189 protein-coding genes, 4 tRNA genes and 1 pseudogene (1 of these 194 running past the window's edge) are annotated in these 197,391 nt (G+C 69.7%); 75 read left to right on the forward strand and 119 right to left on the reverse strand.

Annotated features, from left to right (window positions below; translation table 11 throughout):
- The 4 genes in view from JKG67_RS02795 to JKG67_RS02810 are tightly spaced (at most 46 nt apart) and all read right to left on the reverse strand, a layout consistent with a single transcriptional unit that may run on beyond the window.
- A protein-coding gene (locus JKG67_RS02795; RefSeq protein WP_203335707.1) for a dihydrofolate reductase crosses the window boundary here: on the reverse strand, positions 1-31 show its 5' end (the start). 452 nt of this gene lie to the left of the window's left edge; 31 of the gene's 483 nt are visible here — the first part of the coding sequence; the start codon lies at positions 29-31; the stop codon falls past the left edge of the window.
- Positions 28-822 carry a thymidylate synthase gene (locus JKG67_RS02800; protein ID WP_203335708.1) on the reverse strand — a complete coding sequence of 265 codons (795 nt, stop codon included), beginning with the start codon at positions 820-822 and terminating at the stop codon, positions 28-30. The genes JKG67_RS02795 and JKG67_RS02800 overlap by 4 nt, the downstream gene beginning before the upstream one ends.
- 46 nt (positions 823-868) lie before the next feature.
- Positions 869-1,651 carry an aminoglycoside adenylyltransferase domain-containing protein gene (locus tag JKG67_RS02805; protein WP_203335709.1) on the reverse strand — a complete coding sequence of 261 codons (783 nt, stop codon included), beginning with the start codon at positions 1,649-1,651 and terminating at the stop codon, positions 869-871.
- Positions 1,648-1,911 (reverse strand): hypothetical protein, encoded by a 264-nt coding sequence (locus tag JKG67_RS02810; RefSeq protein ID WP_203335710.1) that lies wholly within the window; start codon positions 1,909-1,911, stop codon positions 1,648-1,650. The genes JKG67_RS02805 and JKG67_RS02810 overlap by 4 nt, the downstream gene beginning before the upstream one ends.
- A gap of 18 nt (positions 1,912-1,929) precedes the next feature.
- Between JKG67_RS02810 and cobU the strand changes: the two genes are divergently transcribed.
- Entirely contained in the window at positions 1,930-2,487 is a 558-nt protein-coding gene (gene cobU / locus JKG67_RS02815; RefSeq protein ID WP_203335711.1) for a bifunctional adenosylcobinamide kinase/adenosylcobinamide-phosphate guanylyltransferase, read from the forward strand.
- Positions 2,484-3,398 (forward strand): adenosylcobinamide-GDP ribazoletransferase, encoded by a 915-nt coding sequence (locus JKG67_RS02820; RefSeq protein WP_203335712.1) that lies wholly within the window; start codon positions 2,484-2,486, stop codon positions 3,396-3,398. The genes cobU and JKG67_RS02820 overlap by 4 nt, the downstream gene beginning before the upstream one ends.
- 93 nt (positions 3,399-3,491) lie before the next feature.
- Here JKG67_RS02820 and gcvT read toward each other — a convergent pair whose 3' ends face one another.
- Positions 3,492-4,595 (reverse strand): glycine cleavage system aminomethyltransferase GcvT, encoded by a 1,104-nt coding sequence (gene gcvT / locus JKG67_RS02825; protein ID WP_203335713.1) that lies wholly within the window; start codon positions 4,593-4,595, stop codon positions 3,492-3,494.
- Positions 4,596-4,642: 47 nt separating this feature from the next.
- Here gcvT and JKG67_RS02830 point away from each other — a divergent pair, with 47 nt between their 5' ends.
- On the forward strand, positions 4,643-6,163 hold the full coding sequence (locus JKG67_RS02830) for a leucyl aminopeptidase (RefSeq protein ID WP_238997789.1): 1,521 nt from the start codon (positions 4,643-4,645) through the stop codon (positions 6,161-6,163).
- Positions 6,164-6,168: 5 nt separating this feature from the next.
- Here the strand turns inward: JKG67_RS02830 and JKG67_RS02835 are convergent, their stop codons facing one another.
- Positions 6,169-6,528, reverse strand: a complete 360-nt coding sequence (locus tag JKG67_RS02835) for a hypothetical protein (RefSeq protein ID WP_238997790.1) — start codon at positions 6,526-6,528, stop codon at positions 6,169-6,171.
- 86 nt (positions 6,529-6,614) lie between these two features.
- Here JKG67_RS02835 and lpdA point away from each other — a divergent pair, with 86 nt between their 5' ends.
- From lpdA to JKG67_RS02870, 7 genes are all read left to right on the forward strand, one after another.
- Entirely contained in the window at positions 6,615-7,985 is a 1,371-nt protein-coding gene (gene lpdA, locus JKG67_RS02840; protein WP_203335714.1) for a dihydrolipoyl dehydrogenase, read from the forward strand.
- Positions 7,986-8,006: 21 nt separating this feature from the next.
- Positions 8,007-9,770: a 2-oxoglutarate dehydrogenase, E2 component, dihydrolipoamide succinyltransferase gene (gene sucB, locus JKG67_RS02845; protein WP_203335715.1), complete on the forward strand. Its 1,764-nt coding sequence runs from the start codon at positions 8,007-8,009 to the stop codon at positions 9,768-9,770.
- Between the two features lie 17 nt (positions 9,771-9,787).
- On the forward strand, positions 9,788-10,678 hold the full coding sequence (locus tag JKG67_RS02850) for a TIGR01777 family oxidoreductase (protein WP_203335716.1): 891 nt from the start codon (positions 9,788-9,790) through the stop codon (positions 10,676-10,678).
- Positions 10,679-10,698: 20 nt separating this feature from the next.
- A complete protein-coding gene (gene lipB, locus JKG67_RS02855) occupies positions 10,699-11,424 on the forward strand; it encodes a lipoyl(octanoyl) transferase LipB (RefSeq protein WP_203335717.1) in 726 nt (241 codons plus the stop codon).
- Positions 11,421-12,194, forward strand: coding sequence for a dimethylargininase (ddaH, locus tag JKG67_RS02860; protein WP_203335718.1), 774 nt, complete (start codon positions 11,421-11,423; stop codon positions 12,192-12,194). Before lipB ends, ddaH begins: the two co-directional genes overlap by 4 nt.
- 102 nt (positions 12,195-12,296) lie before the next feature.
- Entirely contained in the window at positions 12,297-13,208 is a 912-nt protein-coding gene (lipA, locus tag JKG67_RS02865) for a lipoyl synthase (protein ID WP_203335942.1), read from the forward strand.
- Positions 13,209-13,273: 65 nt separating this feature from the next.
- On the forward strand, positions 13,274-13,993 hold the full coding sequence (locus JKG67_RS02870) for a DUF4191 domain-containing protein (protein ID WP_203335719.1): 720 nt from the start codon (positions 13,274-13,276) through the stop codon (positions 13,991-13,993).
- A gap of 3 nt (positions 13,994-13,996) precedes the next feature.
- On the opposite strand, the gene JKG67_RS02875 is transcribed toward JKG67_RS02870, so the two are convergent.
- Positions 13,997-14,386 carry an RDD family protein gene (locus JKG67_RS02875; protein ID WP_307816402.1) on the reverse strand — a complete coding sequence of 130 codons (390 nt, stop codon included), beginning with the start codon at positions 14,384-14,386 and terminating at the stop codon, positions 13,997-13,999.
- 225 nt (positions 14,387-14,611) lie between these two features.
- Here JKG67_RS02875 and glnA point away from each other — a divergent pair, with 225 nt between their 5' ends.
- Positions 14,612-16,030, forward strand: a complete 1,419-nt coding sequence (gene glnA / locus JKG67_RS02880) for a type I glutamate--ammonia ligase (RefSeq protein WP_203335720.1) — start codon at positions 14,612-14,614, stop codon at positions 16,028-16,030.
- Positions 16,031-16,159: 129 nt separating this feature from the next.
- Here the strand turns inward: glnA and JKG67_RS02885 are convergent.
- Positions 16,160-16,357: pseudogene (locus JKG67_RS02885) on the reverse strand (IS30 family transposase); the annotation flags it as partial.
- Between the two features lie 21 nt (positions 16,358-16,378).
- On the opposite strand from JKG67_RS02885, the gene JKG67_RS19160 reads away from it, so the two are divergent.
- On the forward strand, positions 16,379-16,540 hold the full coding sequence (locus JKG67_RS19160) for a TetR/AcrR family transcriptional regulator (RefSeq protein WP_372442035.1): 162 nt from the start codon (positions 16,379-16,381) through the stop codon (positions 16,538-16,540).
- A complete protein-coding gene (locus tag JKG67_RS02895; RefSeq protein WP_203335721.1) occupies positions 16,537-16,866 on the forward strand; it encodes a hypothetical protein in 330 nt (109 codons plus the stop codon). Before JKG67_RS19160 ends, JKG67_RS02895 begins: the two co-directional genes overlap by 4 nt.
- Positions 16,867-16,991: 125 nt before the next feature.
- Here JKG67_RS02895 and JKG67_RS02900 read toward each other — a convergent pair whose 3' ends face one another.
- Positions 16,992-17,585, reverse strand: a complete 594-nt coding sequence (locus tag JKG67_RS02900) for a TetR/AcrR family transcriptional regulator (RefSeq protein ID WP_203335722.1) — start codon at positions 17,583-17,585, stop codon at positions 16,992-16,994.
- Positions 17,586-17,735: 150 nt separating this feature from the next.
- Here JKG67_RS02900 and JKG67_RS02905 point away from each other — a divergent pair, with 150 nt between their 5' ends.
- Complete coding sequence (locus tag JKG67_RS02905) at positions 17,736-18,980, forward strand: serine hydrolase domain-containing protein (protein ID WP_203335723.1); 1,245 nt, start codon at positions 17,736-17,738, stop codon at positions 18,978-18,980.
- 338 nt (positions 18,981-19,318) lie between these two features.
- On the opposite strand, the gene JKG67_RS02910 is transcribed toward JKG67_RS02905, so the two are convergent.
- The gene (locus JKG67_RS02910) at positions 19,319-20,341 is read right to left on the reverse strand and encodes a crotonase/enoyl-CoA hydratase family protein (protein ID WP_203335724.1); all 1,023 of its coding nucleotides are present in this window, start codon (positions 20,339-20,341) and stop codon (positions 19,319-19,321) included.
- A 55-nt stretch (positions 20,342-20,396) separates the two neighbouring features.
- On the opposite strand from JKG67_RS02910, the gene JKG67_RS02915 reads away from it, so the two are divergent.
- The 4 genes from JKG67_RS02915 to JKG67_RS02930 all read left to right on the forward strand — a co-directional run bounded on the left by JKG67_RS02915 (position 20,397) and on the right by JKG67_RS02930 (position 23,667).
- The gene (locus JKG67_RS02915; protein ID WP_203335725.1) at positions 20,397-20,819 is read left to right on the forward strand and encodes a DoxX family protein; all 423 of its coding nucleotides are present in this window, start codon (positions 20,397-20,399) and stop codon (positions 20,817-20,819) included.
- A 154-nt stretch (positions 20,820-20,973) separates the two neighbouring features.
- On the forward strand, positions 20,974-21,786 hold the full coding sequence (locus tag JKG67_RS02920) for an alpha/beta fold hydrolase (RefSeq protein WP_203335726.1): 813 nt from the start codon (positions 20,974-20,976) through the stop codon (positions 21,784-21,786).
- A 26-nt stretch (positions 21,787-21,812) separates the two neighbouring features.
- Entirely contained in the window at positions 21,813-23,327 is a 1,515-nt protein-coding gene (locus JKG67_RS02925) for a flavin-containing monooxygenase (protein WP_203335727.1), read from the forward strand.
- Positions 23,328-23,448: 121 nt separating this feature from the next.
- Complete coding sequence (locus JKG67_RS02930; protein WP_203335728.1) at positions 23,449-23,667, forward strand: hypothetical protein; 219 nt, start codon at positions 23,449-23,451, stop codon at positions 23,665-23,667.
- 15 nt (positions 23,668-23,682) lie between these two features.
- On the opposite strand, the gene JKG67_RS02935 is transcribed toward JKG67_RS02930, so the two are convergent.
- Positions 23,683-25,116: a SpoIIE family protein phosphatase gene (locus JKG67_RS02935; protein WP_203335729.1), complete on the reverse strand. Its 1,434-nt coding sequence runs from the start codon at positions 25,114-25,116 to the stop codon at positions 23,683-23,685.
- A gap of 85 nt (positions 25,117-25,201) precedes the next feature.
- Positions 25,202-26,026 carry a sigma-70 family RNA polymerase sigma factor gene (locus JKG67_RS02940; protein ID WP_203335730.1) on the reverse strand — a complete coding sequence of 275 codons (825 nt, stop codon included), beginning with the start codon at positions 26,024-26,026 and terminating at the stop codon, positions 25,202-25,204.
- 188 nt (positions 26,027-26,214) lie between these two features.
- On the opposite strand from JKG67_RS02940, the gene JKG67_RS02945 reads away from it, so the two are divergent.
- A complete protein-coding gene (locus JKG67_RS02945; RefSeq protein ID WP_203335731.1) occupies positions 26,215-26,409 on the forward strand; it encodes a hypothetical protein in 195 nt (64 codons plus the stop codon).
- Positions 26,410-26,481: 72 nt separating this feature from the next.
- Here JKG67_RS02945 and JKG67_RS02950 read toward each other — a convergent pair whose 3' ends face one another.
- The 7 genes from JKG67_RS02950 to JKG67_RS02980 all read right to left on the reverse strand — a co-directional run bounded on the left by JKG67_RS02950 (position 26,482) and on the right by JKG67_RS02980 (position 31,612).
- Positions 26,482-27,129, reverse strand: a complete 648-nt coding sequence (locus JKG67_RS02950) for a methyltransferase (RefSeq protein ID WP_307816404.1) — start codon at positions 27,127-27,129, stop codon at positions 26,482-26,484.
- 35 nt (positions 27,130-27,164) lie between these two features.
- On the reverse strand, positions 27,165-28,604 hold the full coding sequence (locus JKG67_RS02955; RefSeq protein ID WP_203335732.1) for a SpoIIE family protein phosphatase: 1,440 nt from the start codon (positions 28,602-28,604) through the stop codon (positions 27,165-27,167).
- Between the two features lie 121 nt (positions 28,605-28,725).
- The gene (locus JKG67_RS02960) at positions 28,726-28,983 is read right to left on the reverse strand and encodes a CDGSH iron-sulfur domain-containing protein (RefSeq protein WP_203335733.1); all 258 of its coding nucleotides are present in this window, start codon (positions 28,981-28,983) and stop codon (positions 28,726-28,728) included.
- Positions 28,976-29,968, reverse strand: a complete 993-nt coding sequence (locus JKG67_RS02965; protein WP_203335734.1) for an iron-containing redox enzyme family protein — start codon at positions 29,966-29,968, stop codon at positions 28,976-28,978. The genes JKG67_RS02960 and JKG67_RS02965 overlap by 8 nt, the downstream gene beginning before the upstream one ends.
- Before the next feature lie 60 nt (positions 29,969-30,028).
- Positions 30,029-30,259, reverse strand: a complete 231-nt coding sequence (locus tag JKG67_RS02970) for a hypothetical protein (protein ID WP_203335735.1) — start codon at positions 30,257-30,259, stop codon at positions 30,029-30,031.
- A 37-nt stretch (positions 30,260-30,296) separates the two neighbouring features.
- Positions 30,297-31,064, reverse strand: a complete 768-nt coding sequence (locus JKG67_RS02975; RefSeq protein ID WP_203335736.1) for a flavodoxin family protein — start codon at positions 31,062-31,064, stop codon at positions 30,297-30,299.
- Between the two features lie 83 nt (positions 31,065-31,147).
- Positions 31,148-31,612, reverse strand: a complete 465-nt coding sequence (locus JKG67_RS02980) for a DUF5709 domain-containing protein (protein WP_238997791.1) — start codon at positions 31,610-31,612, stop codon at positions 31,148-31,150.
- A gap of 132 nt (positions 31,613-31,744) precedes the next feature.
- Between JKG67_RS02980 and JKG67_RS02985 the strand changes: the two genes are divergently transcribed.
- Both JKG67_RS02985 and JKG67_RS02990 read left to right on the forward strand, forming a co-directional pair.
- Positions 31,745-35,632 (forward strand): hypothetical protein, encoded by a 3,888-nt coding sequence (locus JKG67_RS02985; protein WP_203335737.1) that lies wholly within the window; start codon positions 31,745-31,747, stop codon positions 35,630-35,632.
- Positions 35,633-35,636: 4 nt separating this feature from the next.
- Positions 35,637-40,124, forward strand: a complete 4,488-nt coding sequence (locus JKG67_RS02990; protein ID WP_203335738.1) for a hypothetical protein — start codon at positions 35,637-35,639, stop codon at positions 40,122-40,124.
- Between the two features lie 49 nt (positions 40,125-40,173).
- On the opposite strand, the gene JKG67_RS02995 is transcribed toward JKG67_RS02990, so the two are convergent.
- From JKG67_RS02995 to JKG67_RS03010, 4 genes are read right to left on the reverse strand one after another with little or no spacing between them, the layout of a single operon-like run.
- The gene (locus JKG67_RS02995; protein WP_203335739.1) at positions 40,174-40,827 is read right to left on the reverse strand and encodes a response regulator transcription factor; all 654 of its coding nucleotides are present in this window, start codon (positions 40,825-40,827) and stop codon (positions 40,174-40,176) included.
- Positions 40,818-42,884, reverse strand: a complete 2,067-nt coding sequence (locus tag JKG67_RS03000) for a GAF domain-containing sensor histidine kinase (RefSeq protein ID WP_203335740.1) — start codon at positions 42,882-42,884, stop codon at positions 40,818-40,820. Before JKG67_RS03000 ends, JKG67_RS02995 begins: the two co-directional genes overlap by 10 nt.
- Positions 42,881-43,240 carry a response regulator gene (locus JKG67_RS03005; RefSeq protein ID WP_203335741.1) on the reverse strand — a complete coding sequence of 120 codons (360 nt, stop codon included), beginning with the start codon at positions 43,238-43,240 and terminating at the stop codon, positions 42,881-42,883. The genes JKG67_RS03000 and JKG67_RS03005 overlap by 4 nt, the downstream gene beginning before the upstream one ends.
- A complete protein-coding gene (locus JKG67_RS03010; RefSeq protein ID WP_203335742.1) occupies positions 43,237-43,905 on the reverse strand; it encodes a DUF4386 family protein in 669 nt (222 codons plus the stop codon). The genes JKG67_RS03005 and JKG67_RS03010 overlap by 4 nt, the downstream gene beginning before the upstream one ends.
- A 168-nt stretch (positions 43,906-44,073) precedes the next feature.
- On the opposite strand from JKG67_RS03010, the gene JKG67_RS03015 reads away from it, so the two are divergent.
- Positions 44,074-45,273, forward strand: a complete 1,200-nt coding sequence (locus JKG67_RS03015) for a cytochrome P450 (protein ID WP_203335743.1) — start codon at positions 44,074-44,076, stop codon at positions 45,271-45,273.
- Here JKG67_RS03015 and JKG67_RS03020 read toward each other — a convergent pair.
- The 5 genes from JKG67_RS03020 to JKG67_RS03040 all read right to left on the reverse strand — a co-directional run bounded on the left by JKG67_RS03020 (position 45,215) and on the right by JKG67_RS03040 (position 52,719).
- Positions 45,215-45,790 (reverse strand): TetR/AcrR family transcriptional regulator, encoded by a 576-nt coding sequence (locus tag JKG67_RS03020; protein ID WP_203335744.1) that lies wholly within the window; start codon positions 45,788-45,790, stop codon positions 45,215-45,217. The genes JKG67_RS03015 and JKG67_RS03020 overlap by 59 nt on opposite strands.
- Before the next feature lie 79 nt (positions 45,791-45,869).
- Positions 45,870-47,513, reverse strand: coding sequence for an ELWxxDGT repeat protein (locus tag JKG67_RS03025; protein ID WP_203335745.1), 1,644 nt, complete (start codon positions 47,511-47,513; stop codon positions 45,870-45,872).
- A gap of 119 nt (positions 47,514-47,632) precedes the next feature.
- Positions 47,633-50,605, reverse strand: coding sequence for a bifunctional [glutamine synthetase] adenylyltransferase/[glutamine synthetase]-adenylyl-L-tyrosine phosphorylase (locus JKG67_RS03030; RefSeq protein WP_203335746.1), 2,973 nt, complete (start codon positions 50,603-50,605; stop codon positions 47,633-47,635).
- A gap of 16 nt (positions 50,606-50,621) precedes the next feature.
- The gene (locus JKG67_RS03035) at positions 50,622-51,959 is read right to left on the reverse strand and encodes a glutamine synthetase family protein (RefSeq protein ID WP_203335747.1); all 1,338 of its coding nucleotides are present in this window, start codon (positions 51,957-51,959) and stop codon (positions 50,622-50,624) included.
- A gap of 79 nt (positions 51,960-52,038) precedes the next feature.
- Positions 52,039-52,719 carry a helix-turn-helix transcriptional regulator gene (locus tag JKG67_RS03040; protein WP_203335748.1) on the reverse strand — a complete coding sequence of 227 codons (681 nt, stop codon included), beginning with the start codon at positions 52,717-52,719 and terminating at the stop codon, positions 52,039-52,041.
- A gap of 94 nt (positions 52,720-52,813) precedes the next feature.
- Between JKG67_RS03040 and JKG67_RS03045 the strand changes: the two genes are divergently transcribed.
- Entirely contained in the window at positions 52,814-53,275 is a 462-nt protein-coding gene (locus tag JKG67_RS03045) for a hypothetical protein (RefSeq protein ID WP_203335749.1), read from the forward strand.
- 27 nt (positions 53,276-53,302) lie between these two features.
- Here JKG67_RS03045 and JKG67_RS03050 read toward each other — a convergent pair whose 3' ends face one another.
- Both JKG67_RS03050 and polA read right to left on the reverse strand, forming a co-directional pair.
- Positions 53,303-55,345, reverse strand: coding sequence for an NAD(+) synthase (locus tag JKG67_RS03050; RefSeq protein WP_203335750.1), 2,043 nt, complete (start codon positions 55,343-55,345; stop codon positions 53,303-53,305).
- A gap of 36 nt (positions 55,346-55,381) precedes the next feature.
- Positions 55,382-58,066: a DNA polymerase I gene (gene polA, locus JKG67_RS03055; RefSeq protein ID WP_203335751.1), complete on the reverse strand. Its 2,685-nt coding sequence runs from the start codon at positions 58,064-58,066 to the stop codon at positions 55,382-55,384.
- 92 nt (positions 58,067-58,158) lie between these two features.
- On the opposite strand from polA, the gene JKG67_RS03060 reads away from it, so the two are divergent.
- Positions 58,159-58,596, forward strand: coding sequence for a hotdog fold thioesterase (locus tag JKG67_RS03060; RefSeq protein WP_203335752.1), 438 nt, complete (start codon positions 58,159-58,161; stop codon positions 58,594-58,596).
- 165 nt (positions 58,597-58,761) lie between these two features.
- Positions 58,762-60,096 carry an ABC transporter substrate-binding protein gene (locus JKG67_RS03065; protein ID WP_203335753.1) on the forward strand — a complete coding sequence of 445 codons (1,335 nt, stop codon included), beginning with the start codon at positions 58,762-58,764 and terminating at the stop codon, positions 60,094-60,096.
- Positions 60,097-60,179: 83 nt separating this feature from the next.
- Here the strand turns inward: JKG67_RS03065 and JKG67_RS03070 are convergent, their stop codons facing one another.
- The 5 genes from JKG67_RS03070 to JKG67_RS03090 all read right to left on the reverse strand — a co-directional run bounded on the left by JKG67_RS03070 (position 60,180) and on the right by JKG67_RS03090 (position 65,239).
- Positions 60,180-60,947 carry an ABC transporter ATP-binding protein gene (locus JKG67_RS03070; protein ID WP_203335754.1) on the reverse strand — a complete coding sequence of 256 codons (768 nt, stop codon included), beginning with the start codon at positions 60,945-60,947 and terminating at the stop codon, positions 60,180-60,182.
- Entirely contained in the window at positions 60,944-61,924 is a 981-nt protein-coding gene (locus JKG67_RS03075; protein ID WP_203335755.1) for an ABC transporter ATP-binding protein, read from the reverse strand. Before JKG67_RS03075 ends, JKG67_RS03070 begins: the two co-directional genes overlap by 4 nt.
- Positions 61,917-63,101: a branched-chain amino acid ABC transporter permease gene (locus JKG67_RS03080; protein WP_238997792.1), complete on the reverse strand. Its 1,185-nt coding sequence runs from the start codon at positions 63,099-63,101 to the stop codon at positions 61,917-61,919. Before JKG67_RS03080 ends, JKG67_RS03075 begins: the two co-directional genes overlap by 8 nt.
- Before the next feature lie 9 nt (positions 63,102-63,110).
- Complete coding sequence (locus JKG67_RS03085) at positions 63,111-64,475, reverse strand: branched-chain amino acid ABC transporter permease (RefSeq protein ID WP_203335756.1); 1,365 nt, start codon at positions 64,473-64,475, stop codon at positions 63,111-63,113.
- Positions 64,476-64,636: 161 nt separating this feature from the next.
- Entirely contained in the window at positions 64,637-65,239 is a 603-nt protein-coding gene (locus JKG67_RS03090) for an ANTAR domain-containing response regulator (RefSeq protein WP_307816407.1), read from the reverse strand.
- A gap of 70 nt (positions 65,240-65,309) precedes the next feature.
- Between JKG67_RS03090 and JKG67_RS03095 the strand changes: the two genes are divergently transcribed.
- Both JKG67_RS03095 and JKG67_RS03100 read left to right on the forward strand, forming a co-directional pair.
- A tRNA-Leu gene (locus JKG67_RS03095) sits at positions 65,310-65,385 on the forward strand.
- Between the two features lie 180 nt (positions 65,386-65,565).
- Entirely contained in the window at positions 65,566-65,919 is a 354-nt protein-coding gene (locus JKG67_RS03100; RefSeq protein WP_238997793.1) for a hypothetical protein, read from the forward strand.
- On the opposite strand, the gene pyk is transcribed toward JKG67_RS03100, so the two are convergent.
- The 12 genes from pyk to JKG67_RS03160 form a co-directional block, all read right to left on the reverse strand.
- Positions 65,909-67,381, reverse strand: a complete 1,473-nt coding sequence (gene pyk / locus JKG67_RS03105; RefSeq protein WP_203335757.1) for a pyruvate kinase — start codon at positions 67,379-67,381, stop codon at positions 65,909-65,911. The genes JKG67_RS03100 and pyk overlap by 11 nt on opposite strands.
- 63 nt (positions 67,382-67,444) lie before the next feature.
- Positions 67,445-68,902, reverse strand: a complete 1,458-nt coding sequence (locus JKG67_RS03110; RefSeq protein ID WP_203335758.1) for a glutamate synthase subunit beta — start codon at positions 68,900-68,902, stop codon at positions 67,445-67,447.
- Between the two features lie 35 nt (positions 68,903-68,937).
- Positions 68,938-73,482 carry a glutamate synthase large subunit gene (gene gltB, locus JKG67_RS03115; RefSeq protein WP_203335759.1) on the reverse strand — a complete coding sequence of 1,515 codons (4,545 nt, stop codon included), beginning with the start codon at positions 73,480-73,482 and terminating at the stop codon, positions 68,938-68,940.
- Positions 73,483-73,597: 115 nt separating this feature from the next.
- Positions 73,598-74,329: a VIT1/CCC1 transporter family protein gene (locus JKG67_RS03120; protein WP_307816408.1), complete on the reverse strand. Its 732-nt coding sequence runs from the start codon at positions 74,327-74,329 to the stop codon at positions 73,598-73,600.
- Positions 74,330-74,377: 48 nt separating this feature from the next.
- A complete protein-coding gene (gene lgt / locus JKG67_RS03125; protein WP_203335760.1) occupies positions 74,378-75,247 on the reverse strand; it encodes a prolipoprotein diacylglyceryl transferase in 870 nt (289 codons plus the stop codon).
- Positions 75,244-75,873 carry an SCO family protein gene (locus JKG67_RS03130; RefSeq protein WP_203335761.1) on the reverse strand — a complete coding sequence of 210 codons (630 nt, stop codon included), beginning with the start codon at positions 75,871-75,873 and terminating at the stop codon, positions 75,244-75,246. Before JKG67_RS03130 ends, lgt begins: the two co-directional genes overlap by 4 nt.
- On the reverse strand, positions 75,866-76,666 hold the full coding sequence (gene trpA, locus JKG67_RS03135; RefSeq protein WP_203335762.1) for a tryptophan synthase subunit alpha: 801 nt from the start codon (positions 76,664-76,666) through the stop codon (positions 75,866-75,868). Before trpA ends, JKG67_RS03130 begins: the two co-directional genes overlap by 8 nt.
- Complete coding sequence (gene trpB / locus JKG67_RS03140; protein WP_203335763.1) at positions 76,663-77,913, reverse strand: tryptophan synthase subunit beta; 1,251 nt, start codon at positions 77,911-77,913, stop codon at positions 76,663-76,665. The genes trpA and trpB overlap by 4 nt, the downstream gene beginning before the upstream one ends.
- A complete protein-coding gene (trpC, locus tag JKG67_RS03145) occupies positions 77,910-78,695 on the reverse strand; it encodes an indole-3-glycerol phosphate synthase TrpC (RefSeq protein ID WP_203335764.1) in 786 nt (261 codons plus the stop codon). Before trpC ends, trpB begins: the two co-directional genes overlap by 4 nt.
- 48 nt (positions 78,696-78,743) lie before the next feature.
- On the reverse strand, positions 78,744-79,187 hold the full coding sequence (locus JKG67_RS03150) for a DUF2752 domain-containing protein (protein WP_203335765.1): 444 nt from the start codon (positions 79,185-79,187) through the stop codon (positions 78,744-78,746).
- A gap of 1 nt (position 79,188) precedes the next feature.
- Positions 79,189-79,398: an HGxxPAAW family protein gene (locus JKG67_RS03155; protein WP_203335766.1), complete on the reverse strand. Its 210-nt coding sequence runs from the start codon at positions 79,396-79,398 to the stop codon at positions 79,189-79,191.
- Between the two features lie 84 nt (positions 79,399-79,482).
- Positions 79,483-80,445, reverse strand: a complete 963-nt coding sequence (locus JKG67_RS03160; protein ID WP_203335767.1) for a thiamine-phosphate kinase — start codon at positions 80,443-80,445, stop codon at positions 79,483-79,485.
- 163 nt (positions 80,446-80,608) lie between these two features.
- Between JKG67_RS03160 and JKG67_RS03165 the strand changes: the two genes are divergently transcribed.
- Together JKG67_RS03165 and JKG67_RS03170 are read left to right on the forward strand one after the other, a co-directional pair.
- Positions 80,609-80,845 (forward strand): Lrp/AsnC family transcriptional regulator, encoded by a 237-nt coding sequence (locus tag JKG67_RS03165; protein ID WP_203335768.1) that lies wholly within the window; start codon positions 80,609-80,611, stop codon positions 80,843-80,845.
- 47 nt (positions 80,846-80,892) lie between these two features.
- On the forward strand, positions 80,893-81,339 hold the full coding sequence (locus JKG67_RS03170) for a DUF3515 family protein (RefSeq protein ID WP_203335769.1): 447 nt from the start codon (positions 80,893-80,895) through the stop codon (positions 81,337-81,339).
- Between the two features lie 6 nt (positions 81,340-81,345).
- Here the strand turns inward: JKG67_RS03170 and JKG67_RS03175 are convergent, their stop codons facing one another.
- On the reverse strand, positions 81,346-82,488 hold the full coding sequence (locus JKG67_RS03175) for a D-alanine--D-alanine ligase family protein (protein WP_203335770.1): 1,143 nt from the start codon (positions 82,486-82,488) through the stop codon (positions 81,346-81,348).
- A 57-nt stretch (positions 82,489-82,545) separates the two neighbouring features.
- On the opposite strand from JKG67_RS03175, the gene JKG67_RS03180 reads away from it, so the two are divergent.
- Positions 82,546-83,616, forward strand: coding sequence for a trans-sulfuration enzyme family protein (locus JKG67_RS03180; RefSeq protein ID WP_203335771.1), 1,071 nt, complete (start codon positions 82,546-82,548; stop codon positions 83,614-83,616).
- A 3-nt stretch (positions 83,617-83,619) separates the two neighbouring features.
- Here JKG67_RS03180 and JKG67_RS03185 read toward each other — a convergent pair whose 3' ends face one another.
- Together JKG67_RS03185 and JKG67_RS03190 are read right to left on the reverse strand one after the other, a co-directional pair.
- Positions 83,620-84,621 (reverse strand): NAD(P)H-dependent glycerol-3-phosphate dehydrogenase, encoded by a 1,002-nt coding sequence (locus tag JKG67_RS03185; RefSeq protein ID WP_203335772.1) that lies wholly within the window; start codon positions 84,619-84,621, stop codon positions 83,620-83,622.
- Entirely contained in the window at positions 84,618-85,445 is an 828-nt protein-coding gene (locus JKG67_RS03190) for a lysophospholipid acyltransferase family protein (protein WP_203335773.1), read from the reverse strand. Before JKG67_RS03190 ends, JKG67_RS03185 begins: the two co-directional genes overlap by 4 nt.
- A gap of 86 nt (positions 85,446-85,531) precedes the next feature.
- Between JKG67_RS03190 and cofC the strand changes: the two genes are divergently transcribed.
- Positions 85,532-86,149, forward strand: a complete 618-nt coding sequence (cofC, locus tag JKG67_RS03195; RefSeq protein ID WP_203335774.1) for a 2-phospho-L-lactate guanylyltransferase — start codon at positions 85,532-85,534, stop codon at positions 86,147-86,149.
- Positions 86,150-86,219: 70 nt separating this feature from the next.
- On the opposite strand, the gene JKG67_RS03200 is transcribed toward cofC, so the two are convergent.
- The 3 genes from JKG67_RS03200 to leuC form a co-directional block, all read right to left on the reverse strand.
- Entirely contained in the window at positions 86,220-86,888 is a 669-nt protein-coding gene (locus JKG67_RS03200) for an HU family DNA-binding protein (RefSeq protein WP_203335775.1), read from the reverse strand.
- A 237-nt stretch (positions 86,889-87,125) separates the two neighbouring features.
- Complete coding sequence (gene leuD, locus JKG67_RS03205; RefSeq protein ID WP_203335776.1) at positions 87,126-87,713, reverse strand: 3-isopropylmalate dehydratase small subunit; 588 nt, start codon at positions 87,711-87,713, stop codon at positions 87,126-87,128.
- A 33-nt stretch (positions 87,714-87,746) separates the two neighbouring features.
- Positions 87,747-89,144: a 3-isopropylmalate dehydratase large subunit gene (leuC, locus tag JKG67_RS03210; protein WP_203335777.1), complete on the reverse strand. Its 1,398-nt coding sequence runs from the start codon at positions 89,142-89,144 to the stop codon at positions 87,747-87,749.
- A 143-nt stretch (positions 89,145-89,287) separates the two neighbouring features.
- On the opposite strand from leuC, the gene JKG67_RS03215 reads away from it, so the two are divergent.
- Complete coding sequence (locus tag JKG67_RS03215; protein WP_203335778.1) at positions 89,288-90,010, forward strand: IclR family transcriptional regulator; 723 nt, start codon at positions 89,288-89,290, stop codon at positions 90,008-90,010.
- Between the two features lie 3 nt (positions 90,011-90,013).
- Here JKG67_RS03215 and JKG67_RS03220 read toward each other — a convergent pair whose 3' ends face one another.
- Genes JKG67_RS03220 through JKG67_RS03230 form a run of 3 tightly spaced genes read right to left on the reverse strand, consistent with a single transcriptional unit; the run spans position 90,014 to position 93,904 of the window.
- Positions 90,014-91,960: an ABC transporter ATP-binding protein/permease gene (locus JKG67_RS03220; RefSeq protein WP_203335779.1), complete on the reverse strand. Its 1,947-nt coding sequence runs from the start codon at positions 91,958-91,960 to the stop codon at positions 90,014-90,016.
- Positions 91,961-92,004: 44 nt separating this feature from the next.
- Entirely contained in the window at positions 92,005-92,487 is a 483-nt protein-coding gene (locus JKG67_RS03225; RefSeq protein ID WP_203335780.1) for a methylated-DNA--[protein]-cysteine S-methyltransferase, read from the reverse strand.
- Complete coding sequence (locus JKG67_RS03230) at positions 92,471-93,904, reverse strand: AlkA N-terminal domain-containing protein (protein ID WP_203335781.1); 1,434 nt, start codon at positions 93,902-93,904, stop codon at positions 92,471-92,473. Before JKG67_RS03230 ends, JKG67_RS03225 begins: the two co-directional genes overlap by 17 nt.
- 146 nt (positions 93,905-94,050) lie before the next feature.
- Between JKG67_RS03230 and JKG67_RS03235 the strand changes: the two genes are divergently transcribed.
- Complete coding sequence (locus JKG67_RS03235) at positions 94,051-94,461, forward strand: hypothetical protein (RefSeq protein WP_203335782.1); 411 nt, start codon at positions 94,051-94,053, stop codon at positions 94,459-94,461.
- A 16-nt stretch (positions 94,462-94,477) separates the two neighbouring features.
- Here the strand turns inward: JKG67_RS03235 and JKG67_RS19005 are convergent, their stop codons facing one another.
- Together JKG67_RS19005 and JKG67_RS03245 are read right to left on the reverse strand one after the other, a co-directional pair.
- Positions 94,478-95,731, reverse strand: a complete 1,254-nt coding sequence (locus tag JKG67_RS19005; protein ID WP_203335783.1) for a fibronectin type III domain-containing protein — start codon at positions 95,729-95,731, stop codon at positions 94,478-94,480.
- 57 nt (positions 95,732-95,788) lie between these two features.
- Entirely contained in the window at positions 95,789-96,637 is an 849-nt protein-coding gene (locus JKG67_RS03245) for an alpha/beta fold hydrolase (protein ID WP_203335784.1), read from the reverse strand.
- Positions 96,638-96,739: 102 nt separating this feature from the next.
- Between JKG67_RS03245 and JKG67_RS03250 the strand changes: the two genes are divergently transcribed.
- Complete coding sequence (locus tag JKG67_RS03250) at positions 96,740-97,687, forward strand: GlxA family transcriptional regulator (RefSeq protein ID WP_203335785.1); 948 nt, start codon at positions 96,740-96,742, stop codon at positions 97,685-97,687.
- A gap of 41 nt (positions 97,688-97,728) precedes the next feature.
- Here JKG67_RS03250 and JKG67_RS03255 read toward each other — a convergent pair whose 3' ends face one another.
- Positions 97,729-98,397 carry a response regulator transcription factor gene (locus JKG67_RS03255; protein ID WP_238997794.1) on the reverse strand — a complete coding sequence of 223 codons (669 nt, stop codon included), beginning with the start codon at positions 98,395-98,397 and terminating at the stop codon, positions 97,729-97,731.
- Positions 98,394-100,511: a sensor histidine kinase gene (locus JKG67_RS03260; protein ID WP_203335786.1), complete on the reverse strand. Its 2,118-nt coding sequence runs from the start codon at positions 100,509-100,511 to the stop codon at positions 98,394-98,396. Before JKG67_RS03260 ends, JKG67_RS03255 begins: the two co-directional genes overlap by 4 nt.
- Positions 100,512-100,672: 161 nt before the next feature.
- Between JKG67_RS03260 and JKG67_RS03265 the strand changes: the two genes are divergently transcribed.
- Positions 100,673-101,362, forward strand: a complete 690-nt coding sequence (locus JKG67_RS03265) for a hypothetical protein (RefSeq protein ID WP_203335787.1) — start codon at positions 100,673-100,675, stop codon at positions 101,360-101,362.
- A 112-nt stretch (positions 101,363-101,474) separates the two neighbouring features.
- Here the strand turns inward: JKG67_RS03265 and JKG67_RS03270 are convergent.
- From JKG67_RS03270 to JKG67_RS03290, 5 genes are all read right to left on the reverse strand, one after another.
- Positions 101,475-101,550 (reverse strand) — tRNA-Glu (locus JKG67_RS03270).
- A 102-nt stretch (positions 101,551-101,652) separates the two neighbouring features.
- A tRNA-Gln gene (locus JKG67_RS03275) sits at positions 101,653-101,724 on the reverse strand.
- Between the two features lie 56 nt (positions 101,725-101,780).
- A complete protein-coding gene (locus JKG67_RS03280) occupies positions 101,781-102,749 on the reverse strand; it encodes a CPBP family intramembrane glutamic endopeptidase (RefSeq protein ID WP_203335788.1) in 969 nt (322 codons plus the stop codon).
- A gap of 1 nt (position 102,750) precedes the next feature.
- A complete protein-coding gene (gene gltX, locus JKG67_RS03285; protein WP_307816411.1) occupies positions 102,751-104,247 on the reverse strand; it encodes a glutamate--tRNA ligase in 1,497 nt (498 codons plus the stop codon).
- On the reverse strand, positions 104,244-105,056 hold the full coding sequence (locus JKG67_RS03290) for a fumarylacetoacetate hydrolase family protein (RefSeq protein WP_203335789.1): 813 nt from the start codon (positions 105,054-105,056) through the stop codon (positions 104,244-104,246). The genes gltX and JKG67_RS03290 overlap by 4 nt, the downstream gene beginning before the upstream one ends.
- A gap of 90 nt (positions 105,057-105,146) precedes the next feature.
- Between JKG67_RS03290 and JKG67_RS03295 the strand changes: the two genes are divergently transcribed.
- Complete coding sequence (locus JKG67_RS03295; protein WP_307816412.1) at positions 105,147-106,028, forward strand: 3-methyladenine DNA glycosylase; 882 nt, start codon at positions 105,147-105,149, stop codon at positions 106,026-106,028.
- 136 nt (positions 106,029-106,164) lie between these two features.
- Positions 106,165-106,647: a GNAT family N-acetyltransferase gene (locus JKG67_RS03300; RefSeq protein ID WP_203335790.1), complete on the forward strand. Its 483-nt coding sequence runs from the start codon at positions 106,165-106,167 to the stop codon at positions 106,645-106,647.
- A gap of 1 nt (position 106,648) precedes the next feature.
- On the opposite strand, the gene JKG67_RS03305 is transcribed toward JKG67_RS03300, so the two are convergent.
- On the reverse strand, positions 106,649-107,188 hold the full coding sequence (locus JKG67_RS03305; protein WP_203335791.1) for a TetR family transcriptional regulator: 540 nt from the start codon (positions 107,186-107,188) through the stop codon (positions 106,649-106,651).
- Between the two features lie 119 nt (positions 107,189-107,307).
- Here JKG67_RS03305 and bioB point away from each other — a divergent pair, with 119 nt between their 5' ends.
- Genes bioB through bioD form a run of 4 tightly spaced genes read left to right on the forward strand, consistent with a single transcriptional unit; the run spans position 107,308 to position 111,636 of the window.
- Positions 107,308-108,465: a biotin synthase BioB gene (gene bioB, locus JKG67_RS03310; protein ID WP_203335792.1), complete on the forward strand. Its 1,158-nt coding sequence runs from the start codon at positions 107,308-107,310 to the stop codon at positions 108,463-108,465.
- Entirely contained in the window at positions 108,462-109,763 is a 1,302-nt protein-coding gene (locus JKG67_RS03315) for an adenosylmethionine--8-amino-7-oxononanoate transaminase (protein WP_203335793.1), read from the forward strand. Before bioB ends, JKG67_RS03315 begins: the two co-directional genes overlap by 4 nt.
- Positions 109,763-110,944 carry an 8-amino-7-oxononanoate synthase gene (locus JKG67_RS03320; protein WP_203335794.1) on the forward strand — a complete coding sequence of 394 codons (1,182 nt, stop codon included), beginning with the start codon at positions 109,763-109,765 and terminating at the stop codon, positions 110,942-110,944. Before JKG67_RS03315 ends, JKG67_RS03320 begins: the two co-directional genes overlap by 1 nt.
- The gene (gene bioD, locus JKG67_RS03325; RefSeq protein ID WP_203335795.1) at positions 110,941-111,636 is read left to right on the forward strand and encodes a dethiobiotin synthase; all 696 of its coding nucleotides are present in this window, start codon (positions 110,941-110,943) and stop codon (positions 111,634-111,636) included. The genes JKG67_RS03320 and bioD overlap by 4 nt, the downstream gene beginning before the upstream one ends.
- Before the next feature lie 101 nt (positions 111,637-111,737).
- On the opposite strand, the gene JKG67_RS03330 is transcribed toward bioD, so the two are convergent.
- On the reverse strand, positions 111,738-112,280 hold the full coding sequence (locus JKG67_RS03330; protein WP_203335796.1) for an NAD(P)H-dependent oxidoreductase: 543 nt from the start codon (positions 112,278-112,280) through the stop codon (positions 111,738-111,740).
- 62 nt (positions 112,281-112,342) lie between these two features.
- The gene (gene cimA, locus JKG67_RS03335) at positions 112,343-113,920 is read right to left on the reverse strand and encodes a citramalate synthase (RefSeq protein WP_203335797.1); all 1,578 of its coding nucleotides are present in this window, start codon (positions 113,918-113,920) and stop codon (positions 112,343-112,345) included.
- A 224-nt stretch (positions 113,921-114,144) separates the two neighbouring features.
- On the opposite strand from cimA, the gene JKG67_RS03340 reads away from it, so the two are divergent.
- Complete coding sequence (locus JKG67_RS03340) at positions 114,145-114,930, forward strand: enoyl-CoA hydratase/isomerase family protein (RefSeq protein ID WP_203335798.1); 786 nt, start codon at positions 114,145-114,147, stop codon at positions 114,928-114,930.
- 96 nt (positions 114,931-115,026) lie between these two features.
- Here the strand turns inward: JKG67_RS03340 and JKG67_RS03345 are convergent, their stop codons facing one another.
- The 15 genes from JKG67_RS03345 to uvrA all read right to left on the reverse strand — a co-directional run bounded on the left by JKG67_RS03345 (position 115,027) and on the right by uvrA (position 131,172).
- The gene (locus JKG67_RS03345) at positions 115,027-116,529 is read right to left on the reverse strand and encodes a serine/threonine-protein kinase (protein WP_203335799.1); all 1,503 of its coding nucleotides are present in this window, start codon (positions 116,527-116,529) and stop codon (positions 115,027-115,029) included.
- A 47-nt stretch (positions 116,530-116,576) separates the two neighbouring features.
- Entirely contained in the window at positions 116,577-116,981 is a 405-nt protein-coding gene (locus JKG67_RS03350; RefSeq protein WP_203335800.1) for an MmcQ/YjbR family DNA-binding protein, read from the reverse strand.
- A 15-nt stretch (positions 116,982-116,996) separates the two neighbouring features.
- Positions 116,997-117,356 carry an RNA polymerase-binding protein RbpA gene (locus tag JKG67_RS03355; RefSeq protein WP_203335801.1) on the reverse strand — a complete coding sequence of 120 codons (360 nt, stop codon included), beginning with the start codon at positions 117,354-117,356 and terminating at the stop codon, positions 116,997-116,999.
- Between the two features lie 51 nt (positions 117,357-117,407).
- Positions 117,408-117,644, reverse strand: coding sequence for a preprotein translocase subunit SecG (gene secG / locus JKG67_RS03360; protein WP_203335802.1), 237 nt, complete (start codon positions 117,642-117,644; stop codon positions 117,408-117,410).
- Positions 117,645-117,675: 31 nt separating this feature from the next.
- Entirely contained in the window at positions 117,676-118,446 is a 771-nt protein-coding gene (gene tpiA, locus JKG67_RS03365) for a triose-phosphate isomerase (RefSeq protein WP_238997947.1), read from the reverse strand.
- A gap of 56 nt (positions 118,447-118,502) precedes the next feature.
- Positions 118,503-119,714, reverse strand: a complete 1,212-nt coding sequence (locus JKG67_RS03370; RefSeq protein ID WP_203335804.1) for a phosphoglycerate kinase — start codon at positions 119,712-119,714, stop codon at positions 118,503-118,505.
- A 36-nt stretch (positions 119,715-119,750) separates the two neighbouring features.
- Positions 119,751-120,758: a type I glyceraldehyde-3-phosphate dehydrogenase gene (gene gap / locus JKG67_RS03375; protein WP_203335805.1), complete on the reverse strand. Its 1,008-nt coding sequence runs from the start codon at positions 120,756-120,758 to the stop codon at positions 119,751-119,753.
- Positions 120,759-120,891: 133 nt separating this feature from the next.
- Positions 120,892-121,875, reverse strand: a complete 984-nt coding sequence (gene whiA, locus JKG67_RS03380; protein WP_203335806.1) for a DNA-binding protein WhiA — start codon at positions 121,873-121,875, stop codon at positions 120,892-120,894.
- Between the two features lie 22 nt (positions 121,876-121,897).
- A complete protein-coding gene (locus JKG67_RS03385) occupies positions 121,898-122,884 on the reverse strand; it encodes a gluconeogenesis factor YvcK family protein (protein WP_203335807.1) in 987 nt (328 codons plus the stop codon).
- Between the two features lie 4 nt (positions 122,885-122,888).
- Positions 122,889-123,716 carry an RNase adapter RapZ gene (gene rapZ / locus JKG67_RS03390; protein WP_238997949.1) on the reverse strand — a complete coding sequence of 276 codons (828 nt, stop codon included), beginning with the start codon at positions 123,714-123,716 and terminating at the stop codon, positions 122,889-122,891.
- A 41-nt stretch (positions 123,717-123,757) separates the two neighbouring features.
- Complete coding sequence (gene uvrC / locus JKG67_RS03395) at positions 123,758-125,728, reverse strand: excinuclease ABC subunit UvrC (protein WP_203335809.1); 1,971 nt, start codon at positions 125,726-125,728, stop codon at positions 123,758-123,760.
- 22 nt (positions 125,729-125,750) lie between these two features.
- Positions 125,751-126,329: a DinB family protein gene (locus JKG67_RS03400; RefSeq protein ID WP_203335810.1), complete on the reverse strand. Its 579-nt coding sequence runs from the start codon at positions 126,327-126,329 to the stop codon at positions 125,751-125,753.
- Positions 126,330-126,408: 79 nt separating this feature from the next.
- Positions 126,409-127,836 carry an NAD-dependent succinate-semialdehyde dehydrogenase gene (locus JKG67_RS03405; RefSeq protein ID WP_307816413.1) on the reverse strand — a complete coding sequence of 476 codons (1,428 nt, stop codon included), beginning with the start codon at positions 127,834-127,836 and terminating at the stop codon, positions 126,409-126,411.
- Complete coding sequence (locus tag JKG67_RS03410; RefSeq protein WP_203335811.1) at positions 127,829-128,290, reverse strand: Rieske (2Fe-2S) protein; 462 nt, start codon at positions 128,288-128,290, stop codon at positions 127,829-127,831. The genes JKG67_RS03405 and JKG67_RS03410 overlap by 8 nt, the downstream gene beginning before the upstream one ends.
- Positions 128,291-128,313: 23 nt before the next feature.
- Positions 128,314-131,172 (reverse strand): excinuclease ABC subunit UvrA, encoded by a 2,859-nt coding sequence (uvrA, locus tag JKG67_RS03415; RefSeq protein ID WP_203335812.1) that lies wholly within the window; start codon positions 131,170-131,172, stop codon positions 128,314-128,316.
- A 140-nt stretch (positions 131,173-131,312) separates the two neighbouring features.
- On the opposite strand from uvrA, the gene JKG67_RS03420 reads away from it, so the two are divergent.
- Complete coding sequence (locus JKG67_RS03420) at positions 131,313-131,981, forward strand: MBL fold metallo-hydrolase (RefSeq protein ID WP_203335813.1); 669 nt, start codon at positions 131,313-131,315, stop codon at positions 131,979-131,981.
- 28 nt (positions 131,982-132,009) lie between these two features.
- Here the strand turns inward: JKG67_RS03420 and JKG67_RS03425 are convergent, their stop codons facing one another.
- The 5 genes from JKG67_RS03425 to JKG67_RS03445 all read right to left on the reverse strand — a co-directional run bounded on the left by JKG67_RS03425 (position 132,010) and on the right by JKG67_RS03445 (position 137,111).
- On the reverse strand, positions 132,010-133,971 hold the full coding sequence (locus JKG67_RS03425; RefSeq protein WP_203335814.1) for a hypothetical protein: 1,962 nt from the start codon (positions 133,969-133,971) through the stop codon (positions 132,010-132,012).
- A 229-nt stretch (positions 133,972-134,200) separates the two neighbouring features.
- Positions 134,201-134,554, reverse strand: coding sequence for a hypothetical protein (locus JKG67_RS03430; protein WP_203335815.1), 354 nt, complete (start codon positions 134,552-134,554; stop codon positions 134,201-134,203).
- A gap of 46 nt (positions 134,555-134,600) precedes the next feature.
- Positions 134,601-135,683: a ferredoxin--NADP reductase gene (locus tag JKG67_RS03435; RefSeq protein ID WP_203335816.1), complete on the reverse strand. Its 1,083-nt coding sequence runs from the start codon at positions 135,681-135,683 to the stop codon at positions 134,601-134,603.
- Complete coding sequence (locus tag JKG67_RS03440) at positions 135,673-135,975, reverse strand: hypothetical protein (RefSeq protein ID WP_203335817.1); 303 nt, start codon at positions 135,973-135,975, stop codon at positions 135,673-135,675. Before JKG67_RS03440 ends, JKG67_RS03435 begins: the two co-directional genes overlap by 11 nt.
- Positions 135,975-137,111: a 3-ketosteroid-9-alpha-monooxygenase, oxygenase component gene (locus tag JKG67_RS03445; RefSeq protein WP_203335818.1), complete on the reverse strand. Its 1,137-nt coding sequence runs from the start codon at positions 137,109-137,111 to the stop codon at positions 135,975-135,977. The genes JKG67_RS03440 and JKG67_RS03445 overlap by 1 nt, the downstream gene beginning before the upstream one ends.
- 123 nt (positions 137,112-137,234) lie before the next feature.
- Here JKG67_RS03445 and JKG67_RS03450 point away from each other — a divergent pair, with 123 nt between their 5' ends.
- From JKG67_RS03450 to JKG67_RS03475, 6 genes are read left to right on the forward strand one after another with little or no spacing between them, the layout of a single operon-like run.
- Positions 137,235-138,068: an SDR family oxidoreductase gene (locus JKG67_RS03450; RefSeq protein ID WP_203335819.1), complete on the forward strand. Its 834-nt coding sequence runs from the start codon at positions 137,235-137,237 to the stop codon at positions 138,066-138,068.
- Entirely contained in the window at positions 138,065-139,249 is a 1,185-nt protein-coding gene (locus tag JKG67_RS03455) for an acyl-CoA dehydrogenase family protein (protein WP_203335820.1), read from the forward strand. Before JKG67_RS03450 ends, JKG67_RS03455 begins: the two co-directional genes overlap by 4 nt.
- 15 nt (positions 139,250-139,264) lie before the next feature.
- Positions 139,265-140,347 carry an acyl-CoA dehydrogenase family protein gene (locus JKG67_RS03460; protein ID WP_203335821.1) on the forward strand — a complete coding sequence of 361 codons (1,083 nt, stop codon included), beginning with the start codon at positions 139,265-139,267 and terminating at the stop codon, positions 140,345-140,347.
- 54 nt (positions 140,348-140,401) lie between these two features.
- Positions 140,402-141,970, forward strand: a complete 1,569-nt coding sequence (locus JKG67_RS03465) for a circularly permuted type 2 ATP-grasp protein (protein ID WP_203335822.1) — start codon at positions 140,402-140,404, stop codon at positions 141,968-141,970.
- Positions 141,964-142,890, forward strand: coding sequence for an alpha-E domain-containing protein (locus tag JKG67_RS03470; protein ID WP_203335823.1), 927 nt, complete (start codon positions 141,964-141,966; stop codon positions 142,888-142,890). Before JKG67_RS03465 ends, JKG67_RS03470 begins: the two co-directional genes overlap by 7 nt.
- Before the next feature lie 5 nt (positions 142,891-142,895).
- The gene (locus tag JKG67_RS03475; RefSeq protein ID WP_203335824.1) at positions 142,896-143,735 is read left to right on the forward strand and encodes a transglutaminase family protein; all 840 of its coding nucleotides are present in this window, start codon (positions 142,896-142,898) and stop codon (positions 143,733-143,735) included.
- A gap of 4 nt (positions 143,736-143,739) precedes the next feature.
- Here JKG67_RS03475 and JKG67_RS03480 read toward each other — a convergent pair whose 3' ends face one another.
- Both JKG67_RS03480 and JKG67_RS03485 read right to left on the reverse strand, forming a co-directional pair.
- Positions 143,740-144,015: a DUF1876 domain-containing protein gene (locus tag JKG67_RS03480; RefSeq protein ID WP_203335825.1), complete on the reverse strand. Its 276-nt coding sequence runs from the start codon at positions 144,013-144,015 to the stop codon at positions 143,740-143,742.
- A gap of 95 nt (positions 144,016-144,110) precedes the next feature.
- Positions 144,111-145,238, reverse strand: coding sequence for a YycP family beta-propeller protein (locus JKG67_RS03485; protein ID WP_203335826.1), 1,128 nt, complete (start codon positions 145,236-145,238; stop codon positions 144,111-144,113).
- A 152-nt stretch (positions 145,239-145,390) separates the two neighbouring features.
- Between JKG67_RS03485 and JKG67_RS03490 the strand changes: the two genes are divergently transcribed.
- Positions 145,391-145,888, forward strand: a complete 498-nt coding sequence (locus JKG67_RS03490; RefSeq protein WP_203335827.1) for a hypothetical protein — start codon at positions 145,391-145,393, stop codon at positions 145,886-145,888.
- A gap of 8 nt (positions 145,889-145,896) precedes the next feature.
- Here JKG67_RS03490 and JKG67_RS03495 read toward each other — a convergent pair whose 3' ends face one another.
- The 3 genes from JKG67_RS03495 to JKG67_RS03505 are packed head-to-tail and all read right to left on the reverse strand — an operon-like array spanning position 145,897 to position 150,104.
- Positions 145,897-147,354 (reverse strand): LVIVD repeat-containing protein, encoded by a 1,458-nt coding sequence (locus JKG67_RS03495; protein ID WP_203335828.1) that lies wholly within the window; start codon positions 147,352-147,354, stop codon positions 145,897-145,899.
- Positions 147,355-147,357: 3 nt separating this feature from the next.
- Complete coding sequence (locus JKG67_RS03500; protein ID WP_203335829.1) at positions 147,358-148,461, reverse strand: NAD(P)H-dependent flavin oxidoreductase; 1,104 nt, start codon at positions 148,459-148,461, stop codon at positions 147,358-147,360.
- Positions 148,461-150,104 carry an acyl-CoA synthetase gene (locus JKG67_RS03505; RefSeq protein WP_203335830.1) on the reverse strand — a complete coding sequence of 548 codons (1,644 nt, stop codon included), beginning with the start codon at positions 150,102-150,104 and terminating at the stop codon, positions 148,461-148,463. The genes JKG67_RS03500 and JKG67_RS03505 overlap by 1 nt, the downstream gene beginning before the upstream one ends.
- A gap of 49 nt (positions 150,105-150,153) precedes the next feature.
- On the opposite strand from JKG67_RS03505, the gene JKG67_RS03510 reads away from it, so the two are divergent.
- The 4 genes from JKG67_RS03510 to JKG67_RS03525 are packed head-to-tail and all read left to right on the forward strand — an operon-like array spanning position 150,154 to position 152,956.
- Positions 150,154-150,948, forward strand: coding sequence for a crotonase/enoyl-CoA hydratase family protein (locus tag JKG67_RS03510; protein ID WP_203335831.1), 795 nt, complete (start codon positions 150,154-150,156; stop codon positions 150,946-150,948).
- 26 nt (positions 150,949-150,974) lie between these two features.
- Positions 150,975-151,679: a hypothetical protein gene (locus JKG67_RS03515; RefSeq protein ID WP_203335832.1), complete on the forward strand. Its 705-nt coding sequence runs from the start codon at positions 150,975-150,977 to the stop codon at positions 151,677-151,679.
- A 24-nt stretch (positions 151,680-151,703) separates the two neighbouring features.
- Positions 151,704-152,387: a DUF3137 domain-containing protein gene (locus tag JKG67_RS03520; protein ID WP_203335833.1), complete on the forward strand. Its 684-nt coding sequence runs from the start codon at positions 151,704-151,706 to the stop codon at positions 152,385-152,387.
- Entirely contained in the window at positions 152,387-152,956 is a 570-nt protein-coding gene (locus tag JKG67_RS03525) for a LemA family protein (protein WP_203335834.1), read from the forward strand. Before JKG67_RS03520 ends, JKG67_RS03525 begins: the two co-directional genes overlap by 1 nt.
- 36 nt (positions 152,957-152,992) lie before the next feature.
- Here JKG67_RS03525 and fadD8 read toward each other — a convergent pair whose 3' ends face one another.
- Both fadD8 and JKG67_RS03535 read right to left on the reverse strand, forming a co-directional pair.
- Positions 152,993-154,582 carry a fatty-acid--CoA ligase FadD8 gene (fadD8, locus tag JKG67_RS03530; RefSeq protein WP_203335835.1) on the reverse strand — a complete coding sequence of 530 codons (1,590 nt, stop codon included), beginning with the start codon at positions 154,580-154,582 and terminating at the stop codon, positions 152,993-152,995.
- Positions 154,583-154,677: 95 nt separating this feature from the next.
- On the reverse strand, positions 154,678-155,724 hold the full coding sequence (locus tag JKG67_RS03535; RefSeq protein WP_203335836.1) for an LLM class F420-dependent oxidoreductase: 1,047 nt from the start codon (positions 155,722-155,724) through the stop codon (positions 154,678-154,680).
- 60 nt (positions 155,725-155,784) lie between these two features.
- Here JKG67_RS03535 and JKG67_RS03540 point away from each other — a divergent pair, with 60 nt between their 5' ends.
- The 4 genes from JKG67_RS03540 to map all read left to right on the forward strand — a co-directional run bounded on the left by JKG67_RS03540 (position 155,785) and on the right by map (position 159,872).
- Entirely contained in the window at positions 155,785-156,747 is a 963-nt protein-coding gene (locus JKG67_RS03540) for a Zn-ribbon domain-containing OB-fold protein (RefSeq protein WP_203335837.1), read from the forward strand.
- A gap of 11 nt (positions 156,748-156,758) precedes the next feature.
- The gene (locus tag JKG67_RS03545; RefSeq protein WP_203335838.1) at positions 156,759-157,808 is read left to right on the forward strand and encodes a thiolase family protein; all 1,050 of its coding nucleotides are present in this window, start codon (positions 156,759-156,761) and stop codon (positions 157,806-157,808) included.
- A 1-nt stretch (position 157,809) separates the two neighbouring features.
- Positions 157,810-158,970: a thiolase family protein gene (locus JKG67_RS03550; protein ID WP_203335839.1), complete on the forward strand. Its 1,161-nt coding sequence runs from the start codon at positions 157,810-157,812 to the stop codon at positions 158,968-158,970.
- 128 nt (positions 158,971-159,098) lie between these two features.
- Positions 159,099-159,872 (forward strand): type I methionyl aminopeptidase, encoded by a 774-nt coding sequence (gene map, locus JKG67_RS03555; RefSeq protein ID WP_203335840.1) that lies wholly within the window; start codon positions 159,099-159,101, stop codon positions 159,870-159,872.
- 97 nt (positions 159,873-159,969) lie between these two features.
- On the opposite strand, the gene JKG67_RS03560 is transcribed toward map, so the two are convergent.
- Positions 159,970-160,917 (reverse strand): type IV toxin-antitoxin system AbiEi family antitoxin domain-containing protein, encoded by a 948-nt coding sequence (locus JKG67_RS03560; protein ID WP_203335841.1) that lies wholly within the window; start codon positions 160,915-160,917, stop codon positions 159,970-159,972.
- A 166-nt stretch (positions 160,918-161,083) separates the two neighbouring features.
- Entirely contained in the window at positions 161,084-162,250 is a 1,167-nt protein-coding gene (locus tag JKG67_RS03565) for a cytochrome P450 (protein WP_307816414.1), read from the reverse strand.
- A 221-nt stretch (positions 162,251-162,471) separates the two neighbouring features.
- On the opposite strand from JKG67_RS03565, the gene JKG67_RS03570 reads away from it, so the two are divergent.
- Positions 162,472-163,635 carry a steroid 3-ketoacyl-CoA thiolase gene (locus tag JKG67_RS03570; protein WP_203335842.1) on the forward strand — a complete coding sequence of 388 codons (1,164 nt, stop codon included), beginning with the start codon at positions 162,472-162,474 and terminating at the stop codon, positions 163,633-163,635.
- A 110-nt stretch (positions 163,636-163,745) separates the two neighbouring features.
- Here the strand turns inward: JKG67_RS03570 and JKG67_RS03575 are convergent, their stop codons facing one another.
- Together JKG67_RS03575 and JKG67_RS03580 are read right to left on the reverse strand one after the other, a co-directional pair.
- Positions 163,746-164,630, reverse strand: a complete 885-nt coding sequence (locus JKG67_RS03575) for an SDR family oxidoreductase (RefSeq protein WP_203335843.1) — start codon at positions 164,628-164,630, stop codon at positions 163,746-163,748.
- Complete coding sequence (locus JKG67_RS03580; RefSeq protein WP_203335844.1) at positions 164,627-165,397, reverse strand: SDR family oxidoreductase; 771 nt, start codon at positions 165,395-165,397, stop codon at positions 164,627-164,629. The genes JKG67_RS03575 and JKG67_RS03580 overlap by 4 nt, the downstream gene beginning before the upstream one ends.
- 83 nt (positions 165,398-165,480) lie before the next feature.
- On the opposite strand from JKG67_RS03580, the gene JKG67_RS03585 reads away from it, so the two are divergent.
- The 9 genes from JKG67_RS03585 (at position 165,481) to JKG67_RS03625 (ending at position 171,314) form a co-directional block, all read left to right on the forward strand.
- On the forward strand, positions 165,481-166,275 hold the full coding sequence (locus tag JKG67_RS03585) for an enoyl-CoA hydratase family protein (RefSeq protein WP_203335845.1): 795 nt from the start codon (positions 165,481-165,483) through the stop codon (positions 166,273-166,275).
- Entirely contained in the window at positions 166,272-167,177 is a 906-nt protein-coding gene (locus tag JKG67_RS03590; RefSeq protein ID WP_203335846.1) for a CoA transferase subunit A, read from the forward strand. Before JKG67_RS03585 ends, JKG67_RS03590 begins: the two co-directional genes overlap by 4 nt.
- A complete protein-coding gene (locus tag JKG67_RS03595; RefSeq protein WP_203335847.1) occupies positions 167,174-167,941 on the forward strand; it encodes a CoA-transferase subunit beta in 768 nt (255 codons plus the stop codon). Before JKG67_RS03590 ends, JKG67_RS03595 begins: the two co-directional genes overlap by 4 nt.
- Positions 167,941-169,008: an NAD(P)H-dependent flavin oxidoreductase gene (locus tag JKG67_RS03600; RefSeq protein WP_203335848.1), complete on the forward strand. Its 1,068-nt coding sequence runs from the start codon at positions 167,941-167,943 to the stop codon at positions 169,006-169,008. The genes JKG67_RS03595 and JKG67_RS03600 overlap by 1 nt, the downstream gene beginning before the upstream one ends.
- 46 nt (positions 169,009-169,054) lie before the next feature.
- Positions 169,055-169,258: a ribbon-helix-helix protein, CopG family gene (locus tag JKG67_RS03605; RefSeq protein WP_203335849.1), complete on the forward strand. Its 204-nt coding sequence runs from the start codon at positions 169,055-169,057 to the stop codon at positions 169,256-169,258.
- Positions 169,255-169,632 (forward strand): type II toxin-antitoxin system death-on-curing family toxin, encoded by a 378-nt coding sequence (locus tag JKG67_RS03610; RefSeq protein ID WP_203335850.1) that lies wholly within the window; start codon positions 169,255-169,257, stop codon positions 169,630-169,632. The genes JKG67_RS03605 and JKG67_RS03610 overlap by 4 nt, the downstream gene beginning before the upstream one ends.
- 5 nt (positions 169,633-169,637) lie before the next feature.
- Positions 169,638-170,294 (forward strand): orotate phosphoribosyltransferase, encoded by a 657-nt coding sequence (gene pyrE, locus JKG67_RS03615; RefSeq protein WP_203335851.1) that lies wholly within the window; start codon positions 169,638-169,640, stop codon positions 170,292-170,294.
- 50 nt (positions 170,295-170,344) lie between these two features.
- Positions 170,345-170,791: a PaaI family thioesterase gene (locus JKG67_RS03620; RefSeq protein WP_203335852.1), complete on the forward strand. Its 447-nt coding sequence runs from the start codon at positions 170,345-170,347 to the stop codon at positions 170,789-170,791.
- Positions 170,792-170,855: 64 nt separating this feature from the next.
- Positions 170,856-171,314: an RrF2 family transcriptional regulator gene (locus tag JKG67_RS03625; RefSeq protein ID WP_203335853.1), complete on the forward strand. Its 459-nt coding sequence runs from the start codon at positions 170,856-170,858 to the stop codon at positions 171,312-171,314.
- Between the two features lie 8 nt (positions 171,315-171,322).
- Here JKG67_RS03625 and JKG67_RS03630 read toward each other — a convergent pair whose 3' ends face one another.
- The 8 genes from JKG67_RS03630 to JKG67_RS03665 all read right to left on the reverse strand — a co-directional run bounded on the left by JKG67_RS03630 (position 171,323) and on the right by JKG67_RS03665 (position 179,015).
- Entirely contained in the window at positions 171,323-172,291 is a 969-nt protein-coding gene (locus tag JKG67_RS03630; protein WP_203335854.1) for a sulfate/molybdate ABC transporter ATP-binding protein, read from the reverse strand.
- A gap of 13 nt (positions 172,292-172,304) precedes the next feature.
- Positions 172,305-173,099, reverse strand: a complete 795-nt coding sequence (locus JKG67_RS03635) for a sulfate ABC transporter permease subunit (protein ID WP_307816415.1) — start codon at positions 173,097-173,099, stop codon at positions 172,305-172,307.
- Positions 173,092-173,961, reverse strand: coding sequence for a sulfate ABC transporter permease subunit CysT (cysT, locus tag JKG67_RS03640; protein WP_203335855.1), 870 nt, complete (start codon positions 173,959-173,961; stop codon positions 173,092-173,094). The genes JKG67_RS03635 and cysT overlap by 8 nt, the downstream gene beginning before the upstream one ends.
- Positions 173,958-174,914 carry a sulfate ABC transporter substrate-binding protein gene (locus JKG67_RS03645; protein WP_238997796.1) on the reverse strand — a complete coding sequence of 319 codons (957 nt, stop codon included), beginning with the start codon at positions 174,912-174,914 and terminating at the stop codon, positions 173,958-173,960. Before JKG67_RS03645 ends, cysT begins: the two co-directional genes overlap by 4 nt.
- Positions 174,915-175,246: 332 nt before the next feature.
- Complete coding sequence (locus JKG67_RS03650; RefSeq protein WP_203335857.1) at positions 175,247-176,410, reverse strand: acetyl-CoA C-acetyltransferase; 1,164 nt, start codon at positions 176,408-176,410, stop codon at positions 175,247-175,249.
- Positions 176,411-176,426: 16 nt separating this feature from the next.
- Complete coding sequence (locus JKG67_RS03655; RefSeq protein WP_203335858.1) at positions 176,427-177,014, reverse strand: TetR/AcrR family transcriptional regulator; 588 nt, start codon at positions 177,012-177,014, stop codon at positions 176,427-176,429.
- 10 nt (positions 177,015-177,024) lie between these two features.
- Positions 177,025-177,822, reverse strand: a complete 798-nt coding sequence (locus tag JKG67_RS03660; RefSeq protein ID WP_203335859.1) for an SDR family oxidoreductase — start codon at positions 177,820-177,822, stop codon at positions 177,025-177,027.
- On the reverse strand, positions 177,819-179,015 hold the full coding sequence (locus JKG67_RS03665) for an acyl-CoA dehydrogenase family protein (RefSeq protein ID WP_203335860.1): 1,197 nt from the start codon (positions 179,013-179,015) through the stop codon (positions 177,819-177,821). Before JKG67_RS03665 ends, JKG67_RS03660 begins: the two co-directional genes overlap by 4 nt.
- Positions 179,016-179,074: 59 nt before the next feature.
- Between JKG67_RS03665 and yaaA the strand changes: the two genes are divergently transcribed.
- A complete protein-coding gene (yaaA, locus tag JKG67_RS03670) occupies positions 179,075-179,851 on the forward strand; it encodes a peroxide stress protein YaaA (RefSeq protein WP_203335861.1) in 777 nt (258 codons plus the stop codon).
- A 17-nt stretch (positions 179,852-179,868) separates the two neighbouring features.
- Here yaaA and JKG67_RS03675 read toward each other — a convergent pair whose 3' ends face one another.
- The 7 genes from JKG67_RS03675 to JKG67_RS03705 form a co-directional block, all read right to left on the reverse strand.
- On the reverse strand, positions 179,869-180,498 hold the full coding sequence (locus JKG67_RS03675; protein ID WP_203335862.1) for a histidine phosphatase family protein: 630 nt from the start codon (positions 180,496-180,498) through the stop codon (positions 179,869-179,871).
- A complete protein-coding gene (locus JKG67_RS03680) occupies positions 180,495-181,238 on the reverse strand; it encodes a zinc ribbon domain-containing protein (protein WP_307816416.1) in 744 nt (247 codons plus the stop codon). The genes JKG67_RS03675 and JKG67_RS03680 overlap by 4 nt, the downstream gene beginning before the upstream one ends.
- Positions 181,235-182,368 carry a Nif3-like dinuclear metal center hexameric protein gene (locus tag JKG67_RS03685; protein ID WP_203335864.1) on the reverse strand — a complete coding sequence of 378 codons (1,134 nt, stop codon included), beginning with the start codon at positions 182,366-182,368 and terminating at the stop codon, positions 181,235-181,237. The genes JKG67_RS03680 and JKG67_RS03685 overlap by 4 nt, the downstream gene beginning before the upstream one ends.
- A 39-nt stretch (positions 182,369-182,407) precedes the next feature.
- Positions 182,408-182,479, reverse strand: a tRNA-Val gene (locus JKG67_RS03690).
- A gap of 276 nt (positions 182,480-182,755) precedes the next feature.
- The gene (locus JKG67_RS03695) at positions 182,756-183,223 is read right to left on the reverse strand and encodes a peroxiredoxin (protein WP_203335865.1); all 468 of its coding nucleotides are present in this window, start codon (positions 183,221-183,223) and stop codon (positions 182,756-182,758) included.
- A gap of 7 nt (positions 183,224-183,230) precedes the next feature.
- Entirely contained in the window at positions 183,231-184,823 is a 1,593-nt protein-coding gene (locus JKG67_RS03700; RefSeq protein ID WP_203335866.1) for an AMP-binding protein, read from the reverse strand.
- Positions 184,824-184,857: 34 nt separating this feature from the next.
- Positions 184,858-185,286 (reverse strand): DUF3052 domain-containing protein, encoded by a 429-nt coding sequence (locus tag JKG67_RS03705; protein ID WP_203335867.1) that lies wholly within the window; start codon positions 185,284-185,286, stop codon positions 184,858-184,860.
- Between the two features lie 185 nt (positions 185,287-185,471).
- Between JKG67_RS03705 and aceE the strand changes: the two genes are divergently transcribed.
- Entirely contained in the window at positions 185,472-188,231 is a 2,760-nt protein-coding gene (gene aceE / locus JKG67_RS03710; protein ID WP_203335868.1) for a pyruvate dehydrogenase (acetyl-transferring), homodimeric type, read from the forward strand.
- Between the two features lie 38 nt (positions 188,232-188,269).
- On the opposite strand, the gene JKG67_RS03715 is transcribed toward aceE, so the two are convergent.
- Both JKG67_RS03715 and JKG67_RS03720 read right to left on the reverse strand, forming a co-directional pair.
- Positions 188,270-189,241 (reverse strand): alpha/beta fold hydrolase, encoded by a 972-nt coding sequence (locus tag JKG67_RS03715; protein WP_203335869.1) that lies wholly within the window; start codon positions 189,239-189,241, stop codon positions 188,270-188,272.
- A gap of 84 nt (positions 189,242-189,325) precedes the next feature.
- Positions 189,326-190,492: a PucR family transcriptional regulator gene (locus JKG67_RS03720; protein ID WP_307816417.1), complete on the reverse strand. Its 1,167-nt coding sequence runs from the start codon at positions 190,490-190,492 to the stop codon at positions 189,326-189,328.
- Positions 190,493-190,632: 140 nt separating this feature from the next.
- Between JKG67_RS03720 and JKG67_RS03725 the strand changes: the two genes are divergently transcribed.
- Genes JKG67_RS03725 through JKG67_RS03740 form a run of 4 tightly spaced genes read left to right on the forward strand, consistent with a single transcriptional unit; the run spans position 190,633 to position 194,168 of the window.
- Positions 190,633-191,610 carry an ACP S-malonyltransferase gene (locus JKG67_RS03725; RefSeq protein WP_203335870.1) on the forward strand — a complete coding sequence of 326 codons (978 nt, stop codon included), beginning with the start codon at positions 190,633-190,635 and terminating at the stop codon, positions 191,608-191,610.
- Complete coding sequence (locus JKG67_RS03730; RefSeq protein ID WP_203335871.1) at positions 191,607-192,611, forward strand: beta-ketoacyl-ACP synthase III; 1,005 nt, start codon at positions 191,607-191,609, stop codon at positions 192,609-192,611. The genes JKG67_RS03725 and JKG67_RS03730 overlap by 4 nt, the downstream gene beginning before the upstream one ends.
- Before the next feature lie 43 nt (positions 192,612-192,654).
- The gene (locus tag JKG67_RS03735) at positions 192,655-192,912 is read left to right on the forward strand and encodes an acyl carrier protein (protein ID WP_203335872.1); all 258 of its coding nucleotides are present in this window, start codon (positions 192,655-192,657) and stop codon (positions 192,910-192,912) included.
- 2 nt (positions 192,913-192,914) lie between these two features.
- A complete protein-coding gene (locus JKG67_RS03740) occupies positions 192,915-194,168 on the forward strand; it encodes a beta-ketoacyl-[acyl-carrier-protein] synthase family protein (protein WP_203335873.1) in 1,254 nt (417 codons plus the stop codon).
- A 7-nt stretch (positions 194,169-194,175) separates the two neighbouring features.
- Here JKG67_RS03740 and JKG67_RS03745 read toward each other — a convergent pair whose 3' ends face one another.
- Both JKG67_RS03745 and JKG67_RS03750 read right to left on the reverse strand, forming a co-directional pair.
- Positions 194,176-194,694, reverse strand: coding sequence for a DUF3145 domain-containing protein (locus tag JKG67_RS03745; protein ID WP_203335874.1), 519 nt, complete (start codon positions 194,692-194,694; stop codon positions 194,176-194,178).
- Between the two features lie 132 nt (positions 194,695-194,826).
- Entirely contained in the window at positions 194,827-195,768 is a 942-nt protein-coding gene (locus JKG67_RS03750) for an alpha/beta fold hydrolase (protein WP_203335875.1), read from the reverse strand.
- Positions 195,769-195,793: 25 nt separating this feature from the next.
- Here JKG67_RS03750 and JKG67_RS03755 point away from each other — a divergent pair, with 25 nt between their 5' ends.
- Entirely contained in the window at positions 195,794-196,321 is a 528-nt protein-coding gene (locus tag JKG67_RS03755; RefSeq protein WP_203335876.1) for a hypothetical protein, read from the forward strand.
- Positions 196,322-196,388: 67 nt separating this feature from the next.
- On the opposite strand, the gene JKG67_RS03760 is transcribed toward JKG67_RS03755, so the two are convergent.
- Positions 196,389-197,285, reverse strand: a complete 897-nt coding sequence (locus tag JKG67_RS03760; RefSeq protein ID WP_203335877.1) for a tetratricopeptide repeat protein — start codon at positions 197,283-197,285, stop codon at positions 196,389-196,391.
- Positions 197,286-197,391: the final 106 nt, after the last annotated feature.

The following is a 197,391-nucleotide window of genomic DNA, read 5'->3' on the forward strand; positions in this document are numbered from 1 at the left end:
CTGCGGCGACCAGGACGACGCGCTTGCTCATACCGAGATCGGCGCCTTGATGACCGGGTAGGGGTCGTACCCGAGGATCTCGATGTCGTCGAGGTCGAACCCGTCGATCTCGGTGATCGCGGGGTTGAGCCGCAGTGTCGGCAACGGGCGGGGGGTCCGGGTCAACTGCAGCCGGGCCTGCTCCAGATGGTTGGAGTAGAGGTGCGCATCACCGAGGGTGTGCACGAACTCGCCGACCTCCAGTTCGCAGACCTGGGCGACCATGTGGGTGAGCAGGGCGTAGGAGGCGATGTTGAACGGCACTCCCAGGAACACGTCGGCGCTGCGCTGGTAGAGCTGGCAGCTGAGCCGCCCGTCGGCAACGTAGAACTGGAACAGGGTGTGGCAGGGGGCCAGCGCCATCTCGTCGAGATCGGCCACGTTCCAGGAGTTCACGATGTGCCGACGGGAGTCGGGGTCGGTGCGGATCTGGTCGATGACCCGGGCGACCTGGTCGACGTGCGCCCCATCGGGGGTGGGCCAGGACCGCCACTGGTAGCCGTAGACGGGTCCGAGGTTGCCGTCCGCGTCAGCCCATTCGTCCCAGATCGTCACGCCGCGCTCCTGCAGCCAACCGACGTTGGTGTCGCCGCGCAGGAACCACAGAAGTTCGGCGAAGACCGATCGGGTGTGCACCTTCTTCGTGGTCAGCAGCGGGAAGCCCTGACGGAGGTCGAACCGCATCTGGTGGCCGAAGACACTGCGCGTGCCGGTGCCGGTGCGGTCGCCCTTCTCGATGCCGTCGTCGAGAATGCGTTCAAGGAGATCGAGATACACCTGCACGGGCGCGAGCCTACCCGGTGAGCGGCCGGCTCCGGTGGACCGCGGCTCAGCGGGGCAGGTCGACGACGTACCGGGTGAAGGCGGTGACGTCGGCGCCTCGCTCCGCGGGATCGTCGTACTCACCGCCCGGGTCACCGGCCCTGATCCGCAGCGCCTCGCGAAGCACCCGATGGTGGGCACCGGGATAGTGGGTCAAGCCCCAGCGGCCGGCCGCCGACTTGGTGGTCATCGTCCCGGTGACCAGCAGGTGGTCCAGGCGGGCGACGCCGAGGACGCACCAGGCGCAGGTGGTCTCGCCGGCTGCCTCGTCGGGGAACTTGGCCAGGGCGTCGGCGCTCTGGCGCCAGTAGTTGTCGAGGTTGTCACGGGTGAACTCGCGCAGGGCGTCGGCGTCGGTCCAGACCCCGAGCTCGGTCGCCGCCGGGCCGCGCACCGCTACGCCGTGCTCGGCGACCTCGTGCCAGGCGACCGGGTTGACGTCCTCCCGGCCGGCCGGGTCGAACCACCCGTGGATGACGCACGGCAGGTCGGGACAGTCGTCGGGGTGGCGGCGCAGATCCTCCACGAGCAGGTGCATGCCGTCGAAGGCCGGCTCCGGATGCCTCGCGGCCACCTCCGCGTGCGCGGACTCGAGGGCTGCCTGCTCGTCAGTCGACGGGCGCCCGGACAGCACGGCGACGAAGTCGACGTCGCTGGTGCCGGGCAGGTACTCGCCGAACGCGAGCCCGCCTCGCAGGTACAGGCCTGTCACCAGGCCCGGGGCACGGGCATCGATCGTGTCCAGGAAGGTCCGGCAGAGGGCCGCCACCTCCTCGGGAAGCGACGTCATGGGTGCAGTGACATCGGTCCGTAGACCTTGCGCTCCAGGTCGAACAGGCTGACCGCGTCCACACCGGCCTCGGTCAGTGCGCCGTACATCTCGCCGACCCAGGACTCGGCGTCGGCCTGGCTGGGGAAGCGTTGCCCGGTCAGTTCCGGAGCCGACACGTCGACCTCGGTGCCGTCGGCGTCCTCGAGGCGCCACCACCAGGGCGTCTCCTCTGCCGCCGGTGGCCGGAAGGTGGGCGGGTGTTCGGGCAGCGAAACCATGCGGCCAGACTAGGGGGTGTGTCCGAGCCCGTCGCCGCAGCCGCCACCCGCACCCTGGTGATCGGCGGTGCCCGCAGCGGCAAGTCGCGGGTGGCCGAGAACCTCCTCGGCGACGCTCCCGAGGTCACCTACGTGGCCACCGCGCACCAGCCCGGGGACGACGCCGAATGGGCCGCACGGGTGGCGCTGCACCGAGACCGCCGGCCCTCGTGGTGGCGAACGGTGGAGACCCTCGACCTGGTCAGCGAACTGGCCGCACCCGGTCCTGCGCTGCTGATCGACTGCCTCACCCTCTGGCTCACCCGGGTGATGGACGCCCACCATGCCTGGGACGACGCGCGGTGGCACGCCGGCGCCGCCGAGGCCGTCGCCGACGAGGTCGACGCGCTGGCGCAGGCCTGGGCGGCGACGGGTCGGCGGGCGGTGGCGGTCACCAACGAGGTGGGTCAGGGCGTCGTCCCGGCCACTGCTGCCGGACGACGGTTCCGGGACCAGATGGGCCTGGTGAACATGAGGATCGCCGAGGTCAGCGACGAGGTGCTGTGGTGCGTGGCAGGTCGGTCGGTGCGGTTGTGAGCGTCCTGGACCCGGTCCGGCTCGCCTTCGGCACCCTGTCGGTGTGGCCGGTGCGCGCGCCGCGGAGCGTGGACCGGCGCACCGCCGGCGCCGCGATGGTGCTGGCGCCCGTGGTCGGCGCGGTCCTGGCAGTGCTGGTGGCCGTGCCGGTGTGGGTCCTGGAGCAGCGGGACGCGCCGGCCCTGCTGGTCGCGGTCGCCGCGGTCGCGGCGATGGCGGTGCTGACCCGGGCGATCCATCTGGATGGTCTGGCCGACACCGCCGACGGGTTCGGGTCCGGGCGCCGCGGGGAGGCGGCGCTGGCCGTGATGCGGCAGTCGGATGTGGGGCCGTTCGGGGTGGTCACGCTGGTGCTGGTGCTGCTCGGGCAGGTGGCACTGCTGGCGCATGCGGTGGCCGCGGGTCAGGGGGCCATCGCAGTGGCGCTGGCCCTGATCGCCGGCCGCGCGGTGCTGCCCCTGCTGTGCTCTCCGCTCTTCGACGCCGCCCGCAGCGACGGCCTCGGCCGGCTCGTCGCCGGCTCGGTCCCCCCGATCGCGGTGCCGCTGTCGTGGGCGGTGGCCGTCACGCTCGGAGTGACCGCGATGGTCCTCTCCGGCGCTACAGGAGAGATCGGTGGCAGCGCCAGTGGGGTGATCGGCGGCAGCACCACCGGGGTGATCGGTGGCAGCACCACCGGGGTGATCGGTGGCAGCGCCACCGGGGTGATCGGCAGCAACCCGACTCTGCTCGCGGCACTCGCGCTGAGTGTCCCGGTGCTGCTGGCCATGGCGGCTGCGCTGACCGCGGCTTGGCTGCTCACCTGGCGGGCCGTGACCCGCTTCGGCGGCGTCACCGGTGACGTGCTCGGCGCTGCCGTGGAGGCGGCCACCACCGCCGCCCTGCTCGCCGTCACCCTCCTCCTCACCTGACGAAGTGGGGTTTGTGGCCCGCCGAGATGGGGTTCGTGGCCCGCCGAGATGGGGTTCGTGGCCTGCCGAGATGGGGTTTCTGGCCCGCCGAAGTCAGGACTCGCGGACCCGGGTGTCGACGAACGGCGGACGGGTGAGTTGGAAGATCTCGCGTCGACCGCGGATGTCCACCCCGACCTGGGCGTCATCGGCGACCACGGTCGACAGCAGCGCCATCCCGATGCCCTTGCGCAGGGTCGGTGAGAAGGTCCCCGATGTGATCTCTCCCAGCGGCAGGTCCGCGGTGAGGCTGACGCTCATCCCCGGGCGGGGAATGCCCCGGCCGACCGCGATCAGTCCGTGGAGTCGCCGCGCCGGTCCGGCCTCCTTCTCCGCCAGTAGCGCCTCGCGGCCCCAGAACGCCGGCTTCTGCCAACCGACGGCCCAGCCGAGTCGCGCCTCGAGGGGGGTCACCGAGGGACCGATGTCCTGCCCGTGCAGCGGGTACCCCATCTCCGTGCGCAGTGTGTCCCGCGCTCCCAGGCCACAGGGCTGGATCCCGTACGGCGCACCGGCGGCGACGAGTCGGTCCCAGACCGCGGTGGCCGCGGCCGCCGGCACGATCAGCTCGTAGCCGCGCTCACCGGTGTAGCCGGTCCGACAGACGATCACGTCGGCACCTTCGAACGTCACCACGTCGAACGACATGTAGTCGTGGCCGGTCGGCAGACCCACCTCGGCCAGCGTCTCGTCCGACTTCGTCCCCTGCACGGCCAGGACCGCGTAGTCGGTGTGCCGGTCGGTGATCTCGACGCCGGCCGGAGCCTCTGCCTGCAGCAGGTCCCGGACCGCCGCGGCGTTCGCCGCGTTGGGCACCAGCAGCACGTGCTCGTCGTCGCGGAGATAGGCGATCAGGTCATCGACGATGCCCCCGTCGGGGGTGCAGCAGAGGGTGTACTGCGCCTGCCCCGGACCGATCCTGCCCAGGTCGTTGCTGAGGGTGGCGTTCACGAAGGCCGCGGCACCTGTGCCGGTGACCTCGAGTTTCCCGAGGTGGCTGACGTCGAAGAGTCCGACGGCTTCGCGCACGCAGGTGTGCTCGGAGACGACGCCGGCGTACTCCAGCGGCATCGACCAGCCCCCGAAGGCGGAGAACTTCGCCCCCAGGGCGACGTGTCGGTCGTACAGCGGCGGAAGGATCAGGTCGTCACCGGTCATGGGCGCGAAACTACCGCAGCGTCCCGGTGTCACACCGGGTGGCTAGCATGCCCGACGTGACCTCCTACTCGCTGCGCACCGCCAGCCCTGCCAAGACCCGCGCCGACGTTGTGATCGTCGGAGTGGCGGATACCAGGAAGGGACTGACTGCGCTCGGTCCCGGGGCTGACGTGCAGCAGGCCTACGGACGCAAGTGGCGTCCGCTGTTGTCCACCCTCGGCTTCACCGCCAAGGCGAACGAGGTGGTCAAGGTCCCGACGAGTGAGAGCGTGAACTCCCCGCTGCTGATGCTCGTCGGGCTCGGTGAGACGACCGACCCAACCGAGGAGTGCCTCAGGGCCGCCGCGGGGGCCGCCGCTCGCGCCCTGACGAACGTGGCCTCCGCCGCGGTGGCGCTGCCCACCGACACCCCGGAGCGGGTCGGCGCGGTGACCGAGGGCTTCTGTCTGGGGCGCTACACGTTCACCCGCTACAAGTCCAACGCCGAGGACGACCCGGTCAACGACATCGTGGTGCTCAGCGAGGGGGCCAGGCGCAACGAGATGGTCGCCGCCTTCGACGCCGCACAGGCGGTCGCCAACGCCGTGGCCACCGCCAGGGATTGGGTGAACATGCCACCGGGCGACCTCACTCCCCCGCTGTTCGCCGCGGCGATCGAGGCCGGCCACGCCGAGTTGACCAAGGGGCGTGGCGGCCCCCCGGTCGAACTCACGGTGTACGACGAGGACGCGCTCGCCGACCTCGGCTGCGGGGGGCTGCTCGGAGTCGGCGTGGGATCGTCGGCGCCGCCCCGACTCGTCGAGCTCGTCTACGCCCCCAAGGACGCCGTGGCCCATCTCGCCCTGGTCGGCAAGGGGATCACCTTCGACTCCGGCGGCCTGTCCATCAAGCCGGCCGCCTCGATGGCCACCATGAAGTGCGACATGGCCGGTGCGGCGACCGTTGTGCAGGCGACCTTCGCGATCGCCGCACTGGGTCTGCCCGTCAAGGTCTCCACGTTCGTCCCGCTGGCCGAGAACATGGTGTCCGGTACCTCGACCAGGCCTGGCGACGTGCTCTCCCTCTACGGCGGCACGACGGTCGAGGTGTCCAACACCGACGCCGAGGGGCGGCTGGTGCTGGCCGATGCACTGGTCCGGGCGACCGAGGTCGACCCCGACGTCATCGTGGACGTGGCCACGCTGACCGGAGCGATGGTGATGGCGCTGGGCGACCGGATGGCCGGGGTGATGGGCACCGACGCTGCCGTCGCCCAGGTCCTGGCGGCCGCGGAGACTGCCGGCGAACCCATGTGGGCGATGCCGATCCCCGAGGAGATGTCGGAGCGGGTGCGGAGCAGCAAGATCGCTGATCTGGCCCAGCACGACGCCATCCGGTGGGGTGGCGGGCTCTTCGCGGCGGCGTTCCTGCGCGAGTTCACCGCCGGACGGCCGTGGGCTCACGTCGACGTCGCCGGGCCGGCGTACAACAACGGCGCCCCGTCGGGCCACCTGCCCTCAGGTGGCACCGGCTTCGGCGTGGCCACCCTGGTGCAGCACGCCCGCACCCTGGCCAGCGACACGGTCTGAACCGGTCAGAGACCCTCGGCCTTGCGACGCCGGTTGTAGTCCCGCATCCGCTGCGGGACGCCCACCACCGCCGCGTCGTAGGAGGGCACCTGGTGGCTGTTGGCGAACTTGTGCGCCCACTCCACCGATGGCACCCGCCGCCGGGTCCACTCACCATCGTGGGCCACCAGCAGCAGCGTCACGTCGCTGACCGCGGTGCGCGGCTCGACGAACCCCTCCACGCCGCGACGACTGGTGACGAACTCCTTCAGGTGCTCCGCGTCAACGGCGGAGGAGGCCCGCACAGTGGTGGAGCCGGTGCGATGGCGGTCACCGGACGGACGGCGCATCCGGCTGCCCCGGCGGAATCGGTCGAACAAACCCATAACGGCAAGTTTGTCAGGTGGCTCCGTGTGACCCAGACAACGGAGGGTGCAAAGATGGGCGCGACACATCCGGCGGAAGGACGCGCGTGGGCACGGCCGACTTCGACGTACTCGTCCTGGGGGGCGGGTCCGGTGGCTATGCCTGCGCACTCCGGGCGGCCCAACTGGGCCTGAGCGTCGGCCTGGTTGAGAGGGCGAAGGTGGGCGGCACCTGCCTGCACGCCGGCTGCATTCCGACCAAGGCGCTGCTGCACGCCGCTGAGATCGCCGATGCTGCCCGGGACGCCGACCGGTTCGGGATCCGGGCCACGCTCGACGGCGTGGACATGGCTGGCGTGCACGCCTACAAGGATCGGGTGGTGCAGCGTCTCTTCAAGGGCCTCACCGGCCTGATCGAGGGACGCGGCATCACCGTGATCGAAGGCGATGGCGCCCTCACCGGTCCACGTGAGGTGACCGTCGACTCGACCGTGTACTCCGGCACGCACCTGGTGCTGGCCACCGGGTCGCATGCGTCGGTGCCACCGGGGATCACCATCGACGGCGACCGGGTGTTGACCTCGGATGAGGCGCTGGTGCTGGATCGGCTGCCCGACTCGGTGGTGGTGCTCGGCGGTGGCGTGATCGGCTGCGAGTTCGCCAGTGTGTGGCGCTCGTTCGGCGCCGAGGTGACCATCGTCGAGGCGCTGCCCCGACTCCTGGCCGCCGAGGACGAAGCCTCGTCGAAGGCGCTCCAGCGGGCGTTCCGCAAACGCGGCATCACCGTCCGCACGGACGTCTCCGTCGTCGACGCCAAGGTGGTCGACGCGGGCGTCACCGTCACTCTCAGTGACGAGAGCACTCTGACGGCCGAGGTCCTGCTGGTGGCGGTCGGGCGCCGCCCGTCCAGTGGAGGTCTGGACTCCCACGGAGTGCGCGTGGACGACCGTGGTTTCGTGATCACCGATGAACACGGTCGCACCGCAGTGGAGAACGTGTACGCCGTGGGCGACCTGGTCGCCGGGTTGCAGTTGGCGCATCGCGGCTTCGCCCAGGGCATTGCGGTGGCCGAACTGATCGCCGGGCTCTCGCCCGCCCCGGTGGTCGATGATCTGATCCCGCGAGTCACCTACTGCGAGCCGGAGGTGGCCTCCGTCGGCCTGGACGCCGACACCGCCCGCGCTCGTCACGGCGACGTCGAGGAACTCAGCTATGACCTGGCCGGCAACGGCCGCAGCCAGATCCTGGCCACCCAGGGGTTCATCAAGGTGGTCCGGGTCGTCGAGGGTCCCGTGGTCGGCATCCACATGGTCGGCTCCCGGGTCGGCGAACTGATCGGCGAGGCGCAGTTGATCGTGGGCTGGGAGGCCCACCCCGATGACGTGGCCCCGCTGGTGCACGGGCACCCCACTCAGAACGAAGCACTCGGCGAGGCCCACCTGGCCCTGGCCGGAAAACCATTGCACGTCCACACCTGATCAACGAGGAAGCGAGCTTTCATGGCCACCGAAGTCAACCTGCCGGCACTTGGCGAATCCGTCACCGAGGGCACGGTCACCCGCTGGCTGAAGTCGATCGGTGACACCGTCGCCGTCGACGAGCCGCTGCTGGAGGTCTCCACCGACAAGGTCGACACCGAGATCCCCTCCCCGGTGGCCGGCACCCTGCTCGAGATCCGAGCCGCTGAGGATGACACCGTCGAGGTAGGGGCGGTGCTGGCGTTGATCGGCGACTCGAGTGAGGTCTCCGGCAATGGCGGCGGGTCTTCCGCACCGAGTGGCCAGGCCGAGCCGGAGCCCGAGCCCGAGCCGGAGCCCGAGCCCGAGCCGGAGCCCGAGCCGGAGGCTGCCGATGAGCCCGCCGCTGCTTCCGCCCCGCCGGCCCAGTCCGGATCGGCCCAGTCCGGATCGAGTACGCCGGTCACGTTGCCGGCCCTGGGGGAATCGGTGACCGAGGGCACCGTCACCCGCTGGCTGAAGTCGGTCGGTGACAGCGTCGCCGTCGACGAGCCGCTGCTGGAGGTCTCCACCGACAAGGTCGACACCGAGATCCCCTCCCCGGTGGCCGGCACCCTGCTCGAGATCCGGGTGTCCGAGGACGAGACGGTCGAGGTCGGCGCCGAGTTGGCGATCATCGGCGACGCATCCGCCGCGCCGGCGCCCTCCGAGCCCGAGCCCGAGCCCGAGCCCGAGCCCAAGGCCGAACCCAAGGCAGAGCCCAAGGCCGAGCCGGAGGCTGAACCGGCGCCCACCCCGCAGACCGTGGCCTCCGAGGCACCTGCCGCCAAGGAGCCGTCAGCACCGTCCGCGCCGACCCACGCCGCGGGCAGCACCGACCCCGATGCCGGGGGCTACGTGACCCCGCTGGTGCGCAAGCTCGCGACCAAGCACGGCGTCGATCTGGCCGCCGTGACCGGCACCGGTGTCGGTGGCCGGATCCGCAAGCAGGACGTGCTCGACGCCGCCGCAGCCAAGCAGGCCGCTGCCCCGGCACCTTCCGCACCGGCCGCACCGGCGGCTGCCGCCGCGCCGGCACCGGCGACTCCCTCGCCGCTGCGGGGACGGACCGAGCCGCTGTCGAGGTTGCGCAAGGTGATCGCGGCCCGGATGGTGGAGTCGCTGCAGACCAGCGCGCAGCTGACCACGGTGGTCGAGGTCGACGTCACCCGGATCGCCCGGCTGCGCGACTCGGTCAAGGCCGACTTCGCGGCTCGCGAGGGCGTCAAGCTCTCGTTCATGCCGTTCTTCGCGAAGGCCTCGATCGACGCCCTGAAGGCGCACCCGTCGCTGAACGCCACCCTGGACACCGAGAAGGGCGAGGTCACCTACTTCGACCGGGAGAACGTGGCCATCGCGGTGGACACCGAGAAGGGCCTGCTCACCCCGGTGATCAAGGACGCCGGCGATCTGTCGATCAGCGGCCTGGCCCGCAAGATCGCCGACGTGGCGGAGCGGACCCGGAGCAACAAGATCGGTCCCGACGAACTGTCCGGTGGCACGTTCACGCTGACCAACACCGGCAGCCGCGGCGCCCTCTTCGACACTCCGATCATCAACCAGCCCCAGGTGGCCATCCTCGGCACCGGCTCGGTGGTGAAGCGTCCGGTGGTCATCGACGACGCGGCGCTGGGCGAGACGATCGCCGTACGGCACATGGTCTTCCTGGCGCTGACCTACGACCACCGCCTGGTCGACGGCGCCGACGCGGCGCGCTTCCTCTCCGACGTGAAGGAGCGCCTCGAAGCCGGTCAGTTCGAGGTCTGAGCAGGCCGGGCGCCGTCATGAGGATCGTGGTCGCTGGATCGTCCGGGTTCCTCGGCGGCGCCCTGGTGCCGTACCTGCACGAACGGGGTCACGAGGTCGTCCGGTTGGTACGTCGGCCGGCGGTGGGGTCCGGGGAGTCGTCCTGGGACCCCTACGCCGGTCGCATCGACCAGGAGGTCGTCGACACCGCCGACGTGGTGGTGAACCTGGCCGGCTCGCCCACCGTCGGCAACCCGCACTCGCGTCGCTGGGCGGAGCGACTGCGTGAGTCCCGGGTGACCACCACCGCGCTGCTGGCCAGCAGCATCGCGGCGGCGGCGAGACCACCGGCCTTCCTGGCCGGCAACGGGATCTCCTACTACGGCGACCACGGCGACGAGGTGCTCACCGAAGCGTCGACCCCGGTCGGTGACGCGCTGCTGACCCGGGTCACCCGGGAGTGGCAGGATGCAACCGAGCCGGCCGCCGCGGCCGGCAGCCGGGTCTGCATCCTGCGCACCTCGCCGGTGCTCGACCGGTCCAATCCCCCACTGAGCCTGCAGCTCCCGATGTTCCGGGCCGGGCTCGGCGCCAGGATCGGGGACGGCAGCCAATGGTTCCCGGTGATCTCGCGGCCGGACTGGGTGGCTGCGGTGACCTGGCTGGCCGAGCACTCCGACATCTCCGGGCCGGTGAACCTGTGCTGCCCGCAGGTGCCCACCAATGCCGAGTTCACCGACGCGCTGGCCGACGCCGTGGGTCGGCGGGCACGGCTGCGGGTACCCACCGGTCTGGTCAGGCTGGGCGCCGGCGCGATGGCGCCCGAGGTCCTCGGCTCGTTGCGGACCCGCCCGGCGGCGATCGAAGCGTCCGGTTTCAGCTTCGCCGACTACGACGTCCGCGACGTGCTGCGCACGGCGCTGAACTGAACCGGGGATACGCTGATCACGTGAGCACCTGCGACTTCCGGATCGTCGGCCTGGGCACCGACGCCATCGACTACTTGGCCGCCTGGGACCTGCAGCGCGACGTCCATGCCGCCGTGGTCGCCGGGTCCAGCCCGGACACGGTGCTGCTGCTGGAGCACCCCCCGGTGTTCACCTGCGGCAAACGCACCGAGGCCCACGAGAAGCCGCTCGACGCCGGCGGTGCGGCGGTGATCGATGTGGACCGGGGCGGCAAGATCACCTTCCACGGGCCGGGCCAGTTGGTCGGCTACCCGATCGTCCGGCTCCCCGACCACGTCAAGGTGGTCGACTACGTACGCCGGGTCGAGGAGGCGCTGATCGCCGTCTGCGCCGACTTCGACGTGACCACGGCCCGGGTGCCCGGCCGCAGCGGTGTCTGGCTGCCCGAGGACGCCCGCGGCCCGGAGCGCAAGATCGGTGCGATCGGGATCCGGGTCAGTCGTGGGGTCACCATGCACGGGTTCGCTCTCAACTGTGACGTGGACATGGCCTGGTACGACCGGTTCGTGCCCTGTGGCATCTCCGATGCCGGAGTCACCACGCTGAGCCGTGAGGTCGGCAGACAGGTCACCACCAGCGAGGTGCTCGACTCCGTGCAGCGGCACCTGACCAGGCTGCTGTCGTGGTCGTCGTACGACGCCACCCCGGACCTGCTCCCGAAGCCCGAGCCCGGCCTGCGGGTACCGATCGTGTCCGTGCGGGCATGACCGCACCTGCCGCGCCCTACGCCCTGGTCCGGCCGCCGGCCGCCTCCCTCGCCGACGGCATCGTCACGTTCCTGGAACGGCAACCGATCGACGTCGCCCTGGCGGGTGCGCAGTGGGCGGGCTACGTGGCGGCTCTCGAGTCCGCCGGCTGGCCGACCGTTGTCGTCGAACCCGACGACACGCTGCCGGACTCGGTCTTCGTCGAGGACACGGTGGTGATGTTCGGGGACCTGGCGGTGCTGACGAACCCGGCGAAGCCGACCCGCAACCCCGAGGTGACAGCCACCGCGCGCACGGTGCGGGAACTCGGCATCGAGACGGTCGCGATCACCGAAGGCACTCTGGACGGCGGCGACATCCTCAAGGTCGGCGACCGGGTGTACGCCGGGTTGACCGGCACCACGAACGCTGCGGCCGTCGACCAACTGCGCGACCTCCTGGCGCCACGTGGGTGGACGGTGACGGCGGTGCCGGTGACCAAGGCGCTGCACTTGAAGAGCGCGGTCACCGCGCTTCCGGACGGAACCGTGATCGGGTACGGCCCCGTCGTCGACGACCCGAGCCCCTTCGAGGACTATCTGGAGGTTCCCGAGGAGCCCGGCGCGCACGTGGTGGTGCTCGATGAGGGCACCGTGCTGATGAGTTCGCGGGCTCCACGCACTGCGGAGATGTTCCGGCTGCGCGGCCTGAAGGTGGTCTCAGTGGACATCTCCGAGTTCGAGAAGCTCGAGGGCTGCGTCACCTGTCTCAGTGTCCGAGTGCGGCAGTAGTCCGGCCCGGTCTCCGCGTCCGGTGACCTGACCGCTGCCGGCGACCGGCCCCGGCGTACCCTGAAGGGCGTGACTGGTGCCCCCTCCCCCGACGGTCGGAAGATGCTGCGCCTGGAGGTCCGCAACGCGGAGACCCCCATCGAGCGGAAGCCCGAGTGGATCAAGACCCGGGCCCGGATGGGTCCGGCGTACAAGGAACTCCAGTCGCTGGTGAAGTCCGAGGGACTGCACACGGTCTGCCAGGAGGCGGGCTGCCCGAACATCTTCGAGTGCTGGGAGGATCGCGAGGCGACCTTCCTGATCGGCGGCGACCAGTGCACCCGGCGCTGCGACTTCTGCCAGATCGACACCGGCAAGCCCGAGCCGCTGGATCGCGACGAGCCGCGTCGGGTCGCCGAGTCGGTGCGCACGATGGGCCTGAAGTACGCCACCATCACCGGTGTTGCGCGCGACGACCTGCCCGACGGCGGCGCCTGGTTGTACGCCGAGACGGTGCGGGTGATCCACGAACTCAACCCCGAGACCGGGGTGGAGAACCTGATCCCGGACTTCAATGCGGTGCCCGAGCTGCTGGCCGAGGTCTTCGAGTCCCGTCCGGAGGTGCTCGCCCACAATGTGGAGACGGTGCCGAGGATCTTCAAGCGGATCCGGCCGGCGTTCCGCTACGAGCGGTCGCTCGGGGTGTTGACCGCCGCCCGGCAGTTCGGCCTGGTGACCAAGTCGAACCTGATCCTGGGCATGGGCGAGACCCGCGAGGAGGTCTCCCAGGCGCTGCGCGACCTGCATGAGGCGGGTTGCGAACTGATCACCATCACCCAGTACCTGCGCCCGACGCTGCGGCACCACCCGGTGGAACGCTGGGTCAAGCCCGAGGAGTTCGTGGAACTCGCTGCCGAGGCTGAGGAGATCGGCTTCGCCGGGGTGATGTCCGGCCCGCTGGTCCGATCGTCCTACCGTGCCGGTCGCTTGTACCGCCAGGCGATCGAGGCCAGGGCCGGTGCCCCGACCGGCTGAGGAGGTCCCACCAGTCATGAGGGATAATTGCCCTCCCCCGTCCCAGCTCGATTGAGGCCCCCCGTATGTCGACTCCCACGCCCGAGAAGCAGAGCCGTCGCGCGCAGTTCGCGCAGACCTACCGGATGGCGAAGCGTTCCGATCCACGGATCGGCTTGATCTGCCTGGGCTGGTTCCTGCTGTTCGCCGGCATCGGTTTCGGCGTCTTCTGGTTCCTGCCCGGCAGCGGCTGGCTGAGCTGGACGTTCAGCGGCATCGGCGCGTTCTTCACCGGCCTGCTGGCCGCGGTGATGGTCTTCGGACGGCGCGCCCAACGTGCGGCGTACAACCAGATGGACGGCCAACTCGGCGCCGGTGCGGCGGCGTTGAACATGCTGCGGCGGGGCTGGAAGACCTACCCGATGGTCGCGTTCACCAAGCAGCAGGACATGGTGCACCGGGTGGTCGGCCCGCCGGGGATCGTGCTGGTCGGCGAAGGTAGCAGCGGCCGGCTCAAGCAGCTGATGACCACCGAGCGCAAGAACCACGAACGGGTGATGTACGACGTCCCCCTCACCGAGATCGTGATCGGCAAGGGTGAGGGGCAGGTGCCGCTGTCCAAGCTGGTGCGGCACGTCCAGAAGATGAAGCGTCAGGTCAAGCCGGCAGAGATGACCGACATCGTGAACCGGATCAAGGCACTGGACGCGGCTCGCCCCAAGGTGCCGATGCCCAAGGGTCCGGTGCCGACCAGCATGAAGGGGATGCGGCAGGCGATGCGTGGGCAGGGCGGCCGCGGCCGCTGACCCTCAGCGGGCGGCGCGCAGGTCGGCCAGGGTGACCGTCGCCGATCCGGCGGCCATGTCGTGCAGACCGCGGCCGTCGGGACGGAAGACCAGCGGCGGGATCACCAGGCAGACGAGCACCGACCGCAGCAGCGCCCGGAACGGGTCCACCCCGAGGGCGCCGTTGTCGTGCCGCACCACCCGGAGCCGGGTCATGAGCTTGCCGAAGGAGCCCCCGACCAGGCCGGTGAGGATCGTCGACTCGGCGGCGAAGACGAGCAGCACGTAGAGGCCGGCGTACGCGTCCTGGCTCCAGCCGGCCGGGCCCATCGCCAGCATCACCACCAGGGTGCATGCCATCCAGTCAACGAAGAGGGCGAGCACTCGGCGCGCCCACGAAGCCGTCTCGATCACCGCGTCACCCTACCCGTCGGGATCGGGGGCGCCGCCCGCTGCCCAACCTGTGTCAGGGGGTTGCCAGCACGGTCTTCCGTTCTGTTACATGGCTGAAACAAACCAGTCATGGGGTGGAAACTGCCTGTCCATACCGTGCAGTCAACCTCCGGTGCAGTGACGCCCGGAACGGACCATCCGCATAAGTAGGTCATGACCACGGCACGGTCAGACCAAGGAGGACGAATGTTCGCAAACAGCGACGAGCTGCTGAAGTACGTCAGGGACGAAGGCGTCGAGATGGTCGACGTCCGGTTCTGTGACCTGCCCGGCATCATGCAGCACTTCACGGTCCCGGTCTCGTCGTTCGACGAGTCCGTGTTCGAGACCGGCCTCGCCTTCGACGGTTCCTCCATCCGGGGCTTCCAGGCGATCAACGAGTCCGACATGGCGCTCTTCCCGGACGTGACCACGGCCTACCTCGACCCGTTCCGGGTGGCCAAGACCCTGGTCATCAACTTCTTCATCCACGACCCGATCACCGGTGAGGCCTACTCGCGCGACCCGCGCAACATCGCCCGCAAGGCGATGGCCCACCTCACCTCGACCGGCATCGCGGACACTGCGTTCTTCGCCCCCGAGGCCGAGTTCTACATCTTCGACTCGGTGCGCTACAACACCGCGGCGAACGAGGGCTTCTACCACATCGACTCCGTCGAAGGCTGGTGGAACTCGGGCGCCGAGGGCGACAACCTGGGCTACAAGACCCGCTTCAAGGGCGGCTACTTCCCGGTCGCGCCGTACGACCACTACAGCGACCTGCGCGACGAGATGGTGAAGCGTCTCGAGGAGTCCGGCCTGCTGGTCGAGCGCGCCCACCACGAGGTCGGCACCGCGGGTCAGGCCGAGATCAACTACCGGTTCGACACGCTGCTCAAGGCTGCCGACGACGTGATGAAGTTCAAGTACATCATCAAGAACACGGCCTGGCACAACAACAAGTCGGTCACCTTCATGCCGAAGCCGATCTTCGGTGACAACGGCTCCGGCATGCACGTGCACCAGTCGCTGTGGAGCAACGGCGAGCCGCTGTTCTACGACGAGACCGGGTACGCCGGCCTCTCCGACATGGCCCGCTGGTACATCGGCGGCATCCTGAAGCACGCTCCGGCAGTGCTGGCGTTCACCAACCCGTCGGTGAACTCCTACCACCGTCTGGTGCCGGGCTTCGAGGCGCCGATCTCGCTGGTGTACTCGTCGCGGAACCGCTCCGCGTCGGTGCGGATCCCGATCACCGGCTCGAACCCGAAGGCCAAGCGCGTCGAGACTCGGTTCCCCGACCCGTCGGCGAACCCCTACCTCGCGTTCTCGGCCCTGATGCTGGCCGGCCTCGACGGTGTCAAGAACAAGATCGAGCCGGCCGAGCCGATCGACAAGGACATCTACGAGCTCCCGCCGGACGAGATGGCCGAGATCGCCCAGGTGCCCACCTCCCTCAACGCGGTGCTGGACGCGCTCGAGGCTGACCACGACTTCCTCACCGAGGGCAACGTGTTCACCCCCGACCTGATCGAGACCTGGATCGACTACAAGCGCGAGCACGAGATCGCGCCCGTGCAGCTGCGGCCGCACCCGCACGAGTTCGAGCTCTACTACGACATCTGATCTGTCGCTGGTCGAGTAGCCCGAGCCGCCAGGCGAGGGCGTATCGAGGCCACACGATGGACCCCATCTCCACCGGCGGTTTCAAGGGGTCGTCGCAACACCGCTGAAGTTTTCTAGGCGGGTAGTAGATCACGCAAGACGCTCGGCTGGGGTTCCCCAGCCGAGCGTCTTGCGTGGTCGGCCGTTGAGTTCCTGGGCGACGTGCTCGAGGTCCTCGGGACGGTGGGCCGATAGGTCGGTGCCCTTGGGGAGGTACTGGCGCAACAGGCCGTTGGTGTTCTCGTTGGTGCCGCGCTGCCAAGGACTGGCCGGGTCACAGAAGTACACGGCCATCACGGCGCCGCGGACCTGTCCTACCGGACGCTCGCAGCTGCGGTAGGGGTCTCTCATGTGACCCTGCGTCATCACTTCGGAGCCAAAGAGGAACTGCTGGCCGAAGTCTTCGACCTCATCCGCGCTCGAGAGCCGATCCCCGACGATCTGTCCCCAGGCACTGACGGGTCGCCTTGATCGAACGCCTGTGGGAGAGGTGGACCAACGAAGAAGGACTGCGATACTTCCGGCTCCTGTTTGAGATCTACGGGCAGGCCTTGAGGGAACCCGACCGATTCCGACGCCTGCTGGACGGAGTCGTCAGGGATTGGATCGGCCTGATCGGCCGTCTGGCGGCCGACGCCGGAGGCCCGCCTGACCGAACAGCCGCGTTCGCCACGCTTCTCCTCGCACAGCTCCGTGGACTGCAGCTCGACCTGCTCGCGACCGGCGACAATGCGCGTGTGGGGCAGGCCCACTCGATCCATGGGTGTCAGTCAGCCAGTCAGTACTACGGCGTCTAGCGCTGGGCATAGGAGAACAGGCCGAACTCTTTCTCCCTCGGTTGTTGAAGGTGGCGACTGACCCGCGATAACTCTCGCGGCGTCGGCCACCTCTTCTCGTTGGGGCGGAGCCGGGGTGCCGGTCTTCAGCGGCTGAGTAGTCGCAGGGAAGTCTGGACCGCACGATCGACTCGCCCCCGATCGCCGGTGACGAGGAGATCGAGTTGCAGGCCGCGGAACTGCGCCAGGACGAGGGTGGCGACCGGTTCGGCGTCCTGGCGCGTCCAGCCTTCGCGCACGAGGCGCTCGGCGATGAGCTCGATCCAATCGAGCACGAGGGATTCGGAGAGTTCTGAGACGGACTGGCCGCCTGCAGGGCGCCGGCCGATCAGCTCGAAGAGAAGGACGAACTGACGCTGTTCCTTCGGCTCGCAGAGCAGTTGCCACAGGCTGGTGACGAGCTCCGCGGTCGATTCGGCTGACGCAAGCTCAGGGTCGCTGCTCATCCGGGCAGCGAGGTCGGTGCGGATATGGTCGAGAACCGCGGTGAGCAACTCCTCCTTGGAGGAGAAGTGACGGAGCAGGGTGGCGTGCGAGACCCCGACTCCCTCAGCCACGGCTCGTAGCGTCAGGCTCGCGATGCCATGCTCCAGAAGGAACTCGGTGACCCTGCTGAGGAGCTCCGGGCGGCGGTGCTGGTACCGCAGGCTCCGGCCGTCCCGCCGACCGTCTGTACTCATCGCGATCTCTCCGCCTCCGGCATTAGGGGCTGGCCAATACCCAGAAGTAGGCGTACCGCATGGTACGTCAACCATTTGGTACGCCTAGTCTGCCACAGCTCGTCATCCGGCCACGCCAGCGCGTACACACTGTCCCGAGGAGACTGCCACATGCCGCGAAAGAACCGCGCCAATACGATCCCCTTCGTAGCGCGCTACCTCGCCAGCAAGGTCCGCCCGGGCGGCAGGCCCGCGCCACTGATGGATGTCGGGCTCTTCACCGGTGTCCCCCAGCACGACAACTTCGCCCGCGTCCGCGATCTCGCTCCCACCCGGAAGATGCCTGCAGCCACCAGACCCTTCACCTGGCCGGTAGGTCCGGCAATCGAACTTCCGGCGACGTACCTGTTCCGGGGAGAGGAGCGCTCCACCGAGCAGTTCCTTGTGGACACCGACACCGCGGCACTGCTGGTCCTCGTCGACGGCACGATCCGCTCTGAGCGCTATCTGCTCTCTGGTGGCCCGAAGGTGAACTGGCTGTCGATGTCGGTGGCGAAGAGCTTCGTGTCCTGCCTGGTCGGGATCGCCGTGGAGGAAGGCAAGATCCGGAACGTCGATGACCCGATCAGCGACTACGTCCCCGTCGAACCCGGATCGGCCTACCACGGGGTCCCGATCAAGACCGTGCTGCAGATGTCCTCGGGCGCCCGGTGGAACGAGGACTACAACGATCCTGGATCCGACGTCCACCAGATCTCCCGCGCCATGCTGGGCCTGGGAGGCGGTCTCGACGGGTTCGTCGCGCGGATGGTGAGGGAGAGCGCACCGGAGACCGTGTGCCGCTACAACTCCGGGGAGACCCAGGTGCTCGGTGCCCTCATCGCGCGCGCCACCGGCCAGAACGTGTCTGACTACATGCACGAGAAGCTCGTGGAGCCGCTGGGCTTCGAGTCGCCCGGCTTCTGGATCACCGACATGCGCGGCGTCGAGATGTCCTACGCCGGCCTGAACCTCACCGCACGCGACTTCGCCAAGCTGGGAGAGCTCTACCGCAACCACGGCGTCTGGCAGGGCCAGCGCATCGTCTCCGACGACTGGGTGCGCGCCTCGACCACCGTCGACGACCCGATCCGCGAGCCCGGGCGCCCGATCGTCGGCGACCACGAGATCGATCTGGGTTACGGCTACCAGTGGTGGATCCCGGCGGGCGACCGGGGCGACTACAGCGCCATCGGCATCCTGAACCAGCTCGTCTATGTCGATCCCACCACCCGCACCACCATCGTCAAGCTCTCGGCGAACCGGCTGTACGGCACCTCCACCGAGGAGGCGACCAACCGTGACGTCGAGAACGTCGACTTCCTGCGCGCCATCGCCCAGCACGCCAGCAGCCGAGCCAGCGCCCAGGAGCGGTGACCGCCGCATCCGCGTTCGGCTGCGCCGCATCGGCGGCATTCGAACTCGTCTCGGCCGCGAGTGATGCACCGAAGGGATCCTCCGCAGCCGATACCGAACGGCCTAGAGAGTGGTCGCTTCCTAGATCAATGGAGTCAGTCAGTACCACGACACCTGACCTGTCGCTGGTCGAGTAGTCCGAGCCCCCAGGCGCGGGCGCAACGAGACCACGATGGCCCCGGGGTCTTCCCCCGGGCCATCGGCGTTTCGAGGACAAGCTCGCAGCGATCAGTCCTGCTGTCGCACGACCGAGATGGCCTCCAACAAGTGCCCGCGCCACATCGAACTCGTCCCGGGTGTCATCCCTGTCCACCCCGGCTCGACTTGTGGTCGCCGAAGGGCTCATCGCGTTCACGCACGGCCTCCCGGAACCCGACGGTGGCCGACCGCAGCGCGAAGCCGTAGCCCTCGCGGGTGTGGCGGGAGATCCCGTCGAAGACGGTGCTGATCATCGCGGAGTTGGCGACCCCCTGGTTGTTGAGGGCTGAGTTCAACGCCAGCTTGGCCATCATCAGCTGGTTCACGGGCATCCGGGCGATCCGGGCGAGGAACGCCTCGGTCCGCTCGTCCAGGTCCGCAGCCGGCCACGACTCCACCGCGAGGCCCCACTCCTCGGCCTGCTTGCCAGTGATGCAGTCGCCGGTGAACAGCATCCGCTTGGCACGCTGATCCCCGATGCGGTGCGCCCACATGCCGGCCGCCGGGATCCCCCACACGCGGGTGGGTGGGTAGCCGATCCGGGTGTCGTCGGCGCAGATGATCTGGTCGGCGTACAGCGCGATGTCGGTGCCGCCAGCCACCGCGAAGCCGTGCAGTTTGGCCACAGTCGGCTTGTTGGCGTGCATGAGTGAGGCGAAGCCCTTGTTGAACCGGCTCATCTGGGCGTAGTCGATCATCGGGTCCCAGATCGCCCCCGGGTTGTGGTTGGCCATGCCGACCGCAGGGTCGAGGACGGTGCCGGCGGTCTCGTCGGGCCCCCCGATCCCCTTGAAGCCCTTCTCTGCGAACGCGTCAAGGTCGTACCCGCCGCAGAACCCCTTGCCCCGGCCCGACACCACGATCACGTGCACGCGCGGGTCCAGATCGGCCCGCTCCACCGCCGCTGCCAGATCGGCCGGGGTCTGGGGCGTGATCGAGTTGCCCTGCTCAGACCGGTTGAAGGTGATCCGGGCGATCCGACCGTCACGCTCATAGGTGAGCGTCTGATAGGTCCGCTCGACGTTCGGAGCGGGTCGGCCGCGCCAGGGCGAGTCGGGACCCTCGGTCCAGTTCTCGTACCAGGAGGCGGGCCGGGTTCCGGCGTGGTCGTCTGGCTGTGTCATGTCCAGTCCTATCGTGTCGGGTCCCTGGATTCTGCTCCTCCGCCATGATGGGGCCATGTCCCTCACCGCTGCACCGCCGACCTCCCTGCCCCGCACCCTGGCCCGCTGGCTCCTGGGCAGCGTGCTCGTCCTGACCGGCGTCGCCCACCTGACCTTCGCCCGGGAGGAGTTCCAGGCTCAAGTACCCGACTGGTTCCCCGGCGATGCGGACTGGGTGGTGCTGATCTCCGGAGCGGTCGAGATCGGTCTCGGGGCGGCCCTGATCGCGTGGGCTCGCGGCCGGGTCACCGTCGGTTTCGTCGTCGCGGCGTTCTTCGTGGCGATCTTCCCGGGCAATATCAACCAGTACGTCGAGGGCATCGACGCGTTCGGCCTCGACACCGACGGCAAGCGACTGACCCGGTTGTTCTTCCAGCCCGTGCTGATCGTCTGGGCGCTCTGGTCGACGGGGGCGTGGCGGGACCGCCCGCGCCGGTGACACCTGAGGCGCCCCTCTTGGAGTCGCTTCCGCACCAGCCACGACGGCCCTCCCAGGTGTGGGCTGGGTCACAAACGCTCGCGCTCCTCTAAGATACCGCTACACACTGTCGCACATACTGCGGTCGGCGGTCGACGCGCTCAGAGGAGGGGACATGCTGGCTTACGAACGGCTCGGATCCGGCGAACCGTTGGTCCTGGTGCACGGCATCGGTCATCGGCGACACGCGTGGTACCCGGTGCTGGATCGGCTCGCCGAGCAGCGTGAGGTGTTCCTGATCGACCTGCCCGGCCACGGCGAGTCCCCCGGGCTCATCGCGGACGGACGCCCGGTCAAGGAACTGCTCACCGAGGCGCTGGTGACCTGCTTCGACGAGTTGGGGCTCGACCGTCCACACATCGCCGGCAACTCCCTGGGCGGCCGGATCGCCCTGGAGGCTGCCGCGGACGGTCTGGTCAGCAGCGCGACCGCCCTCTCGCCTGCGGGCTTCTGGTGCAACAGCCTCGACTTCGCCTACGTTCGCGCACTCTTCGCCGGAGTCCTCACCGGCGCCTCACTGGCCGGCCGTGCCGCCCCGCCACTCCTGCACACGTCGGCCGCCCGCCGGGTGCTGCTGGCGCCGTTCATGACCCGCGGCCACCACCTCGACGCGGCGCGCGCGCTGGGTGATCTGCACGGGATGGTGGCCGCACGCCCGGCGCTGGCGACGATCATCGACGGCGGCTTCCCGTTCGACAGCGACATCCCCGCCGATATCCCGGTCACCATCGCCTGGGGCACCCACGACCTCGTGCTCCTGCCCTATCAGGCCCTGCGGGCCCGCCGGCAACTGCCGAACGCCGCACACAGTTGGCTGCGCGGCTGCGGTCACGTGCCGATGTCCGACGACGCCGAACGGGTCGCCGACATCCTGTTGCGCGGCTCGAGTTCCGGCACGGCCACCACCGTCTCGACCAGCGTCGCCTGATCCACACCCACCACGAAGGAGTGGCCGTGCACAGCAGCAACCACGTCGACGTACTCATCATCGGCGCCGGACTCTCCGGGATCGGCGCCGCCTGCCACCTGACCAGGGACGCACCGCAGCACTCGTTCCTAGTGCTGGAGCGGCGCGCCCGCATCGGCGGCACCTGGGACCTCTTCCGCTACCCGGGCGTGCGGTCGGACTCGGACATGTACACGCTGGGCTACAAGTTCCGCCCCTGGCGCGGCACCAAGGTGCTCGCCGACGGGCCCAGCATCCGCGCCTACATCCAGGACACCGCGGACGAGTACGGCGTGACCGAGAGGATCCGCTTCCAGCGCAAGGTGGTCTCCGCCAGTTGGTGCACCGACGACGGGCTGTGGACCGTCGAGGTCGCCGACGAGGTCACCGGCGACGCCGAGACCTACACCAGCCGGTTCCTGATCGGTTCCACCGGCTACTACAACTACGACGCCGGCTATCGGCCGGACTTCGAAGGTGAGGAGCGGTTCGCCGGGCAGGTCGTGCACCCTCAGCAATGGCCCGAAGACCTTGAGTACGCCGGCAAGCGCGTGGTCGTGATCGGCAGCGGTGCCACAGCGATCACGCTGGTGCCGGAGATGGCCAAGACGGCAGCGCACGTGACAATGCTGCAACGGTCCCCCACCTATGTGCTCGCGGTGCCGGAGACCGATCCGGTCGCCGCCGTGCTGACGAGGTTCCGCGTCCCCGCTCCGGTCACCTACAAGCTCGGTCGGGTCCGCAACATCGCCCTGCAGCGCGGCGTCTACGACCTGTCCCGTCACCGCCCGGCGCTCGCCCGGGCGATGATGCTCAAGGCTGCCGGTCTGCAGTTGGGACCGAAGGTCGACCTCTCGCACTTCACTCCGACGTACGACCCGTGGGACGAGCGACTCTGCGTCGTGCCGAACGGCGACCTCTTCCGCTCCCTGCGCAAGGGTTCGGCATCGGTGGTGACCGACCACATCGAGACCTTCACCGAGGGCGGCATCAGGCTCCGGTCGGGCGAAGAGATCCCGGCCGACATCGTCGTCACCGCGACCGGGCTCGAGGTGCAACTGGTCGGAGGTGTCCGCGTCGAGGTCGATGGCAGACCGGTCGAGACCCGCGACCGGGTGATCTACAAGGGCGTGATGATCGACGGGGTGCCCAACGCGATGGTCATCCTCGGCTACACGAACGCCTCCTGGACGCTCAAGGCCGACCTCGCCTCGGAGTACTTCTGCCGGCTGCTCAACCACATGGACCGCAAGGGGCACACCCGGGTGGTGGCGCAGGCTGGCCCGCAGGACCGGTCCACCGAGTCCGCGATGGGCAGTGCCCTCCAGTCGGGGTACATCAAGCGCGCCGACGGCGTGATGCCCCGCCAGGGCACCCGCAAGCCGTGGAAGGTCCTCGACAACTACTACCGCGACGCCATCGCCCTGCGCCACGGCGCCGTCGCGGACGCCACGCTCCAGTTCTCCGATCAACCGGTCGCGGCGTCACCACAGGTACGACGACGGGCTGAGCAGGCCGGCTGAGCAGGCTCAGCGCCGGCGTCCAGGATCCCGGGTCCACCGATCGGACTATCGGCCATCCTGGTGGGTACTGCCCAGGCAGTGTTGCCCACTCCAGGGCACTCCCGAGACCACGGAGGCTCCGATGCAGACCCTGCTCATGGCCTGGGGCGTCAGCCTGGTGGCCACTGGATGGTTGCTGCCCCTGGGCGTCATCCGGGTGCTCGCCTACCGTTCCGGCGAAGTCACCAGACCGAGCGGGATGGGAGCGCTGGCCGGGGTCACCCTGGCGCTCGGCATTCTCGCCGCGGCTACGTTCCTCATCCTCACCGTCCTGCTGGTCATTGCGGGCGAGCGTCCCTGATCCCCAGCGCATCCGTCACTCCGTATGCGGAAGATCGACCCGGTCCAGCACCAGGGCCGCAGGCGACCCGGATTGAGCCACCAACCGGAGCACGGAGCCGGAGCGCCGACTGCGCCCGACGATGTCGAAGATCGCCTGGACTCCGGGACTGGCCAGCAGGGTCACCCCGGTCAGGTCGACCACCGCATCGGAGGTCCCTGCCCTGGTCGTGTCCCACAGCGCCTCCTGGAACGCTTCCACGGACAGGGCGTCGATGGGTCCCTCGGCCCTCAACCGCCCCTGAGTGGCCTCACAATGCAAAGCCTCGTCCCCGGTCGGTTCCGCCCGGCCCTCCGGGATGGCCACAGACTCCAGGAACGGCACCGGTCGGCCCAACTCCCGACGAACCTCCACGACCGTCCCCCGGTCGGTACGCCGGATCCGGAGGTCGTCGGTCAGACCGGCCGCCATCACCAGGCCGCGTCCGCCCGCGCGTTCGGCACGCCAGCGGCCACGGTCGGTGACGGTGACCACTGCCACGCCGGCATCGTCGAGGACGCCGGCGAGCTGGAAGACTCCGTCGGCCGGTACGCCGTACGCGTGCTCGATCACGTTGGCGATCAGTTCGTGGACAGCATGTCCGAGGCTGACCCGATCGGCCAGCCCAGCCCCCAGGCCGTCCAACCACGTTCCCAGGCGGCCCCGGGCGACCACGGCGTGCCGGGGCGTCGCCGGCAGCGTCAGCGTCAGCGGCGTCGGGGGCCGGATGCGTCTCATCAGCAGCAGCACCGCGTCGTCCTGCAGTCCCGGCGCGGGGGCCGCGGCGAGGATCTCGGCGCACATCTCCTCATCGCGCAGAGCCGGGGAGCCGGTCACGCTCACCATTGTTGACCGGGCGTGCGCCACCGCGCGCTTGAGATCCTCGGTGCGTACGGAGCCGCCGAGGATCCCGTCGGTGACCAGTAGCAGGGACTCCCCCACGCCCAGGTGGGTGCGTCCGGTGCGTACCTCGGATCCGGCCCCCAGGGGCCGGCCATGTGAGTCCCCCAGCGTTCGTGGGGGGTCCGCTGCCCCCCACACCAGTGGCGCGGGGTGTCCGGCAGCGACGTACTCGACCGCGCCGTCGCGCCGGTCCATCACCACCGCACACAGCGTGGTGGTGGCCGCTTCGGGGACCTGGCGGGCCAGGCGGTGCAGGGTCGTCACTGCTTCGGCCAGACCGATCCCGGCGCCGAGTCGCTCCCGGAGGACGCTGCGCACGGCGCCGGCGACCAGCGAAGCCGCCGCCCCGTGCCCGACGACGTCGACGACCATCAGCCCGACCCTGCCACCGGGGAGACCGAACGCATCGAGGGTGTCGCCACGATCGGCGGGCTGGGTCTCGGTCAACAGATAGCGGCCAGCCAGGCTCACCCCCGGGAGGACCGGCAGCACGCCGGGCACCTGGAGGTCGGCGGCAGTGTCGGACATGACCCTCCCGTTGACCCGTCGACTCCGACCCCTCGGACAAGGGACCGTTCATTCAGGTACCCGAGGTGACGACCGGTACACGTGCCTAGGGTCGGCGCTGCTCCGACCCATCCACCTCACCGAGGGTTCGACGCAGGTCGCGCAGCACTCGGCCGAGCAGTCTGGACACCTGGGTCTGGGTGACACCGAACTCGTCCGCGATCTCCTGCTGGGTCATTCCGTCACGGAACCGGAGCCTCAGCAGTTTCCGGTCACGTACCTTGAGCCGACGCAGCACCGGGCGCAGCATCACCCGCGCCTCGGCGGCTTCCTGGCCACGGGCCGAGTCCGGGTCGGCGATGAGGTCCCCGAGAGCGGTCGTGCCCTGCTCGCCAACTGGGCTGTCGAGCGACGTCGGCGTGAAGCAGCCCTCGGCGCGCAGTGCCTCGGAGACGTCATCTTCGGGGACGTCGAGGGCCTCGGCGATGTCGGCGTCGGTCGGGTTGCCCCGGTCCTTGGCCCGCAACTGCTCCCGCTTCTCCACCACCAGCGACTGCAACTCCTGGACCCGCCGCGGTGGGCGGACCGTCCAGCCGTGGTCGCGGAAGTAGCGCCGCAGCTCCCCGCGGATGCTGGGCACGGCGTAGGCCAGGAAGTCTCGCTGACGCGACACATCGAACTGCTGGGCGCTGCGGACCAGCGCGGCGTTGGCCACCTGCTCCAGATCCTCGACGGGGACGTCACGCCGGCGATAGCGCGATGCAATGCTCCGCGCCACGGAGATGTTGAGCACGATGACCTGGTTGATCAGGCTCGCTCGCTGGTCGGGGTCCTCGGCCCGGTCCGCCTGGCGCAACAGGCCAGCAGTGAGCCGCCGGCGTCGGTCGCGGCTGACGCCGCTGTGCGGATCGAACGAGTTGTCCCGTGCCATGACGTACTCCCGGGTGGAGGCGAGTGGCTGCATCATCGGGGTCGGTTGAGCCCCGTCGCAATCCAGCAGTCGAGGACGACGTACCCCCAACCTAGTCCGCACCACCAAATCCAGGGACGCATAGAGGCAGATCCCACGGGTACCGGCACGTTGACGTGGAACCATCCCGACGCGTGAAGGAGCCTTGGATGAACGTGGCACACGAGCCCAACGGACCCGAGTCGGTCCCCCCGGCAACCAGTACGACCCGCGACGACGAGCCCCGCACCGATCACGAGTCTGATCCCGCGCTCGATGACAGCGACTCCGGCGAATGGACGTCCGAGGGCGGAGCCACCGAGGTCGGTCCCGCGACCTCCTCGCCCGCCTCCGAGAAGCGCTGAGTCCCCGGTCCGGTCAGTTCACGTCGGCCAGCAGTACGGGAGTCACGGGACTGCTTAGCCTCCTCCCCGCCTTCAGGTCGAGTTGGTCGGTGGACTACTGCGGTCCCTCCGCAGCAGCACCAGCACCCCACGCCCGGGGAAGCAGCGCACCTCGTGGACCACCAAGACCATTCCGTGGGTTCGCTCCAACCACTCGCTGAGTTGGGCTGCCTGCGGGAGACTGCCGAGCTGCAGCAACACCGCCCCCTTCGGGAGCAGGTGCTCGGTCAGCAGCACGAGGCACATCCTCGCCACCGCCAGGCCGTCGCTGCCCCCGTCGATCGCCGTGCGTGGGTCGTCGGGGTACGCCGACACCCGGTCGTGGCGCACCCACGGCGGATCCACGATCGCCAGCGCGAACCGCTCCCCCGCGGCCAGCGCCTCCTCTGCCCGACTGCAGCGCACCTCGATCGACGCGGACAGGCCGGCACGCCCGACGTTGGCCACCGCGTGGCGGCACGCGTGCGGGCTGACATCGACCATCACCGTTGGTCGCGGGCAGACCACCGCCGTGAGCAGACCGATGTGGCCCACCCCCGCGCATAACTCCAGCACCGGTCCTGGCGGGAGCTCGGGCAGTAGTTCCGCAGCCCACAGCGACTGCTGGCGGGTCCACTCACGCGGGGCCAGCACCCGGTCGTCGTACTGGACGCGCAACGGTCCGAAGGACACCTCGGACACCGGTGCGGTGGCCCCTGAGGACGAGCCGGGGTGGATCACTCCGTGTACGGCAGGTCGACCCGGTCCAGCATCAGGGCGGCGGGTGAACCGGCCTCTGCCACCAACTGGAGCACGGAGCCGGAGCGGTGACTGCGCCTGACCATGTCGAAGATCGCCTGGACTCCTGGGCTGGCCAGCAGGGTCACCCCGGTGAGGTCGATCACGGCATCGGCGGTCCCGACTCTGGTCGTCTCCCACAGTGCCGTCTCGAACGCCTCCACCGTCACGTCATCGATGGGTCCTGCGGCAGTCAGCCGTCCCTCCGTGGACTCGGTCCGCAACCCCGGACCCCGACCGGACTCGAACAGCGCGTCCACCTCGGGGATGGGGACGGAGGCCAAGAAGGGCACCGGCCGGCCCAGTCTCCGACGGACCTCCACCGCCGTGCCCCTGTCGGTGCGCTGGATCCGGAGGTCGTCGGTCAGGCCGGCCGCCATCACCAAGCCACGGCCACCTGCGCTTCCGCTGCTCCAGCGACCGTGGTCGGTGACCATGATCACCGCCGTGCCGTCATCGGTGAGCACGCCGGTGAGCTGGAAGACTCCGTCCGCCGAGGCGCCGTACGCGTGCTCGATGACATTGGCGATCAACTCGTGGACCGCATGCCCGAGGCTGACACGATCGGCCAACCCTGCCCCGAGGCTGTCCAACCAGGCACCGACACGTTCCCGGGCGACCACGAACTGGCGCGGCGTTGCCGGCAGCGTCAAAGCCAACGGTTTCGCAGGCCGGATGCGTCTCATCAGCAACAGTGCTGCATCGTCCAGCAGACCCGGCGCCGGGACCGCGGCGAGGAGTTCTGCGCACACCTCCTCGTCGCGCAGCGCCGGCGAATCGGTGTCCATCGCCAGTCTGGCGCGGGCGTGCACGATGGCACGCTCAAGTTCCCCGGCTTCCCCGACTCCGCCGAGGATCCCGTCGGTCACCAGCAGCAGTGACTCGCCCACCTCCAGTCGGGTACGCCCGGTCTGCACCTGCGCACCGGTGCCCAAGGGCCGACCGCGTGACTCCCCCAGACTTCGTGGGGGACCCGTCGCCCCCCACACCAGCGGGGCGGGGTGACCTGCGGCGATGTACTCGACCGCACCGTCTCTGCGGTCCATCACCACCGCACACAGGGTGGTGGTGGCCGCCTCAGGGACCTGGCGGGCGAGGCGGTGCAGGCTCTCCACTGCGGTGCCCAGAGAGATCCCGCTGCCAAGACGTTCGCGGAGCACGCTGCGCACACCGTTGGCGACCAGCGCTGCCGGGAATCCGTGCCCGACCACATCGACGACCATCAGTCCGACCCGACCGCCGGGCAGATCGAACGCATCGAGTGTGTCGCCTCGATCAGAAGGCTCGGTCTCCGTCAACAGGTATCGGCCTGCCAGACTCACCCCCGGCAGCACTGGCAGCACACCGGGGACCTGAAGATCAGTGGCAGTCTCTCGCATGACTCTCCCGGCAACGCATCGACTCCGGCCGCTCATACGAGCGACCGTTCCTCAATCAGGTACCCCGAGTCCTCGGCCGCTACACGTGCCTGGAGTCATCCTTCTGCTTCGGTTCGGCGCCCTACCCCCGCGCGTCACACGGACTTGGAACGGGCCCATCGGTGTTGGGGCGACCCTTCGGGCGGAGCTTGTGGCTGCCGTCGCACCACGGCTGGATGGCCGAGCGGCCGCACCTGCAGACCGCACTGACCGGACGTTTCGTCGGATGCAGTACGCCGGCTGAATCGGCCACCAGCCACCGGCCGCGCACCAGCATCGGGCCACGCTGGGAGGGGCCGACCAGCGAAGGGTCGACCGAACGGTCGGTCGGATCAGTCATTGCTGTTCCGCGTCGGCAGTACTGCGCTGGCGTAGTCGTCCTCCAGGGCGAGGCACACCAGGGCGCCGAAGGAGACCTCCCGGCGCTGGGTGGGGTCGTCCTCGAGGAACGGCCTGACCACCTGCCGCAGGGCTTGTTCCTCGTGCACCGCGTCTGCCTCCACGTGCTCCTCATAGTAGCGACGGGTGGCTTCGGGGAACCCGAGCCGCTGAAGACCCTGAGCCATCTGTTTCGACGGCAGCGCACTGGTCGACTCGAAGGCGGCGAAGTGCCCGATCGCGGCACCGACGAGGCGGCGGTGCAGCCCGAAGAGCGACATCGCGTTGTTCAGCGCCAGCACCTCGACCGGGGCCTCGTCCACGTAGGCACCGCGGGCGGAGGAGAGTCCGGCGGCTGTGAGTGCCTCCACGAAGAGTCGCTGGTGCACCCGGGCGGGGTCGCCGCAGCCGTACTCGTCGTACTGGATCTCGACCATCCCGGCCTTGGCAGCCGCCGGCAACCGGGGGATCGTCCAGGTTGTCGGGTCGGCCTCCTTGAGGTGGTAGAGGGAGCGGTGCTTGAGAATCTCCCGGACCTGGTCCCGATCGGCGTGCCGTTGCACGAACCTGGCCACCGACGGGCCGGCGCTCTGGTCGATCAGCGTGCGTAGTTGCTGCACCGGGTCACCACTGGGGTCGGGGGCGACGATCCTGGCCCGCAGATCCGCCTCGAACCTCTCCTCCAGACCACGTCGGATCGCCAGCAGGTCAGGGTCCCACTCCCAGGCCGACGACACCCCGCAGAAGTCGCGGTAGTGCAGTTCATAGAGCGCCCACAGGGCGAGGTGGGCATCCACGTCGGAGTCGGGGGGCGGTGGCGACCCGATCGGGCCTGTGCCCTGAAGTGCCTCGAACAGATGGGCGCTCAACCGGCCGCGTGCCGCGGGCAACCGGCTGACTCCGAACCAGTCGAGGTCATGGGTCGCTCCCTTGCAATCAACGAACATGTGGGCTCCTCCGATCGACATCAGTGCCCCGCCGCGGTGCCCGATCCCGGCTGGATCGACTCACACGCCACCTCCCTGCAGGACCGCCGCTGAGACCTGCAGGTGCAACACCCGCAACGTCTCGGCATGCCGTTCGCCCCGGCCCAGCACTTCGGCGGCACGCCCCACGGCGGCCCCGACGATAGAGGGCCGACCTCCGACACAACGCAGGATGCCGCGCAAGGACTCTCGATCCTCGTCGCTCAGGGCGGTCTGGCCGCCGGCGGCACTCTTGATCTTGAAGTCATCCATCCGACTCGGTACCCGTTGCGCGGCGGGTCATTCCCGGTCAGGCAGTGGCTGGGTACGCCGCGTCGTCGAGCAGCCGCGCCAGATGGTCCAAGTTCGTGGCCAAGGTGCGGGTGGTCAGGTCGGTCTTCTCCGGCGTCGACGGCAGGTCCTGATAGTCGATGGTCTGCATCGCTTCGCCGACCCAGTACGTCACCGCGTTGGCGGGCAGGGTGAAACCGACGTCGGTGAGCGCCTGGGCGAGTTCCGCGGTGACATGATGGGCGCCGTCCTCGTTTCCGACCACGCCGATCCCTGCGACCTTGCCGTAGGTCGACAAGCGCCCTTGATCGTCGGTCTCGGAGATCTCGGCGTTGAGTCGCTCCAGGACCAGTTTGCAGACCGCCGAGGGTTGTCCCATCCAGATGGGGGTGACCACCACCAGGATCTGGGCGGCCAGGATCCGCTCGCGCAGCTGCGGCCATTCGTCACCGTCGCCCTCGTCCGTGCTCACTCCGAACCGGATGTCGTGGTCCACGATCCGCACCAGTTCCCCGGTCACCTGATGTTCCTTGAGTGCCTCCAGCACCTGTGAACCGAGCAACTCCGCACTCGACGAGGCCGGCGAGGGCTTGAGCGTGCAGTTGAGCACTATCGCTTTGATCTGTGTGATGTGCGCAGCGGTACCCGCGGCGCATGGGGGCAGCCGGTCCCGAGTACCGGGCTTCCCGACGAGAAGTCGGCCCACGAGCCGGATCCGGCACTCGTCCCCGGCCTCGACGCGAGCGACACCGAGAGGATCGTCGAACTCCTCCAATCGCACCTGCATGCGGCGCCGAGGGGGCGACCACCGAGGCGGGAGCCGTCCGCGGAGTCGACGACTGACTCCGGACGGACGCCCCCCCGCTCCGGTCAGTTCACGTCGGGATCCTCCTCGATCACGTGCACCGCCGCCTCCTCCGCGGAGGCGCCGGCCCCGTCGATCCCCTCGTCCTCGGCGATCATCTCGGCCTCCGTGTCGGCCCGGACGCCGTGGTCGGGGGCGAGGAGTCTGCCGGCCCGTTCCCGGCCCACCTCACCGGAGACCGGGCCGTCGAGGATGTCGGCGTCCGCCTCCGCGTAGGCCTCCTCCCACACCTCGGGCTCCTCCTGGGGCAGCCGCTCCTCGATGCTCTCGCCCTCGAGTTGTTCGCGGTGTGTGACGCCCTTGGCCCTCGACCCGCGAAGTCGTTCCGGGGGTGAGAACCCTTCGTCGAGTACGTCGTCAACGCCGCGGTCATCCAAGCTGTCCTGGGGCTGCAACTGGTCCTCGCCCATCTGCTCCTCCTCGTGTCGTCCGGTCCCGTGCCGGTACCCGCTCTGGCCCAGGTCACGCATCTGGGAGCACATGTCCTCACACGAGCCGGGCCGGTCCGGGACCTTGACAGGCTCTCCGCGGCCTCACTAGCGTCAGCGGACGGGGGCGCGGGACCAGTCATGCAGTGACCCATCGCCTGAATCGGGGACGCCATGCCACCTCGGAGACGCAGCCTCAACTCGGTCACACCGCTGCGATTCGCCGCCGCCTGGCGGCTGGAGCTGGACAAGGTCGGTGACGCCCTCGGGCCACACCTCACCCCGGCACCCGAGGACCCCACAGCCGCCGACGACGCCCTGCGCGTCGACCTGATCCGGCCCTGGGACCTGGTGGCTCTCAGTGTGGCGTTCACCGGCTGCGAACTGGTCGCCGGCGGGGCCAGCCCCCCGGCGGTCCGGCCGCATCGCGGCAGCACCGGCCGGATGTTCGTGGACCATGCGTTCCAGCATGGCTACGAGGAGGCCGTCTACGAGAGCACAGCGAAGGCCCCGCTCGAACGGGACGGCAAGCCCGACCCCGGTCACCCCCAGTCCCAGGACCCCGCCGGCGCCCGCCCCCACCCTCCGGTCGGATTCCGCCCGGCTCGCGCCAGCAGACTGGTGTTCACGATCGCCACCGACGACGTGATCGAGTTCTCCACGGCCGGGATCCTGGCCGCGATGAGCCGCCTGGAGCTCGTCGTGCACCCACTGGCCACTCCCGGGACCGCGCCGACGGTCGGCCGCACGGGCGCCCTCCCCGAGCGTGAGTTCCGGCCGCACTTCCTGCACCTGGGCGACGGCCTGATCATGGTTCTGGACGCCCAGTCACCGGTGATCGAGAAGGCGACGCAGGCGTTCCTGCGCAGCAATCCGGCCCCTGATGTCACCACCACCGCAGGACTTCTGGCCCACCAGCAGAACCTCCGACTGGCCCGCGCCGAGGCGGTCCGGGCGGTACCGACGGTGAAGCCGGGGACCCGGATCCCCGATCATTCCATCTTCGCCCCGGGGCGTGGACTGGTCCCCGACCTGCGCGGGCCGCAGATCCGGCCCCGACGCACCCTCAGCCGTCCACCCACCCTCGAAGAGACCAGCATCGAGGCGCCGTACCGGCTGATCGTCTCCCCCGGTGCGGGGGCCAGGTGGGCGCATGCGGCCACACCGGCGGCCGCCGACGATGCTCCCGAGCACGTCGAACTGTGGCACACCCGGTTGGCCGGTCCTCCCGCTGACGACGATGAACCCCCGGACGAGCGCGACGACAAGAACAGGATCATCCGGGCACTGTGGGCCCGTGACCGGGACTGGGCCGGCGACCAATGGCGCGACGGCACCACCGAGAAGAACGTCTTCGCGCACACCTTCTCCCCCGACCCCACCCACGGCCCGGGGTTCCGTGGGTCACTCGATCGCCTGGACCGGCACATGCTGGTGCGCCAGTCCGCCGAGACCTGGCCCGGCAAGAGCGGCACCATCGCCCCGGTGCCGGTGGGCGCCGACGCGCTGTGGCTCTCCGGCCTGGGTGCGTGGCTGGACCTGCACGGCGCCTGGACGACCCTGCCCTACTCGGAGGTGCAACTGGAGTCGATCCTCTCCTGGGACCATGTGGCACCGATGGGCCGGGACCAGTTCGTGCGGGTGGTCTATCCCGGCTACCTCTATCCCTTCGGCCACCAGACCGCGTTGGTCAAGATCACCGAACGGAAGATGAAGGACACCGTGCATCCGGTGGCCGGGCTCTATCAACGGATGTTCCTGGTCGTGGGTGAGCGCAGCCGCAACTACACGAACCGGGATCTGCCGTTCACCAGGGTCCGGGTCCGGCCCACCGTCTCTCCCAACCTGGACCCCCTCTCGGAATCCTCCGGTGACAGCCAGTCGTCGTTCTTCTGGCCCCGGGTAGCCGGCAGCCGGTTCCCGTTCATCCTCGACGCCGTCGACCACGCGGGCCGGCCGATCCGGCTGAACACGCCGCTGATGTGGGTCGCGGAGTCGTTCAGCAGTGCCCAGAACCGGGCCGCCGTCGATGCGGCGTACGCCGGAGACCCAAGTCGGCGGGTGACGGTGCAGGGGCAGAACCTCGCCTACGTGACCCCGGCCCCCGACGGCCCGGATGTCGGCTTGGACACGGAAGCGGTCTGGCTGCTCGGCAAGGCCTCCCTGGGCTCCAGCACCCCGCGGCTCTCGGCAGCCACCGCGACCGTCCCTGCCGTCGAACAGATCTCCTCGGCTGGCCGGATCCCGTTCGCCTACCACCCCACCTACGTCACCGACGGCCTCGGCGCACCGAGTATCGGCGACGTCTGGGCGCTGATCCGGGAGGGCGCCGGCGGCGAAGAGGCCAGCGTCGACCCGACCGCCCCGCTGCCCCAGTTGCGCTTCGGGGCCGGCGCCCCCACCGGCAGCGATGGAGCGGGCGGCTTCCTCGCCCCCGACCTTCCGATCCGGGCACTCTCCCTCGGCACCGGTCCGGTGGGCGACGTGGGCAGCGCGGCCGCCGGTGGCCTCAACCCCGCAGCCTTCCTGGCCGGCGCCCTCCCCAAACTCTTCGGGCTGATCGACCTGTCGGACCTGATCGCCTCCGCTGCCGCGCTCCCGAGCATCGTCACCGAGACCGTGGGCCGGGTGACCAAGCTGATCAACGACCTCGCCCTGGCCGCCGCCACCGCCACCGAGGCCGTCACCGAGGCGCAGAAGCAGGCGCAACGCGCCCAGGGCAAGAGCGCGGCCCTGCAGGCCCAGGCACAGCAGGCGCTCACCCAGGCCCAGGCCTTGGCCACCGACGCCGAGTCCTTCGCCCAGGACTTCGGGGCCTTGCTCAACTCGCTCACCACCGCAGACGTGGACCAGATCGAGGCCCAGCTCGGCACCGCCCGCGCTTCCCTGCAGCAGCTCGCCGACCGGTTCCGGGCACTGGCGGAGCTGCTCCCTCCGCAGGCAGCCATCCAATGCCGGCGGATCGGTGCTCTTCTCGACGAGGCCGGTCAGGGCGTCGATCTCGCCCAGGACCTGTTCGACTCCATCCAGGGTCTCGACCCGGCCAACCTGACCCAGAGTTTCAGCTTCGAGTGGAAACCGGCCCTGCAGAACTGGCCGGCATCCTTCCCGATCTTCGCCCTGAAGCCCGGGAGCCAGGACAACCTGACCCTGGCCGTACACGGCCAGCTGTCCGGACAGGGACACCCCGAGGTGGTGGCCAGTGCCGAGCTCCGGGACTTCCACCTCAACCTGTTCGGGAACGCGCCGCTGATGCGGATCCCGTTCGACCACATGTTCTTCAAGAGCGGGTCGACCGGCAAGCCCGAGGTCGACGTCGTCCTGGGCGATCTGGAGTTCCTCGGCATCCTCGGCTTCGTGGAGCGGATCAAGGAGTTGATCCCGTTCGACGGGTTCAGCGATCCGCCGTACGTCGAGGTGACCACCGAGGGTGCCACGGCCGGCTTCACCCTGGCCCTGCCCAACGTCGCCGTCGGCGTCTTCAACCTCTCCAACATGTCGCTGGCCGCCGACGTCTCGGTCCCCTTCCTCGGCAAGTCGGTCACCGTCGGATTCAGCTTCTGCAGCCGGGAACGCCCCTTCCGCCTGACCGTGATGTGTCTGGGCGGCGGTGGCTGGTTCCTGGTCCGGATCGCCCCGGACGGCCTGGACGTCCTCGAGGTCGGTCTGGAGGCCACCGCTGCGCTGGCGGTGGACTTCGGGGTGGCCTCCGGGTCGATCTCCGCCTCGGTGGGCATCTACATCCGGCTCGAAGGCGAGCAGGGGTCGCTGACCGGCTACTTCCGGCTCCGCGGCGAGGTCGATGTCCTCGGCCTGATCAGCGCCTCCATCGAGCTCTACATGGAACTGGTCTACCAGTTCGACACCGGCAAGATGCTCGGCCGGGCGACCATCACCGTCGAGGTGGAGGTGCTGATCTTCTCCGGGACCGTGAAGATCTCTGCGGAGCGACAGTTGGCCGGCTCCAACGGCGACCCGTCGTTCCGGGAGGTGCTGGGCGCCGAGCAGGGCACCTCGGATGCGTGGAACGAGTACTGCCTGGCATTCGCGGCGGAGGAGTGAGCCGATGATCACCGAGACCTTCACCGTCTGCGCATTGCCCCACACGGTGGCCGCCGACGCTCCGTTCCATGTCTCCCTCTTCATCGCGCCGAGGCTCGCACCGAGCCAACCGGGTGAGGCTCTGGGCGGCGCCGAGGCGTTCGTCCGGTGGCCGGCACTGTTGCGCGACGCCAAGGTCGAGTTGCGTGACCAGGCGGGTCCGATCGATTGCAGCCCGCTGCGTGACGCCCTCGATGAGACATGGTGGGAGCGCGTCTTCGAGCCCGCAACCCCGGTACTCAGCCAGCAGGTGCCGCAGTGGCAGCAGCGAGACTGGCGGTCCTTCGACGCCGCCGCTGTCGCCCAACTCGCCAAAGTGATGCACCTGGCCACCATCTACGCCAGCCCCACCGAGCCACCCTCGCCCCAGGCGCACCCGCTCCAGCGGCTCTTCCAGAGCACAGTCAACAGGTGGCTCGACGGCCGCCGTCGGTACGACGAGCGGGACCTCACCGAGCGCTTGGACGAGATGACCGAGGGGCAACCGCTGATCCACTGGGAGCGTCAGCGCAGTGGCCGCCCTGACGGGAGAGAGCCGGAGCAGTCTATGGCGCAGGCCCTGATCGACCTGCATCGAGTACGCCGCTTCTACGAACGCCCCGAGTCGGCGGCGCAGCTGCCCTACCGGGAACGACCTGATCCCGACGCCGTGGCCGCGCCGTTGCCCCCACCTGCCCCCGAGTTCCATGAGCGGGTGGCGATGCTCGGCGACCACCCCGAGATGCTGCGCCGAGCCGGCCTGGTCCTCGACCTGCGCGCCGACCACGAACGATTGCGTCGCTCCCGGTTCCTCAGCGCGAAGGTCACGCTGCCTGGCACCGCGGCGGTCTGTCACACCACCCGGGTGGCCTGCCGGACCACCGATGACGACGGGTTCGTGTCCCGTCCGAGTGGGTCGGACTGGCACGACGGCGCCCTCGTCCTGGGCGAGGAGAACCGCTTCACCGTGCTGGACATCGACACCGACGGCAGCGCGTTGAAGGCCGAACGGTTCCTGTGGGGGCTTCCCCGGCTGCTCAAGGTGCAGCGCAACGCCGACCCGGTCAACGCCGCCACCCCGGCCCTGCGGGGCCACGGCTTCACCATCGCCCGGACCGGTCAGGCGCTCACCGCGCAGACGAGGCTGGCCCGTCAGACCGATCTCGAGTCCCGGCTCAGCATCGGCGAGGAGCCCGATCTGACTACCGAGGACGTCACCCGGGGCCTGCGCGTCGATGTCTGGGACTCCGAGACCGATCGCTGGGCCTCGCTCCACTCCCGGTTGGCCGAGGTGGCGGTCACCGGCCATGGCTCGATCGCCACGGACCTGGCCGAGGAGGGGTTCATCCAGGGCACCTCCGCCCACGAGACACCGGGGGTCACCGACTCCCCGGTGCATGTCCACGAAGCGATGTTCGGGTGGGAGGGGTGGAGTCTCTCCGCACCACGTCCGGGGAAGCGGATCCGGAAGGCCACGCCCGAGGAGCGGGCCGCCACCGGGCAGGACGAAGTGGTCGAGGAGACCCCGGCCGAGATCCAGCCGGGCGAGCGGCCACCGCACCCGATCCGGTTCACCCACCGGGTGCGGCCCGGCAGCCTGCCTCGGTTGCGGTACGGACGCTCCTACGCCTTCCGCGCCTGGGCCGTGGACCTGGCCGGCAACTCCCGTCCGCACGATCTGACCTCGGCGTCGCCGGACGCCACCCCCACCGGTCCCGCCGCGGAGGCGGCGCCGCTGTGGTCGGCGGCGGTTCGCACCGAGATCAACGCCACCCTCGCGGCTCGGGAGGTCGCTCCGCAGGTGGTCAGCGCAGCGCAGGAGCCCCCCGAGGCACTCCTGGACCTGGTGGGACCGCGGTTGCGGGAACTCACCCGGTTGCGGGCGGAGGCGCCGTCCCGGGTGAACCGGGCCGGGCTGGTCGCAGCCGCCACCGCGGCAGCCGTCCGGGACCTCGCCCAGCCGTTGGTGACCGAGACGGCCGTCGGCGAGATCGGCCCCTCGACGGTGACCCGGCCGCGCCCCTTCCTGCGCTGGGATCCGGTCGAGCCTCCCGTCGTGGTGCCGTTGCGCCGCTTCACCGAGGGCGAATCCGTCCAGGTGGTGGTGGTCCGTTCGGGCGTCACCCAGGATCCGGAGACGTTGGCTGTCACCGTCGTGGACCCCGTGCAGTACGCCGCCGAGGTCGCCCCGGAGTTGGGGTACGGCGCCACCAGCGAGCGGCATCTCGGCGCCCCGAAGACCACCCAGATGACCGCAGAGCTGCACGGCCGCTTCGACGCGGGGATCGGCACCTCCCCCGCCCAGGCCCAGCAGATGCTGGGGTGGGCGATCAGCGAGGACGGTTCCCTTCTCGACGTGGATCGCGCCGACCTCGACAACCCGCCCGCCCGGATCCCGCAGCCCGGGGTCCGACTCGAGCACAGTGCGCCGATTCCGCAGGCGGAGTTGAAGAGCCTCCCGTTGCCTCCGGGCGAGGCCCCGGCGCCGGGGCAGTACGTCGTCCACGACACCGAGGAGTTGACGCTGCCCTATCTGCCCGACCCGATGGCGGCCGGGGTCAGCTTCGTCTTCCCCGACGCAGGCCGGGGGCGACAGCTTCCGTTCCCGTTCGGTGGTGAAGGCTTCACGACCGGCTACGGCGGCAGCTGGCCACGGATCGAGCCCTACCGGATGGTGCTGTCCGGCTCCCCCGAACTGGACTCCCACGTGACCGACCGCACCATCGGATTCTCGCTGCCGCCCGGCGACACGCAGCGGATGCGGCTCTCCTCCTCGCTGCGCAAAGAGGAGTTGGGGCTACTGGGCGCCTGGCGCAGCCTCGCCCCCGCGGTTCGGGAGAACCCGGACGTCGAGGAGGCTGCCGCGGACGGCTGGCTGTGGGGGCTCACCCCGGCCGAGGAGGTGCTGCTGGTGCACGCCGTTCCGCGGCCGGTGCAGGCGCCGCGACCGACGCGGTTGGCGCCGGTCCGGTCGGTCGGACGCACGTCGTACGCGCTGTTCGGCGGGGTCGACGTGCACGGACCGAGCACGGACAGTCTCCTGGCCCATGCCCGGTGGACCGACCCGGTCGATGACCTCTCCCGGTCGCGCTGGCACACGCAGGACTCCGCCGCGATCGCGTTCCAGACCCGGATCGACGTCGCGGAGGACATCGCGCTGCTGTGGCCCAGCGCCGTGCCCGTCAACCTCCCCGGCCTCGGCGTCACCCGGACCCATCCTGCCGTGCACGAGATCGGCGACACCCGCCACCACCGGATCAGCTTCCGGTTCCGGGCGCTGACCCGGTTCCGCGAGTACTTCCACCCCAGCCTGCTGACCCCGGGGCCGGTCCCCGATGACCCCGGTCAGCCCTACGACGACGGGCAGAGCGTGGTCAGCTCCGAGGTCGTCGTCGACATCCCCAGTTCGGCGCGGCCGGCGGCACCGGTGGTGCACTCGGTGCTGCCGCTGTTCCGGTGGGACTTCGGCGAGGAGCCCGAGCAGCCGATGGCTCGTCGGCACGTGCGGCGCACCGGGGTCCGGATCTATCTGGAGCGACCGTGGTTCTCCAGCGGCGACGGTGAACTGCTGGCGGTGTTGCTGGCTCCGGGGGGCGACGACGAGATCGGTGAGCCCCCCGAGGACGAGTCCGGATTCCCCTACGTCAGCAAGGTCGGCCAGGATCCGGTGTGGCACAGTGCGCCGGTCCCCCGGCGAGCGATGACGCGGTTGCAGTTGGACAACCTGCTGCGCTTCGCAGGCATCGACGACCGGCCCGCTCCAGGACGTCCGTGTGCACCTCCGGAGACGTTGCCACTGACGACCATCAACGGCGCACCCCAGGTGGTGGCGGTCGGCTACCGGCCGCAATTCAATGAGGAGCGAGGTCTCTGGTACGTCGATGTCGCCCTGGATCCGGGGGCCACGTTCTGGCCGTTCGTCAGGCTGGCGGTGGCTCGCTATCAGCCCTCGTCGGTCCCCGGCTGCCATCTCTCGGCACCGGTGCGCTGCGACTTCGTGCAGTTGCCCCCCGAGCGGACCGTCTCGGTCTCGCGGACGGATGCCAGCCATGCCCGGGTGGTGGTGAGCGGCCCGATCGGGTTGCGGACCCGGTCCGACCGCGAAGGGTCACCTGCTGCGGCGCTGTCGGTGAACCGGGTGGTCTATGCCCGGCTGCAGCGCCGTGACCCGTTGATCACCGGGGATCTGGGCTGGGAGACACTCGGCAGCACGCAGTTGACACTGCGGGGGCAGGGCGCCCACGACTGGGAGGCGGCCTGGGTCGGCGAACTCGCCGCGCCGGAGGAGATCTGGCTGCGCCGGCCCAGCGACCCCGACAGCGACGATGCCGGGGAACGCCCATGGCGGATCACCATCGAGGAGTGGGAGCGTCTCCCCGGCGATCCGCTCGCCGCCAGGGAGGCGGGGGCGCTGCTCACCGGTCGACCGAGGTGGGAGCAGCGGCTGGTCTTCGCCGACGAGGTGATGCTGTAGCCCCTGTGGAAGGCGCGAGGTGGGATCGGGGTGCTGACCCCGGCTCGGTTCACATCCGTGAGGCCGAGCGCAGGTAGGTGAGCACGGCCAACACCCGCCGGTTGTCGTCCGCCACCGCCGGCAGGTCGAGTTTGGCGAGGATCCTGCCGATGTGGGTTTCGACGGTCTTGTCGGTGAGGCGGAACGCCTCGGCGATGGCCCGGTTGGAGCGGCCCTGGGCGACCAGCGCGAGCACCTCGCGCTCGCGCTCGGTCAGCCGCTCCACCGGGTCCTGGACGCGTCGCCGGCCGACCAGCAGTGAGATCACCTCGGGGTCCACGACCGTGCCCCCCGACGCGATCCGGCGCAACGCATCGACCAGCTCATCGGCGGCGGCGACCCGCTCCTTGAGTAGGTACCCCGCCCTGCCGCCACACTGCAGAAGGTCGGCGACGTGCTCGGTCTCGACGTACTGCGACAGCACCAGCACGCCGACGTCCGGGTGCTGCTGCCTGATCGCCACCGCCGCCTCGAGGCCCTCGGTGGTGTGCGTAGGTGGCATCCGGACGTCGATCAGCGCCACGTCCGGCGGGTCGGCGGCGATGCACGCGGCCAGGGTGGTGGCGTCGGCGACGCTGCAGGTGACCTCGATGCCCAGGTCGCTCAACAGCCGGGCCACCCCGTCCCGGAAGAGTACGGCGTCATCGGCAATGGCTACTCGCATGGCAACTCCGCCCTGATCCGGGTGCCGCAACCGTTCGGACTGTGCACGAGGAGCCGTCCGCCCACCGCAGCGACACGGTCGGTCAACCCGAGCAACCCGGCACCGGAGCGGTCCGCACCCCCGATGCCGTCGTCGCGGACCTCCACACTGAGGACGTCCGACTCCACCCCGAGCGCGACCTCGGCCGTGGCCGCCCCGGAGTGTTTGATCACGTTCGTGAGCGCCTCGGCGACGACGAAGTACGCGGTCGCCTCCAGCACCGGCGTGGACCTGAACTCGCTGCCGTGGATCAGCACCGGGATCGGCGCTCGATCTGCCAACGACTCCAGCGCGGGCAGGAGTCCGCGCTCGGTCAGGATCGCCGGGTGGATCCCCCGCGCCAGGTCACGAAGCTCGGCCAGCGCCGTCCGCACCTGCTGCTCGGCCGCCGCGATCAGATCGACGGTCGCAGCCGGACCCTCGGTGCTCGCGCGTTGGCGTGCCATCTGCAGGGTCATCGCCAACTCCAGCATGCGTTGTTGGGCCCCGTCGTGAAGGTCACGCTCCATCCGGCGCCGGTGGGCGTCACCGGCACTGACGAGGCGTTGCCGGGAACTGCGCAGCTCGCGCACCAGTTGGTCGTTGTCCAGCACCGGGCAGGCCGCCGCGGCCAGTTCCGAGAGCAGCCGCTGCTGGCCGGGGGTCAGCTCGTGCCCTGCCGGCAGGCTGACGCCCAGGGCTCCGCGGACCTCGCCGTCGTGGTGGATCAGATACTCATGAGCTGCCCCGGGGAGCCCTTCGTCGATGCGGGCCACCGGGACGGGCGGGGCGGCGTTCCCCGGCTCCGGCCAGGTCGCGACGCGGTGCAACTGGTCGCCCTCACGCAGCCAGACATCGCACCCGGCGGGATGCAGGGCCCCGGCGATGCCGACGGCGATCGAGTGCGGCGCCTCCCCCAGCGGGTAGGTGCCGGAGATCCTCTGGGTGAACGAGGAGAGCACGTCGTAGGGGCTGGCCTGCTGCCCGAACACCAGCCGGTTGGCCATCCGCTGCAGGCGCAACCGCAGCGGATGGAAGAGCACTGCGGCCACTGCGGTGGCCGCCACGGTCAACGGCAGGTCGGTGGCCCGGGCGCCGACCAGGGTGCCGACGCCGAACACCACCCCGACATAGACCAGCCCGATCGCCACCGCCAGTCCGCCGTACACCAGACCCCGGCTCAGGACCAGGTCGATGTCATAGAGCCGATGTCGGAGCACTGCGATCACCGTGGCCACCGGCAGGGCCACCAGCACCAGCACCCGGATGTTCCCGACCACCGCGGGGGCGGCGCCCGTGGCCGCCAGTCCATCAGCGGCGATCCAGGCCACCAGCACCAGGGTGGCCGCGGCGAGGAACCACTTGAGCTGGTGGCGTTGCACGGTGCTGCCGCGGCGATAGCGCAGGACCGTGGCCACCACCGACGCCACCGTCACTGCCGCCAGCAAGACACCCGCTACGGCCTCCAACGGCCCGACCGCGGCCTCCAGGACATCGACACCCAGGGGGTTGTCGACACCGGTGTTGGTGAACGGCCCCGGACGCAGCGCCAACGAGGCCAGCAACAGCAGCGTGGCGATACCGGTGGCCCGGACGTGCCAGCGCCATCGGGACGTCGGCAACCGTCCGTCCGGGAAGAGCAGCACCAGCAACGGCACCAGCGCTACCCCGGGGATCCAGGCCACGTCCCACCACCAGGCCAGCCAGGGCATCGCGTGGCCGGGCAGCGTGCCGGTGCTGCTCGCGACTGCCACCTGCTCCCGGAGGACCCCCGCCGCCCCATGCAGGGCCCACGAGTCCCCGATTCCGAGGAGGATCCAACCCACCGCATTGCCAGGCTGCCGCCGCGCCACCACCAGCCCAGCTGCGATGAAGGCGAGCGGTGCGATGAACCAGACTGCGGAGGGGCCCGGCTCGAGGCCCTCAGGAAGCGCTGCTTCGAGGCCGCGCACCCGCCACGTGATGCCGATCGCTGCCGCGGCCGCCCCCAGCAGGGCGAGGCCCACAGCAGCCCGACGCAGACCTGCCGGATCGATCATCGAGCCCCCTCGGCCAGCGCGTGCACGGCGTGCGAGGTGAGGTCCTTCTTGTGGATGAACCCCGTCGCCCCGGAGTCGAGGATCCGCGGGCCGAAGTCGGCCCGGTCCCGACCGGACATCACGACCACCCGCAGGGATGAGCCGTGGCTGGTCAACTCGGCGGTCAGGCCGAGCCCGTCGCCGTCGGGGAGACCGATGTCGATCAGGGCGAGGTCTGGCCGCTGGCGGGCCACGACCACCCTGGCCGTGGCCACGTCAGCGGCGCGACCGACCACCTCGAAGCCACCGGCGATGAGCAACGCGCAGACCCGGTTGCGGAACCCTGTGTCGTCGTCGATCACCACCACCGTGGTCATGGAGCCACTGTGGCACGTTTCGGCATCCCGGAGTGGTCGGAAACCGAAGTCCGTTCCCGCCCGCCCAGCAGCACCGAGGCGACCGCGATCCAGGCTGGGAAGCCGTAGAACATGAAGTCCGGGGCCAGCGGCGGCAGCAGCAACGGCACGGCGAGCACGAGGCTGACCCAGCCGAACCACCGAGGCAGGGCCCGGGTGCCCAGCGCGATCGCGCCGGTGCAGATCAGCATCAGGCCCGCCATCGCCGCCGCCCCGACGAACCACAGGTCCCCGCTGTAGAAGTACACCTCCGCCGTCGTCGATGAGAGGGGGTACTTGGCGCTGTCCAGGGCGGCGTCGAAGTCAGTGCTGTAGACCGCGAACTGGCCGATGGCGACGGCGGTGCCGGCTGCGAGCACCGTGGGGGCGAGTTGACCACGCGGGCCCTGCGACTCCCGCAGTCGCGTGTACAGGCAGGACAGGAAGACGAGGAAGAACACCGAGCCGAGCAGTGCGGCCAGCACGGCGAGCACGATCGTGTCGCCGTTCGCCTGGTAGTGGGCCAGGATCTCGTCGGCCGTGGTGGGGTCGTCGGAGCGGGCCGACCGGAACAGGACGAGGCCGGTCGTCCACAATGCGGCTGCGGCGATGCCGGTCAGGGGTAGAAGTCGGTGGCGCTGGTTCATGGCTTCTCCAATCGTGGGATGCAGGGACACCTCGCATCCTTCGCCGCCGTCGCCCCGCCGTCGTCGGGGACAACCCTGACGTCAGCGGTCGTGCTTTCCCTGAACCACCCCACAGAACTTGTGCCCTACATATTGTGGTCGGGGCGGGCGAGCCCTACTGTCCTGGACATGGCGGTCTTCACGCTCCGGTCCGGAGAGTCCTGGCGCGACCCCTTCCCCATGTACGCCGAGTTGCGGGATCACGCCCCGGTCGACTTCGTCGAGGAGGGCGGCTACCACGTGCTCTCCCGCTACGACGATGTGATGGCGGCCAGTCGCGACTCGACGACGTACTCCTCCGCTGACGGCCTGACCGTGGTGAAGAGCCGCGGCGAGCAGGACCTGATGGGCGCCTTCGCACCCATGGTGATGCAGGATCCGCCGGCCCATACCGCGTTCCGCAGAATGGTGGGGCGCGGCTTCACCCCGAAGCAGGTAGGTGAGGTCGAGCCCGCGGTTCGCGCCTTCGTGGCCGGCCGACTCGAGGCACTGCGGCGTCAGGGCGCCGGGGACGTGGTCGCCGAACTGCTCAAGCCGTTGCCCAGCATGATCGTCGCCCACTATCTCGGCGTACCCGAGCAGGACCGCGGCAGGTTCGACGCATGGACCGACGCCATCGTCGCCGCCACCGCCGCCGGCGATCCCCTGGCCGGCGCCGACGCGGCAGCCGAGATGATGGAGTTCTTCACCCATCTCATCCAGGTACGACGCAGCTCGCCCGGCGACGACACCATCTCGCATCTGGTCAGGGCCGGCGACGACGTCTCAGTGCTGCAGATGCTCGGCTTCGCCTTCACGATGGTGGCCGGCGGGAACGACACCACGACCGGGTTGTTGGGTGGTTCCCTGGAGTTGCTGACTCGCCACCGGGACCAGCGGCGACTCCTGATCGACCACCCGGAACTGATCCCGGATGCGGTCGAGGAGCTCCTGCGACTCACCAGTCCGGTCCAAGGCCTGGCGCGCACCGCCACCACCGACGTGCGCCTGCACGACACCACCATCCCCGCTGGTGGGCGGGTGCTGCTGCTGTTCGCCTCCGGCAATCGCGATCCGCGAGAGTTCGGCGCCGAGGCCGAGGTGTTCAGGGTCGACCGCCGACCCGCCCGGATCCTGACCTTCGGCCACGGGGCCCATCACTGCCTGGGTGCGGCCGCCGCGCGACTCGCCGGCAGGGTGGCGCTGGAGGAACTGCTCGCCAAGTGTCCCGACTTCGGAGTCGACGCATCAGCCGGGCGGTTCGCGCCCGGCCACTACGTGCGACGCTTCGTCAGCCTTCCGTTCGAGGCGGGCGAACTCCCGCGATCCACTGATCGACGATCTGCCTGAGGGCCGGACCGTCGGGATCGAGTCGATAGAGCAGGATCGCGAAGATCACGCTGGTGCCCAGCGCCACCTTGGCGGCCAGGAAGTCCAGGTCCGGGTCCACCTCGCCGCGACGAATGCCGCGATCCCACATCTGCGTCATCAGCGCCATGCCGGGATGGGCCATGTTGCTGAGGAACTTGGTGCCCGACTCCTCGTCGGCGATCGCCATGCCCAACTGGGGGCCGATGACGTTGCGCGGCATCCGCTTGAGGGAGACGATGAGCTCGTCGGTGAGTACTCGTATGTCACCGGCGAACGAGCCGGTGTCCACCTCGCCCTGAGGCACCGAGTCGGCGATGTTGAGGGAGAGGACGATCTCGTCCTTGTTCGCGTAACGACGGTAGATCGCCGGCTTGCCCACGTTCGCCTCGGCCGCGATCGCCTCCATGGTGAGGTGTTCGATGCCGTCGCGTTCCAGCAGCCGCCGGGTCGCGTGCAGGATCCGGGTGTCGACCAGGGGGTCTCGGGGTCGAGCCATGATGTGAGCCTAACTCGTGAAGTGGCCATGACCGGTGACCCGCCCCCCGAGCGGGTCACCGGTCACATCTGATGTGCGTTCAGCGACGGATCCTGGGCGTCCGCTTCGACTTCTTGGTGACCGACGGGAGGCCCTTCTTGGTGGCCTTGACCCGGACCTGGATCCGCTTGCCCCGGTCGGCAGCCACCAGCACGTACTTCTTCTTGCCGGCCTTGGCGCCCTTGATCGGCTTGCCGTTGCGCAGCCACCGGTACTTGAAGGTGACCCCGGTGGCCGGCTTGCCGGCACGGGCGGTCAGAGTGCGGCCGACCTTGGGCATGCCCTTGATGACCGGCTTCTTCAGCGTGATCGTCTCCACGCCGATGGTGACCGCTCGGAGCGTGGTGGCGCCGTTGACCGTGCTGTGCAGAATCACCCGCTGACCGAGCACACCCACCATGCGCGGGGCACCCGAGGCGGCTCCCGGGGCGATGTCCTCGAGCAGACGAGTGCCGGCGGCGGTGCCGTTGCTGATCCACAGCTCGTTGCCGTGGGTGCCGTCGTCGGCCGAGAAGACCACCTGGGAGCCGACCTGTGTGAACTGGCTCGGAGAGCTCCCGTTGGCGCCCGGCCGAATGTCGGCCACACGGATGGTAGACGCCGCGGTGCCGCCGCTGGTCCACAGTTCGGCACCACTCTTGCCGTCACTGGCACGGAACATCAGCTTCGATCCGAGCGCCGTCAGGTCACCGGGGAAGGAGTCGCCGGTGGGGTTGATGTCCTTGACCTGCACCGTCCCAGCGGCCGTGCCGTTGGTCTTCCACAGCTCGATGCCGTGGTGGGCACTGGCTCGGAAGTAGACGGTGGACCCGACTGAGGTCAGATGTCCGGGCGAGCTGCCGACGTGGCCGGGGCGGATGTCCTTGACCTGCACCGTGCCGGCTTCGGTGCCGTCGGACTTCCACAGTTCATCACCGTGGGCGGGCGTGCTGGCAGCGAAGTAGAGGGTGTTCCCGTGAGCCAGGAGGTTCTTCGGGAAGCCGCCGGTGCCCCCGGGAATGATGTCCTTGACCAGCACGGTGCCCGCTTCGGTGCCGTTGGACTTCCACAGCTCCATGCCGGTGCTCCCGTCGCTGGCTCGGAAGTAGACCGAGTTGCCCATCGCGACGAGGTCGGTGACCCCGGAGGTCTTGAAACCGGGTTGGATGTCCTTGACCAGCGTGGTCCCAGCCGGTGTGCCGTCGGTGACCCACAGCTCACGACCGGTCTCGACAGTCGACGCGGTGAAGAGGACCTTGTTGCCGACGACGGTGAAGTCCCTCGGGTCGCTGTTGGCGGCGCCGGGGGCGATGTCCTTGAGCATCATGGTGCCGGCCGAGGTGCCGTCGGTGACCCACAGTTCACGTCCGGAGATCGCGGTGGTGGCGGCGAAGAGCGCCTTGTCACCGAACTTGGCGAGGTGGAACGGGTCGCTGCCCTGGGCACCCGGCACGATGTCCTTGACGAGCTGGGTGCCGGCCTGGGTGCCGTCGGTGCGCCACAGCTCGGTGCCGTGCTGAGCGGTCTCGGCGACGAAGAGCAGCCGGCTGCCGACGACCGCGCTGCCGGCACCCTCGGTGACCTTGGCGAAGGTGCCGAGCACCGGAGCGGCCGCGGTGGCCGGAGCGATGCCGGCGTGCAGGCCGGCCGTGACGAGCGCGGACGCGGCGATCACGCCGAGTGTCCGAGTGAGTGTGCGGTTCATGATCGTTTCCCCTTGAGTCCGTTTTCCGTTCCGTTCCGTTACGGAACTAAAGGTAACGTAACGGCTCGTAACCTAATTGGCAAGGGGTGGGGAGATTTTCTTTACTTTGCAGGGTGCTGTCAGTCCCAGAACACTCGATCCACCACCGCTCGGGCGTGCCTGGTGGTGCGGAGGTAGTCGTTCACCATGGCGTCGGTCTCGCCGGGCTGGTAGCCGAGCACCGAGGCGATCGCCGCGAGCTCCCGCGCACCGGTCGGCAACTGGTCCGACGGCCGACCGCGGACCAGGGTGATCGCGTTGCGGACCTCGCTGACCATCCGCCACGCGACGGCCAGTTCCTCGGCGTCGGCCGCGCTGACCAGCCCTGCCTCGGCGGCTGCCGCGAGCGCCTCCAGCGTTCCCGGGGTCCGCAGGCCGGCGACCCGACCGGCATGTTGCATCTGCAGCAACTGCACCGTCCATTCGATGTCGGCGAGCCCTCCCCGACCCAGTTTCAGATGGGTGTGCGGATCCGCGCCCCGCGGCAGTCGCTCCTCGTCGACCCGGGCCTTGATCCGGCGTACCTCACGGATCGCGTTCTCGCTGATCCCCTCGGCAGGGAACCGCAACGGATCGACGAGCGCCGTGAACTTCGCGCGCAGTTCCTCGTCCCCCACCACCGCATCGGCCCGCAGCAGCGCCTGGAACTCCCACACGTCGGCCAGTCCGGAGTAGTAGCCGGCGTAGGAGTCCAACGTGCGCACCAACGGCCCCTGGCGACCCTCCGGGCGCAGGTCCGCGTCCACCTCGAGCGCTGGATCCGAGCCGGACAGGGAGAGCAGCCGACGGAGCTCCTCGGCCACCCCCTTCGCATAGGAGGCCGCCTCGTGGGCATCCACGCCGGGCAGCGGGTCGTGCACGAACATCACATCGGCGTCGCTGCCGTAGGCGAGTTCGAAGCCGCCGTACCGTCCCATCGCCACGATCGCGAACCGGGTCGGTGGCTCCGCCAGCGATCGCCGGGCGCACGCTGCCGCCTGGACGACCTCCAGGGTGGCCGCCAGGGTGGCGTCGGTGAGCCTGCTCAGCGCCTTGCCGACCTGCTCGACATCGATGAGGTGGTCGAGTTCGGCGACCGCCACCCGAAGCAGCTCGCGGCGCCGGATCCCCCGGATCGCGCGCACCGAGGACTCGGCATCGCTGGCCCGCCGGGCTGCCGCTGTCATCTCCGCGGTGAGCGCAGCGGGGGTCGGCGGCGTCAGCTCACTGCCCAACAGACGGACGCCTTCAGGCTCACGCTCGAGCAGGTCGGTGGCGTACCGCGAGGTGGCCAGCACGCGGGCCAGCCGTTCCGCCACCAGTCCCTCGTCGCGAAGCAGTCGCAGGTACCACGGCGTCCGTCCCAACGCTTCGCTGATCCTGCGGAACCCGATCAGACCGGCATCGGGGTCCGGGGCGCCCGCGAACCACTCCAGCATCGGCGGCAGCAACTGCCGTTGGATGGCCGCGGTGCGGGTGACCCCCGCCGTGAGGGCCTCGATGTGGCGCAGTGCCGCCTTCGGATCGGCGTACCCGAGCGCGGCGAGCCGGGTCCCGGCCGCCTCGGGGGTGAGGCGGGCGCCGTCCCCGGGGATCTTCGCCACCGCCTCGAGCAGCGGCCGATAGAACAGCTTCTCGTGCAGGCGGCGCACCTCCCGTCTGTGGTGCTCCAGCTCCTTGTCCAGCGCCCGCACCGGATCCTTGCTGTGGCCGAGCGACCGACCGAGTCGCCGCAGGTCCTCCTCATCCTCGGGGATGACATGGATCCGCCGCAGCTTGTGCAGCTGGATCCGGTGCTCGACAGTGCGCAGGAACGCGTACGCCGCGGCGAGCGCGTCGCCGTCCTCCCGGCCGATGTAGCCGGCCCGGGTCAGGTGGGCCAACGCGCTCAGGGTGGTGGGGGCCCGGATCGAATCGTCGGCTCGGCCATGCACCATCTGCAGGAGTTGCACCGCGAACTCCACGTCACGCAGCCCTCCGGAGCCGAGCTTGAGTTGCCTCTCGGCCTCCTTGGCCGGGATGTGGTCGATCACCCTCCGGCGCATCGCCTGCACGTCGGTGACGAACCCGTCCCGCCCGACCGCGGTCCACACCAGCGGAGTCGTCATCTCGAGGTATGCCGCACCCACCTCCCGGTCCCCGGCCACCGGGCGCGCCTTCAGCAGCGCCTGGAACTCCCAGGTCCGCGCCCACTTCTCGTAGTAGCCCTGATGGCCGCGCAGCGTCCGTGACAGCGGCCCGTTGCGCCCCTCGGGGCGCAGCCCCGCATCCACCGGCCAGATGGTGCCCTCGGCCGTGTCGTCCGAGCAGATCTGGATCAGCGCCGCGGCCAACTTGCTGGCCACTCTCAGCGCCACGTCGTCGGCCACTCCGTCGGCCGGCTCATGCACGAAGATCACGTCGACGTCGCTGACGTAGTTGAGCTCGTGCCCGCCGCATTTGCCCATCGCGACCACCGCCAACCGCGCACTGCTCGCCTCCTCGCCGATCCGGGCCCTGGCCACCGCCAGAGCCGCCTCCAGGGTGCCGGCGGCCAGGTCGGAGAGCTCGGCGGCCACGTCGTCGACGCCGACATGGTGAGCCAGATCCCTGGCGGCAAGCCGGAGCAGGTGCCGGCGGTACTCCACCCGGAGCGCGTTCATGGCGTCCGGTTCGGGCACGGTGGCCACGGGTGTGGCGTCCGTGGCGTCGGCGCCGACGGCGTCCAGCAGGCTCGCCCGCAGGTGACCCGCGGTCGGCCGGGTGGTGCCCATCGTCGGGTCGGCCAACTCCGACCAGTGCCCCGGGTGTCGCAGCAGGTGGTCTCCGAGCGCGGCGCTCGCGCCGAGCACGGAGAGCAGCCGCATCGCCGTACCCTCGTCGTCGGCGACCTCACGGACGAATCCGTCCGGCAGCAGTTCGGCCAGCTCGACGAGCGTGCGCAGCGCCTGGTCGGGGTCGGCCACCCGGCCCAGGATGGCGAGCAGGTCAGCCCCGGGTCCGCCCAACTGCGCCAACCCCGTGATCGCGGCGTCGATGTCGACGAAGCCGCGCTGGATCAGCTCGGTACGGGTGGTCCGCCTGTTGTCAGCCACGCCTGGGGTCCGGACCTCAGATCACCGGCAGCATCTGGTCCCGCTCCCAGGCCGAGACCTGGCCGCGGTAGCCCTCCCACTCGGCGCGCTTGTTGCGGAGGAAGAAGTCGTAGACGTGCTCGCCCAGCACCTCGGGCAGCAGCTCGGACTCCTCGGCCACGGTGATCGCTTCGTAGAGAGTGCGGGGCAGCGGGTCGATGCCGAGTGCCTTGCGCTCCCGCTCGGTCAGCGACCACACGTCGTCCTCGGCCTCGGCAGGGAGCTCGTAGTCCTCCTCGATGCCCTTCATCCCGGCGCCGAGCACGACCGCGTACGCCAGGTAGGGGTTGCAGGCAGCGTCGATGCTGCGCAGTTCCACGCGCGTGGACTGGCCCTTGTTGGGCTTGTACATCGGGATCCGCACCATCGCCGAGCGGTTGTTGTGTCCCCAGCAGATGTACGACGGAGCCTCGCCGCCGCCGAGCAGCCGCTTGTAGCTGTTCACCCACTGGTTGGTCACGCAGGTGATCTCGCTGGCGTGCCGTAGCACCCCGGCGATGAAGCTGCGCCCGGTCTTGGAGAGCTGGTACTCGGCCCCGGCCTCGAAGAAGGCGTTGGAGTCGCCGTCGAAGAGCGAGACGTGGGTGTGCATGCCGGACCCCGGATGGGTGGTGAACGGCTTCGGCATGAAGCTGGCCCAGATGTCCTGGCCGAGCGCCACCTCGCGGATCACGGTCCGGAAGGTCATGATGTTGTCGGCGGTGGTCAACGCGTCGGCGTAGCGCAGGTCGATCTCCTGCTGCCCGGGGCCTCCCTCGTGGTGGCTGAACTCCACCGAGATGCCCATCGCCTCGAGCATGCTGATCGCCTCGCGGCGGAAGTCGGTGCCCCGGGACTGGGCGGTGTGGTCGAAGTAGCCGCTGCGGTCGACCGGCACCGGCTCCGCGCCGGGCGCGAGGTCACCCTTGAAGAGATAGAACTCGATCTCGGGGTGGGTGTAGAAGGTGAAGCCCTTCTCCGCCGCCGCGCCCAGGGTGCGCTTGAGGACGTGCCGCGGGTCGGCGTACGACGGGCTGCCGTCGGGCATCGCGATGTCGCAGAACATCCGTGCCGTCGCCGGCCCCTCACCCCGCCACGGCAGGATCTGGAAGGTGGACGGATCGGGTTGGGCCAGCATGTCGGCCTCGTGCACCCGAGCGAACCCCTCGATCGCGGAGCCGTCGAAGCCGATGCCTTCGGCGAACGCTCCCTCGAGCTCGGCCGGAGCCACCGACACCGACTTGAGGAACCCGAGGACGTCGGTGAACCAGAGCCGGACGAACCTGACATCACGCTCTTCGAGAGCGCGGAGAACGAAGTCTTCCTGCTTGCCCATGGGGCAACTGTAGGGGGTCGAGGGCCACAACGGGTGTCCCCCACCGCCACAATCGCCCACCGGCGGGCCGGTCAGCCGCTCAGGTCGCGCGCGGACCCACCTGGAGGCAGCACCCACCGCCCGACCTGGGCCGCCTGGTCACCGGTCGGTCGCAGTCGACCTGGTCGGCCAAGGCGATCAGGAACTCCTCGTTGACGCCGCAGACGAGTTCCTCGTGACCGGCGGCGAGTCGCTGGAAGGGACAATTGGTCAACACCGTCGTCGCCGCTTCTGCGCGAGGCTCGTAGCCGAGCCTGAGCAGCGCCGTCTGGAACCCCGACGGACCCTGCTCGGGCGCTATTGCGTCGGCGACAGCCACGGCCGCCGCCTTGGCGGCGTCAGAGAGCGCCCGGGGCATCTCCACCCCGCCAAGGGCCCGCTCCACCGCGTCGGCCAGCACCTCACCCGCGAGGTCGTAGCGGCGGCTGGGGATGCTGACGTTGACCTCACCCTGGGCCCTGACGTACAGCTTGGCAGGACGCCCCGCCCCCGGCCCGGAGCGTCCGCTGAGCCGTCGGAACTCGGTGGCCAGCAGCCCTGCCTCGACCAATCGCTCGAGGTGGAAGCGGGCGGTGTGCCGCGGCACCTCCAGGGCGTCGGCGGCCTGCTCGCGGCTGACCGGCTCGGGTTGTCGGGCGATGAACCGGTACAGCCGTTGCCGGATCGGATCGGCCAGGGTGCCGATCCTGGTCGCTCGGGCCGCGAGCGCGTCGTCGGTCATCCCCCCTTTCTATCAGACACTGATCTTGTTTCTAGAGATTCGCAGGATTATCGTTGAAAGAACCGGATAGTCACGCCCCGAAAGGAAGTGCATCATGGCTGCCATCACCCACGCCTGGCACGACCTCGTCCACGACATGCGCGACGAGTTCCACGACATCGCCACCATCACCAAGGTCGATGCCGCGCGTCAGGCCTACCTCGCTCTCTGGATCACCCTGTTCGCCCTCCCGCTGCTGTTCGGAGTGGATAAGTTCATCGCGGTCATGAGTGGCTCCTGGGAGATGTACCTGGCCTCCTGGGTCACCACGGCCCTGCCCGGCACCGCCGCCACCGCGGTGATGACCATCGGTGTCGTGGAGATCCTGCTCGCCATCGCGGTCCTCACCATGCCGCGGATCGGTGGCGATCTGCTGGCCGTGTGGATGGTGCTGGTCGCCGTCAGCCTGTTCAGTGTCGGCGGCTTCGTGGAACTGGGCGTGGCAGCCTTGGCGCTCGGCGTCTGTGCGCTCGCGATGGCGCGGATGTCACGGGTGTACCACCACCAGGAGGGCTGAGCAGGTGTCCGACCGGCTGGGCCAGGCTCAGTCGGTCGGCACTGACGCCGCGATCTCCGCCAACCACGCGGCCGGAGTCGCATCAGAGGGCATCCTCCAGTCCCCGCGCGGCGACAGCGAGCCACCGGCGGAGACCTTGGGTCCGTTCGGCAGCGCCGAGCGCTTGAACTGGTGCGCGAAGAACCGTCGTACGAAGACCTCGAGCCAGCCTCGGATCGTCGCCAGGTCGTACTGCCTGCGGTCCTGGTCGCGGAAGCCCGGGGGCCAGTCGCCCGCGTCCGTGTCGTGCCAGGCATGCCAGGCGAGGAAGGCGATCCGGCTCGGGCGGGCGCCGCGCCGCAGCACGTGGAAGAGCGTGAAGTCCTGCAGGGCGTAGGGACCCACCGCATCCTCGGTGGCCTGCGGCTTCTCCCCCTCGCGGGTGGGCACCAGCTCCGGAGTGATCTCACCGGCCAGCACCTCCTGGAGCACCGCGTTGGTGTCCTCCCCGAACTGGTCGTGGCTGATCACCCACCGGATCAGATGCTGGATCAGCGTCTTCGGCACCCCGGTGTTGACCGCATAGTGCGACATCTGGTCGCCCACCCCGTAGGTGCACCAGCCCAGCGCCAGCTCGGACAGGTCACCGGTGCCGAGCACGATGCCGCCGCGGTGGTTGGCGAGCCGGAAGAGGTAGTCGGTGCGCAGTCCCGCCTGGACGTTCTCGTAGGTGACGTCGTAGTGGTGCTCCCCGGCGCTGACCGGGTGGTCGAGGTCGGCGAGCATCTGGGTCGCCGCGGGCCGGATGTCGAGCTCGGCGAAGGTGACGCCGAGGGACTTGGCCAGCCGGGTGGCCAATCCCTTGGTGGTGTCGGTGGTGGCGAAGCCGGGCATCGTGAACGCGTGGATGTCGGTGCGCGGCCGACCGAGCCGGTCCATCGCCTTCGCGGCGACGATCAGCGCATGGCTGGAGTCGATGCCGCCGCTGATGCCGACCACCACCGTGGGCTGACCGATCGCCTGGAGGCGTTGCTCCAATCCGGAGACCTGGATGTTGTAGGCCTCGTAGCAGTCCTGCTCGAGCCGGTCGGGGTCGTTCGGGACGAAGGGATAGCGATCCACGGCGCGACGCAGGCCGATGTCCCCGGCCGGTGGGTCGAGGCGGAACTCGACGGTGCGGAACTCCGCGGTCCGGTGCGTGTGGGTCCGCCGGTTGTCGTCGAAGGTGCCCTGCCTCAGCCGTTCGGTGCGCAGGCGTTGCAGGTCCACGTCGGCGACCGATCGGCGTGGGCCGTCGGGGAACCGCTCGGTCTGCGCCAGCTTCTCGCCGCACTCGAAGACCATCGTCTGGCCGTCCCAGGACAGGTCCGTGGTGGACTCGCCCTGGCCGGCGGCCGCGTAGAGGTAGGCCGCCAGGCAGCGGGCGCTCGCCGAGCGGACCAACAGCTCCCGGTCGTCGGCGCGGGAGACGGTGATCGGGCTGCCGGACAGGTTCGCGAGCACCGTGGCGCCGGCCAGGGCCGCTTCGGCGCTGGGCGGGACCGGCACCCACATGTCCTCGCACACCTCGACGTGCAGGGACAGGCCGGGCACGTCCTCGGCGGTGTAGATCAGGTCCGGGCCGAGGGGCACCTGTTGGCCGGCCAATGTGATCGTGGCGCCGCGGCGGTCATCCCCGGGGGCGAAGTGGCGCCGTTCGTAGAACTCACGGTAGGTGGGCAGATAGGACTTCGGGGAGACTCCCAGGACCCGGCCCCGGTGGATGACGACGGCGGTGTTCAGCACCCGGGTGCCGTGCACCAGCGGCGCCCCGACGACGAGCACCGGGAGCAGGGTGCGGGAGGCTTCGACGATCTCGGTGATCGCCGATTGCACGCCCTCCAGGAGGGTGTCGGCCAGCAGCAGGTCATCGATGGCGTATCCGCTCAGGCACAGCTCCGGGAACAGCGCCACGGCGACGCCGTCGTCGTGGCAGGCCCGCGCCTCGGCCAGCACCGCCGCCGCATTGGCGGCCGGGTCGGCCACCGCGACCGGCACGGTGCAGGCCGCCACCCGGGCGAATCCCTGTGCGTACGCCGAATAGAAGTCCACGTGGGCAGTCTAGGCGGCTGCCTGGGTCGGAGCGGCTCAGTGGGCGGCGTCGTGCCAACTGCGGCCGGTGCCCACCGACACGTCCAAGGGGACGGTCAGCTCGGCGGCACTGCCCATCTGCGCACGCACCAGCGCCTCCAACGCCTCCCGCTCCCCCGGCGCCACCTCGAAGACCAGTTCGTCGTGGACCTGGAGCAGCATCCGCGACGTCAACCGCTGCTCCACCAACGCCGCGTCGACGTTGAGCATCGCGACCTTGATCAGGTCAGCTGCCGACCCCTGGATCGGCGCGTTCAGGGCCATCCGCTCGGCCATCTCGCGACGCTGCCGGTTGTCGCTGGTGAGGTCCGGCAGGTAGCGCCGTCGTCCCATGATGGTCTCGGTGAATCCGGTGCGCCGGGCCTCGTCCACCACCCCGGCCAGGTAGTCCCGCACACCACCGAAGGTCTCGAAGTAGTCGTCCATCAGGCCGCGGGCCTCACCGGGCTCGATCCGCAGCTGCTGGGAGAGCCCGTACGCCGACAATCCGTAGGCGAGGCCGTAGTTCATCGCCTTGATCTTGGCGCGCATCTCGGTGCCCACCTCGGTCGCGTCCACGTCGAAGACCCGGGCCGCGGTCAGCGAGTGGAAGTCCTCCCCGGAGCGGAACGCCTCGATCAGCAACTCGTCGCCGGACAGGTGCGCCATGATCCGCATCTCGATCTGGCTGTAGTCGCACGTCATCAGCGACTCGTACCCCTCCCCCACACAGAACCCCTCCCGGATCCGGCGGCCCTCCTCGGTACGGACCGGGATGTTCTGCAGGTTCGGGTCGGTGCTGGACAGTCGCCCGGTGGCGGCGATGGTCTGGTGGAAGGTGGTGCGGATCCGGTTTCCGGCGCCGACGCTCTTCAACAGCCCTTCCACCGTCTGCCGGAGCCGGATCACGTCCCGGTGGCGGAGCAGATGCTCAAGGAAGGGATGGCCGGTCTTCTCCAGTAGCGTGGCCAGTGCGTCCGCGTCGGTGGTCCAGCCGGTCTTGGTCCGCTTCGTCTTCGGCATGTCCAGTTCGTCGAAGAGCACCACCTGCAACTGCTTGGGCGACCCGAGGTTGATCTCCTTGCCGATCACGTCGTACGCAGCACTGGCGGCTGCCTCGACCTCGGCTGAGAAGTGCGCCTCCAGGCCGTGAAGGTGGTCCAGGTCCACGGCGATCCCGACCCGTTCCATCGCGGAGAGGCACCCGATCAGCGGCAGTTCGACCTCGGCAAGGAGTTGGCTCCCGCCGTGTTCGCCGACCGCGATGTCGAGAGCGTCGGCCAGGTCGAGCACGGCTCGGGCACCCAGCATCGCGGTGTCCGCGGCCCCGGCGTCGTCGAGCCCGTCCAGGCTGAGTTGGCCGTCGGAGGAGTCCGCGGTGAGCTCGCGCTTGAGGTAGCGCACGGTCAGGTCGGCCAGGTCGTAGGAGCGCTGATCCGGGCGGACCAGGTACGCCGCCAGGGCGGTGTCGCTGGTCAGTCCGGCCAGCGGCCAGCCGCGGGCGTCCAGGGCGTGACCCTGCCCCTTGGCGTCGTGCATCGCCTTCGGCACCGAGGCGTCCGCGAACCATCCGGCAATGGCCTCGTCGTCGGCCGGGGTGACCTCGGCAGCGTCGAACCACGCTGCCCGGCCGGCCGCGGTGGCGATGGCCACCGACCACACGTCGCCGCTGCCCGAGGCCCATCGTCCCTCGATGGCCACGCCGACCCGGTGCCCGTCCCGAGCGTGCGCGGCGAGCCAGGGCGCCACCTCGCCGGCTGCCAGCCTGGTCCCGTCGACCTCGACGCCGGTGTCGTCGATCTCCTCCTCCGACTCCAGGGTCTCGAAGAGCCGGTCGCGCAGCACCCGGAACTCCAGCGAGTCGAAGAGGGTGTGCACCTCCTGGCGATCCCAGGGTTGGCGAACCAGATCCGCCGGCTGGTGGGGCAGGTGCAGATCGCGGACCAGTGCGTTGAGCCGGCGGTTGCGGAGCACGTCGTCGAGGTGGGCGCGCAGGTTCTCACCGGCCTTGCCCTTCACCTCGTCGGCTCGGTTGATCAGGTTGTCGAGACCGTCGAAGGTGGCCAACCACTTGGCTGCGGTCTTGGGTCCGACGCCGGGGATGCCGGGGAGGTTGTCGGAGTCCTCGCCCACCAGTGCGGCCAGTTCGGGATAGCGGTGCGGTGGTACGCCGTACTTGGCCTCGACCGCGTCGGGGGTCATCCGGGCCAGTTCGCTGACGCCACGCATCGGGTACAGCACCGTGGAGGTGTCGGTGACCAGCTGGAGTGAGTCCCGGTCACCGGTCAGGATCAGCACCTCGAAGCCCTCGGCGACGGCCTGGTGGGAGAGGGTGGCGATGATGTCGTCCGCCTCGTACCCGGCCAGGTCGAGGTGGGTGATCCGCAGTGCGTCGAGGACCTCGGCGATCAGCGGCAGTTGGCTCTTGAACTCGTCGGGGGTCTTGTTCCGCTTGGCCTTGTAGTCGGCGTACTCCTCGGAGCGGAACGTCTGCCGGGACCGGTCGAAGGCCACCGCCACGTGGGTGGGCGCCTCGTCCCGGAGCACGTTGATCAGCATCGAGGTGAACCCGTAGACCGCATTGGTGTGCTGTCCGGTGCTGGTGGAGAAGTTCTCCACCGGCAGTGCGAAGAAGGCCCGGTAGGCCACCGAGTGGCCGTCGAGGAGCAGCAGGCGTGGTCGGGAGGCTTCCGGCGCAGTCACGGTGCCGAGCCTAGTCGCCGGCGAGGTGGCCGCCGCCAGATGGTGCCGGGCCACCGGGCCCCGGCTCCGCAACGATGGGCACAATGGCGGGCATGACCGACACCACCGAGCCCGCCGCCGCCCAGGAGGTCATCGACCTCGCCACCGGGCAGATGGGTGCGCTGAACGAGAAGATGGGCGTGGAGATCGTTGCCGTGTCCGCCGAGCGGATCGAGGCCACCATGCCGGTGGAGGGCAACACCCAGCCCTACGGACTGCTGCACGGCGGCGCCTCGGTGGTGCTGGCCGAGACGCTGGGATCGATCGGCTCGGCGATCCACGCATGGCCGGACCGGATCGCCGTCGGCGTGGACATCAACGCCACCCATCACCGGTCCGCGCGCGCCGGCACGGTGACCGGCGTGGCGACCCCGATCCACCTCGGCCGGACGTCGGCCTGCTTCGAGGTGGTGGTCACCGATGAGCAGGGCAGGCGCCTGTGCACGTCGCGGATCACCTGTGCGCTGATCCCGGCGAACCGCGGCGCGTGAGCCCGAGGTCGGTCTGCCGATCTCTCGATGACGTAACGGTTCGCTAACGACGTCGCCCGATCCGGTGCGGTGTGCCCGGACAGGTCTAGCGTGATTTCCAATCGTGGTCCAGGTTCCGAACGGGCCACGGTGATCCGTGCACCAACGACAGGGAAGGTTCACACCGTGAATCGACGACACACCTGGGTCAAGGCCATCGCCGGCTCCGCCGCGCTGGCGCTCGCCCTCACTGCATGCGCCGAGGACGCTGACGAGCCGGACGCCACGCCGGACCCGACGGCCGAGGAGACCCCCGTCGAGGATGACTTCCTCGACGCCCAGTGCGCCGCTGACGCGTCCAGCGACTCGGTGCTCAAGGTCGCCGGCATCCTGCCGCTGACCGGTTCCCTTGCCTTCCTCGGCCCGCCCGAGGTCGCTGGTGTCGGCCTCGCGGTGAACGACATCCAGGCTGCTGGCGGCGTGGCTGGCACCGAGGCCTGCTACGTGATGCTGGACTCCGGTGACGCCGACGACGCGTCGGTCAGCAACGCCTCCGCACAGGCCGCCATCAACGGCAATGCCTCGGTGGTCATCGGCGCTGCGGCCTCGTCGGTGACCCGGCTGATCATCGACGCGATCACGTCCGAGCCGATCGTCCAGATCTCCCCGGCGAACACGGCCGCGGACTTCAGTGGCTACTCGCCCTTCTACTTCCGGACCGCACCGCCGGACGGCATCCAGGGCGCCGCACTGGGCAACCTGCTGGTCGAGGAGGGCAACCTCCGGGTGGCGTTCATCGTGTTCAACGATGTGTACGGCACCGGCCTGCGCGATGTCGTCCAGGGTGTCATCGAGGAGTCCGGCGGCGAGGTCGTCTTCGGGGCCGCCGGCGCCGGTCAGGAGTTCGCGCCGGGTCAGACCGTCTTCTCCACCGAGGTGAGCGGCGCGAGGGCCACCAACCCCGACGCGATCGTGGTGCTGGCCTTCGACGAGACCAAGTCGATCGTCCCCGAACTGGCCAACCAGGGCTGGGACATGGAGCGGGCCTACTTCACCGACGGCAACACCACGAGCTACGCCGATGACTTCGACCCGGGCACGCTCGAGGGTGCCAAGGGCACCATCCCGGGTGCGGACCCCTCCGGTGGCTTCAAGGACCGGGTGAACGGCTGGTACGAGCAGGTCGAGGGCGATACTCTCGACTCCTACTCGTACGCTGCGGAGTCCTATGACGCGGTGATCCTGGCCGCGCTGGCCGCCCACCAGGGCGGGTCGACCGACCCGGAGACCATCCAGGCGAACCTGCACTCGGTCTCCGGCGCTGACGGTGGCACCGAGTGCCTCACCTACGCCGACTGCGTGGCTCTGATCGATGCCGGGGAGACGATCAACTACACCGGCCCGTCGGGCTCAGGTCCGTTCGACGACGAGAACGACCCGTCCTCGGCGTTCGTCGGCATCTGGGAGTGGGACGGCAACAACGAGATCGCCATCGTCGGTCAGGTCGAGGGCGCCAAGTGATCTGAGGGTCACTGCGCCACTGGCTCAACAACGAATGAGGCCCCCGGATCCTGAACGGATCCGGGGGCCTCGCTCGTGGGATCTCAGTGGGGTTTGTCGGCGTCCAGGTCGGTGGCCAGGGTGCCCAGGTAGAGCTCGATCACCTTGGGGTCGTTGGCCAGGTCCCGCCCGGTGCCGGTGTGGGCATCGCGGCCCTGGTCCAGCACGTAGCCCCGGTGACAGATCTGCAGGCAGCGGCGGGCGTTCTGCTCCACCATCACCACGCAGACACCGGTCTTGTTGATCATCCGGGTGCGCAGGAAGGTCTCGTCCTGACGGACCGGGGAGAGCCCGGCCGACGGCTCGTCGAGGAGCAGCACCGAGGGCTCCATCATCAGCGCTCGCGCCATGGCGAGCGACTGTCGCTCACCGCCGGAGAGGCCGCCCGCGCTGGTGTTCCTTCGCTCGTGCAGCAGCGGGAAGAGGTCCCACATCGCCGCGAGCCGCTCCTGCGCCTTCTTGGGGCGCAGGAACAGCCCCATCCGCAGGTTCTCCTCGATGGTGAGGCTGGGGAACACGTTGTTGGTCTGCGGGACGAAGCCGACGCCCATCTCGACCAGCTTGTTGGTCCGCCGGTGGGTGATGTCCTCACCGTTGAGCAGCACCTCCCCCGAGTGCACCTTCACCAGCCCGAACATCGCCTTGAGGAGCGTCGACTTGCCGGCCCCGTTGGGTCCGATGATGCCGATCATCTCGCCCGGGTAGGCGGTGAGTGAGCAGCCGTTGAGGATGTTGACCCCGGGCAGGTAGCCGGCGACGATGTCGCGGGCTTCGACGACCGGGGTGCCGAGGTCGGTCTGGCTGGCGCTCACTTGTCGTCTCCTGCTTCCTCTTCGGCCACTTCGCGGGCCAGCTGCTGCAGGGCTTCGTCCTCCAGCAGCGAGTCATCGCCCAGGTCGGTGTCGTGGTGGGCGCCCAGGTAGGCGTCGATGACGGCCTGGTCGGCCATCACCACCTGCGATTCGCCCTCGGCGACGACCCGACCTTCGGCCATCACCACCACCCAGTCGGAGATGTGGCGCACCATGTGCATGTCGTGCTCCACGAAGAGCACCGTCATGCCTTCGTCGCGAAGGTCCTGGATGTGTCGAAGCAGCGATTGGGTGAGCGCCGGGTTCACCCCGGCCATCGGCTCGTCGAGCATGATCATCGTCGGGTCCGTCATCAGCGCCCGGGCCATCTCCAGGAGCTTGCGCTGCCCGCCGGACAGGCTGCCCGCATAGTCGTTCTTCTTCTCCAGCAGTTGGAAGCGGTCCAGCAGTTCCAGCGCCTTCGCGGTGTTCTGTCGCTCCTGGCGTCCCCAGAGGGGTTGCAGCCAGGAGAACAGCAACTGCTCACCCCGCTGGCCGCGGGCGCCGAGCATCATGTTGTCCAGCACCGTCATCCGGCTCAGCGCCTTGGTGAGCTGGAAGGTCCGCACCATGCCTGCCCGCGACACCGCCGACGCCGAGGTGTTGTCCAAGCTCTGCCCGTTGAACGACCAGTGCGCCGCCTTCGCCGGCCGGTGGAACATCGTCTTCGCCGAGGTGGCCTGGTCGAACCCGGTGATCAGGTTGAAGAAGGTGGTCTTGCCGGCCCCGTTCGGCCCGATCAGCGCGGTGATGATGCCGCGTTGCACCTCGAGGTGGTCGACGTCGACGGCGGTCATGCCGCCGAAGCGGCGCACGATGTTGTCGACGGTCAGGATCGGGTCCGGCTTGGCCACCCCGGGGGTCGCCTCGATGCCCTGCACCAGCGCTCGGCGCGCCTGGGGGTCCGACAGGTCCGTGACCACGGTCTGTTCAGGCATTGAACTGCAACTCCCTCTTGTTGCCCAGGATCCCCTGCGGCCTGAAGATCACCAGCAACATCAGCATCACGCCGACCACCACCCAGGAGAACTGGGCCGCCTGCTGGGTGGTCATGATCGAGTCCGGGACGACGGCGTCGGTGACTCCTCGGATCAGGATCCGCACCGAGAAGAAGAGGATCGCGCCGAGCACCGGGCCGAAGATCGTCGCGGCCCCACCGAGCAGCAGCGCCGTCCAGATGAAGAAGGTGAGGGATCGGCCCATGGCGTCCGGCTGTACCGAGGTGGGCAGCACGTAGATCATCCCGCCCAGGGCACCGAGGCTGCCGCCGATCAGCAGCGCCTGCATCTTGATCATGTACACGTTCTTGCCGAGGCTGCGGATGGCGTCCTCGTCCTCGCGGACACCGCGAAGCAGGCGCCCCCAGGGGCTGCGCACCAGCAGCCAGACGATCAGGAGTACGACGGCGACGGTGGCCCAGGCGACGGCCCGCACCCACCATCCGTCGACCCCGGTGTTGTGGTAGTTGAACGGGCCGACCGCGGTCCGGCCGTCGCCGAAGAAGGAGAGGTCGGTGAACGAGCCCCGGTACGCGCTGCCGGCGAGCCCGTGTGAGCCCCCGGTGACGTCGCCGAGTTGGGAGAGCCGTCCGACGTACCGGAGGATCTCGGCCGCCGAGATGGTCACGATGGCGAGGTAGTCACCGCGCAGCTTCAGGGTCGGGATGCCCAGCAGCAGCGAGAACACTGCGGCGCAGGCGAGGCCGATCAGCACCGCAAGCCAGATCGGCAGGCCGTTGCTCAACGCGATCGCGAAGCCGTAGGCACCGAGCAGCATGAAGCCGGCCTGACCGATGTTCAGCAGCCCGGTGAAACCGAAGTGGATGTTCAACCCGATCACTGCGATCGCCACCGCGGCCGTCTGGGGCTTGAGCGCCTCGCGCAGCACCTGAGCGCAGAGGTTGGGGATGGTGCCGGTGAAGTTGGTCGCCACGAACCACATGGCTGCCAGCACGAAGACACCGACGCCGGTGAGGATCAGGGTCTTGACGGTCTTGGACTTCGTCGACTCCTCGAGCAACTCCTCGGGGAGTTCGTCGACCTCGATCTCGTAGTCCTCGACGAGATCGTCCGGACTGACCTCATCCCCGTGGACGGGGGGCTTCTGTTCGTTCATCGTCGCTTCCTAACCGACCCGTTGTGCTTTGCCGAGGATGCCCTGCGGGCGCACCATCAGGAGCAGGATCAACACCAGCAGAGCCGTCGCATACTTCAGGTCACCGGGAGCACCCAGCACCGGCGTCAGTTCGACCATGACGCCGATGATCAAGGCTCCGATCAACGCACCGAACGCGGTGCCCAGGCCGCCCAGCGTCACCGCAGCGAAGAGCAGCAGCAGGATCTGCAGACCGGAGTTCCACTTCACACCGTTGAGGACCAGCGCCAGCATCACTCCGGAGAGGCCGGCCAGCGCGGTGGACAGGATCCACACCATCCGGATCACCCGGTCCACATCGATCCCGCTGGCCGCGGCCAGCGCCGGGTTGTCCGACACCGCCCGGGTCGCTCGCCCGAGTCGGGTGCGGAGCAGCGCGAACCCGACCACGGAGAGCACCAGGACGGCGATCCCCATCGCGAACAGAGACTGGGTGGTCAACGTGACCGGGCCGACGGAGACCGTGGCCGCCTGGGTGGTGAGCACCCGGACGGTGTCCGCCCCGACCACCACCTGGAAGGTGTACTGCAACGCCAGCGACAACCCGATGGTGACGATCATCATCTGGATCAGGCCGACGCCACGATGTCGTAGCGGTTGCCAGATGACGCGGTCCTGGAGATAGCCGGTGGCACCGCAGACGATCACGGTCAGTACGGCTGCCAGCAGGAAGGGGACGCCGAACCACTGGACCATCACGTAGGCGGTCATCCCACCGAGGGTGACCTGCTCGGCGTGGGAGAAGCTGGAGAGGCCGGTGGTGCCGTAGATCAACGACAGGCCGACCGAGGCCAGGGCCAGCAGCAGCCCGAGCCGGATGCCGCTGGCGAGGGCCTGCGCCAGTTGCTCCGACAGCGGAGTGACCGACCGATAGTCCTCGGCCCGCACCGAGAAGTTCAGCGCGGCCGGTCGCAGGCTGGCCTGCCGACCCTCGGTGAGCTCCAGAACGGCGGTCCGGGTCACGATGACGTTGCCCTGGGCGTCCGGAAGGATCGCCACCCCCGGGGGCAGCGTCGACTCGTCGATCGTCACCGTGTATTCACCGGGTTCGGTGACCTCGAGGATGCTGAACCCCTGCTCGTCGGTCTCCTGGAGCACGGTGTCGCCCGACGGCGTCTCGACCAGGAACTGGATCCCCGCTACTTCCACACCGCGGGGCAACTGCACCCGAAGGCACCCGTTCTCCGGTGACGGCGTACAGGTCGCCGGCTCGTCCACCACGGTGCTGGCGTAGGCGGCGCTGTGGCCGACCAGGAGCAGCAGCGGAGCGAGGACGAGCGCAAGACAGGCGGTGACTCCGGCCCGGATCAGCCCGAGCCGTGAAGCGTCGACCATCGCGTCCCTTTCCCTCTGACGGCGGCCACCTGGACGCCTTGAGTGACGTGCTGGTGAGTGTAGGACGAAAGTCGGGTGCTGTGTCCACGAAGGACCGGTAAAGACCCGGCCGATACCAAATGGTGACCGAACCGGGGTGGTCCGTGACCTGGGGCGGTCGGTCAGGAACCGCCCTCGACCAGGCCCGAGCCGTGCTCGACGACACCGTCGGCGACCTGACGCATCGACAGTCGCAGGTCCATCGCCGTCTTCTGGATCCACCGGAAGGCGTCGGGTTCACTGAGCCCGAGCTCGGACTGGAGCACACCCTTGGCCCGGTCCACCGCCTTGCGGACCTCCAGTCGTTCGGTGAGGTCGGCGACCTCCTTCTCGAGGGCGTGCAGTTCGGTGAACCGGCTCCGGGCCATTTCGATCGCGGGCACCAGGTCGCTGGCCGCGAACGGCTTGACCAGGTACGCCATCGCGCCGGCGTCACGGGCGCGCTCCACCAGGTCGCGCTGTGAGAAGGCGGTGAGGATGACCACCGGGGCGATCCGCTGCGCGGCGATCCGCTCGGCGGCCGCGATGCCGTCCAGGACCGGCATCTTCACGTCCAGGACCACCAGGTCCGGGCGCAACTCCTCGGCCAGCTCGACGGCCCGCTGCCCGTCGGCGGCCTGGCCGACGACGTCGTACCCCTCCTCGGCCAGCATCTCGGCGAGGTCCATCCGGATCAGCGCCTCGTCCTCGGCGATGACGACACGGGGGCGGTTCTCAACAGTCACGCCGACAGGTTAGGGCATCGCCCCGGAGTGGGTGCTCGAGACGCGCATCCGGTAGGTTTGCCCTCGGTTTGCCCCGGTAGCCCAACGGCAGAGGCAGTGGTCTCAAACACCATCCAGTGTGAGTTCGAATCTCACCCGGGGCACCAACTCCGCTTCGATTGTCGGCGGCTGCCATCACCATGGCTCCATGCCCCACGTTCGGCCATGGTCCACCGTCGTCGCCGCCCTCGCTGCCTCCGACAACGGCGTTCCCGACGCAGCGAACGCGATCGAGCACGGGGTTGCTGTGAAGACCATCCGCCGTTGGCGCCGGGAGTATCAGCGTCGTGGCACGGCTGCTGCAAGAGGTGAAACCAAACGCCAGGCCACATACACGCATCCGCACCGGGGCGCTCATCACGACGGCATCATGGAAGCACTGGCCCTGTCTGTTCCCCCAGCACGGACTTGGCCGCAAGCACGAGCGCCTCATCGTGCTTCACGAGTGGCAGCGGAAGGTGGTGCTGGGGTATCCCGACAGGTTCCTTCGGGGGTTGTTCCACTCGGACGGTTGCCGGGCCACCAGCTGGGCCCTCGATCTGGTCGATGTCCCGTGGCGGCAGTCGAACTGGCGCACGATCAGCGTCTCGCGACGCGACGCCGTCGCCAGACTGGACGAACTGATCGGCCTCAAGCGGTGACGCTTGACCCGCCGTTGGGGACCCGTCGGTACGCCGGGGCGACCTCGTTGATGGCGTCACCCATCCGGTGGATCCGCAGTGCGTTGGTCGACCCGGGGATGCCCGGAGGGCTGCCGGCGATGATGACCACCAACTCGCCCTCCTCGATCCGGGCCAACTTCAGCAGCGCCTCGTCGACCTGACGCACCATCATGTCGGTGTGCTCGACCGCCTCGGTGAGGAACGTCTCGATGCCCCAGGTCATCGCCAGCCGGGCACGGGTGCTCGGCTCCGGAGTGAAGGCGAGCACCGGGATGGGGCTGCGGAGCCGGGACAGTCGCCGTGCGGAATCACCGCTCTGGGTGAACGCCACCATGAAACGGGCGCCGATGCGGTGCGCCACCTCGGCGGCCGCCTTGGAGATCACCCCGCCGCTGGTGCGTGGTTCCCAGGCGATGTGGGCCATCCTGTTGAGCCCGTGCTCCTCGGTGGACTCGATGATCCGGTACATCGTGCGGACCGCTTCGATCGGGTAGGCGCCGACGCTGGTCTCCCCCGAGAGCATCACCGCGTCTGCGCCGTCGAGGACGGCGTTGGCCACATCGGAGGCCTCCGCGCGGGTGGGGGCCGGGTTGGTGATCATCGACTCAAGCATCTGGGTGGCCACGATCACCGGCTTCGCGTTGCGTCGGGCCTTCTCGATCACCTGCTTCTGCAGGAACGGCACGTCCTCCAGGGGGCACTCGACGCCGAGGTCGCCGCGGGCGACCATCAGCCCGTCGAAGGCGTCGATCACCGCACCGATGTTGGCCACCGCCTGCGGCTTCTCGATCTTGGCGATCACCGGCACGTGGATGCCGACCTCGTCCATCACCGCCCGTACGTCGGCGGCATCGGCGGCGTTGCGCACGAAGCTCAGCGCGATCATGTCCACACCGAGCCGCAGCGCGAACCGCAGGTCCTCGATGTCCTTCTCGCTCAGCGCCGGCACCGACACCGCGACACCGGGCAGGTTGATGCCCTTGTGGTTGCTGACCGTCCCTGCCACCACCACCTCGGTGTGCACGTCGGATCCCTCGACCGCGGTGACCCGCAGTCGCACCTTGCCGTCGTCGATCAGGATCGGGTCGCCGGCCTTCACGTCGCCGGGCAGTCCTTGGTACGTCGTACCGCAGTACTCGGCGCAGCCTTCGACGTCGCGGGTGGTGATCGTCCAGGACTGGCCGGTCTGCAGCTCGACCGGACCCTCGGCGAAGGTGCTCAGCCGGATCTTCGGCCCCTGCAGGTCCGCGAAGATGCCGACGCCACGACCGGTCTCGGCGGCGGCTTCACGGACCAGCCGGTACATCGCCTCGTGGTCGGCGTGGCTGCCGTGGCTCATGTTCATCCGAGCCACGTCCATGCCCGCGTCGACCAGCGCGCGTACCTGCTCGGGGGTGGAGACAGCCGGGCCAAGGGTACAAACGATCTTCGCTCTACGCACGACACGACCCTACTGCCATCGGGCAGCAGGGTCGTGATCGAGACGGTTACCGACCGGTGTCGATCAGGCCATCAGTGGACGTGCGGTCGGCGGGATCGGCGCCGGCAGCGCCGTGGAGCCGGTCAGGAAGCGGTCCACCGCCGCGGCCGCGGAGCGACCTTCGGCGATCGCCCAGACGATCAGCGACTGACCGCGGCCGGCGTCGCCGGCCACGAAGACCCCGTCGACGCTGGTCGCGTAGGCGCTGTCGCGGACCACGTTGCCGCGCTGATCCAACTCGACCTCGAACTGCTCGAGCAGCCCGGGCTGCTGCGGGCCCAGGAAACCCATCGCGAGCAGCACCAGCTGAGCCGGGATCTCCCGCTCGGTCCCCTCGATCGGCTGGAACCCGGCGTCGACCTCGACCAGCTGCAGCGCGCGCACCTGGCCGTCCTCGTCGCCGAGGAACTGCTGGGTGGAGATCGAGTACACCCGGTCGCCGCCCTCCTCGTGAGCGGAGGAGACCCGGAACAGCATCGGGTACGTCGGCCACGGCTGACCCTCGGGACGCTCCTCACCGGGGCGAGGCATGATCTCCAACTGGGTGATCGACCTGGCGCCCTGCCGGATCGAGGTGCCGAGGCAGTCCGCCCCGGTGTCACCGCCGCCGATGATCACGACGTCCTTGCCCTCGGCGACGATCTGACCCTCGACCTGCTCGCCGAGCGCCACCCGGTTGGCCTGCGGCAGGAACTCCATCGCCTGATGGATCCCGCCCAGTTCACGACCGGGCACCGGCAGGTCCCGCGGCTCGCAGGCGCCGATGGCGAGCACCACGGCGTCGTACCGGTCCTTCAGGGATCGGGCGGCGATGTCCACGCCTGCCTCGATGCCGGTGCGGAAGACGGTGCCCTCGGAGCGCATCTGCTCGATGCGCCGGTCGACGTGGCTCTTCTCCATCTTGAACTCGGGGATGCCGTAACGGAGCAGCCCGCCAGGCTTGTCGTCGCGTTCGTAGACGGCGACGGTGTGACCAGCCCGGGTCAACTGCTGGGCCGCTGCCAGGCCGGCCGGTCCGGAACCGATCACCGCCACCGTCTTGCCGGACAGCCACTCCGGCGGCTGCGGCTTGACGTTGCGGTCGTCCCACGCCCGGTCGATGATCGCGACCTCGACGTTCTTGATCGTCACCGGGTCCTGGTTGATGCCCAGCACACACGCCGGCTCACACGGAGCGGGGCACAGGCGACCGGTGAACTCGGGGAAGTTGTTGGTCGCATGCAGCCGCTCGATCGCACTGTCCCAGTCATCGCGATAGACGAGGTCGTTCCACTCGGGGATCAGGTTGCCCAGCGGGCAGCCGCTGTGACAGAACGGGATGCCGCAGTCCATGCAGCGACTCGCCTGGGTCTGGATGATCGGCAACAGGGCACGCCCGATCCCGCCGGGGTACACCTCGTCCCAGTCCTTGACCCGCTCGTCCACGGGACGGCGTCCGGCCACTTCGCGGCCGTGCTTGAGGAATCCCTTGGGGTCAGCCACGGTAGGCCCCTTCCATCGTGCGTGCGCAGGTGCGGTCAGCCATGGAGCACCTCCATGATCCGGGCAGCGGCCTCGTCCTCGCTCAGGCCGTCCTCGAGGGCTTCCTCACGAGCTTCGAGGACCCGCTTGTAGTCGCTGGGCATCACCTCGGTGAACCGGGCCAGCGCAGCCGGCCAGTCCGCGAGCATCTCCTCGGCGACCGCTGAGCCGGTCTCCTCCAGGTGCAACCGGACCAGTGCCTCCAACTCGTCGGCGGCCTTGCCCTCGACCTTGCCGAGCTCCACCAGTTCGTGGTTCACCCGGCCCTCGTCGAGGTCCAGCACGAACGCGTCGCCGCCGGACATGCCTGCCGCGAAGTTGCGGCCGGTCGGACCGAGGACGACCACGCGCCCTCCGGTCATGTACTCGCAACCGTGGTCGCCGACACCCTCGGTGACCACCGTGGCACCGGAGTTGCGCACGCAGCAGCGCTCCCCCACGCCACCGCGCAGGAAGATCTGCCCGCTGGTGGCGCCGTAGGCGATCGTGTTGCCGGCGATGATGTGCTCCTCCGCCTTCAGCGGCGAGCTGCGGTCGGGACGGACGATGATCCGCCCACCGGAGAGGCCCTTGCCCACGTAGTCGTTCGCGTCGCCCTCCAGCCGCAGCGTGATGCCGCGGGGCACGAAGGCTCCGAACGACTGACCCGCGGACCCGGTGAAGGTGAGGTCGATGGTGCCCTCGGGCAGCCCCTCACCCCGGTACCGCTTGGTGACCTCGTGGCCAAGGATGGTGCCGACGGTGCGGTTCACGTTCCGAATCGGCAGGTGGGCACGGACCGGCTCGCCGCGTTCAAGGGCAGGAGCCGCCAGCGGCACCAGTTCGGTGACGTCGAGCGACTTCTCCAGGGCGTGGTCCTGCTCCTTGGTGCAGCGCAGGTCCTGGTCGGCGAACTGGCCGGGCAGCTGCGGCGCGTGCAGGATCGGCGTCAGGTCCAGCCCGGACGCCTTCCAGTGGTCCACCGCCTGCTCCACGTCCAGCGAGCCGACCTGACCGATGGCCTCATCGAGGCTGCGGAAGCCGAGCTCGGCGAGCAGCTCGCGCACCTCTTCGGCGACGAAGAGGAAGAAGTTCTCCACGAACTCCGGCTTGCCGGAGAAGCGCTCCCGGAGCACCGGGTTCTGGGTGGCCACACCGACCGGGCAGGTGTCCAGGTGGCACACCCGCATCATGATGCAGCCGGAGACCACCAGCGGAGCGGTCGCGAAACCGAACTCCTCGGCGCCGAGCAGCGCGGCGATGACCACGTCACGACCGGTCTTGAGCTGTCCGTCGGTCTGTACGACGATCCGGTCCCGCAGTCCGTTGAGCAGCAGCGTCTGCTGGGTCTCGGCCAGGCCGAGCTCCCAGGGTCCGCCGGCGTGCTTGAGGGATGTCAGCGGCGACGCACCGGTGCCACCGTCGTGACCGGAGATCAGCACCACGTCCGCGTGCGCCTTGGAGACGCCCGCAGCCACAGTGCCGACACCGACCTCGGAGACCAGCTTCACGTGGACCCGGGCAGCCGGGTTCGCGTTCTTCAGGTCGTGGATCAGCTGTGCCAGGTCCTCGATCGAGTAGATGTCGTGGTGCGGCGGAGGGCTGATCAGGCCGACGCCAGGCGTGGAGTGCCGGGTCTTGGCCACCCACGGGTAGACCTTGTGCCCGGGCAACTGACCGCCCTCGCCCGGCTTCGCGCCCTGGGCCATCTTGATCTGGATGTCGTCGGAGTTCGTCAGGTACTCCGACGTGACACCGAAGCGACCCGAGGCGACCTGCTTGATGGAGCTGCGACGCTCGGGGTCGTAGAGCCGGTCCGGGTCCTCGCCGCCCTCACCGGTGTTGGACTTGCCACCCAACCGGTTCATCGCGATCGCCAGCGTCTCATGCGCCTCGGCCGAGATCGAGCCGTAGGACATCGCCCCGGTGGAGAACCGCTTGACGATCTCGCTGACCGGCTCGACCTCCTCCAGTGGCACCGGCTGTCGGCCGGCCGCCTCGGCATCCTTGAACTTGAACAGCCCGCGCAGGGTCATCAGCCGCTCGGACTGCTCGTCGACGCGCTTCGTGTACTGCTTGAACACGTCGAACTGACCGGTGCGGGTCGAGTGCTGCAACCGGAAGACGGTCTCGGGGTCGAAGAGGTGGGGTTCACCGTCACGACGCCACTGATACTCGCCGCCGATCTCGAGCTGGCGCTGCGAGGGCAGGATCCCGCCGCGCGGGTACGCCGTGGCATGCCGGCGGGCGACCTCCTCGGCGATCACGTCGAGGCCGATGCCGCCCAGCTTGGACGTGGTACCGGTGAAGTACCGGTCGACCACGTCCTGGGAGAGACCGATGCACTCGAAGATCTGCGCACCGGTGTAGGAGGCGACGGTGGAGACACCCATCTTGGACATCACCTTGGTGACGCCCTTGCCCAGCGACTTGATCAGGTTCTGGACGGCGACCTCGGGGTCGACCTTGACGTAGAAGCCCTCGCGAGCGAGGTCCTCGACGGTCTCCATGGCCAGGTACGGGTTGACTGCGGCAGCGCCGTAGCCGACCAGCAGGGCCACATGGTGCACCTCGCGGATGTCACCGGCCTCGACCAGCAGTCCGACCTGGGTGCGGCTCTTCTCCCGGACCAGGTGGTGGTGGACGGCCGCAGTGAGCAGCAGCGACGGGATCGGCGCGAGTTCGGCGGTGGAGTGCCGGTCCGACAGCACGATGATCCGTGCGCCCTCGGCGATCGCCGTGGACACTTCGGCGCAGATCTCGTCGATCCGCCGAGCCATCGCCGCGCCGCCCCCGGCGACGTCGTACAGGCCGCGGGCGACGTGGGTGATGAAGCCGGGCATGTCACCGTCACGGTTGATGTGACGGATCTTGGCCAGGTCGTCGTTGCTGATCACCGGGAACGGCAGCAGCACCTGGCGACAGGACGCCGGGGTCGGCTGCAGCAGGTTCGCCTCCGGGCCGATGGAGCCGTTCAGCGAGGTGACGAGCTCCTCACGGATGGCGTCCAGGGGCGGGTTGGTCACCTGGGCGAACAACTGGCTGAAGTAGTCGAAGATCTGGCGCGGCCGGTCCGACAACGCCGCGATCGGGGTGTCGGTGCCCATCGAGCCGATCGGCTCGCCGCCGGTGTTGGCCATCGGCGTGAGCAGGATCCGCAGCTCCTCCTCGGTGTAGCCGAACACCTGCTGGCGGCGGGTGACCGAGGCGTGGGTGTGCACGATGTGCTCAAGCTCGGGCAGGTCGTCGAGGTTGATCAGCCCACCGTGCAGCCACTCCTGGTAGGGGCGCTGCGAGGACAGCTCCTGCTTGATCTCGTCGTCCTCGATGATCCGGTGTTCTTCGGTGTCCACCAGGAACATCCGGCCGGGCTGCAGTCGGCCCTTGCGGACCACGGTGGCAGGGTCGAGGTCCAGGACGCCGACCTCGGAGGCGAGCACCACCAGGCCGTCGTCGGTGACCCAGTAGCGGGACGGGCGCAGACCGTTGCGGTCCAGCACCGCGCCGACCTGGGTGCCGTCGGTGAACACCACGCACGCCGGACCGTCCCAGGGCTCCATCATCGTGGAGTGGAACTCGTAGAAGGCCCGCAGCTCCGGGCCCATCTCGGTGTGCTTCTCCCACGCCTCGGGGATCATCATCAACACCGCATGCGGCAGCGAACGGCCGCCCAGGTGGAGCAGTTCGAGGACCTCGTCGAAGGAGGCCGAGTCGGAGGCGCCGGGGGTGCAGATCGGGAACAGTCGCTCCAGGTCGCCGGGGATGAGGTCACTCTCCAGCAGCGCCTCGCGGGCCCGCATCCAGTTGCGGTTGCCCATCACCGTGTTGATCTCGCCGTTGTGGGCGATGAAACGGAACGGGTGCGACAGCGGCCAGCTGGGGAACGTGTTGGTCGAGAACCGCGAGTGCACCACCGCGACCGCCGAGGCGATCCGCGCGTCGACAAGGTCGGGGAAGACCTGGTCGAGCTGATCGGTGGTGAGCATGCCCTTGTAGGCCAGGGTGCGGGCCGACAGGGACGGGAAGTAGACGTCGGTCTCCCGCTCGGCGCGCTTGCGCAGGCAGAAGGCGGCCCGCTCCAGCGCCATCCCGGTCAGTCGACCGCCGTTGCCGGCGACGAAGAGCTGCCGGAAGGTGGGCATGCAGGCGAGCGCGGAGTCACCCAGGGTGGAGGTGTCGACGGGCACGTCACGCCAGCCGAGGACCGTCAGGTTCTCCTCGACGGCCAGGCTCTCGATCGCAGCGACCGTCTCGGCGACATGGGCCTCGTCACCGGGGAGGAAGGCAGTGCCCACGGCGAAGCCACCGGCCTGCGGCAACTCGAAGTCAACCACGGCGCGCAGGAACTCGTCCGGCACCTGCATCAGGATGCCGGCACCGTCACCGGAGTTCGTCTCGGCCCCGGCAGCACCGCGGTGCTCAAGGTTGCGCAGCGCGGTGAGCGCCTTGTCAACGATGTCGTGGCTGGCAACGCCGGTCAGGGTCGCGACGAAGGCCACACCGCACGCGTCGTGCTCGTGCTGGCCGTCGTAGAGTCCTTGGGGCGGCGGGAAGGCATCCATGCTTTCTCCCGTCGTCATCGCATGCGTGGCACCCAAGGGCCGCGGATGCAGTGGTGGCTGAAGTGGGCAGCAGGGGACGACATTGGCCCAAGCAGAGGCATCAGGTTACCACCGTTCAGACACTCGCCCCGACGAGCATCCCAATCCCATAGGTGGCCGCGAAAGCGATGCAGCCGAGCAGCACCTGACGGCCTCCGCCGTACCACCAGGGCCGGGACGTGACCCGGGTCACGACCGCCCCGAGCGCGAACAGCACCATCAGGGTCACCACGATCGAGATGGTCAGGGTCTCGGCTCCGAACAGGTACGGGACCACCGGCACGCTGGCGCCGGCGGTAAAGGCCAGGAACGACGACACCGCGGCCACCTTCGGCGAGGCCAGGCCGTCGGGGTCCACGCCGAACTCGATCTGAGCGTGCACGGTGACGGCGGTCTCGACGTCTTGGTGCACCTGTCGGGCCACGTCCTCGGCGGTTGACTGGGCCAGCCCCTTGTCGACCAGGATCTCGACCAGTTCGGCTCGCTCCTCCTCGGGGTGGGCGAGGATCTCGGCGCGTTCCTTGTCCACCTCACGCTGAGCGGACTCGGATTCGCTCGCCACCGAGACGTACTCCCCCACGGCCATCGAGAAGGCGCCGGCGGCCAGTCCCGCGATCCCGGCCAGGATCACCGCAGTGGTGTCCTCGATGTGCCGGGTCCCGCCGGCGACGCCGGCCACCAGTGCGGCGTTGGAGACGAGGCCGTCCATCGCCCCGAAGACGGACGGCCGCAACCATCCACCGGTGAGGTCCTCGTGCTCGTGGTCGATGACCACCGGGTCGGGTTCAGGCTGGATGTCTGAGGTCACCCCTGCGACGGTAGCCACGATCGTGGCCGGACGCACCGCAGGCGAGGCTCACCTATCCAGGGAGGGGGGCTCGCTCCCGACCGGGCGTGACGCCTGGCGCCGCCGGGACCACACGAACCAGGCCGCCGCGAGGGCGAAGGCGATCAGCGACATCCACACGTTGAAACGCAGTCCACCGACGTCGATCAGCTGCACCTGGTCGATACGCAGCATCTCGATCCAGCCACGCCCCAAGGTGTAGGCCATCACGTACGCCGCCAGCATCTGGCCGTGCCGCAACCGGAACCGCCGATCGAGCCAGATCAGCACCCCGAAGGCGGCCAGGTTCCACAACGACTCGTAGAGGAAGGTGGGGTGGAAGGTGGCGAACTCGGCGTACCCGGACGGCCGGTACGCCGGGTCGATCTGCACTGCCCACGGCAGGTCCGTGGGCAGTCCGAAGAGCTCCTGGTTGAACCAGTTCCCCCAGCGGCCGATGGCTTGGGCGACCAGCACGCCGGGGGCCAGGGCGTCCAGCATCTCGCTGATCCGGATCCCCTTGAGCCGGCACCCGATCGCGACGCCCACCGCACCGAGCGCGATGGCGCCCCAGATGCCGAGTCCGCCGCGCCAGATGTACAGCGCGGTGACCGGGTTGCTCCCCTCACCGAAGTACAACTCGGCGTCGGTGAGCACGTGGTAGAGGCGACCGCCGACAAGCCCGAACGGGACCGCCCACAGTGCGAGGTCGGCCACGTCCCCGGCGGACCCGCCGCGGGCTCGCCAGCGCCGGTCTCCGATCCAGACCGCGGCCAGGATGCCGAGGATGATGCACAGCGCATAGCCGCGCAGCGGCACCGGGCCGACGTACCAGACCCCGCTGTCCGGGCTGGGGATGCTGGCGGCCAGGGTCCAGGCGGTCAGGGTCCAGGCAGTCATCGGGTCATCTCCTCGGTTCGGGCGAGCAAGAGTGCCACATCCTCGGCGAACTCGGCTGCCGAGGTGGTGTGACTCCACACCAGGACGCCTTCGCCGCCGGTCAACGCGATCACCGACGCGGTGTGGTCGATCTCGTAGGCCTGGGTGTCGGAGTCGACCCGCTCGGCATGCACCGCCAGTTGCCGGGCGGTCACGGTGATCACGTCCTGCTCCCCGGTCAGCCCGACGATGCCGGGCGCGTACCGGTCCAGGTAGCCGCGCAGGGTCTGTGGGTCGTCCCGCTCGGGGTCGGTGGTGACGAAGACCAGTTGCACGTCGTCGCGGTGCTCCGCGGGCAGCCTGACCTGGGCCGACGCCAGTGCCGACATCACGTTCTGGCAGATGTCGGGGCACTGGGTGTAGCCGAAGAAGACCAGACTGACCGGGGCCTCGAGGTCGGCGGCCAGCGAGAACGGGGCGCCGTCGGTGTCCACCAGCGCCGTGTCGGGGGCCGGGTAGGTGTCGTCGAGGAGGGTGCCGTGGAAGCCGTCGTCGCCCACCAGCACCGTTGGCGACGTGGTCCCCGAGCAGGCGGCGACCAGGACCACGACGATCGACGCGACGAGCAGCCGAAGCCGGTCACGCATCGTGGCGCACGCCCCTGGACAGCTGCTCGGTCAGGCTCCCCAGCGCGGCGAGTCCGTCGTCGGCGCCCCGGTCGAGCAGGGTGCGCACGAACGCGGAGCCGACGATCACGCCGTCCGCGTACTCGGCGACCTCGGCGGCCTGGGCTCGGGTGGAGACACCCAGCCCTACGCCGATCGGCAGGTCGGCGGGGCTCAACGCCCGGGTCCGCGCCACCAGCGGACCGGCAAGGTCGCTGCTGGTCGCCCGGGCACCGGTGACCCCCATCACCGCAGTCGCGTAGACGAACCCCCGGCAGGCGGCGGTGGTCATCGCGATCCGCTCGTCGGTCGACGAGGGGGCGACCAGGAAGACCTTGTCCAACTCGTGGGCGTCGGCCGCGGCGATCCACTCGGGCGCGAAGTCCGGGGTGATGTCCGGGGTGATCAGGCCCGCTCCCCCGGCTGAGGCCAGATCGGCGGCGAACCTGTCGACTCCGTAGCGCTCCACCGGGTTCCAGTACGTCATCACCAGCGTCGGTGTCCCGGTGGCGGCCACCGCCTCGACGGTGCGCAGCACGTCACGGGTGCGGACGCCGCCGTCGAGTGCCTGCTGGGCGGCGGCCTGGATGGTCGGTCCGTCCATCACCGGGTCCGAGTACGGCAACCCGATCTCGATCACGTCGCAGCCGGCCGACACCATCGTGCGCAGCGCAGCGATGCTGCCCTCGACGTCGGGGAATCCCGCCGGCAGGTAGCCGATCAGAGCGGCTCGTCCCTCGGCCCGGCATTGCGCGAACGCGGCGCCCACACTCATCGGCTCTCCTCCGTGTCGGTGTCGCCCGCGTCGGTGTCGCCGAGCCCGAACCAGTCGATGGCGGTGCCCATGTCCTTGTCGCCGCGTCCCGACAGGCTGATCAGCACGGTGGCCTCCGGGCCACGTTCGGCACCGAGGCGCCGGGCGAGCTCGAGACCTCCGGCGACGGCGTGCGCGGACTCGATGGCCGGGATGATCCCCTCGGTCCGGCTCAGCAACGCGAAGGCGTCCATCGCCTCGGCGTCGGTGACGGGGCTGTAGCTGGCCCGTCCGGTGGCGGCCAGGTGCGCGTGCTGCGGCCCGACGCCGGGATAGTCCAGGCCCGCCGAGATCGAGTGCGACTCGATCGTCTGACCGTCCGCGTCCTGCAGGATGAAGGTGCGTGCCCCGTGCAGGACGCCGGGTTCACCGGCGTGGATGGTGGCGGCGTGCCGTCCGGTCTCGACGCCGTCACCGCCCGGTTCGTAGCCGTGGATGGCCACCTCGTCGTCGTCGAGGAAGGCGGCGAAGAGGCCGATGGCGTTCGACCCTCCGCCCACGCAGGCCGCCACCGCGTCCGGGAGCACACCGAACTGTTCCAGGCACTGGGCGCGGGCCTCGTCCCCGATGCCGCGGGTGAAGTCGCGGACCATCGACGGGAACGGGTGCGGCCCGGCTGCGGTCCCGAAGAGGTACGCCGTGTGGTCGACGCTGGCGACCCAGTCCCGCAACGCCTCGTTGATGGCGTCCTTGAGGGTGGCGGATCCGGACTCGACCGGCACCACCCGGGCGCCCAGCAGCTGCATCCGGGCGACGTTGAGCGCCTGACGGCGGGTGTCCACGGCACCCATGTAGACGGTGCAGTCGAGGCCGAAGTAGGCGGCCGCGGTGGCCGAGGCGACGCCGTGCTGACCGGCACCGGTCTCGGCGATCACCCGGTCCTTCCCCATCCGCTTGGTGAGCAGCGCCTGGCCGAGCACGTTGCGGATCTTGTGCGCGCCGGTGTGGTTGAGGTCCTCACGCTTGAGCAGCACCCGGGCGCCGACCTGGGCGCTGAGCCGTTCCGCGTGATACAGCGGGCTCGGCGTGCCGGCGTACTCACGCAGGATGCGGGCGAAGGCACCGGTGAACTCCGGGTCGGCCATCGCCGCGGTCCAGGCGTCGGTGAGTTCGTCGAGGGCCGCGACCAGCGCCTCGGGCATGAACCGGCCGCCCCAGGCCCCCGGCTCGCCGAACCACCCGGCCTGATCGGCGCCGAACGTTGTCATCGCGCTCCCACTCCCGTCATCGATCGCACCGCACCTTCGGGATCGCCGTGTTTGACCAGGGCCTCCCCGACCAGCACCACCCGGGCGCCCTCGGAGACGTAGCGGGCCACGTCCCCGACCCCGGTGATCCCGGACTCCGCAACCAGCACCCGGTCACCGGGGACCATCGGAGCCAACCGGGCGAACGCGTCGGCGTCGATCTCGAGGGTCTTGAGGTTGCGGGCGTTGACCCCGACGAGTTCGGCGCCCAGGGCGACGGCGCGTTCGACCTCGGCTTCGTCGTGCACCTCGACCAGCGCGGTCATCCCCAGCTCCCCGATCAGGTCGTGCAGCCGTCGCAGCTGAGCGTCGTCGAGGGCGGCCACGATCAGCAGCACCAGGTCGGCGCCGGCGGCCCGGGCCTCGAGCACCTGGTAGTCGGTGACCACGAAGTCCTTGCGCAGCAGGGGGGTGTCGACGGCGGCCCGGACCGCGCGCAGGTCGTGGAGGCTGCCCGAGAACCGCCGCTGCTCGGTCAGCACCGAGATCGCCGCGGCTCCGCCGGCGGCGTAGCTGAGGGCCAACTCGGCCGGGGCGGAGATCTCGGCGAGGTCGCCCTTGCTGGGGCTGCGTCGCTTGACCTCGGCGATCACCGAGGAGCCGGGCGCACGGAAGTGCGGCATCGGGTCGCGCACCGGGGGCGCGTCCGCGATCGCGGCAGCGACGTCGGCCTGCGACACCTCGAGCATTCGTCGGGCGAGGTCGTCGCGGACACCGGCGACGATCTCATCGAGCACCGACACGGGTGGCCTCCTGGAGGAGTGGGACGGAGAGGGGGCGGAGCGGGGTGGTCACGAGTGCAGCCAGGCACCGGCCGGCAAGTTGCGGACCACGGTGAAGACGATCAGCAGCACCAACAGTGACAGCCATACCCAGCGTGACAGCGGCGGCACGGGCGAGAGTGGACGGCCCTGCCATCGGCCGACCAGCAGCCGCACCCACCAGATCGCCACCACGGGAGCCGCGACCACCAGCAGCAGGTTCGACGAGGCGGCCGCGACGAGGTCGACGTTGGTCAGGTGGTGCACGGCACGGAGACTGCCGCAGAACGGACAGTCGAAGCCGAGCAACGCGGTGGGGCAGATCCCCCACGAGCCCTGCACGTGCGGATCCCGTAGGTGCAGCCCGAGGCTGACGACCCCGACCGCCCCGGCTGCGCCCAGCAACGGCGCCACCCGGCGTACCGGACCGGGCTCGGTCCGGGGAGGGGTCGCGGGCGCCGTCCGGGCGGACATGTCAGTGGCTGTCGACAGCCTGGTCACCCAGGCCGAGCTTGTTCATCACCACGAGCACCACCAGAGCCAGCGGCAGCAGCGCGAGACCGAACCAGAACAGCGGCAGGCTCACCGGGCGGATCATCAGCGCGACACCGGCGACCACGAAACCGGCCAGTCCGACCGCGACGGCGGTCCAGGCGGCGGGGGTGTTGCCGTGGTTGTCAGCCATTCTGGGCTCTCCTCAGGGAACGGGGATGGGGCTCGGCGTCATTCTAGGTGCACGGGTGGGTGCGGTCGGCGACTGACCACCGGGTCAGAAGTGCGTCCACCCCGCCGGGGCGTCGTGGGGCGCCCCGTCCACGGTGACCGGGACCGCCTCCGGGTCACCGATCGCCCGGACCTCACCGATGACCTGCCAGCCCGCCGGCACCGCGGAGGCCGCCGGGAAGGTGGCCACCAGGGCATGGTCGTCGCCGCCGGTGAGGATGAAGCTGATCGGATCCGCTCCGGTGGCAGCCGCCACCGCCTGCAACGGCTCCGGCACCTCGAACGAGGAGCTGCGCACGTCGATCGCCACGCCTGACGCCGTCGCGATATGGCCCAGGTCGGCGAGCAGCCCGTCGGAGACGTCGATCATCGCCGTGGCCCCGGCCTCGGCGGCCACCAGCCCGGCGTCGTACGGCGGCTCGGGACGTCGGTAGGCGTCGACCAGCACCCGCGGTGACCGGAAACCTCGACCGAGCACCGCCAGTCCCCCGGCGGCCCAGCCCTGCCGGCCGGTCAGGGCCACCACATCGCCGGGGCTGGCGCCTGAGCGCAGCACCGGGGCCTGGGTGCAGGCACCGAGCACGGTGACGGCGATGGTGATCGAGTCGGCTCGGGTCAGGTCGCCGCCGACCACCGAGGCGCCCACCGCGGCAGCCTCGGCGGCGAAGCCGGCCGCGAAGTCGAGCAGCCAGCCGGCCTTCAGGTCTGCCGGAGCGGCGATGGCTAGGGTCAGCGAGTGGGCCCGGCCGCCCATCGCGTTGACGTCGGAGAGGTTGGCTGCCGCGGACCGGTGGCCGACGTCGGCGGCATCGGCCCAGTCCCGACGGAAGTGTTGGTTCTCGACCAGCATGTCGGTGGAGACCACCACGTGACCGTTGCGGATCCGGAGCACGGCCGCGTCATCTCCCGGCCCGACCAGGACCTGGTCGTGCTGCTCGAAGAGCCGGGTCAGTTCGCCGATCATGGCGAACTCACCGACCTCGGCCAGGGTGCCTTCGCGCAACTGCATGGGCCCATCCCACCAGAGAGCCGATCGGGCCGAAGGTGCGGGTCACCCAGTGGTGGGGGTAGGTTGTGGCGGCAAGGCGCACCGGTTGCCGGTGTCCCCCACGACTGCGCGCAGGCACAGCAACCCGGTCTGCGCGCAGGCACAGCAACGGAGAGGAATCTCGATGGTCGTCCAGGCCTACATCCTGATCCAGACCGACGTCGGCAAGGCTGCCGAGGTCGCCAAGGCCATCGCCCAGATCAAGGGCGTGACGCTGGCCGAGGACGTCACCGGCCCGTACGACGTGATCGTGCGCGCCGAGGCCCGCAATGTCGACGAGCTCGGCAAGTTGGTGGTCTCCAAGGTGCAGGGACTGGACGGGATCACCCGCACCTTGACCTGCCCCGTCGTGCATATCTGATCGTGAGGCAGCGGCGCCCCGGACCCGTGCTGGGCCGGGGCGCTGTCATGTCCGCGGTCGCCGTGCTGCTGCTCGGCTGCGCGGGGCCGGTCGAGGTCACCGCACCGCCGGTCGTGGCCGAGGACGCGACCGCCTGCGCCGCGCTGCTGGCCGCGCTTCCGGACTCGGTGGGAGACCTCGACTCCCGGGATGTGAGCCCTGCTCAGGCTCACCGGGCGGCCGCCTGGGGCGACCCGGCCGTGGTCCTGGTCTGCGGGGGGAGGATGCCGGCGGAGTTCGATGGGTTCACCCGCTGCGAGGAGACCGGCGGCGTGGGCTGGTTCATCGCCGAGGAGAGTTATCGTCCGGGCGCGGACGTGCGGATGACCACGATCGGCTGGTCGCCGGTGGTCGAGGTGACGATCCCGGCCGAGCACCTGCCGCCGGCGTTGTTCATGGTCGAGCTCGCCCCGGCGATCACGGACACCCTGACCCTGGAGCAGCCCTGTCGCTGAGGGAGCTCAGCGCAGCCCGGTGTCCCGGTCCAGGGCCAGCCGGATCAGCCGATCCACCAGCGCCGGGTAGGGCAGGCCGGTGGCCGCCCACATCCGCGGGAACATCGACGTCGGGGTGAAGCCGGGCATCGTGTTGACCTCGTTGACGACCAGCGAGCCGTCGGGGAACACGAAGAAGTCCACCCGCGCCAGTCCCTCGCCGTCGGTGGCCGTGAACGCGCGGGCCGCCAGGTCCTGCATGGCCTTGACGGTGGCCGGCTCCAGTACGGCAGGGACGTCGAGTCGGGTGTGCTCCTCGGGGAGGTACTTGGCCGCGAAGTCGTAGAACTCGTGGTCGCCGCCGATCCGGATCTCGGCGGGGAGGCTGACCTCCGGTGCGCCATCGGGGTTGCCGATCACCCCGCATTCGATCTCGCGGGCCCCGGCGGCGAAGGCCTCGACCAGCACCTTCGGGTCCCAGCGCTGGGCCTCCTCGATCGCCTCGGCCAGTTCGCCGGCGTGATGGACCTTCGAGATGCCGATGCTGGAGCCGCCGCGGGCGGGTTTGACGAACAGCGGGTAGCCGATCGATGCGGCCCGCTCGGCGACCCGCTCCGGGTCGCGCAGCCACTCGGCCCGGGTGACGGTCTCCGAGGGCATCACCGGGATGTCGGCGGCAGCGAGCGCGACCTTCATGAACGCCTTGTCCATGCAGACGGCCGAGGTGAGCACGCCGGCGCCGACGTAGCGGACGCCGGCCATCTCCAACAGCCCTTGCAGGGTGCCGTCCTCGCCCCATGGGCCGTGCAGCAGCGGGAAGACCACGTCGACGTCACCGAGCACCCGCGGCGGGCTGCCCGGCTCGGAGACCACCAGGGAGGTGCCCTGGGCGCCTTGGCTCAGGGTGACTCCTGGTCGAGTGGCGTCGACCTGGGGCAGCGCCTCGGGATCGGTGATCTGGAGGCGCTCCACGTCGCCGCTCTCCCATACCCAGCGCCCATCGGTGGCGATGCCGATCGGGATCACCTCGTAGGCGTTCGGGTCGATCGCGGCCAGCACGCTCCCGGCGGTCACGCAGGAGATGGTGTGCTCGCTGGACCGGCCACCGAACACGACGGCCACCCGGGGTCGGCGCGGGTGCTCGTCGGGGACGTCGCTGTGCTCGTTCATCGGCGTTGACCCTACCTGTCCCCGGCCCCCCGCGGCGGTTCGCCCTACGCTGGGCACATGTCCGATTCGTCACGTCGTCCGGCCACTGCGGCCGTCCATGCCGGCCGTCCGGCTGCGGAGCCCGACCAGCCCCTGAACACTCCCCTGACGATGGCGTCGACCTATGTCGCCGGCGGCGACCTGGAGTACGGCCGCTACGGGAATCCGACCTGGGCTGCGTTCGAGGAGGCGCTCGGCGAACTCGAGGGCGGTCGGTGCCTGACGTTCGCGTCGGGACTGGCGGCCGTCTCCACGGTGCTCGACCTGGTCGGCACCGATGCCGTGGTGGTGGCCCCTCGACATGCCTACAACGGCACCGTGATGCAACTGGCGGACCTCGAGGCCCGTGGTCGCCTGCAGGCACGTCTCGTCGACGTCACCGACACCGACGAGGTGGTGGCGGCGTGCACCGATGCGGCGCTGGTGTGGCTGGAGTCCCCCACCAACCCCGCGCTGGAGGTGGCCGACATCCCCACGATCCGGGCTGCGGCGCACGAGGCCGGCGCCTACGTGGTGGTCGACAACACCTTCGCCACCCCGCTCCGGCAGCGGCCCCTCGATGACGGGGTGGATCTGGTGGTGCACTCGGCGACGAAGTACCTCTCCGGGCACAGCGACGTGCTGATGGGGGCGGTGCTGACCAGGGACGAGGAGCTGTACGGCGTACTCAAGGGGCGTCGGGATCTGATCGGCGCGGTGCCGGGGACGCTGGAGGCGTGGCTGGCGCTGCGCGGGTTGCGCACCCTGCACCTGCGACTGGATCGCGCCGAGGAGAACGCCCGCACCCTGGTCGACCGGCTGCGCGCCCACCCCGCGGTCGCCGAGGTGCGCTACCCGGGGTTCGGCGGCATCGTCTCGATCGTGTTGAGCGGGGGTGCGTTGGCCGGCGACCTGTTGACCCACAAGACCCGACTGTGGGTGCATGCCACCAGCCTGGGCGGGGTCGAGTCCACCTTCGAGCGGCGGCGACGGTGGAAGACCGAGCCGGCCACGATCCCCGATGGTCTGGTGCGGATGTCGGTCGGGATCGAGGATGTCGAGGACCTGTGGGACGACCTGGCACCGGCCCTCGACGACCTGGTCGGCTGAAGGCTAGTCGGTCTCAGCCTTGGTGCTTCGGGAGATGAAGGCCTGCATCATGTCGGTCGAGGTCATCTGCCCGCTCACCACCGCCTCGACGGCCTCGGCGATCGGGGCGTCCACGCCGGTGTCCTGAGCCATCGCCAGCAGTGACGAGCAGGACTTCGCACCCTCGGCGACCTGGTTGGTGGAGGCGTAGATCTCCTCGGTGGTCATGCCGGCGCCGAGCTTCTCGCCGAAGGTGCGGTTCCGCGACAGCGGCGACGAACAGGTGGCGACCAGGTCGCCGAGCCCGGCCAGCCCCATCAAGGTGAGCGGGTTGGCGCCGCGGGCCATGGCAAGTCGTGCCGTCTCCGCCAGGCCCCGGGTGATCAGCGACGCGGTGGCGTTGTCGCCGAAGCCCAGTCCGACCGCCATCCCGACGCAGAGGGCGACCACGTTCTTGTAGGCGCCGCCCACCTCGCAGCCGAGCACGTCGACGCTGCTGTAGGGCCGGAACGCGGGCGTGTGACAGAGGTTCTGCAGGCGCCGGGCGACATCCTCGTCCTCGCAGGCGACCACCGAGGCGGCCGGCTCGCGGCGGGCGATCTCCTTGGCCAGGTTCGGGCCGCTGACCACGGCGATCCGATCCGGGGAGGCGTCGGTGACCTCGGCGATGACCTGACTCATCCGCTTGATGCTGCCGAGCTCGATGCCCTTCATCAGCGACACCATCACCGCGTCCGACGGGATCAGCCCTCGCCACTCGGTGAGGTTGCTGCGGAACGACTGTGACGGCACCGCGAACACGACCACGTCGGCGTCGGCCAGCGCCCGGTCGGGCTCGTGGGTGGCCCGGATGGTCGGCGGCAGGGCGATGCCGGGGAGGTAGTCGCTGTTCTCGCGGCGTTCGTTGATCCGGGCACAGGCCTCTTCGCGGCGCCCCCAGATCGTCACGTCGTTGCCGGCATCGGCGAGCACGATCGAGAAGGCGGTGCCCCACGATCCTGATCCGAAGACTGCCACCTTGCTCATTGCTGTCCACCCTTCCGTGAACTGAGTGAGGCCGCAACCCTGGCTCGGATCCTGGCGATCCGGCCGGGCTGTTTGGCCTCCTTGTACGGGTTGCCGATGATGCGCACCCCGTGTGCGACGGGGTCGAACCGCTCGGCGGGAGCGGGCGCGGACCGCAGTTCCTCGACCAGTTCGGTCAGGGCGTCCATGATCCGGCCGGTGGCCTCGGTCACCTGGTCGGCGGTGATCTCTGTCCCGGTCAGGTCGGCCAGGTCGACGGGGTCGCCCACCAGCATGCGGACGGTGCGGCGCGGCAGCAGGTGCGGCCTGCTGGCGTAGGGAGCGAGGATCTCCTGGGCTCCCCAGTGACCCACCGGGATGACGGGGCAGCCGGTGGCCAGGGCGATCCGGGCGGCACCGGTCTTGCCTCGCATCGGCCACAGGTCGGGATCCCTGGTGAGAGTCCCCTCGGGATAGACGACCACACATTCACCGGCGTTGACCGCGGCGACTGCTGCGTCGTAGGCGCCGACCGCGTCCACGGTGAGTCGTTGCACCGGGATCTGGCCGGCCGCGGTGAGGAAGGTGGCCAACGCCTTGTTCTGGAACAGGTTCGCCTTGGCCAGGTAGCGCGGCAGCCGACCGTGGTCGTAGAGCAGGTGGGCGGAGAGCAGCGGGTCGATGTGCGAGATGTGGTTCAGCACGATGATGTGGCCCCCGGTGGCCGGGAGTTTCTCGCCGCCGATCCATTCGCGACGGGTGAACAACAGCAACGTGGGCTTGATGATGGCGACACCCAGCGTGAACGCCCAGCCACGCCGCTGAGTCCGCCGTCGGGTCGTCACCGTGTCTCCTGAGTGTCCTCGTGGTCCCGCCCCGGCTGTGGGATGGGCCACAGGCAGGCTACTGGAGTCTGGCAGGATCGTCGCCGATGACCACGCCAGGACACGTGATCCTCCTCCCTGTGAAACCCGTCTCGATCGGCAAGTCGCGCCTCGACGGGGTGCTCGGCGTGCGCCGGAGTGAGTTGGCTCGTGCCTTCGCTCTGGACACCGCGATGGCGGCTCGAGCAGCGTCCTCGGTGCAGGCGGTGCTGGTCGTCACCGACGATCACCGGTTCGCGGCCGAGTTCAGCGTGCGCGGCTTCGCGACCATTCCCGACGGGGTCGCCGGCGACCTGAACGGCACCTTGGCACAGGCGGCCATCGAGGCACAGCGACGGTGGCCGGGGACGGTTCCGGTGGCTCTGTGTGCCGATCTCCCGGCGCTGCTGCCCGAGGATCTGGACCTTGCGTTGGGCACGTCGTCCCCGAGTTTCGTCGCCGACGCCGATGGTGTCGGAACCACCATGTACGCCGCGCCTCTCGACGACTTCCGTCCCTCGTTCGGACCGGACTCGCGCTCGCGGCACCTGGCGGGTGGCGCCACCGAGGTCGCCGGGGTGCTGCGGACCCTGCGTCGTGACGTCGATGATCCGGCCGCGCTGCAGGATGCCCTGGTGCTGGGCGTCGGGGTGCACACTGCGCGGATGTTCTCAGAGCCGCTCTGAAACGCACACGGACCGTGATCTCACGAGATCACGGTCCGTGCGATGGTGCGGTCCGGAGTCGGACCGTTGCTCAGGCCTTCTTGGCCGGTGCCTTCTTCGCGGGCGCCTTCTTGGCAGGCGCCTTCTTGGCAGGTGCCTTCTTGGCCGGTGCCTTCTTGGCAGGCGCCTTCTTGGCAGGCGCCTTCTTGGCAGGCGCCTTCTTCGCGGGCGCCTTCTTCGCGGGCGCCTTCTTCGCGGGCGCCTTCTTCGCGGGCGCCTTCTTCGCGGGCGCCTTCTTGGCAGGCGCCTTCTTCGCCGGTGCCTTCTTCGCCGGTGCCTTCTTGGCAGGCGCCTTCTTGGCAGGCGCCTTCTTGGTGGCCTTCTTGGCTGCTGCTGCAGCCGCCCTGGCCGGCTTCGCCGCTGCTTCCGCTGCCCGGGCGGCAGCAGGCGGGACCGGTGGGATGGTCAGCTTCGGCAGCTTCTTGGCTCCAGACAGGTAGGCCTTGAGTTCGGCACCGGCGGTGAACTTGGGCACCGCGGTCTTCTTGGCCTTCATTCGTTCACCGGTGCGCGGGTTGCGCACCCAGCGAGCATCACGGACTCGCTTCTCGAACGAGCCGAAGCCCGTGATGGCGACCTTCTCGCCCTTGGCCAGTTCGCGGGTGATCGTGTCCAGCACGGACTCGAGCGCGTGCGCGGCGGCCTTTCGGTTCCCCTCGTAACGCGCTGCTAGCGCGTCGATGAGCTGGGTCTTGTTCACTGTCTTCCCTTCAATGAACCTCGGTTGCCGAGCCTGCGCTCGACCTTCTTGAAACTGCACGCTAGGTAAGAGTGAACGCCACCACAATCACCAAAGCCCTATTTTCTTGGGTTTTTTCCATGGGTGGGTTCAGTGTCGAGCATGCCGGGATGGTGGCGAACGGGCCGGCGACGAAAGCACCGTGGGTGGGTTTCCCCTTGTAGGCAAGGGGAAACCCACCCACGGTGAGGACGGCGACTACTGCGTCACAGGCTTCCAGGCAGGCCTGCCCGCTTCGAACTCGGTGATCGCATCCGCGTGTCCCAGGGTGATGCCGATGTCGTCGAGCCCTTCGAGCAGCCGCCACCGGGTGTAGTCGTCGATCGCGAAATCTGCCTCGATGTCACCGGCCGTCACGGTCCGGGTCTCCAGGTCGACGGTCACTTCAGCGCCCGGGTTCGACTCCAGGTGAGCCCACAGTTGCTCGATGATGGACTCGTCGACCTGTCCGGCGACCAGGCCGGCCTTGCCGGAGTTGCCGCGGAAGATATCGGCGAAGCGGGCCGAGAGGACCACCTTGAAGCCATAGTTCTGCAACGCCCACACGGCGTGCTCACGCGACGATCCGGTGCCGAAGTCGGGGCCGGCGACCAGCACCGAGCCTGCGGCGTACTCCGGCTTGTTGAGGACGAAGTCCGGGTCGTTGCGCCAGGCGGCGAAGAGCCCGTCCTCGAAACCGGTCCGGGTCACTCGCTTGAGATAGACGGCCGGGATGATCTGGTCGGTGTCGACGTTGCTGCGCCGCAGCGGGACGCCGACTCCGGTGTGCCGGGTGAACTTCTCCATCGGGAGTCCTTTCGGTGATCGAGTAGCCGCGTGTCAGAGGTCGGCGGGCGAGGACAGGGTGCCGCGGATCGCGGTGGCCGCAGCCACCGGCACCGAGACGAGGTGGGTGCGACCACCCTTGCCCTGCCGACCCTCGAAGTTGCGGTTCGAGGTGGAGGCGCTGCGCTCGCCGGGCGCCAACTGGTCGGGGTTCATGCCCAGGCACATCGAACAGCCTGCGCCTCGCCATTCGGCGCCGGCCTCGATGAAGACCTTGTCCAGGCCTTCGGCCTCGGCCTGCATCCGGACCCGGACGGAGCCGGGCACCACCAGCAGTCGGGTGTCCGCGGCGACCTGGTGGCCTTCGAGGATGGAGGCCGCGAGCCGCAGGTCCTCGATCCGGCCGTTGGTGCAGGAGCCGACGAAGACCGTGTCCACCTTGACGTCCCGCATCGGGGTGCCGGCGGTGAGACCCATGTATTCCAGCGCCTTCTCGGCGGCGAACCGCTCGTCGGCGTCGGCGAACTCCGTCGGCGCAGGCACTGCGGCTCCCAGCGGAACACCCTGCCCGGGGTTGGTGCCCCAGGTGACGAAGGGAGTGACCTCCGAAGCGTCCAGCACGATCTCGGCGTCGTAGGTGGCGTCGTCGTCGGTGACCAGCGTCCGCCAGTGCGCGACCGCGGCGTCCCAGTCGGCTCCCTGGGGTGCCTCCGGCTTGTCCTTGATGTAGGCGAACGTCGTCTCGTCGGGCGCGATCAGTCCGGCCTTCGCACCCCACTCGATGCTCATGTTGCAGATCGTCATCCGGCCCTCCATGGAGAGCTCGCGGATCGCGTCGCCGCGGTACTCGACGATGTAACCCTGACCACCACCGGTGCCGGTCTTGGCGATCAGGGTGAGGATCAGGTCCTTGGAGGTGACACCTTCGGGCAGGCTGCCGGTCACGGTGACCGCCATCGTCTTCGGCTTGGCCTGCGGCAGGGTCTGGGTGGCCAGCACGTGCTCGACCTCGGAGGTGCCGATGCCGAAGGCGATCGCCCCGAAGGCTCCGTGGGTGGAGGTGTGGCTGTCACCGCAGACGATGGTCATCCCGGGCTGGGTCAGCCCCAACTGCGGACCGACGACGTGCACGATGCCCTGCTCGACGTCACCGAGCGGGTGCAACCGGACCCCGAACTCCTCGGCGTTCCTCCGCAGGGTGTCGACCTGGGTCTTCGACACCGGGTCCGCGATCGGCTTGTCCCAGTCCAGGGTGGGGACGTTGTGGTCCTCGGTGGCCAGGGTGAGGTCGGGGCGCCGCACCGTGCGCCCGGCGAGCCGCAGCCCGTCGAAGGCCTGCGGGGACGTGACCTCATGGATCAGGTGGAGGTCGATGTAGAGCAGCGACGGCTCTCCGTCACCTTCGCGGACGACATGCTCGTCCCAGACCTTCTCGGCCAATGTCCGGCCCATGACACCTCCACTGCTGAACGGGGTGATCGACGGGTACGCCGCTCCCCTGGGTTCCCTTGTCAGGCGCTGCCTTGTGCGGCGAGTTCGCCAGGTCACACAGCCTACCGCTTGCATCCCATGATCTGAGACGGCAGTATTGCCATATGGACAACAGTAGCGGAGTCGGAGTTCTGGACAAAGCCGCCTTGGTGCTCAGCGCACTCGAGGCCGGCCCGGCCACTCTGGCCGGCCTGGTGGCCGGCACCGGGCTGGCCCGACCGACCGCTCACCGCCTCGCGGTCGCACTCGAGCACCACCGGTTGGTGGCCCGTGACATGCAGGGCAGGTTCGTGCTCGGCCCCCGACTCTCCGAGCTCTCCGCCGCCGCCGGTGAGGACCGACTGCTCGCTGCCGCCGGACCGGTGTTGGCCCGGCTCCGGGACATCACCGGCGAGTCCGCGCAGTTGTGGCGTCGTCAGGGCGAGCACCGGGTCTGCGTCGCGGCCGCGGAGCGCCCCAGCGGCCTGCGGGACACCATCCCGGTCGGCTCCCAGTTGACGATGCGCGCCGGCTCCGCCGCCCAGGTGCTGCTCGCCTGGGAGGACCCGGAGCGGATGCACCGCGGCCTGCAGAACGCCGCCTTCTCGGCCACCGCCCTCTCCGGGATCCGGCGACGGGGCTGGGCCCAGTCGATCGGCGAACGGGAGCAGGGCGTGGCCTCGGTCAGCGCCCCGGTCCGCTCCCCCTCCGGCAAGGTGATCGCCGCGGTCTCGGTCTCCGGGCCGTTGGAGCGGTTGTCCCGCCAACCCGGCCGGATGCATGCGCCGGCCGTGATGGCTGCGGCGGATCGCCTCAGCGAGTCCCTGCGCCGCGCCGCCTCCGAGTAACGCTCAGAGACCCCGGCGTACGGCGCGTAGGCCGACCAGGCCGATCACCAGGGCGAGCAGCGCCAGCACGGCCAGGTTGGTCCCCCACTGCGACAGCGTCGCCTCGTAGAGCGGATCGGGCTCGGCGCCGACGACCCGCCGCTTGGCCCGCTCAAGATTGACACTGGCCGCGGCTGCGGCGTGCGCCCACCGCGCCGGAGCCAACCAGGCCACCTGCTCCAGCACGGGTCGACCCAGCACCTGCACCAGCGCTCCGGAGAGCACCAGTTGCGCCATCACCACCGCCACCAGGCTGGGCATCGTCTGCTCCACCGACCGCACCAGCGCCGAGACCGTCAACCCGATCACCGCCGTGGCGGCGGCCAGTGCCCCGATCGGCACGGCGACCTCCAGGTGCCCCCAGCCGAGGATCCCGCCACGGTCGGGTCCCGGCAGGCCGACCAGGGCGAGCCAGGTCACCACCGCTCCCTGCAGCGCACAGATCGTGGCCAGCACCAGCACCTTGCTGGCGAAGTAGAGCCCCGGCGAGAGGCCCACGGCGTACTCCCGGCGCAGCACGGCCCGCTCCTTGACCAGCTCCCGCACCGTCATCGCCATCCCGATCAGGGCGGCCGCGACGATCAGCACCGTGAGCCGTTGCCCAGCCTCGGCGGCGTCGACCCCCTGCCCGGCGATCCGGGTGGCGGCCAACGACAGACCGGCGTCCCCTTGGACCACCCGGCTCAGGCCCGCCAGGAGCAGCGGCATCAGCATCATCAGCGCCAGACCGAACCGGTCCGCTCGGATCACGGCGAGGTTGCGCCGGACCAAGGTGGCGAACTGGCGTGGTCCGGAGTGGCTCGGTGGCTCCGGGAGCGGCTCCGGGGGTGCGGGGGTGGCGACCGGGGTGGGCAGCGCGGTGACCGGCGCCAGGTCTGACTCCAGGGCCGTGAAGAGTTCGGGATGGTCGACGCACCCGAAGGCCGCCAGCAGGCCGTCGGGGGGTCCGACGTACAGCACCCGTCCACCGCGACCCAGCACCACCACGGTGTCGCAGACCTCGAGGCCGAGCAACGAGTGCGTGGCCACGACCACCACCCGGCCCTCCTCGGCGAGGCCGTGCAGCTGTTGCATCACCGCCAGGTCCAACCCCGGGTCGAGGCCGGAGGTCGGCTCGTCGAGGATCAACAGCGGCGGTGCGGTGAGCAGTTCGGTGGCGATGGAGACCCGCTTGCGCTGACCGCCGGAGAGTTCGGTGCCGATCCGTTGGTGTCGGTGGGCGGTGAGTCCCATCCGGTCGACCACCGCGTCCACGGTCAGCGCCCGCTCCAGCTCCGTGGTCTGCCCCGGGAGTCGCAGCAGGGCGGCGTACTCGAGCCCCTGCTGCACGGTGAGTTGCGGATGCAGGATGTCGTCCTGGGGCACGACACCGATCCGGGACCGCAGCCGGTCCCGGTCCGCGACCAGGTCGTGTCCGGCCCACCGCACCCGGCCGCGATCGGGGGCCGTCTGGCCCGACAGCACCCGCAGCAGCGTCGACTTGCCGGCTCCGGACGGCCCGATGACGGCGGTCAGGCTGCCGGCCGCCAGACCGAACCGGGCCCGGTCGACGAGGGTCCGGCCGTCCGGGCTGAGCACGCTGACGTCGTCAGCGATCAGCACCGCGGGCGGGGGTGCGGGTGCCGGGGGCGTGTCGTCGCACACCTCGAGCTCCAGCGACGGTCCACCCGGCTCGCCGACGCCGATGGTGACGCTCCGTCCGGCAGGGATGGCCAGCCGTTCCACCCGGCAGCCGTCCAGGAAGAGTCCCCCCTGGACACCCATGTCGAGCAGGATCCAGCCTTCTTCGGTGCGGCGGAACGCCAACCGGCCGAGCCGTGCGGACGGCTCGACGAACTCCCGACTGGACCCTTCGACGCGGACCTGGAGCTTGGTCAGCGGGGCGTGCAGCACCGACATCTCACGCGTCACGCTAACCGCGCTCGTGGCCGCCCGGACGGTGCCACGCCGCGATCTCAGAACAAGGCGTCCTGCTCCTGGCCGAGCAGGAACTGTTTGCGATCGGTGCCGCCTGCGTAGCCGGTGAGCGACCCGTCCGCACCGATCACCCGGTGGCAGCCGATCACGATCGCGATCGGGTTCTTGCTGTTGGCCAACCCGACCGCCCGCGAGGCGGCGGCGGTCATCCCGAGACGCTGGGCGACCTCGCCGTAGCTGGCGGTCTCGCCGTACCCGATCCTGAGCAGTTCCGCCCAGACCCGCTGTTGGAACTCGGTGCCTCGCGGCGCCAGCGGCAGGTCGAAGTCGCGCAGTTCCTTCGCGAAGTACGCCGTGAGTTGCCGGGCCGCCTCGGCCAACAGCGGGTGGTCGTCGGCGCGGTCCCCCAACGGCCGTCCGTCGGGCAGCGGCCGGTGCGGCGGGAAGTCGATGGCCACGATCGAGCCGCGGTGTTCGACGATCCGCAGCTCCCCGATCGGGGAGTCAGTCAGGGTCCACATCGGGTGCCTCTTCGGTCAGGAGCTGCCACAGGGTCAGTTGAGCGTATGACCGCCAGGGCCGCCAGCGGTCGGGGTGGGGGTCGGTGAGGCCAGCCAGGGCGCGGCGGGTGCCGGCGTCGCCGGTCAGCAGCACGTCGGGGTCCCCCAACGCCCGCATCGCGATGTAGTCCGCGGTCCAGGGGCCGATGCCGGGCAGGGCCAGCAGATCGGCGCGTGTCCGGGCGCGGTCGCGGCTGCGGTCCAGGGCCACCGTGCCGTCGGCGAGCGCGGCGCACAGCCCCGACAGCGCGGCCGCCCGTGCCCGGGGCATCCGCTCACTGCGGTGCCCGGCGATCGCGGCCGCGCTCGGGAAGAGGTGGGTGAGCTGCCCGTCGGGCTCGGGCAGTCGGTCGTCGACGGCGAGCACCAACTCGGCTGCCAGCCGGCGAGCCGCGGCGACGGTGACCTGTTGGCCGAGGACTGCGCGGGCAGCGAGCTCGTCCCCGTCCACGTGGCCGGGCACCCGCAGACCAGGGCGCAGGTGCGGGGCGAGTGCCGGGTCCTCGCTCAACCGTTCCAGCACCGCGAGCGGGTCGGCATCGGCGTCGAGGAGGCGTCGTACCCGCTCGACTGCGGCACCGACGTCGCGCAGGTCGTCGAGCCGGAACGACGCCGGGACCTGACCGGCGGGGTCGGCCAGGTCCACGACGACGGTCCCGGTGCCGTGCGGCAACCGCAGCGTGCGCGCGTAGCGGCTGCCCTCGACGTACTCGACTCCAGGCACGGCCCTGGTCGCCAGGAATGCGAGCAGCGCGCCACCGTCGTAGGGGGTGCGGACGGGGATCCGCAGGTGCAGCCTCCCGCTGCCCGATGCCGCGGTACGACGCAGGTCGCCGGGGTTGGTCGCGTAGACCTCGCGGAAGGTGGCGTTGAACTGACGGATGCTGCTGAACCCTGCAGCGAAGGCGACATCGGCCAGCGGCAGGTCGCCGGCCTCGATCAGGGCGCGCGCCGACTCGGCCCGGCGCGCCCGAGCCAGGGCGAGTGGGCCGGCCCCGAGTTCGCGTTGCAGGATCCGGCTCGTGTGCCGAGGCGTGTACCCGAGTCGGCGGGCCAGCCCAGGCACTCCGTCCCGGTCCACCACTCCGTCGGCGATCATCCGCATCGCCCGGCCGGCGACGTCGGCGTGCAGGTCCCACTCGGGGCTGCCCGGGGTGGCGTCGGGCAGGCACCGCTTGCAGGCCCGGAAGCCGGCCCGTTGGGCTGCCGCTGCCGTCGGCAGGAAGGTGACGTTGGCCAGCGACGGCGTCCGAGCCGGACACGACGGGCGGCAGTAGATCCCGGTGGTCCGGACGCCGGTGTAGAAGACCCCGTCGAAGCGCCGGTCACGGCTGCGCACCGCGGCATGACAGGCGAGCGGGTCCAGGGGCGTGGTCACGACTCCATTGTGGCGGTCGAGGGTCTCGATGCTGGCGGGAATCGGACCTGACGGTCGGTCGGCCCATGCACCCCCGCCTCCGGCAACCGACGGGCACCCCCGGAAGAGGCGTAGGCAGAACGCCGCGGATCTGTCAGGCTCTGCCCATGGCAGAGAACCCGTTCGAGCTCCTGGCGAAGTCGCAACACCTCGCCCTCAAGCTCGCCAGCGACACGCTGCGCACCGTCAAGGAGACCGCCGTGACCGGGGTGACGGCGCCCGAGGAGCTGATCACCCAGATCGCCGAACTCAGCGGCGCCGTCGCCGGGCTGGCCGGCTCGATCAGCGGCCTGGCGGGTGCCACCGCGCAGCCGCTGCAGGACTTCATCGTCCGGCAACGTGAACTCGCCGAGACGGTCGCGAAGTTCGCCGATGCTCAGTCCGAGCTGTCCGGCATCGTCGCCGAACTCGCCGAGCGACAGGCCGAGGCCGTCAAGGCGCTGGAGAAGGTCACCGGGCCGTTCTTCCATCTCGCCGGCACCCAGCCCACCAAGCCCACCCGCGGTCGCAAGAGCTGACCGCGCGCCGGATCGGTCAGGGTCGGGCCGGCATCCGGGCCGCCTTCACGCTCCACCGGCTCGGCCCGGCCGCCGACAGCGCCCGGACGTGGCACCGGTAGGCGACTCCGGGCCGGAGTTGGCGCACCACGATCCGCCGGGTCGAGGAGCGCGCCTTGCGCACGTGCGTGCTGCCGACCGCCCGGCACCGGGCCCGGTAGCCCCGCACCTTGGCGCCGCGGGCCTTGCTGGGAGTGCCGACGCGCACCACGCCCCGTCCGGGCGCCACCCGGTTGGCGCGGATCCGCTTCGGCCGGGTCGGTGTGATGACGCCCAGGCGCACGGTGGCCCGTCGTACCGAGGTGGACCGTGCGTTGGTGAACGTCCTGGTCTCCGCGGCGGCGCGAGCCGGCGGCGTCCCGTAGAGGCTGGGGAAGGTGATGTCGCTGAGCCGCACCAGCAGCGCTCCCCCGGCCGGATCCTGGGTGACGCTGTAGCCACCGATACCGACACCGCCGACGGCGAGCCCTGCCCCGGTCATGGTGGCTGGGTCGGGAACGTCGTACACCTGCCGCAGGAACGCGTGTGGGATCCGCAGTTCGGCGGCGCCGCGGACCAGGGTGTTGTTCTCCCGGTAGCGGCGGTTCTCCATCTCGATCCGCAGCGCCTGGCTGCCGTCCGCCAACGCCACGACCTGGGGCGGTAGATACGTGTGGGCGACATTGGTCAGGTAGTGCATGCCGTCGAAGGAACTCTGCTGAGCGACCTCGGTCCACTGCGCGAAGTCGCTGATCCGCAGGTCCAGCAGCCCGGCCCATTCGATGTTGTTGTCGCTGGGATCGGTGGGCACCCAGTGCTCCCAGCAGTGGCCACTGCCGTCGCACTGTCCGGAGACACTGACCGGTTGCACCAGCACCTGCACCCGGCCGCCGCCGAGTCGGTTGATCTTGACGTTGCGGCCCTTGCCGTGCACCACTCTGGGCGACATCCAGGTGCCGACGTCCAGGGTGACCGACCAGGTGTCACTCAGCGAGCCGGCACCGAGGTCGTGGGCGTCGTTGAGGGTGGCATTGAAGGAGATCTCCTTCGCCGAGCCGCCGGTGGCGTTCGCGAACCAGCCGAACCCACCCGACAGCGCAGCGCCGTTGCGCAGCACCTGCTCCACGCACGGGCGTGGGCCACCCCCGGTGCAGACCGGCAACGGCCCCTCGGCGACCGCCGCCGGGGCCGCCACCGCCTGCAGCAACCCGGCGACCAGTCCGGCCACGGCAACACCCACGATTCGCTTCACGACGCCGCTCCTCCCACGATCGATGGCCACCACGGCCACCGCCTCCGAGTGTGGCGTCTAAGGAGAGCCCGGCACCATAGGTTGATTGCCGTACTCGATGTCCCTCTCTGACGAAGGGGCGCTCTGGACGTGAGCGATGAAGGGGGCGACAAGGTCGCACCAGCCACGAGGGTCACTGCTGAACGGCAGGTGGCCGGTCGCCATGTCGACGAACCTGGTGTCCGGGATCGTACGTTCGATAGCTCTGCCCCAAGCGATGTTCAGGTTCTTGTCGAGGGAGCCCCAGGTCACCAGCGTGGGGGCCTCGATGTCCCGGCCACGCTGCCGCAGGTCATGGCGCGGGTCGTTGAAGCTTCGCCACAGCGATGCTGCCACTCGCGACCCCTCGGCGGTCCGCGACCGTGCCACCACCCGGCGGACGATCTCCCTGTCACGTGGCGTGCGCGCCCGCATGTAGCGGGGCACCTGAACCCGGAGGAACGCGCGGACCGCCCACCTGGAGCCTTGGAGGCGGCAGAACGCCCGGATCGCTCGCGTGCGTGGCGCGAACCCCGACCCTTGGACCAGCACCAGCCCGGCGACGCTCGTGGGGCGGTCCAGAGCAACCTGGCACGCCGCGAAGCCACCCACCGAGTTGCCCACGATGACCAGGTTGACCAACTGGAGCGCGTCCACGAACTCGGTGAGGATCTGCCCGAACAGCGCCGCGGACTCCGGCTTCGGTGCCCTGGGGGACTCGCCGTGGCCCGGCCAGTCGAGCGCCAGGACACGGTGCGACCGCGCCAACTCCCGCGCGACCTCGTCGTAGTCGGACCGGTCGTGGAGGGTGGCGTGCACCAGCAGGACCGGATCTCCGTCACCGCTGTCGTCGTACGCCACCGTCCCGGACGGCAATTGGATCATCATGCTGGTCCTCCTCGAAGCTGGTTGACGCGTATCTCCAGCGTCGGCGCTTGGCCGCGCCAGAACCAGTGGCGAGAATGACATCTTTATTGCAGTATTCGTCCCATGATCCAGGTGGACCTGCTCCTGCTCGACGGCGCCAGCGCCGGTTCCGTCGGCGCCACGGTCGACACCATCGCGGCAGCCAACAGGATCACGGGCGAGGAGTCTTTCCAACTCCGATTCATCGGCGTCCCAGCACGCGTGACACTGCGCGGCGGCCTCGAGGCCCACACCACGCCGCTGGACGCAGCGGAGCCACGCGATCTCGTCGTCGTGCCGGGACTGGGCGCCGCCACCGGCGCGGAGGTCGCAGCCAGACTCGCTGAGAGCGATGCGATCCGCACCATCGAGTGGCTCAGAGCCGCAGCTACCGGCCATACCGAAATCGCGGCGTCATGCACCGCAGTGTTCCTCGTTGCCGCAGCGGGCCTCCTCCATCAACGCCGCTGTGTCACCACGTGGTGGCTGGGCACCGAACTCGCCGAGCTGGCGCCGGGGTGTCATGTGGACGTCGACGAGATGGTGGTGCGCGACGGCCGCATCTGGACCGCAGGCAGCGCGTTCGCCCACATCGACCTGGTCCTCGCACTGATGCGTCACTTCGGCGGCGCGGAGCTGACCGACGAGCTTGCGCATCGGCTGATCCTCGACGAGCGGACCTCGCAGGCCAGCTTCCTGGTCCCGGCCCACCTGGCGGGCAACGACGACGTGGTCGCCGAACTCGAGCGCTTCATCCGAGCCAACCTGACCGAGCAGCACACGCTGGCATCGCTTGCCCGTCACTCCCATCTGAGCGCCCGAACGCTCGACCGTCGCACCCGACGGGCCGTGGACATGAGCCCGCTGCAACTTGTCCAGCGGGTCCGGCTGGGGCGCGCCGTGCACCTGCTGCGGACCACCACCATGTCGCTCGATGAGATCGCCGCGGCGATCGGGCTCAACGACGCGAACACGTTGCATCGGCTGGTCAAACGGCACACCGGGAAGCCGCCCGGGAGACTACGGCGGTGACCGGACCTGCTGATGCCGCTGGTCTTGGTCGGCCTGTGGACTCACGACTCGCGCAGCCACGTGAGAACGGCGAGCACCCGCCGGTCGTGCCCATCAGCGGGTCCGAGGTCGAGCTTGGCGAACACCGCAGCGACGTACTTCTCCACCGAGGACACCGACAGGTTCAGTGCCTCGGCGATCCCCCGGTTGCTCATCCCCTCGGCCAGGCACTGCATCACCTCAGCCTCTCGCGGAGTGAGTGCGTCCAGCCGGGAGCTCGCCGCCCGTCGGCGTGTGGCGAGCAGTTCGTCGACAACCGTGGCGTCGACGACCGAGCGGCCGGCCACGACTTCGCGCAGCGCGAAGACCAGGTGCTCCACGTCGGCGACCCGGCTCTTGAGCAGGTAGGCCAGGCCGGCGCTGCCCTGCTCGAGCAGGAGCAGCGCATACCCGGCGTCGGCGTGTTGGGAGAGCACCACGACCCCCGTGTCCGGACAGCGCCGGCGGATCTCGTGCGCCGCCTCGATCCCCTCGAATTGGTGGCCCGGGGGCATCCGGATGTCGGTCACCACGGCGGCTGGGCGATGCTCGTCGACCGCCTGCAGCAGCTCGGCCGCGTTCGCCACAGCCGCGAGCACCTCGACCTGCCCAGTGTCCTCGAGCAGCCGCCGGGTGCCCTCGCGCACGAGATAGTGGTCCTCGGCGATCACGATCCGCAGCGGGTCACTCATGCGTCCACCTCTCCCCGGCGGGCCGACTCTGGAGCACCCTGTCGGGGAGGGATCGTGTCGGCAGCAGATCGGTCTCTCACTACCGGCAGTGCGACCCTGACCAGCGTCCCGGCGCCGGGGACGCTCTCCACGGTCAGTCGTCCGCCCAGCGCGGTCACCCGGTCGTCCATGTTCGCCAGTCCGTGCGCAGAGACGGCGGCGAGGTCGAAGCCGTGGCCGTCGTCGCGAACCTCCAGTCGTACGACGTCGTCCTCCACGCCCAGCCGCACCGAGGCGCGCGACACGCCTGCATGCTTGAGCACGTTGGTCAACGCCTCCGAGCAGACGAAGTAGGCCGCACCCTCGATCTCATCGGGAAGCCGGCGTCCAGCGCCAGGCTCGATGGCTAGGTCGACGTGGATCGGCAGCCTCGCCGACCGGCTGCGGATCGCCTCAGGCAGCCCGTGGTCGGTGAGCACGGCCGGGCGGATGCCGCGACACAGTTCCACCAGTTCAAGGTGAAGTTCCTGGGTCTCCCGCTCCAGCTCAACCAGGGTCTCGGCAGCCTCGGCCGGAGCTCGCTCGAGTTGGTTGCGGGTCAGCCTCAGCCCGGCCAGCAGTGCCACCACCCGCTGCTGTGCGCCGTCATGGAGGTCCCGCTCGATACGCCGGCGCTCCAGGTCGCCGGCGGCGACGATCCGGGCGCGGGAGGCGGTCAGTTCGGCAGCCTGGGCCGCCAACTCGCGCCCCAGACCGGCATCGTGGACGACCAGCGCGGCCTGCCGCGCCAGCAGGTCCAGTAGCCGGCCGTCCGCGTCGCTCAGGGGCGGGTCCTGCCGCGCCCCGACCTCGACGGTGCCCAGTTCGCTTCCGTGCAGCCGGAGATCAGCGGCGAGCCCGGCCTCCTCTCTCGCGCCCCGACTGCCGGCCACGGCTCGGTCCCCGGAGGCCAGGCGCACCTCGGCCCAGCCCGTCCGCATGCCGTCGCGGATGATGTCGGCGAGCCGATGGAGTTGCTCGTGCTGGTCGGCAGCGCCGTCCAACTCGCGACCGAGACGCGCCATCAACTCGTGCCCAGCAGCGCGACGCCCGAAGACCCACCGGTCGGCCAGGCGTTCGAGCCGCACCCGCGCCGGGTGGAAGGCGAGGGTGACCAGCACGGTCGCACCGACGGCAAGCGCGACCGGCAGCCGCTGGCTCCCGACCAGACCGACGGCGGTGGCAGCGGCCACATAGGCGACTGCGATCAGCGTCCACAGCCCGCCGTACACCAGGGACTTGCGGATCACCAGGTCGACGTCGAGCAGCCGATGCCTCACGATCGCGACCAGAAGCACTGCAGGCACCGCGCCGAGCGCGAAGTACTGGCCGACGGTACCGGCCCAGAACCATGCCGACTCGACCTCCGCCCAAGTGAGCAGAGCGCCGAGGACGGCCAGCCCGAGGCTGACAACCGGGATCAAGAACAGCCACCGCATCTGTCGACGCCGCTCGGGCCGGGCGCGACGATAGCGCAGGGCGAGCACGACGAACGCCACCGGATAGGCCCATCCCAGCAACCCGTCGAGGCTCTCGACAGCACCGGGCAGCGACGCCGCCAGGGCGGGCGCGTGCAGCGGGTTGGCCACCACCTCGCGCGCAAACTCGGGATTGACCTCGAGTTCGCTCGACCCGACGAGACGAGCCAGCACGCCCGCCCCCGCAAGACCCCAGAGCGAGGTCAGGAGCACCCTGTCCACTCGCCCCTCGGGTCGGCCCACTGGGAACAGCAGGACGAGGGTCGCGCCTGCCGCCACCGCGACGAACTCGAGCACGGTCACACTCACTGCGGTGGTCTGCCGCATCGAGTGCCCGAGCTCAGGCCACACGTCATACCCCACGGCCACCCCTCCCGAGAACAAGGCCTGGGCGGAGGCGACCACCGCCAGCAGTCTGGCCATCGGCTGGTCGGGGCGCAGCGACCAGGCCAGCAGACCTACGCCGTACAGGGGGAGCACGAACACCAGTGCCCAGGCGGCGGCCTGCCAGGTGGCCGGCCGCCCAAGGGCGAGGCTCAGGAGCAGCGCACCGGCCCCGGCGCCTCCGAGGGCGAGCGTCGTGCGGACGCCGAGGTCGATCGAGACCCGGACGGGCATGACCCCATGATCCTCCACCGGGAGGGCTCCTGCCATGAGGTTCTCCGCAATCGGCACTGCGGTGGACCGCAGGAAGGACTGCAGCCCGTCGGCTACCCGACGCGAACTCGCGTTCCTAGCGTGCTGTCTCGACAGACCCGAACGACGATTTGGAGGACGAGATGAGTTCAAGGAACTGGCTGCGTGCTGCGGCTGCGTGCGGAGCGGCGTACCCGCTGCTGTTGATCCTGGGAGACGACGTGATCGCGGCCGGCGACGAGGTGGCACCCGACGCGGGCACGCCCGAGCAGGTGGCGGCGGCGCTCGCCGCCAAGGCGTCGCCGGAGTACTTCTACGGGCGCGGCATCGGGCTGCTGTCGGTGGTGTGCCTGGTCGTGTTCGCGGCGTACGTCGCCAGCCGGCTGCGTGTCAACCGGGGACCGGCGAGCATCTGGCCGACGCTGGCAGCAGGAGGCGGCGTGCTCGCCGGCGCGATGCTGCTGCAAGCCGCCGTGCCGCAGTTGGCGCTGGTGGACCACGCCGGAGCGGGAGCCGACCCCCTGCTGCTGATGATGCTCCTGGACTTCCAGGCGTCGTTCCTGATCGCGATGCTGCCGATCGCGCTCGTGGTGGCCTCGGTGGCCGTCGCGGGGTGGCACGGCGAGGTCGTGGGCCGGGCCGTGGCCAGGGTCGGGGCTGTGCTGGCGGTCCTGCTGGTCGTCGGCTTCATCTTCATGGTCGGCGGGCAGGACCTGGCGTTCCTGCCGATGGCACTGTCGTGGTTGTGGTTCATCGCGGCCGGCGTCAGCGCGGTGCGCAGGGTGCCGGCGTCCGTCGACATCGCCGTTGGCGTCACGGGGGCCGGTCGCTGAGCGGAACTTCCCACCTTGCTGCCGTCGGCACGGGCGGCAGTGAGGGGCCGAACACAGCGAGAAAACAGAAGGGGCCTGGGCCAGCGATTCGCTGTCCCAGGCCCTCTGAGCGTGGTACCCCCGACCGGATTCGAACCGGCGCTACCGCCTTGAGAGGGCGGCGTGCTAGGCCACTACACAACGGGGGCAAACGTTGCTTCCGGCGCGAACCGGAGGCGGGTGATGCGGTGTGAAACCCTAGCGGAGCAGTGGTTTCGCACCAAATCCCGACCCTTGCGGATCGGGACTCGCTGGGATACTAGGACTCGAACCTAGACTAACTGAACCAGAATCAGTCGTGCTGCCAATTACACCATATCCCACTGTGGCCGGCGGCAATCTCGCCTGCGAGATGCTCCCCCCGGACCGAGGGGAAACCTTACACGCGACGTGCCACGGCGACCAATTCGACCCCTCTCGGCGCAGGCACCCGCACCGCCCGATCCGCGATCCGCATCGCCCGGGCCGCCCACCAGGCCAACGCCAGGTAGGTCAGTGACTGGGTCAGGGTCACCGGCAGGCTCCACCAGGTGCCACCGGAGGGGGCCAACGCCTCGGCCAGATCCCCGACAGCCAGCGCCAGACCGAACGCCAGGTAGTTGTTCAGCACGTGCATCGCGATCGCCGCCTCGAGTCCGCCGGTGACGATGACCAGCACCCCTGCGGTGAGGCCGAAGGCGAGCCGGTCGATGAACACCGGGGCGGACTGCACCCCGTGCGCCAGCGCGAAGATCAGCGCCGGCACCAGCACCGCCGGGACCACCCCGAATCGCCCGAACACCTGGGTCAGGTAGCCGCGGAAGGCGTACTCCTCCCCGGCGGCCTGCAGCGGGGTCAACAGCAACGCGACCAGGATCATGTCCCGCATGGCCGGGGTCCACTCGTTCAAGGTGGTGCCGAACTCGGTGCCGGGCCCGGAGGCCGGCACCAACGCCATCACCCCCACCGTGACCGTCATGGCCAGCACGGAGAGACCGAAACAGGCCGCCAGATAGCGCCACCTGATCCGTGGCAGCACCGAGGCGAGGGATCCCGGAGGCAGTCCGTGCAGGAACCGGGTCAGCGCCCAGGTCACCGGGATCGCGCTGGCCAGCACCAGGAACACGAACGCCAGCCCGAGCGCGGAGGGATCACCGAGATCGAGGATCGCGTCGAGTTCCCCGCCCACATCGGCGAGCCGCACCCCCGAGACCAGCAGCCCGACGCCGAAGATCAGCCCCAGCAGAGCAGGCGCCAACGCGATCACGCACGCGACCAGCAGCAGCACCCCCAGCACGCCGCGCCACCAGCCAGTGGCACCAGCCTGCTGCAACTGGTGGAACCGGTACTCCTGCCGGGGCGCGTCCACGTCAGCCCAGCGCGCGGCTCAGTCGGCCCAGCGTCCGCTCGCTGCCCAGGATCTCCAGCGACTCGAAGAGCGGCGGCGACACCTGGGCGCCGCTGGTGGCCACCCGGACCGGCCCGAACGCCAGCCGCGGCTTCAACTCCATGCCCTCGACCAGCGCCGTGGTCAGCGCGGCCTCGATCGCTGTCGTCGTCCACTCGGACACACCCGCCAGAGCGTCGTACGCCGCCTTGACCACGGCCAGCCCGTCCTCGGTGAGCACCTTGGCCCGCGCAGCCTCGTCGATGGTGAAGTCGGCCTCGTCGATGAAGAACGACCGGACCAGATCGGCGGCCTCGGTGAGCTTGCGCAATCGCGGAGCGACCAGCGGCAACAGGTGCGCGAGCAGCGTCTCCTGGGCCTCGGTGGCCGGGTCGTCGAGGATGCCTGCCTCGATCAGGAACGGTCGGATCCGGCGGCCCACCTCGTCGGTGCTGAGCAGCTTCATGTGCTCGGTGTTGATCGCGGAGGCCTTCTTGAGGTCGAAGCGGGCCGGGTTCGGGTTCACGTCGCGGATGTCGAACACCTCGACCATCTCCGCGAGCGTGAAGATGTCGCGGTCCGCGGCGATCGCCCAGCCGAGCAGCGCCAGGTAGTTCAGCAGGCCCTCGGGCAGGAACCCGTCGTCGCGGTAGCCGAGCAGGTGCGCCTCGGGGTCACGCTTGGAGAGCTTCTTGTTGCCCTCCCCCATCACGTAGGGAAGGTGCCCGAAGGCGGGCGTGCGGGTGGCGACGCCGATCTCCCTGAGCGCGTCGTAGAGCGCCAACTGCCGAGGGGTGGACGAGAGCAGGTCCTCGCCGCGGAGCACGTGGGTGATCTCCATCAGCGCGTCGTCGACCGGGTTCACCAGCGTGTACAGCGGAGCGCCGTTGGCCCGACAGAGCGCGAAGTCGGGCACGTGCTCGGTGTCGAAGGTCACCTCGCCGCGGACCAGGTCGTCCCAGCTCAGCGTGCCCTCGGGCATCCGGAACCGGACCACCGAGGCGCGACCGTCGGCCTCGAACGCGGCCCGCTGCTCGGGGGCCAGGTCGCGGCAGAAGCCGTCGTACCCCATCACCTTGGAGCCGGACGCCTTGCGCCGGGCGTCGACCTCCTCGTTGCGGCAGAAGCAGTCATAGGTGTACGCCGTCTCCCGGAGCCTGGCGAGCACGTCCGCGTAGATCTCGGATCGCTCACTCTGCCGGTACGGGCCGAAGTCGCCGCCGACCTCGGGGCCCTCGTCCCAGTCCAGGCCGAGCCAGCGCATCACCTCCAGCAGCGACTGGTAGGACTCCTCGGTGTTGCGTTCGGCGTCGGTGTCCTCGATCCGGAACACGAACGTGCCGCCGAAGTGCCGGGCGAACGCCCAGTTGAACAGTGCGGTCCGGGCCAGACCCACGTGCGGGTTGCCGGTCGGCGACGGGGCCATCCGGACCCGGACCTGGGTCGGGGCCAGGTCGCCGAGGACGTCGGGCTTGCTCACTTCTTCTTCACCACCGGGTTGGTCAGGGCGCCGATGCCCGAGATCGAGACCTCGACCTCGTCACCGGGTTGCATGGGGCCGACACCCGCGGGGGTGCCGGTGAGGATCACGTCGCCGGGCAGCAGTGTCATCACCGAAGTGATGTGCGCGATCAGCGTGGGGATGTCGAAGATCAGGTCCGCGGTCGATCCGTCCTGGACGAGGTCGCCGTTGAGGTGGGTCTGCAACTGCCGGCCCACGGAGAAGTCGTGCGGGTCCAGGTCGGTCTCGATCCACGGGCCCAGCGGGCAGAACGAGTCGAAGCCCTTGGCGCGAGTGAACTGGCCATCGGAGCGCTGCAGGTCCCGGGCGGTGACGTCGTTGGCGATCGTGTACCCGTGGATCACGTCGGTGGCCTGCTCGGCGGGGATGTCACGACAGATCCGTCCGATCACCACCGCGAGCTCGCCCTCGTAGTGCAGGTCCGAGGTCTGCGGCGGGTACTGGATCGGGTCGCCGGGGCCGATCACCGAGGTGTTCGGCTTGAGGAACATCAGCGGCTCCGCGGGCACCTCGTGGCCCAGCTCAGCGGCGTGGTCGGCGTAGTTGCGACCAATGCCCACCACCTTGCTGCGCGGCAGCACCGGGGCGAGCAGTTTCACCTCGGAGAGCTTGTACTGCTGCTCCAGGACCTTGATCCCGACATACAGCGGGTCGCCGGCCAACCCGACCAGGACCGTGTCGTCGGCTGGCTGGCCGAACTCGTCGATGTCGCCGGTGACGACCCCGTACATCGGCTCTTCGCCGGCGGTGAACCTCGCTATACGCACGACCCGACCCTATCCGCCTCCACTGGCCGTGCCCGCCAGCGGTCGAGCGGTCGAGTGGTCGAGTCCGTCCCGACCACCTACCCTTCCCGGGTGGAGATCGTGCTGGACCGCGCCGAGTGGTCCGAGCGCGCCCGAGCGCACGCGGCCCGGCTGGCGCCGTACATCGATCCCCATCTGGCCCGGCGCGAGGACGGCGTCAGGCACCCGGTGCACGACTTCCTGTTCACCTACTACTCGCAGCGCCCGAACCGGTTGCTGCGTTGGCACCCGGGGTTCGGGGTGGGGCTGGCCGAGGCCGAGGAGTACGCCGGGCTGAAGGGTTACGTCGACGCCCCCGTCACCGTCTCCCCCACCTACGTCGCCAGTCAACGCCCGCTCATCGAGACCCTGCACCGACTGCTCTCCGCCACCCTCGCCCGACCGGCACACCTGGGCTGTTTCGGGCTGCACGAATGGGCGATGGTGCACCGGCTCGACGAGGACGAGGTGCGGCACCGTGGCTGGCCGCTGCGGCTCGGCGGCGCCGCGACCGACGAGGTGGTGGCGTCGCATCGGATCGCCTGCTCCCACTTCGACGCCTTCAGGTTCTTCACCCCCACCGCCCGGCCGCTGAACACGTTGTCGCCGGGCCGGGACGACCGGGCCGACTTCGAGCAGCCCGGCTGCCTGCATGCCGGGATGGATCTCTACAAGCACGCCTTCCGGCTCAGCCCGATGATCTCTTCGGACCTGGTGGCGGACTGCTTCGAGCTGGCCTGGGACATCCGGATCCTCGACATGCGCGCTGCGCCGTACGACCTGACCGGTATCCGACTCGACCCCTCCGGGGAGGCGTGGACCCCGGTGCGGATCGAGACCGCGGCCGGCAAGCAGGAGTACGTCGACGCGCAGGCTCGCTTCGCCGAGCGGGCGGCACCGCTGCGAGGGCGTCTGATCGAGGATTGCGAGCGCCTCATCGCTACGAGCCCCTAGGCGCGTACTGCCCCGCCTCGGGACGCGGCCCCACGACATGTCCGCGATCGCGTCGCGGATGGGGTGTCCTGAGGACCGGATCGCGGACATACGGGGCCCTTCGGTCCTCCTGACAGACGTGGCACACTCCACACCCATGACCGACACCGCCATCCGCCGCATCCAGCCCGACGATCTGACCCGGGTCGTGGAGCTGGTGCACGAGCTCGCCGACTACGAGAAGGCGCCGCATGAGTGTCACCTGACCGTGGAGCAACTGCGGGACGCACTCTTCGGCGACAACCCGGCGTTGTTCGGGCACGTCGCGACCGTCGACGACGACGTGGTCGGCGTGGCGCTGTGGTTCCTCAACTTCTCCACCTGGCGCGGCACCCACGGGATCTATCTCGAGGACCTCTACGTACGCCCCGGGCAACGCGGGCTCGGCCTCGGTCAACGACTCCTCCAGGCGCTCGCCCAGGAGTGCGTGGCTCGTGGCTTCGAGCGGCTCGAGTGGTCGGTGCTGGACTGGAACGAGCCGGCGATCGGGTTCTACCGATCCCTGGGCGCGGTCGGCATGGACGAGTGGACGGTCCATCGCCTCACCGGCGACGCGTTGCAGGCCCTCGGCGGTCAGTGACTCAGGACGGCACCGGCGCCAGCCGCGCCGACAGCCCGTCCAGGATGACCCCCAGGCCGATCCGGAAGTCCATCGACTCCACCGGCGCCTCGGCACCCGCGGCCTGCTCGTCGGCCACGTGGCCGAAGACGAAATGGAAGAGCGTGTGCGCCCCGACCCGGGCCAGCTCCTCGTCGGCACCGGCGAACCGCAACGCCGCTGCCATCCGTCGTACCGGCTCCTCGGCCCCGACACCCTGAGCCCGGACCATCGACACCAGCGCAGCCCCGTCGCGGTGCCGCAGCATGATGTCGCGGAGCTCGGCACAGACCAACCGCAGCTCGTCGGTCCACCAGACCACCTCGACGCTGCGGCGGCCCCGGGCGAGGATCTCGTCGGCGACCGCACCGAGCAGCTCCTGCTTGCCGGCGAAGTGGTGATAGAGCGCACTCGGCTGCACGCCCAGGTCGGCGGCGAGCCGACGCATCGAGAGGGTCTCGAGTCCGACCTCGTCGAGGAGGGTGATCGCCCGGTCGACGACGTCGCTGCGGTGGTAGCGCATCCGACCTCCTCGACTCACCCGCCCCGGCTTGCCCCAGGGACCCCGTCCACCTTAACCTGAACACCGTACAGTTTGACCTGAACGCCGTTCAGGTGTCGCCGACCCGCAAGGAAGTGGCCATGACGCAGTTCGACCAGATCGCCGACCGGGTCCTCGCCGGTGAGCCGGCCACCGAGGCCGACGCCCTGGCGGTGCTCCGCGCCCCCGACGCCGAACTGATGTCCGTGGTCGCCGCCGCCAGCCGCCTCCGGCGTGAGTACTTCGGCAACACCGTCAAGGTCAACTACCTGGTCAACCTCAAGTCCGGGTTGTGTCCGGAGAACTGCAACTACTGCTCCCAGGCCCTCGGCTCGGACGCGCCGATCCTCAAGTACTCCTGGCTCTCCAAGGACGAGACCCTCAAGCAGGCCGGTGCCGGCCTCAAGGGCGGCGCCACCCGGGTGTGCATGGTCTCCTCGGGCCGCGGACCCTCCGACCGCGACATCGACAAGGTCGTCGAGATGACCGAGGCACTGAAGGACGAGTACGAGGGCGTCGAGGTCTGCGCCTGCCTCGGCCTGCTCAAGGACGGTCAGGCCGAGCGGCTCAAGGGCGCCGGCGTCGACGCCTACAACCACAACATCAACACCGCCGAGTCCCACCACGACAACATCGTCCAGACGCACACGTACGACGACCGGGTGGACACCATCGGCAAGGCGAAGTCCGCGGGCCTCTCCCCCTGCTCCGGCCTGATCGCGGGCCTCGGCGAGACCGACGAGCAGTTGGTCGAGGCACTCTTCGCGCTCAAGGCGCTGGAGTCCGACTCGATCCCGGTGAACTTCCTGATGCCCTTCGACGGCACGCCGTACGAGAACACCTGGGAGCTCAGCCCGCAGCGCTGCGTGAAGATCCTGACGATGGCGCGGTTCGTCTGCCCCGACAAGGAGATCCGGATCGCCGGCGGCCGCGAGATGCACCTGCGCTCGCTGCAGGCGCTGGCGCTGCAGGTCGCGAACTCGATCTTCCTCGGCGACTACCTCACCTCCGAGGGTCAGGACGCCAAGACCGACCTGGAGATGATCCGCGACAACGGCTTCGTGATCCTGGGCCTCGACGAGAGCGCCTTCGACGAGCTGATCGCCAGCCACGACGCCGCTGCCGCCGGCTGCGGCTCGGCCGCTGGGCATGCGTGCGGCGATGCCTGCGGCGGCAGCTGCGGCTCGGCCGAGGCCGACGACCAGACCCCGGCGATCCGTCGCCGCGGCGCGGGCACCGAGGTCCCCGCCAACGCGTGAGCACCACCCACGCCGCAGCACTGCTCGCCTATGACCGCGAGCACCTGTGGCACCCCTACACCTCGATGACCGACCCGACGCCGGTACGGCTGGTGACCGGAGCGAGCGGGGCCCGACTGCGCGTCGCGACCGACTCCGGCGAGCGCGAGGTGGTGGACGGGATGTCGTCGTGGTGGGCGGCCATCCACGGCTACAACCACCCGGTGCTCAACCGCGCGCTCACCGCCCAGGCAGCCGACTTCAGCCATGTGATGTTCGGTGGCCTGACCCATGAACCGGCGATCCGGCTGGCCCGGCAACTGATCGACCTCTCCCCCGCCGGCCTCGAGCATGTCTTCCTGGCCGACTCGGGATCGGTGTCGGTCGAGGTGGCGCTGAAGATGGTGGTGCAGTACCAGCGCGGCATCGGACGCCCCGAACGCACCCGCATGCTGACCGTGTACGGCGGCTACCACGGCGACACGCATCACTGCATGAGCGTCACCGACCCGATGGGCGGGATGCACTCCATGTGGGCCGGTTTGCTGCCGCAGCAGGTCTTCGGGCCGCCACCACCGGGCCTGACCGCGACCGACGACGAGTTGGCCACCTGGTCCGACCAGATGTACGAACTCGCCGCCCGGCACGCCCACGAACTGGCCGGCATCATCATCGAGCCGCTGCTCCAGGGCGCTGGCGGCATGCACCCCTACCCCGCTGCCTGCCTGCGGGTGCTCCGCGACATCGCCGACGAGCACGGGCTGCTGCTGGTCTTCGACGAGATCGCCACCGGCTTCGGCCGCACCGGCGCGCTCTTCGCCGCCGACGCCGCCGGCGTCACCCCGGACGTGATGTGCCTCGGCAAGGCCCTCACCGGCGGCTATCTGACCCTGGCGGCGGTGCTGACCACCGGCGCGGTGGCGCGCGGCATCTCCGGGTCCGAGTCCGGCGTACTCATGCACGGCCCCACCTTCATGGGCAACCCGCTCGCCTGTGCGGTGGCGTCGGCGTCGCTGGACCTGCTCACCACCAGCGACTGGCGGGGCAACGTGGCTCGGATCGGCACCGGCCTGGTGGCCGGTCTCACACCGGCGTGGAGTGTTCCCGGAGTGGTGGATGTCCGTACGCTGGGTGCCGTCGGAGTGGTGCAGCTCGACCGTCCCGTGGATGTGCCGGCGGCCACCGAGGCCGCGCTGGCCGCCGGGGTCTGGCTGCGTCCGTTCCGAGACCTGATCTACACGATGCCGCCGTACGTGGTGACCGACGAGGAGTTGGCCCTCATCACCACCGGCGTCCTGGCTGCTGCGGAGGTGGCGTGATGAACGGCTGGGAGACCTGGCTGACCCGGCAACGGGACACCCGGGAACGGCTCGGGCTGCAGCGGACCCTGCGCCCGCGCGGCGCGCACGACGACGTGATCGACCTCGCCGGGAACGACTACCTCGGCCTGTCCAAGCACCCGGCCGTGCGGAGCGCCGCAGCCGAGGCCGCACAGACCTGGGGCGCCGGCGCCGGCGCCTCCCGGCTGGTCACCGGCACCACTGACCTGCACGGCGAGCTCGAGGCCGAACTGGCCGACTATCTGGGCTGGCCCGCCGCCCTGGTCTTCTCGACCGGATACCACGCGAACCTTGCCGTCGTCGCCGCCCTGGCCGAGCGGGCGCGGGTGATCAGCGACGCCCACGTGCACGCCTCCCTCGTCGACGCCGCACGGCTGGCCCGCGCCGAGGTCACCGTCACCGACCACAACGACGTCGCCGCGGTCGAGGCGGCCCTGGCCAGCTGCGCCTCCCCCGAGGGTGCCGGCGGCTGCGGTGCCTGCGGGGACGGTGGCTGCGCCGGCAAGCCCACCCGGTTCGAACGGGTGGTGATCCTGGTCGAGTCGATCTACTCGGTGCTCGGCGACGAGGCCCCGCTCGCCGAACTGGTCAGGCTCGCCGAGCAGTACGACGCGATGCTGGTCGTCGACGAAGCCCACGGGCTCGGCGTCCGCGGCGACGGCCGCGGCCTGGTGCACGCAGCCGGGTTCGCCGGACATCCGAATGTGGTGGTGGCCGCCACCCTGAGCAAGTCGCTGGGCTCCCAGGGCGGTTCGGTGCTCGGCTCGCCGGCGTTGATCGACCATCTGGTGAACCGGGCCCGGCCGTTCATCTTCGACACCGGTCTGGCACCCGCAGCGACCGCCGGCGCGCTGGCCGCGCTGCGGATCCTGCGCGACAATCCCGACCTGCCCGCCTCGGTGACCGAGCGGGTACGCGGCCTGGCCGACCTGCTCGACGTACCGGCTCCTGCCGGGGCGCTGCTGTCGGTGCCGATGACGTCGCCTCAGGAGGCGGTCGCCGCCCAGGCCGCGTGCCTGGAGGCGGGGGTCCGGGTCGGCTGCTTCCGACCCCCCTCGGTGCCGGACGGGATCAGCCGACTGCGGATCACCGCCAGTGCGGGTGTCAGCGACGAGGACTGGTCCCGGGCTGTCAAACTGCTCCTGGAGGTGATCCGATGAGCCGGATCGTGGTGATCACCGGCACCGACACCGGTGTCGGCAAGACCGTGGCGACCGCAGCGCTGGCCGTGCGCGCCGGCGCCCAGGGGTCGGTACGGGTGATCAAGCCGGTGCAGACCGGCATCGACAAGGAGAAGCCCGGTAGCGTCGCCGACGCCGCGGTGATCGAGCAGTTGACCGGCTCGGTGGCTGACGAGTACACCGCGCTCGCGGACCCGCTGGCGCCGGAGAGTGCGGCGCGGCTGCGGCGGTTCACCATCCCCCCGGTGCGCGAGTACGTCGACCGGATCGCGGCCACCGCCGAGTCGGTGGACACGGTGCTGGTCGAGGGTGCCGGCGGAGCCCTGGTGAAGCTCGACAACTCCGGCGGCACCATCCTCGACATCGCGACCGCGCTGGGCGCCGACGGCCTGCATCAGGTCGACGTCGTGATCGTCACCCGCTCCTCCCTGGGCACCCTGAACCACACCGAACTCACCGTGGAGGCGTGCCGCAGTCGAGGCATCGAGCCGCACGGGCTGGTCATCGGGTCGTGGCCCCCCGAACCGGGGATCGCCGACCGCTGCAACCACGACGATCTGCCGCGGCTGACCGGCGTACCGATGCTGGCGGTGATCCCCCACGGTGTCGGCACCCTGCCCGCCGCTGAGTTCTCCGAGCGCGTTCCAGCCTGGTTCCGCCCCCCGAAGTAGCCCTCCCCCTCCCCCTCCCGCCGAAATGGGGTTTGTGGCCACGCGAGATGGGGTTTGTGGCCGGCCGAGGTGGGGTTTGTGGCCGGCCACCAACCCTGCCCTCAGGCAGCGACGGAAGCGGCGCTCACCACAGCGTCGATGACCTCGCGCACCCGAGACCGGAACGCCGGGTCAGCGAGCGTCTCCTCGGAGCCGTGCGGCTCAGAGAGGAGTACGTCGTCGAGCACCGCCGCGCCCGCGATCCGCGCCGAGTGCCGGGTGTGCTCGTGCGCCCACTTGCCGCCGTACGGGGTGGGCGTGGTGCCCACGGCGGCCAGCGGCTTGGCCACGATCGCACCGGCGCCGTACGGGCGGGAGATCCAGTCGATCGCGTTGTTGATCACGGCGGGCATGGTGCCGTTGTACTCGGGGGTGACCACGACGATGCCGTCGGCCTCTGCAACCAGGCTACGCAACTCCGCGGCGCTGGCCGGGACACCGGTTCCGTCGAGGTCCTCGTTGTAGAACGGCAACTGCTCGAGGTCGCTGGCGACGTGGACGTCGACGCCGTCGGGCGCCTCCGCGACGATGCCATCGGCGAGGCGACGGTTGATCGAGCCGGTACGCAGGCTACCGACCAGAACGACGAGGCGGGCGTTGGACATCGGGACTCCTGAAGGGTAGGTGATAGAAGGTTCAACCATCTTCAGCGATCCCGTGCCCGGATCTATTCCGAACGCGCCTTCTGTCGCCACAATCCGAAGGTGATGCCATCGATCAGGGCACCCCACGAGGCCTCGATCACGTTGTGTCCCACACCGACAGTCACCCACGAGGAGACACCGTCCGACGTCTCGATCAGCACTCGCGTGATCGCATCGGTGCCATGGCCCTGATCGACGATCCGGACCTTGTAGTCGATGAGCTCGAACTTGGCCACCTCGGGATACGCCTGCCCCATCGCCGACCGCAGCGCATGGTCGAGCGCGTTCACCGGCCCATTACCCTCGCCGGTGACCACGAGCCGAGCACCACCGGCACGCAGCTTCACGGTCGCCTCGGACAGGGCCTCATCGCCGGGCTGGGAGTCGGTGATCACTCGCCACGACTCGACTTCGAAGTACGACGGGCGCGCCCCCTCGACCTCCTCGATCAGCAGCAACTCGAACGAAGCATCGGCCGCCTCGAACGTGTAGCCCCGGTTCTCCAGGACCTTGACCCGCTCGGTGACCCGGGAGACGAGTTCCTTGTCGTCGGAGAGGTCGTAGCCGAGCTCGCGTCCCTTCAACTCGATCGAGGCACGGCCGGCCATGTCCGAGACCAGCAACCTCATGTCGTTGCCGACCCCGGCCGGGTCCATGTGCTGGTACAGGTTCGGGTCGACCTTGATCGCCGAGGCGTGCAACCCGGCCTTGTGCGCGAACGCCGAGGTGCCGACGTACGGCTGGCGGGAGACCGGCGGCACGTTGGTGACCTCAGCGATCGCGTGCGCGATCCGGGTGGACTCGGCCAGCAGACCCGTGGGAAGCACCTGCCGGTCCAGCTTGAGCTGCAGGTTGGCGACCACGGTGATCAGGTCCGCGTTGCCGGTCCGCTCGCCGTACCCGTTCACGGTGCCCTGCACGTGCATGGCGCCCGCGTCGACGGCGGCCAGGGTGTTGGCGACAGCACACCCGGTGTCATTGTGACAGTGGATACCGATCTGTACGCCGGTCGACTCGACCACGTCATTGACGACATCGGCGACCCAGTCGGGCAGCATGCCGCCGTTGGTGTCGCAGAGCGCGATCACCTCGGCGCCCGCCTCGGATGCCGTGCGCAGCACCTCCAGGGCGTAGGCACGGTTCCCGCGGTACCCGTCGAAGAAGTGCTCCGCATCGAGGAACACCCGCTGCCCCTCGGCACGCAGGTGTCCGACCGTGTCGCGGACCATGGCGAGGTTCTCCTCCAGCGTGGTCCGCAGCGCCAGCTCCACGTGCCGGTCGTGGGACTTCGCGACCAGGGTCACCACCGGCGCCCCGGAGTCACGTAGGGCCGCCACCATCGGGTCGTCGGCGGCAGCAACGCCTGCCCGGCGGGTCGAACCGAAGGCGGCGAGCTGGGCGTGCCGGAGGTCGAGCTCCTCACGGGCGCGGCGGAAGAACTCGGTGTCCTTGGGGTTGGCCCCGGGCCAGCCGCCCTCGATGAAGCCCACACCCAACCCGTCGAGGTGACGCGCGATGGACAGCTTGTCCGCCACCGAGAGGTTCAAACCCTCCTGTTGCGCACCGTCTCGCAGTGTCGTGTCGTAGACGTGGAACTCCATGTCGCCCATCTCGTTTCGTCGTCGGGGGTCCGGGGCACAAAAAAACCTCTCGGGTCACGAGAGGTCGGCGCGTCAGTCAGAACTGACGCGCTAGCGAATAATGCTCCAGATGCCGTGCTGCACCCGGCCATTGTGACATGGACGACGAATGATGGCGAGGGCGTCCGACGACTGAGCCGCGGATCCACCTCCAGCATACTTAGAACCTGTTCTATTCTGGTCGGGTGAACCTGCTGATCGATGATGCCGAGCGCGTGCGGACCCTGACCCTGAACCGACCGGCGGCGCTCAACGCCTTCAACGAGGAGTTGTACGACGCCACCGCCGAAGCGTTGCTGGCTGCGGCCGAGGACCCGGAGGTGGCTGTGGTGCTGCTGACCGGCGCTGGCCGGGCGTTCAGCGCAGGCACCGACCTGGCCGAGATGCACGCCCGCACCACCGATCCGAACTTCGTCCCCGGCAAGCATGGATTCGTCGGCCTGCTCGACGCCCTGGTGGACTTCCCGAAACCGCTGGTCATCGCCGTGAACGGCCTCGGACTCGGCATCGGTGCGACGATCCTCGGCTTCGCCGACCTCGCGCTGATCTCGACCAGCGCTCGACTCAAGTGCCCCTTCACTAGTCTCGGGGTGGCACCCGAGGCCGCCTCGAGCTTGCTCTTCCCGCTGCTGCTCGGCCGCCAGAACGCCTCCTGGATGCTGCTGAGCTCGGAGTGGATCGACGCGAACGAAGCGCGCGAGATCGGGTTGGTGAGGCAGGTCTGTGACCCCGACGACCTGCTGCCCGAGGCGACCCGTCAGGCGCGGGTCCTGGCAGCCCGACCCATCTCCAGCCTGGTCGCGGTGAAGAGCACCATCACCGCCGCGCTGCGTGACCAGATCGCCGCCGCGCGCGAGCGTGAGAACGCCTGCTTCGCCGAGTTGATGGGCGGACCCGCCAACATCGAGGCACTGACCGCCTTCGCCGAAGGTCGCGAGCCCGACTTCACCTCTCTTCCGCCCGGCTGCTGAGCTCCTCGCGCGGCCACAACCCCCACCTCGCGCGGCCACAAACCCCACCCCGCGCGGCCACAACCCCCACCTCGGCCGGCCACAAACCCCATTTCGTCAGGGGAGGAGGGTGCGGGGGAAGGTGCCGCGGGTGAAGGGGGGATCGTCGGCAGGCCACCACAGGGAGCCGCCGGACATCGCCAACCAGGCGCTGAGACCGGCGGCGACCAACAACAGCAGGGAGCTGACGAACCACGGCCAGGGTGCCCGGGAGAGGGTCCTGGCCGCCCCACCCAGGGGACGACGCACCCGGTCCGACCCCGGCCCGACCCACAGCGCCAGCATCGCCGCGGTGGCGCTCAGCGCCAGGCTCACCGGTCCCGGCCTCACTCCCCCGGCGCCGTGCACTGCAGCGTCGAGGCCGAAGTACAGGGACGGCAGCAGCACCGCCAGCCCGATGCCGGCAGCCCACAACACCAGGACGGCGGCGCCGGGCAGCGCCCGCAGCGTGTGCCAGGGGAAGACCAGCAGTGCCCGCGGACCGTCGTACCAGCGCCGACCGCGCAGCCGGCGCAACGCGGCTGCAGCCTCGCCGTCGGAGTGCAGCGCCCGGACCAGCCAGACGACGGCCACCACCGCGATCGCGGCCGGGTACGGGGCCACCGCGACACCGACGCCCAGGGTCACCGCGAGCGCACACAACAGCAGCCCGGCCCGGACCCGCACCGGCCACCGCACCGGTGCTGACCGCCATGGCTCCGATGCCTGCAACAGCCGCGTCGACCCGCTCGCGTCCTCGTCCGGGTCCTCGTCCGGGTCCTCGGCCAGCCAGCCCCCCACCATCGCCAGGGTCGGACGTCGCGACGGCTCCGGGTCGAGGCAGGCGTGCACGATCCGGCGCAACTCCTCGGGCATCCCGGAGAGGTCGTGCTCCCCGCGGCGGACCCGATCCATCACCGCCGCCGACGGTCCGCTGCCGAACGGGGACCGCCCCGTCCCGGCGTACGCGAGGGTGGCGGCCAGCGAGTGCACGTCGGAGGCGGCGGTCGCTGGGTCGCCGTAGAGGATCTCGGGGGCCAGATAGCCGGGGGTGCCGAGCAGCCACCCGGTCTGGGTCACCGTGGCGTCGTCGGCCACCCTGGCCAGCCCGAAGTCGATCAGCACCGGCTCGCCGTCCTCGATGAGCACGTTCGACGGTTTGATGTCGCGATGGGTGACACCGACGGCATGGACGGCCGCAAGCGCCTCCACCAGACCGCGGGCGAACCCGCGCAGCTCGGCGGGCGACAGCGGTCCCGCCTCCTTGATCTCGTCGTGTAGGGAGCGTCCCGGCACATAGCGGGTGGCCACGAACGGCACCGGTCCCCACGGGTCGGCGTCGATGATCTCGGCGACCCGCGGCGACCTGACCCGGCTCAGCGACTTGACCTCGCGGGCCAGCCGTTCCCGTGCCTCGTCATCACCGACCACGTGCGGTCGCAGCACCTTCAGCGCCACCCGTTCGCCATCCTCGGCACGGGCCAGGTGCACCACCCCCATGCCACCCTCACCGATGCGGGACAGCAACTGGTAGCCACCCACCCGGTAGTCGGCGGGCGGCGTGGCATCGCGGGATCTCACCCCTCCACGCTACCGGCGCCCGCGCCGCACCCGGGCCATTGCCACCCTCAGCCGTCGAGGTCGCGCAGCAGCCGCTTCGGCGCCGTGAGTCGGTACGACGTCTCGATGAGCTCGGCGATCTCGTCCCAGGCCGCTGCCGGGGCCCCGGGGTCGGGCAGGTCGATGCCCAGCCAGCCGCTGGGTCCGTAGTAGGCGGGCAGGAACACCCGCGGATCCTCGCGCAGCGCCGGCGCCTCCGCCGGGTCGGGCAGGAACAGCATCGACTCCTCGTGCTGCTCATGCACGCCGGGGCTGACCTTGACGCCCCCGCCGTAGACGACGAAGAGCTTCTTGACCTTGAAAACCGCCCGCCCGTGGCTGACGTGCTCGACCACTCCGGGCAGCGCCAGACAGATCCGGCGCAGCCGCTCCAGCAACGGATCGTCGGCGGAGAACATCAGCGGGTGCGGCATCGGAGGGCCGATCGGTCAGAAGATGATGTCGCCGGACTTCCGGCGGCTGCGGAGCGTGGCGATCGCCTCGTCGAGGATGTCCCGGGCCTCGTCGTCGGAGCGGCGCTCCTTCACATAGGCCAGGTGTGTCTTGTAGGGCTCGTTCTTGGGCGCCGCCGGCGGGTTCTGCGCGTCCATGCTGGCCGGCAACCCACACTTGGGGCAGTCCCAGTGCTCGGGCGGTTCGGCATCCACGGACAGCGTCACCACCGAGCGGTGGTCGTGTGAGCAGAAGTAGGTGATCGACTTGCGTGGAGCCGCCTCACCCCGCTCGGCCTCCCCCATCGGACCGGAACCGACCCGGCTGCCACGGATGGCGTTCCCTGCACCTGCCACGGCTCTTCCTTTCGAGTGCGTTCCCCCGAACGACGTCTTGTGTGGTGAGCCTCAGCTCTGGTAGGCCATCAGCAATCCGAGCGCGATGATGCACGCGAACCAGATGATCCCGATGCCGATCGTGAACCGGTCGAGGTTGCGTTCCGCGACCGAGGAACCGCCCAGCGAACTGGACACACCACCGCCGAACATGTCGGACAGTCCGCCGCCCCGCCCCTTGTGCAGAAGCACGAGCAGGATGAGCAGACCACTGGTGACCATCAGCAAGATGGTGAGCGCGAGAATCACGAGGTCAGATGCTACGGCACGGGCACAATGCTCAGAGCATCGGCATGTCGTAGTACCGGCAGACGCCACCGAACTCGTCGTGGGTGAGGCTGGCGCCGCCCACCAGGGCGCCGTCCACATCCTTCTCCGCCATGATCGAGGCGATGTTGGCCGCCTTGACCGAGCCGCCGTAGAGGACGCGTACGCCGTCGGCCGCGGCGTCGCCGTGCACCTCCCGGATCCGGTCCCGGATCGCGGCGCACACCTCCTGGGCGTCGGCGGGAGTCGCCACTTCGCCGGTGCCGATCGCCCACACCGGCTCATAGGCGATCACCAGCGAGGCGATCTGGTCGGCGGAGAACCCGGCCAGCGACCCGTCCACCTGGGCGAGCGTGTAGGCCACCTGGTCGCCGGCCTGCCGGATCTCCAGGCCCTCCCCGACACAGACGATGGGGGTCATCGCGGCGGCGAGCACCTTGGCCGCCTTCGCGTTCACGACCTCGTCGGTCTCCGCGTGGTACTCGCGCCGTTCCGAGTGCCCCACCACCACGTAGCTGCAACCGAGCTTGGCGAGCATCGAGGCGGCGATCTCCCCGGTGTAGGCGCCGGCGTCGTGCACCGACACGTCCTGGGCGCCGTAGCGGATGGACAGGTTGTCCCCGTCCACCAGTGTCTGCACCGAGCGCAGGTCCGTGTACGGCGGCAGCACCACCACCTCGACCCGCTTGTAGTCGTGCTTCTTGTCCGACAGGGTCCAGGCGAGCTTCTGCACCAGCACCACCGCCTCGGCGTGGTTCAGGTTCATCTTCCAGTTGCCGGCCATCAGCGGCACACGTGTGGTGGACACTCGCAGGTTCCCTTCGGTCAGGTGGGTGAGGGTCAGGACTCGAGCACGGCGATGCCGGGCAGTTCCTTGCCCTCGAGGTACTCCAGCGACGCTCCGCCGCCGGTGGAGATGTGTCCGAACGCGTCCTCGGCGAATCCGAGGCGCCGCACGGCCGCCGCCGAGTCTCCGCCGCCGACGACGGACAGCCCGTCGATCCCGGTGAGGGCATGCGCGACGGCACGGGTGCCGCCGGCGAACTCGTCGACCTCGAAGACGCCCATCGGCCCGTTCCAGAAGACCGTCCGGGCGTCGGCGAGCGCCTCGGCGAAGGCCTTCGCCGAGTCCGGGCCGATGTCCAGCCCCATCGCGTCGGCGGGGATCTGGTCGGCCGGTACGACGGACGGGCTGGTCGCCCGACCACCCCCGGGGAAGGCGGTGTCGACGACCACGTCGGTCGGCAGCAGGATCTGTACGCCGGTCTCCGCGGCCCGGGCCAGGTAGTCGCGGCAGGTGTCGAGCTGGTCGGCCTCGAGCAGGCTGGTGCCGACCTCATGGCCCTGGGCCCGCAGGAAGGTGAAGACCATGCCGCCGCCGATCAGCAACCGGTCGGCCTTGGCGAGCAGGTTCTCGATGACGCCGAGCTTGTCGGAGACCTTGGAACCGCCGAGCACCACCACGTAGGGACGCTCAGGGGTCTCGGTGAGGCGCCGCAGCACCTCGATCTCGGTGGCCACCAGGGCGCCCATCGCGTGCGGCAGCCGCTGCGCCACGTCGTACACCGACGCCTGCTTGCGGTGCACCACCCCGAAGCCGTCGGAGACGAACGCGTCGGCCAGCGACGCCAGTTCGGTGGCGAAGGCGCCCCGCTCCGCATCGTCCTTGGACGTCTCGGCGGCGTTGAAGCGGATGTTCTCGAGCACCAGCACCTCACCGTCACCGAGTGCGGCGACGGCCTGCTGCGCCTGCGGCCCGACGGTGTCCGGGACGAACGACACCGGCGCCTCGATCAGCTCACCGAGTCTGGCTGCCACCGGGGCCAGCGACAGGGCCGGGTCGTGCGCTCCGCGGGGCCGCCCGAGGTGAGCGGTGACCAGCACCTTGGCCCCGGCGCCGGCCAGCGCGGCGATGGTCGGGGCGCTGGCGCGGATCCGACCGTCATCGGTGATCACCCGAGCCTCGGCCGGACCGTCCAGCGGCACGTTGAGGTCGGAGCGGACCAGGACCCGCTTGCCGCTCAGCTCTCCCAGTGATGCGATGTCGGACACGACTGCTTCCTCTCAGGTCGACTGTGCGGGCGCAATCTACAGGCTGGCGCCGAGGTGCACGACGAGGTCCGCGAGGCGGTTGGAGTAGCCCCACTCGTTGTCGTACCAGCCGACCACCTTGACCTGGTTGCCCAGCACCTTGGTCAACGGCGCGTCGAAGATGCAGGAGGCGGGGTCGGTGACGATGTCGGAGGAGACGATCGGGTCGGTGGAGTAGCGCAGGTAGCCGGCCATCGGCCCCTCGGCGGCGGCCCGGACGAGGTCGTTGACCTCCTCGATGGAGGTGTCTCGGGAGGCGGCGAAGGTCAGGTCGGTGGCCGACCCGGTCGGCACCGGCACCCGCAGCGCGTAGCCGTCGAGCTTGCCCTTGAGTTCGGGAAGCACCAGGCCGATCGCCTTGGCCGCGCCGGTGGAGGTGGGGACGACGTTCAGCGCCGCGGCGCGGGCCCGGCGCGGGTCGCTGTGGATGTTGTCCTGGAGGTTCTGGTCGGCGGTGTAGGCGTGCACGGTGGTCATCAGGCCACGCTCGATGCCGAGTCCGTCGTGCAGGGCCTTGGCCATCGGCGCCAGGCAGTTGGTGGTGCAGGAGGCGTTCGAGATGACGGTGTGGGCGGCGGGGTCGTAGTCGTCGTGGTTGACGCCCATCACCACGGTGACGTCCTCGTTGCTGGCCGGGGCGGAGATGATGACCTTGCGGGCACCACCGCCGTCCACGTGGGCGCGCGCCTTGGTGGCGTCGGTGAAGAAGCCGGTGGACTCGATGACCACGTCGACACCCTCGGCGGCCCAGGGCAGCTTGGCCGGGTCCCGCTCCGCGAAGGCCCGCACCGACTGGTCGCCGACCAGGATCGCGTCCTCGGTGGCTCTGACGTCGGCGTCGAGGCGCCCGAGGATCGAGTCGAACTTCAACAGGTGCGCCAGCGAGGCGTTGTCGGTGAGGTCGTTCACCGCCACGATCTCGATGTCTGCGCCACTGGCGCGGACGGCGCGGAAGAAGTTGCGGCCGATCCGGCCGAATCCGTTGATGCCTACACGAACGGTCACGAGGTCTCCTGAGTGGTGTGCGGGAGGGTGCGGGCGCGCTCGGTTGTGATGTTCCTCACGCGCAGCAAAACCCTATAGCCCACCCGGGGAGTGACCAACCGACCATCCGCGGTACGTCCCGGTAACTTCACCCTCAGGCGTCGTCGAGGAGGTCCTGGCTCAGCGAGGCCTCGGTGTCCGGGATGCCCTGGTCGTGGGCACGCTTGTCCGCCATCGCGAGCAGTCGGCGGATCCGGCCGGCGATCGCGTCCTTGGTCAGCGCCGGCTCGTGCAACTGGCCCAACTCCTCCAGCGACGCCTGCTTGTGCTCCAGTCGCAGGCGACCGGCCAACTGCAGGTGGTCGGGCACCTCGTCACCGAGGATCTCCAGCGCCCGTTCCACCCGCGCGCCGGCGGCCACCGCTGCGCGGGCCGAGCGGCGCAGGTTGGCGTCGTCGAAGTTGGCCAACCGGTTGGCCGTGGCTCGGACCTCGCGACGCATTCGCCGCTCCTCCCAGGCCATCAGCGTCTCGTGCGCGCCGAGACGGGTGAGCAGCGCGCCGATGGCGTCGCCGTCGCGGATGACCACCCGGTCGATGCCGCGCACCTCGCGGGCCTTGGCGGCGATGCCCAGGCGTCGGGCCACACCGACCAGGGCCAGCGCGGCCTCGGGGCCGGGGCAGGTCACCTCCAACGAGGAGGAGCGTCCCGGCTCGGTCAGCGACCCGTGCGCCAGGAAGGCGCCACGCCACGCCGCCACCGCGTCACAGCCACCCCCGGACACCACCTGCGGCGGCAGTCCGCGGACGGGGCGGCCGCGCTGGTCCAGCAGTCCGGTCTGGCGGGCCAGTGCCTCGCCCTCCCGGGCTACTCGCACCAGGTAGCGGCTGCCCTTCTTCAGTCCGTTGCCCTGCACCATCACGACATCGGAGCCGTGCCCGTAGATCTCGGCGATGTCCCGCCGGAGTCGTCGCGCCGCCGCCCCGGTGTCGAGTTCTGCCTCGACCACCACCCGGCCGCTCACAATGTGCAGTCCACCGGCGAAGCGCAGCATCGAGGCGACCTCGGACTTGCGGCAACATGCCTTGGTGACCTGGGTGCTGGCCAGTTCCGCCTTCACCTGTGCCGTCATCGCCATGCCGCAGATCCTCCCATGCCCGTCAACCGACTCGTCCTCCCCGTATCACCGCTGCGAACGCGCGCGCCAACTTCATCGGGTCGTGCCGCGGGCTGCCGTCGTCGCGGCGGATGTCGGCGAGGATCAGGGTGGCACCGCACGCCTGCGCCGCCCGCTGGAGTCGGGAGACGTCGGTCACGTTGGCGGGGTCGGCGAGCACGGTGTCCAAGGTGAGGCCGGGGGCGTGGTCGAGGAGCGCGGCCAGGTGGTCCTCCGGCGCGAAGCCGTGCGTCTCGCCGGGCTGGGCATCCAGGTTGAGCACCACCATCACCCGGGCCGATGTCTCCCGGATCGCCTCGCGGAGTCCGGGCACCACCAGGTGCGGGATCACCGAGGTGTACCAGGACCCCGGGCCGAGGACCACCCAGTCGGCCTCCCGGACGGCCGTGACCGCCTCCGGGCAGGCGGTCACCCCCGCTGGCACCAGTTCGATGCCCAGCACGTCACCCTCGGTGGCCGCGACCTCCGCCTGTCCGGCGACCGTGGCGACCGCCTCGGGGTGGTCGGGGTCCAGCCCGGCGACGACTGCGGTGATGTCCATCGGCGAACTGGCCATCGGCAGCACCCGACCCTGGGCACCGAGCAGTCGGGCCACCCAGGCGAGGCCCTCGACGGCGTCGCCGAGCAACTCCCAGAGGCCGACGATGAGCAGGTTGCCGACCACGTGGCCGCTCATCTCCCCCGTCCCGTCGAAGCGGTGTTGCAGCACTCGGGCCCAGGTCTGTCCCCACTCGTCGTCGCCGCAGAGGGCCGCCAGCGCCATCCGCAGGTCACCGGGGGGCAGCACGTCGAACTCGCGGCGCAGTCGGCCGCTGGAGCCGCCGTTGTCGGCCACGGTGACCACCGCGGTCAGGTCGCGTACGACGTGTCGCAGCGCGGCGAGTGAGGCGTGCAGGCCGTGGCCACCGCCCAGGGCGACGACCGCGACGTCGGCCAGGCTCTCGTCGACCAGCGGGTCTAGGGTCGGCAACCCCTCACTCCCGTCCGAGGTCCCGGTGGGCCGGGCGGGCGTCGTAGCCGTGGTCGACGAGTCGTTGCGCGATCTCCTCGGTCATCGCCACCGACCGGTGCTTGCCGCCGGTGCAGCCGATGGCGATCGTGGCGAAGCGTTTGCCCTCGGCCAGGTAGCCCTCGGCGACGGTCTCGACGACCGCCAGGTACTGGTCGAGGAAGGCGACGGCCGCGTCTCGATCCTTCACGTAGTCGGCGACGTCGGGGTCGAGACCGGTCCGCTCCCGGAGTTCGGGCACCCAGTGCGGGTTGGGCAGGAAGCGCATGTCGGCGACCAGGTCGGCGTCGATCGGGATGCCGTACTTGAACCCGAAGCTGACCACGGTCACCTTCAGCCGGACCGCTTCGGGGGTGCCGAAGGCGTCGGCGATCCGATCGGTGAGCTGGTGCACGTTCTTGTTGGTGGTGTCGATGACCAGGTCGGCGTTGCTGCGCAGCGAGGCGAGCACCTCGCGCTCCCGGCGGAGTCCGTCCAGGAGCCTGCCGCTGCCCTGCAGGGGGTGCGGACGACGGGCGGCCTCCTGACGACGCACCAGGACGTCGTCGGTGGCGTCGAGGAAGACCAGGGTGCTGCGCCGTCCGGTGACCCCGTAGGCGAGGTTGGCGCGCAGGGTGTCGAAGAAGGAACCGGATCTCACGTCGACGACGACGGCGATGGGTTGCTGGGGGCCACGCGAGTCGTCGACGAGTCGGACCACGTCGCGCAGCAGCGTGGGCGGCAGGTTGTCGACCACGTAGAAGCCGAGGTCCTCGAGTTCCTTGGCGGCGGTGCTGCGGCCGGCTCCGGTCATCCCGGTGACGACGACGAGCTCGCCACTGGTTGCTTCCTCGTTCACTGGCCCTCCTGTGTCGTCGGTGCGTCTGCGTCATTGTGCACCGCGGCGGCGATGGCGGCGGCGGTGCGCGCTCCGATGCCGGGCACGGAGGCGATCTCCTCGACGGTGGCGGCGCGCAGCTTGCGCACCGACCCGAAGTGGCGGAGTAGGGCCTTGCGGCGGATCTCTCCGAGGCCGGGTACGTCGTCGAGGAGGCTCTCCACCATCGACCGGGTGCGGCGCTGCCGGTGATGCCCGATCGCGAACCGGTGCGCCTCGTCACGGATCCGCTGCAGCAGGTAGAGGCCCTCGCTGGTCCGGGGCAGGATGACCGGATCGTCGGCCCGACCGGTCGCCGGGGAGAGCCAGACCTCCTCGAGCCGCTTGGCGAGGCCGCAGATGGCGATGTCGTCGATACCGAGCTCGTCCAGGGCCCGCTGGGCGGCGGCCACCTGGGGGGCGCCGCCGTCGACGACGACGAGGCCGGGCGCGTAGGCGAACTTGCGCGGCTTCCCGGTGTCCGGGTCGACCAGCATCGGGCCCTCGTCGGAGGTGGCGCCGGGGGTGACGTCCCCGGTGGCGGCGCGGTCGTCGAGGAGGCGTCGGAACCGTCGACTGATCACCTCGTGCATGGCGGCGACGTCGTTCTGGCCCGGGTCCCCGTCGGCGCCGCGGATCACGAACCGGCGGTACTCCCCCTTGCGTGCCAACCCGTCCTCGAAGACCACCATCGAGGCGACCACCTCGGTGCCCTGGAGGTTGGAGATGTCGTAGCACTCGATCCGCAGCGGCGCCTCGTCGAGTTCGAGGGCGTCCCGGATCTCCTCCAGAGCCTGGTTGCGGATGGTCAGGTCGCTGGCCCGTTTGGTGCGGTGCAGGGCCAGGGCCTGCTCGGCGTTCTGGGCGACGGTCTCGAGCAGGGATCTCTTGTCGCCCCGTTGCGGCACCCGGAGCCGGACTCGGGCGCCCCGCAGTTCGGTGAGCAGTCCCTCCAGGGCGTCCACATCCTCGGGCAGCGCCGGGACCAGCACCTCCTTGGGGACGGCCTCGGGGTCCTCGCCATAGAGCTGCAGCAGGAACTGCTCCACCAGCACCGCGGTGCCGGCGTCGTCGGTGCGGTCGGCGACCCAGCCGCGTTTGCCGCGGATCCTGCCGCCGCGGACGTGGAAGACCTGCACGCCGACCTCCAGCGGGTCCTCGGCCAGGGCCACCACGTCGGCGTCGGTGCCGTCGGCCAGCACCACGGCCTGCTTCTCGCTGGCCTTGGCCAGCGCCGCCAGGTCGTCGCGCAACCTGGCGGCGCGCTCGAAGTCGAGCGCCTGCGAGGCGGCGTACATCTGGCCTTCGAGGCGTTTGGTGAAGCCGGCGGTGCGTCCAGCCATGAAGTCGCAGAAGTCGTCGACGATCTCGCGGTGCTCCTCGGCGCTGACCTGGCCGACGCAGGGGGCGGCGCATTTGTCGATGTAGCCGAGCAGGCAGGGGCGGCCGGTCTGCTCGGCGCGCTTGAAGACGCCGTTGCTGCACGAGCGCATCGGGAACACCCGGAGCAGCAGGTCGACGGTCTCCCGGATCGCCCACGCATGGCTGTAGGGGCCGAAGTAGCGGGTGCCCTTCCGTTTCGCGCCCCGGCCCACCATCACCCGCGGGAACTCGTCGGAGAGGGTGACGGCGAGCCAGGGATAGGACTTGTCGTCGCGGTACTTGACGTTGAAGCGCGGGTCGAACTCCTTGATCCAGGAGTACTCCAACTGCAGCGCCTCGACCTCGGTGTTGACCACGGTCCAGTCGACGCCGGCAGCGCTGGTGACCATGGTCGCGGTCCGGGGATGCAGGCTGGCCAGGTCGGCGAAGTACGACGACAGTCGGGAGCGGAGGTTCTTCGCCTTGCCCACATAGATGACCCGGCCCGATGCGTCGGAGAACCGGTAGACGCCGGGCTCGGTGGGGATCGATCCGGCTGCGGGTCGGTACGACGACGGGTCAGCCATGGCACAACCCTAGGACCGGGCGCTACCGGAACCGGTCAGCGGTGGCCTGCACCTGCGCGTGATGGGCCACCCACCACGCGGCGTCGGCGCCCTCGGAGTCGCCGGGCAGGTTGGTACTACCGGGCCGCACGCCGGCGGCTCCGTCGATGAGTTCGCGGATGATGTCCGCGTGCCCGACGTGGCGGTGCAGTTCGGCGATCATGTGCACCAGGATCTGGTGCAGCGTGACGGCACCGTGATCTCCCCACCACGACACCCGGCCGGGCGCGTCCAGGTCGAGGGAATCGATGGTCGCCATTGCTTCGGCGGCGGCCGCGTCGAGTCGGGCCAGGATCTCTGCCCGGGACTCCTCCGCGGTGGCCCACATGTCGGCGTTGGGCTCGTCGCCGGGATCCAGCGGCACCTCCGAGACGCGGTCGAAGACCGGCCCGAAGTATCCGGCCGTGACGTAGGAGAGATGCTTCGCGAGCCCGAGGAGGTTGGTGCCGGTGGGGACCAACGGTCGACGCACGTGGTAGTCGTCCAACCCGTCGATCTTCCAGCGCAGGGCCTCGAAGCCCGCCTCGAGATAGCGGCGCAAGATCTCCTTCTGATCACTCATCCGATCAGTATGCCGGGGTGGCCAGTACGCCGGGGTGGCCAGTACGCCGGGGTGGCCAGTATGCCGGGGTGGCCAGTGTTCACTCCCAGGCGATGGAGAGGTACTGGGTCTCCAGGAACTCCTCCAGTCCCTCCCGGGCGCCCTCCCGGCCGAGTCCGGACTGCTTGACGCCACCGAAGGGTGCGGACGGGTCGGAGACCAGGCCGCGGTTGATGCCGACCATCCCAGCCTCGATCCGCTCGGCGATGGTGATCGCCCACTGCAGGTCTCCCGCATGCACGTAGGCGGCCAGACCGAACTCGCTGCCGTTGACCATGTCGAGCAGGGCGGTGTCGTCGCTCCAGGTGACGATCGGTGCCACCGGCCCGAACGTCTCCTCGGTGACCAGCACACTGTCCGCGGGGACGTCGGCCAGCACCACCGGCGCCAGGAAGTGCCCGCGTCCAGAATCGGGCACCGGCAATCGCTGGGTGATCCGAGCACCGGCGGCGACGGCCTCGTCGACCTTGTGGCTGATCTCGGCGACTGCCTTGGCGCTGATCAGTGGTCCGATGTCGGCACCGTCGGCGGCTGCACCGACACGCAGCTTCGCGTACGCCGCACCCAGGCGTTCAGCGAACTCCTCGGCCACCGCTTCGTGGACGTAGAACCGGTTCGCGGCGGTGCACGCCTGCCCGCCGCCGCGCAGTTTGGCGACCATCGCGGAGTCGATCGCCCGCTCCAGGTCGGCGTCGGCGGCCACCACGAACGGGGCGTTGCCCCCCAACTCCATCCCGGTGACGACCACACGTTCGGCGGCCTGCTTCAGCAGCAGTCGACCGACAGCGGTGGAGCCGGTGAAGGAGAGCATCCGCACTCGCGGATCCTCGAGCCAACTGCTCACGAGTTCGCCGGACTTGGTGGTGGTGACGACATTGACCACACCCGGCGGTAGGCCGGCCTCGACCATCAGTTCGGCGACTGCGAATGCCGTCAGCGGAGTCTCCGACGCCGGCTTGAGGACCACGGTGCAGCCGGCCGCCAGCGCCGGCGCGATCTTGCGGGTCGCCATCGCGGCCGGGAAGTTCCACGGCGTCACCAAAGCGGCGACTCCGATCGGATGGTGGGTGACGATGTTGCGGACCCCACCGGCTGGCGCCTCGCCCCAGCGGCCGCTGCTGCGCACCGCCTCCTCGCTGAACCAGCGGAAGAACTCTGCGGCGTAGACGACCTCGGCCCTGGCGTCGGCGAGCGCCTTGCCGTTCTCGGCGCTGATCAGTTCGGTGAGCCGGTCGATGTCCCGGTGCATCAGCTCGAAGGTGCGCCGCAGCAGTTCGCCGCGCTCCCTCGGCGCCGTACGCCGCCACTGGTCGAAGGCGTCCTGCGCGGCGTCGACCGCCGCCCGTCCGTTGTTGACCCCTCCGTCGGCGACGGTGGCGATCACGTCCTCGGTGGCTGGGTCGGTGACCTCGAAGGTGCCCCGCTCCCCTGACACCCAGGCGCCGTTGATGAAGAGCTGGTCAGCCACGGACGACCCGGCCGTCCTCCACGCTGATGCTGACTTCGTCCAGCGGCGCGGGCGCGGGGCCACCGACCACGGACCCGTCGGTGATCGAGTAGCGGCTGAAATGGCAGGTGCAGACGATCTCGGCGCCGTCCATCCGGGAGACCAAACAGCCGTCGTGAGTGCAGACCGCCGACCAAGCCCTGAAATCGCCGGCGGTGGGCTGGGTGACCACCACTCGTTCCTCGGCGACGATGACACCGCTACCCACCGGCACGTCGGCGGCGTCCACGATTCCGTCAGCCGATCCGGGGCCGGGGGCCTGGTTGCCGCCTTGGCTCAGCCCGTCAGGATCCACACCCACCGGGTCGCCGTTGTCGTCTCCGCAGGCGGCGAGCGCCGGCACCGCGATGCCGATGCCAGCCACGCCGAGGGCTCGGCGGCGAGTCAGTCCGGGGGTCTCGGTGCGATCGTCCATGACGCTCCTCAGGTCGGGTGCGTTCAGCGTACCGAGGTGGCCGCCTCCAGCAAGGGGGCCAGGAACTGTCCGGTGTAGCTGTGCGCGTTCGCGGCCACCTGCTCGGGGGTGCCTTCGGCGACCACCATGCCGCCACGAGACCCGCCGTCGGGACCCATGTCGACGATCCAGTCGGCGGTCTTGATGACGTCGAGGTTGTGCTCGATGACCAGCACCGTGTTGCCCTTGTCGACCAGGCTGGACAGGACGCCGAGCAGTTTGCGGATGTCCTCGAAGTGCAGGCCGGTGGTGGGTTCGTCGAGGACGTAGACGGTCCGCCCGGTGGACCGCTTCTGCAGTTCCGCGGCCAGTTTGACCCGCTGCGCCTCGCCGCCGGACAGCGTGGTCGCGGGCTGCCCGAGGCGGACATAGCCCAGGCCCACGTCGCACAGGGTGTTCATGTGTCGGGCGATGGCCGGGACGGCGGCGAAGAAGTCGGCTGCCTCCTCGATGGGCATGTCCAGCACCTCGGAGACGGTCTTGCCCTTGTAGTGCACCTCGAGGGTCTCCCGGTTGTACCGAGCGCCGTGGCAGACCTCGCAGGGCACGTAGACGTCGGGCAGGAAGTTCATCTCGATCTTCAGGGTGCCGTCGCCGCTGCAGGCCTCGCAGCGGCCGCCCTTGACGTTGAACGAGAACCGGCCCGGCAGGTAGCCGCGCATCTTGGCCTCGGGGGTGGCGGCGAACAGTTTGCGGACGTGGTCGAAGACGCCGGTATAGGTGGCCGGGTTCGACCGCGGCGTGCGGCCGATCGGCGACTGGTCGACGTGGATCACCTTGTCCACGTGTTCGACGCCGCTGATCTTGCGATGCCGCCCGGGCACCGAACGGGCGTGATGCAGTTCCTTGGCCAGCGCGGTGTAGAGGATGTCGTTGACCAGCGTGGACTTGCCGGAGCCGGAGACGCCGGTGACGGCACAGAAGACGCCGAGGGGGAACGACACGTCCACGTCGCGCAGGTTGTGCTCCTTGGCGCCGTGCACGGTGAGGCTGCGGCCCTTGGTCAGCGGGCGGCGTACGTCGGGCAGCGCGATGCTGCGTCGTCCGGAGAGGTACTGGCCGGTGATCGAGTCCGGGTGGGTGAGCAGCTCCGCGACCGGACCCGAGTGCACCACCTGCCCACCGTGCTCGCCGGCGCCGGGACCGATGTCGACGACCCAGTCCGAGGTGCGGATGGTGTCCTCGTCGTGTTCGACGACGATCAGGGTGTTGCCGAGCTCCTTGAGGCGGACCAGGGTCTCGATGAGTCGCTGGTTGTCGCGCTGGTGCAGGCCGATCGACGGTTCGTCGAGGACGTACAGCACGCCGACGAGTCCGGCGCCGATCTGGGTGGCCAGCCGGATCCGTTGCGCCTCACCGCCGGACAGCGACCCCGACGCCCGGTCCAGGCTGAGGTAGTCGAGCCCGACGTCGAGCAGGAACTGGAGGCGTTCGTTGATCTCCTTGAGCACCCGTTCGGCGATCTGCCGGTCCCGGGCCGACAGCTCCAGGCCGGCCAGGAAGGTCGCCGAGTCCCCGATGGACATCGCGCAGACCTCGGCGATCCCCTTGCCGCCGACGGTGACGCCGCGACTGACGGGCTTGAGCCGGGCGCCGTCGCAGGTGGGGCAGGGCACCTCACGCATGTAGCCCTCGAACCGCTCCCGGGAGGTGTCCGACTCTGCCTCGGCGTGGCGCCGCTCGACGTACCCGCGGACTCCCTCGAACTTGGCGTCGTAGGAACGCTCCCGCCCGTACCGGTTCTTGTGCCGCACGTGCACCTTCTCCGCACGCCCGTCGAGCAGCACCTGCTGGGCGGACTCGGGGAGCTCCTCCCAGGGGGTGTTGAGGTCGAAGCCGAGCTCCTCACCCAGGGATGCCATCAGTCGCAGGAAGTACTCCGCGACGTGGGCGCCCGTCCAGGGCTGGATGGCTCCTTCGCCGAGGGTGGCCCCGGGGTCGGGGACCACCAGTTCTGCGTCCACCACCATCCGGGTGCCGAGCCCGTGACAGTCGGGGCAGGCGCCGTAGGGCGAGTTGAACGAGAAGGTGCGCGGCTCCAGCTCGTCGGTGTCGATGGCGTGCTCGTTGGGGCAGGCCATCTTCTCGGAGAACCGCAACTCGCCGTCGGCGTCCCCCGGCTCGGCGTCGACGAAGTCGATCAGCACCAGCCCGCTGGCCAGACTCAGGGCGGTCTCCACCGAGTCGGTGAGCCGCCGTTTGGCCGACTCCTTGATGGTGAGCCGGTCGATGACCACCTCGATGGTGTGCTTGCGCTGCTTGGCCAGCGTCGGCGGGTTGTCCAGGGTGTGGGTCTCACCGTCCACCCGGGCCCGGGAGTAGCCGGCTGCCTGCAGCTGCTTGAAGAGCTCGAGATGCTCGCCCTTGCGTCCGCGCACCACCGGTGCGAGCACCTGGAAGCGTCGGCCGTCCTCCAGGCTCATCACCTTGTCGACGATCTGTTGCGGGGTCTGTCGCTCGATCGGCGCGCCACAGGTGGGACAGTGCGGCTTGCCGACCCGGGCCCAGAGCAGCCGCAGGTAGTCGTAGACCTCGGTGATGGTGCCGACGGTGGAGCGGGGGTTGCGGGAGGTGGACTTCTGGTCGATCGAGACCGCGGGGCTCAACCCCTCGATGAAGTCGACGTCGGGCTTGTCCATCTGGCCGAGGAACTGGCGTGCGTAGGCGGACAGCGACTCGACGTACCGGCGCTGTCCCTCGGCGAAGATCGTGTCGAAGGCGAGCGAGGACTTGCCGGAGCCGGAGAGGCCGGTGAAGACGATCATGCTGTCCCGGGGCAGGTCGAGGGAGACATCCTTGAGGTTGTGCTCCCGGGCCCCCCGGATGACCAGCTTGTCCATCATCGTCCTTCCTCAACCATGGCCTTCGAACCCACCGTGGCCTTCGAACACATGTTCGCCATCGTAGCGGTCCGGATCAACTCGACCCGCCGCAGGCTGGCAGAATCTCACGGAGCCCGTCCCCCACCCGATTCGAGGAACCGATGAGCTACTCCGGGAAGGTCCGCGCCGGTGGTCCGGCCGACGTCCGTGAACTGTCCACGCTCACCGTGACCAAGGTCGCCGTCGATGCCCAGATGAGCAACAACTGCTACCTGCTCACCTGCCGTCAGACCGGCGACCGCCTGTTGATCGACGCCGCCGACGAGGCGCCGCGGCTGCTCGAGCTGGTCGGCGACTCGCTGGCGACGGTCGTCACCACGCACCAGCACTGGGATCACCACCGGGCGCTGGCCGAGGTGGTGGCAGCGACCGGCTGCGCGGTGCTGGCGGGCGCTCCGGACGCAGACGCCATCACCGAGCAGACCGGCGTCCCGGTGACCCGAACACTGGAGCACGGCGACACGGTGAGGGTGGGCGAGGTGTCGCTGGCCGTGATCGCGCTGCGCGGCCACACCCCAGGCTCGGTGGCACTGCGCTACGACGACCCGACCGGACATCCGCACCTGTTCACCGGTGACAGCCTGTTCCCTGGCGGCGTGGGCAACACGTTCGGCGACGCCGACGCGTTCGTCCAACTCCTCGACGACGTGGAGACCCGGATCTTCGCCGAACTGCCCGACGACACCTGGTTCTATCCGGGCCACGGCGACGACTCGACGCTGGGTGCCCAACGCCCACACCTGGCCGAGTGGCGCGCTCGCGGCTGGTAGGCCGAGGGCAAGACCCGGGCCGGGACAGCTACCAGAGCTTGCGGGCCCGCAACCAGGTCTTGTTGACCGCGCTCCGGTAGGTCAGCACATGGTCGAGCTTGTCGGTGCGCAATGTGGAGCCCTCACCGGAGAGACCGGCGTTGTTCCACACCTGAGAACCGGCCCACGCCACCTGGTTGTTGCGAGTGCCCTCGTAGTGCCCGTCGACCACCAGCAGGTTCGAGGAGACCTTGGCCGTGCGGGCGGGTACGCCAGCCGCACGTAGCATCTTGCGAGGTTGTTTGGCGATCTTGGTGGCGACCACCCGGACCCGGCATCCCTGACCCGCCAATTGGGCCAGCTTCTGCGACAGCTCGCGGCCACGAGGACCTTGGATCCGCGCCGATGAGACGAAGACATCGGTGCGCCCGTTGGCCGTGCGCGGGCTGGTCGATCGCCGGCAGGCAACCTGGTTCAACGCCACCCGCATCACGTCGCGATCAGTGTCGGTCCGCGGCCGGAAGGCAACGCGGTAGGACCCGGCAGCCAGCCCCCTGGCCGCACTGGGCTGGTCATCGCCGGCCACTGCGGTGTCGAACGCGGCCAGGAACCTCTGATAGAGCGCCGGATCGTTGGCGATGAAGGCATCGGTGAGGGTGCGCTGGGCTGTGGCGTGCAGCATGCCCGGCAACTGCACCACCAGCTGCTGGGCAGCACCGGTCCTCGAGGCGGTCACGTACGCCGCCTCGAGCCGACCACTGCTGGTGCCGCAGGCACCGGCGCACTGGTTCACGAAGGAGTTCGCCTCGGTGTCGGTGCCGAGCAGGTTGATCAGGATGGCCTCGTGGCTGGTGGTGCCGGCCGCATCGACGATCATCTTCACGTGCACGCCGCGCGCGTAGGCATCCCGGATCGCCCGGTAGAGCGGCGGGTACTGGAGGTGCCGGGTGGCGATCCGGACCTCGGCGCCGGCCTCGGTGTTGCGGACCACCCTGGTCACCCGATCAAGGACCACCTTGCGGGCCAGCGGCTTGCCGGTGGGGTTGTTGACCAGCGGACCGGTGGCGAACAGGTCGATGGGCCGGTAGCTGGCGATCACGGCATGGTGGTCGGAGTTGAACCCACGGACGATCCGGTTGTTCAGGGGCTGGAAGCCACCGCCTCGCTCCACCTTGACCGACATGTTGTAGTCGAGCAGCGAGGTGGAGTTCTTGCCGCCCCAGGAGGCCTGACCGACCGGCATGTTGAAGTCGACGATCGGGCCCAGCTGCCGGGTGGGCAGTCCGGCCACCTTGCGGCGGCGATCGGCGTTGTAGTTCACGTTCAGGTCGCCCAGCGCCACCACGTGTTCGGTGGTCTCGTGCATCCGCAGGATCTCCTGCCTGAGCACCAGCAGGTGCTGGCGGAGCAGGACGGTCTTGCGACTGTCCCCCTTGGCGTCGTGCGGCTGGGCGTCGTGCGAGCCGCCGGAGATGGTGTGGGCGTTCAGTACGCCGAACACCTTGCCGGTCGCGAGCTCGCGCAACCGGACCGAGTTGACGTGCCGGGCCGGGTGCTTGCCGACGATGTCGCGCTCGTGCACCAGGACGCTGCGGCCCTCGATGAGTTGGAAGCGGGCCCGGTCCCACACGATCGGGATGCTGCCTCCCCAGTTGCCGTCGGCCGGTGCGTAGTACCCGAAGTTGCGGGCGTTCATCATCTCGATCAGCGCCTGCCGGTGCGAGTTCGTGGAGAACTCCTGGAACGCGCCGATCTGACCCCCGGACTGGTTCAGCACGCGCCGGATGTCGGCGCGGACCTGGTCACCGTTGAGGGTGTGGGCCACGTTCAGGGTGAACACGGTGACGTCGGGCGAGTGTGGCTGGGATGCCAACTGCCACTCGGGCGCCGGCGCGGCCGAGGGGGGTTGGGACAGCACGGTCAGCGCCCCGGTGAGCCCGATCACCAGCGACAGCAGCGCGTGCGGGAGCAGCGTCAGCGGACGGCGCCGAGCGGTTCGTCGATGGCTCACGGGATTGCGCTCCTGAGGCGAGGAAGAGGTGATTCCCACAGATCACACCAGTCACATCTGCCCCATGGCAAGGGTTTCTAAGTAACTACAACCTTGTAATTCTTCGACCGAGTCGAAGGTCCCGAAGAATCCTCCAGACGAAGCCGCTACTACCCGAAGAATCGTCGGCAGATCAACCGTTGTGTGAGATGCGCAGCTTCTCCGTCAGCGGCAGCGACCGCTGCCCGGTTCAATCGCCCACGTAGAGCACCTGGAAGCCGAGATCATGGCGCTCGAACTCCTGAGCCTCGGGGTCCACGATGAGCAGGTCCAGGAGTTCGTACCCCGGCGTGGGGTTGTAGGCCTGGACGACGAACCGATCGTCCAACCACCCCACCGCGTGCACGATCGCGAGGGTGTCGACTGCTGCGACCAACGCCCCATCCAACTCGCGGACCACGACACGTCGCCCGTGAGCGAAGTGACCGGCGCCCCGGCTGTCGACGTAGGCGACCCCCACGACGGTCGTGGCGCCGCGCACCCAGTCCACCGTCAACGTCTCGGCAGGGATGGCGCAGCGACGCCCATCCTCGAGACTGAACATCTCGGGGTCACCGAAACTGACCCACCGAGAAGATCCGTCCCCTGCCTCAGCCGTTGTACGAAATGCGCACCTTCTCCGTCAGCGGCAGCGACTGGCAGACCAGACGGATCCCGTCGGCCAGGTCGGCCTCGTCGAGCACGTCGTTGTTGAGCATCCGCAGGTCACCCTCCAGCACCACGCAGGCGCACGCACTGCAGTTGCCCTCCCGACACGAGTACGGCGCCGGCACGCCCTTGGACTCCAGGAAGTCCAGCAGCGGGCGATCCCCGGCGTAGTCATCGAAGGAGTACTGCTGGCCGTCGAGTTCGACCTCGACCGAGACCGGGCCGGTGACCGCGGGCGGGTCGGTGTCCTCGTGGTCGTCGGCCTCCGCGATGGTCTGCTCGGCGGCCCGCATCTCCTCCACGTCCCCGAACGGGTTGCCGCCCAGGGAGACGAACTTCTCCTGATGCCGGCGCTCGCGCGGGAAGCCGAGCTCCTTGAGAGCGCCGGTGGCGGCCTTCATGAACGGTCCAGGCCCGCAGACGAACGCCGTGAAGGTGTCGAAGTGAGCCGCGAACGTCTTCAGGATCTCCTGGTTGGGCAGCCCCTGCACCGACTCCAGCCAGTGCACCACGGTGAACCGATCCGGGTGTGCGGCCTGGAGTTCGGCGAGATCCCGGGCGAAGATCACCGAGTCCTGGTCCCGGTTGGCGTAGAAGAGCACCACCTGGCCGGTGCCGGTGGCCAGCGCGGTCTTGGCGATCGAGATCACCGGGGTGATGCCCGATCCCCCGCCGAAGAGCAGAAAGTCGTCATCGATGGTCTTCGGAGTGAAGATGCCGTTCGGCGGCAGCACCCGCAGCGTGCTGCCGGCCTTGAGGTTGTCGCACACCCAGTTGGAGGCGTAGCCGTCGACGGTCCGTTTGACGGTGATCGCATGCCGACCCTCGCACGGCGCGCTGGAGAGCGAGTAGCACCGGGCGGCGATCCCGGTCTGGTCACTGGGGATCGCCACGGTCAGGAACTGCCCCGGCTTGTAGGTGAAGGTCTCCGCCAATTCCTCGGGGATCCGCAACACCACGGACCGCGCATCCGCGGTCTCCTCGATGACCTCGACGACGTCGAGGACGTAGGACTCAGTATCCATCTTCAGCTCCGATGACGATCTCGCCCGACTGCACAGCGGCGTCGATGCTCGCACGCAGCCGGGGGCAGGCCGCCTTCACGTCCCGCCCCTCGGGACGGGTCTCGGCACGCCGGAACTCCGCACAGTCGGCCAACGCCGCGGAGCTCCACTGGATCTGGGTGTGGTGGTCACTGTTCTTCTTGACCCCCACCCTGGCCAGGCAGTCCAGGCAGGCGACCTCGACCAGCCGGGCCTGGGTGTAGCGCACCTCGTCCTGCCGGGTCTCCTCGCTGGTGGCGACGATGCCGGGCATCAGGCCTCGGCCATCTCGGCACCCTCGTCGGCTGCCTTCTTCGCCAGGTTCTCGGCCACCTCGGCCTGCCAGTACTCGTTGGCCTTGGTGGTGTCCACCTCGAACTCGAACCGGTCGGTCATCTCCGGAGCGATGTCGGCGGCGTCGGTGTAGAACTGCTCGTACCAGCGCCGCAGCTGATAGACCGGCCCGTCCTCCTCGCACAGCAGCGGGTTGGCCACCGGCACCTTGTTCTTCCAGATGTGCACGTCCTGGAGGAAGCCGCCACCGAACATATCGGCGTACTTCTTGGCGATGTAGTTGGCGGTGTCGTCATCGAGCCCCTCGGGCTTCTTGACGGTGATGCCGTACTGCAGGGTGAACGAGTCCGGCCCGGTGGGGATGTGGCAGTTGATCAGGATGACCTCGGTCTCGAAGCCCTTGTAGTCCACGTCGAGCCAGTTGATCATGTACGACGGCCCGTAATAGGTCGCCTCGGACTTGAGGAACAGCTCGGCGTCGCCGTAGCCGCCGGAGACGTCGGGACGGCCCTTGGACTCCATGAACTGGGTGGCCATGTGGCCCTCGAAGACGTTGCGGAAGCTGGTCGGGAACGAGAAGTGCACGTAGTAGAAGTGCGCCATGTCGACGACGTTGTCGATCAGTTCCCGGCAGTGCGACCCCTCGATCGGGACGACCTTCCAGGTCCAGTCGGTGTACTCCTCGGCCAGGCCGGGCAGTTCGGGAGGCAGGATCTCGTGATCGGGCTCGGAGCCCTCGACGTCGTGCCAGATCAGCAGTTGGTCGTTGCGGATCGCGGTCGGGTAGGCCTGGGTGCGCGCCCGTAGCGGCACCCGACGGGCGTACGGGATGCCCTGGCATTTGCCGTCGCCGCCCCAGCGCCAGTCGTGGAACGGGCAGGCGACCGCGTCCCCCTTGACGCTGCCCTGGGTCAGGTCACCGCCCATGTGCCGGCAGTAGCCGTCCAGCACGTGCACCTCGCCCTGGGAGTCGGCGAACACCACCAACTTGCCGCCGAACGCCTCCACGGCGTGGGGCTTGCCGTCCTTGAACTGCTCGACGAGGCCGAGGCAGTGCCACCCCCGGGCGAACCGGTCGGGTGCGGTGCCCTTATCGAGGACTCGGACGTCGGCCATGGGAAACCTCCAGCTCAGGCACGGTCAGTGACAGGAAAACGAGAACAGGTTATAGTTTTTCTGTCGCCGGTGCCACCCCAACGCACCGACTTATCTCCAAGGTACGCCGATCAGGAGGCCGCTGTGGGTTCCCAGCTCCGAGACCGGTTCAGCGCGCGCACAGCCATCGTCACCGGTGCCGGCTCCGGCATCGGCGCCGCACTCGCCCGGGCCCTGGCCGAGGCCGACGCGATCGTGCACTGCGTGGACATCGACGCTGCTGCAGCCGCCCGAACCGCGGAGGCGATCGGCGGCACCGCCCACACCTGCGACGTCACCGACGCGATCGCCGTCCAGGCCCTGGTGGACCGGGTGGTGGCCGAGCACGGGCGTCTGGACCTGCTCTTCAACAACGCCGGGATCAGCTTCCTCGGCGAGACCGAGGACCTCACCCTGGCCCAGTGGGACGCGATCATCGACGTCAACATCCGGGGCGTCGTGCACGGCGTGGCCGCCGCCTACCCGCAGATGATCCGGCAGGGCCACGGGCACATCGTCAACACCGCGTCGATGGGCGGGCTGATGGCGGCCGGCCTGCTGACGTCGTACGTGATGACCAAGCACGCGGTCGTCGGCCTCTCCCTGGCACTGCGCACCGAGGCCGCCGACAGGGGCGTCGGAGTCACCGTGGTCTGCCCCGCAGCCGTCGACACTCCGATCCTGGACAAGGGCCAGCTCGGCCCCGTCCGTGGTCGCGACTACTTCCTCCGCGGCCAGGGCATCAAACGCCCGGTCGACCCCGACCAGTTGGCCGCCAAGGTGCTGGCCGCGGTCGCCGCCGACAAGCCGTACCTGGTCGAACCACGCCAGGGCCGGATCGCCTGGCGGATCGGTCGCCTCTCCCCCGCGCTGGCCAACCGGCTGGCCACCCGCTTCGTCCGTCAACAACGCCTCGACGCCCAGGAGACCCTCGTATGAAACTGACCCTCACCCCCGAGCAGCAGGCCCTGCGGGCCGAGCTCACCGCCTACTTCGCCGATCTGGTCACCCCGGAGATCCGCGCCGGGCTCTCCTCGGCGACCGGTGAGTTCGGTGAGGCCGGGGTCTACCGCGAGGTGATCCGGCAGGTCGGCAAGGACGGCTGGCTGGGCATCGGCTGGCCGACCGAGTACGGCGGTCAGGGGCGCTCGATGACCGAGCAGCTGATCTTCACCGACGTCGCCGCGGTGGCCGGCGTACCGATCCCCTACCTGACCCTGAACACCGTCGGCCCGACGATCATGCGGTTCGGCACCCCGGAGCAGAAGGAGTACTTCCTGCCCCGGATCCTGGCCGGTGAGCTGCACTTCTCGATCGGCTACTCCGAGCCCAGCTCCGGCACCGACCTCGCCTCGCTGCAGACCAAGGCGGTGCTCGAAGGCGACGAGTGGGTGATCAACGGTCAGAAGATGTGGACCTCACTGATCCAGTACGCCGACTGGATCTGGCTGGCCTGCCGGACCGAGGAGCAGCCGCGCCACAAGGGCCTGTCGATGATCCTGGTGCCTGCCGACGCGCCCGGCGTCTCCTACACCCCGGTGCACACCGTCGCCGGCGTCGGCACCAGCGCCACCTACTACACCGATGTCCGGGTGCCGGCGTCGAACCTGGTCAGCGAGCGCGGCGGCGGTTGGGCACTGATGACCAACCAGCTCAACCACGAGCGGGTGGCGCTCACCTCGGCCGCCCCGTTGGTGCACTCGGTGCAGCTGGTGCGGGACTGGGCGTCGGAGACCCGGCTGCCCAACGGCAACCGGGTGATCGACACCGAGTGGGTCCAGGCCGCGCTGGGACGCGCTCACGCCCGCGTGGACGCCCTCTCGCTGATCAACTGGAAGCTCGCAGCCGACGCCGACCACGGCGTCGCCCTCTCCCCGGCCGAGGCCTCGGCGACCAAGATCTACGGCTCCGAGCTGGCCACCGAGGTGTACCGGGTGTTGATGGAGATCGTCGGCCCGCACGCCGGACTGACCGCCGACTCCCCCGGCGCGGTGCTGGCCGGCCGCCTGGAGCGCTACCACCGCTCATCGCTGGTGATGACGTTCGGCGGCGGCACCAACGAGATCCAACGAGACATCATCGGCTACGTCGGCCTCGGCCTGCCCGCCGCCAAGCGCTGACCGCGAGGAGACACCATGGACTTCCGATTCACCCCCGAATCCGACGAGGCCGCGTCGCTGGCCGCCTCGATCCTGCATGACCTGGCCACCAACGAACGGATGAAGCAGGTCGAGGCCGGCGGCGACCGCTTCGACCGCGACCTGCTCCGCAGTCTCGGCGAGGCCGGGCTGATCTCGCTGGCCATCCCCGAGGCGCATGGTGGCGCCGGACTCGGCCTGGTGGAGCTGTGCCGGGTGCTGGTCGAGGTCGGCCGCACGGTCGCACCGGTGCCGCTGGCCGGGCACGGCGCCTGCGCGCTGCTGCTGGCCGAGTCCGGTACGCCGGAGCAGCAGGCCGCCTGGCTGCCCGGCGCCGCCACCGGTGACCTGCTGCTGGCCGGTGCGGTGGCCGAGGCGCACGCCCACCTGCCCACCGAGCCGACCGTCACCGCCGCCGGGACGGACTCCCTGAACGGGGTCAAGACCCTGGTCCGGGCCGGGATGGCCGCCGACGCGTTCCTGGTCACCGCGACCGGGCCCAGCGGCCCCGGGGTCTACCTGGTGGCCGCATCCGCGACCGGGGTGGACCGGCAGCCGCAGCGCACCAGCGACGGCGACCTCTCGGCGCTGGTCACCTTCACCGATGCCAAGGCCACCCGGGTCGGCGACGGGGCCGCGGTGCAGCGACTGGGTCAACTCCTCACCGTCTGTGCGGCGGCCGAGCAGCTCGGGGTGACCGAGGGCGCGCTGGCGCTGACCACGGCGTACTCGAAGAGCCGAGAGCAGTTCAACCGGCCGATCGGCACCTTCCAGGCCGTCGCCCACCGGCTCGCCGACGGGTTCATCGACGTGCTCGGCCAGCGGCTCACCCTGTGGCAGGCGGTCTGGCGGCTCGCCGAGGGGCTGCCGGCGACCACCGAGGTGGCGGTGGCCAAGCTCTGGGCCGCCGACGCAGGTCACCGGCTCGCGCACACCTGTGTGCACGTGCACGGTGGTGTCGGCATCGATCTCGACGGCGAGGCGCACCGGTTCTTCACCAGCGCCAAGCGGTTCGAGTTCCTGTTCGGCGCGGCGACCGAGCAGGCGTTGACGATCGGTGCGGAGTTCGCTTCCGTCTGAGGCCTGTCGTACGACCGCAACCGGGTCGTAACCTGAGCCGCCTACCATGCGCTCATGGAGGCGGCGGTCGAATGGTTCCCCACCCTCACCCCGGGTGGTGCCTATGACGAGATGTTCGATGGCGACCAGTTGCGTCCGGAGTACCGGCGCCTCCAGGAGACTCTGGAGGCGCTGCCGGCCACCGAGTTGCGCAGCCGGATCGACACCCTGGCCACCTCCTACCTGGACCAGGGCGTCACCTTCGACATCGGCGGCGAGGAGCGGGCCTTCCCGATCGACATCCTGCCCCGGATCATCGAGATGGAGACCTGGAGCACCGTCGAGGCCGGCGTGCAGCAGCGGGTCCGCGCCCTGGAGGCGTTCCTGGCCGACGTCTACGACACCGGGAGGTGCTTCGACGACCGGGTCATCCCCCGCCGCGAGGTGACCTCCTCGGAGCACTACCACCGGGAGGCGGCCTCGGTGGAGGCCGCGAACGGGGTGCGCTGCCATGTGGCCGGGATCGACCTGATCCGCGACGACGACGGCCACTTCCGGGTGCTGGAGGACAACGTCCGGGTGCCCTCGGGCGTCTCCTATGTGATGACGAACCGGCGGGCCATCAGTTCCGCGCTGCCCGAGGCGATCGCCCAGCACCGGATCCGACCGGTCGCCGGCTATCCGCAACGGCTGCTGGCCGCGCTGCGTGCCGCCGCCCCGGCCGGAGTCGCCGACCCGACCGTGGTGGTACTCACCCCCGGGGTCTTCAACAGCGCCTACTTCGAGCACGCGCTGCTGGCCCGGACAATGGGCGTGGAACTGGTCGAGGGCCGCGACCTGGAGTGTCGACGCGGTCGGGTGCTGATGCGGACCACGCACGGCCTGGAGCCGGTGCACGTGATCTATCGACGGATCGACGACGAGTTCCTGGACCCGGTGCAGTTCCGGGCCGACTCGCTGCTCGGCTGCCCCGGGCTGATCAACGCTGCCCGGGCGGGCAACGTGACGCTGGCCAACGCCGTCGGCAACGGTGTCGCCGACGACAAACTGGTCTACACCTACGTGCCCGACCTGATCCGCTACTACCTGTCCGAGGAGCCGATCCTGGCCAACGTGGACACCTGGCGGCTCGGGGACGCAGACAGCCGCGAGGAAGTGCTGGACCGGCTCGATGAGCTGGTGCTCAAACCCGTGGACGGCTCCGGCGGGAAGGGGATCGTGATCGGCCCGGCGGCCAGTCGTGCCGAGCTCGACCGGCTCCGGGCGGCGGTGATCGCCTCCCCGCGTGGCTGGATCGCCCAGCCGGTGGTGCAGCTGTCGACGGTGCCGACGTACGCCGACGGGGCGATGCGGCCGCGGCACGTGGACCTGCGCCCGTTCGCGGTCAACGACGGGGAGCGGATCTGGGTGCTGCCCGGCGGCCTCACCCGGGTGGCGTTGCCCGAGGGTGAGCTGATCGTGAACTCCTCCCGTGGCGGCGGCTCCAAGGACACCTGGGTGCTGGCCGGGCAGGGGCGGGCCTGGTCCAGCCCGTCGGCCCCCGCGCCGACGGCGCCCGAATCACCCCCACCGGTCAGCGGTCCGGCGCTGACCGACCTCACCAGCCAGCAGCAACAGCAGCAGCAGCAGGGGGCGTCATGCTGAGCCGGATCGCGGAGTCGATGTTCTGGATCGGCCGGTACGTCGAGCGGGCCGAGGACACCGCCCGGATCCTTGACGTGCAGACCCAGATGCTGCTCGAGGAGCCCGGGGTCGACGTGCCCGAGGACTGCCGCACACTGCTGTCCATCATGGGCTCCCCGCCCCCCGAGGACCCCGACCTGGGGGTGCCCGAGGTGTTGGAACTGCTCGCCTACCGGCGTGATTCACCGGCCTCGATCGCGGCCAGTCTGGCCGCTGCCCGGGAGAGCGCCCGGCGGGCCCGGGAGACGCTGTCGGAGCCGATGTGGGAGGCCATCAACACGACCTACCGCTCGATCGGATCCGGCTACTTCCGATCGCTGCAGCCGGCCCGCGGGTTCCGCTGGGTACGCGATCAGGCGGCCCTGGTCAACGGCACCGCGGATGCCACCATGACCCGCGATGACGGCTGGCAGTTCCTGGTGCTCGGACGAGCCATCGAACGCGCGGACATGACCTCCCGACTGTTGGCGAGCGCGTCGCTGTCGCACGGGCAGGCGTGGACCACCACGCTGCGTGCCTGCGGCGCCCACGAGTCGTTCCTGCGGGCCTACAAAGGGCTGGAGACGGACCGGGAGGCGGCGGAGTTCCTGCTGCTGGACCGGCTCTTCCCGCGGTCCATCGTCTATTCGATCAGCCGCGCGGAGCAGTGCCTGACGAATCTGGAGTCGACCGGTCAGCGGGCCGGTTTCGAGAACGACGCGCACCGGTTGCTCGGCCGGATCCGGGCCGAGTTGGAGTACCGCTCGCTCAGCGACGTGCTCGCCGACCTGCCGAGCGCGATGGAGCGGCTGCAGCACGCCTGCGCCGCGGCGACCGAGGCGATCACACACCGTTTCTTCGCCGGCTCCGAGGCGCTGATCTGGCGCGGGGCACGGGGGTGAGCGGCATGCAGTTGCGGATCGTGCACACCACCGGCTTCTCCTACGACGACCTGGTCAGCGCGTCGTACAACGAGGCGAGGCTGACTCCGCAGACCACCACCGAGCAGCTGGTGGTGCACTCGCGGGTGGACGTGACCCCGCATCCGTGGACCTACACCTACCGGGACTACTGGGGCAGCATGGTGACCGCCTTCGAGGTGCTCGACCCGCACCGGGAGCTGACGGTCACGGCCACGTCGACGGTGCACACCCAGCGGCCCGCCGAACGCCCCGCCACCCTCGACTGGGCCGACCTGCGGGAGCAGGCGGTCACCGACGACCTGGCCGAGTACGTCGCGGCCCCCGACCGGGTGGCCCCACCCGACGAACTGGCCCGGGCGACCCGCGACCTTGTCGCCGGCAGCGACCGGCCCGGCGACGTGGCCAAGGCGGTCTGCTCGCTGGTGCACTCCGAGATCGAGTACCTGCCCGGCTCCACCCATGTGCATGCCCGGGCGGCCGAGGCGTGGGAGCAGCGCAGCGGCGTCTGTCAGGACATGGCGCACCTGGTGATCGGGGCGCTGCGCACCGTCGGGATCCCGGCCCGGTACGTGTCCGGCTACCTGCTGCCCACGGCCCAGCCTGCCGTAGGGGAGCAGACCCACGGCGAGTCACACGCCTGGGTCGAGTGGTGGGACGACGGGTGGCGCGCCTTCGACCCCACCAACGCCCAGCCGCCGGGCGAGTGCCACGTCACCGTCGCGACGGGGCGTGACTACGCCGACGTGCGGCCACTGAACGGCATCTACACCGGGGCCGCCGCCTCGCAGATGTTCGTCGAGGTGCAGATGACTCGCCTGGCCTGACTGATCAGAGGCTGAGCGACCGGGGTGGGGTGTGGGTCTTGCGCTCGATGTCCTCGGCCGCCACACCCAGCAACTGGTGTGCCAGATCCGACAGCGCCCGGGCTGCGGCGAGTTCGTCGCCGATCCGCGGGGCGGCCTCGTCGCGGGGGTGTTTGCGGCTGAATCCGCGGCCCTTGAGCCACTTCTCCTCGCCCTTGCCGACGTCCAGTACGGCGTCGGCGTAGGTGTCGTCACCTTGCTCGTCGAGGACCAGGTTCACGGTCCAGGTCTTGGTGGTCATGACGCCTCCTCGTGCCTGTCCGGCCACGGCCGGTCCGTGGTCATCTCCAGTCTGCTCCGGAGGCGGTAACCACGCCATCGCGGCCGCGGTGGCCGCTACGAACCGTCCCCCGGCACCAGCACCGGTGTCGAGGCGAGCCACTCGTCCCACGACCGGCTCGCCTGCCGCAGGCCGGTCACCGTGATGTCGTGCCGCACCTCTCCGGTGGCCACGTCGACGACCTCGATCCTGGGATCGGCATCGTCGTAGAAGTGCCACCGCACCACCTGGTCGCCCTGCACACCGACCGAGGTGGTGTACGCCGCCTGGTCACCGGCGAGCACGTCGCGGGTCTCGCCCGTGGCCAGGTCCACGGCGACCACGGCACCCTCATTCGAGCGGGAGAGGACCAGTTCGTCCCCGATCACTCCTCGCGGCCAGAACGAGTAGCGGCCGGACGGCAGCACTTCGGTGAGTGGCTGCACCGTCACCGCCGCGGTGACGGGATCGATGGTGACGATCGAGTCGACCCGCCGGCCAGCGTCGTCACGCACCTTGGCCAAGGAGACCAGCGAGTCCTGGACGCAGAAGAGTTCGACGTCTCGAAGCTGGACGCCGGCTGCCCGCAGCGGCCCGACCGTGGAGACGTCCAACTCGTCCGCAGTGACGGTGACCCGGACCAGGCGCCGGTCCGCCGGGCCGTCCCCCCAGTTGGTGACCACGAAGTAGCCGGCGTCGGCGCAGCCGCCGTAGGCGCGAATGTCGCCGGTCAGCTCACCGACCAGCGGCGTGCCTCGTCCGTCCCAGGCGGAGATACCGAAGTGGTAGTCGTCGGTGCCCAGAGTGCCGACGTTGAACACCTGGAGCGCATAGCCGGCGACCATGCCGCCCCACTCCCCCAGGTCGAACTCGGCTCCCCGCGACGTCCTGGTGACCGAGTCGCTGCCTACGAACAGCTCGTCGGTTCGGTCGGCGAGGAAGAGCCCGTCGTCGCCCACCAGCACACTGCCCGCGTCCATGCCTCTCGTCGGGACCTCCCAGAACTGCCCGTCCGCGTCCACCAGCACCAGTCGCCCGTGCTTCGGTCCCGACTTGATGTCGGAGTGGGTGAAATGCCCGGCCACGACGGCGCCCTCGTGTCCGCGACCGTCCCCCTCGTCCGCGAACAGCGCGCAGCCGGCCAGCAGCCAGCAGGTGAGGGTGACGAGCAGCACCGGGGTGCCGTTGATGGCCCGAGCGATCATCGCCACTGTCTACCACGGGGACGCAGGGATCCGACGCGTCGCGTCGTACTGCCTACGCACTACGGTTGGAGTGGCTACACGAACATCGTGCTCAACTCGGGCATGGTCGGTTCGAACACAAAGTTCAGGCTCACGTGATGGAGGTGGACGCCGTGCGTGCACACACAGGCCACCCAAAGCGTCATCGCCTGGCCCTGGGCGTGGTGATGCTACTGGCACTCGCGGTTGCTGCCTGCTCTCCCGCCGAGCGCTCGATCGGCATCGATGCGGGCGAGGTGGCCCAGGTCGATCTGTTCTTCTACGACTACAGCCCGTCACCGACCGAGGTCAGACGCACGTCCATCACCGACCGAGGCTTGATCGAGGAACTTGTGAAGGCGTTCACGGCCATGCCGGTCCGAGCCTCGCGACACGCCGAGGTCGACCTGCGTGGCCACCCTGCCGCAGGCGTTCGGTTCGTTCAGCACGATGGCACCGCCGTGGAACTCACGCAGGTGTTCGTCGACGCCCACCAGGTGGTCATCTTCTGGCAGGACGGGTCACGCAGTGCAACCCCCTGGGGCAGACCACTCGTGGACTATTACGCCGACCTCGGAGAGACGAGCACCGATGTCACCACCACCGAGGTCCCGGTCGCGAAGGTTCCATGACCCACGATTCAGCGCAGCAGCGCCGCCGCCCGGTGGGTGAGCCTGACCGCATGGAAGCCGCTGTTGGCGTCGGTGTACCAGAGGGTGGCGTTGTCGACGTCCCAAGCCGGCTGGGACAGGGCATTGGCCCCGGCACCGGTCGGCGCGTTGAAGTAGGCCACCTCGCGCGGCCGGGTCAGGTCGCTGATGTCGAAGACGCGCAGCCCGGACCCGATCATCGAGCAGGCAGCCAATCTCGGGTTGTCCCGGGTCGGCACCGAGCAGTAGTGCGCGGAGTAGCCGCCGATCGGGGTCTCGGTGCCGGGATCGGCGAACAGGTCGTCGTCGCGGTGCTCGGGCTGGTGCACCTCCAGGCGCAGGTCCGACACCACGTGCGGCTTGCGGGGATCCTGGACGTCGATGATCCGCGCCGCACCGACCGGGCCGTTGCGCAGATCCACCTTGAGCCCGTCGTCGAAGAGATCGGTGAACTCGTCGACCTCGAGCAGGTACTGGCGCCCGTCACGGGTGAACGGCTCGGCCACCTGCGGGATCGAGACGGTCGGCCAACTCAGTTCGGACAGTTGGTGCACCTTCGGGAAGAGTTTCCGGTCCTGGACCTCGGAGACGTCGTAGATGCGCAGGCCGGGTCGGTCCAGGATGCTGTTGGTGGTGAAGGTGCCCATGTCGGCGACGTACATCGTCCGACCATCGTCGGAGAACCGCAGCCCGTGGAAGATGCCCATCGGCTTGCTGAACACCACCCGCGGCAGCCACGGCAGAGTCAGGTCGACCGCGGTCACCGTGTGTCCGGCAGCGCCGGCCGACCAGAAGGTGCGCCCGTCGGGCGAGAAGCCACTCTCGTGGCCCAGTACGCCGGAGAGGGTGCTCGACATCAGTCGCGGTTTGCGGCAGTCGCGGCTGACGTCGTACACGTCGAGGATCCCGGGAGCGGTGAGCAGGTTGCCCATCACCGCCACCAGCAGGCCGCGCTCCTCGTTGAGCAGCAGCGACTCGTGCGGGCTGAGCATCGCCGGGGTGACCAGGTTGGCGGTCTTGCGTGGGTTGGCCGGGTCGTTCATGTCCAGCACCACCACGCCCAGCCCGGTGCCGCCGAGCAGGTTGGTGAGCGCATCGACCGGGAACATCCGCGTCGAGTCGTAGTAGGCGCAGGTGTTGCCGGCGTTGTCGGTGTGCCGGATCACCTTGAAGCCGCCGGTCGTCCCGTGCCCGGAGACCCGTTCGGTGTTGCAGGTGTAACCCTGGGCCGCCCGGCCACTGGCGTGATCGGTGGCGGGCACCCGGCCCTGGATCGAGGTCTCCGGCATCGATCCGGGCCCGCACTGGGCCCGCGGCACCGGAGGTGGCGTGTGCTCTTCCGAACCCACGGCCGTGACCGCGCCGGCGACGACGACGCTGGCCGCAGCCGCCACCACCGCGAACCGCCGCCACACAGGCAGGCGTACGACGTCGCCGAGCGCGCTCACAGCTCAGATCCCGGCGATGGAGTCGAGGCGCTTCACTGACGCCTCGAACTCGGCGACAAGTTCCGCCATCACCTCGGCCACCGGGCGCACCTCGTTGGTGCGGCCGACGATCTGGCCGGCCGGCATCGAGATGGTCTCCGGGTCGTCGCCACGGTTCATCCGGTTGTGCGCGTCGGCGACCAGCAGGTTCTGCAGCGGCATCGGCAGCGGTGCCGGCGCGTCCTCGGCCTCCCACGCTTGAGTCCACTTGGTCTTCAGCAGTCGGGCCGGCTTGCCGGTGTAGACCCGCGACCGGACCGTGTCACCGGAGCCGGCGCGCAGCAGCGCGTCGCGGATCCCGGTGCCCTCGGAGAGGTCGTACTCGGCCACCGTCAGCCACAGTGAGCCGGTCCAGACCCCTTGGGAGCCCAGCGCCAGCGACGCGGCCACCTGACGGCCCGATCCGATGCCACCGGCGCCCAGCACCGGCACGTCGGGGCCGACCGCGTCGACGATCTCGGGGGTGAGCACCATCGAGGCGATCTCGCCGGTGTGGCCGCCGGCCTCGTATCCCTGGGCGACGATGATGTCGACGCCGTTGGCCACGTGCGAGAGCGCGTGCTTGGCTGCGCCGGCCAGCGCGGCCACCTTGACGCCGGCGGCGTGCGCCTGCTCGATCACGTCGACCGGCGGGGAGCCGAGCGCGTTCGCGATCAGCACCGGCCGGTGCGCGAGCGCGATGTCGACGTGGGATCGGGCCACCGAGTGCAGCCAGCCCAGCACGCCCTCGCGACCCTCGCCCTCGGGCAACGGCGGAACGCCCAACTGCTGCAGGGTCCGCTCCACGAATGACATGTGCTCGTCGGGGATCATCGCCTTCAGGTCGATCGCCGCACCTTCGGTGGGGATCTTCATCGGCATCACGACGTCGACGCCGTACGGCTTGCCGTCGGTGTTCTCGTCGAGCCAGGTCAGCGTCTTGTCGAGTTCGTCGGGGTCGTTGAATCGGACGCAGCCGAGAACGCCGAGCCCACCGGCGCGCGACACGGCGGCGGCGACCTTCTCCGACGGGGTGAACGCGAAGATCGGGTACTCGATGCCGAACTCTTCACACAGCGGGGTCCTCATCAGGCGTTCGCTCCTGCGTCGTCGAGGCGGATGTTCTCGGCCAGCGCCATCTCCTTGGCCTTCGGGTACTGGGCCTTGCCGGTGGCGTTGCGGGGGATCTCGTCGACCAGGGTCAGCACCCGGGGCAGCTTGTAGCCGGACAGGTGGTCGCGCAGGAAGGTGCGCAGGTCCTCCAGTTCGACGGTCCCGCCCTCCTTGGGCTGCACCACCGCCGCGACGGTCTGGCCCCACTTCTCGTCGGGCAGGCCGACCACCAGGCTGTCGTAGACACCCGGGTGCGCCTTGATGGCCATCTCCACCTCTTCGGGGTAGACCTTCTCGCCGCCGGTGTTGATGCAGTTGGAGCCGCGGCCCAGCAACGTCATCCGGTTGCCCTCCTCGAGCCGGGCGAAGTCACCGGGGATCGAGTAGCGGGTCCCGTCGATCTCCACGAAGGTCTTCGCGGACTTCTCCGGGTCCTTGTAGTAGCCGACCGGCACGTTGCCACCGCGGGCGGTGCGGCCGATCTTGCCGACGTCGGTGGCCGGGTCGAGGATGGTGCCGTCGTCGCCGATCACCACCGTGCTGGGTCCGATCCCCACCACCGGGCCGTCGGTGCTCAGCGCGCTCTTGTCCTGCAGTCCGGTGCCCTGGAAGCCGGTCTCGGAGGAGCCGATCGAGTCGGTGAAGATCGCGTTCGGGAACTTCTCCATCCAGCGGGCCTTGAGCGACGGACTGAAGACCGCCGCACTGCTGGCGATGGCGAACAGGGTCTGACCGCTGAAGTTGCCGGCCTCGAAGGCCTCGATCAGGGGACGGGCCATCGCGTCGCCGGTCATGAACATCATCTGGGCGCCGGTGGCGTCGATGATCTCCCAGGTGCGGACCGGGTCGAACTTGGGCTCGAGCACGGTGAGGTGGCCGGCGAAGAGGTGCATCAGCAGGCTGGCCTGGGCACCTCCGTGCATCAGCGGGCTCAGCGGGAAGGTGGTCATCCGGCCGTCCTGCTTGGCCTGCTCGGACTGGTCGAACTCACTGAGCGGCTCGCCGGTCATGAAGTCGATGCCGCCGCCGAGGACGCGCCAGAAGTCCTCGTGCCGCCACATCACGCCCTTGGGGAAGCCGGTGGTGCCGCCGGTGTAGATGATGTGCAGGTCGTCGGCGCTGCGGGCACCGAAGTCCCGCTCGCTGCTCTGACCGGCCATCGCGTCGGCGATCATCACCCCGCCGAAGGCGGAGATGTCGGAGGCGTCGTCGGGCTCCAAGGGATCGGGCAGCACCACGAAGGTCTTCAGCAGTTCGTGCTTGGGAGCGACCTCGGCGACCAGCGGGGCATAGGTGCGGTCGAGCACCAGGCCCTTGAGGTCGGCGTTGTCGAAGATGTAGTCGAGCTCGCCGGCGACGTAGCGGTAGTTGACGTTGACCGCCACCGCCCGCACCTTGAGGATCGCCAGCAGAGCGATGACGTGCTCGATGCTGTTCTTGGCGTAGAGCCCCACATGGTCGCCGGCACCGATTCCCTGGGCCGTGAGGTGGTGGGCGAGCCGGTTGGCATCAGCCTCCAGTTCACCGTAGGAGATGTATCTCTCCCCCACCAGGAGCGCCCTGTTGTCGGGTGCTGCGTCGACTGCGTGCTCGAAGAGGTCAGCGATGTTGAGAGCCATGTCACAGAACACTAGAACACGTTCTCGTTTTCCGCTAGTGTTCGGACACATGAACTCTGCTGCGCCGCACTGTCTGGTCGAGTTGGTCGGTCACACCCTGGTGGTCACTCTGAACCGCCCGGAGGCCCGCAACGCGCTCTCCACCGAGATGCTGGAGATCATGAGTCAGGCCTGGGACCGGGCCAACACCGACCCCGAGGTACGCGTGGTGATCCTCACCGGCGCAGGCGGCGCCTTCTGCGCCGGCGCGGACCTGAAGGCGATGTCGGCGAAGCCACCGTCGGACTCCTTCGAGTCCGGCGAGTATGACCCCAGCGTGATCAAGTCACTGCTCAAGGGCTTCCGGCTCACCAAGCCGCTGATCGCAGCGGTGGAGGGGGCGGCGATCGCCGGCGGCACCGAGATCCTCACCGCAACCGACATTCGGATCGCCGGCGAGTCCGCCCGGTTCGGCGTCTCCGAGGCCAAATGGGGCCTCTACCCGCTCGGCGGCTCGGTGGTCCGGCTGCCACGGCAGATCCCGTACACGGTGGCGATGGACCTGCTGCTCACCGGCCGGCACATCAGGGCCGCCGAGGCCAAGGAGCTCGGCCTGATCGGACACGTGGTCCCCGACGGCGAGGCCCTGGCCAAGGCCCACGAGATCGCGGACCTGATCGCCGCCAACGGGCCACTGTCGGTGCAGGCGATCATCAAGACCGTCCGCGACTCCGAGGGCCGCCACGAGGACGACTGCTGGATCGACGACGCCAAGGTCGGGGCGGCGGTCTTCTCCTCCGACGACGCCAAGATCGGACCGCGCGCCTTCGCCAACCGGGAGAAGCCGGAGTTCACCGGCCGCTGACCGCCGCCACGGCGTACGCTCTGGGCGTGCTGTTCGAACTCGGGTTCCTGCTCGCCTCGGCGCTCTGCCTCGGGCTGGGAGTCGTGGCCATCGCCGTACCGATCGTGCTGCTGGTGCGCCACCAGTCGCAGGCAGCACGCCAGCGCCAGGCCCGACTCCAGGAGTTGGCTCACCATCTCGGCTGGCAGTGGGTCGAGAGCGACCGGGAGTGGCCGCGCCAGTTCCTCGGCCGACGCTTCCAGACCGGCAGCGGCCGGGTCGCCCAGCACATCCTCACCGGCTGGTACCGCGAGCGTGCACTGATCGCCTTCGACTACCGCTACACCACCGGAAGCGGCAAGGACCAGACGACGCACCGCCTCTCGGTCGTCGGCCTGGACACGGGCGTCTCCTTCCCGGCGCTGGAGGTGATGCCGGCCGGGCTACTCACCGACCTGGGCGCCCGACTCACCGGCCGGAGCCTGCAGTTCGAGTCCGAGGACTTCAACCGCGCCTTCACTGTCACCTGCCCCGACCGCAGGTTCGCCTCCGACGTCATCCACCCCACGATGATGAGCCTGCTGCTGCGCCTGCCCGACCGGTGCTTCCAGGTCGAGGGGCGCTGGCTGATGGCCGTCAACCAGGGTCAGCACGAGCCGCGCGAGGTGATCCGCCGGGCCGATGCCCTGACGTCGATCCTGGATGAGATCCCCGAGTTCGTCTGGCGGGCCTATCGGTCCGAGCTCCGCTGACCGGCTGCGCGTAATCTCGAGCCCGTGGATCAGAGCGTCTTCTTCGTCCTGGTGGTGGTGCTCGGCATCGTCGTTGCCGGGGCCGCCTTCTGGCTGAGTCAGCAACGTCATCAGGCCATGCAGGAGCTGGCCGACCGGCACGGCTGGCAACTGACCAGGCGGGACGACCGCTGGGGGCGGCAGTTCACCGGACGCCCCTTCGACCGGAGTCGCCGCAACCACACCAGGAACATCCTCAGCGGCCGGTTCCGGGACCGCCCGTTCACCGCCTTCGACTACACCTACGTGACCACCAGCGGCAGCGGGGAGAACCGCTCCGAGCAGCACCATCACTTCTCGGTGGTCGGGCTCGGCACCGGGCTGAGGTTCCCCGCCTTGGAGGTGATGCCGGCCGGCTTCTTCAACCGGATCGGAGCCAAGGTCACCGGCCGGGACATCTCGTTCGAGTCCGAGGAGTTCAACCGGGCGTTCACCATCACCTGTCCGGACCGCAAGTTCGCCTCCGACGTGATCCACCCGCGGTTGATGGAGAAGCTGATGCGGCACCGGGACCTCGACTTCCGGTTCGAGGGCACCTGGCTGATCGCCATCCATCACGGACGCCAGCATCCCGAGGACGTGATCGGCAGGGCCGAGGCCGTGGCGATGGTGTTGGATGAGATCCCGGAGTTCGTCTGGCGGGAGCGACAAGGGGGTGCGATCGGCTGATGGAAGCGTTGCTGACGCTACTGGCGATGATGGTGTTCGGCTGCCTGCTGGTCGTGCTGGTCACGGTCGTGGCGATGTACAACCGCTTCGTCCACCAGCGCACCCTGGTCGACGAGTCGTGGAGCCAGATCGACGTCGAGCTGCGCCGCCGGCACGATCTGATCCCCAACCTGGTCAAGGTCGTCCAGGCGTACGCCGACCACGAGCGCACCGTGCTCGCCTCCCTCGCCCAGGCGCGTGAGGCAGCCACCAGCCACCGAGGCGACACCCCGTCCGAGCGGGTCCCCTACGAGGCCGAGCTGGGCCGGTGCGTGCACTCGGTGCTGGCCCGCGCCGAGGCCTACCCGGAGCTGCAGGCCAGCCAGAACTTCCTCGACCTGCAACAGGAGCTCACCCTCACCGAGGACCGGATCGCCGCGGCCCGGCGCTTCTACAACGGCAATGTGCGGTCGCTCAACATCCGGGTCGGCACCGTCCCCAGCAATCTGGTCGCCCAGGCCTTCGGGTTCACCCGTCGGGACTTCTTCGAGCTCACCGACCCGGCCGCACGCCACTCCCCCACGCTCTGAGCGGCCCCCGCTCCGACCGACCCACGCTTCGAACGGCTAGCCCACCGAGCGGGTCCGGTCGCCCCAGAACTGGGCCCGGAGCGCCTTCTTGTCCGGCTTGCCCAGCGCGGTGAGCGGGATCGAGTCGACCGGCAGGACCTGCTTGGGTGCCTGCACCGATCCCTTCTTCTCCTTGACCAGATCGGCGATCTCGGCGGCCAGCGCGTCGTCGTACTCGTGCCCCTCGCGGAGCACCACCAGCGCGGTGACGGCTTCACCCCACCGTTCGTCCGGGGTGCCGATCACTGCCACCTGGGCGACCGCCGGGTGAGTGCCGATGACATCCTCGACCTCGCGCGGGAACACGTTGAAGCCGCCGGTGACGATCATGTCCTTGGTCCGGTCGACGATGTACCAGTAGCCGTCCGCGTCCTCACGGGCCACGTCCCCGGTGCGCAGCCAGCCGTCGCGGAACGTCTCCGCGGTCGCCTCGGGCAGGTTCCAGTAGCCCCCGGCCAGCAACGGCCCCGCGACACAGATCTCGCCGGGCTCGCCGGCGGGCACCTCGTTGCCGTCGGCGTCGAGCAGCGCGGTGCGCAGGAACGCCGACGGGCGGCCGCAGGAGGACAGTCGCTCGGGGTGTGCCAGGTCGTGGTCGGCGCGGCCGAGGTAACTGATCACCATCGGCGCCTCGGACTGTCCGTAGTACTGCGCGAAGATCGGCCCGAACCGTTCGATCGCCTCGGCCAGCCTGGTCGGGTTGATCGGCGCCGCGCCGTAGTAGACGGTCTCCAGTGAGGACAGGTCCCGGGTGTGCGAGTCCGGGTGGTCCAGCAGGGCGTAGAGCATCGACGGCACCAGCATGGTCGCGGTGATCCGCTGCTCCTCGATGGTGCGCAGCACCTCGGCGGGGTCGAACTTCGAGAGCACCACCAGCGAGCCGCCCTGGACCACCACCGGCACGAAGAACGCCGCGCCGGCGTGCGACAGCGGGGTACACATCAGGAACTTCGGCTGGGTGGGCCACTCCCACTCGGCGAGTTGCACCTGGGTCATCGTGTTCATCGTCTCGGCGGTGCCGATGACGCCCTTGGGCTTGCCGGTGGTGCCGCCGGTGTAGGCGATGGAGACCACGTGGTCGGGCGCCAGCAGTCGGGCCCGCAGTGGCACCTCGGGGTACGTCGCGGCCAGCGCCACCAGGTCAGTGCCGGTCTCGGCGAGCGTGTCCGGCACCGGACCGATGGTGAGCACCCGCTTGAGACCGTCGCAGCGTTCCAGCAGTTCGACGGCCCGGCCCGCGAAGACCGGGTCGACGATCAGGGTGTCGATGCCGGCGTCATTGATCACGTAGGCGTGGTCGTCGGCCGAGCCGAGCGGATGCAGGGCGGTCCGCCGGAACCCCTGGGTCTGGCCGGCGCCGAGGATGTAGAGCACCTCGGGGCGGTTCAGCGCCAGCAGCGCCGACGGGGTGCCGCCGAGTCCGTCGAAGGCCTGGACGTACTGGCTGATCCGGGTGGCGACGTCCCCACCTGTCAGCGTCACCGGCCCGCTGGGCGTATCGATCGAGATGACCGGGTCGTCGTGGTGGCGGCGCAAGGCCGCCACCATCAGATGGCCGTTGTGGGTTCCCCAGCGCAGTGTGTCCATGCCCCGATACTAGAACGTGTTCTATGTGCGAGGGAACCCCCTGCTCAAGCCGCACCCCTGCTCAACCCGCACCCCTGCTCAACCCGCACCCCTGCTCAGGCGAGCAGCTCGGCCACCTGCCTGACCTCGTCCGCGCCCCGACAGCTCAGCAGCAACGTGGTCACCCCGGTCGCCTCCCACTCGGCCACCCGCTCCTTGACATAGCCGGCGTCGCCGATGATGTGCATGTCGGTGACCAGCTCGTCGGGGATCAGCCCGGTCGCCTTCTCCTTCTCCCCGGCGAGGTAGAGCTCCTGCACCTGCGCCGCCAGATCGGCGTACCCCATCCGCTCGAAGACCTGCTTGTGGAAGTTCTGGTCCTTCGCACCCATCCCGCCCATGTAGAGGGACACGAAGGGCTTCATCGCGTCGATCACCGCCTGCCGGGCCGGACCGTTGTCCTCGGTGATCTGCAGGTGGCAGGTCGCGGCGATCTCGAAGTCCGCGCGTGTACGACGCGCTCCCGGACGCGCGAAACCCTCGTCCAGCCAGGGCTGGTACATGCCGGCGCTGGTCGGGGTGTAGAAGATCGGGATCCAGCCGTCGGCGATCTCGGCCGTCTGTGCGACGTTCTTGGGCCCCTCGGCGCCGAGCCAGATCGGCACGTCGGCCCGGAGCGGGTGCACGATCGGCTTCAGCGGCTTGCCCAGGCCCACCGCGCCCGGCCCGGCGTACGGGAGCGGGTGGTGCGGCCCGTCGTTGGTGACCGGCGCCTCGCGGGCGAGCACCTGGCGGATGATCGAGACCACCTCACGGGTGCGGGCCAGCGGCTTCGAGAAGGGTTGGCCGTACCACCCCTCCACCACCTGCGGGCCGCTCACGCCCATGCCCAGGATCACCCGTCCCCCACTGAGGTGGTCGAGGGTCAACGTGTGCATCGCGATCGAGGTCGGTGTCCGGCCGGACATCTGCACGATCGAGGTACCGAGCCGGACCCGGGAGGTCTCCCGTCCCCACCAGGCCAACGGGGTGAAGGCGTCGGAGCCCCACGCTTCGGCGGTGAAGATCGCGTCGAAGCCACTCGCCTCGGCCGCGGCGACCAGTTCCCCTACGCCGGCAGGGGGCTGCGCACCCCAATATCCCAACTGCAGACCCAACTTCATGCTGTCTCCTCGCGTCGATACCCTTGTGTAGCACACTAGAACATGTTTCAATTCTGAGCCATGACGTCCCCACTGACTGCGCCCATGCGGGTGTCCTTCGACTACACCCGGTCGGTCGGCCCCGTGCTGTCGAAGTTTCTCACCGGACTGCGTGATCAGCGCCTGATCGGCGGCCGCCTGGCCGACGGCCGGGTGGCGGTCCCCCCGCCCGAGTACGACCCGCAGACGCACCTCGCACTCACCGAATTCGTCGAGGTCGGCCAGACCGGCACGGTGGTCACCTGGTCCTGGGTCTCCGAGCCGGTGCCCGGGCAGCCGCTGGACCGTCCCTTCGCTTATGCGCTGGTCCTGTTCGACGGCTCCGACACCCCGATGCTGCACGCCCTGGACGTGCCGTCGGCCGACGCGGTCCGCACCGGCATGCGGGTCCGGGTGCGCTGGGCAGAGGAGCGCAGCGGCGTGATCACCGACATCGCCTGCCTCGAGCCGGCCGACGCCGACGCCGACGTCGCCGCCCAGGCCCCGGCGACAGGGGACGGCGAGGCCGTCACCGGCATCATCACCCCGGTCGACCTGCACTACACCTACGCCGCCTCCAGCGAGGAGTCGACGTTCTTCCGCGGGCTGGCCGAGGGCCGGCTGATCGGGCAGCGCTGCCCCACCTGCCACAAGGTCTACGTGCCGCCGCGCGGCGCCTGCCCCGTGGACGGCGTCGCCACCATCGAGGACGTGGAGTTGCCGCACACCGGCACCGTGACCACCTTCTGCATCGTCAACGTGCCGTTCCTCGGCCAGCGCATCGACCCGCCGTACGTCTCGGCGTACGTCCTGCTCGACGGCGCGGACATCGCCATCCAGCACCTGATCCTGGACATTCCCGCCGACGAGGTGCGGATGGGCATGCGGGTCGAGGCGGTCTGGCGCCCCCGCGAGGAGTGGGGCACCACGATCGAGAACATCAACGGATTCCGACCCACGGGTGAGCCCGACGCCGACTTCGCGTCCTTCGCCCAACACCTGTGAGAGGAGGCGTTATGAGAGACGTTGCTGTCGTCGGCTTCGCCCAACGCCAGATGGATGTGTTCCCCGGCTCCCCCACGATGGTGGAGCTGCTGGTGCCGCTGTTCGCCGAGTGCTACGAGCAGACCGGCTGGACCCGCTCGGACATCGACTTCTGGTGCTCCGGCTCGTCGGACTACCTGGCCGGCCGATCGTTCTCGTTCGTGCAGGCGGTGGACGCGATCGGTGCGCTGCCTCCGGTCAACGAGTCCCATGTCGAGATGGACGCGGCTTGGGCGCTCTACGAGGCCTGGGTCAAGATCCAGACCGGCGAGGTGGACACGGCTCTGGTCTACGGGTTCGGCAAGTCCTCGGCCGGGCTGTTGCGCCGAGTGCTGGCGCTCCAACTCGACCCGTACACGCTGACCCCGTTGTGGCCGGACACCGTCTCGCTGGCCGGCCTGCAGGCGCGGCTCGGGATCGAAGCGGGCCTCTGGGACGAGAAGGCGATGGCCGAGGTGGTCGCCCGCTCACTCACCGATGCGGAGGGGCGTGAGTACCCCATCCGCAGCGGCGCCACCACCGCTGCCGAGCTCCTCGCCGCTCCGCTGTACGCCGACCCGCTGCGCAAGCACGACTGCGCCCCGGTCACCGACGGCGCGGCTGCGATCGTGCTCGCTGCCGGCGACAAGGCCCGCGATGTCTGCGAGCGTCCCGCCTGGATCACCGGGATCGCCCACAACGTGGATTCCCTGCACCTGGGTGGCCGGGAGCTGACCACGTCGGCCAGCGCCACCCGGGCGGCTGCCGCCGTCGGCAGCCTCGACGGTGTCGAGATCGCCGAGCTGCACGCACCGTTCAGCCACCAGGAGCTGATTCTGCGCGAGGCACTCGGCCTGGGCGCCGACGTACGGATCTCCCCCTCGGGAGGGGCCCTGACCGGCAACCCGATGTTCTCCGCGGGGCTGATCCGGATCGGCGAGGCCGCCTCGTCGATCATCCGCGGGGAGGCCGGCCGGACCCTCGGCCACGCCACCTCGGGACCGCTGTTGCAACAGAACCTCGTGACTGTGATGGAGGCCTGAGATGGGCAAGGAACTCGCCGCCGTGATCGGGGTCGGCCAGACCCACCACCGCGCCAAGCGCGAGGACGTGTCGATGGCCGGCCTGTGCCGCGAGGCCATCGACCGGGCGCTCGCCGACGCGCAACTGACCTTCGACGACATCGATGCCGTGGTCGTCGGGAAGGCACCCGACCTGTTCGAGGGCGTGATGATGCCCGAGCTGTACCTCGCCGAGGCACTCGGTGCGGTCGGCAAGCCGCTGCTGCGGGTGCACACCGCCGGCTCGGTGGGCGGCTCGACCGCGATCGTGGCCTCGTCGCTGGTCAGCGCCGGGGTGCACCGTCGGGTGCTGACCGTGGCGTTCGAGAAGCAGTCGGAGTCCAACGCCATGTGGGCACTCAGTGTGCCGGTGCCGTTCGTGATGCCGGTGCATGCGGGTGCGGGTGGCTACTTCGCCCCGCACGTGCGCTCCTACATCCGCCGCTCCGGCGCGCCGACCCACATCGGGGCGATGGTGGCCGCAAAGGACCGCCAGAACGCGTTGAAGAACCCCTACGCGCACCTGCAGAACCCCGATACCACGGTGGAGTCGGTGCTCGCCTCGCAGATGCTCTGGGACCCGATCCGCTACGACGAGACCTGCCCGTCCTCCGACGGTGCCTGCGCCCTGGTGATCACCGACGCGGACACCGCCCGCTCGGCCGCCGCCCCGGCGTGGATCCATGCCACGGCGATGCGCTCGGAGCCGACCACGGCCGCCGAGCGTGACCAGGTGAACCCGCTGGCCGGCCGCGCCAACGCGGCGGCACTGTGGAAGCAGGCCGGGATCACCTCGCCGATCGACGAGATCGACGCGGCCGAGATCTACGTGCCGTTCTCCTGGTTCGAGCCGATGTGGCTGGAGAACCTCGGCTTCGCCGAGGAGGGGTCGGGCTGGAAGCTCACCGAGGCCGGGGAGACCCGGATCGACGGGCGGATCCCGGTCAACTGCTCCGGCGGCGTGCTCTCCTCGAACCCAATCGGCGCCTCCGGCATGCTCCGGTTCGCCGAGGCGGCGCTCCAGGTGCGTGGGATGGCTGGTGAGCACCAGGTGGACGGGGCCCGGCGGGCGCTCGGCCACGCCTACGGCGGCGGCTCCCAGTTCTTCGCCACCTGGGTCGTCGGCGCCACTCCCCCCTCCTGACGAGGTGTCACATCTGGTCGGCCGAGGTGTCACATCTGGTCGCGCGAGGTGTCACATCTGGTCGCCACAAGCCCCGCGGTGATGGCCACCCACCGCGACCTGACCGGCGGGTGCGTAGCCTGTCACGCGTGATCGAACTGCGCACCCCGACCGAGATCGAGCAGATGCGACCCGCCGGCCGATTCGTGGCCGACGTACTCGCTCAGGTGTCGGCTGCCGCCGACGTCGGCGTCAACCTGCTCGAACTCGACGAGTTGGCCCACCGGTTGATCCGCGAGCGCGGTGCCACGAGTTGCTACGTCGACTACCACCCGTCGTTCGGCGGTTCTCCCTTCGGGCACGTGATCTGTACGTCGGTCAACGACGCCGTGCTGCACGGCCTTCCGCACGACTACGTGCTGGCCGACGGCGACCTGCTCAGCCTGGATTTCGCCATCAGCCTGGACGGGTGGGTCTGCGACTCGGCGGTGAGCCTGATCATCGGCACGCCGCGGGAGCGTGACGAGTGGCTGATCGAGGTGAGCCGGCGCGCCCTCGCAGCCGGCATCGCCGCGGCCCAGCCGGGAGGGCACCTGGGTGACATCTCGGCCGCGATCGGAGACGTGGCCCGGGCAGAGGGACTGTCGGTGAACATGCAGTTCGGCGGACACGGCGTCGGCCGCACCATGCACGAGGATCCGCACGTCCCCAACGACGGGCGGCGCGGGCGAGGGCTCAAGCTCAAGCCGGGCCTGGTGCTGGCGATCGAACCGTGGTTCCTGCACACCACCGACGACATCTACACGGATCCGGACGGGTGGACGCTGCGGAGCGTGGACGGGTCCCGGGGTGCGCACAGCGAGCACACCGTCGCGATCACCCCCGACGGCCCCCTCGTCCTCACCGCCCCACCGACGAAGTAGCCCTTCTGGTCCGCCGAGGTCTCACTTCTCGGCGCACGAGGTCTCATTTCTCGGCGCACGAAGTGTCACTTCTCGCCCGCCGAGCACCCCGAACTGGTCAGCGACGCCACTGCCGGTCCACTGCCTCGCGCGCGTACCGCCGCTTGGCCACCGCAGAACGCTCACGGATCACCGCACGCAGCTCGTCCAACCAGGCGGACAGCCGCTCGCCGGCCAGATCCTCCTTGCGTACGACGATCACGTGCCACCCGTGGGCAGCCAGCCACGCGCGCCGACGCTGATCTCGCACCGCGTGCTCCGGACCGTGGAACTCCTCGCCGTCGTACTCGACGGCGATGCGCCACTCGGGATAGGCATGATCGAGACGCCACAGCACCCGACCGTCCACGGCGATCTCCCACTGGAGCATCGGCGCGGGCAGACCGTCTCGGAGAATCGCCATCCGGCACCACGACTCCCCCGGCGACTCGGCCAGCGCGGAGGCGAGGGGTGCCAATCGGCGCACCTGTGTCACTCCACGCCGGCCCTTGAATCGTGGCAGCGCCCGCTGGAAGTCCTGCACACAGAGGCCGCAGTGGCGCATGAAAGCGTCAAGTACCGCGAGCGCCCGCGCGTCACCACGCAGGCACGCCAGGTCCATCGCGGTACGCAACGGTGTGGTCACCCGGACTCCGCACACGCTGACGATGTCGTGGGCGGCCAGATCCCGCTTCCCGCCGACGAACTCGCGGCGGCGGGAAGCCTGGGCGCCACCGACCGAGACGACCTCGAGCCGCGGTGGCCGACCTCGTTCACTGGGTTCGAGGGCATCGATCCCGTGCAGCCACGCGGCCGACCGGTCCACCACCACGGCATGCCGCGGGAGGATCAGGCTGGCCGCCTCCGCCCGAGTCTCCAGGGTGTCTGGCACCGCCGCATGGGCGTAGACGCCGTGGAGCACTCGTCGTACCAGCCCGGCCTCGAGCCATCGCCTCAACTGTCGATCCGTGATGCCGAGGTGCGGCAGCTGGCTGCGGGTGAAGAACCGGTCGGGAATCTGAGTCATACCCTGGATCTACCCGGGGTCACCGCGACCAAACTCGTGGGCGAACGCCCTGTGGAGAACTCAGACGAGCCGCGACCCTGTGGAGAGCAAGCGGCCCCTCCCCGACCAGAAATGACATCTCGGCCGCCGAAGTCTGACACTTCGGCGGCCGAGATGAGCTACTTCGTCAGCGGTAGGCGACCTGGAGGTCCTTGACGCCGTTGATCCAGGCGTGCCGGAGGCGGTCGGGCTCACCGAGCTGGCGAATGTTGGGAGCATGGTCGGCCAGCGAGTTGAGCATGATGTCGATCTCCATCCGGGCCAGGTTCGCCCCGATGCAGTAGTGGGCGCCATGGCCACCGAAGCCCACGTGCGGGTTCGGGTCGCGCATCACGTCGAAGCGGAACGGGTCGTGGAACACGTCCTCGTCGAAGTTGGCGCTGGCGTAGAACATCGCCACCCGCGCACCCTCCTGGACCTCCACGCCGCCGACTTCGACGTCACGCAGCGCGGTGCGCTGGAAGGAGACCACCGGCGTCGCCCAGCGGACGATCTCGTCCACCGCGGTCTTGGGACGCTCACGCTTGTAGAGCTCCCACTGGTCGGGGTTCTGGAACAGCGCGTGCATGCCGTGCGTGATCGCGTTCCGGGTGGTCTCGTTGCCGGCCACGGCCAGCAGGATCACGAAGAAGCCGAACTCGTCGTCGTTGAGCGCGTGCCCGTCGACGTCCGCGGTGATCAGCTTGGTGATGATGTCGTCCTTGGGGGCGCCTCGCCGCTCCTCGGCGAGCGCCATCGCGTAGCCGAGGATCTCCACCGACGCGGACTCCGGGTCGCCGGGGACGTCGGGGTCGTCGTACGACATCATCTGGTTCGACCAGTCGAAGAGCTTGCTCCGGTCCTCCTGCGGTACGCCGAGCAGTTCGGCGATCGCCTGCAGCGGCAGTTCGGCGGCGACATCGTCGACGAAGTTGCCCTCGCCCTTCTCGACGGCCTCCTCGACGATCCGGTTGGCCCGGCTCCGCAGCGCCTCCTCGAGAGCGTTCACCGCACGCGGGGTGAACCCACGGGAGATGATCTGCCGCAGTCGGGTGTGGTCCGGCGGGTCGTGGTGGATGAGCATCGCGCCCTGCAGCTCCACCTGGTCGCGGGTCATGTCCTCGGCGAACCGGATGATCACGCCGTTGCGCTGGGTGGAGAAGTCCTTGCTGTTCTTGGACACCGCCAGAACGTCCTCGTGCTTGGTCACCGCCCAGTAGCCGGTGTCGAGGAAGCCTGCGCGGGCCTCCGGTTCCTGCTCCACCCACGCCACCGGAGTGGTACGCCGGAGCTCCCGGAAGGCGTCGTGGGGCACACCTACCTGCATGCGGCTGGGGTCGGTCAGGTCAAGCCCTGTGAATACCGGGGGCGAGATGGTCACTGGAATCCTCCGTGGTGCATCGGCCAAGACTGGAACACGTTCTAGTGAGAGAGATTACATACTCTCGGTTTGTTACGGAAGGGCCACGGCCGAATTTCTCCCTGAGAGTTTGCCCAGGACTGGCGCAGAACGAGAACGTGTTCTAATTTGGTGCCATGGGAAACCCAGTCATCGTCGAAGCTACCCGCACCCCCCTTGGCAAGCGCAAGGGCTGGCTCGCGGGCGTCCACCCCGCCGAGTTGCTCGGTGCCGTCCAGGTCGAGGTCATCAAGCGCTCCGGCATCGACGCCAACCTCATCGATCAGGTGATCGGCGGCTGCGTCACCCAGGCCGGTGAACAGTCCAACAACATGGTCCGCCGCGCGTGGATGCATGCCGGCCTGCCCAACCACACCGGGTCCACCGTCATCGACGCCCAGTGCTCCTCGGCTCAGCAGAGCGCGCACCTGATCAACGCCATGGTGCTGGCCGGTGTCATCGACGCCGGCATCGCCTGCGGCGTGGAGTCGATGTCCCGGATCCCGCTGGGCGGCAACGTCCCCAAGTACGCCGGTGACCCGCGGCCGCCGTCGTGGTCGATCGACCTGCCGGACCAGTTCACCGGCGCCGACCGGATCGCCAGGGATCGTGGCTTCACCCGCGAGCAGGTCGACCAGTTCGGCCTCTGGTCGCAGCAGAAGGCACGCGCGGCCGCGGACGCGGGTCACTTCGAGTCGCAGATCTTCGCGCTGGAGGCGCCGGTCCTCGACGCCGAGGGCCAGCCGACCGGCGAGACCACCCTGGTCGACCGGGACCAGGGCATCCGGGACACGAACCTGGAGGCGTTGGCGGGCCTCAAGCCGGTGCTCGAGGGCGGCATCCACACCGCCGGCACCTCCTCGCAGATCTCTGACGGCGCCTCGGCGATGTTGATCATGGACTCGGACCTGGCCGCCTCGCTGGGCCTGCGCGCCCGCGCCCGGATCGTCTCGTCCTGCCTGGTCGGCGCCGACCCCTACTACCACCTCGACGGCCCGGTGCAGGCCACCGAGAAGCTGCTCGCCGACACCGGCATGAGCATCGGCGACATCGACCTCTGTGAGGTCAACGAGGCCTTCGCCGCCGTGGTGATGTCCTGGGCCAGCGTGCACCAGGTGCCGGAGGAGAAGATCAATGTCAACGGCGGCGCCATCGCGCTGGGTCACCCGGTGGGCTCGACCGGCACCCGGCTGCTGACCGCGGCGCTGCACGAGTTGGAGCGCCGCGACGCCAGCACCGCTCTGGTCGCCATGTGCGCCGGCGGCGCCCAGGCCTCGGGCACCATCATCGAGCGCCTCTGACTCCGGATGACCCCGGAGAGCCTCGACCGGCAGTGACGAACGGCTGCTGAGTTCCCCCTCCGGGGCGCTCAGCAGCCGTTGTCATGAACCGTGGTGGACAGCGGTTCGGGTCAGGAGACGCCGTACACCGGCTCGGGGGCCGCTCCCTCGGCCAGCAGCGCGTCGACGACGTCACCGAGCTCCTCGGCCCGCCAACGCCGACCCGCGTCCCGGGAGGCCCCGTGCCTCCATCCATCCTCGAGCGTGAGCTTGCCGCCCTCGATCTCGAAGACCCGACCGGTGACGTGGCCCGCCGCGACGGAGGCCAGCCAGGCCACCACCGGCGAGTTGTCCTCCGGTTCGGGCATCGCCGAGGTGTCGAAGGCACCCTCGGTCATCCGGGTCTTCGCGACCGGCGCGATCGCGTTCACGGTGACGCCGTACCGCCCCAACTCGGCCGCAGCGACCAGGGTCAGCCCGGCGATCCCCGCCTTGGCGGCGGAGTAGGTGCCCTGACCGATGGAGCCCTGCAGTCCGGCGCCCGAGGAGGTGTTGATCACCCGCGCGGCCGGCTGCCGCCCCTCCTTGGACTCCGCACGCCACCAGGCTCCCGCATGCCGCAGGGGCGCGAAGTGGCCCTTGAGGTGGACCCGGATCACCGCGTCCCACTCCTCCTCGCTGGTGTTGACCAGCATCCGGTCGCGGACGAAGCCGGCGTTGTTGACCAGGATGTCCAGTCCGCCGAACGTGTCGATCGCCTGGGCCACCATCGCCTCGGCCTCGCCGAAGTCGGCCACGTCGGCCCCGTTGGCCACCGCCTCGCCGCCGGCGGCCCGGATCAGCGAGACGACCTCCTCGGCCGGGCTCTCCCCGGTCCCCTCACCGGCCAGCGAGACGCCGTAGTCGTTGACGACCACCTTGGCGCCCTGGCTGGCCAGTTCCAGCGCGTGCGCGCGGCCGATGCCGCGCCCCGCCCCGGTGACGATCGCGACGCGGCCTTCCAAGATCCTGCTCATCCCTGCTCCTGTTGGTTGACGATGATGCCGAAGACCGGGGGTTCGCCACCGCCGTGGCAGGCGACCTTGGCCCCGGAGACGTAGGAGGCCAGATCGCTGGCCAGGAAGGCGGCGACGTCGCCGACCTCCTCGGGTCGCGCCATCCGACCCAAGGGGATGGTCGCCTCGATCGCCGCGACGGTGCGGTCGCTGCCGTAGTGGTCGTCGGTCTGCTCGGTGCGGCAGAGGCCGACCTCGATGGAGTTGATCCGCACCTTGGGTGCCCACTCCACGGCCAGCGAGACGGTGAGTGCGTCGACGCCCGCCTTGGCAGCGCCGTACGCCGCAGTGCCCGGCGAGGGCCGGGTCGCTGAGATCGAGGAGATGTTCACGATCGCGCCACCCCCGGACTGCTGCTGCATCACCCGGTTGGCGGCCTGGGCGACGAGCAGCGGCGCGTTCAGGTTGAGTCCGAGGATCTTGTCGTGGAAGCGCGGGGAGGCCTCGGCGGCCAACGCGTACGGCGCTCCCCCGGCGTTGTTGACCAGGATGTCCAGACGGGACTCCTCGGCCACGATCCGGTCGATCAGTGCGGCGACCGAGTCGGGGTCGCGTACGTCGCAGGTCAGGTGCCGGGTGCCCGGCTCGGGGGCGTCCACCTCGGAGCGGGCACAGGTCACCACGGTGGCGCCGGCGGCGACGAGGCGTCGGGCGATGCCCAGCCCGATGCCGCGACTGCCGCCGGTGACCAGGGCAACCCGGCCGGTGAGGTCGATGTGCAGTGCCATCAGCGCTCCTGTCGTCGTCAAGGGGTCGAGCCCGAACCAAGCAAGTGTTAGGGTACCAAGCAAACATTAGGTTTGGAGGAGTGATGGGCATCAGCTCCGTCCTACGGGACGACCACATCCGGGTGATCACCGTCGATCGACCCCCTGTCAACGCACTCAGGGTCGCCGATTGGTTCGAGCTGGCCGGCACACTCGACGACGCAGGTCGCGACCCCGAGACCCACGTGGTGGTGCTGCGCGCCGAGGGCCGCGGCTTCAACGCCGGCGTGGATATCAAGGAGATGCAACACACCAGCGGCTTCGAGGCGCTGATCGGCGCCAACAAGGGCTGCTTCGCCGCCTTCAAGGCCGTCTATGAGTGCCCCGTCCCGGTGATCGCCGCCGTCAACGGCTTCTGCCTCGGCGGTGGCATCGGCCTGGTCGGCAACGCCGACTGCGTGATCGCCTCCGAGGACGCCTACTTCGGGGTCCCCGAGGTGAAGCAAGGCGCCCTCGGCGCCGCCACCCACATGGCCAGACTGGTCCCCCAGCACCTGATGCGCACGCTGTACTACACCGCGCGCACCATCCCCGCCAGCCAACTCGTCGCCTACGGCACGGTACTGGAGGTGGTGCCCCGCTCCGAACTCGACGGGGCCGCGCTCACGGTCGCCGCCGAGATCGCCGCTCAGGACCCCCGAGTGATCCGGGCCGCCAAAGAGGCGCTCAACGGCATCGACCCGGTCGACGTGAACCGCTCGTACCGGTTCGAGCAGGGCTTCACCTTCGAGCTCAACCTGCTCGGCGTCAGCGACGAGCTCCGGGACGACTTCGCGGGCACTCGCAAGGCCGATCAGCACAATGCGGGGACTGCCAGCGGCGAGGGGGTGGCCCGATGACCCGTCCCCGCGACAAGCAGATGTCCATCGACGACGTCGTCTCCCGGATCTCCAGCGGGATGACCATCGGCATCGGCGGCTGGGGGCCCCGACGCAAGCCGATGGCCCTGGTGCGGGCGCTGCTGCGCAGCGATGTCACCGACCTGACCGTGGTCAGCTGGGGTGGCGCCGACGTCGGCCTGCTGGCCGAGGCCGGCAAGATCCGGCGACTGGTCTACGCCTTCGTCTCCCTCGATTCGATCCCCCTGGAGCCACTCTTCGCCAAGGCCCGCCAGGACGGCACCATCCCCGAGATCGCCGAATGGGACGAAGGGATGTTCTTCACCGGCCTGAAGGCGGCCTCGGAACGCCTCCCGTTCCTGCCGATGCGCGCCGGCCTCGGCTCCGACGTACTGACGAACAATCCCGACCTGTCCCTGGTCACCAGCCCCTACCCGGCTGCCGACGGCGTGCACGAGGAGTTCGTGGCGGTGCCGGCCCTCAACCTCGACGTGGCGCTGGTGCACATGAACCGTGCCGACGTGCACGGCAACGCCAGCTACCTGGGGCCGGACCCCTACTTCGACGACCTGTTCTGCATGGCTGCCCAGCAGGCGTTCGTGAGCTGTGAGCAGATCGTGGACACGGCAGGGCTGACCGTCGACGCCCCGGTGCAGCGACTGCTGATCCACCGCACCCAGGTCGACGGGGTGGTCGAGACGCCGAACGGCGCGCACTTCACCACCTGCACCCCGGACTACGAACGCGACGAGGCGTTCCAGAAGCACTACGCCAGGTCGGCCGCCGACCCCCAGTCGTGGGCGGCGTTCAAGGCCCGGTTCCTCAGCGGCGACGAGGCGGCGTACCAGACCGCGGTCGCCGACTGGCGCCGTTCCGATCAACACGGGGAGAAGGGCAAGTGAGCGACGTGACCCGCGCCGAGATCTGCGCGACCGCCATCGCGGACACCTTCGCCGGCGACGGCGAGATCTTCGCCTCGCCGATGGGGCTGATGCCGACGCTGGGCGTCCGGCTGGCCAAACTGACCTCCAACCCGGACCTGGCGATCAGCGACGGTGAGTCGCTCTTCCTGGCCGGGGTGCCGCCGCTGGGCAGCGGCCGCGAGGTCGTCGAGGGCTGGATCCCGTTCCGCAGGGTGTTCGACGTCGTCGCCAACGGCCCTCGGCACGTGATGATGGGCGCCACCCAGATCGACCGGCACGGCAACCAGAACATCTCCGCGATCGGCGACTTCGCCCGCCCCAGCAGGCAACTCCTCGGCTCTCGCGGAGCGCCCGGCAACACGGTGAACAACCGTACGTCGTACTGGGTGCCGAAGCATTCGCCGCGAGTCTTCGTCGAGGCCGTCGACGTGGTCACCGGCGTCGGCCCTCGCCGGGCTCGCGAGGCCGGAGTCGCTGCCACCCGGTTCCACGACCTCGGACGGATCGTGACCAACCTCGGTGTCTTCGATGTCCGCGGCCCCGACGACACCGTGCGCCTGCTCTCCACCCACCCCGGGGTCTCCGTCGCCGACGTGCAGCAGGCCTCCGGCTTCGAGGTGTACGTCGGCGCCGAGGTGCCGAACACCCGCGAGCCGTCCGCCGGAGAACTGATGCTGATCCGGGAGATGCTCGACCCCCGCGGCCTGCGCTACCGCGAGGTCCCCAAGCCGGAGGAACAGTGATGGTCGAGCAACTGCTGCGCACCCCGCTCACCGAACTCGTCGGCGTCCGGCACCCGGTGGTGCAGACCGGGATGGGTTGGGTGGCCGGCCCGCGACTGGTCAGCGGCACCGCGAACGCCGGCGGCCTGGGCATCCTGGCCAGCGCCACGATGACCATCACCGAACTCGAGGCCGCGATCGTCGAGGTGAAGGGACGCACCGACGCCCCCTTCGGAGTGAACCTGCGCGCCGACGCCGCCGATGCTCAGCAGCGCTGCGACCTGCTGATCGAGCACGGCGTCAAGGTCGCCTCCTTCGCACTGGCGCCGAAGCCCGAGCTGATCGCCAGGCTCAAGGAGCATGGCCTCGTGGTGATCCCCTCGGTGGGCCTGCCCAAGCACGCCCGGAAGGTCGCCGAGTGGGGCGCCGACGCGGTGATGATCCAGGGCGGTGAGGGCGGCGGTCACACCGGCTCGGTGCCGACCACGCTGCTGCTGCCCAGCGTGCTGGATGCCGTCGACATCCCGGTGATCGCCGCCGGCGGCTTCTTCGACGGTCGCGGCCTGGCCGCGGCCCTCTCCTACGGCGCTGCCGGGATCGGGATGGGCACCCGCTTCCTGCTGACCCAGGACTCTGCGGTCCCGGACGCGGTCAAGGAGCTCTACCTGTCCCACGACGTCAACGGCACCGTGGTCACCGACAAGGTGGACGGGATGCCGCACCGGATGTTGCGCACGAAGCTGGTGGAGGAGTTGACCGAGACCGGTGCCCTGAAGCGACTCGGACCGACGATGCGCCGGACCCGGGCGTTCAAGAAGGAGTCTCAGATGTCGTGGCCGGCGCTGCTCAAGGATGGCCGGGCGATGAAGAAGGCGCAGGGCCGGACACTGGCGCAGATGGCGTTGGCCGCGAACACCCCGATGATGCTCAAGGCCGGGCTGGTCGAGGGTGACACCTCGGCCGGAGTGCTGGCCTCGGGCCAGGTGGTCGGTGTGCTGGACGACCTGCCCAGTTGTGCCGAACTGATCGACCGGGTGGTCATCGAGGCGGCCGAGTGTCTGCGGCGAGCGAGCGGCTACCTCGTTTGACTCAGTCACACCTTGAGTTCGGTATCAGAACAGATACCATCGATTCATGGCGATGACTCTGCGACTTACTGAGGAAGACACTCAGGCCCTGCGTGCCCGAGCCGACGCTGAGGGCCGCTCCATGCAGGAAGTCGCCCTGCAGGCCGTGCGCGACTACGTGGAGACCACCAGCCGTCGCGAGTTCTTGGACCGCGTCCTCGACTCGGAGTTGCCGCGGTACGCCGAGGCACTTGAGCGACTCGGCCAGTGATCCATCTCGACTACGTCGACCTTCTCCACATCGCAACACGGACCCTCGGGCAGACTCCGGAAGTCCGTGATCCGGGGTTGCTGGAGAGTGCCGCGGCACGCCCCAGAGCTACCGTCTTCGGCGAAGATGCCTACCCGACCCTGGAGACCAAGGCCGCCGCATTGACCCATTCCCTGGCGAAGAACCACCCCTTGGTGGACGGCAACAAGCGACTCGCCCTCGCCGGCCTCATCGCCTTCCTGGGTGTCAACGGGCGGCGGCTGACCTGGACCAACGACGAGGCCTACGACGTCGTCATGGCGATCGCGGCCGGAGAGCTCGACACGATCGAGGACATCGCGGACGAGATCCGCCGAGCAACGAAGGAGTGGTGAGGCGCATGGCCGACCACAGCCACAGTCACAAAGCACAGTTCATCGAGGCCGCGCTGGATGCCGGCGTGCTCCGCTTCGGCGAGTTCACGCTCAAGTCCGGGCGTCAGTCGCCCTACTTCTTCAACGCGGGCGGCTTCGACACCGGCGCGAAGTTGGCCGCGCTGGCCCGCGGCTATGCGGCGGCGATCGCCGACTCCGGTGTCGAGTACGACGTGCTGCTGGGACCGGCGTACAAGGGGATCCCGCTGGTGGCCGCAACCAGCGTGCAACTGGCCGAGCAGCACGGCATCGATGCCCCGTGGTGCTTCAACCGCAAGGAGGCCAAGGGCCACGGCGAGGGTGGCCTCTTCGTCGGCGCAGCGCTGGCCGGCCGGGTTCTGGTGGTCGACGACATCATCACCGCGGGCACCGCGATCCGCGAGGTGGCGGCACTGGTGGCGGCGGCCGGCGCCGCACTGGCCGGTGTGGTGGTCTCGATCGACCGGCAGGAGCGCGGCACCGGTGATCTGACCGCGATCGAGGAGGTGCGCCGCGACTTCGGTGTCCCGGTGACCGCGATCGTCACCCTCGACGACATCGTCGCCCACCTGCGGTCCACCGGTCGGCATGCCGAGCACCTGCCTGCGATCCTGGCCTACCGGGAGCAGTACGGGGCTCGCTGAGGGCCAGAATCCGCTCGACTCGGGCATCCGACGTGCGTCAGAGTGCTCCCATGGATGCGATCCAGGACCGACTCTTCCCCACCGCGACCTGCTTCGGGTGCGGACCAGCCAGCGAGAAGGGGCTGCGGCTGAAGTCGTTCCCCGACGGCGACCGGGTGGTGGCCCGTTTCACCTCCTGGCCCGAGCACGACAACGGCATCGGCTACCTCAACGGCGGCATCATCGCCACCGTGCTGGACTGCCACAGTGGCGCGGCCGTGCAGCACACCGCCGATGATCGCGGCTGGCATCCACTCGATGGTGCCCTGCTCGCCTTCGTCACCGCCGGGTTGGATGTCCGCTACCGCCGCCCGGCACCGTTGGCCACCGAGGTGGAGTTGATCGCGGAGCTGGTCGACGCGAGCGAGGATGCCATCACCGTGCACACCCGGATGGAGTTCGCCGGCAAGGTGCACGCCGAGGCCGAGGCCTTCTGGAAGCGCTGGCGCCCCCGCTGAGGCGGCCACAAACCCCACCTCGGCCGGCCACAAGCCCCACTTCGCGGCATGAAAGACTGGGGGGGTGCGCGTCTCAGCCAAGTCCGACTACGCCCTGCGGGCGCTCATCGAGATGACTACCCGCACCGACTCGAGGCCTGTCTCGGCCGAGGAACTCGGCCGGCTGCAAGACATCCCACCAGGATTCCTGCAAGCGATCCTGGCTGATCTGCGCAAGGCCGACATCGTGATCTCGCAGCGCGGTCAGTCCGGGGGCTGGCGGCTGGCCCGCGCAGCAGAGGATGTCTCGGTGGCCGACGTGATCCGGGCGGTGGACGGTCCGCTGGTCTCGGTCTACGGCGTACGCCCAGAGTCGGTGAACTACAACCCGACCGCACAGGGCCTCCAGCATGTCTGGATCGCTGCCCGCGACGCACTCCGCGAGGTCGTCGAGCAGGTGTCGATCGCCCACCTCGCGGACCGGGACCTGCCGTCCCTGGTCCGCGAGCGAGTGGCCGACGACGACGCCTGGCAGCCGCACTGACCCCCTGATCACACGGCGATGGAGACCCGCGCAGCGCGCGGCACCGGGGAGAGCCAGACCGTCTGGCCGTGGGCGAGCCCCAACTCGCGTGCATGCGAGCGGGTCATCTCGACCGCGACCGCCTCTCCGTCGTCGGTGAGCACGGTGAGCCGCACCCAGAACCCGACCCGCTGTATCCGGGAGATGGTCCCTTCGATGCCACCGACCGCCAACGGGCTGGTGGCCACCTCGATGTCGTGCGGCCGGAACAGAGTGCCGCCCAGCGTGGTCGCCTCACCTAGGAAGCTCATCACGAACTCGTTCGCGGGTCGATCGTAGAGATCGTCGGGTGACCCCACCTGCTCCACCCTGCCGTGGTTGATCACCACGATCTCGTCAGCCACCTCCATCGCCTCCTCCTGGTCATGAGTAACGAAGACGGTGGTCACCTGCACCTCGTCGTGCAGGCGCCGCAGCCACTCGCGCAGTTCCTTGCGCACCTTCGCGTCGAGCGCCCCGAACGGTTCGTCGAGCAGGAGTACGGTCGGCTGCACGGCCAGCGCCCGGGCCAATGCCATCCGCTGCCGCTGACCGCCGGAGAGTTGCGACGGCAGCCGATCGGCGAACTGGGACAGGTGCACCAACGACAGCAGTTCGTCGACGCGTTGGGTGATCTCTGCGCGTGGGCGTTTGCGGATCTCCATGCCGAAGGAGACGTTGCGGGCCACGGTGAGATGCTTGAAGACCGCGTAGTGCTGGAAGACGAACCCCACGTTGCGACGCTGCGGGGGCAACTGGGTGGCGTCGGTCCCCTCGATCTCGATGCTGCCGCTGTCGGCGCTCTCCAGCCCGGCGATGATCCGAAGCAGTGTCGACTTGCCACCGCCGGAGGGTCCCAGCAACGCGGTGAGTTGCCCGGTGGGGATGCTTACGTTCACGTCGTCGAGGGCGACGAAGCCGCCGAAACGTTTGTTGACGCCTCGTACGTCGATGCTCATCAGATTGCCTTTCTCAGATTCGATGCCGGGGACGGAGTGCGCCGACCACGACGATGCACAGGACCGAGACCATGGCCAGCCCGAACGCGATCGCGTTCGCCCCTGCCTGATCGAAGTTGAGGTAGAGCTCCTCGACGGCCAGCGTGGCGGTCCGCGTCTCCCCCAAGACGTTGCCCGAGACCACCTTGACCGCCCCGAACTCGCCCAGTGATCTGGCCGTGGACAGCACTACCCCGTAGATCACCGCCCACTTGATCGCCGGCAGTGTGATCCGCCAGAACGTCTGCGCGCTGCTGGCGCCCAGGCTCTTGGCCGCCTGCTCCTGGTCGGTGCCGATCTCGGTGAGCACCGGGACCACCTCGCGGATCACCAGCGGCAGCGCGACGAACGCGGTCGCCATCACCAGCCCCGGCGTGGAGAAGATCACCCGGATCCCCAGGCTCTCCAGGAACGGACCGAACCATCCGTCACGGCCCCCATAGACCAGCACCAGGGCCAGTCCGACCACCACCGGCGAGACCGCGAGCGGCAGGTCGAGCAGCGCACTCAGCAGACGCTTGCCGGGGAACTCATAGCGCACCAGGAACATCGACATCGCCACCCCGAAGACGGTGTTGATCACCACCGCGATGCCCGCCACCAGGACGGTCAGTTGCAGCGCGTGCACGACCCCCGGATCGGTGAAGACCATCACCATGGCGTCGAGGCCGTTGGTGAAGGCGTTCGTGGCCACCAGGCTCACCGGCCAGGCGACCAGCATCAGCAGGTAGCCGGCGACCAGCGCCCGCAGGAACCATCGGCTAACCACGATCGGCCACCCTTCGTTGCATCGCGTCGAGGACGACGATCACCGCAAGCGAGATCACCAACAGCAGCGCGGCGACGCTGGCCGCACCGGCCAGGTTGTCGTTCTCGATGCTGCCGAGGATCCGGACCGAGGCGACCTCGGAGCGGTAGGGCAGGTTGCCCGACAGCAGGACCAGGGAGCCGTACTCCCCTACGCCGCGGGCGAAGGACAGTGCGGCGCCGGCGGTGATCGCGGGCACCAGGGCAGGCAGGATCACCCGTCGGAAGGTGGTGGCTCGGCTGGCGCCGAGCGAGGCAGCCGCCTCCTCCACCTCGACCTCCAGTTCCTCGAGCACCGGTTGCACCATCCGCACCACGAACGGCAGCGTGACGAAGAGGAAGGCGAGGAACACTGAAGCCGGGGTGTAGGCCAGTTCCAGACCGACCGGACTGTCCTTGCCGTAGAGGGAGAGCAGGACCAGCCCGGCGACCAGGGTGGGCAGCGCGAACGGAAGGTCGATGAGCACCTCCAGGGCGCCCTTGCCCCAGAATCGGTCACGCACCAGCACCCAGGCGATCAGGGTGCCCATCACCACGTTCACCAACGTCACGGCTGCTGCGGAGAGCAGGGTGAGGCGGATCGCGGCGAAGGTCTGCGGGTGGGTCACCGTGCTCCAGAACGCCCCCCAGCCACCCTCGCTTGCGGTGATCAGCACGGCGCACAGCGGGATCAGGACCAGCATGCTGAACCAGATCATGGCGACGCCGAGGCCGATCCCCGAGGCGGTAGTCAGGTTCGTCTGGAGCAGCGGCCGCCCCCTGGGGAGCGGTCGCTGCTCAAGATCCGCTGGCGGCGTCTCGGGGCGCGTGGGAGCCCAGGTCATGACGCCTTGCCCGAGGCGGCGATGGCGCGGGAGACGATGCCGTCGGACTCGTCGAAGAACTTGGCCGTCAACGCTGCCCAGCCACCGAAGTCGTCATGGACGGTGAGCAGCGTGGGCACCGCCGGGAACGGGTCGGTGGGGTCGGCCGCGCCCTCGACGACACCGCCGAAGTCCACGTCGTCACGGATCGGCCGGAACCCCTTGAGGGCGAACTGTCGCTGTCCAGCGTCACTGAGCACGAAGTCCAGCCAGGCTGTCGCGACCGGGCCCGCATCCTTGAGGATGGTGCCGGGGTTCTCGATCAGGATCGTGGTGTCCGGGATGACGTACTCGAAGCCCTGCCCGCTCTGCGCGGCCAGGATCGCCTCGTTCTCATAGGCCATCAGCACGTCGCCGGTGCCGCCGAGGAATGCGGTGGTCGCGTCTCGCCCGGAGTTGGGAAGCGCCACCACGTTGGCGAAGAACCTGTCCAGATACTCAGTAGCGGCACCCTCGTCCCCATCGTCGGAGATGACCTGTCCCCAGGCGGCCAGCGCGTTCCAGCGCGCCGCGCCGGAGGAGGCGGGATTGGGGGTCACGATCTCCACGCCGGGCTTGACCAGGTCTTCCCAGCTGCGAATGTTCTTGGGGTTGCCGTCTCGGACGCCGAAGACCACGATGGACGTCGAGACGACTCCCTTGTTCTCGCCCTGATCCCAGTTCTCCTCCACCAGGCCCGCGTCGACGAGCCGAGTGACGTCGGTGGCCACCGAGAGGTGCACGTAGTCGGCCTTGAGTCCAGCGGCCACGGCGCGACTCTGGTCTCCGGAGGCACCGTACGACGTTCGGAAGCTCACCCCCTGCCCCGCCTCGGTCTTGGCGAACTCGTCGGCGATCGCCTTGTTCGCGGCTTCTGGGACCGCGAAGCCGACGACGCTCAGCGACGCGTGGTCGGCCGGGCGTTCCGCTCCCATGGCGCATCCTGTCAGCGCCAGCACTCCCGCTGTGGCTACGGCGACATTGCGCATGCTTCTCATCGGTGCTCCTCGGTGGTGGTGGTGGTGGACGGGGCCGCAAGGGCCTTTGAACTCGAGTTACTAACTAATGTCGCGCAAGTTACTATACTTTTGAGTCAACGACGAACTCGGCTGGCGTGAAGTGACTCGAATCACCTCATCTCACGGCGCACCGGACCCGACAGCACATCACCGGCGCACCGCCAGACGACGTACCCGGTGCGTCCAGAACTGCCACTTCGGAGGACGAGAAGTGGTACCTCGGGGGACGAGAAGTGGTACCTCGGGGGTCAGAGGCGTTCGATGATGGTGACGTTGGCCTGGCCGCCACCCTCACACATCGTCTGCAGGCCGTAGCGTCCGCCGGTGCGCTCGAGCTCGTTGAGCAGGGTGGTCATCAGCCGGGTGCCGGTGGCGCCGATCGGGTGACCCAGGGCGATGCCGCCGCCGTTGACGTTGACCTTCTCGTGCGGCACGTCCAGTTCGGCCATCCAGGCCAGCACCACCGACGCGAATGCCTCGTTGCACTCGAAGAGGTCGATGTCCTCGACCGACATGCCGGCCTTGGCCAGCGCATGCTTGGTGGCCCTGATCGGGCCGGTGAGCATCCAGATCGGGTCGTCGCCGCGCACCGAGAGGTGATGGATCCGGGCCCGCGGCGTCAACCCGTGCTCGGCCACCGCCTGCTCGGAGGCGATCAGCATCGCCGAGGAGGCGTCACAGATCTGGGAGGCGACAGCAGCGGTGATCCGCCCGCCGGGAGCCAGCGGCTCCAGACCGGCCATCTTCTCCAGCGAGGTGTCCCGCGGGCACTGGTCGGCGGCGAACACGGTGCCGTCGGGCAGCGTCACCGGCTCGATCTCCCGGGCGAACCGCCCCTCCTCGATCGCGGTCAGCGCCCGGGTGTGTGAGGCCAGCGCGAACTCCTCCATCTGCTCCCGGGTCAAACCCCACTTCTCCGCGATCATCTCGGCGGAGTTGAACTGCGAGACCTCGACATCGCCGTACCGAGCCACCCATCCGGGCGACTCGGCGAACGGGGTGGTGAACCCGTACTGGTCAGCCACCAGCATCGCGGCCGAGATCGGGATCGCGCTCATCTGCTGCAGGCCGCCGGCGACCACCAGGTCGGCAGTGCCGGACATCACGCCCTGGGCGGCGAAGTGGACGGCCTGCTGCGAGGAGCCGCACTGCCGGTCGATGGTCACCCCCGGCACCTCGTCGGGCAGCCCGGCGACCAGCCAGGCGGTGCGGGCCACGTCGCCGGCCTGGCCGCCGATGGTGTCGCAGCAGCCCATCACCACGTCGTCGACGGCAGCAGGGTCGACGCCGGTACGACGCATCAGTGCGGCCAGCGAGTGCGCTCCCAGGTCGGCGGGGTGCATCCACGACAACGAACCGCCGCGCTTGCCGACAGGGGTGCGCACCGCGTCGACGATGTAGGCCTCGGGCATGGGTTTCCTTTCGGGTCTACCCGGCGGCGATGCCGTCGAGCAGGATGGTCAGGTACTGGTCGGCAACGTCGTGGTGAGACAGCTCCCCGCCGGGGCGGTACCAGCGGACCGCGACCCACACGGTGTCCCGGATGAACCTGTAGACGAGCTCGATGTCGAGGTCGCGGCGCAGCGCCCCGGACTCGATGCCCTCGGTGAGCAGGGTCATCCAGACCTGCCGGGACTGCACGTTCCGCTCCGCCAGGTAGCCGAACCTGTCGAAGCCGCCGAGGTAGTCGGCGTCGTTCTGGAAGATGGCCACCTCGTGACCGTGACTGTCGATGGTCTCGAACGAGATCCGCACCGCCGCGTCGATCTTGGCGCGCGCGTCGGCGTCGCTGCTGAGCACCTCGTCGTAGCGCCCGAAGAGCTCGTCCTGGAACGACGACAGGATCTCGTCGACCATCGACTCCTTCGAGTCGAAGTGGTGATAGAGACTGCCCGACAGGATCCCGGCGGCGTCCGCGATGTCACGGACGGTGGTGTTCTTGAAGCCCTTCTCGGCGAAGAGCCGGGCGGCGATGCGCAACAGCTCGCCGCGCCGGGAGGTGGTGTCGGTGGTCATCACGGGCTCCTCAGGGGTGCTGGCTGCTCACGGAGATGACCTCGCCGGTCAGGTACGACGAGTAGTCACTCGCCAGGAAGACCATCACATTGGCGACCTCCCACGGTTCGGCGGCCCGGCCGAACGCCTCCTTGGAGGTCAGTTCGGCCAGCAGGTCGTCACTGGTGACCTTGGCCAGGAAGGGGTGCATCGCCAGGCTCGGCGACACCGCATTGACCCTGATCCGGTGCTCGGCCAGGTCGAGTGCCGAGCACCGGGTCAGCGCCATCACACCGGCCTTGGCCGCGGCGTAGTGGGCCTGTCCGGCCTGGGCACGCCAGCCGATCACCGAGGCGTTGTTGACGATCACCCCGCCGTTGCCGGCCGCGGCCATCCGCCGCCCGGCCGCCCGGATGCAGCGGAAGGTGCCGGTGAGGGTGATGTCGAGGACCTTGCTCCACTGGTCGTCGGTCATCTCCAGGACGCTCACCTCGCCGCCCAGGCCGGCGTTGTTGATCATGATGTCCACCCCGCCTGCTGCTTCGGCGAGGTCGAGCAGCGCGGTCACCTGGTCGTCGTCGGTAACGTCGCAGACCAGGCTGCTGACCCGGTCGGCGCCGAACTCGGCGGCCAGGGCCTCCTCGGCCTCGGCGAGGCGCCGGGCGTGGGTGTCGCTGACCACCACATGCGCGGCCCCCTCCTCCAGGCAGCGGCGCACCACGGCGGCACCGATGCCGGCTCCGGCGGCGGCGGTGACCACCACCACCTTGCCGCGGAGCAGGTCGTGGCCGGGCACGTACGCGGGCACGGCAGTGGGAGAAGTCGTCACAGGGTCCCCTTGGGTTCGGGTGGCAGGCCGAGCACCCGCTCGGCCAGGATGTTGCGCTGGATCTCGTCGGAGCCGCCGTAGATGGTGTCGGCCCGGCTGAACAGGAAGAGCCGCTGCCACTGGTCGAGTTCCCCGTCGTCACCGGCGGTGAGCCCGTCGGGGCCGGCCACGTCCATGGCCAGTTCGCCGAGCTGTTGATGCCAGTTCGCCCAGACCAGTTTGGCGATCGAGGCCGCTCCCCCTCCGGAGGCGGAGTCGCCGCCGTGCTCGGCCAGGGACAGGCCGCGCAGCGCGTTGAGCCGCATCACCGTGAGGGTGGCCTTGGCTGCGGCGAGTCGGTCGGCGATCACCGGGTCGTCGATCCGCCCGGTGCGGCGGGCCAGGTCCACGACGCTGTCGAGTTCGCGCTCGAAGCCGACCTGCTGACCGATCGTGGAGACCCCGCGCTCGAAGCCGAGCAGGCCCATCGCCACTCCCCAGCCGGCGCCGACCTCGCCGACGACCAGGTCGGCATCGGTGCGGGCGGCGGTGAAGAAGACCTCGTTGAACTCCGACCCTCCGGTGAGCTGCTCGATCGGGCGCACCTCCACCCCGGGCTGGGCCAGCGGCACCAGCAGGAAGGAGAGGCCGCGGTGGCGTTGCGAGTCCGGGTCGGTGCGGGCGATCACGAAGCACCAGTCGGAGTACTGGGCCAGCGACGTCCAGACCTTCTGGCCGTCGATCACCCACGAGCCGTCGACCAGTCGGGCCCGGGTGCGCACGTTCGCGAGGTCCGAGCCGGCCTCGGGTTCGGAGTAGCCCTGGCACCAGAGCTCCTGGACGGCAAGGATGCCGGGCAGGAAGCGTTGCTGCTGGGCGGGGGTGCCGAAGGCGATCAGGGTGGGTCCGAGCAGTTCCTCACCGAGGTGGTTGACCTTGACGGGGGCGTCAGCGCGCGCGTACTCCTCGTGGAAGATCACCTGCTGGTGCAGCGACAGCCCACGGCCGCCGTGCTCGACCGGCCAGCCGAGCCCGGTCCAGCCCTGGTCGGCCAGGTAGCGGTTCCAGGCCAGCCGCTCGTCGTACGCCTCGTGGTCGCGGCCGGGACCACCCAGGCCACGCAACGCCCCCCACTCCCCGGCCAGGGAGTCGCGGAGGAACTCGCGCACCTCGACGCGGAACGCCTCGTCGGCGGCGGAGTGGCTCAGATCCATACCATCACCCTACCAAGCACTTGCTTGGTAGGGCTAGCGCGTCCGCTACGGTGGCGCCCGTGCTGATCCTGTTGCCGCCCAGCGAGGGCAAGTCCACGCCGACCCGGGGGCGACCCCTCGACCTGGACACGCTGGCCCATCCCGAGCTCACCGAGGGCCGCGCCGCAGTGCTCGACGCGTTGGTGACGGCCGCCCGCACCCTCCCCGAGGAGGAGGCCGCGGCGATGCTCGGCGTAGGCGTCACCCAGGCCGACCTGGTGCACCGCAACCGCGAACTCCTCGGCGCAGCCACCGGCCGCGCCGACCGGATCTACACCGGCGTCCTCTTCGATGCCTTGGACCTGCCCGGCCTCCCGACCGCCGCTAAGCGCCGCGCCGCTACCCGGGTCGCGATCACCTCGGCACTGTTCGGGCTGGTCCGCCCCGGGGACCGGATCCCGGCCTACCGACTCTCCGGTGACGTCACCCTGCCCGGCCTCGGCCCGGTGGCCGGTCACTGGCGCCGACATCTGCCCACCGTTCTCGAGTCCGGCCGCGGCCTGCTGGTCGACCTCCGCTCCACGGCGTACGCCGCGTTCTGGCGGCCGCCCGTTGCGCACGCCGACCGGGTGGTCACCGTCCGGGTGCTTCACGAGCACAACGGCACCCGCAAGGTGGTCAGCCATTTCAACAAGGCCACCAAGGGACGGATCACCCGCGATCTGCTGACCGCCGGCCAGGATGCCCGGACCCCGGCCGCGTTGGCGGACCTGCTGACCGGGTTGGGCTGGAACGTCGAATCGGGCCCGGCAACGAAGGCCGGCACCCGGCTCGATGTGGTGGTCGGCGCGGTCTGACACGACCAGGGGGGTGCTCAGGGGCCTGCGTTCAACAGCCGCAGCACCGGGTGCAGGCCACGCTCGGGGTCGTCGTGATAGGCGATCTCGGTGAGCGAGGCGGGGGCAAGTTCGGTGCGGTAGACCGACTCCAACGGCGCCCCGACGGCATGGGTCACCAGGGTCTTGATCGGGGTCACGTGGCTCACCACGAGGACGGTGCCGCCGGCGTGCTCGGCCAGCAGCCGGTCCCGGGCCGCCAGCACCCGTGCCTCCACCTGACGTAGCGACTCGCCGCCACCGGGCCCGTGGTCGAGGGAGCCGAACCAGGCCTGCATGTCATCGGCGTACTGCTCACTCACCTCGGCGAAGGTGAGCCCCTCCCAGACGCCGAACTCCATCTCCGCCATCCCGGGCTCGCTGACCACCGGGTCGATGCCGAGCGTCTCGGCGACGATCGCCGCGGTCTCCGCGGTGCGCAGCACGGGCGAGGTCACCACCACCGTGGGACGGAACCGCTCGGCCACCCACAGGGCGGTGCGGTGCACCTGCTCGCGACCCTCGTCGCTGAGTCCGGGGTTGCGGCCGCCGAGCCCGCCGGAGAAGCGCTTCTGGGCCGTGTGCGGAGTGACTCCGTGGCGGACCAGGAGCAGGGTGGTGGTGCTCACAGCCCCGACTCGTCAGTGCGGATGAGGATCCGCTGGCACTCCTCGCAACGCAGGACTTCGTCGGCGGGCTTCTGCTTGATCTGAGCCAGCTCGGCGTTGTCCAGGGTCAGCATGCAGCCCTCACAGCGTCGGGCTCGCAGCATGGCCGCACCGACGCCGCCCTTGGCCGCCCGCAGCCGCTCGTAGAGTGCGAGCAACTCCGCAGGCATGTCTGCGATCAGGCCGGTCCGGTCCGAGACCTGGTCGGCCAACTGCTGCTCCAGCACGCCTGCCTTCTCGTCCCGGGACTTGGCCAGGGACTCAAGCTCGACGTCGATGTTGGTCACCCGTGCCGTCAACTCGGTGAGCTCGGCCTGCGCGTCCTCCACCTGCTGCATCACCTCGAGTTCGTCGTCCTCGAGCTTGGCGATCCGACGCTCCAGCGAGACCATCTCGTGCTGCATCCGCTCGATGTCGGCGGGCTTGGTGACCTGGCCCGCTTCGAGCCGCTGCTGGTCACGGGTACGCCGCGCCTTGACCTGCTCCACCTCGGCGTCGACCTGGCGTTGTTCGACGCTGAGGTCGTCGACCTTGATCCGCACGTCCCTGGTCGCGTTGTCGAGTTCGGTGCGCTCGGCGGTCAACTCGGCGATCCGCGCCAACTCGGGGAGGTTCGCCAACTGGTGTCGCAGCTGGTCCGCCTTCGCGTCCGCTGTCTGGACGTCAAGCAGCGTGAGCTGGGCGACGGGGTCGGCTTTCACAGGTCTCCTCTTGATACGAACTGCCATGGGTCAGTGCGCACCGTGCTGATGCGGGTGTCCACCGTATCGCCCAGGGCCTCGCGAAGCAGCGACTGGACCACCGGCAACCACGTCGACTCGGCCGCCCAGTGCGCCACGTCGATCAACGCCGGCCCGCCCTGCTCGACGAACTCCGACGCGACGTGGTGCCGCAGGTCGCTGGTCACGTAGACGTCGACGTCGGCATCGGCCAGCGACGGGAGCAGGAAGTCGCCGGCGCCACCACAGACCGCGACCCTGCGAACCGGCCGGTCGGGGTCCCCGGCCACCCGGACCCCGGAGGCCGTCGCCGGCAACGCCGCAGCGACCCGGTCCGCGAACTCGGCCAGGGTCTGCTCCGACACACTGCCGATCCGGCCCGTGCCGGTCGTGCCTGTCGCGGCACGGGACCCGGCGAGCTCGATCACGTCGTGGGCAGGCTCCTCGTAGGGGTGCGCCGCCCGCATCGCCGCCACCACCGCGTCGCGCCGGTGCCGCGGCATCACCGCCTCCACCCGGACCTCGGCCACCACCTCGGCCCGGCCGATCTGGCCGATCGCCGGGTCCGCGCCCGGCAATGGGCGGAACCTGCCTTCGCCGGACGCGGTGAAGCTGCACTGGTCGTAGTCGCCGATCCGGCCGGCCCCGGCCTCCGCGATCGCCACCCGGACCTTCTCGGCGTGACCTTCGGGAACGAACACCACGATCTTGTCCAGGGCGGTGTCGTCCTCGGCCACGATCGGGACCAGATCGGTGAGCCCCAGGGCCGAGGCCATCGCTTCGGAGACCCCGCCGGCGGCCTTGTCGGCGTTGGTGTGCGCGGTCAGCAGCGCGCAGTCGGCACGCAGCAACGTGCTCAGGGTGCGTCCCTTCGGGGTCACCGGAGCGATCGAGTGCACCGGCTTCAGCAGCAGCGGGTGGTGCACCAGCAGCAGGTCGGCCCGCCAGGCGGCGGCCTCGTCGGCCACGGCGGGGGCGGGGTCGACGGCGAGCAGGATCCGGCGTACCTCCGCGTCCGGGTCGCCGCTGACCAGTCCGACGGCATCCCAGTCCTCGGCGGTGGCCGGGGGATACCACTGATGCACCAGCGCGATGACGTCCGCGAGCTTCATGGCCGTCAGGCTACTGCCGCCCGAGGTCGGCGACGTGGGTGGGCGCAGCAGGGATCGAACCTGCGACCACCTCGTTGTAAGCGAGGTGCTCTACCGCTGAGCTATACGCCCGTCAGCGGAACAGAGTAGGCCAGCCGCCGCGCCGGCGCAGCACCGGGACCGGGCATCGGACGGGCTGCCAGCGAACAACCCTTGAAATAAGGCGGAGCCGCCGGCGTCTCGGGTCACCAGCGGCTCCGGGTCAGCCAGCAGCGCGAACGCCGCCGACCGACGGAGTCAGACCGCCAGAGTCTCGGGTCTCCAGCGATCGACTAGTAGAAGTATGCAGGATGAAGTGGCTGAGTCAAAGCGAAACGTGTCAGATCCGTAGAACCTTTTACGTTTTTCTCAGTCAGCGACGGCTGCGCGCAGCTGTCGCAGGTGCTCATCGAGGTTCCGCCCCTGCGAGGTGGGCTGGTGGACCGCCCAGGTGAGACGGCCCTCGGCGTCGACCACGAACGAGGAACGCCGGGGGCATCCGCGTCGCTCGTCGAAGACGTCGTAACTGCGGGTGGCCTCACCGTGCGGCCAGAAGTCGGAGAGCAACGGCAGGTTGATCCCGTCCCGGTCCGCGAAGACCCGCAGCGCATAGACGGGGTCACAGGAGATCCCGAGCACCTCGTGGTCGAAGGTCACGAACTCGGCGAGTCGCTGCCGCAACTCCCCCATCTCACCGGTGCAGACCCCGGAGAACGCGAACGGGTAGAACAGGATCAGCACCGCCTTGTTCCCTCGGAAGTCCGACAGGGACACCTGTTGTCCGAACTGGTCGGTCAGGGTGAAGTCCGGGGCACTGTCCCCGATGGTCAGCGGCATCGCTGCATCAGTCCGCCGCCAGGTGTCGCTTGAGGATCTTGCCGGTGGCGTTGCGCGGCAGTTCGTCGATGAAGACGAAGTCCCGCGGCACCTTGAAACGGGCGAGGTTGGTCTTCACCCAGTCACGCAGGTCGTCCTCGGTGGGCGCGTCGCCCTCGGTGAGCACCACGAATGCGCGCAGCCGCTTGCCGAACTCGTTGTCGTCGACGCCGATCGCGGCCGCCTCGACCACCCCCGGATGCCGGACCAGGCAGTCCTCGACCTCCTTGGGGAAGACGTTCTCACCGCCGGAGACGATCATCTCGTCATCGCGGCCCTCGACGTAGAGGCGGCCGGCCGAGTCGAAGCGACCCACGTCGCCCGACGACATCAGACCGTCGATCATCTCCTTGCTGCCGCCGCCGGTGTAGCCCTCGAAGAGCAGCCCGTTGCCGACGAAGATCCGGCCGGTCTGACCCGGCGGCACTTCCCGCCCGTGGTCGTCGAAGATGCGCACCACGGTGGCATGCGGTGGCCGACCCGCCGATCCCGGGGCGAGCCGGATGTCGGTGGGGGTGGCGATGCTCGCGTAGGCGACCTCGGTGGACCCGTAGATGTTGTAGAGGTTGTCGCCGAACTGATCCATCCAGGCGATCCCCAGGTCACCGGGGAGCGCCGAGCCGGAGGCGGCGACCACCTTCACCGACGACAGGTCATAGGAGTCCAGGGTCTGCTGCGGCAACTGCAGGGCACGTTGCAGCATCACCGGGATCACCACCAGCGAGTCGCAGCGGTGTTTGGCGGCCGTGGCCAGGAACTCCTCGGGCTCGAATCGGCGACGCAGCACCACCGTGGAGCCGAGCAGCATCGCCAGCGCCAGGTGCGCGAACCCCCAGGTATGGAAGAGCGGCGCGGCGATGTGAGTGCGCCAGCCCGACCTCAGCGGCATCCGACTGAGCAGCGAGACGGCAGCCGGGATGCCGGCCTCCTTGCGCGGGGCCCCCTTGGGGGTGCCGGTGGTGCCGCTGGTCAGGATGACGATCCGGGTGTGCGAGTCCGGCGGGTCCAGGTCCTCGCGGGAACCGCGGGCGATCAGACCCTCGAGGGTCTCGTCGTCCACCTCGCCGTCGGTCCAGGCGACCACGCGCTGCACCGCGGGAGCCGCTGCCAGCAGGTCGGTGAACTCCTGGTCGTGGATCACCACGCTCGGCTTCTCACGCGCCAGTACGTCGACCAGCTGCGGGCCGGCGAAGGCCGTGTTCAGGTAGAGCACGTCGGCGCCGAGCTTGGAGGCGCCGATCGTGGCGTCCAGGAAGCCGCGATGGTTGCGACACATCACCGCGACGGAGTCACCCTCGCCGACCCCGAGCTTGCGCAGCTCGTGGGCGACCGCGTTGCTGCGCTGGTGCAGTTCGCCCCAGGTCAGTTCACCGAGCTCATCGATCAGGCCGACCTGGTCGGGGATCCGCACAGCCAGTGAGGCGAAGCCGCCTGCCGGACCGGTCCCCCACTTCTTCACGACCTTCACCAGCCGGGTGAGGACCACCGGGGAGTAGGGGCGGATGATGCCGGCCGCGCCGAGGACCTTGGCGGAGGTGGTGGCGTTCTTCAGTGCGTTCAAGGTGGCTGTGCTCCTGGGTGAGGCGGAGGGGGGGTCAGGCTGGAGTCTTGGGCGCGACGAGGCGCGTGGCGGCCCAGTCCGAGCTCACCGCCACCGTGGTGGTGGTGGCCAGACCAGCGATCGGGGCGGCCTCGGCGATGTCGGCGGCGTCGACGGCCCCCGGGCGGCCGATCTTGGGGGTGAGGAGCCAGATGGCCCCACCGCCCACCAGATCGGTGAGCGAGTCGACCAGTCCGTCGACGAGATCCCCGTCGCCGTCACGCCACCACAACAGCACCGCATCGACCACGTTGCCGTAGTCGCCGTCGACCAGGTCCGCGTCGATGACGTCCTCGATCGCGATCCGCAGGTCGTCGTCGGTGTCGTCGTCCCATCCGAGCTCTTGGACGACCATCCCGGGCTTGAACCCGAGTCGGCCGGCTGGGTCGGTCCCTACGGAACCGCCACCCACGGTCGCGCTCAACGTGCTCCTCCAATTCTCAGCCCGCACTCTCGGCGGGCAGATGTCGTGGTCCGGCTGGACGGATGTGGGAGTAGTCCATCGGAGAACCCGCACCGGCGCAACCCTCCTGCCCGGATGCCGAAGGGCGAGACGGCTACTCTGCGGTAGATACCACCCCCGGTGTGACACATGCAACGATTGGCGACGTGAACCACACACCATCTCAGAACTCGACGGCGACCCCGTCAGTCATCCACGAGGGTCTGCCCACTCAGCTGCCGGACATCGATCCCGACGAGACCACCGAATGGCTGTCGTCGTTCGACGCAATGGTCGATGACCGGGGCCGCGACCGCGCGCGGTACCTGATGCTGCGCCTGCTCGAACGGGCCCGGGAGAAGCAGGTCGGGGTTCCCGCACTGCGGAGCACCGACTACATCAACTCGATCCCGCCCGAGCGTGAGCCCTGGTTCCCCGGCGACGAGGAGGCCGAGCGTCGGATCCGCGCCTTCATCCGCTGGAACGCGGCGGTGATGGTCAGCAGCGCGAACCGCAAGGGCCTCGAGGTCGGTGGCCACATCGCCACCTACCAGTCGTCGGCCAGCCTGTACGAGGTCGGCTTCAACCACTTCTTCCGGGGCAAGGACCACCCCGGCGGCGGCGACCAGATCTACATCCAGGGCCACGCCTCCCCCGGCATCTACGCCCGCGCCTTCCTCGAGGGCCGGTTGACCGAGGAGCAGCTCGGCCGTTTCCGCCAGGAGGTTCAGCACGGCGTGGGCGCCGGACTGTCGTCGTACCCGCACCCCCGGCTGATGCCCGACTTCTGGGAGTTCCCGACGGTCTCGATGGGCCTCACCGGCATCAACTCGATCTACCAGGCCCGCTTCAACCGGTACCTGGCCAATCGCGGCATCAAGGACACCGCCGACCAGCGCGTGTGGGCGTTCCTCGGTGACGGCGAGATGGCCGAGCCCGAGTCGCTCGGCGCGATCCGGGTCGCCGCCCGCGAGGAGCTCGACAACCTGGTCTGGGTGATCAACTGCAACCTGCAGCAGCTGGACGGGCCGGTCACCGGCAACGGCAAGATCATCCAGGAGCTGGAGGCGAACTTCCGCGGCGCCGGCTGGAACGTGATCAAGGTCGTCTGGGGCCGCGAATGGGACGACCTGCTCGCCCGTGACGTCGACGGCGTCCTGGTGAACCGGATGAACAGCACCCCCGACGGAGCCTTCCAGACCTACTCGACCGAGTCCGGCTCCTACATCCGTGAGCACTTCTTCGGCAACGACCCCCGGCTGCGCAAGATGGTCGAGCACATGAGCGACCCGCAGATCGTGAAGCTGCCACGCGGTGGCCACGACTACCGGAAGGTGTACGCCGCGTTCGACGCGGCCACCAAGCATGCCGGTCAACCGACGGTGATCCTGGCCAAGACCATCAAGGGCTGGACCATCGACTCCCTGGAGGGCAAGAACGCCACCCACCAGATGAAGAAGCTCACCCAGGACGACCTGAAGCGGTTCCGGGACCGGCTCTACCTGCCGATCTCGGACCGCGATCTGGAGAGGTCGTTCAACGAGACCGGCACTGCGCCGTTCTTCCACCCCGGCGAGAACGCCCCCGAGATCGAGTACATGCTCGAGCGGCGCGCCCAGCTCGGCGGCTCGGTGCCCCGACGGGTGGTCCGGTCCAAGCCGCTCACGCTGCCCGGCGACAAGGTCTACGCCGAGCTCAAGAAGGGCGCCGGGAAGAACAAGGTGGCCACCACGATGGCGGTGGTCCGGCTGCTCAAGGAGTGGATGCGCGACTCCGAGATCGGCAAACGGATCGTGCCGATCGCCCCGGACGAGTACCGCACCTTCGGCATGGACGCGATGTTCCCGACCGCGAAGGTCTACAACCCGTCGGGCCAGCAGTACGAGGCCGTCGACCGGAACATGCTGCTGGCGTACAAGGAGTCGGCGCAGGGGCAGATGCTGCACGAGGGCATCAGCGAGGCCGGAGCGATGGGGTCGGCCACCGCGGCCGGATCGTCGTACGCCACCCACGGCGAGCCGATGATCCCGTTCTACATCTTCTACTCGATGTTCGGCTTCCAGCGCACCGGCGACTCGATCTGGGCGATGGCCGACCAACTCGCCCGTGGGTTCCTGATCGGCGCCACCGCCGGACGCACCACGCTGACCGGCGAGGGCCTGCAGCACGCCGACGGTCACTCCCCGCTGATCGCCGCGACCAACCCGGCAGTCGTGCACTACGACCCCGCGTTCGCGTACGAAGTGGCGCACATCATGGAGTCGGGACTGACCCGGATGTACGGCGAGAACGCCGAGGACGTGATCTTCTACATCACCGTCTACAACGAGCCGGTCAGCCAGCCGGCCGAGCCCGACGACGTGGACGTGGAGGGGATCCTGCGGGGTCTGCACAAGGTCTCCACCTCGACCGGGGCCGGCCCGCGGGTGCAGTTGCTCGCCTCCGGGGTCGGCTACCCGTGGATCGCCGAAGCGGCCCAGATCCTCGCCGACGAGTACGGCGTGGCCGCTGACACCTGGTCGGTGACCTCGTGGAACGAGTTGGCCCGTGACGCGCTCGCCTGCGAGGACGCCGCGCTGGTCAGCGGCGACCGTACGACGCCGTACGTGACCGCAGCCCTGTCGGGGGCCGAGGGTCCGTTCGTCGCGGTGTCGGACTACATGGGTGCGGTGCCGTTGCAGATCGCGCGTTGGGTGCCCGGCGACTACCGGGTGCTCGGAGCGGACGGCTTCGGTTTCGCCGACACTCGCCCTGCGGCGCGCCGCTTCTTCCGCATCGACGCAGCCTCGGTGGTGGTGCAGGCACTGACCGCGCTGGCCGACGCCGGCGAGATCGACGAGTCGGTGGCCCGGGAGGCAGCCGCGAAGTTCCGGATCGACGACCCGACGGCCGTCTCCGGTGTCGCTCAGGAGGGCGGCGACGCCTGAGTGCACGGGATCGCCGGGGCGGTTGCGCCCCGGCGGTCTCAGGCCGTGGTCAGTTGCCGCAGCGGTGCCACCGGCGGCTCGCCGCCGTCGGCCTGGTGCACCCGGATCAGGCTTCCGCGGCGCAGCAGTTGGCGCACCTTGACCTTGCTGTAGCGCGCGGCCGGGTAGCTGTCCATGAAGTCGCGGACCACATCGGTGAACTCGTCCGGGTGGTCCTTGTGCGGGAAGTGTCCACTTCCGTCGAAGACCTTGGTCTCGGCCTGGGACGCCAGCGCTCGGGCGGTCTGGATGTGCTTGACCGGCAACACTCGGTCCTGGCTGCCCCAGACGACGAGCAGCGGCATCGTCTCGGTGAGGTAGGCGCGGTCGCCCATGGTGACGATCTGACCCTGCCAGTCGATCACGGCCCGGACCAGGTGGCGGATCGCGAATCGGGTGCCGCGGTCCTGCCACGAGTCCACGATCGAGGCGATCTCGCCGAGGTCATGGGTCCAGGGCGTGTCCAGCAGGGACAGCGCCCGCAGCGCCCCGGTGCTGACGTGCCGCAGACCCGGCTGGGTGACGACCCGCATCACCGGTTCCCAGCCCGGCGCCTGGATGAGTTTGATCAGCGGGGTCACCTCGGGGCCGAGACCGCCTGGGGCGACCAGGATCATCCGCTCGGTGCGCTCGGGGAACTGGTAGCCGAACTGCATGGCCACCCCTCCGCCGAAGCTGTGCCCGACGACGGTGCACTTGTCGATGCCCAGCACCGTGAGCAGATCCCGCATCCCGTTGGCGTAGCCGCCCAGCGTGTAGTCGGCGCGCGGCTTGTCGGAGTCGCCGTGACCCAGCAGGTCCGGGGCGATAACCGTGTAGTGCTCGGCCAGTTCGCGGATCACCGGGTCCCAGGTGGTGTGGTCACAGGCCAACCCGTGCAGGAGCAGCAACACCGGTCCGGTCCCGGCCTTGACGTAGGCGCGCCGGTGGCCGTGGATGGTCACGTACTCCAGATCGAACGAGTCGGACATCGGGCCGCCTTCCGTCAGCAAGGGGGCAACAGTGAACCACGGCAGGGGTCCCGCGCAAGCGTTTCCCCTTGATTTGAGCCAAATTCAAGGTTCGGTGCGACCGACCACCAGGGCCACCCGGAGCACGAACGCCTCCCGTGGATCGGTGGCCGAGAGGCCCGTGAGTTCGGCGACCTGCCGGAGCCGGTAGCGCACCGTGTTCGCATGCACGAAGAGCGCCCTGGCACTGCCTTCGATGGAACCTCCGGCCCCGAAGAAGTTGGTCAATGTCTCCAGCAGCGTGTCCGACTCGGCCACCGGGTGGAACACCTCGGCGAGGAGTCGCTCCCGGGCCGTCTCGTCGCCGCACAGCACCCGTTCGGGCAACAGGTCGTCGGCGAGCACCGGACGGGGCGCCTCGACCCAGGCGGGCGCTGCCTGCAGCCCCCAGACGGCGTCCAGGGCCGCCTCGTGGGCGCGGGTCAGGTCCGGAACCGGTCCGCCGGCCACCACCGGGCCCGCTCCGAAGTGCTCGGTCACCTGCTGGGCGACCTTCTCCGCGTCCCGGACGCCGCCCAGCACCAGCACCAGTCGCTCCCCCTGGACGGCACAGAGCACCTCGAGGTCCAGGTGTCGGGCGTGGTGCCGGATCCCTTCGAAGAGCCCGCCTTCGGGTCGGTCCACCGGCGCCGAGCCGAGCACCACCACCACCCCTCCGCGCCCTGACCACCCCAGCGCACTGGCCCGCGACAGCAGTGACTGGTCGCTGTCCGAGCGCATCACCGAGTCCACCACCAGCGCTTCCAGTCGCGCATCCCAGGCGCCGCGCTGCTCCGCGGCGCGGGCGTACACCTCGGCGGTCGCGAAGGCGATCTCTCGCGCATACCGCGACAGCGCCGTGTGCACGGCCATCGCGTCGGATGCGGGCACGATCCCGTCCAGGTGCTCCTCGACCACGTCGATGCTCAGTCGGGCCAGGTCGACGGTCTGATGCAGGGTGATGGTGCCGGTCAGGGTCCGTGGCGCTTCGCCGAAGACCTGCGAGATGACCTCGAGCTCGGTGACCGGCGGACCCCCGTCGCGATACCAGTCCGAGAAGCCCCGCAGACCCGACTGGACGATCAGCGAGACCCACGATCGTTCCTCGGCGCTGAGTCCGCTGAACCACGGCATGTCGCGCGCCATCCGGGCGGTCGCGGCCGTGCTCAGCGAGCCCACCGCGCGCAGCAACAGATCGGCCACCCGGTCGGGCCCTGCTGGGTCGTCGTTCACGCGGTTCAGGCTAGGCCATCTGCCCCGGATCCGGAGCACCGGACGCGGTGGATCTTTGTAGGGTTCTCACAGAGAAACCGACCGGTAGTGGTGAGCACCGCAGGAGCGACACCTTGACCCGACAGGGCACAGTTGGTGACATGCTGATCGTCGTCGCTCCGGGGCAAGGCTCCCAGACTCCGGGCTTCGTCGCGCCCTGGCTCGAGGACCCGACGTTCGCCACCCGCTTCGAGTGGCTCTCCAGCGTGGCCGGGATCGACCTGACCCACGCCGGCACCAAGGCCGACGCCGACGAGATCCGCGCCACCGACATCGCTCAACCGCTGCTGGTGGCCACCGGCCTGGTGGCGGCCCTGGCCCTCTTCCCGCGGCCGTCCGAGGCGTTCGGGCAGGTCGGCGCGGTCGCCGGTCACAGCGTCGGGGAGCTCGCCGCCGCCGCCGGCGCCGGCGCGATCACGGCCGAGCAGGCGATGGTGCTGGTCCGCGAGCGTGGCCGGGCGATGGCCCAGGCCTCGGCCGCTGCCGACACCTCGATGACCGCCGTACTCGGTGGCGACCGGGAGGCCGTGCTCGCCTCGCTGGCCGCGTTCGGGCTGACTCCCGCCAACGACAACGGCCCCGGCCAGATCGTGGCTGCGGGCACCATCGAGCAGTTGGCGGCCTTCGCCGCCGACCCGCCGGCCGGGGCACGACTTCGCCCCCTCCAGGTCGCCGGTGCCTTCCACACCACCCACATGCAGAGCGCTGTCGCGCACGTCGCCGCACTGGCTGCCGCCGTGTCCACCCACACCCCCCGCACCCGGTTCATCTCCAACCGTGACGGCCAGGTCGTCACCGACGGCGCCGAGGTGCTGGACCGGATCGTCGGCCAGATCGCCGGGCCGGTCCGCTGGGACCTCTGCCTGGCCTCGATGCGTGACCTGGGCGTCACCGGCCTCTTGGAGTTGCCACCGGCCGGCACCCTGACCGGGATCGCGAAGCGCTACTTCCGCGGTGCCGAGCAGCCGGTGGAGACGTTCTCCCTGAACACCCCCGACCAACTCGACGAGGCCCGCGAGTTCGTGGCCCGGCACGCCGCGCCGGCCGCCGCACGGCGCGAGTCCGAGGTGGTGGCGTGAGCGCCCGGCTCGCCACCGTCTCCGGCGCCGAGTACGCCGGGATCCTCGGAGTCGGCTCCTACCGACCCACCCGACTGGTCCCCAACGCCGAACTAGTCGACGCCATCGACTCCAGCGACGAGTGGATCCAGCAACGCTCAGGCATCCGCACCCGCCGCTGGGCCGGCGACGACGAGACCGTGGTCAGCATGGGCGTCGCCGCCGCCCAACGTGCCCTGGAGCACGCCGGCGTCGACGCCGCTCAGGTCGACTGCGTGCTGGTCGCCACCATCAGTCATTTGATGCAGACGCCGGCCGCCGCGCCCCTGATCGCGCACCAACTGGGCACCGAGCAGGCCGCCGCCTTCGATGTCTCCGCCGCCTGCGCCGGCTTCTGCTACGGGATGGCGCTGGCCTCGGACATGGTGCGGGCCGGCTCTGCCCGGCACGTGCTGGTGATCGGCAGCGAGAAACTCATCGACATCACCGACCTCACCGACCGGTCCACGGCATTCATCTTCGCCGACGGCGCCGGCGCAGTGCTCGTCGGCCCGACCGACACGCCCGGCATCGGCCCGGTGGTCTGGGGTTCGGACGGTGAGCAGGACGAGTTGATCACCCAGCGTGAGAACTGGAAGTCGGTGATCGCCGACCCCGACCCGCAGATGCCGCATCTGGTGATGCAGGGCAACGCCGTGTTCCGCTGGGCCGCCTTCACCATGGCCAAGGTCGCCAGCCAGGCGCTGGAACAGGCCGGGCTCACCGTCGACGACCTGGACGCCTTCGTGCCGCACCAAGCGAACATGCGCATCACCGACGCAATGGCTCGCGCCATGAAGCTTCCCGACCGGGTGACCATCGCCCGTGACATCGCCGAGCAGGGCAACACCTCGGCAGCCTCGATCCCCCTGGCTCTCGACCGCTTGGTCGCCGAGGGCCAGGTGAGCAGCGGCGACACCGCCCTGCTCGTCGCGTTCGGTGCCGGTCTGGCGTACGCCGCTCAGGTCGTCACCGTCCCGTGAACCCGCACACCTCCAGCTCACCCACACCCATGAGGAGAACACCATGACCAGCACCGCACCCGCATCCGAGGACGTCCGCGCCGCCCTGGCCGACATCGTCAACGAGGTCGCCGGCATCCCCGTCGAGGACGTCCAGCTCGACAAGGCCTTCATCGACGACCTCGACGTCGACTCGCTGTCGATGGTCGAGGTGGTGGTGGCCGCCGAGGAGAAGTTCGGCGTCACCATCCCCGACGACGAGGTCAAGAACCTGACCACCGTGGGCGACGCCGTCGCCTTCATCATCAACGCCAAGGGCTGAGCATGGTCACCACTCGTCGCGTCCTGGTCACCGGTCTCGGTGCCACTTCGCCGCTCGGTGGCGACGTGGCATCGACGTGGCAGGGCCTGCTCGACGGCCGCTCCGGTGTCACCCAGCTGACCGACGAGTGGGCGGAGGGCCTGGAGACCCGGATCGCCGGCACTGTCGCGGTCGAACCCACCGAGCAGCTGGAGCGGGTCCGGGCCAGGCGCCTGGACCGCTCCGGCCAGTTCGCGGTGGTGGCCGCCAACGAGGCCTGGGCCGATGCCGGACTCGCCGTGGAAGCGGGCGCCGACCCGCTCGTCGACACCGAACGGCTCGCCGTCGCGATGGCGTCGGGCATCGGCGGAGTCACCACGCTCCTCAGCAACTACGACGCGCTGCTCCAGAAGGGCCCGCGGCGCGTCTCGCCGCTGTCCATCCCGATGCTGATGCCGAACGGCCCCGCTGCCGCGGTCGGCCTCACCATCGGCGCCCGCGCCGGCGTACACACACCCGTGTCTGCCTGCGCCTCAGGCAACGAGTCGATCGCCCTCGGCATCGACCTGATCCGGCTGGGTCGGGCTGACGTGGTGGTGGTCGGTGGCACCGAGGCCGCCATCCATGCGCTGCCGCTGGCCGCGTTCAGCCGGATGATGGCGTTGTCCAAGCGCAACGACGACCCGGCCGCCGCGTCCCGCCCCTGGGATGCCGGCCGGGACGGCTTCGTGATGGGCGAGGGCGGTGCCGCCCTGGTGCTGGAGTCCGAGGAGCACGCTCGTGCCCGCGGTGCGAAGGTGTACGCCGAGGCCGCTGGCGCGGCGATCACCGCCGACTCGCACGACATCGCCCAGCCCGATCCCGAGGGACTCGGTGCGACCCGGGCGATGCGCCGGGCGTTGGTCGAGGGTGGTCTCACTCCGGCCGACATCGTGCACATCAACGCGCACGCCACCTCGACCCCGCAGGGGGATGTGGCCGAGGCCAGGGCGATCCGACAGGCCCTCGAGTCAGCGGTCGATCGCGTGGTGGTGACCTCGACGAAGTCGATGACCGGCCACCTGCTCGGAGCCGCTGGTGCGCTGGAGTCAGTGGCCACCGTGCTGGCGCTGCATCACCGCAAGGTCCCGCCGACGATCAACCTGGACGACCCCGAGGACGTCGGTCTGGACCTCGCCGACAAGGTGCGCGACCTGCCGGCCGGCGATGCTGCCGCGCTGAACAACTCGTTCGGCTTCGGCGGCCACAACGTGGCGATCGCCTTCCGCACGGTCTGAGCGCGTCTCAGACGACCTGGTGCAGCCAGCGCACCGGTGCGCCCTCGCCGGCGTACCGGAACGTCTCCAGTTCGTCGTCCCAGGGCTTGCCGAGCAGTTTGTCGATGGCGGTCATCAGGTCGTCGCCGCCCAGTGAGGCCTTGACCACGGTGGCCTTGAGTCGGTCCTCGGGGATCATGATGTCGCCGTGCAGCCCGGTGACGGCGTGGAAGACGCCCAGGTCAGGGGTGTAGGAGAAGCGCTCCCCCTCGGAGCTGGCCGTGGGCTCCTCGGTGATCTCGAAGCGCAGGTGGTTCCAGCCGCGCAGCGCGGACGCGACGGCCGCGGCGGTGCCGACCGACCCGGTCCAGGACAACTCGGCACGGTAGGTGCCGGGCTGTGCCGGTTGCGGGATCCACTCCAGGTTCACGGCAGCGCCGAGGACCCCACCGACTGCCCATTCGACGTGGGGGCACAACGCGGACGGCGCGGAGTGGACGTAGAGCAGTCCCCTCGTGGCCGTGGTGCTGGTTGCAGGTGCGGTCACCGGGTTCCTCCTTCATCTTCGGCAGGTTCGCCTTCCCCAGCGACCATGCGATGTCGGAGTCATCCAGTGATGTACAACGTGCAGTAGTGAAGTTGTGAGTCCATTGTGGCCCATGAAGCCACCTGAGACCAGTCAGACTTGCCCGGTGGGGCGGGATTCTTCGATCGGTCTCAGCGGCGTGACCCCGAGCTCCATCACCGTGCCGAGCACTTCACGCGGGATGCCGAGGCCACCGAGGTGGCTCTCCCCCGCGATCACCTTGAACCGGGCATTGGGCAGCAACGAGATCATGTGTTGTCCGTGGCTGAACGGGACGATGTGGTCATCGTCGCCGTGCCACCAGCACACCGGCTGGGAGATGTCGGCGACCCGGAAGCCCCAGTCCCGGGTGAACAGCACCAGGTCGTTGAGGGGGGCCGAGGTCTGGAAGCGACTGCCGTTGAGCAGGTCGTCGAGGAACATCGCCTTGAACTCGGGACGGCCGAGCAGCTTCTTGTCACCCGCAGGCTGGAAGGCGGCGTACGTGTCGATCGCCGGGCCCGCCAACGGCTTGATCACTCGGATGGTGTTGGTCAGCGCGATCCCCAACGGCACACGCGCGATCGACAACGCCGGAGCCAGCCGCACCGCCAGATTGATCGGTCCGCCGGCCGCCGCCTCGGGGCCTCGGGTAGGGGCCACGCCACCGAGCACACCGACGGAGACGACCCGGTCCGGAAGCATCGCGGCCGCGGCGAGCGCGTAGGGGCCGCCGCCGGAGAGTCCCACCATCCGCAGGGCGCCCAGGCCCAGGGTGTCGGAGAGGATCTCCAGATCCGCAGCCCAGTCCGCAAGGACCGGGTAGAGGTGCGACGTCGACGAGCCGATGCCCGGCCGGTCGATGCCGATCAGCCGGATGCCGTGCGCCTCGGCGTACGCCCTCGCCTCCAGGGGGATCTGTCGACGCGCCCCCGGGGTGCCGTGCATCCACACCACCGCCTCACCGTGCGGGGAGCCGTACTCGGCGAAACTGAGGCGGCGATCGCCACGGACTGCGACAGTCCCTTCGAGTGCTGGGCGCTTCGGTGTCGTCATGGCGAAAGTCTGGCACGATTCGGCCATGACTGAAGCACGTTCCACTTCTGCGGACGGTTCGTTGACGGCGCGCCGCCCCCGGTTCCGTCCGCTGGTGTGGATCCCGATCGTCCTGCTCGTCGGCAGCGTCCTGGGGTGGCTGGCGCTGAGCCCGGCTCCGCTGCCCTCACCCGAGGGCACGGTCACCGCCACCTTCCCGATCAGCGAGACCGTGTACGTCGGCGTGCTCGGCCCCAGGGAGATGAGGGACCGGTCCCTGACGGTGCGCAGCATCGACTTCGAGGTGGTCGGGCCGGGCACGGCGACCGCCCTGGTGTGTCGCGGTGGGGCCATCGTGTCCACCCGGGACGCCACGGCCTTCTGTCGCAGTCTCGATGAGGTCGAGGGCGCCACCATCGACTTCGGCTCAGGCGACTCGCTGCTGCTCAGGTTCGAGGCACGCCGTCAGGGTCGACTGCTGGTGCAGGGCATCGACCTGGAGTACCGCAGTGGCTTCCAGTTCGGCTCCGGTCGCACCGGCCCCCGTGTCGAGGTCACCGCGCTGCGCCGCTGAGGGGCACGCTGAGGGGCACGCTGAGGGGCACGCTGAGGGGCACGCTGAGGGGGACGGACGCCGACGTTCAGCGGCGCTTCTCCAGCTCCTCGGCGCGCTGCGCGGCGTCGGTGAGCTCGTCGCCGTCGATGGCGAACGTACGGTGGAACCACTCCAGGGCGTCGGTCTCGCGGCCGGCCTCCAGCAGCGTGTCCGCGTAGGCGTACCGCAGGCGCACCACCCAGGGTTCCCGGCTCTTGGAGTTCAACGGCGCCTGCTCGAGCACCCGCAACGCGGCGTCCAGCTGCCCCAGGTCCCGGCGAGCCCCGGCCTCCACGATCGTCATCTCGGCCTTCGCCTCCGGGCGGAAGTTCGCCACGGACGGGCTCTGAGCGAGCTTGACGGCCTGCTGTGGCTGCCCCAACGCGCGGTGACAGTCAGCCATGATCGGCAGGTACGCCGTGGCTCCGTTCATCCGCTTGGCGGCCCGGAGGTCGGCCAACGCCTCGGCATAGTGACCGGCGGCGTAGGCAGCCTCGCCGGCCGCCTCCCGCACCACGGCCAGCCGCCCAGCGCGGCTGCGGGCGGAGAGAGCGTGCTGGTAGGCAGCTTCGGGGTCGGAGTCGATCAGCGCGCCTGCAGCAGCCAAGTGCCGTGCCACCGTGGCGGCCACCCGCTCGGGCAGTCCGCGCAGTTGGCTGTAGACGTCCCGGCTGAGCTCCTTGCCGGTGACCCCCTCGGGGATCTCCGGATCCTGACGCCGAGGCGTGCGCGGCTCGGTATCGGTACGGCGGTCTGACCCGCCGCGTCGGGCCGAGTCGGGCCGAGATCCCCCGGACGGACGGCCGGCACCGGAACGGCCGGCACCGGAACGGCCAGCTCCAGCACGGCCAGCACCACCGGCGCGTCCGCCTGACGCCCCGCCGGCGCGCGGCGCGCCCTTCCGGTCGCCGGAACCTCGACGGTCACCTGAACGCTCAGCCATTGCTACCTCCGTAGATCACGAGTCCACCCTAGACAACGCCGGGGTGGCGCCTGGCCCAGAGGGCCCAGAAATGCCAGTTGGGCGCCCCCCCAGCGGGGGGCCCCCA

It is taken from the genome of Nocardioides limicola (genome assembly GCF_016827675.1).
GTDB classification, from domain to species: Bacteria; Actinomycetota; Actinomycetes; order Propionibacteriales; family Nocardioidaceae; genus Nocardioides; species Nocardioides limicola.

Coding starts and splice junctions, on each gene's coding strand:
- JKG67_RS02805 (WP_203335709.1), bottom strand. CDS start 1,651: ATGACGTCGCTTCCCGAGGAGGTGGCGGCCCTCTGCCGGACCTTCCTG.
- JKG67_RS02810 (WP_203335710.1), bottom strand. CDS start 1,911: ATGGTTTCGCTGCCCGAACACCCGCCCACCTTCCGGCCACCGGCGGCA.
- gcvT (WP_203335713.1), bottom strand. CDS start 4,595: ATGACCGGTGACGACCTGATCCTTCCGCCGCTGTACGACCGACACGTC.
- JKG67_RS02830 (WP_238997789.1), top strand. CDS start 4,643: ATGCCCGACGTGACCTCCTACTCGCTGCGCACCGCCAGCCCTGCCAAG.
- JKG67_RS02835 (WP_238997790.1), bottom strand. CDS start 6,528: ATGGGTTTGTTCGACCGATTCCGCCGGGGCAGCCGGATGCGCCGTCCG.
- sucB (WP_203335715.1), top strand. CDS start 8,007: ATGGCCACCGAAGTCAACCTGCCGGCACTTGGCGAATCCGTCACCGAG.
- JKG67_RS02850 (WP_203335716.1), top strand. CDS start 9,788: ATGAGGATCGTGGTCGCTGGATCGTCCGGGTTCCTCGGCGGCGCCCTG.
- ddaH (WP_203335718.1), top strand. CDS start 11,421: ATGACCGCACCTGCCGCGCCCTACGCCCTGGTCCGGCCGCCGGCCGCC.
- lipA (WP_203335942.1), top strand. CDS start 12,297: ATGCTGCGCCTGGAGGTCCGCAACGCGGAGACCCCCATCGAGCGGAAG.
- JKG67_RS02870 (WP_203335719.1), top strand. CDS start 13,274: ATGTCGACTCCCACGCCCGAGAAGCAGAGCCGTCGCGCGCAGTTCGCG.
- glnA (WP_203335720.1), top strand. CDS start 14,612: ATGTTCGCAAACAGCGACGAGCTGCTGAAGTACGTCAGGGACGAAGGC.
- JKG67_RS02900 (WP_203335722.1), bottom strand. CDS start 17,585: ATGAGTACAGACGGTCGGCGGGACGGCCGGAGCCTGCGGTACCAGCAC.
- JKG67_RS02905 (WP_203335723.1), top strand. CDS start 17,736: ATGCCGCGAAAGAACCGCGCCAATACGATCCCCTTCGTAGCGCGCTAC.
- JKG67_RS02910 (WP_203335724.1), bottom strand. CDS start 20,341: ATGACACAGCCAGACGACCACGCCGGAACCCGGCCCGCCTCCTGGTAC.
- JKG67_RS02915 (WP_203335725.1), top strand. CDS start 20,397: ATGTCCCTCACCGCTGCACCGCCGACCTCCCTGCCCCGCACCCTGGCC.
- JKG67_RS02920 (WP_203335726.1), top strand. CDS start 20,974: ATGCTGGCTTACGAACGGCTCGGATCCGGCGAACCGTTGGTCCTGGTG.
- JKG67_RS02930 (WP_203335728.1), top strand. CDS start 23,449: ATGCAGACCCTGCTCATGGCCTGGGGCGTCAGCCTGGTGGCCACTGGA.
- JKG67_RS02935 (WP_203335729.1), bottom strand. CDS start 25,116: ATGTCCGACACTGCCGCCGACCTCCAGGTGCCCGGCGTGCTGCCGGTC.
- JKG67_RS02940 (WP_203335730.1), bottom strand. CDS start 26,026: ATGGCACGGGACAACTCGTTCGATCCGCACAGCGGCGTCAGCCGCGAC.
- JKG67_RS02945 (WP_203335731.1), top strand. CDS start 26,215: ATGAACGTGGCACACGAGCCCAACGGACCCGAGTCGGTCCCCCCGGCA.
- JKG67_RS02955 (WP_203335732.1), bottom strand. CDS start 28,604: ATGCGAGAGACTGCCACTGATCTTCAGGTCCCCGGTGTGCTGCCAGTG.
- JKG67_RS02960 (WP_203335733.1), bottom strand. CDS start 28,983: ATGACTGATCCGACCGACCGTTCGGTCGACCCTTCGCTGGTCGGCCCC.
- JKG67_RS02965 (WP_203335734.1), bottom strand. CDS start 29,968: ATGTTCGTTGATTGCAAGGGAGCGACCCATGACCTCGACTGGTTCGGA.
- JKG67_RS02970 (WP_203335735.1), bottom strand. CDS start 30,259: ATGGATGACTTCAAGATCAAGAGTGCCGCCGGCGGCCAGACCGCCCTG.
- JKG67_RS02975 (WP_203335736.1), bottom strand. CDS start 31,064: ATGCAGGTGCGATTGGAGGAGTTCGACGATCCTCTCGGTGTCGCTCGC.
- JKG67_RS02980 (WP_238997791.1), bottom strand. CDS start 31,612: ATGCGTGACCTGGGCCAGAGCGGGTACCGGCACGGGACCGGACGACAC.
- JKG67_RS02985 (WP_203335737.1), top strand. CDS start 31,745: ATGCCACCTCGGAGACGCAGCCTCAACTCGGTCACACCGCTGCGATTC.
- JKG67_RS02990 (WP_203335738.1), top strand. CDS start 35,637: ATGATCACCGAGACCTTCACCGTCTGCGCATTGCCCCACACGGTGGCC.
- JKG67_RS02995 (WP_203335739.1), bottom strand. CDS start 40,827: ATGCGAGTAGCCATTGCCGATGACGCCGTACTCTTCCGGGACGGGGTG.
- JKG67_RS03000 (WP_203335740.1), bottom strand. CDS start 42,884: ATGATCGATCCGGCAGGTCTGCGTCGGGCTGCTGTGGGCCTCGCCCTG.
- JKG67_RS03005 (WP_203335741.1), bottom strand. CDS start 43,240: ATGACCACGGTGGTGGTGATCGACGACGACACAGGGTTCCGCAACCGG.
- JKG67_RS03010 (WP_203335742.1), bottom strand. CDS start 43,905: ATGAACCAGCGCCACCGACTTCTACCCCTGACCGGCATCGCCGCAGCC.
- JKG67_RS03015 (WP_203335743.1), top strand. CDS start 44,074: ATGGCGGTCTTCACGCTCCGGTCCGGAGAGTCCTGGCGCGACCCCTTC.
- JKG67_RS03020 (WP_203335744.1), bottom strand. CDS start 45,790: ATGGCTCGACCCCGAGACCCCCTGGTCGACACCCGGATCCTGCACGCG.
- JKG67_RS03025 (WP_203335745.1), bottom strand. CDS start 47,513: ATGAACCGCACACTCACTCGGACACTCGGCGTGATCGCCGCGTCCGCG.
- JKG67_RS03035 (WP_203335747.1), bottom strand. CDS start 51,959: ATGGGCAAGCAGGAAGACTTCGTTCTCCGCGCTCTCGAAGAGCGTGAT.
- JKG67_RS03040 (WP_203335748.1), bottom strand. CDS start 52,719: ATGACCGACGACGCGCTCGCGGCCCGAGCGACCAGGATCGGCACCCTG.
- JKG67_RS03045 (WP_203335749.1), top strand. CDS start 52,814: ATGGCTGCCATCACCCACGCCTGGCACGACCTCGTCCACGACATGCGC.
- JKG67_RS03060 (WP_203335752.1), top strand. CDS start 58,159: ATGACCGACACCACCGAGCCCGCCGCCGCCCAGGAGGTCATCGACCTC.
- JKG67_RS03075 (WP_203335755.1), bottom strand. CDS start 61,924: ATGCCTGAACAGACCGTGGTCACGGACCTGTCGGACCCCCAGGCGCGC.
- JKG67_RS03080 (WP_238997792.1), bottom strand. CDS start 63,101: ATGAACGAACAGAAGCCCCCCGTCCACGGGGATGAGGTCAGTCCGGAC.
- JKG67_RS03085 (WP_203335756.1), bottom strand. CDS start 64,475: ATGGTCGACGCTTCACGGCTCGGGCTGATCCGGGCCGGAGTCACCGCC.
- gltB (WP_203335759.1), bottom strand. CDS start 73,482: ATGGATGCCTTCCCGCCGCCCCAAGGACTCTACGACGGCCAGCACGAG.
- lgt (WP_203335760.1), bottom strand. CDS start 75,247: ATGACTGCCTGGACCCTGACCGCCTGGACCCTGGCCGCCAGCATCCCC.
- JKG67_RS03130 (WP_203335761.1), bottom strand. CDS start 75,873: ATGCGTGACCGGCTTCGGCTGCTCGTCGCGTCGATCGTCGTGGTCCTG.
- trpA (WP_203335762.1), bottom strand. CDS start 76,666: ATGAGTGTGGGCGCCGCGTTCGCGCAATGCCGGGCCGAGGGACGAGCC.
- trpB (WP_203335763.1), bottom strand. CDS start 77,913: ATGACAACGTTCGGCGCCGATCAGGCCGGGTGGTTCGGCGAGCCGGGG.
- JKG67_RS03150 (WP_203335765.1), bottom strand. CDS start 79,187: ATGTCCGCCCGGACGGCGCCCGCGACCCCTCCCCGGACCGAGCCCGGT.
- JKG67_RS03155 (WP_203335766.1), bottom strand. CDS start 79,398: ATGGCTGACAACCACGGCAACACCCCCGCCGCCTGGACCGCCGTCGCG.
- JKG67_RS03160 (WP_203335767.1), bottom strand. CDS start 80,445: ATGCAGTTGCGCGAAGGCACCCTGGCCGAGGTCGGTGAGTTCGCCATG.
- JKG67_RS03165 (WP_203335768.1), top strand. CDS start 80,609: ATGGTCGTCCAGGCCTACATCCTGATCCAGACCGACGTCGGCAAGGCT.
- JKG67_RS03170 (WP_203335769.1), top strand. CDS start 80,893: ATGTCCGCGGTCGCCGTGCTGCTGCTCGGCTGCGCGGGGCCGGTCGAG.
- JKG67_RS03175 (WP_203335770.1), bottom strand. CDS start 82,488: ATGAACGAGCACAGCGACGTCCCCGACGAGCACCCGCGCCGACCCCGG.
- JKG67_RS03180 (WP_203335771.1), top strand. CDS start 82,546: ATGTCCGATTCGTCACGTCGTCCGGCCACTGCGGCCGTCCATGCCGGC.
- JKG67_RS03185 (WP_203335772.1), bottom strand. CDS start 84,621: ATGAGCAAGGTGGCAGTCTTCGGATCAGGATCGTGGGGCACCGCCTTC.
- cofC (WP_203335774.1), top strand. CDS start 85,532: ATGACCACGCCAGGACACGTGATCCTCCTCCCTGTGAAACCCGTCTCG.
- leuD (WP_203335776.1), bottom strand. CDS start 87,713: ATGGAGAAGTTCACCCGGCACACCGGAGTCGGCGTCCCGCTGCGGCGC.
- leuC (WP_203335777.1), bottom strand. CDS start 89,144: ATGGGCCGGACATTGGCCGAGAAGGTCTGGGACGAGCATGTCGTCCGC.
- JKG67_RS03215 (WP_203335778.1), top strand. CDS start 89,288: ATGGACAACAGTAGCGGAGTCGGAGTTCTGGACAAAGCCGCCTTGGTG.
- JKG67_RS03225 (WP_203335780.1), bottom strand. CDS start 92,487: ATGTGGACCCTGACTGACTCCCCGATCGGGGAGCTGCGGATCGTCGAA.
- JKG67_RS03235 (WP_203335782.1), top strand. CDS start 94,051: ATGGCAGAGAACCCGTTCGAGCTCCTGGCGAAGTCGCAACACCTCGCC.
- JKG67_RS03245 (WP_203335784.1), bottom strand. CDS start 96,637: ATGATGATCCAATTGCCGTCCGGGACGGTGGCGTACGACGACAGCGGT.
- JKG67_RS03250 (WP_203335785.1), top strand. CDS start 96,740: ATGATCCAGGTGGACCTGCTCCTGCTCGACGGCGCCAGCGCCGGTTCC.
- JKG67_RS03255 (WP_238997794.1), bottom strand. CDS start 98,397: ATGAGTGACCCGCTGCGGATCGTGATCGCCGAGGACCACTATCTCGTG.
- JKG67_RS03260 (WP_203335786.1), bottom strand. CDS start 100,511: ATGCCCGTCCGGGTCTCGATCGACCTCGGCGTCCGCACGACGCTCGCC.
- JKG67_RS03265 (WP_203335787.1), top strand. CDS start 100,673: ATGAGTTCAAGGAACTGGCTGCGTGCTGCGGCTGCGTGCGGAGCGGCG.
- JKG67_RS03300 (WP_203335790.1), top strand. CDS start 106,165: ATGACCGACACCGCCATCCGCCGCATCCAGCCCGACGATCTGACCCGG.
- JKG67_RS03305 (WP_203335791.1), bottom strand. CDS start 107,188: ATGCGCTACCACCGCAGCGACGTCGTCGACCGGGCGATCACCCTCCTC.
- bioB (WP_203335792.1), top strand. CDS start 107,308: ATGACGCAGTTCGACCAGATCGCCGACCGGGTCCTCGCCGGTGAGCCG.
- JKG67_RS03320 (WP_203335794.1), top strand. CDS start 109,763: ATGAACGGCTGGGAGACCTGGCTGACCCGGCAACGGGACACCCGGGAA.
- bioD (WP_203335795.1), top strand. CDS start 110,941: ATGAGCCGGATCGTGGTGATCACCGGCACCGACACCGGTGTCGGCAAG.
- JKG67_RS03330 (WP_203335796.1), bottom strand. CDS start 112,280: ATGTCCAACGCCCGCCTCGTCGTTCTGGTCGGTAGCCTGCGTACCGGC.
- cimA (WP_203335797.1), bottom strand. CDS start 113,920: ATGGAGTTCCACGTCTACGACACGACACTGCGAGACGGTGCGCAACAG.
- JKG67_RS03350 (WP_203335800.1), bottom strand. CDS start 116,981: ATGCCGCACCCGCTGATGTTCTCCGCCGACGATCCGTTGCTGGAGCGG.
- tpiA (WP_238997947.1), bottom strand. CDS start 118,446: ATGGCCGGCAACTGGAAGATGAACCTGAACCACGCCGAGGCGGTGGTG.
- whiA (WP_203335806.1), bottom strand. CDS start 121,875: ATGGCGATGACGGCACAGGTGAAGGCGGAACTGGCCAGCACCCAGGTC.
- rapZ (WP_238997949.1), bottom strand. CDS start 123,716: ATGACCGGAGCCGGCCGCAGCACCGCCGCCAAGGAACTCGAGGACCTC.
- uvrC (WP_203335809.1), bottom strand. CDS start 125,728: ATGGCTGACCCGTCGTCGTACCGACCCGCAGCCGGATCGATCCCCACC.
- JKG67_RS03400 (WP_203335810.1), bottom strand. CDS start 126,329: ATGAGTGATCAGAAGGAGATCTTGCGCCGCTATCTCGAGGCGGGCTTC.
- JKG67_RS03410 (WP_203335811.1), bottom strand. CDS start 128,290: ATGGACGATCGCACCGAGACCCCCGGACTGACTCGCCGCCGAGCCCTC.
- uvrA (WP_203335812.1), bottom strand. CDS start 131,172: ATGATGGACAAGCTGGTCATCCGGGGGGCCCGGGAGCACAACCTCAAG.
- JKG67_RS03420 (WP_203335813.1), top strand. CDS start 131,313: ATGAGCTACTCCGGGAAGGTCCGCGCCGGTGGTCCGGCCGACGTCCGT.
- JKG67_RS03430 (WP_203335815.1), bottom strand. CDS start 134,554: ATGTTCAGTCTCGAGGATGGGCGTCGCTGCGCCATCCCTGCCGAGACG.
- JKG67_RS03435 (WP_203335816.1), bottom strand. CDS start 135,683: ATGGATACTGAGTCCTACGTCCTCGACGTCGTCGAGGTCATCGAGGAG.
- JKG67_RS03440 (WP_203335817.1), bottom strand. CDS start 135,975: ATGCCCGGCATCGTCGCCACCAGCGAGGAGACCCGGCAGGACGAGGTG.
- JKG67_RS03445 (WP_203335818.1), bottom strand. CDS start 137,111: ATGGCCGACGTCCGAGTCCTCGATAAGGGCACCGCACCCGACCGGTTC.
- JKG67_RS03455 (WP_203335820.1), top strand. CDS start 138,065: ATGAAACTGACCCTCACCCCCGAGCAGCAGGCCCTGCGGGCCGAGCTC.
- JKG67_RS03460 (WP_203335821.1), top strand. CDS start 139,265: ATGGACTTCCGATTCACCCCCGAATCCGACGAGGCCGCGTCGCTGGCC.
- JKG67_RS03465 (WP_203335822.1), top strand. CDS start 140,402: ATGGAGGCGGCGGTCGAATGGTTCCCCACCCTCACCCCGGGTGGTGCC.
- JKG67_RS03470 (WP_203335823.1), top strand. CDS start 141,964: ATGCTGAGCCGGATCGCGGAGTCGATGTTCTGGATCGGCCGGTACGTC.
- JKG67_RS03475 (WP_203335824.1), top strand. CDS start 142,896: ATGCAGTTGCGGATCGTGCACACCACCGGCTTCTCCTACGACGACCTG.
- JKG67_RS03480 (WP_203335825.1), bottom strand. CDS start 144,015: ATGACCACCAAGACCTGGACCGTGAACCTGGTCCTCGACGAGCAAGGT.
- JKG67_RS03485 (WP_203335826.1), bottom strand. CDS start 145,238: ATGATCGCTCGGGCCATCAACGGCACCCCGGTGCTGCTCGTCACCCTC.
- JKG67_RS03500 (WP_203335829.1), bottom strand. CDS start 148,461: ATGAGGACCCCGCTGTGTGAAGAGTTCGGCATCGAGTACCCGATCTTC.
- JKG67_RS03505 (WP_203335830.1), bottom strand. CDS start 150,104: ATGGCTCTCAACATCGCTGACCTCTTCGAGCACGCAGTCGACGCAGCA.
- JKG67_RS03510 (WP_203335831.1), top strand. CDS start 150,154: ATGAACTCTGCTGCGCCGCACTGTCTGGTCGAGTTGGTCGGTCACACC.
- JKG67_RS03525 (WP_203335834.1), top strand. CDS start 152,387: ATGGAAGCGTTGCTGACGCTACTGGCGATGATGGTGTTCGGCTGCCTG.
- fadD8 (WP_203335835.1), bottom strand. CDS start 154,582: ATGGACACACTGCGCTGGGGAACCCACAACGGCCATCTGATGGTGGCG.
- JKG67_RS03535 (WP_203335836.1), bottom strand. CDS start 155,724: ATGAAGTTGGGTCTGCAGTTGGGATATTGGGGTGCGCAGCCCCCTGCC.
- JKG67_RS03540 (WP_203335837.1), top strand. CDS start 155,785: ATGACGTCCCCACTGACTGCGCCCATGCGGGTGTCCTTCGACTACACC.
- JKG67_RS03545 (WP_203335838.1), top strand. CDS start 156,759: ATGAGAGACGTTGCTGTCGTCGGCTTCGCCCAACGCCAGATGGATGTG.
- JKG67_RS03550 (WP_203335839.1), top strand. CDS start 157,810: ATGGGCAAGGAACTCGCCGCCGTGATCGGGGTCGGCCAGACCCACCAC.
- JKG67_RS03560 (WP_203335841.1), bottom strand. CDS start 160,917: ATGACTCAGATTCCCGACCGGTTCTTCACCCGCAGCCAGCTGCCGCAC.
- JKG67_RS03570 (WP_203335842.1), top strand. CDS start 162,472: ATGGGAAACCCAGTCATCGTCGAAGCTACCCGCACCCCCCTTGGCAAG.
- JKG67_RS03575 (WP_203335843.1), bottom strand. CDS start 164,630: ATGAGCAGGATCTTGGAAGGCCGCGTCGCGATCGTCACCGGGGCGGGG.
- JKG67_RS03580 (WP_203335844.1), bottom strand. CDS start 165,397: ATGGCACTGCACATCGACCTCACCGGCCGGGTTGCCCTGGTCACCGGC.
- JKG67_RS03585 (WP_203335845.1), top strand. CDS start 165,481: ATGGGCATCAGCTCCGTCCTACGGGACGACCACATCCGGGTGATCACC.
- JKG67_RS03590 (WP_203335846.1), top strand. CDS start 166,272: ATGACCCGTCCCCGCGACAAGCAGATGTCCATCGACGACGTCGTCTCC.
- JKG67_RS03600 (WP_203335848.1), top strand. CDS start 167,941: ATGGTCGAGCAACTGCTGCGCACCCCGCTCACCGAACTCGTCGGCGTC.
- JKG67_RS03605 (WP_203335849.1), top strand. CDS start 169,055: ATGGCGATGACTCTGCGACTTACTGAGGAAGACACTCAGGCCCTGCGT.
- pyrE (WP_203335851.1), top strand. CDS start 169,638: ATGGCCGACCACAGCCACAGTCACAAAGCACAGTTCATCGAGGCCGCG.
- JKG67_RS03620 (WP_203335852.1), top strand. CDS start 170,345: ATGGATGCGATCCAGGACCGACTCTTCCCCACCGCGACCTGCTTCGGG.
- JKG67_RS03630 (WP_203335854.1), bottom strand. CDS start 172,291: ATGAGCATCGACGTACGAGGCGTCAACAAACGTTTCGGCGGCTTCGTC.
- cysT (WP_203335855.1), bottom strand. CDS start 173,961: ATGACCTGGGCTCCCACGCGCCCCGAGACGCCGCCAGCGGATCTTGAG.
- JKG67_RS03645 (WP_238997796.1), bottom strand. CDS start 174,914: ATGGGAGCGGAACGCCCGGCCGACCACGCGTCGCTGAGCGTCGTCGGC.
- JKG67_RS03650 (WP_203335857.1), bottom strand. CDS start 176,410: ATGCCCGAGGCCTACATCGTCGACGCGGTGCGCACCCCTGTCGGCAAG.
- JKG67_RS03655 (WP_203335858.1), bottom strand. CDS start 177,014: ATGACCACCGACACCACCTCCCGGCGCGGCGAGCTGTTGCGCATCGCC.
- JKG67_RS03665 (WP_203335860.1), bottom strand. CDS start 179,015: ATGGATCTGAGCCACTCCGCCGCCGACGAGGCGTTCCGCGTCGAGGTG.
- JKG67_RS03685 (WP_203335864.1), bottom strand. CDS start 182,368: ATGAAGCTCGCGGACGTCATCGCGCTGGTGCATCAGTGGTATCCCCCG.
- JKG67_RS03695 (WP_203335865.1), bottom strand. CDS start 183,223: ATGCCGCTGACCATCGGGGACAGTGCCCCGGACTTCACCCTGACCGAC.
- JKG67_RS03715 (WP_203335869.1), bottom strand. CDS start 189,241: ATGTCCGACTCGTTCGATCTGGAGTACGTGACCATCCACGGCCACCGG.
- JKG67_RS03725 (WP_203335870.1), top strand. CDS start 190,633: ATGCTGATCGTCGTCGCTCCGGGGCAAGGCTCCCAGACTCCGGGCTTC.
- JKG67_RS03735 (WP_203335872.1), top strand. CDS start 192,655: ATGACCAGCACCGCACCCGCATCCGAGGACGTCCGCGCCGCCCTGGCC.
- JKG67_RS03740 (WP_203335873.1), top strand. CDS start 192,915: ATGGTCACCACTCGTCGCGTCCTGGTCACCGGTCTCGGTGCCACTTCG.
- JKG67_RS03750 (WP_203335875.1), bottom strand. CDS start 195,768: ATGACGACACCGAAGCGCCCAGCACTCGAAGGGACTGTCGCAGTCCGT.
- JKG67_RS03755 (WP_203335876.1), top strand. CDS start 195,794: ATGACTGAAGCACGTTCCACTTCTGCGGACGGTTCGTTGACGGCGCGC.
- JKG67_RS03760 (WP_203335877.1), bottom strand. CDS start 197,285: ATGGCTGAGCGTTCAGGTGACCGTCGAGGTTCCGGCGACCGGAAGGGC.